221 protein-coding genes, 1 tRNA gene and 2 pseudogenes are annotated in these 212,267 nt (G+C 73.5%); 100 read left to right on the top strand and 124 right to left on the bottom strand.

The window, feature by feature from the left end; genetic code table 11:
- Both NUM_RS16125 and NUM_RS16120 read right to left on the bottom strand, forming a co-directional pair.
- Positions 1–851: ribokinase (locus NUM_RS16125; RefSeq protein WP_207125651.1), on the bottom strand; the 851-nt coding region annotated here is incomplete at its 3' end.
- Entirely contained in the window at positions 848–1,924 is a 1,077-nt protein-coding gene (locus tag NUM_RS16120; RefSeq protein WP_207125650.1) for a LacI family DNA-binding transcriptional regulator, read from the bottom strand. The genes NUM_RS16120 and NUM_RS16125, both read right to left, overlap by 4 nt.
- Positions 1,925–2,201: 277 nt before the next feature.
- Here NUM_RS16120 and NUM_RS16115 point away from each other — a divergent pair, with 277 nt between their 5' ends.
- Positions 2,202–3,833, top strand: a complete 1,632-nt coding sequence (locus NUM_RS16115) for a hypothetical protein (RefSeq protein WP_207125649.1) — start codon at positions 2,202–2,204, stop codon at positions 3,831–3,833.
- 58 nt (positions 3,834–3,891) lie between these two features.
- On the opposite strand, the gene NUM_RS16110 is transcribed toward NUM_RS16115, so the two are convergent.
- A complete protein-coding gene (locus NUM_RS16110) occupies positions 3,892–4,479 on the bottom strand; it encodes a nitroreductase family protein (RefSeq protein WP_207125648.1) in 588 nt (195 codons plus the stop codon).
- 406 nt (positions 4,480–4,885) lie between these two features.
- Between NUM_RS16110 and NUM_RS16105 the strand changes: the two genes are divergently transcribed.
- Positions 4,886–5,470, top strand: coding sequence for a TetR/AcrR family transcriptional regulator (locus NUM_RS16105; protein WP_207125684.1), 585 nt, complete (start codon positions 4,886–4,888; stop codon positions 5,468–5,470).
- Between the two features lie 293 nt (positions 5,471–5,763).
- Positions 5,764–6,927 carry an MGDG synthase family glycosyltransferase gene (locus NUM_RS16100; protein WP_207125647.1) on the top strand — a complete coding sequence of 388 codons (1,164 nt, stop codon included), beginning with the start codon at positions 5,764–5,766 and terminating at the stop codon, positions 6,925–6,927.
- A gap of 309 nt (positions 6,928–7,236) precedes the next feature.
- Here NUM_RS16100 and NUM_RS16095 read toward each other — a convergent pair whose 3' ends face one another.
- Positions 7,237–7,728, bottom strand: a complete 492-nt coding sequence (locus NUM_RS16095; protein WP_207125646.1) for a DUF3592 domain-containing protein — start codon at positions 7,726–7,728, stop codon at positions 7,237–7,239.
- A 51-nt stretch (positions 7,729–7,779) separates the two neighbouring features.
- Between NUM_RS16095 and NUM_RS16090 the strand changes: the two genes are divergently transcribed.
- Genes NUM_RS16090 through NUM_RS16080 form a run of 3 tightly spaced genes read left to right on the top strand, consistent with a single transcriptional unit; the run spans position 7,780 to position 10,511 of the window.
- Entirely contained in the window at positions 7,780–8,385 is a 606-nt protein-coding gene (locus tag NUM_RS16090) for a DUF2231 domain-containing protein (protein WP_207125645.1), read from the top strand.
- A gap of 9 nt (positions 8,386–8,394) precedes the next feature.
- Positions 8,395–9,072, top strand: coding sequence for a response regulator transcription factor (locus NUM_RS16085; protein WP_207125644.1), 678 nt, complete (start codon positions 8,395–8,397; stop codon positions 9,070–9,072).
- The gene (locus tag NUM_RS16080; RefSeq protein ID WP_207125643.1) at positions 9,069–10,511 is read left to right on the top strand and encodes a HAMP domain-containing sensor histidine kinase; all 1,443 of its coding nucleotides are present in this window, start codon (positions 9,069–9,071) and stop codon (positions 10,509–10,511) included. The genes NUM_RS16085 and NUM_RS16080 overlap by 4 nt, the downstream gene beginning before the upstream one ends.
- Positions 10,512–10,558: 47 nt before the next feature.
- Here NUM_RS16080 and NUM_RS16075 read toward each other — a convergent pair whose 3' ends face one another.
- A complete protein-coding gene (locus NUM_RS16075) occupies positions 10,559–11,005 on the bottom strand; it encodes a GNAT family N-acetyltransferase (protein ID WP_225918613.1) in 447 nt (148 codons plus the stop codon).
- Positions 11,006–11,250: 245 nt separating this feature from the next.
- Entirely contained in the window at positions 11,251–11,496 is a 246-nt protein-coding gene (locus NUM_RS16070) for a hypothetical protein (protein ID WP_207125641.1), read from the bottom strand.
- A 217-nt stretch (positions 11,497–11,713) separates the two neighbouring features.
- Here NUM_RS16070 and NUM_RS16065 point away from each other — a divergent pair, with 217 nt between their 5' ends.
- Entirely contained in the window at positions 11,714–12,586 is an 873-nt protein-coding gene (locus NUM_RS16065; RefSeq protein WP_207125640.1) for a BlaI/MecI/CopY family transcriptional regulator, read from the top strand.
- A 35-nt stretch (positions 12,587–12,621) separates the two neighbouring features.
- Here NUM_RS16065 and NUM_RS16060 read toward each other — a convergent pair whose 3' ends face one another.
- Positions 12,622–12,825 carry a hypothetical protein gene (locus NUM_RS16060; protein ID WP_207125639.1) on the bottom strand — a complete coding sequence of 68 codons (204 nt, stop codon included), beginning with the start codon at positions 12,823–12,825 and terminating at the stop codon, positions 12,622–12,624.
- Positions 12,826–12,999: 174 nt separating this feature from the next.
- On the opposite strand from NUM_RS16060, the gene NUM_RS16055 reads away from it, so the two are divergent.
- The 6 genes from NUM_RS16055 to NUM_RS16030 all read left to right on the top strand — a co-directional run bounded on the left by NUM_RS16055 (position 13,000) and on the right by NUM_RS16030 (position 16,639).
- Positions 13,000–13,251: a hypothetical protein gene (locus NUM_RS16055; RefSeq protein ID WP_207125638.1), complete on the top strand. Its 252-nt coding sequence runs from the start codon at positions 13,000–13,002 to the stop codon at positions 13,249–13,251.
- A gap of 93 nt (positions 13,252–13,344) precedes the next feature.
- The gene (locus tag NUM_RS16050) at positions 13,345–13,680 is read left to right on the top strand and encodes a hypothetical protein (RefSeq protein ID WP_207125637.1); all 336 of its coding nucleotides are present in this window, start codon (positions 13,345–13,347) and stop codon (positions 13,678–13,680) included.
- The gene (locus NUM_RS16045) at positions 13,677–14,570 is read left to right on the top strand and encodes an FAD:protein FMN transferase (protein ID WP_207125636.1); all 894 of its coding nucleotides are present in this window, start codon (positions 13,677–13,679) and stop codon (positions 14,568–14,570) included. The genes NUM_RS16050 and NUM_RS16045 overlap by 4 nt, the downstream gene beginning before the upstream one ends.
- Positions 14,567–15,100 (top strand): ferric reductase-like transmembrane domain-containing protein, encoded by a 534-nt coding sequence (locus NUM_RS16040; RefSeq protein WP_207125635.1) that lies wholly within the window; start codon positions 14,567–14,569, stop codon positions 15,098–15,100. The genes NUM_RS16045 and NUM_RS16040 overlap by 4 nt, the downstream gene beginning before the upstream one ends.
- A 19-nt stretch (positions 15,101–15,119) precedes the next feature.
- On the top strand, positions 15,120–16,379 hold the full coding sequence (locus tag NUM_RS16035; RefSeq protein ID WP_207125634.1) for an NADH-ubiquinone oxidoreductase-F iron-sulfur binding region domain-containing protein: 1,260 nt from the start codon (positions 15,120–15,122) through the stop codon (positions 16,377–16,379).
- Positions 16,370–16,639, top strand: a complete 270-nt coding sequence (locus NUM_RS16030; RefSeq protein WP_207125633.1) for a ferredoxin — start codon at positions 16,370–16,372, stop codon at positions 16,637–16,639. The genes NUM_RS16035 and NUM_RS16030 overlap by 10 nt, the downstream gene beginning before the upstream one ends.
- Positions 16,640–16,755: 116 nt before the next feature.
- On the opposite strand, the gene NUM_RS16025 is transcribed toward NUM_RS16030, so the two are convergent.
- Positions 16,756–17,121 (bottom strand): ArsR/SmtB family transcription factor, encoded by a 366-nt coding sequence (locus tag NUM_RS16025; RefSeq protein WP_207125632.1) that lies wholly within the window; start codon positions 17,119–17,121, stop codon positions 16,756–16,758.
- Between the two features lie 240 nt (positions 17,122–17,361).
- Between NUM_RS16025 and arsM the strand changes: the two genes are divergently transcribed.
- Positions 17,362–18,189 (top strand): arsenite methyltransferase, encoded by an 828-nt coding sequence (gene arsM / locus NUM_RS16020; RefSeq protein ID WP_207125631.1) that lies wholly within the window; start codon positions 17,362–17,364, stop codon positions 18,187–18,189.
- Between the two features lie 48 nt (positions 18,190–18,237).
- Here arsM and NUM_RS16015 read toward each other — a convergent pair whose 3' ends face one another.
- From NUM_RS16015 to sigK (NUM_RS15985), 7 genes are all read right to left on the bottom strand, one after another.
- The gene (locus NUM_RS16015; protein WP_207125630.1) at positions 18,238–18,699 is read right to left on the bottom strand and encodes a hypothetical protein; all 462 of its coding nucleotides are present in this window, start codon (positions 18,697–18,699) and stop codon (positions 18,238–18,240) included.
- A 130-nt stretch (positions 18,700–18,829) separates the two neighbouring features.
- Positions 18,830–19,588 (bottom strand): anti-sigma factor, encoded by a 759-nt coding sequence (locus NUM_RS16010; RefSeq protein ID WP_207125629.1) that lies wholly within the window; start codon positions 19,586–19,588, stop codon positions 18,830–18,832.
- Positions 19,585–20,178: an ECF RNA polymerase sigma factor SigK gene (gene sigK / locus NUM_RS16005; protein ID WP_308440575.1), complete on the bottom strand. Its 594-nt coding sequence runs from the start codon at positions 20,176–20,178 to the stop codon at positions 19,585–19,587. The genes NUM_RS16010 and sigK (NUM_RS16005) overlap by 4 nt, the downstream gene beginning before the upstream one ends.
- A 47-nt stretch (positions 20,179–20,225) precedes the next feature.
- Entirely contained in the window at positions 20,226–20,945 is a 720-nt protein-coding gene (locus NUM_RS16000; RefSeq protein ID WP_207125628.1) for a class F sortase, read from the bottom strand.
- Positions 20,945–21,703, bottom strand: a complete 759-nt coding sequence (locus NUM_RS15995) for a hypothetical protein (protein ID WP_207125627.1) — start codon at positions 21,701–21,703, stop codon at positions 20,945–20,947. Before NUM_RS15995 ends, NUM_RS16000 begins: the two co-directional genes overlap by 1 nt.
- Positions 21,704–22,272: 569 nt before the next feature.
- Positions 22,273–23,034 (bottom strand): anti-sigma factor, encoded by a 762-nt coding sequence (locus NUM_RS15990; protein ID WP_207125626.1) that lies wholly within the window; start codon positions 23,032–23,034, stop codon positions 22,273–22,275.
- Positions 23,031–23,633 carry an ECF RNA polymerase sigma factor SigK gene (sigK, locus tag NUM_RS15985; protein WP_370467001.1) on the bottom strand — a complete coding sequence of 201 codons (603 nt, stop codon included), beginning with the start codon at positions 23,631–23,633 and terminating at the stop codon, positions 23,031–23,033. The genes NUM_RS15990 and sigK (NUM_RS15985) overlap by 4 nt, the downstream gene beginning before the upstream one ends.
- A gap of 227 nt (positions 23,634–23,860) precedes the next feature.
- Between sigK (NUM_RS15985) and NUM_RS15980 the strand changes: the two genes are divergently transcribed.
- Together NUM_RS15980 and NUM_RS15975 are read left to right on the top strand one after the other, a co-directional pair.
- Positions 23,861–24,505 (top strand): fasciclin domain-containing protein, encoded by a 645-nt coding sequence (locus NUM_RS15980; RefSeq protein WP_207125625.1) that lies wholly within the window; start codon positions 23,861–23,863, stop codon positions 24,503–24,505.
- A 75-nt stretch (positions 24,506–24,580) separates the two neighbouring features.
- Positions 24,581–26,173, top strand: a complete 1,593-nt coding sequence (locus NUM_RS15975; RefSeq protein WP_207125624.1) for a molybdopterin-dependent oxidoreductase — start codon at positions 24,581–24,583, stop codon at positions 26,171–26,173.
- Between the two features lie 25 nt (positions 26,174–26,198).
- Here NUM_RS15975 and NUM_RS15970 read toward each other — a convergent pair whose 3' ends face one another.
- From NUM_RS15970 to NUM_RS15960, 3 genes are all read right to left on the bottom strand, one after another.
- On the bottom strand, positions 26,199–26,771 hold the full coding sequence (locus NUM_RS15970; RefSeq protein ID WP_207125623.1) for a GNAT family N-acetyltransferase: 573 nt from the start codon (positions 26,769–26,771) through the stop codon (positions 26,199–26,201).
- A 40-nt stretch (positions 26,772–26,811) separates the two neighbouring features.
- The gene (locus NUM_RS15965) at positions 26,812–27,567 is read right to left on the bottom strand and encodes a DinB family protein (RefSeq protein ID WP_207125622.1); all 756 of its coding nucleotides are present in this window, start codon (positions 27,565–27,567) and stop codon (positions 26,812–26,814) included.
- A 123-nt stretch (positions 27,568–27,690) separates the two neighbouring features.
- On the bottom strand, positions 27,691–28,374 hold the full coding sequence (locus tag NUM_RS15960; RefSeq protein WP_225918612.1) for a TetR family transcriptional regulator: 684 nt from the start codon (positions 28,372–28,374) through the stop codon (positions 27,691–27,693).
- Between the two features lie 69 nt (positions 28,375–28,443).
- Here NUM_RS15960 and NUM_RS15955 point away from each other — a divergent pair, with 69 nt between their 5' ends.
- The 3 genes from NUM_RS15955 (at position 28,444) to NUM_RS15945 (ending at position 31,313) form a co-directional block, all read left to right on the top strand.
- The gene (locus tag NUM_RS15955; RefSeq protein ID WP_207125620.1) at positions 28,444–29,127 is read left to right on the top strand and encodes an antibiotic biosynthesis monooxygenase; all 684 of its coding nucleotides are present in this window, start codon (positions 28,444–28,446) and stop codon (positions 29,125–29,127) included.
- 83 nt (positions 29,128–29,210) lie between these two features.
- A complete protein-coding gene (locus NUM_RS15950; protein ID WP_207125619.1) occupies positions 29,211–29,852 on the top strand; it encodes a class I SAM-dependent methyltransferase in 642 nt (213 codons plus the stop codon).
- Positions 29,853–29,996: 144 nt separating this feature from the next.
- Positions 29,997–31,313: a Kelch repeat-containing protein gene (locus tag NUM_RS15945; protein WP_207125618.1), complete on the top strand. Its 1,317-nt coding sequence runs from the start codon at positions 29,997–29,999 to the stop codon at positions 31,311–31,313.
- 110 nt (positions 31,314–31,423) lie between these two features.
- On the opposite strand, the gene NUM_RS15940 is transcribed toward NUM_RS15945, so the two are convergent.
- On the bottom strand, positions 31,424–32,353 hold the full coding sequence (locus tag NUM_RS15940; protein WP_225918611.1) for a GlxA family transcriptional regulator: 930 nt from the start codon (positions 32,351–32,353) through the stop codon (positions 31,424–31,426).
- A 70-nt stretch (positions 32,354–32,423) separates the two neighbouring features.
- On the opposite strand from NUM_RS15940, the gene NUM_RS15935 reads away from it, so the two are divergent.
- Complete coding sequence (locus tag NUM_RS15935) at positions 32,424–32,807, top strand: cupin domain-containing protein (protein WP_207125617.1); 384 nt, start codon at positions 32,424–32,426, stop codon at positions 32,805–32,807.
- Positions 32,808–32,849: 42 nt separating this feature from the next.
- Here the strand turns inward: NUM_RS15935 and NUM_RS15930 are convergent, their stop codons facing one another.
- Complete coding sequence (locus tag NUM_RS15930) at positions 32,850–34,067, bottom strand: GNAT family N-acetyltransferase (protein ID WP_207125616.1); 1,218 nt, start codon at positions 34,065–34,067, stop codon at positions 32,850–32,852.
- A gap of 100 nt (positions 34,068–34,167) precedes the next feature.
- Here NUM_RS15930 and NUM_RS15925 point away from each other — a divergent pair, with 100 nt between their 5' ends.
- The 4 genes from NUM_RS15925 (at position 34,168) to NUM_RS15910 (ending at position 40,043) form a co-directional block, all read left to right on the top strand.
- On the top strand, positions 34,168–36,924 hold the full coding sequence (locus tag NUM_RS15925) for an ATP-binding protein (RefSeq protein ID WP_207125615.1): 2,757 nt from the start codon (positions 34,168–34,170) through the stop codon (positions 36,922–36,924).
- A 239-nt stretch (positions 36,925–37,163) separates the two neighbouring features.
- Positions 37,164–38,189: a substrate-binding domain-containing protein gene (locus NUM_RS15920; RefSeq protein ID WP_207125614.1), complete on the top strand. Its 1,026-nt coding sequence runs from the start codon at positions 37,164–37,166 to the stop codon at positions 38,187–38,189.
- A 61-nt stretch (positions 38,190–38,250) separates the two neighbouring features.
- Complete coding sequence (locus NUM_RS15915) at positions 38,251–39,267, top strand: ABC transporter permease (RefSeq protein WP_207125613.1); 1,017 nt, start codon at positions 38,251–38,253, stop codon at positions 39,265–39,267.
- A gap of 23 nt (positions 39,268–39,290) precedes the next feature.
- Positions 39,291–40,043, top strand: a complete 753-nt coding sequence (locus NUM_RS15910; RefSeq protein ID WP_225918610.1) for an ATP-binding cassette domain-containing protein — start codon at positions 39,291–39,293, stop codon at positions 40,041–40,043.
- 65 nt (positions 40,044–40,108) lie between these two features.
- On the opposite strand, the gene NUM_RS15905 is transcribed toward NUM_RS15910, so the two are convergent.
- Positions 40,109–40,876 carry an IclR family transcriptional regulator gene (locus tag NUM_RS15905; RefSeq protein ID WP_225918609.1) on the bottom strand — a complete coding sequence of 256 codons (768 nt, stop codon included), beginning with the start codon at positions 40,874–40,876 and terminating at the stop codon, positions 40,109–40,111.
- A gap of 219 nt (positions 40,877–41,095) precedes the next feature.
- On the opposite strand from NUM_RS15905, the gene NUM_RS15900 reads away from it, so the two are divergent.
- The 3 genes from NUM_RS15900 to NUM_RS15890 all read left to right on the top strand — a co-directional run bounded on the left by NUM_RS15900 (position 41,096) and on the right by NUM_RS15890 (position 44,370).
- On the top strand, positions 41,096–42,031 hold the full coding sequence (locus tag NUM_RS15900; RefSeq protein ID WP_207125611.1) for a U32 family peptidase: 936 nt from the start codon (positions 41,096–41,098) through the stop codon (positions 42,029–42,031).
- Positions 42,032–43,180: a mandelate racemase/muconate lactonizing enzyme family protein gene (locus NUM_RS15895; RefSeq protein ID WP_207125610.1), complete on the top strand. Its 1,149-nt coding sequence runs from the start codon at positions 42,032–42,034 to the stop codon at positions 43,178–43,180. It begins immediately after the preceding gene.
- A gap of 182 nt (positions 43,181–43,362) precedes the next feature.
- Entirely contained in the window at positions 43,363–44,370 is a 1,008-nt protein-coding gene (locus NUM_RS15890) for a zinc-dependent alcohol dehydrogenase (protein WP_207125609.1), read from the top strand.
- A gap of 144 nt (positions 44,371–44,514) precedes the next feature.
- Here NUM_RS15890 and NUM_RS15885 read toward each other — a convergent pair whose 3' ends face one another.
- The 3 genes from NUM_RS15885 to NUM_RS15875 all read right to left on the bottom strand — a co-directional run bounded on the left by NUM_RS15885 (position 44,515) and on the right by NUM_RS15875 (position 47,186).
- The gene (locus NUM_RS15885; RefSeq protein WP_207125608.1) at positions 44,515–45,639 is read right to left on the bottom strand and encodes a hypothetical protein; all 1,125 of its coding nucleotides are present in this window, start codon (positions 45,637–45,639) and stop codon (positions 44,515–44,517) included.
- Between the two features lie 195 nt (positions 45,640–45,834).
- Positions 45,835–46,668 (bottom strand): glycoside hydrolase family protein, encoded by an 834-nt coding sequence (locus NUM_RS15880; RefSeq protein WP_207125607.1) that lies wholly within the window; start codon positions 46,666–46,668, stop codon positions 45,835–45,837.
- A 101-nt stretch (positions 46,669–46,769) separates the two neighbouring features.
- A complete protein-coding gene (locus NUM_RS15875; protein ID WP_207125606.1) occupies positions 46,770–47,186 on the bottom strand; it encodes an HIT family protein in 417 nt (138 codons plus the stop codon).
- Between the two features lie 207 nt (positions 47,187–47,393).
- Here NUM_RS15875 and NUM_RS15870 point away from each other — a divergent pair, with 207 nt between their 5' ends.
- A complete protein-coding gene (locus NUM_RS15870; protein ID WP_207125605.1) occupies positions 47,394–48,371 on the top strand; it encodes a YihY/virulence factor BrkB family protein in 978 nt (325 codons plus the stop codon).
- 111 nt (positions 48,372–48,482) lie between these two features.
- Here the strand turns inward: NUM_RS15870 and sigJ are convergent, their stop codons facing one another.
- The gene (gene sigJ, locus NUM_RS15865; RefSeq protein ID WP_225918608.1) at positions 48,483–49,385 is read right to left on the bottom strand and encodes an RNA polymerase sigma factor SigJ; all 903 of its coding nucleotides are present in this window, start codon (positions 49,383–49,385) and stop codon (positions 48,483–48,485) included.
- 161 nt (positions 49,386–49,546) lie between these two features.
- Here sigJ and NUM_RS15860 point away from each other — a divergent pair, with 161 nt between their 5' ends.
- A complete protein-coding gene (locus NUM_RS15860; protein ID WP_207125604.1) occupies positions 49,547–50,176 on the top strand; it encodes an LUD domain-containing protein in 630 nt (209 codons plus the stop codon).
- A gap of 21 nt (positions 50,177–50,197) precedes the next feature.
- Here the strand turns inward: NUM_RS15860 and NUM_RS15855 are convergent, their stop codons facing one another.
- A complete protein-coding gene (locus tag NUM_RS15855) occupies positions 50,198–50,581 on the bottom strand; it encodes a VOC family protein (protein WP_225918607.1) in 384 nt (127 codons plus the stop codon).
- A gap of 33 nt (positions 50,582–50,614) precedes the next feature.
- Positions 50,615–50,788: a hypothetical protein gene (locus NUM_RS15850; protein ID WP_207125603.1), complete on the bottom strand. Its 174-nt coding sequence runs from the start codon at positions 50,786–50,788 to the stop codon at positions 50,615–50,617.
- A gap of 138 nt (positions 50,789–50,926) precedes the next feature.
- Here NUM_RS15850 and NUM_RS15845 point away from each other — a divergent pair, with 138 nt between their 5' ends.
- Together NUM_RS15845 and NUM_RS15840 are read left to right on the top strand one after the other, a co-directional pair.
- A complete protein-coding gene (locus NUM_RS15845) occupies positions 50,927–51,466 on the top strand; it encodes a 2'-5' RNA ligase family protein (RefSeq protein WP_207125602.1) in 540 nt (179 codons plus the stop codon).
- Between the two features lie 30 nt (positions 51,467–51,496).
- Positions 51,497–52,150, top strand: a complete 654-nt coding sequence (locus NUM_RS15840; protein WP_263975128.1) for a response regulator — start codon at positions 51,497–51,499, stop codon at positions 52,148–52,150.
- Positions 52,151–52,365: 215 nt separating this feature from the next.
- Here the strand turns inward: NUM_RS15840 and NUM_RS37215 are convergent, their stop codons facing one another.
- The 3 genes from NUM_RS37215 to NUM_RS15825 all read right to left on the bottom strand — a co-directional run bounded on the left by NUM_RS37215 (position 52,366) and on the right by NUM_RS15825 (position 55,998).
- Entirely contained in the window at positions 52,366–54,357 is a 1,992-nt protein-coding gene (locus NUM_RS37215; protein ID WP_225918617.1) for a sensor histidine kinase, read from the bottom strand.
- 90 nt (positions 54,358–54,447) lie between these two features.
- The gene (locus NUM_RS15830) at positions 54,448–55,242 is read right to left on the bottom strand and encodes a S1 family peptidase (RefSeq protein WP_207125601.1); all 795 of its coding nucleotides are present in this window, start codon (positions 55,240–55,242) and stop codon (positions 54,448–54,450) included.
- A 135-nt stretch (positions 55,243–55,377) separates the two neighbouring features.
- Complete coding sequence (locus NUM_RS15825; protein WP_207125600.1) at positions 55,378–55,998, bottom strand: TMEM175 family protein; 621 nt, start codon at positions 55,996–55,998, stop codon at positions 55,378–55,380.
- 16 nt (positions 55,999–56,014) lie between these two features.
- On the opposite strand from NUM_RS15825, the gene NUM_RS15820 reads away from it, so the two are divergent.
- On the top strand, positions 56,015–56,350 hold the full coding sequence (locus NUM_RS15820) for a hypothetical protein (RefSeq protein WP_207125599.1): 336 nt from the start codon (positions 56,015–56,017) through the stop codon (positions 56,348–56,350).
- Between the two features lie 27 nt (positions 56,351–56,377).
- Here NUM_RS15820 and NUM_RS15815 read toward each other — a convergent pair whose 3' ends face one another.
- Positions 56,378–56,845, bottom strand: coding sequence for a MarR family winged helix-turn-helix transcriptional regulator (locus tag NUM_RS15815; protein WP_207125598.1), 468 nt, complete (start codon positions 56,843–56,845; stop codon positions 56,378–56,380).
- 79 nt (positions 56,846–56,924) lie between these two features.
- Between NUM_RS15815 and NUM_RS15810 the strand changes: the two genes are divergently transcribed.
- From NUM_RS15810 to NUM_RS15800, 3 genes are read left to right on the top strand one after another with little or no spacing between them, the layout of a single operon-like run.
- Entirely contained in the window at positions 56,925–58,313 is a 1,389-nt protein-coding gene (locus NUM_RS15810) for an MFS transporter (RefSeq protein ID WP_207125597.1), read from the top strand.
- Entirely contained in the window at positions 58,310–58,786 is a 477-nt protein-coding gene (locus NUM_RS15805; RefSeq protein WP_207125596.1) for an SAM-dependent methyltransferase, read from the top strand. Before NUM_RS15810 ends, NUM_RS15805 begins: the two co-directional genes overlap by 4 nt.
- Positions 58,787–58,832: 46 nt before the next feature.
- On the top strand, positions 58,833–59,489 hold the full coding sequence (locus NUM_RS15800) for a class I SAM-dependent DNA methyltransferase (protein ID WP_370466999.1): 657 nt from the start codon (positions 58,833–58,835) through the stop codon (positions 59,487–59,489).
- 39 nt (positions 59,490–59,528) lie between these two features.
- Here the strand turns inward: NUM_RS15800 and NUM_RS15795 are convergent, their stop codons facing one another.
- Positions 59,529–60,317 (bottom strand): alpha/beta fold hydrolase, encoded by a 789-nt coding sequence (locus NUM_RS15795; protein WP_207125595.1) that lies wholly within the window; start codon positions 60,315–60,317, stop codon positions 59,529–59,531.
- 121 nt (positions 60,318–60,438) lie between these two features.
- On the opposite strand from NUM_RS15795, the gene NUM_RS15790 reads away from it, so the two are divergent.
- Complete coding sequence (locus NUM_RS15790) at positions 60,439–61,635, top strand: PucR family transcriptional regulator (protein ID WP_207125594.1); 1,197 nt, start codon at positions 60,439–60,441, stop codon at positions 61,633–61,635.
- A gap of 114 nt (positions 61,636–61,749) precedes the next feature.
- Here the strand turns inward: NUM_RS15790 and NUM_RS15785 are convergent, their stop codons facing one another.
- On the bottom strand, positions 61,750–62,334 hold the full coding sequence (locus NUM_RS15785) for a helix-turn-helix transcriptional regulator (protein ID WP_225918606.1): 585 nt from the start codon (positions 62,332–62,334) through the stop codon (positions 61,750–61,752).
- Between the two features lie 339 nt (positions 62,335–62,673).
- Positions 62,674–64,059 carry a multicopper oxidase domain-containing protein gene (locus NUM_RS15780; protein WP_207125593.1) on the bottom strand — a complete coding sequence of 462 codons (1,386 nt, stop codon included), beginning with the start codon at positions 64,057–64,059 and terminating at the stop codon, positions 62,674–62,676.
- A 152-nt stretch (positions 64,060–64,211) separates the two neighbouring features.
- Here NUM_RS15780 and NUM_RS15775 point away from each other — a divergent pair, with 152 nt between their 5' ends.
- Entirely contained in the window at positions 64,212–64,703 is a 492-nt protein-coding gene (locus tag NUM_RS15775) for a DUF2249 domain-containing protein (protein WP_207125592.1), read from the top strand.
- 77 nt (positions 64,704–64,780) lie between these two features.
- Here NUM_RS15775 and NUM_RS15770 read toward each other — a convergent pair whose 3' ends face one another.
- Positions 64,781–65,080 (bottom strand): DUF2249 domain-containing protein, encoded by a 300-nt coding sequence (locus NUM_RS15770; protein ID WP_207125591.1) that lies wholly within the window; start codon positions 65,078–65,080, stop codon positions 64,781–64,783.
- 213 nt (positions 65,081–65,293) lie between these two features.
- Here NUM_RS15770 and NUM_RS15765 point away from each other — a divergent pair, with 213 nt between their 5' ends.
- The 4 genes from NUM_RS15765 to NUM_RS15750 all read left to right on the top strand — a co-directional run bounded on the left by NUM_RS15765 (position 65,294) and on the right by NUM_RS15750 (position 68,066).
- Positions 65,294–65,443, top strand: a complete 150-nt coding sequence (locus NUM_RS15765; protein WP_225918616.1) for a DUF6104 family protein — start codon at positions 65,294–65,296, stop codon at positions 65,441–65,443.
- A gap of 41 nt (positions 65,444–65,484) precedes the next feature.
- Positions 65,485–66,210 carry a helix-turn-helix transcriptional regulator gene (locus tag NUM_RS15760; protein WP_207125590.1) on the top strand — a complete coding sequence of 242 codons (726 nt, stop codon included), beginning with the start codon at positions 65,485–65,487 and terminating at the stop codon, positions 66,208–66,210.
- A 291-nt stretch (positions 66,211–66,501) separates the two neighbouring features.
- Positions 66,502–66,912, top strand: a complete 411-nt coding sequence (locus tag NUM_RS15755) for a metal-sulfur cluster assembly factor (RefSeq protein WP_225918605.1) — start codon at positions 66,502–66,504, stop codon at positions 66,910–66,912.
- Positions 66,912–68,066 (top strand): hypothetical protein, encoded by a 1,155-nt coding sequence (locus NUM_RS15750; protein ID WP_207125589.1) that lies wholly within the window; start codon positions 66,912–66,914, stop codon positions 68,064–68,066. Before NUM_RS15755 ends, NUM_RS15750 begins: the two co-directional genes overlap by 1 nt.
- Before the next feature lie 37 nt (positions 68,067–68,103).
- On the opposite strand, the gene NUM_RS15745 is transcribed toward NUM_RS15750, so the two are convergent.
- From NUM_RS15745 to NUM_RS15720, 6 genes are all read right to left on the bottom strand, one after another.
- Entirely contained in the window at positions 68,104–68,895 is a 792-nt protein-coding gene (locus NUM_RS15745; protein ID WP_207125588.1) for an SMP-30/gluconolactonase/LRE family protein, read from the bottom strand.
- A gap of 6 nt (positions 68,896–68,901) precedes the next feature.
- Positions 68,902–72,213 carry a discoidin domain-containing protein gene (locus NUM_RS15740; protein ID WP_207125587.1) on the bottom strand — a complete coding sequence of 1,104 codons (3,312 nt, stop codon included), beginning with the start codon at positions 72,211–72,213 and terminating at the stop codon, positions 68,902–68,904.
- A gap of 22 nt (positions 72,214–72,235) precedes the next feature.
- Positions 72,236–73,420 (bottom strand): mandelate racemase/muconate lactonizing enzyme family protein, encoded by a 1,185-nt coding sequence (locus NUM_RS15735; protein ID WP_207125586.1) that lies wholly within the window; start codon positions 73,418–73,420, stop codon positions 72,236–72,238.
- A 10-nt stretch (positions 73,421–73,430) separates the two neighbouring features.
- A complete protein-coding gene (locus NUM_RS15730; RefSeq protein ID WP_207125585.1) occupies positions 73,431–74,381 on the bottom strand; it encodes a glycoside hydrolase family 88 protein in 951 nt (316 codons plus the stop codon).
- Positions 74,378–75,199: an IclR family transcriptional regulator gene (locus NUM_RS15725; protein ID WP_207125584.1), complete on the bottom strand. Its 822-nt coding sequence runs from the start codon at positions 75,197–75,199 to the stop codon at positions 74,378–74,380. Before NUM_RS15725 ends, NUM_RS15730 begins: the two co-directional genes overlap by 4 nt.
- A 108-nt stretch (positions 75,200–75,307) precedes the next feature.
- Positions 75,308–76,165 carry an NAD(P)H-binding protein gene (locus NUM_RS15720; RefSeq protein WP_207125583.1) on the bottom strand — a complete coding sequence of 286 codons (858 nt, stop codon included), beginning with the start codon at positions 76,163–76,165 and terminating at the stop codon, positions 75,308–75,310.
- A gap of 86 nt (positions 76,166–76,251) precedes the next feature.
- Here NUM_RS15720 and NUM_RS15715 point away from each other — a divergent pair, with 86 nt between their 5' ends.
- Positions 76,252–76,980 (top strand): TetR/AcrR family transcriptional regulator, encoded by a 729-nt coding sequence (locus NUM_RS15715; protein ID WP_207125582.1) that lies wholly within the window; start codon positions 76,252–76,254, stop codon positions 76,978–76,980.
- Between the two features lie 180 nt (positions 76,981–77,160).
- Here the strand turns inward: NUM_RS15715 and NUM_RS15710 are convergent, their stop codons facing one another.
- On the bottom strand, positions 77,161–77,964 hold the full coding sequence (locus tag NUM_RS15710) for an alpha/beta fold hydrolase (protein ID WP_207125581.1): 804 nt from the start codon (positions 77,962–77,964) through the stop codon (positions 77,161–77,163).
- Positions 77,965–78,016: 52 nt separating this feature from the next.
- On the bottom strand, positions 78,017–78,256 hold the full coding sequence (locus tag NUM_RS15705; protein ID WP_207125580.1) for a hypothetical protein: 240 nt from the start codon (positions 78,254–78,256) through the stop codon (positions 78,017–78,019).
- A gap of 145 nt (positions 78,257–78,401) precedes the next feature.
- Here NUM_RS15705 and NUM_RS15700 point away from each other — a divergent pair, with 145 nt between their 5' ends.
- Positions 78,402–79,796: a hypothetical protein gene (locus tag NUM_RS15700; RefSeq protein WP_207125579.1), complete on the top strand. Its 1,395-nt coding sequence runs from the start codon at positions 78,402–78,404 to the stop codon at positions 79,794–79,796.
- 15 nt (positions 79,797–79,811) lie between these two features.
- Here NUM_RS15700 and ligD read toward each other — a convergent pair whose 3' ends face one another.
- The 3 genes from ligD to NUM_RS15685 all read right to left on the bottom strand — a co-directional run bounded on the left by ligD (position 79,812) and on the right by NUM_RS15685 (position 82,050).
- The gene (gene ligD, locus NUM_RS15695; RefSeq protein ID WP_225918604.1) at positions 79,812–80,807 is read right to left on the bottom strand and encodes a non-homologous end-joining DNA ligase; all 996 of its coding nucleotides are present in this window, start codon (positions 80,805–80,807) and stop codon (positions 79,812–79,814) included.
- An 85-nt stretch (positions 80,808–80,892) separates the two neighbouring features.
- Positions 80,893–81,210 (bottom strand): DUF3040 domain-containing protein, encoded by a 318-nt coding sequence (locus NUM_RS15690; protein WP_225918615.1) that lies wholly within the window; start codon positions 81,208–81,210, stop codon positions 80,893–80,895.
- 225 nt (positions 81,211–81,435) lie between these two features.
- Entirely contained in the window at positions 81,436–82,050 is a 615-nt protein-coding gene (locus NUM_RS15685; RefSeq protein ID WP_207125577.1) for a TetR/AcrR family transcriptional regulator, read from the bottom strand.
- Between the two features lie 129 nt (positions 82,051–82,179).
- Here NUM_RS15685 and NUM_RS15680 point away from each other — a divergent pair, with 129 nt between their 5' ends.
- A complete protein-coding gene (locus NUM_RS15680; RefSeq protein ID WP_207125576.1) occupies positions 82,180–83,082 on the top strand; it encodes an NADP-dependent oxidoreductase in 903 nt (300 codons plus the stop codon).
- A 48-nt stretch (positions 83,083–83,130) separates the two neighbouring features.
- Here NUM_RS15680 and NUM_RS15675 read toward each other — a convergent pair whose 3' ends face one another.
- Positions 83,131–84,045, bottom strand: a complete 915-nt coding sequence (locus tag NUM_RS15675; protein ID WP_207125575.1) for a ribonuclease Z — start codon at positions 84,043–84,045, stop codon at positions 83,131–83,133.
- Positions 84,046–84,101: 56 nt separating this feature from the next.
- Between NUM_RS15675 and NUM_RS15670 the strand changes: the two genes are divergently transcribed.
- Positions 84,102–84,485: a VOC family protein gene (locus NUM_RS15670; protein WP_207125574.1), complete on the top strand. Its 384-nt coding sequence runs from the start codon at positions 84,102–84,104 to the stop codon at positions 84,483–84,485.
- A 34-nt stretch (positions 84,486–84,519) separates the two neighbouring features.
- Here NUM_RS15670 and NUM_RS15665 read toward each other — a convergent pair whose 3' ends face one another.
- The 13 genes and pseudogenes from NUM_RS15665 to selD all read right to left on the bottom strand — a co-directional run bounded on the left by NUM_RS15665 (position 84,520) and on the right by selD (position 96,990).
- Positions 84,520–86,598: a xanthine dehydrogenase family protein molybdopterin-binding subunit gene (locus NUM_RS15665; RefSeq protein WP_207125573.1), complete on the bottom strand. Its 2,079-nt coding sequence runs from the start codon at positions 86,596–86,598 to the stop codon at positions 84,520–84,522.
- Positions 86,595–87,584, bottom strand: a complete 990-nt coding sequence (locus NUM_RS15660; RefSeq protein WP_207125572.1) for an FAD binding domain-containing protein — start codon at positions 87,582–87,584, stop codon at positions 86,595–86,597. Before NUM_RS15660 ends, NUM_RS15665 begins: the two co-directional genes overlap by 4 nt.
- A gap of 61 nt (positions 87,585–87,645) precedes the next feature.
- Positions 87,646–88,170: a (2Fe-2S)-binding protein gene (locus NUM_RS15655; RefSeq protein ID WP_225918603.1), complete on the bottom strand. Its 525-nt coding sequence runs from the start codon at positions 88,168–88,170 to the stop codon at positions 87,646–87,648.
- A 41-nt stretch (positions 88,171–88,211) separates the two neighbouring features.
- A complete protein-coding gene (locus tag NUM_RS15650) occupies positions 88,212–88,940 on the bottom strand; it encodes a GAF and ANTAR domain-containing protein (protein WP_207125571.1) in 729 nt (242 codons plus the stop codon).
- Between the two features lie 211 nt (positions 88,941–89,151).
- Entirely contained in the window at positions 89,152–89,634 is a 483-nt protein-coding gene (locus NUM_RS15645; RefSeq protein WP_207125570.1) for an STAS domain-containing protein, read from the bottom strand.
- A gap of 215 nt (positions 89,635–89,849) precedes the next feature.
- The gene (locus tag NUM_RS15640) at positions 89,850–90,176 is read right to left on the bottom strand and encodes a DUF1048 domain-containing protein (RefSeq protein WP_207125569.1); all 327 of its coding nucleotides are present in this window, start codon (positions 90,174–90,176) and stop codon (positions 89,850–89,852) included.
- Between the two features lies 1 nt (position 90,177).
- Positions 90,178–90,534, bottom strand: coding sequence for a DUF1048 domain-containing protein (locus NUM_RS15635; RefSeq protein ID WP_207125568.1), 357 nt, complete (start codon positions 90,532–90,534; stop codon positions 90,178–90,180).
- A gap of 290 nt (positions 90,535–90,824) precedes the next feature.
- Positions 90,825–90,983 (bottom strand): annotated as a pseudogene (locus tag NUM_RS37210) (ABC transporter ATP-binding protein); the annotation flags it as partial.
- Positions 90,984–90,985: 2 nt separating this feature from the next.
- Positions 90,986–91,315 (bottom strand): PadR family transcriptional regulator, encoded by a 330-nt coding sequence (locus NUM_RS15625; protein WP_308440574.1) that lies wholly within the window; start codon positions 91,313–91,315, stop codon positions 90,986–90,988.
- Positions 91,316–91,555: 240 nt separating this feature from the next.
- Positions 91,556–92,179 (bottom strand): GAF and ANTAR domain-containing protein, encoded by a 624-nt coding sequence (locus tag NUM_RS15620; protein WP_207125566.1) that lies wholly within the window; start codon positions 92,177–92,179, stop codon positions 91,556–91,558.
- 227 nt (positions 92,180–92,406) lie between these two features.
- Positions 92,407–94,461, bottom strand: a complete 2,055-nt coding sequence (gene selB / locus NUM_RS37205) for a selenocysteine-specific translation elongation factor (protein ID WP_225918602.1) — start codon at positions 94,459–94,461, stop codon at positions 92,407–92,409.
- Entirely contained in the window at positions 94,452–95,801 is a 1,350-nt protein-coding gene (gene selA, locus NUM_RS15605) for an L-seryl-tRNA(Sec) selenium transferase (protein WP_207125667.1), read from the bottom strand. Before selA ends, selB begins: the two co-directional genes overlap by 10 nt.
- A gap of 184 nt (positions 95,802–95,985) precedes the next feature.
- On the bottom strand, positions 95,986–96,990 hold the full coding sequence (gene selD, locus NUM_RS15600) for a selenide, water dikinase SelD (protein ID WP_207125565.1): 1,005 nt from the start codon (positions 96,988–96,990) through the stop codon (positions 95,986–95,988).
- A 104-nt stretch (positions 96,991–97,094) separates the two neighbouring features.
- On the opposite strand from selD, the gene NUM_RS15595 reads away from it, so the two are divergent.
- Positions 97,095–97,188 (top strand) — tRNA-Sec (locus NUM_RS15595).
- 64 nt (positions 97,189–97,252) lie between these two features.
- Here the strand turns inward: NUM_RS15595 and NUM_RS15590 are convergent.
- The 14 genes from NUM_RS15590 to NUM_RS15525 form a co-directional block, all read right to left on the bottom strand.
- Entirely contained in the window at positions 97,253–98,311 is a 1,059-nt protein-coding gene (locus NUM_RS15590; RefSeq protein WP_207125564.1) for an SRPBCC family protein, read from the bottom strand.
- 42 nt (positions 98,312–98,353) lie between these two features.
- Entirely contained in the window at positions 98,354–99,298 is a 945-nt protein-coding gene (locus tag NUM_RS15585; protein ID WP_207125563.1) for a hypothetical protein, read from the bottom strand.
- Positions 99,295–99,549 (bottom strand): gas vesicle protein GvpG, encoded by a 255-nt coding sequence (locus NUM_RS15580; protein WP_207125562.1) that lies wholly within the window; start codon positions 99,547–99,549, stop codon positions 99,295–99,297. Before NUM_RS15580 ends, NUM_RS15585 begins: the two co-directional genes overlap by 4 nt.
- The gene (locus tag NUM_RS15575; protein WP_207125561.1) at positions 99,549–100,370 is read right to left on the bottom strand and encodes a GvpL/GvpF family gas vesicle protein; all 822 of its coding nucleotides are present in this window, start codon (positions 100,368–100,370) and stop codon (positions 99,549–99,551) included. The genes NUM_RS15580 and NUM_RS15575 overlap by 1 nt, the downstream gene beginning before the upstream one ends.
- Before the next feature lie 61 nt (positions 100,371–100,431).
- The gene (locus NUM_RS15570) at positions 100,432–100,872 is read right to left on the bottom strand and encodes a gas vesicle structural protein GvpA (protein ID WP_207125560.1); all 441 of its coding nucleotides are present in this window, start codon (positions 100,870–100,872) and stop codon (positions 100,432–100,434) included.
- Positions 100,873–100,921: 49 nt separating this feature from the next.
- Positions 100,922–101,581 (bottom strand): gas vesicle protein GvpJ, encoded by a 660-nt coding sequence (gene gvpJ / locus NUM_RS15565; RefSeq protein ID WP_207125559.1) that lies wholly within the window; start codon positions 101,579–101,581, stop codon positions 100,922–100,924.
- Entirely contained in the window at positions 101,574–102,581 is a 1,008-nt protein-coding gene (locus tag NUM_RS15560) for a GvpL/GvpF family gas vesicle protein (RefSeq protein ID WP_207125558.1), read from the bottom strand. The genes gvpJ and NUM_RS15560 overlap by 8 nt, the downstream gene beginning before the upstream one ends.
- A complete protein-coding gene (locus NUM_RS15555) occupies positions 102,578–102,925 on the bottom strand; it encodes a gas vesicle protein (RefSeq protein WP_225918601.1) in 348 nt (115 codons plus the stop codon). The genes NUM_RS15560 and NUM_RS15555 overlap by 4 nt, the downstream gene beginning before the upstream one ends.
- A complete protein-coding gene (locus NUM_RS15550) occupies positions 102,922–103,233 on the bottom strand; it encodes a gas vesicle protein GvpO (protein WP_207125557.1) in 312 nt (103 codons plus the stop codon). Before NUM_RS15550 ends, NUM_RS15555 begins: the two co-directional genes overlap by 4 nt.
- 130 nt (positions 103,234–103,363) lie before the next feature.
- On the bottom strand, positions 103,364–104,836 hold the full coding sequence (locus NUM_RS15545; protein WP_207125556.1) for an aminotransferase class I/II-fold pyridoxal phosphate-dependent enzyme: 1,473 nt from the start codon (positions 104,834–104,836) through the stop codon (positions 103,364–103,366).
- Positions 104,837–104,879: 43 nt separating this feature from the next.
- Complete coding sequence (locus tag NUM_RS15540; protein WP_207125555.1) at positions 104,880–105,101, bottom strand: hypothetical protein; 222 nt, start codon at positions 105,099–105,101, stop codon at positions 104,880–104,882.
- 439 nt (positions 105,102–105,540) lie between these two features.
- Positions 105,541–105,960 (bottom strand): DUF6098 family protein, encoded by a 420-nt coding sequence (locus NUM_RS15535; protein ID WP_207125554.1) that lies wholly within the window; start codon positions 105,958–105,960, stop codon positions 105,541–105,543.
- A 328-nt stretch (positions 105,961–106,288) separates the two neighbouring features.
- Positions 106,289–107,122 (bottom strand): SigB/SigF/SigG family RNA polymerase sigma factor, encoded by an 834-nt coding sequence (locus NUM_RS15530; protein ID WP_207125553.1) that lies wholly within the window; start codon positions 107,120–107,122, stop codon positions 106,289–106,291.
- 226 nt (positions 107,123–107,348) lie between these two features.
- Positions 107,349–108,074, bottom strand: a complete 726-nt coding sequence (locus NUM_RS15525) for a GPR1/FUN34/YaaH family transporter (RefSeq protein WP_207125552.1) — start codon at positions 108,072–108,074, stop codon at positions 107,349–107,351.
- A gap of 421 nt (positions 108,075–108,495) precedes the next feature.
- On the opposite strand from NUM_RS15525, the gene NUM_RS15520 reads away from it, so the two are divergent.
- Positions 108,496–108,732, top strand: coding sequence for a hypothetical protein (locus NUM_RS15520; RefSeq protein WP_207125551.1), 237 nt, complete (start codon positions 108,496–108,498; stop codon positions 108,730–108,732).
- Between the two features lie 528 nt (positions 108,733–109,260).
- Here NUM_RS15520 and NUM_RS15515 read toward each other — a convergent pair.
- Complete coding sequence (locus tag NUM_RS15515; protein WP_207125550.1) at positions 109,261–110,103, bottom strand: Rieske (2Fe-2S) protein; 843 nt, start codon at positions 110,101–110,103, stop codon at positions 109,261–109,263.
- Positions 110,104–110,496: 393 nt separating this feature from the next.
- Here NUM_RS15515 and NUM_RS15510 point away from each other — a divergent pair, with 393 nt between their 5' ends.
- From NUM_RS15510 to NUM_RS15500, 3 genes are read left to right on the top strand one after another with little or no spacing between them, the layout of a single operon-like run.
- Complete coding sequence (locus NUM_RS15510; RefSeq protein ID WP_207125549.1) at positions 110,497–111,564, top strand: carboxylate-amine ligase; 1,068 nt, start codon at positions 110,497–110,499, stop codon at positions 111,562–111,564.
- A 41-nt stretch (positions 111,565–111,605) separates the two neighbouring features.
- A complete protein-coding gene (locus NUM_RS15505; protein WP_207125548.1) occupies positions 111,606–112,244 on the top strand; it encodes a HemK2/MTQ2 family protein methyltransferase in 639 nt (212 codons plus the stop codon).
- Positions 112,231–112,491, top strand: coding sequence for a CDGSH iron-sulfur domain-containing protein (locus NUM_RS15500; protein WP_207125547.1), 261 nt, complete (start codon positions 112,231–112,233; stop codon positions 112,489–112,491). The genes NUM_RS15505 and NUM_RS15500 overlap by 14 nt, the downstream gene beginning before the upstream one ends.
- On the opposite strand, the gene NUM_RS15495 is transcribed toward NUM_RS15500, so the two are convergent.
- The gene (locus NUM_RS15495) at positions 112,431–113,474 is read right to left on the bottom strand and encodes an iron-containing redox enzyme family protein (RefSeq protein ID WP_225918600.1); all 1,044 of its coding nucleotides are present in this window, start codon (positions 113,472–113,474) and stop codon (positions 112,431–112,433) included. The genes NUM_RS15500 and NUM_RS15495 overlap by 61 nt on opposite strands.
- Positions 113,475–113,636: 162 nt before the next feature.
- Here NUM_RS15495 and NUM_RS15490 point away from each other — a divergent pair, with 162 nt between their 5' ends.
- On the top strand, positions 113,637–114,626 hold the full coding sequence (locus NUM_RS15490; protein ID WP_207125546.1) for a TIGR03557 family F420-dependent LLM class oxidoreductase: 990 nt from the start codon (positions 113,637–113,639) through the stop codon (positions 114,624–114,626).
- 189 nt (positions 114,627–114,815) lie between these two features.
- Here NUM_RS15490 and NUM_RS15485 read toward each other — a convergent pair whose 3' ends face one another.
- Positions 114,816–115,298, bottom strand: a complete 483-nt coding sequence (locus NUM_RS15485; protein ID WP_207125545.1) for a hypothetical protein — start codon at positions 115,296–115,298, stop codon at positions 114,816–114,818.
- Between the two features lie 212 nt (positions 115,299–115,510).
- Here NUM_RS15485 and NUM_RS15480 point away from each other — a divergent pair, with 212 nt between their 5' ends.
- Positions 115,511–115,996 carry a hypothetical protein gene (locus NUM_RS15480; RefSeq protein ID WP_207125544.1) on the top strand — a complete coding sequence of 162 codons (486 nt, stop codon included), beginning with the start codon at positions 115,511–115,513 and terminating at the stop codon, positions 115,994–115,996.
- A 4-nt stretch (positions 115,997–116,000) separates the two neighbouring features.
- Here the strand turns inward: NUM_RS15480 and NUM_RS15475 are convergent, their stop codons facing one another.
- Positions 116,001–117,776 (bottom strand): glycoside hydrolase family 15 protein, encoded by a 1,776-nt coding sequence (locus NUM_RS15475; RefSeq protein ID WP_207125543.1) that lies wholly within the window; start codon positions 117,774–117,776, stop codon positions 116,001–116,003.
- Positions 117,777–117,905: 129 nt separating this feature from the next.
- Here NUM_RS15475 and NUM_RS15470 point away from each other — a divergent pair, with 129 nt between their 5' ends.
- Positions 117,906–118,184 (top strand): DUF3040 domain-containing protein, encoded by a 279-nt coding sequence (locus NUM_RS15470; protein ID WP_225918598.1) that lies wholly within the window; start codon positions 117,906–117,908, stop codon positions 118,182–118,184.
- 259 nt (positions 118,185–118,443) lie between these two features.
- On the opposite strand, the gene NUM_RS15465 is transcribed toward NUM_RS15470, so the two are convergent.
- The gene (locus NUM_RS15465; RefSeq protein WP_207125541.1) at positions 118,444–120,606 is read right to left on the bottom strand and encodes a catalase; all 2,163 of its coding nucleotides are present in this window, start codon (positions 120,604–120,606) and stop codon (positions 118,444–118,446) included.
- A gap of 136 nt (positions 120,607–120,742) precedes the next feature.
- Positions 120,743–120,928 carry a hypothetical protein gene (locus tag NUM_RS15460; protein WP_207125540.1) on the bottom strand — a complete coding sequence of 62 codons (186 nt, stop codon included), beginning with the start codon at positions 120,926–120,928 and terminating at the stop codon, positions 120,743–120,745.
- A 135-nt stretch (positions 120,929–121,063) separates the two neighbouring features.
- On the opposite strand from NUM_RS15460, the gene NUM_RS15455 reads away from it, so the two are divergent.
- Together NUM_RS15455 and NUM_RS15450 are read left to right on the top strand one after the other, a co-directional pair.
- Positions 121,064–121,468 carry a DUF2795 domain-containing protein gene (locus NUM_RS15455; protein WP_207125539.1) on the top strand — a complete coding sequence of 135 codons (405 nt, stop codon included), beginning with the start codon at positions 121,064–121,066 and terminating at the stop codon, positions 121,466–121,468.
- Positions 121,469–121,530: 62 nt separating this feature from the next.
- On the top strand, positions 121,531–121,974 hold the full coding sequence (locus NUM_RS15450) for a hypothetical protein (protein WP_207125538.1): 444 nt from the start codon (positions 121,531–121,533) through the stop codon (positions 121,972–121,974).
- Positions 121,975–122,155: 181 nt separating this feature from the next.
- Here NUM_RS15450 and NUM_RS15445 read toward each other — a convergent pair whose 3' ends face one another.
- The 3 genes from NUM_RS15445 to NUM_RS15435 all read right to left on the bottom strand — a co-directional run bounded on the left by NUM_RS15445 (position 122,156) and on the right by NUM_RS15435 (position 124,847).
- Positions 122,156–122,554, bottom strand: coding sequence for a phage holin family protein (locus tag NUM_RS15445; protein WP_207125537.1), 399 nt, complete (start codon positions 122,552–122,554; stop codon positions 122,156–122,158).
- Positions 122,551–124,335: an aa3-type cytochrome oxidase subunit I gene (gene ctaD, locus NUM_RS15440; RefSeq protein ID WP_207125664.1), complete on the bottom strand. Its 1,785-nt coding sequence runs from the start codon at positions 124,333–124,335 to the stop codon at positions 122,551–122,553. The genes NUM_RS15445 and ctaD (NUM_RS15440) overlap by 4 nt, the downstream gene beginning before the upstream one ends.
- An 80-nt stretch (positions 124,336–124,415) precedes the next feature.
- Complete coding sequence (locus NUM_RS15435; protein WP_207125536.1) at positions 124,416–124,847, bottom strand: cytochrome c oxidase subunit 4; 432 nt, start codon at positions 124,845–124,847, stop codon at positions 124,416–124,418.
- Positions 124,848–124,995: 148 nt separating this feature from the next.
- Between NUM_RS15435 and qcrB the strand changes: the two genes are divergently transcribed.
- Together qcrB and NUM_RS15425 are read left to right on the top strand one after the other, a co-directional pair.
- Entirely contained in the window at positions 124,996–126,600 is a 1,605-nt protein-coding gene (gene qcrB / locus NUM_RS15430; RefSeq protein ID WP_207125535.1) for a cytochrome bc1 complex cytochrome b subunit, read from the top strand.
- A 95-nt stretch (positions 126,601–126,695) separates the two neighbouring features.
- Positions 126,696–127,322, top strand: coding sequence for a hypothetical protein (locus tag NUM_RS15425; protein WP_207125534.1), 627 nt, complete (start codon positions 126,696–126,698; stop codon positions 127,320–127,322).
- 12 nt (positions 127,323–127,334) lie between these two features.
- On the opposite strand, the gene NUM_RS15420 is transcribed toward NUM_RS15425, so the two are convergent.
- Positions 127,335–128,687, bottom strand: a complete 1,353-nt coding sequence (locus tag NUM_RS15420) for an MFS transporter (RefSeq protein WP_207125533.1) — start codon at positions 128,685–128,687, stop codon at positions 127,335–127,337.
- Between the two features lie 188 nt (positions 128,688–128,875).
- Here NUM_RS15420 and NUM_RS15415 point away from each other — a divergent pair, with 188 nt between their 5' ends.
- Together NUM_RS15415 and NUM_RS15410 are read left to right on the top strand one after the other, a co-directional pair.
- On the top strand, positions 128,876–129,829 hold the full coding sequence (locus tag NUM_RS15415) for an inorganic phosphate transporter (RefSeq protein ID WP_207125532.1): 954 nt from the start codon (positions 128,876–128,878) through the stop codon (positions 129,827–129,829).
- Positions 129,826–130,488: a DUF47 domain-containing protein gene (locus NUM_RS15410; protein ID WP_207125531.1), complete on the top strand. Its 663-nt coding sequence runs from the start codon at positions 129,826–129,828 to the stop codon at positions 130,486–130,488. Before NUM_RS15415 ends, NUM_RS15410 begins: the two co-directional genes overlap by 4 nt.
- Positions 130,489–130,537: 49 nt before the next feature.
- On the opposite strand, the gene NUM_RS15405 is transcribed toward NUM_RS15410, so the two are convergent.
- Together NUM_RS15405 and NUM_RS15400 are read right to left on the bottom strand one after the other, a co-directional pair.
- Positions 130,538–131,119, bottom strand: a complete 582-nt coding sequence (locus NUM_RS15405; RefSeq protein WP_207125530.1) for a dihydrofolate reductase family protein — start codon at positions 131,117–131,119, stop codon at positions 130,538–130,540.
- 65 nt (positions 131,120–131,184) lie between these two features.
- Positions 131,185–132,024, bottom strand: a complete 840-nt coding sequence (locus NUM_RS15400) for an AraC family transcriptional regulator (RefSeq protein WP_225918597.1) — start codon at positions 132,022–132,024, stop codon at positions 131,185–131,187.
- Between the two features lie 237 nt (positions 132,025–132,261).
- Between NUM_RS15400 and NUM_RS15395 the strand changes: the two genes are divergently transcribed.
- Positions 132,262–132,648: a YciI family protein gene (locus NUM_RS15395; RefSeq protein WP_207125529.1), complete on the top strand. Its 387-nt coding sequence runs from the start codon at positions 132,262–132,264 to the stop codon at positions 132,646–132,648.
- A gap of 124 nt (positions 132,649–132,772) precedes the next feature.
- Positions 132,773–133,402 (top strand): TetR/AcrR family transcriptional regulator, encoded by a 630-nt coding sequence (locus NUM_RS15390; protein WP_225918596.1) that lies wholly within the window; start codon positions 132,773–132,775, stop codon positions 133,400–133,402.
- Between the two features lie 16 nt (positions 133,403–133,418).
- Here the strand turns inward: NUM_RS15390 and NUM_RS15385 are convergent, their stop codons facing one another.
- Entirely contained in the window at positions 133,419–134,057 is a 639-nt protein-coding gene (locus tag NUM_RS15385) for a sigma-70 family RNA polymerase sigma factor (protein ID WP_207125528.1), read from the bottom strand.
- 231 nt (positions 134,058–134,288) lie between these two features.
- A complete protein-coding gene (locus NUM_RS15380; protein WP_207125527.1) occupies positions 134,289–134,567 on the bottom strand; it encodes a hypothetical protein in 279 nt (92 codons plus the stop codon).
- Positions 134,568–134,901: 334 nt separating this feature from the next.
- Here NUM_RS15380 and NUM_RS15375 point away from each other — a divergent pair, with 334 nt between their 5' ends.
- The 6 genes from NUM_RS15375 to NUM_RS15350 all read left to right on the top strand — a co-directional run bounded on the left by NUM_RS15375 (position 134,902) and on the right by NUM_RS15350 (position 139,833).
- Positions 134,902–135,675 carry an SDR family NAD(P)-dependent oxidoreductase gene (locus NUM_RS15375; protein WP_207125526.1) on the top strand — a complete coding sequence of 258 codons (774 nt, stop codon included), beginning with the start codon at positions 134,902–134,904 and terminating at the stop codon, positions 135,673–135,675.
- A 147-nt stretch (positions 135,676–135,822) separates the two neighbouring features.
- Positions 135,823–136,275: a DUF5709 domain-containing protein gene (locus tag NUM_RS15370; protein ID WP_207125525.1), complete on the top strand. Its 453-nt coding sequence runs from the start codon at positions 135,823–135,825 to the stop codon at positions 136,273–136,275.
- A gap of 38 nt (positions 136,276–136,313) precedes the next feature.
- On the top strand, positions 136,314–136,766 hold the full coding sequence (gene msrB, locus NUM_RS15365; protein WP_207125524.1) for a peptide-methionine (R)-S-oxide reductase MsrB: 453 nt from the start codon (positions 136,314–136,316) through the stop codon (positions 136,764–136,766).
- Position 136,767: 1 nt separating this feature from the next.
- Positions 136,768–137,295 carry a peptide-methionine (S)-S-oxide reductase MsrA gene (msrA, locus tag NUM_RS15360; RefSeq protein ID WP_207125523.1) on the top strand — a complete coding sequence of 176 codons (528 nt, stop codon included), beginning with the start codon at positions 136,768–136,770 and terminating at the stop codon, positions 137,293–137,295.
- 136 nt (positions 137,296–137,431) lie between these two features.
- Entirely contained in the window at positions 137,432–139,120 is a 1,689-nt protein-coding gene (ctaD, locus tag NUM_RS15355) for an aa3-type cytochrome oxidase subunit I (RefSeq protein WP_207125661.1), read from the top strand.
- A gap of 113 nt (positions 139,121–139,233) precedes the next feature.
- The gene (locus NUM_RS15350) at positions 139,234–139,833 is read left to right on the top strand and encodes a sulfite oxidase-like oxidoreductase (protein ID WP_207125522.1); all 600 of its coding nucleotides are present in this window, start codon (positions 139,234–139,236) and stop codon (positions 139,831–139,833) included.
- A gap of 39 nt (positions 139,834–139,872) precedes the next feature.
- Here NUM_RS15350 and NUM_RS15345 read toward each other — a convergent pair whose 3' ends face one another.
- Positions 139,873–140,343 (bottom strand): molybdenum cofactor biosysynthesis protein, encoded by a 471-nt coding sequence (locus NUM_RS15345; RefSeq protein ID WP_207125521.1) that lies wholly within the window; start codon positions 140,341–140,343, stop codon positions 139,873–139,875.
- A gap of 161 nt (positions 140,344–140,504) precedes the next feature.
- Here NUM_RS15345 and NUM_RS15340 point away from each other — a divergent pair, with 161 nt between their 5' ends.
- The 6 genes from NUM_RS15340 (at position 140,505) to NUM_RS15315 (ending at position 144,164) form a co-directional block, all read left to right on the top strand.
- Positions 140,505–141,422 (top strand): NADP-dependent oxidoreductase, encoded by a 918-nt coding sequence (locus NUM_RS15340; protein ID WP_207125520.1) that lies wholly within the window; start codon positions 140,505–140,507, stop codon positions 141,420–141,422.
- Positions 141,423–141,544: 122 nt separating this feature from the next.
- Positions 141,545–141,874, top strand: a complete 330-nt coding sequence (locus tag NUM_RS15335; RefSeq protein ID WP_225918595.1) for a hypothetical protein — start codon at positions 141,545–141,547, stop codon at positions 141,872–141,874.
- A 56-nt stretch (positions 141,875–141,930) separates the two neighbouring features.
- Positions 141,931–142,587, top strand: a complete 657-nt coding sequence (locus NUM_RS15330) for a Dps family protein (RefSeq protein ID WP_207125519.1) — start codon at positions 141,931–141,933, stop codon at positions 142,585–142,587.
- Complete coding sequence (locus NUM_RS15325) at positions 142,584–142,949, top strand: GNAT family N-acetyltransferase (protein ID WP_207125518.1); 366 nt, start codon at positions 142,584–142,586, stop codon at positions 142,947–142,949. The genes NUM_RS15330 and NUM_RS15325 overlap by 4 nt, the downstream gene beginning before the upstream one ends.
- 142 nt (positions 142,950–143,091) lie before the next feature.
- Complete coding sequence (locus NUM_RS15320; protein WP_207125517.1) at positions 143,092–143,547, top strand: hypothetical protein; 456 nt, start codon at positions 143,092–143,094, stop codon at positions 143,545–143,547.
- Positions 143,548–143,972: 425 nt separating this feature from the next.
- A complete protein-coding gene (locus NUM_RS15315; protein WP_207125516.1) occupies positions 143,973–144,164 on the top strand; it encodes a hypothetical protein in 192 nt (63 codons plus the stop codon).
- A 108-nt stretch (positions 144,165–144,272) separates the two neighbouring features.
- Here the strand turns inward: NUM_RS15315 and NUM_RS15310 are convergent, their stop codons facing one another.
- A complete protein-coding gene (locus NUM_RS15310; RefSeq protein WP_207125515.1) occupies positions 144,273–144,497 on the bottom strand; it encodes a ChaB family protein in 225 nt (74 codons plus the stop codon).
- Positions 144,498–144,714: 217 nt separating this feature from the next.
- Here NUM_RS15310 and NUM_RS15305 point away from each other — a divergent pair, with 217 nt between their 5' ends.
- Positions 144,715–144,954, top strand: a complete 240-nt coding sequence (locus NUM_RS15305) for a hypothetical protein (RefSeq protein WP_207125514.1) — start codon at positions 144,715–144,717, stop codon at positions 144,952–144,954.
- A 159-nt stretch (positions 144,955–145,113) separates the two neighbouring features.
- On the opposite strand, the gene NUM_RS15300 is transcribed toward NUM_RS15305, so the two are convergent.
- The 5 genes from NUM_RS15300 to NUM_RS15280 all read right to left on the bottom strand — a co-directional run bounded on the left by NUM_RS15300 (position 145,114) and on the right by NUM_RS15280 (position 150,420).
- Complete coding sequence (locus tag NUM_RS15300; protein ID WP_207125513.1) at positions 145,114–146,598, bottom strand: MFS transporter; 1,485 nt, start codon at positions 146,596–146,598, stop codon at positions 145,114–145,116.
- A 51-nt stretch (positions 146,599–146,649) separates the two neighbouring features.
- Positions 146,650–147,504 (bottom strand): SDR family oxidoreductase, encoded by an 855-nt coding sequence (locus tag NUM_RS15295; RefSeq protein WP_207125512.1) that lies wholly within the window; start codon positions 147,502–147,504, stop codon positions 146,650–146,652.
- Positions 147,505–147,558: 54 nt separating this feature from the next.
- The gene (locus NUM_RS15290) at positions 147,559–147,753 is read right to left on the bottom strand and encodes a hypothetical protein (RefSeq protein WP_207125511.1); all 195 of its coding nucleotides are present in this window, start codon (positions 147,751–147,753) and stop codon (positions 147,559–147,561) included.
- A gap of 64 nt (positions 147,754–147,817) precedes the next feature.
- Entirely contained in the window at positions 147,818–149,242 is a 1,425-nt protein-coding gene (locus NUM_RS15285) for an MFS transporter (RefSeq protein WP_207125510.1), read from the bottom strand.
- A complete protein-coding gene (locus NUM_RS15280) occupies positions 149,239–150,420 on the bottom strand; it encodes a zinc-dependent alcohol dehydrogenase (RefSeq protein WP_207125509.1) in 1,182 nt (393 codons plus the stop codon). The genes NUM_RS15285 and NUM_RS15280 overlap by 4 nt, the downstream gene beginning before the upstream one ends.
- A 450-nt stretch (positions 150,421–150,870) precedes the next feature.
- Between NUM_RS15280 and NUM_RS15275 the strand changes: the two genes are divergently transcribed.
- Both NUM_RS15275 and NUM_RS15270 read left to right on the top strand, forming a co-directional pair.
- Entirely contained in the window at positions 150,871–151,209 is a 339-nt protein-coding gene (locus NUM_RS15275; RefSeq protein ID WP_207125508.1) for a hypothetical protein, read from the top strand.
- A 28-nt stretch (positions 151,210–151,237) separates the two neighbouring features.
- Complete coding sequence (locus NUM_RS15270; protein ID WP_207125507.1) at positions 151,238–151,759, top strand: DUF1360 domain-containing protein; 522 nt, start codon at positions 151,238–151,240, stop codon at positions 151,757–151,759.
- Positions 151,760–151,817: 58 nt separating this feature from the next.
- On the opposite strand, the gene NUM_RS15265 is transcribed toward NUM_RS15270, so the two are convergent.
- On the bottom strand, positions 151,818–152,234 hold the full coding sequence (locus NUM_RS15265; protein WP_207125506.1) for a CBS domain-containing protein: 417 nt from the start codon (positions 152,232–152,234) through the stop codon (positions 151,818–151,820).
- A 247-nt stretch (positions 152,235–152,481) separates the two neighbouring features.
- Between NUM_RS15265 and NUM_RS15260 the strand changes: the two genes are divergently transcribed.
- The 3 genes from NUM_RS15260 (at position 152,482) to NUM_RS15250 (ending at position 158,176) form a co-directional block, all read left to right on the top strand.
- Complete coding sequence (locus tag NUM_RS15260; protein ID WP_207125505.1) at positions 152,482–153,495, top strand: SDR family oxidoreductase; 1,014 nt, start codon at positions 152,482–152,484, stop codon at positions 153,493–153,495.
- A 59-nt stretch (positions 153,496–153,554) separates the two neighbouring features.
- Complete coding sequence (locus NUM_RS15255) at positions 153,555–156,665, top strand: FAD-binding and (Fe-S)-binding domain-containing protein (RefSeq protein WP_207125504.1); 3,111 nt, start codon at positions 153,555–153,557, stop codon at positions 156,663–156,665.
- Positions 156,666–156,979: 314 nt separating this feature from the next.
- The gene (locus NUM_RS15250) at positions 156,980–158,176 is read left to right on the top strand and encodes a S53 family peptidase (protein WP_207125503.1); all 1,197 of its coding nucleotides are present in this window, start codon (positions 156,980–156,982) and stop codon (positions 158,174–158,176) included.
- A gap of 58 nt (positions 158,177–158,234) precedes the next feature.
- Here NUM_RS15250 and NUM_RS15245 read toward each other — a convergent pair whose 3' ends face one another.
- Positions 158,235–159,305: an enolase C-terminal domain-like protein gene (locus NUM_RS15245; protein WP_225918594.1), complete on the bottom strand. Its 1,071-nt coding sequence runs from the start codon at positions 159,303–159,305 to the stop codon at positions 158,235–158,237.
- 26 nt (positions 159,306–159,331) lie between these two features.
- Positions 159,332–161,137 (bottom strand): thiamine pyrophosphate-requiring protein, encoded by a 1,806-nt coding sequence (locus NUM_RS15240; RefSeq protein WP_207125501.1) that lies wholly within the window; start codon positions 161,135–161,137, stop codon positions 159,332–159,334.
- 200 nt (positions 161,138–161,337) lie between these two features.
- Here NUM_RS15240 and NUM_RS15235 point away from each other — a divergent pair, with 200 nt between their 5' ends.
- The 4 genes from NUM_RS15235 (at position 161,338) to nrfD (ending at position 167,264) form a co-directional block, all read left to right on the top strand.
- Positions 161,338–161,910, top strand: a complete 573-nt coding sequence (locus NUM_RS15235) for a type 1 glutamine amidotransferase domain-containing protein (RefSeq protein WP_207125500.1) — start codon at positions 161,338–161,340, stop codon at positions 161,908–161,910.
- 116 nt (positions 161,911–162,026) lie between these two features.
- Positions 162,027–165,269, top strand: coding sequence for a formate dehydrogenase (gene fdh / locus NUM_RS15230; RefSeq protein WP_207125499.1), 3,243 nt, complete (start codon positions 162,027–162,029; stop codon positions 165,267–165,269).
- A gap of 124 nt (positions 165,270–165,393) precedes the next feature.
- Entirely contained in the window at positions 165,394–166,293 is a 900-nt protein-coding gene (locus NUM_RS15225; protein WP_308440576.1) for a 4Fe-4S dicluster domain-containing protein, read from the top strand.
- On the top strand, positions 166,290–167,264 hold the full coding sequence (nrfD, locus tag NUM_RS15220; RefSeq protein WP_225918592.1) for an NrfD/PsrC family molybdoenzyme membrane anchor subunit: 975 nt from the start codon (positions 166,290–166,292) through the stop codon (positions 167,262–167,264). Before NUM_RS15225 ends, nrfD begins: the two co-directional genes overlap by 4 nt.
- A gap of 58 nt (positions 167,265–167,322) precedes the next feature.
- On the opposite strand, the gene NUM_RS15215 is transcribed toward nrfD, so the two are convergent.
- Entirely contained in the window at positions 167,323–170,628 is a 3,306-nt protein-coding gene (locus tag NUM_RS15215) for a BTAD domain-containing putative transcriptional regulator (protein ID WP_207125497.1), read from the bottom strand.
- 111 nt (positions 170,629–170,739) lie between these two features.
- Between NUM_RS15215 and NUM_RS15210 the strand changes: the two genes are divergently transcribed.
- The 5 genes from NUM_RS15210 (at position 170,740) to NUM_RS15190 (ending at position 174,727) form a co-directional block, all read left to right on the top strand.
- A complete protein-coding gene (locus NUM_RS15210; RefSeq protein ID WP_207125496.1) occupies positions 170,740–171,381 on the top strand; it encodes a hemerythrin domain-containing protein in 642 nt (213 codons plus the stop codon).
- Positions 171,382–171,419: 38 nt separating this feature from the next.
- The gene (locus tag NUM_RS15205; protein WP_207125495.1) at positions 171,420–171,845 is read left to right on the top strand and encodes a DUF4267 domain-containing protein; all 426 of its coding nucleotides are present in this window, start codon (positions 171,420–171,422) and stop codon (positions 171,843–171,845) included.
- A gap of 33 nt (positions 171,846–171,878) precedes the next feature.
- Complete coding sequence (locus NUM_RS15200; RefSeq protein WP_207125494.1) at positions 171,879–172,385, top strand: cupin domain-containing protein; 507 nt, start codon at positions 171,879–171,881, stop codon at positions 172,383–172,385.
- A gap of 52 nt (positions 172,386–172,437) precedes the next feature.
- On the top strand, positions 172,438–172,905 hold the full coding sequence (locus NUM_RS15195) for a DUF2871 domain-containing protein (RefSeq protein ID WP_207125493.1): 468 nt from the start codon (positions 172,438–172,440) through the stop codon (positions 172,903–172,905).
- Positions 172,906–172,999: 94 nt separating this feature from the next.
- A complete protein-coding gene (locus tag NUM_RS15190; RefSeq protein WP_225918591.1) occupies positions 173,000–174,727 on the top strand; it encodes a DEAD/DEAH box helicase in 1,728 nt (575 codons plus the stop codon).
- Positions 174,728–174,784: 57 nt separating this feature from the next.
- Here NUM_RS15190 and NUM_RS15185 read toward each other — a convergent pair whose 3' ends face one another.
- On the bottom strand, positions 174,785–175,396 hold the full coding sequence (locus NUM_RS15185; RefSeq protein WP_225918590.1) for a TetR/AcrR family transcriptional regulator: 612 nt from the start codon (positions 175,394–175,396) through the stop codon (positions 174,785–174,787).
- Positions 175,397–175,541: 145 nt separating this feature from the next.
- Between NUM_RS15185 and NUM_RS15180 the strand changes: the two genes are divergently transcribed.
- The gene (locus NUM_RS15180) at positions 175,542–176,396 is read left to right on the top strand and encodes an NAD(P)H-binding protein (protein ID WP_207125492.1); all 855 of its coding nucleotides are present in this window, start codon (positions 175,542–175,544) and stop codon (positions 176,394–176,396) included.
- Positions 176,397–176,430: 34 nt separating this feature from the next.
- Here NUM_RS15180 and NUM_RS15175 read toward each other — a convergent pair whose 3' ends face one another.
- Complete coding sequence (locus tag NUM_RS15175; protein ID WP_225918589.1) at positions 176,431–177,402, bottom strand: NADP-dependent oxidoreductase; 972 nt, start codon at positions 177,400–177,402, stop codon at positions 176,431–176,433.
- 58 nt (positions 177,403–177,460) lie between these two features.
- On the opposite strand from NUM_RS15175, the gene NUM_RS15170 reads away from it, so the two are divergent.
- Positions 177,461–178,084 carry a TetR/AcrR family transcriptional regulator gene (locus NUM_RS15170; protein ID WP_225918588.1) on the top strand — a complete coding sequence of 208 codons (624 nt, stop codon included), beginning with the start codon at positions 177,461–177,463 and terminating at the stop codon, positions 178,082–178,084.
- Positions 178,085–178,129: 45 nt separating this feature from the next.
- Here NUM_RS15170 and NUM_RS15165 read toward each other — a convergent pair whose 3' ends face one another.
- From NUM_RS15165 to NUM_RS15130, 8 genes are all read right to left on the bottom strand, one after another.
- Entirely contained in the window at positions 178,130–178,462 is a 333-nt protein-coding gene (locus tag NUM_RS15165; RefSeq protein WP_207125490.1) for a hypothetical protein, read from the bottom strand.
- A gap of 416 nt (positions 178,463–178,878) precedes the next feature.
- Positions 178,879–180,675, bottom strand: a complete 1,797-nt coding sequence (locus NUM_RS15160; RefSeq protein ID WP_225918587.1) for a complex I subunit 5 family protein — start codon at positions 180,673–180,675, stop codon at positions 178,879–178,881.
- A 1-nt stretch (position 180,676) separates the two neighbouring features.
- Entirely contained in the window at positions 180,677–181,024 is a 348-nt protein-coding gene (locus NUM_RS15155; RefSeq protein WP_207125489.1) for a sodium:proton antiporter, read from the bottom strand.
- Positions 181,024–181,764 carry an MnhB domain-containing protein gene (locus NUM_RS15150; protein ID WP_207125488.1) on the bottom strand — a complete coding sequence of 247 codons (741 nt, stop codon included), beginning with the start codon at positions 181,762–181,764 and terminating at the stop codon, positions 181,024–181,026. Before NUM_RS15150 ends, NUM_RS15155 begins: the two co-directional genes overlap by 1 nt.
- Positions 181,765–181,795: 31 nt before the next feature.
- Positions 181,796–182,038 (bottom strand): Na(+)/H(+) antiporter subunit B, encoded by a 243-nt coding sequence (locus NUM_RS15145; protein ID WP_207125487.1) that lies wholly within the window; start codon positions 182,036–182,038, stop codon positions 181,796–181,798.
- Positions 182,035–182,334 carry a monovalent cation/H(+) antiporter subunit G gene (locus NUM_RS15140; RefSeq protein ID WP_207125486.1) on the bottom strand — a complete coding sequence of 100 codons (300 nt, stop codon included), beginning with the start codon at positions 182,332–182,334 and terminating at the stop codon, positions 182,035–182,037. The genes NUM_RS15145 and NUM_RS15140 overlap by 4 nt, the downstream gene beginning before the upstream one ends.
- Positions 182,331–182,588 (bottom strand): monovalent cation/H+ antiporter complex subunit F, encoded by a 258-nt coding sequence (locus tag NUM_RS15135; RefSeq protein WP_207125485.1) that lies wholly within the window; start codon positions 182,586–182,588, stop codon positions 182,331–182,333. Before NUM_RS15135 ends, NUM_RS15140 begins: the two co-directional genes overlap by 4 nt.
- A complete protein-coding gene (locus NUM_RS15130) occupies positions 182,585–183,046 on the bottom strand; it encodes a hypothetical protein (RefSeq protein ID WP_207125484.1) in 462 nt (153 codons plus the stop codon). The genes NUM_RS15135 and NUM_RS15130 overlap by 4 nt, the downstream gene beginning before the upstream one ends.
- 229 nt (positions 183,047–183,275) lie before the next feature.
- Between NUM_RS15130 and NUM_RS15125 the strand changes: the two genes are divergently transcribed.
- Positions 183,276–183,587: a DUF6458 family protein gene (locus NUM_RS15125; protein ID WP_207125483.1), complete on the top strand. Its 312-nt coding sequence runs from the start codon at positions 183,276–183,278 to the stop codon at positions 183,585–183,587.
- A gap of 523 nt (positions 183,588–184,110) precedes the next feature.
- Here the strand turns inward: NUM_RS15125 and NUM_RS15120 are convergent.
- Genes NUM_RS15120 through NUM_RS15110 form a run of 3 tightly spaced genes read right to left on the bottom strand, consistent with a single transcriptional unit; the run spans position 184,111 to position 186,503 of the window.
- On the bottom strand, positions 184,111–184,842 hold the full coding sequence (locus tag NUM_RS15120) for a cation diffusion facilitator family transporter (protein ID WP_207125654.1): 732 nt from the start codon (positions 184,840–184,842) through the stop codon (positions 184,111–184,113).
- Positions 184,842–185,171, bottom strand: a complete 330-nt coding sequence (locus NUM_RS15115; protein ID WP_207125482.1) for an ArsR/SmtB family transcription factor — start codon at positions 185,169–185,171, stop codon at positions 184,842–184,844. The genes NUM_RS15120 and NUM_RS15115 overlap by 1 nt, the downstream gene beginning before the upstream one ends.
- Positions 185,172–185,213: 42 nt before the next feature.
- Positions 185,214–186,503 carry an MFS transporter gene (locus NUM_RS15110; protein ID WP_207125481.1) on the bottom strand — a complete coding sequence of 430 codons (1,290 nt, stop codon included), beginning with the start codon at positions 186,501–186,503 and terminating at the stop codon, positions 185,214–185,216.
- 465 nt (positions 186,504–186,968) lie between these two features.
- On the opposite strand from NUM_RS15110, the gene NUM_RS15105 reads away from it, so the two are divergent.
- Positions 186,969–190,106: an AfsR/SARP family transcriptional regulator gene (locus NUM_RS15105; RefSeq protein ID WP_207125480.1), complete on the top strand. Its 3,138-nt coding sequence runs from the start codon at positions 186,969–186,971 to the stop codon at positions 190,104–190,106.
- 231 nt (positions 190,107–190,337) lie between these two features.
- The gene (locus tag NUM_RS15100; RefSeq protein WP_207125479.1) at positions 190,338–191,477 is read left to right on the top strand and encodes a cytochrome P450; all 1,140 of its coding nucleotides are present in this window, start codon (positions 190,338–190,340) and stop codon (positions 191,475–191,477) included.
- 83 nt (positions 191,478–191,560) lie between these two features.
- Here NUM_RS15100 and NUM_RS15095 read toward each other — a convergent pair whose 3' ends face one another.
- Positions 191,561–191,761, bottom strand: coding sequence for a hypothetical protein (locus NUM_RS15095; protein WP_207125478.1), 201 nt, complete (start codon positions 191,759–191,761; stop codon positions 191,561–191,563).
- 161 nt (positions 191,762–191,922) lie between these two features.
- On the opposite strand from NUM_RS15095, the gene NUM_RS15090 reads away from it, so the two are divergent.
- Complete coding sequence (locus NUM_RS15090; RefSeq protein ID WP_207125477.1) at positions 191,923–192,072, top strand: hypothetical protein; 150 nt, start codon at positions 191,923–191,925, stop codon at positions 192,070–192,072.
- Positions 192,072–192,446 (top strand): VOC family protein, encoded by a 375-nt coding sequence (locus tag NUM_RS15085; RefSeq protein ID WP_207125476.1) that lies wholly within the window; start codon positions 192,072–192,074, stop codon positions 192,444–192,446. The genes NUM_RS15090 and NUM_RS15085 overlap by 1 nt, the downstream gene beginning before the upstream one ends.
- A 105-nt stretch (positions 192,447–192,551) precedes the next feature.
- Here NUM_RS15085 and NUM_RS15080 read toward each other — a convergent pair whose 3' ends face one another.
- From NUM_RS15080 to NUM_RS37190, 4 genes are all read right to left on the bottom strand, one after another.
- Positions 192,552–193,157 (bottom strand): GNAT family protein, encoded by a 606-nt coding sequence (locus NUM_RS15080; protein ID WP_207125475.1) that lies wholly within the window; start codon positions 193,155–193,157, stop codon positions 192,552–192,554.
- 126 nt (positions 193,158–193,283) lie between these two features.
- Positions 193,284–193,874: a transcriptional regulator gene (locus NUM_RS15075; protein ID WP_207125474.1), complete on the bottom strand. Its 591-nt coding sequence runs from the start codon at positions 193,872–193,874 to the stop codon at positions 193,284–193,286.
- Complete coding sequence (locus NUM_RS15070; protein WP_207125473.1) at positions 193,871–194,998, bottom strand: PEP/pyruvate-binding domain-containing protein; 1,128 nt, start codon at positions 194,996–194,998, stop codon at positions 193,871–193,873. The genes NUM_RS15075 and NUM_RS15070 overlap by 4 nt, the downstream gene beginning before the upstream one ends.
- Entirely contained in the window at positions 194,982–196,172 is a 1,191-nt protein-coding gene (locus NUM_RS37190; RefSeq protein WP_225918586.1) for a TetR/AcrR family transcriptional regulator, read from the bottom strand. Before NUM_RS37190 ends, NUM_RS15070 begins: the two co-directional genes overlap by 17 nt.
- Before the next feature lie 119 nt (positions 196,173–196,291).
- Between NUM_RS37190 and NUM_RS15060 the strand changes: the two genes are divergently transcribed.
- The 4 genes from NUM_RS15060 (at position 196,292) to NUM_RS15045 (ending at position 202,170) form a co-directional block, all read left to right on the top strand.
- Positions 196,292–197,512, top strand: a complete 1,221-nt coding sequence (locus NUM_RS15060) for a hypothetical protein (RefSeq protein ID WP_207125472.1) — start codon at positions 196,292–196,294, stop codon at positions 197,510–197,512.
- A gap of 213 nt (positions 197,513–197,725) precedes the next feature.
- On the top strand, positions 197,726–198,553 hold the full coding sequence (locus tag NUM_RS15055) for an SCO6745 family protein (RefSeq protein ID WP_207125471.1): 828 nt from the start codon (positions 197,726–197,728) through the stop codon (positions 198,551–198,553).
- Positions 198,554–198,770: 217 nt separating this feature from the next.
- Entirely contained in the window at positions 198,771–200,753 is a 1,983-nt protein-coding gene (locus tag NUM_RS15050; RefSeq protein ID WP_207125470.1) for an elongation factor G, read from the top strand.
- A gap of 94 nt (positions 200,754–200,847) precedes the next feature.
- Entirely contained in the window at positions 200,848–202,170 is a 1,323-nt protein-coding gene (locus NUM_RS15045; protein WP_207125469.1) for a hypothetical protein, read from the top strand.
- Between the two features lie 34 nt (positions 202,171–202,204).
- On the opposite strand, the gene NUM_RS15040 is transcribed toward NUM_RS15045, so the two are convergent.
- The 4 genes from NUM_RS15040 to NUM_RS15025 form a co-directional block, all read right to left on the bottom strand.
- Positions 202,205–202,966 (bottom strand): SDR family oxidoreductase, encoded by a 762-nt coding sequence (locus tag NUM_RS15040; RefSeq protein WP_225918585.1) that lies wholly within the window; start codon positions 202,964–202,966, stop codon positions 202,205–202,207.
- 121 nt (positions 202,967–203,087) lie between these two features.
- Positions 203,088–203,846 carry a DUF899 domain-containing protein gene (locus NUM_RS15035; protein ID WP_207125468.1) on the bottom strand — a complete coding sequence of 253 codons (759 nt, stop codon included), beginning with the start codon at positions 203,844–203,846 and terminating at the stop codon, positions 203,088–203,090.
- Positions 203,843–204,880, bottom strand: a complete 1,038-nt coding sequence (locus NUM_RS15030; protein ID WP_207125467.1) for an RNA polymerase subunit sigma-70 — start codon at positions 204,878–204,880, stop codon at positions 203,843–203,845. Before NUM_RS15030 ends, NUM_RS15035 begins: the two co-directional genes overlap by 4 nt.
- Before the next feature lie 117 nt (positions 204,881–204,997).
- On the bottom strand, positions 204,998–206,146 hold the full coding sequence (locus tag NUM_RS15025) for an acyl-CoA dehydrogenase family protein (RefSeq protein WP_308440572.1): 1,149 nt from the start codon (positions 206,144–206,146) through the stop codon (positions 204,998–205,000).
- Between the two features lie 87 nt (positions 206,147–206,233).
- Here NUM_RS15025 and NUM_RS15020 point away from each other — a divergent pair, with 87 nt between their 5' ends.
- Positions 206,234–206,857 carry a TetR/AcrR family transcriptional regulator gene (locus NUM_RS15020; RefSeq protein WP_207125466.1) on the top strand — a complete coding sequence of 208 codons (624 nt, stop codon included), beginning with the start codon at positions 206,234–206,236 and terminating at the stop codon, positions 206,855–206,857.
- Positions 206,858–206,891: 34 nt separating this feature from the next.
- On the opposite strand, the gene NUM_RS15015 is transcribed toward NUM_RS15020, so the two are convergent.
- From NUM_RS15015 to NUM_RS15005, 3 genes and pseudogenes are all read right to left on the bottom strand, one after another.
- Positions 206,892–207,170, bottom strand: coding sequence for a YbaB/EbfC family nucleoid-associated protein (locus tag NUM_RS15015; protein ID WP_207125465.1), 279 nt, complete (start codon positions 207,168–207,170; stop codon positions 206,892–206,894).
- A gap of 65 nt (positions 207,171–207,235) precedes the next feature.
- Positions 207,236–210,550 carry a right-handed parallel beta-helix repeat-containing protein gene (locus NUM_RS15010; RefSeq protein WP_207125464.1) on the bottom strand — a complete coding sequence of 1,105 codons (3,315 nt, stop codon included), beginning with the start codon at positions 210,548–210,550 and terminating at the stop codon, positions 207,236–207,238.
- Between the two features lie 131 nt (positions 210,551–210,681).
- Positions 210,682–212,267: pseudogene (locus tag NUM_RS15005) on the bottom strand (hypothetical protein); the annotation flags it as partial.

The following is a 212,267-nucleotide window of genomic DNA, read 5'->3' as shown; positions in this document are numbered from 1 at the left end:
CCCGCGGCGCAGCCGGCCCGTACCGCCCGCGGCAGGCTCCGACCGTCGGCCAGTGCCGCGGCGAGGACGCCGCAGAACGCGTCGCCGGCCCCGGTCGTGTCGAGTACCGCGGCCGGCAGCGCCGGCTGGTGCCAGGAGTCGTCGCCGGTGCAGGCGACCGCGCCGTCGCCGCCCAGCGTGATCACCACCGCGGCCGGCCCCTGCTCGCGCAGCGCGGCGGCGACCTTCAGCCAGCCGGCCGGCTGCTGCGGCGCGTGGGTACCGGCCACCGCGGTGGCCTCGGTCTCGTTGACCACCAGCACATCCACGTGGGCCAGCAGCGTGGCCAGGTCGCTGCCGCCCGGCTGCGGCGGTGGGGCCGCGTTGAGCACCACCCGGGCACCGGTGGCGCGCGCCGCGGTGGCCGCCGCGGCGGCGGTCGCCAGCGGTACCTCCAGCTGCAGCAGCACCACGTCGTCCGGGTCGAGCCGGGACCCCAGGTCGGCGATCGCCTCCGCGGTCAGCGCGGAGTTCGCGCCGGGCGCGACGACGATGGTGTTCTCCGCGTCGGCGGCGACCGTGACCAGCGCCAGCCCGGTCGGCGCCGTACCGTCCTCGATCAGCCGGTCGAGCCCGACGCCCTGCTCGGTCAGCGCGGTGCGCAGCAGCCGGCCGAACGAGTCGGCGCCGACCGCCGCGTACAGCTCGGTGGCGATCCCCCACCGGCTCGCCGCGACCGCCTGGTTGGCGCCCTTGCCGCCGGGCAGCAGCGCGGTGTCGGTGGCCAGCAACGTCTGCCCGGGCGCCGGCAGGGCAGCCACCTGCGTGGTGACGTCCACGTTCGCGCTGCCGACCACGACGACCCGGCTCATGCCGGTACCCCCGCGTCGTCGCCGGGCGTCGGCGCGTCGCCGTCCACATCGGACTCGTCACCGACGATCGGGTCGGGGCAGCCGCAGGACCCGCGGGCCACCAGGTCGACCGGCAGCACCGAGCTCGCGGTGTCCGCGCCGGGATCGTCCAGGCGGTCCAGCAACCGGCGCACCGCGGTCTGGCCCAGCTCCTCGAACGGCTGCGCCATCGTGGTCAGCGCCGGTGAGGTGTACGCGGCGGCGGCGATCCCGTCGAACGAGGCGACCGCCACGTCGTCCGGGCAGCGGATGCCGAGGTCCTGCATCGCCCGCAGCACACCGATGGCCTGCTGGTCGCTGGCCACGAACACCGCATCGAACCGGCCGTCGGCGAGCATCTCCCGGGCGGCGCGGTACCCGGCCCGGCGGCCGAACGAACCGTGCCACACCGACATCTCGCTGGGGCGTACCCCGGCCTCGGCCAGCGCGTCGCGCCAGCCGGTGACCCGGGCGTTGGCCGGTACCACGTCCTCCGGGCCGGCGATGCAGCCGATCCGGCGCCGGCCGTGCGCGAGCAGGTGTTCGGTGGCGGCCCGGGCGCCGCCGCGGTGGTCGGCCATCACGGCCGCGGCGTACCGCCCCGGGGTCTGCCGGTCGAGCGTCACCCAGGCCACGCCGGACTGCTGCAGCTCGGGCAGGCAACTGGTCGGCCCGTGCGCGGGCACCAGGAACAGGCCGTCGACGCGGCGGGCGAGGAAGGTCCGCACGTACGCGGTCTGCCGGGCGTCGTCCTCGGCCGCGTTGCCGATCAGCAGCGTGTAGTCCTCGGCGAACGCCGCCTCCTCGATGGCCCGCGCCAGCTGGGCGAAGAACGGGTTCGAGGTGTCCGGTACCAGCAGCCCGAAGGTCATGGTGCGGTTGGTGCGCAGCGACCGGGCGATGCCGTTGGGCCGGTAGCCGAGCTGTTCGATCGCGGCGAGCACCCGCGCCCTGGTCTCCGGCGCGACACCACGCGGTCCTCCGTTGAGCACGTAACTCACGACCGCGGGCGAGGTACCCGCGAGCTTCGCGACATCCGACCGGCGTACGGCCACCGAACCTCCCAGCAACGCGTGTTGCTACAGCAGTTGCCGAAGATGGTGTGACGTGGCGGTTAACAGAAGCAACACGTGTTGATTCGTCGTGGCCGAATCGTGACCTCCGCACGCCTGCCGCCGGTTCCGCGTCGTCGGCGGGACGCGGACCGCGCCCCCGACGCCCGCGCAGCGGGGCCGGTTCCGGACCCGGTCGCGACCGCTTGCGCAACCTCGTCAACCGTTGGATACTCCGCGCACCGTCGCCGAGCAACACGAGTTGATGGGGGCTCCTCTGGTGAGCACGCGCAGACAGTTCATCCGTGCCGGCGGTGGGTTGGTGGCGGGGATCGCCATGGCGGGGCCAGCCGGACCTGCCTTCGCCCGGGAGGCCGGGCCGGGTACCGCCACCCGCTGGCAGTCCGCGCTGCTCCGGGTCGCCGGTGGCGACCGGCTGGTGTACCGGCGCGACGCGGAGGGGAACCGCCTCCCGGACTTCGGTCACGCCGGTTACCGCAACGGAGCGCCGATCCCCGCGGTACCGGTCGTCGCGCGGACCGGCCCGGTGCCGGGAGACAACACCGCGCACCTGCAGGCGGCGCTGGACGCGGTGGGCAGGCTGCCGAGGCGCGCCGACGGGTTCCGCGGCGCCCTGCTGCTCGCTCCGGGCGAGTACCCGGTGGCCGGAACGGTGTTCCTCGACCGCGACGGGGTGGTGCTCCGCGGGTCCGGATCGGGGCCGGATCCCGGGCACGACACCGTTGTCCTCGGTACCGGCGACACGCTGCTTGGACCGCCCGTGTTCATCGTCGGCGGCGCGTCGACCTGGGGCCCCGGCGAGACGCTGTGGGCCGGCGCGGTCCCCGGCAGCCGCACGTCGATCACCAGCGAACTCGTCGCCGTCGGGGAACGGTCCTTCACCGTCGCCGACCCGACGGCGCTGCGCGTGGGAGACAACGTCATCGTGACCCATCCGTGTACCGCCGAGTGGCTCGCCGCCGTCGACGGCGGCGGTACGCACGGCGGACCGGACTGGCGGGTCGGCGAGGACCCGATCCTCTACAACCGTTACGTGGTGGGGATCAGGGGCAACCGGGTCACGATCGACGCACCGCTGTTCAACGACCTGCGGCGGGAACTGTCGCCGAGCTACCTCTACCGCTGGGACCGCGCCGGGCTGGTCGACAACGTCGGCGTGGAGCACCTGAACATCGACATCCAGTACACCGGGCCCACCGACGAGGACCAGGCGAACGCCGGCGCGGGCATCGCCCTTTCACTCGTCGAGGACGCGTGGGTACGCGACTGCACGACCAGTCACTTCTGGTTCTCCGGCGTGCGGACCACGGAGACCACCCGCGCCACCATCGAGGACTGCCGGGCGCTCGACCCGGTCGCGAGCATCGCCGGCTCCCGCCGCTACAACTTCGCCGCCGGGCCCTACTCCCAGCAGATCCTGTTCACCGGCTGCCACGCGACCAACGGGCGGCACAACTTCGTCGCCTTCGGGAAGTCCAAGACCTCCGGCATCGTCTTCCACCGCAACCTCGGCGAGGGCAGCTACACCGGCTGCGAGGGGCACGCCGGCTGGAGCCAGGGGCTGCTGTTCGACAACCACCGGGAGCTCGCACCGAACCTCTCCGCGGTGGAGCACGAGTACCGGCTGTTGCTGGGCTGTCGTGGCAACTACGGCGGCAACCAGGGCTGGGGTGCCGTCAACTCGGTGGCCTGGCGATCGACGGTGCAGGCGCCGGGCAGCCTCGTCGTACAGAAACCCCCCACCGCGCAGAACTACGCCATCGGCTGCGCCACGGACGTCTCCGGGAACGGCCCGTTCGCCGAACCCGCCGGGTACATCGAGGGCACCAACCGGGCCGGCCTGCTGCCGGAGTCGCTGTACGAGGCGCAACGGCAGGCCCGGCGCGCCTGAGCCGGGCGGGGTACCGGACCCGCGGGGGTGCCCCGGCCGGCTCGGCTCGACCGGCTCATCACGCCACCGAGGTCGGTACCGCGACGGCGGCCGGCGTCGTGGGCCAGCACAGGTCCTCGATCGACCGGCGCTCCCGGCTGGAGGTGACGGTGCCGTACGCGGGGGCGTCGTCGTCGGCCCGCCCGATCGCCGTCATCGACGTCGCCTCCCAATGCGCGGGAACGGCGAACTCGGCCTCGACCGCGGCCCGGTCGAACGCGCGGAACTGGTGCGCCTGCAGTCCGAGCGCGACGGCCTGCACGGTCATGTGCGCGACGGCCTGGCCCAGGTCGTAGTGCGCGAACTCGGAGTACTCGAAGTCGGTGTCCGCGACGAACCGCTGGGCCAGGTTGACCACCAGCAGCCCGGCCTCCGGCGCCCACGCCGACGAGCTCCGGGCGAGGTACGGCAGCAGCCGGCGGTGGGCGTCGTCCCCGCGGCGGGCGACGAGGAACGCCCACGGTTGCGAGTTGCCGGCCGACGGCGCCCGCCGCGCGGCCTCCAGCAGTACCCGAAGGTCACCGTCGGTGACGTCGTGGTCGAGGCGGAACCGCATCGGGCTGTGCCGCTCGGCGAGCAGGCGGTGGAGTACCGGATCGGGCTGCATGGCGGTGCCAACCCGCGCCGACCGGCCGGCATTCCCGGCGCCCGGGCCGCCGCCCGGGGCGGTCGTCGGCCGAACACGGACCGTACGGGTCAGCCGATCGTGTGGACTTCGATCACACTCGCGCCCCCGGGTTGGCCACTGTCCCCGGTCGGCAGGTAGGTTTCTGCTCAGCGCGGCGGTCATCCGCTGGGGGGCGTAGGACAGCCGCGCAGTGGGGGGAGTCGTCGAGCGGTATCGGGGGGTTCTGCTCGACCCGAGACTTCCACGGGCCCCGCCGGTCACCGGCGGGGCCTCTTCACGTTCCGACACGATCCGTGACCGCGGTTGCCGCTGCTAAGCTAACCGGATCAACGTTCCTGATAACCGGGTGGGGGCGTTGCTCCGGATCGGCACCGAGGAGGCGGCCGTGCCCGCAGCGGGCGACACCGGCAGGACCCGCGGCCGGCGGGCCGACGCGGTCCGCAACCAGCAGGCGCTGCTCGCCGCCGCCGCCGAGGTGTTCGTCGAGGCCGGCGTCGACGCGCCGATCCGGCAGATCGCCGCCCGGGCCGGTGTCGGGCTGGGCACCATCTACCGGCACTTCCCCACCCGCGCCGACCTGGTCGTCGCCGTGTTCCGGCACCAGGTCGAGGAGTGCGCCGAGGCCGGGCCGCGGCTGCTGGCCGCCGCCGACTCCCCGTTCGCCGCGCTGCGCGCGTGGCTCGACGGGTTCGTCGACTTCCTCGTCACCAAGCACGGCCTGGCCACCACGATGCAGCCGGACAGCAGCGGGTTCGCCGCCCTGCACGGGTACTTCGTCGACCGGCTGGTGCCGGTCTGCCGGCAGCTGCTCGACGCCTGCGCCGCGGCCGGCGAGATCGACACCGACCTCGCGCCGTACGAGCTGCTGCGCGGCATCGGCAACCTGTGCATCGGCGCCGACGACCGGTACCAGCCGCGCCGCCTGATCGACCTGCTGCTGCGCGGCCTGCGCACCCCACCCCCGGCCTGACCGGACGACCGCGTCGCCTCGCCCGGCGCTCCGGCCGCTGTCACCGCGGAGCCGGCATCGGGAGGCGATCGCCCGGCACGACCCTCGACGGCGCGGCGGGCGGGATGGCGCAGTTGTGCGGTAGCCGGCATGTCGCGGTCACGTGTTCGTCACCCGCACGTCGGGCACGGTCGGATGTACTGGGCAGCGTCCTGCCCACCGGCGTCGCCGGCGCGGGCAACGGCGACCGCGGTGCCGGGCCGGCGGCCCCACCCGGACGGCGGCCACCACGGCCGGGAAGAGGGCACGCCCCGATGAGCCACATCGCGATCGTCTCGGCGAGCGTCGGTGCCGGGCACGACGGCGCCGCGGCCGAGCTGGGCCGCCGGCTGACCGCGGCCGGCTACCGGGTCGACACGCACGACCTGGTCGAGCTGCTGCCACGCCCGTTCGGGGCGCTGCTGTCGCACGGGTACCAGCGGCAGGTGCAGAGCGCGCCGTGGCTGTGGCACGCCACCGCGTCCACGTTCGACCGCGCCCTGCCGGCCGCGGCCGCCGCCCGGGCCACCCGTACCGGGGACCGCCGGATCCTCGCCGCCGTGCGCCCGGACACCGTGGCGGTGATCTCCACGTACCCGCTGGCCAGCCAGGCGTTGGGACGGCTGCGCCGGTCGGGGCAGCTCGCCGTGCCGGTGATCACCTACCTGACCGACCCGTACGTGCACCGCACCTGGATCGCCGACGGCGTCGATGCGACCCTCGCGGTACACGCCGCCACCGCGGCTCAGGCGCGCCGGCTCGGCGCCCGCACCGTACGGCTGGTGGCGCCGGCGGTGGCGCCCGGTTTCCGGCCGGCCGCCGGGACCGACGAGGTCCGTACCGCCCGGCGCAGGTTCCGGCTGCCGCCGACCGGCCCGCTGGCGCTGATCGTCGCCGGCTCGCTCGGCCTCGGCCGGCCCGAACGCACCGCGACCGACGTGCTGGCCACCGGCCTGGCCACCCCCGTCGTGGCCTGCGGCCGGTACCGCACGCTGCACCAGCGGCTGACCGCCGTCCCCGGCCCGGTACCGCTGGGCTGGACCGACGAGATGCCCACCCTGATGCGCGCGGTGGACGTGGTCATCCACAACGCGGGCGGGCTGACCAGCCTGGAGGCGCTCGCCACCGGCCTCCCGACGATCACCTACCGGCCGCTGGCCGGCCACGGCCGCGCCAACGCCGCCACCCTCGAACGCGCCGGGATCATCCCCTGGGTACGCGACGTCGAGCAGTTGGACGGCGCGCTGCGGGCCGCGCTGGGCCGGCCGGACCGCCGGCACGACACCCGGTCCGCGCCCGACCCCGCCGCCACCATCGTCGGCCTGCTCGACCGGCGACCGGTCACCCGGGTGCACGTACCGGACCGGCAGCGGTGGCTCCGGCCGCGCGGCACCGGCGGGCTGTCGGCGCGCCGGCCACCGACCCGCAGCCACCAGTGACCGACCGGCCCGGGCGACGAGGCCCCCGCCGGCGCACCGATTCCGAGCCGTCTCCAAGGAGCCATGATGGCGATCGTCTGCGGCACGTGCCAGCACCCGGAACCCGACCACTTCGACGGCGTGTGCTGGCACAACTCGCCCGAGGACCGGTGCTGCGAGGTGCCGGACCTCCGGTCACCGCAGTGCCTGTGCGAGGAACACCGACCGCACCCGAGGCCGCCGGCGGATCCGACGCCGGTACGGGAGCGGGCGGTGTGCGGCACGCTGCGGCCGGCTGGCCGGCGACCGCTGCCCCGGACGCTCGCCCGGTCAGGAGTCGCGGCCGGCGCGCCGGCGGGTCAGCACCCGGGACACCACGGTCACCGCCAGCACCACCAGCACCCCGCCACCGATCGCGAGGTCGCGGTACGCCTCGGCCAGTGAGTCGCGGTGGCCGGCGAGCCGGACCACCGTCGGGTCAGCGGCCAGGTACTGCACCGCGACCCGCTGCCCGTCCCGGTACTCGTCCTGCACGCGGATGCCGACCGTGGTCTCCACCCGGGAGCCGGCGGCGGTGCGGAACGCGACCCGGATCTGGTCCTGCTCGCTGCTGCCGGCGCGCAGGTGCGCCTGGGTGACCACCGCGGTGGCCCGGGCCGGGTGGCCGTCGTCGAGCTGGTGACGCTCCTGGATGCGCTGCGCGCCCGCGCCCGCCATGCCGACCCCGAAGAGCAGCACGAGCAGCCCGAACACCGCGCCCAGGACGGTGCACACCGCCCGCTTGGCGCGCGACGCTCGCGCGGGTTCGCGCAGCCCGGCCATGGCTCCGCAGGGTAACAAGCGGGGGCGAACCGGGCGTCTCATCGTGTTCTCATGATGGCCGGCGAGGATGCCCGGGCCAGCTGCCGCGAGTCGGAGGGAGACGTCGTGTTCGGGGAGATCGCCGGATTGCCGGCCCACGTGCTGCTCATCCACGTGGTCGTGGTGCTGGTGCCGCTGGCGGCACTGGCCGCGGTGCTGTGTGCGGTGTGGCCGGCGCTGCGGAGGCGGATCGGGGTGCTGCTGCCGATCCTGGCGCTGGTCGCGCTGGTGGCGGTACCGCTGACCACCCAGGCCGGCGAGTGGCTGGAGCGCCGGGTGACGCCGACCACCGCGCTGCGGGCGCACACCCGGCTCGGCGACGGCCTGCTCCCCTGGGTCGGCGGGCTGTTCCTGGTGTGCGCGGCGATCTGGCTGGTGCACCGGATCCCCACCTCCCCGCTCGCCGACCGCAGCACGAGCACCGACGGCAGCACGAGCACCAGTGGTACGAGCACCGGTGGTGGCACGCTGCTGCGGGTCGTGCTGATCGTGCTCACCGTCGTGCTGGCCGCGGGCAGCGTGACGCAGACCTACCGGATCGGCGATTCCGGGGCGCGCGCGGCGTGGCAGGGTCGGTTCGCGCAGCAGGCGGCGCCGCACCGGCACGGCGACGACTAGGCTTTCGGCGTGGTCATCGGGGTGGCCGACGACGAGCCGGCGGTCCGCGACGCGCTGGTCCGGGCGCTGCGCTTCGAGGGGTACGCGGTGGCCACCGCCGCCGACGGTGCCGCGGCGCTGCGGCTGTTCGCCGGCCACGACGTCGAGCTGCTCGTGCTCGACGTGCGGATGCCCGGCATGGACGGCCTCGACGCCTGCCGGGCGCTGCGCGCCGCGGGCAACCCGGTGCCGGTGCTGATGCTGACCGCCGCCGACGCGGTGCGCGACCGGGTGGCCGGGCTCGACGCGGGCGCCGACGACTACCTGGCGAAGCCGTTCGCGCTGCCCGAACTGCTGGCCCGGATCCGGGCGCTGCTGCGCCGCGCCACGCCCGCCACGCCGGAAGTGCTCGGCTACGGCGACCTGCGGCTGGACACCGGTACCCGGGAGGTGCGGCGCGGCGCCCGGCTCGTCCGGCTGACCCGCACCGAGTTCACCATCCTGGAGATGTTCCTGCGCCATCCGCGCCAGGTGCTGTACCGCTCGACGGTGGTGCAGGCGATCTGGGGTGGTGACGTGTCGCCGACCTCCAACAGCCTCGACGTGTACGTCGGGTACCTGCGGCGCAAGCTGGAGGCCGGCGGCGAGCCACGGCTGCTGCACACCGCGCGCGGGATCGGTTACGTGCTGCGGGAAACGCCGCTGTGAACCGCCCCGGGGCCGCCCGCCGGCCGGGGGTACGGCGGGGCGCGGCGCGGCGGTGGCGCGGCCTGACGTTGCGGGCCCGGCTGACCTCGATCGCGGCGGCGGCGGTCGCGGTGGCGGTGGTGGGTGTGTCGGTGGTGGCGTTCGTCGCGGTCGGCCACCAGGTACGGGCCTCGGTGGACCAGACGCTGCGCCGGGACGCCGAGACCGTGGCCGCGGCCCCGGGCGAGTGGGCCCACCGCGGCGTGCTGGACGGCGACGACGACGGGCGCGGCGACCCCGATCACGACCACGACCTCAGCCCGCGGGTACAGGTGCTGGACGGCGCCGGGCGGCCCGTCCGCGCGACCGGGCTGCCGGTGACCGGTCGGGCCCGCCGGATCGCCACCGGGCACGGGCGGGAGGCGTTCGAGCAGGTGCCGGTGCACGGCGCGGACTACCGGATGCTGACCCGGCGGGCGGCCGGTGGCGGTGCCGTGCAGGTCGCGGTGTCGCTGCACGGCGCGCGGGAGACGATGACCGGAGTCGGCCTGGCGATCCTGGTCGTCGGGGCGATCGGGGTGGCCGCCGCGGCGGCGCTCGGTGCGCTGGTCGCCCGCGCGGGACTGCGGCCAGTCGACCGGCTCACCGCGGCCGTCGAGCACGTCACCGCGACCGCCGACCTCGACACCAGCGTCGACGCCGGTCTCGACGCGTCCGGCCGCGACGAGGTCGGCCGCCTGGCCGCCGCGTTCAACACCATGCTGGCGGCGCTGCGCTCGTCCCGGGCGGCGCAGCGGCTGCTGGTCGAGGACGCCGGGCACGAGCTGCGTACCCCGCTGACCAGCCTGCGCACCAACATCCAGCTGCTGATCCGGGCCGACCGGCAACGCGACCGGCAGCTGTCCGACGCCGACCGCGGCCGGCTGCTCGCCGACCTGGACGCGCAGACCACCGAGCTGACCCGGCTGGTCGGCGAGCTGGTCAACCTGGCCCGCGACGACCACGGCGCGGAGCTGGTCGAGCCGGTCGACCTGGCCGAGCTGGTGGACCTCGCGGTGCAGCGGCTGCCGGCCGGGACGCCGGTCGACGCCGACTACCAGCACCTGTCGGTACCGGGCCGGGCCACGTCGCTGACCCGGATGGTGGCGAACCTGCTCGACAACGCCGTCAAGTGGAGCCCGCCGGGCGCGCCCGTCACGGTACGGCTGCGGGCCGCGACCGGTGCCGACGGCGCGCCGGGCGCCGAGCTGTCGGTCGCCGACCGGGGGCCGGGCGTGGCCGAGGCGGACCTCCCGCACATCTTCGAACGGTTCCACCGGGCGCCCACCGCCCGCTCGGTGCCCGGCTCCGGGCTCGGCCTGGCGATCGTCGCGCAGGCGGTCGCGCTGCACGCCGGTAACGTCCGGGTCGAGCCGGTGCACCCTACCGGCGCCCGCTTCGTCGTCTGGCTCCCGTCCTGACGGTGCCGACGCCGTGGGCCGCCGGGGTGAGGCGGCGCGCGGCCGGGTCAGGTCAGGCGGAGGTCGATCCAGGGCGCGGTGTCGCCCTCCCGCAGCAGGTACCGGTCGGTCTCGACGAAGCCGTGCCGCTCGGCGAACCGCAACCCGTCCGGGTTCGACGCGAGTACCACGGTCTCGATCGTCTGGGCGCCCAGCTCGCGGGCCTGGGCCAGGGCCCGCTCGTACAGCCGGGTGCCGAGGCCGCGGCGACGGAACTCCGGCAGTACCCGGGCGATGACGGTGGCGGTGGCGCCGTTGTCGGCGGTCGGCGGCCGCACCGTGGTGCAGCCGACGAGCGTCTCGCCGAGGTACGCGACCTCCATCCGGTTGCGGCCGACACGGTCCCGGACGTCGTCGAGCGAGAGCGGATCGCCGGGAATGATCAGGTTGTGCACGAAGCGCCAGTTCCGGATCGTGGCGTCGTCGCCCACGGCAAGGCTGCGAAGGTCGGTCACCCGACCAGCAAACACGACGAGCGCGGTGGGCCCCGCCCCGGGACCACGGTCGGGGTTCGGCGCGGCGGGCCGGGCCCCGGGGCCGGTCGGGGGTTCGGCGCGCCCGGCCCGGACCCCGAGCGAGGTGCGGCGGGCCCCGGGCCGTCGCACGGGCCTGGCGGGTCGGCGACGGCCCGGACCGCCCGCGCGGGGTGCCGGACACGACGTGGCCGGCGCCCGCTCCGCGCCCGCCTCGCCGGTCGGCGTCAGATGCGCTTGGACAGCTTGAGGCTGAGCCACTTCCCGATGTACGCGCCGGCGCCGGCGAGCACCGCGCAGGCCGCCGGCCAGGACGACGTGGAGACGTCGTCGAGGACGAGGGCGAACACGGCGAAGGCGATGATCCAGCCGATGGCGGCACCGAGCAGGGCGCTCAGCATCGCCCCGGCGAGCGCGTTGCGGTAGTTCTTCTCCGTCGGTGTGTCGACGTGCGGCGCAGAGTTCGTCGTCATGGCTCTCTCTATCCGGTCAACGCTCTCTCTATCCGGTCAACGGGGTCCACGAGGTACCGGCCGGCCGTCGTACCGGGCCGTCCGGTTGCGGCGTGAACCGCACGAGCTGGGTCTCTGCAAGAATCCAAACGCGCGCCGCTCGGGGCAAGAATGTCCCGATCCACGACGAGAATGTGGCATCCGGACCGGCGGCCGCTGCGGTGCGGTGGAGGAGCGGGTGACGGCGCGCGAGATCAGGTACCGGATGACCCGGGCCGAGTTCGACGTGGTGAGCGTGTTCGGCAGCCTGCTGGCGACCGAGGTGCCGGGGCCGGTGTTCGTCGCGGTGCTGGCCCACCGCGGCTACTCGGCGAGCAGCGTCCGCAACCAGTTGCGCCGGATGGTCGAACGTGGCGTACTCGTCTCGCGGCGATGCGGGCGGCACGCCAACTACCGGCGGGCCGTGCAGATCAACCACCAGTACGAGCGGCTGTCCGGCAGCCTGGCGCTGCCCGTCTACACCGGGAGTTTCCCGGCGCTGATCGTCACGATCCCGGAGTCGGACCGGTCCCATCGCGACCGCGTCGTCTACCTCGCCCGCCTCTGCGGTTACCGGCAGGTGCGGGCCGGCGTGCTCATCGCGCTCGACCTCCCGGCCGCGGACCGGCTGCGGGCCGCGCTCACCGAGGCGCGCGTCGACCACGACGGCGTCGACGCCTGCACCCTGGTACCGGAGTCGCGGGAGCAGGCGCGGGCCTGGGTACGCAGGGCGTTCGATCCGGCCGCGGCGGGTGCCGCCGTGGACGCGCTGGCCGCCCGGGTCGCGGCGATGGTGGCGGACCCGGACCTGGACCAGGCCCGGTACTTCGACGTGTTCCATGCCCTGTCCGCCGAGACGAGCCGGACCCGGCCGCTGCCGCGCTCGCTGGCGCCCGGCTACGACGCCGACACCCGGCTCGCCGCGCTGGCCAACCGGGTGGTGGGCGTGTGGCTGGAACGCTTCGCCTCGGCGATGTTCGACGAGGTGGCCGGGTTGCCCGAGGCGGCCTCGATCGAGTGGGACCTGGCCCGCTGGAGCGCGACCGGGACGGCTCCGCCCGACTTCCGGTGAGCCGCGAGCGCCCGCCGTCCATCCACAGTGGACGATCAGGGGCGGTCGTCGACCAGCAGGTGCAGCGGTACCAGGGTGGCCAGCTCGGCGAAGTCGTCGATCTCGGCGACCAGCCGACCATGGTGCTTGATCTGGTAGAACCCGCTGTCCGCCGGGCCGCCGCGCAGCCAGCCGGGCAACGCGCGCACGCTCCAGGAGCCGTCGACGCTGCGCCACGCGCCGGTGGTGGTGGATGCCATGGCAGCGACGCTACGAAAGCCGGGCCGCCGGCAACATCGACTTTGGTCCCCATTTCATCGCTCAGAGGAGTGAATCCGCGACACTGGGAGACTGGATCGCGGCCGGCGGTGCGCCGGCTTACGGTGCCGTGCAGGGCGGTCGCGGACGTAACCGGTGGACACGATCTGACCGGCGTGACCACCTCGCGGCTGCTGCTGGAACTGCGGGACGGGGACATCGACGCGGTCACCGAGGCGTGCCAGGACGCCGAGATCCAGCGGCTCGACCTCGGCCTCGGTCGTCGATCGTGCGCCCGTGTCGGGGCCGGCCGTGGCGCCACCGGGTGCTCGGCGGGGTCCGGACAGGGCGATGGTGGTCTCATCGTTGCTTCATGTGCGGGTGCCACGGTGGGCCTGGGCGGGGACACGGCGGCCTGGACCGGGTGAACCGGGCGGGTTTTCAGGTAGCTCCCAGGTGGGCGACAGGTCGCTCTGGGTACCTCGGCCGACTCTTGCGGTAACGCGAGCGGAGGGGGCGCCATGGACACCGATCCGAACGCACGACTGCGGCGCGGACGCCGCCGGCTGCGGCGGGTGACCGGAGGTGTCGCCGTCGGCGCCGCGGCGGCGGCGACCGCGTTCGCCGGGGTGTTCGCCGCGGCGGCCGGGCACACGGCGACGAACCCGTCGGACACCACCCGATCCACCCATGACAGCCCGCACCGCGGCACCGGCGACACCGGTACCGGCAACGACTCGGACGGGCACCCTGACGGGTCCCGGCTGACGCCGACGCAGCCGCCGACGTCCTCGCCCGGCGGCTCGTCGGGCGGATCGTCGGGCGGGTCGTCGGATGCGCGGTCGGGTGCGTCGTGACGTCGCCGTCGGTCCGCTTCCCCCGGTGGGGCGGCACCGTGGTGGTCGCCACCGTGGACGAGGCCGCCCTGCCGGCGGCGGTACGGGTCACCCGCAGCGTGCTGTCCACGGTCGACCGGGCGGCCAGCCGGTTCCGGGACGACTCGGAGGTACGCCGGGTCGAGGCGGCCGGCGACTGGCGACCGGTCGGTGCGGTACTGGCCGAGCTGGTCACCGCGGCGCTGCGGGTGGCGGCCGCGACCGACGGGCTGGTCGATCCGACCGTGTCGGTGGCAGACCTCGGGTACGACCGGGACATCGCCGCGTTGCCACCGGAGGTGCCGACCCGGCCGGTACGGCCGGCGCCGGGCTGGACCCGGATCGGCTGGCGACCGGCGGAACGGTTGCTGCGCCTGCCGTCCGGTGTCCGCCTCGATCTCGGCGCGACGGCGAAGGCGGTGGCCGCCGACTGGGCGGCACAGCGTGCCCATCGGCGTACCGGCGCGGGCACGCTGGTGGCGGTCGGCGGTGACGTGTCGGTCGCCGGCGGCGGGCCGGTCGGCGGCTGGCGCGTCGAGGTCGGCGACGACCACGAGCGGCCGGCCGCCGGCGATCCGGTGGTGGCGATCACCGGCGGCGGCCTCGCCACCTCCGGTGTCACCCGGCGGCGCTGGCGGCGGGACGGGGTCACGGTGCACCACATCGTCGACCCGCGTACCGGCCGGTGCGCGGACGGCGGCTGGCGCACCGTCACCGTCGCCGCGGCCAGCTGCCTGGACGCCAACGCGGCCAGTACCGCCGCGATCGTCCGCGGCGCCGACGCCGCCGGTTGGCTTGCCGCGCAACGGTTGCCCGCCCGGCTGGTCGACCTCGGCGGCCGGGTCACCACGGTCGCCGGGTGGCCGGCATGACCGCGCTCTGGTACGCCACCCGCGGCACCGGCGTGGTCGCGCTGCTGCTGTTGACCGGGACCGTACTGCTGGGCCTGCTCGGGCCGCTGCGGACCGCGTCGCCGCGGTGGCCACGGTTCGTGGTCGGCGGGTTGCACCGCAACCTGTCGCTGCTCGCGGTCGCCTTCGTCGGGGCGCACGTGGCGACCAGCGTGCTCGACACGTACGCCGGGATCGGTTGGTGGGACGCGATCGTGCCGTTCGGCTCGGTGTACCGGCCGTTCTGGCTCGGGCTCGGCGCGGTGGCGTTCGACCTGCTGCTGGCGGTGATCGTGACCAGCCTGCTGCGCGGGCGGATCCGGTACCGGTGGTGGCGCGCGGTGCACTGGCTCTCGTACGCCTGCTGGCCGCTCGCGATCGTGCACGCCTGGGGCACCGGTACCGACGCCGGCGGCGGCTGGGTGCTCGCGTCGACGCTCGGCTGCCTCGCCGCGGTGGCCGCGCTCGCGGTGACCCGCGCCGTGGTCGCACCGAAACGGCGACTGCCATGACCGGCGGCAGGAGGCCACGATGACCCGGACCGGGCCGATCGCCGACCCGGCGCGACTGCTCCCGGCGGGCGGTGCGCCGGCCGAGCTGGCCGCCCACCGGGCCCGGCACGGTGCGGTACCGCGGATCCGGGACGCGCGGGAGCTGGTGGCACTGGTGGAGGCGGCCGGGCTGCGCGGCCGCGGCGGGTCCGGCTTCCCGACGGCGCGCAAGCTCGCCGCCGTCGCGGCCGGCGGGCGCCGACCGATCGTGGTGGTCAACGCCTGCGAGTCCGAACCGGCCAGCCGCAAGGACGCGGTGTTGTTGCGGCACGCGCCCCACCTGGTACTCGACGGCGCGCTCGTCGCCGCCCGCGCCCTGCGCGCCCGGACCGTCGTGATCTGCCTGCACCGCGGTGATCCCGTGGCGGCGCACCTGAACGCGGCACTGTCGCAGCGGCGCGGCGACGGCGTCGACTGGCAGCTGGCCGAGGTGCCCCGACGGTACGTGGCGAGCGAGGCGTCGGCGCTGGCCCGGTTCCTGACCGACGGCGAGGCGCGCCCGACCGCACGACCGCCGCGGCCCGAACAGCGTGGCGTGCGCGGCCGGCCGACGCTGATCGACAACGCGGAGACGCTGGCGCAGCTGGCACTCGCGGTCCGGTACGGGCCGGAGTGGTACCGCTCGGTCGGCACCCGCACCGATCCCGGCACCGCACTGGTCACCGTCAGCGGCTGCGTGGCCCGACCCGGGGTGTACGAGATCGAGCTCGGTGCACCGCTCGCCACCGCGATCGGCGCCGCCGGCGGCCCGACGGTACCGGTCGGCGCCACCCTGGTCGGCGGCTACGGCGGCACCTGGGTACGCGATCCGGGGCTGCCACTGAGCCACGACCCGGCCGGGCGGGAGGGCAGCACGATCGGCGCCGGGGCCCTGATCGCCGTGCCCGCCACGGCATGTGGCCTCGTCGAGACCGCCCGGGTACTGGTCTTCCTCGCCGCCGAGTCGGCCGGCCAGTGCGGGCCGTGCACGTTCGGACTGCCGGCGATCGCCGACGACGTGGCGCGGCTCGCGGCCGGCCGGGCCGACGACGCCCTCGCGGGCCGGCTGACCCGCCGGCTCGGCCAGGTCACCGGCCGCGGCGCCTGCGCCCACCCGACCGGCGCGGTACGGCTCGCGCGCTCGATGCTGCGGGTGTTCGCCGACGACGTTCGCGCGCACCACCGCGGGCACCCCTGCCCACCGCAGCCGCCGGTACTCCCGATCCCGGCGCCGACGATGCTGGAGCGGGCATGGCGCTGAACGACCGCGTTCCGCCGAACCCCGCACGGCCGGACCGCCCGCGGAAGGCCCGCGTACCCACCGGCCCCGCGCTGCGGGTGGACCCGATCGGCTGCCAGGCGCACGGGCTGTGCGCCGAGTTGCTGCCCGGCCACGTGACGCTGGACGAGTGGGGCTATCCGATCCTGCCGACCGGCCCGGTACCGCCGGAGCTGCTGGCCGCCGCCCGCGCCGCGGTCCGCGCGTGCCCCACCCTCGCCCTCCGCATCGCCAGCGAGTAGCCGAACGCCGGATCACCGCAACGAACTCGGCCCCGCTACGGCCGACGAAACGGCGCGCCCGATGAGCACGGCCGCGCGCGATGGGCACCGCCGCAGCGCGCCTACCGCAGCAGCGGTCAGACGCTCGCCGCGGCCGGGGCCGACAGCAGGTCGGCCAGGCGGGCGAGCATCGCCGGGACGATCCAGTAGTAGACCCAGGTGCCGCGGCGTTCGCAGTCGATCAGGCCGGCCTGGCGCAACACCTTCAGGTGGTGCGAGATCGTCGGGCCGCTCACCTCGAACCGCGGCGTCAACTCGCACACGCAGACCTCGCCGCCGGCGTGCGAGGCGATCAGCGAGAGCAACTGCAGCCGGATCGGGTCGCCGAGCGCCTTGAACCCCGCGGCGGCGGCCGCGTCACTGGCCGGGATCGACTCCTGGGCGAGCGGCGGGCAGCAACCGGAGTCCTCGGTACCGGCCGGGACCGGGAGCTGTTTCGACATGCTTCTATCTTGACGGATGACGAATCAGGGTGCAAGCTCTGCTTAGACGTTCATCAATCCAGGGAGGGTCGTCATGATCCGTCTCCGCCGTCGCCGCCATGCTCCGCTCCGCGTCGACGAGGCCTGCGGCTGCGCCTGCGACAGCACCTGCCAGGCACACACCCGGCTCGACCGCGCCCACACCCACGCCGTCTCGGTCCTCGGCGGACCCCGCTGACCCGCGCCACGAAGGGATCCACCATGACCCAGGACCAGAGCACCGGAAACGCGCTGCGCGACGAGGTACGGGCCCGTTACGCCGAGGCCGCCCGCCGGATCACGGCGGCGGCACCGGCCGCGGGCCGTTGCGGACCGGCCGACAACGCGACCGTACTGGCCACCATCGACGCCAACGCCGACTGTTGTGGCGGCGGCTCGTGCGGTACCGGCGAGGCCGACCCGTTCGGCGCCGGCCGGTACGACCAGGCCGACCGGGACCAGCTGCCCGCCGACGCGGTGACCGCCTCGCTGGGCTGCGGCAACCCGCTCGCCGTCGCCGAGCTGGACGCGGGCGAGACGGTACTCGACCTCGGCTCCGGCGGTGGCATCGACGTGCTGCTGTCGGCGAAGCGGGTCGGCCCGACCGGCCGGGCGTACGGGCTGGACATGACCGACGACATGCTGGCGCTGGCGCGCAGCAACGCGGCCAGGGCCGGCGCCACGAACGTGGAGTTCCTCCAGGGCGAGATCGAGAACATCCCGCTGCCGGACGCGGCGGTGGACGTGATCATCTCCAACTGCGTGATCAACCTGTCCACCGACAAGCCGGCGGTGCTGGCCGAGGCGTTCCGGGTGCTGCGGCCCGGCGGCCGGATCGGCGTCTCCGACGTGGTCGCCGAGGACCGGCTCAGCCCGGCCGAACGCGCCGAACGAGGCCAGTGGGTCGGCTGCATCGCCGGCGCGCTGTCGGTCACCGAGTACCACGACGGCCTGGCCGCGGCGGGCTTCACCGACATCGAGATCACCCCGACCCAGCAGGCGGCCGACGGGATGCACGCCGCCATCGTCCGCGCCCGCAAACCGGCCTGAGCGGTCCTGCCGGGAGCTGGAGTCCGAGGACGGACGTTCGCGCGGTGCTCAGTCGGTCCGGCGGCGGGCCGCGCGGGTCGCCGCCGGTACCGACAGCAGCGCGGTGAGCAGCAGCAGCCCCTCGCCGGCCAGCGCGAGGATGCCGAGCGGATCGGCCCAGTGGCCGACGTCGTCCCGGATGGTCGGCAGCCCGACCGACCGGCTCAGCAGGTAGCCGGCGATCGCCAGCGCCGCGACGAGTCCGGCCGCGGCCCAGACCCGTGCGGTGTCGGCAGACAGCAGCAGCGCGGCGAGCACGATCCCCACGACGGACAGCAGCGCGAAGCCGACCCCGACCAGCGGCGCGGTCGCCAGGTGCTCCTCGAGTACCGGGACGTGCGCGACGGTCATCGCGGCGGCGCCCACCGCGGCGGGCAGCCGCCACCGGGAGCGCACGGGTACGCCGGCGAGCAGTCGGTCCGGCGCGGGACGCGGCCGCGGCGGCGCGGCCCGTTCGGTGGTGGAGTGCATCGCCGTCCTCCCAACGAAACGCGGTACGACAGGGGTTCGATCCGGCGCCCGGCAACGGATGGGTGCCCACCGCCGTACGGGTGACGAACGGGCGGGCCAGCGGCGTCGACGCCGCACCAACGAGACGCCGTCAGCGGCGCAGCGGTACCGTCGCCCACAGGTGGGTGGGCCGCGGCGAACCGCCGGCCGGTTCGGTGGAGAGGGCGAACGCGGCGGCGGATCGCACCCCGGTCAGCACCCGGCTGGCCCCTGCGGTACCGACCGGCAGCGCGCCGGCGTTGTGCGGGGTGCCGGCGACGACCAGCCACAGCTGGTAGGTGTGCCGGCCGGACAGCCGCGGCAGCCCGGAGAGGGTCACCACGCCCAGATCGCGCTGCCGGGACAGCACCAGCCGGCCGCGCGCGCCGCCGGGCAGCGTCGCCGGTACGACGGTGGCGTCGGGCGCGGACAGGACCGCGTCGATGCGCCGCTGCCGAGCCGCCGCGACCGCCGCCGTGTGCCTGGCCGCGTCGATCCGACGCTGCTGCACCACGGAGGTGACGACGACCGCGGCGACCACCAACACCACCGCGGCCGCCGCCGCGCCGACCCAGCGCCGCCACCGGTGTGTGCCGGGCCGCCGGTCGCGGAGCTGCGGCGGTTCCTGCCGGGTCCGGCGCGCCTCGGCCAGCACGGCGTCCCGCAACCTCGCGGGTGGATCGGCCGTGGTCGGGTCGGCCAGCCGGACCGCGGTGGCGCGCAGTTCGGCGACCTCCGCCGCACAGCTCGGGCAGTGCGCGAGATGCGCCGTGACCGCGGCCCGTTCGGCTTCGTCGAGCGCGTCCAGGACGTACGGGCCGATCAGGGTGTGCACCTGGTCGTCCGAGCCGGGAGGCCGGTGGTCGGTCATCGTCGGCTCACCTCCAGGCAGTCCCGCAGCCGGATCAGCGCGTCGCGCATCCGGCTCTTGACCGTCGGCAACGCGACGTCGAGCGTCTCGGCGACCTCACGGTAGGTGCGGCCACCGTAGTAGGCAAGCTCGATCGCCTGCCGCTGCAACGCGGTGAGGGTACGCAGGCACCGGCGCACCTGCTGGTACTCCAGTCGCGCGGTCACCGTGTCGACCACGTCGTCGACCGTGTCGCCGCCGGCCGCCGTACCGGCGCGGTGCTCGCGGTCGCGCCGGGCCTGGGCGCTGCGTACCCGGTCGACCGCCCGGCGGTGGGTGACGGTGAGGACGAAGACCAGCCCGGAGCCGTGCTCCGGCCGGTAGCGGGCCGCGGTGCGCCAGACCTCCAGCAGCACCTCCTGGCTGACCTCCTCGGCCTGGGCCGGATCGCGGACCAACCGCAGGCACAGCCCGTACACCCGGGCGGCGACCGCGTCGTACAGCTCGGTGAAGGCGCTCTCGTCGCCGCGGGCGGTGCGCACCAGCAGCGTGCCGATCCCGTCGCCCGGCCCCGGCGACCGGCCGGCCGGGCTGTCGCGCCTGTGTTCCACCGGACCTCCCCGCCGCGGCACCGCTCCTGGTACCGCACCAGGCGATGCTAGGGCCCATCGCCGCGCAACGAGGCGTACACCACGATGTTGTCGCGGTAGCTTCGGGCCTGCCGGTCGAAGGAGCCGCCGCAGGTGATCAGCCGCAGCTGGGCGGTACGGGTCGCGCCGTACACCGTCGCGGTCGGAAACCGGTCCTTCGGGTACTCGGCGACCCGGTCCACGCCGAACGTAACACGGCGGCCGTCGGCACGTCGTACCGAGATCGTGTCGCCGCGGCGCAGCGCACCGAGCCGGAAGAACACCGAGGGGCCGTCGGAGGCGGAGTCGATGTGGCCGACGATCACCGCCGGCCCGATCTGACCGGGGGTCGGCGAGTACCGGTACCAGGCGGGGTCGTCGTAGTGCGGGCCGGGTTGCGGCACGCCGATCGCGCCGTGCGCGTCCCGGCCGACCTGCCGCAGCGGCGCGTCCACGCCGATCTTCCGGATCCCCAGGTGGGTGGGTGTCGAGGCGGGATAGCTGACCGGTGTGGGCGCCACCGACGGCGACCGCGGTGCGGGACTGGTGGTGTCGGCCGCCGCCGGTGGGCCGGCGCCCGCCCGCGACCGCGCGACCGCGGGTGTGGTCCCCGCCGCGGGAGGTCGGGGCGGGCGGGACTGCTCGGTGGCGGCCAGGGCGATCGCCGAGCCGCCACCGAAGGCCAGCACGACGGCCGACGCCAGCGCCACCCGGCGCAGGCGTCGACCCGTCGAGGCGCGGAGGGCCATCAGTGCGTACTGGTCGCCAGCCGCCGCAGCACCAGCGCGGCGCCGGCCGCGGTCAGCGCGGCGCCACCGGCCACGAACATCCAGACGTCCTCGACGCCGGAGGTGGAGCCGCCGCCGGTCGCGGCGCCACCGGCCGGCATGCTGGTCAACGGACCGCACAGGGCCGGTGAGGTCGCCGCCAGCGGCAGCGACGGCACCAGGTTGCTCTTCTCCCCCTGCGCCTTCTTGCTCAGCGTGGTCGGGTCCAGCCCGTGCACCACGATCACCGCCGTCCCCGCCTGCACCGAGGACATCGTCTTGGCGTCCAGGGTGATGGTACGGCTGTAGTCGAAGCTGCCGCCGCCGGGCGCGATCTTGACGTCGGTACCGGCCTTGGGGCTGGTGTCGCCCTTGGTCGACAGCGTGGTGCCGATCGCGCCGTACGACGGCTGCCCCTCGGCGGTGTCCACGACGCCGTCACCGTTCTTGTCGGCCGCCGCCGTCGGGCACTTGCCCTGCGCGCCGATGTGGATGTGCTGCACGTGCGGGTACGGGCCGTTCATGAACGTGGCCGCCAGCCCCGACACGTGTTCGGTGACGGTGGCCTTGTTCCCGTTCATCGTCAGGCTCAACATGCCCGAACCGCTGGCATGGTTGAGCGGATTCAGCGTCGCCGAGTAGTTCGTCGCCGGTGCCGCCGAGGCCGCGGTCGACGCCACAAACGGCATCGAGAACGCCGCCACGGGCGCGAGCAGCAGACAAGCCTTGACCTTGCGCATGATGTTCCCTCCTCGAAAACCGGTCTCGTGTTCGGGGCCGGGCCGCGACGGCGGTCGCGTGGGCGACCTCGCTGCCGTACCCCAGGGGTTCGGTGCCGGCCGCGGTGCGGTTGGGCCGGATCCGCGGCGCATACCGCGATCCCCGTCGACAACGGGAGTCCGGCGTCGCCGGTACCGTCCGGTCCGACCGCCGACACGTACCGGCCGGCGGCACCGAACGGGTGGCGGCACGGCTCGGCGCCGCACCAGACGGTGCGGCGCCGATGCATCCGTGTCAGTCGATCCTGGTGCGGTGTTCACCACCAGCCGTGCCAGCCGTGGCACCAGCCGCCGATGATGATCACGATGGAGCCCCACATGGTCGCCTCCTGATCCGTTGCCCGGCCCCGTTGCCGGGCGACAGGGCCGACGCTAGGCAGCCGGCGGATGCCGCGCGCCGACATCGACCGGCGGCCATCCTTTCGGCTCGACATCCGGGCCGGGCACCCATCCGGCGTCTGCTTCGCTCCGAATACCTACGGGTCAGCGACGCAGCTCGCCGGACAGGAAGGTTTCCTCACCACACCGGTTCAGCCGGTGAGCGGGACGGACGCCCAGATGTTGGTCGGCCGGGTGGATCCGCCGGCGGGTTCGGTGGAGACGGCGAACGCCTCGGCAGCCGCGATCCCGGACACCACCCGGGTGGTCGACCGGGTGCCGACGTCGAGCACCCCGACCGAGGCCGGGTGCCCGGCACCGGACACCAGCCACAGCTGGTACGTGTGCCGGCCGGACAGTGCCGGCAGCCCGGTCAGCGTGACGACGGCGCGGTCGTCGGAGCGGGACACCACCAACCGACCGCGCGCACCGTCCGGCAGCGTCGTCGGTACCAGCTCGGCGTCGGGTGCGGCGAGCACCGCGGCGACGTCCTGCTGCCGGCTCTGCGCGACCGCGTTCTGCTGCCGCGCCCGGTCCACCCTGGTCTGCTGCACGCCGTAGGTCACCAGCACCGCGAACACCACCAGCAGCAGCACCGCGGCGACCGCATCCCAGCCGTGCCAGCCGATCCGGCGAACCGCGTCGGCGTGCGCGGACGGCGGGTCCTGCCTGGTCCGACGCGCCTCGGCGAGCACCCGCTGCCGCAACGCCTCCGGCGGGGTACGGATGGTCGAGTCGGCCAGCCGGGCGGCGGTGGCGGTCAGCTCGGCGATCTCGGCGTCGCAGCTCGGGCAGTGCACCCGGTGCCGCTCCACCGCGTGGCGTTCCGGCCCGGTGACCGCGTCCAGCACGTACGGGCCGATCAGGGTGTGCACGTCGGCGCTGTGCCGCCGGAACGGGTACCCGCGGTTCATCGGGCCACCGCCAGGCAGTCGCGGAGCCGGATCAGCGCATCGCGCATCCGGCTCTTGATGGTCGGCAGCGGCACGCCGAGCAACTCCGCCACCTCCCGGTAGGTACGGCCGTGGTAGTAGGCCAGCGTGACCGCCTGGCGCTGGAGTTCGGTCAGCGCGCGCAGACAGCGGCGAACCTGCTGGTGTTCCATCCGGATCGTCACCTGCTCCGCCACCTCGTCGCCGCCGCGCGGGGTGGCGGTCGCCGCAGCACGTTCCTCCCGGTCGGTACGGGCCTGCGCGCTGCGGACCCGGTCGACCGCGCGTCGATGCGCAACCGTCAGCACCCAGACCAGACCGGTGCCGCGATCCGGCTGGTACCGCGCGGCGCGGCGCCACAGCTCCAACAGGACCTCCTGACTGACCTCCTCGGCCTGGCCCGGATCGCGCAGCACCCGTACGCACAGCCCGTACACCCGAGGCGCGACGTGTTCGTACAGCTCGGCGAACGCCGGCTCGTCGCCGCGCGCGGTACGGACCAGCAGCGCGCCGACCGGATCGTCGTCCGCCGGTGGCCGCACCGGCTGCCCGTCACCGGGCCGAGTTCGTTGCCGTACCACCAGACCTCCCGCTCGTTGCCGACTGGAGTTCGGTCCCGCGGCGGGTTCGGATGGGTGCCGGTGGGCGTCGGGTACCGGCGCGGAGGCGATTCGCCGGCGTTGCGAAGGTGCGACCCATCCGGACGGTCCGGCGCCACGAACCCCGTCTGGTTCGGCCGACTGGTTCCCGGCAACACGGGACCACGGCACGGCTCACGGCAACGACACGACGGAGACGAGGTTCGATCATGGGTAGGAAGCACCTGGTGGCGGCGGTGGGTCTGGCGGCCGCGCTGACCGTGCCGCTGGCGGCCTGCGGGAGCAGCGGTTCGGGCGGCGACAGCGGCTCGTCCGGCACACCGTCGGCCGCGGCGACGAGCAAGGCGTCGGCCAAGCCGGCGGCGACACCGTTCGGTGCCGCATGCTCGAAGATCCCGACCGACCCGTCGAACCCGGGCAGCACCGCCGCGATGGCGAAGGTGCCGGTGGCGACCGCGGCGAGCGGCAACCCGCTGCTGTCCACACTGGTCTCGTTGGTGAAGAAGGAGAAACTGGTCGACACGCTCAACGGGGCGCCCAAGCTGACGGTGTTCGCGCCGGTGAACGACGCGTTCGCGAAGATCCCGAAGTCGACCATGAGCAAGCTGACCGACCAGCAGATCGTCTCGATCCTGAAGCTGCACGTGGTCGGTGAACGGCTCGGCCCGGGGCAGCTGGCCGGCAGCCACAAGACGCTCAACGGCGCGTCGGTGACGGTGTCCGGCAGCGGTGACTCGTTCACCGTCAAGGGCCCCGGCAACAAGACGCCGGCGAAGGTCGTGTGCGGCAACGTGCAGACCGCGAACGCCACCGTGTACCTGGTCGACACGGTGCTCATGCCGGCGATGTCCTGACCCCCAAAGGGGTCGTCGGGCGGGCGGCGGCTCGGCGCCTCCGCCCGTCTGTGCTTCACACGTACGGGAGGGTGCATGTCCGGCGGCAGCAGGGTGCGGGCGGCGTTGCGGCGGCTCGGTCTGGGTGCGGTACTGGGGCTGGTGAGTGCGGTGGCGGCGCTCGGCGTCGGCCGGTTGGTGGCCGCGTTCGTGCGACCCGAGTCGGCGCCGGTGATCGCGGTCGGCAACCGGTTCGTCCTGCTGACGCCGGAGTGGTTGAAGGACTTCGCGATCCGCACCTTCGGCCAGCAGGACAAGACCGCGCTGCTGGCCGGCATCTATCTGGTACTCGCCGGATACGCGGTCGCGGTGGGCGTGGTCGGGGTGCGTCGCCGGTGGCTGGGCGTCGCCGGTGTCGCCGTGTTCGGCGTCGTCGGCGCGCTCGCCGCGGTGACCGGGAACGCGGCGGGCCCGGCCGACGGGCTGCCGTCGCTGCTCGCCGCCCTCGCCGGCATCGCCGCCTTCCTGACCCTGCACCGCCTGCTGCGGAGCGGCTGGCCGCAGTACCGTCCGCGCCCGGCCGGTACCGTCGACGGTCCGGCGCGTGCCGACCGGCGATCGGTGTTGCGGGCGGCCGGTGGCGCGGCCGGGTTGGCCGTACTCGGCGGCGCCGCCGGCGCGGTCGGCACCACCGTGCAGGACCGCCGGTACTCCGCGGCGTCGTCCCGAGCGTCGCTCCGGATCCCCGCGCCGGCCGAGCGGGCGAAGCCGATCCCGGCGGGTACCGAGCTGTCGGTGCCCGGCATCAGCCCGTGGCGGACCAGCAACGCGGACTTCTACCGGGTCGACACGGCGCTGTCGCTGCCGCAGGTGCCGGCCGACAGCTGGCAGCTGCGGGTGCACGGCATGGTCGACCGCCCGCTGACCCTGTCGTACCGGGAGCTGCTGCGGCGGCCACTGGTCGAGCGCGACATCACGCTGTCGTGCGTGTCCAACGAGGTCGGCGGGCACCTCGCCGGCAACGCACGCTGGATCGGCGCCCGGCTGGCCGATCTGCTGCGCGAGGCGGGCGTCCGGCATGGCGCCGACCAGCTGGTGTCCCGCTCCGCCGACGGCATGACCATCGGCACCCCGGTCCACACCGTCATGGACGGCCGGGACGCGCTGCTCGCCGTGGCGATGAACGGCGAGCCGCTACCGATCAAGCACGGCTTCCCGGTGCGGATGTTGGTGCCCGGTCTCTACGGGTACGTGTCGGCGTGCAAGTGGCTGGTCGACCTGGAACTGACCACGTTCCGCGCCTACGACCCGTACTGGGTGCGGCGCAAGTGGTCCCGGCTCGGCCCGGTCCGGACGGCGTCCCGGATCGACACGCCGAAGCCGTTCGGGCAGGTCAAGCCGGGCACCGTGCCGGTGGCCGGGGTGGCCTGGGCGCAGCACCGGGGCATCGACAGGGTCGAGGTACGTGTCGACGACGGCCCCTGGCGGCCGGCACGGCTCGCCCGGACCGTGGACAGCGACGTGTGGCGGCAGTGGTCGTTCGACTGGCACGGCGCCACGGCCGGCGACCACCAGCTGACCGTCCGGGCCACCGACGGCACCGGCGTCACCCAGCCGCAGACCAGGCGCACGCCGTTTCCCCGCGGCGCCACCGGCTGGCACAGCATCGCCGTCACCGTCGCCGGGTGACGCCGATCCGGCTCGCCGGTACCGATCAGGCGGGATCGACGACGCGGCGCACGATCCAGGCGTGCTTGCCCACCTGCCGAAGCCGCGCGAACCCGAGCTGTTCGAGCAGCTCGACGGTGCTGCTGAACAGGAACCGGCCCGCTGTCCGGCGATCCGCGGTGGTCTCCGCGATCGCCTCGACCACGCCGCCGCCCGCGGCCGCGATCAGCTCCAGCGCACCGGTCACCGCCGCCCGCGCGATGCCCTGGCCGCGGTGCTTCTTGTCGACGAACACGCACGTGATGCGCCAGTCCGGCCGCGGCGGCGGGTCCTTCTCGTACGCCAGCCGGTTCTTGATCCTCGACAGTTCCTCGGGGCTGCCGAACTGGCACCAGCCCTGCGCGGCGCCGTCCGCGTCCAGCACGAGGGCGGCGTGCGCCCGGTCGGTGCGTACCCGTTCCTGTTTGGCGGTGCGGAAGTCCAGGTCGCGCTGGTTGCGTTCGGGGTGGAACCCCATGCACCAGCAGCCGCCGTAGACGCCGTTGTTGCGCTCGACCAGCTCGGCGAACCGGTCCCAGGTGTCGACGTCCAACGGACGAATCGTCAGTGTCACTGCCATCCCCGTCCTGTTCGGTCGGCTCCGGTGTCGCCCGGCGCGCTCATTCGGCCGGCGAGGAGATGATGTCCAGGTCCCGCACGGCGAAGCGCAGGTGCTCCCACTCCTCCTCGAAGATCACGTGCAGGCAGGACCGGACGGTCTCCGGGTACCGCGCGTTCCACGGGTTCGCCCGGGGCTCGTCCAGCAGCTCCGGGGTGAGCGCGGCGAGGTGGTCGCGCACCATCGCCACCCGGTCGGCCCGTACCGCCTGGACGTCGGCGTAGCTCGGGGTCCCGGTGACGAAGATCGACAGGTCCAGGCCGTCCTCCTCGGCGCCGGCGTTCGCCAGCCCGAGCGGGTGGTACGGCTGCTCGACCCGCAGTACCCCGCGGCGGAGCCAGGTGTCGGTGGCGGGCACCAGATGCCGCAGCGTCTGCGCGAACGACCACTCGCCGGCGACCGACACGTCGACCGCGTCCGGCGGCATCGCCGCCACCCGCGCCAGCACCTCGGCCCAGCTGCGTTCCAGCACCGCCCAGGCCGCCTGCAGCCCGGCCGGGTCCGCCGCCCGGCGCTGCGCGCGGCCCGGGAACCGGCGATCCAGCTCGGCCTCGACCAGCGGTACCACGTCGACGCCGTTGATCCGCAGGAAGCTGTCGCCCTCCGACAGCCACGGCGCGTCGATCTCGGCGTTCTGGATATCGACGCCGCGCAGGACCGCGCCGGAGAGGTTGGCGCCGACGAACCGGGCGCCACGCAGATCGGTCTCGACGAACCGCGCCCCGTGCAGATCGTCCGACTGCCCGAAGGTCGCCATCGCTGCTCCTTCTTCGGCGGCGGGCCGACGCCACCAGGCCCGCGGCACCGGCCGGAAGCAGCGATCGTACGGCATTCGCCCCGATCCGGCGGCCCGCCGCACCCCACCGGCGGGGTCGTGCGGTCAGCGGCGCCGCGACGCGGCACCGGCGCTGGCCGCCGCCGGGCCGGCCGCGTCCCGGGCGGGTGCGGTGAGGCCGAGAGCGGCGGGCAGTGCGTCGAACGCGTCGTCGAGGTGCCGGACCAGGCCGTCGACCTTGGCGCGGCCGGCGGGGCGCTTGTCGCCGCGCACCCATTCGCGGGCCGCGCAGCGCCAGGCGGCCAGCGTGAGCTCGGCGAGCAGCCGGACCCGCAGGTCGCGCTCCCCGCCGAGCGCGGTGTCCAGCACGTCGGCGATGCGGTCCTGGGTCCGGATGCCCGCCGCGTCGCTCGCGGCGCGCAGCGCCGGGGTGCGGGCGATCAGCCCCCTGGTGGCGAGGAACCGGCGCAGCCACTCGTCGCCCATCGCGCGGACGGTGTCGGTGAGGCTGTCACGCAGCGCGGCGAGCACGCTGCCGCGCCACTCGCGGTCGGCCAGACGGTGCAGGTAGGCGTCCCACAGCTCGGTCTCGGCGGCCAGCGCCACCGCGTCCTTGGCGGCGAAGTAGCGGAAGAAGGTGCGCCTGGACACCTCGGCCGCCTCGCCCAGCTCGTCGAGCGTGACGGCGTCGAAGCCGCGCTGCAGGAACAGCCGCAGCGCCGTCTCGTGCAGCAGCACGCGGGTGCGCTGTTTCTTGCGGTCGCGCAGGGAGGGCGCCGGGCCGGTCACGCAGTCGAGCCTATCAGGCGCGTTCGCTCCTCGTGGTAAAGTGCCATTGAGAGGCATTTTGGAGGGGTCATGTGGGCCGACGCGGATTCGGTGCCCGACCTGGCCCGCGCCGGCGTGGGCGTGGTCCTGATCGGCGAGTGGGGCGTGCGGCGCGGTGACCAACGGCGCGCCGCCGACGCCGTGCTGGCCGCCTGGCGCGAGTCATCGCCACCTCCCGGGCTGCTCGCCTACCACTGCCTGCTCGGCGAGGACGCCGCCACGGTCCTGCACTACCAGCAGTGGACCGATCCGGACGCACCCCGCCGGTTCGTCGGCGGCGAGCGGCAGCGCTGGCTGCGCGCGGTCCGGGCGCGGCTGACCGGCATCGAGCATCGGCGGGTCACCGCCTACCGCCGGTACCGCAGCACCGGTCGGGCACCGGCCGCACCGCCGACCGGTTGCCTGGTCACGGTCACCGTCGAGTTCGACGGCACCGACCCGCAGCGGCCACGGACGTGGGTCGACGGCGTGTTCGCGGCCGCCGGTACCGAGGCGGCAGCGCCCGCCGCCGGGCTGACCGCGGCGCACTTCCACCTCGGCCTCAACGGCACCCGGGCGGTCAACCTGGCCGAGTGGACCACCGCCGCCGCGCACCGCGCGGCCACCCGCACCCCGGCGCCGCGGCTGCGCGCAGCCGCCGGCGGCTCCCCCGGCGTCGCCGGCATCGCCGTCACGCGTTTCGCCCCGTACCGGGGGATCGCCGTGGCGTCCTGACGGGTTCCGCGGCGTGTACCGGACGGCTCGCCGGCTGGCGTAGCGTCGATCTTTCCGCAGCCGAGGAGGGGCAGGCTCTGTTGATGAGCGATACCGACGGCGACGACCCCACCGCGCGGCAGCGGCGGGTGTGGGACTCCGGCGCCGCGCACTACGACCGGCAGATGGCGTTCTACGAACGGATCTGGTTCGGCGGCGACCGGCAGTGGCTGGGCGAACGGGTCCGCGGCCGGGTGCTGGAGATCGCCCCCGGCACCGGCCGCAACCTGCCGTACTACCCCGCCGGCGTGACGCTGACCGGGGTGGAGCTGAGCCCGGCCATGCTCGCCATCGCCCGCCGCCGCGCCGCCGACCTCGGCCTCGACGCCGACCTGCGGGAGGGCGACGCCGAACACCTGCCACTGCCGGACGCGTCGTTCGACACGGTGGCGTGCGCGCTGGCGCTGTGCTCGATCCCCGACCCGGCCGCGGCGATCCGCGAGATGCGCCGGGTGCTGGTACCGGGCGGGCGGCTGCTGCTGGTCGACCACGTCGCCAGCACCTGGCCGCCGATCCACGCCGCCCAGTGGCTGCTGGAGCGCTGGACGATCCGCAGTGCCGGCGAGTACTTCACCCGCCGGCAACTGCCGCTGGTCGAGGCGGCCGGGTTCGAGATCGTGGCGGTCGAGCGCATCAAGGCGGGCAGCATCGAACGCGTCCACGCCCGCAGACCCGCGGACGGTTGAGAGGCGGGCGGGCGCCGCTCCCTCGGCTCGCGGACGAAACGCCGGATATCACCGGTTCGTGCGAGTCGGGCTTCGATGGCACAACAGAGAGCAACATCGGCCTTACGCTGGGCCCGCTTCGGTGGTCTGCCGGAAGAGGTCAGCATGCCCGGTACGAACAGCGCGCTGCGCGGTCGGTTGCTCGGTGCCCTGCTGTGGCTGTGTGTCACGGCCTGCGCCGCCGCCCTGACGACCCCGGCGCGGGCGGCGCCCGACGGCGCGCGGCGGCCGGCCGCCGGCGGCGGCGTGGTGTCCGACGATCCGGCGAGCTGGACGCCCGACGTGCTCGACGGGTCGGTGTACCAGGTGGTCCAGGTCGGCGAGTTGATGTACGCCGCCGGATCGTTCGGCTCCGAACGAGACGCCGGTTCCAACCAGGTGCGGCGGATCAGGTCACTGTTCGCGTTCGACGCCCGTACCGGGGCGATCGACACCCGGTTCCGGCCGGTACTGGACGGGCCGGTCACCGCGCTCGCCGCCGCGCCGGACGGCAGGTCGCTGTACGTGGCGGGCTCGTTCCGCTCCGGCGGGTCGGCCCGGGCGCCGTACCTCGCCCGGGTGGATGCCGGTACCGGCGCCGCCTGGCCCGGGTTCCGGCCTTCGACGCTCGACGGGCCGGTCGCCCGGCTCGTGCTGGCCGGTGACCGGTTGATCGCGGGCGGCTCGTTCCAGACCGTCGACCGGAGGTCGCGGCCGGCGCTGGCCTCGTTCGACCCGGCCACCGGCCGCGCCACCGGCGACGTGAACCTGCGGCTGGCCGTACCGCGGCACACCACCAGCGGCGCCCGCTCGCCGATCAAGGTCACCGCCCTGGCCGTGACCCCCGACCACCGCACGCTGATCTTCGGCGGCAACTTCGACCAGGTCGCCGGCCGGGCCCGCGCCCAGCTCGCCGTCGCCGACCTCGGCGCCGGAAACGTCCGGCTCGACCCGTGGTCCACCACCCGGTACCAGCCACAGTGCTCCGACCACTTCCCCACCTACGTCCGGGGCATCGCGGTGGCGCCGGGCGGCGGCTGGTTCGTGGTGGCGGCGACCGGCGGCGGCCGGGCCGGCAAGCTGTGCGACGCGGTCGCCCGGTTCGACCTCGCCGGCGACGGGAGCCCGGCCTGGGTCAACTGGACCGGTGGCGACACGTTGCTGTCGGCGGCGATCACCGACGCCGCGGTGTACGTCGGCGGGCACCAGCGGTGGCTGGACAACCCGAAGGGCAACAACAGCGCCGGCCCCGGTGCGGTGTCCCGGCCCGGTATCGCCGCGGTGTCCACCTCGAACGGGCGGGCGCTGGCCTGGAACCCGCGCAAGGACCGCGGGGTCGGCGTGTTCTGCATCCTCGCCACCGACGCCGGGTTGTGGATCACCAGCGACACCACGCACGTGCACGGCGAGTACCACGCCCGGATCGCGTTCTTCCCGGCCTGAACCGGCCGGCGGTCGCGCAACCGGCTCGACGAGCGTTGCCCGGCCGGTGCGCGTGGTGCAGCCGAGCGTGGCTCGGCCGGCGGTGGTGCAACCGGAACGAGCGGCGCGGGTCAGCCGCGCGCCGCCTGCCGGTAGGCGCCCGGGGTGGTGCCGACGTGGGCGTGGAACCGCCGGCGCAGGTTGACCGCCGAGCGCAGGCCGACCCGGGCCGCGACGGCCTCGACCGGCAGATCCGTACCGGCCAGCAGGTCGCGGGCCCGCGCCAGCCGCCGGGCCAGCAGCCAGGCGCCCGGGCTGGTACCGAGCTCGTCGGCGAACCGGCGCGCCAGCGTACGGGTCGAGACGTGCAGCCGGGCGGCCAGGTCGGCCACCGACAGATCCGCGTCCAGCCGCGCCTCGGCCCAGTCCAGTACCCCGTCGAGGGCCGGGCCCCGCTCCGGCGGCGCGGCGGTGACGGGCGGCTCGGGCTGCCCCGGCGGCAGCACCATGTGCCGGGCGAGCGCGGCGGCGTACCCGGCGCCGTGGTCGCGGCCGACGAGATGCAGGAACAGGTCCAGGCCGGCGCCCGCGCCCGCGCTGGTGGCCACGTCGCCGTGGTCGACGAAGCGGCGCCGCGACTCGACCCGGATGCGCGGGTACCGGCGCTGCAGCTGCTCGGCCCGGTCGGGATGGCTGGTGGCCGACCGGCCGTCCAGCAGGCCGGTGGCGGCCAGCGCGAAGACCCCCGAGCACATCGTCACCAACCGGGCGCCGCGGGCGTGCGCCTGCCGCAGCGCGTCCAGTACCGCCGGCGACGGCACCGCGGTCACCGGCAGCCAGCCCGGGATGATCACCGTGTCGGCGGTCGCCAGCGCCGGCAGGCCGTGCGGCACCGACATCGTGTACCCGGCCGAGGTCGGCACCGGCCCGGGCCGCGGCGTGCACACGGCGAACTCGTAGTGCGCCGGCACGCCCGGGCGTCGCGTGCCGAACACCTCGACCGCGCAGCCCAGTTCGAACGTCGACTGCACCGGACGCACCAGCGCGACCACACGATGCATGGCAGAAAAGTACCCCAGGCTGGCGGGCCGGGCGCTGTCGTGAACCGGGTGCCGGCGGCACGGTGAGGCCATGCCATCGAAACCGACACCCGCGGGCACCCAGCCGTCGCCAGGGGCATCGCATCCCGAGATCCTGGCCCAGCCGGGCTACACCGCCGCGCACGTCGACGAGGCCGAGGGCCGCGAGCTGTTCCCCGGCATCCGGCTGCGCACCCTGTGGACCGGGCGGACCGGCGCGCACGCGCACGTGCTGGAGATGGCGCCCGGTACCTCGTGGCCGCACCGCGACGTGCACCAACCCGGCCCGGAGGAGGTGTACGTGGTCGCCGGCACCTTCCACGACGGCGCAACCGACCACCCCGCCGGTACGTTCCTGCACGCGCCGGCGGGAAGCTGGCACGTGCCCGGCACGACCACCGGGTGCACCCTGTTCCTGTTCTATCCGGAGGGCTGACGCGGGCGGGCGGGGTCGGTTGCCGGCCCGCCCGCATCCGGCTCAGAACGCCGGGAACGCGCCGCCGGAGGGGTGGAACGGGTCCCGGTCGGCCCGGAAGGCCCGCGACGCGGTGGCCACCGCGCCGGGCCGCAGCTCCTCGACCAGGCCGGCGGCGGCCAGTTCCGTCAGGGTCGTGCCGCCGAGGTACGCGGCGCCCAGCTCGGTCGCCGACAGCCGCAGCTCGGCGCGGTCCCGCGTGGGTTCCCAGTCGACCCGGTCGCCGTCGGCGCGCAGCCGGTAGCGGCCCGCGTTCCAGCCACAGAACTCGTCCTCGACCTGGAACACCACGTCGACCGGGCTCGCATAGCGGCGCGCGGTCAGCGCCCGGCCGACGTCGACCAGCCGTACCCACAGGTTGTCGACCACGGTCCGGTGCACCGCCCGCGGGTCGCGCAGCAGGTGGGGCAGCACCTCGTCGGTGGCCCCCTGGTAGCTGACGTGGTCGTGCCCGTCGAGGTCGATCAGGTACCGCCACAGCGCCGCGTACGAGCCGCGGGTGGTCGCGGCGAGCTCGACCACCCGCACGGTGCCGCCGGCGGAGCGGTAGAACACGTAGCCGCCCACCGTGCCCGCCGCGTCGGTGTGCACGGCGAAGCGCAGCGCGGTACCGCCGTCGCGCACGTGCTCGGCGTCGTAGAGCCGGGCGGTCCAGTACCGGTCGGTGCGGTCGACCCAGCCGGCGGTGTCCCGGCACGCCGTGTCGTAGATCTTCTCCAGCAGCGGCCGGGCCGCCTCGGCGTCGAGCAGCCGGATGCTGCCGCCGGTCTCGACGTCCGGCCGCATCGTCAGGAACCGGGTGTCGCCCTCGAGGAGCGCCAGGTGGCTCGCGATCCCGTACCCGAACCGGCCGTAGATGGTGGCCTCGGCCGCGTTGAGCGCGGCGACCGGCTCGCCCCCGGACTCGTGCAGCTGGGTGAACTGGCGGCGCATCATCGCGGTGAGCAGCCCGCGCCGGCGGTGCGTGGGCAGCACCGCGACCAGCGTCACGCCGGCGACCGGCACGTACCCACCGGGAACCGTGAGGGAGCGCCCGTAGATGGACATTCCGCCGACCAGTTGCTCGCCGTCGAACGCGGCGGTGGTGCGTTCCGGCTCGATCGAGGTCTGCGCGCTGCGCAGCGCGCCGTCGCGCCAGTCCTGCCCGTAGGTGGTGGTGATCATGCGGGCCCAGGTCTCGAACTCGTGGGCGGCAATACTGCGCAAGGGGTAGCTCGTCATGGGTCGAGGCTCGCCGCCTAAACACCCGCCGCACATCCGGCGATCTCGGTATTTACCCGCACACCGCCGGCCGGCGACCGCCTCCTCCTATGCTGGCGCGGTGGTGGCGCGGCAGGTGGTCAGTCCGGTACTCGTCGGTCGGGACGAGGCGCTGGCGACGTTGCTCGCGACCCTGGAGACGGCGGTCGGGCACGGGCCGGCGGTGGCGCTGCTCGCCGGTGAGGCGGGCATCGGCAAGTCCCGGCTGCTGGCCGAGTTCACCGCCTCGGTGCCCGCCCGGGTACGGGTGGTGACCGGCGCCTGCGCGGAGCTGGGCGGCGACGGCCTCGCGTACGCGCCGTTCGTGGCGGTGGTGCGGCGGCTGATCAGCGACGGACCGGGCGGGCGGGCGCACGAGCTCGCCGAGTGGTTCCCCCAGTTGGGAGCCGAGCAGCCGGGTTCCGGCGGCAAGCACCGGCTGCACGAGGCGGTGCTGGCGCTGTTCGAGACCGTCGCCGCGGACCGGCCGTTGCTGGTGGCGATCGAGGACCTGCACTGGGCCGACGCCGCCAGCCGCGAGCTGTTCGGTTTCCTGGCCCGCAACCTGGTCCAGCCGGGCGTGCTGCTCGCGGCGACCTACCGCCCGGCGGACGCCGGCACGGCACGGCTGCGCCCGCTGCTGTCCGAGCTGGCCCGCGGCCCGCGGACCACGACGCTGCGGCTGGGTCCGCTGTCCGAGGCCCAGGTCGGCGACCAGCTCGCCGCCATCCTCGGCGCCACCCCGGATCCGGTCGCGGTGCGCCGGATCCGGGAACGCAGCGACGGCAACCCGCTGTTCGTCGAGGCGCTCGCCCGGGCCGGCGACCGTACCCCGGACAGCCTGCGCGAGCTGCTGCTGGACGGTCCGCGCTCGCTGCCCGCGCCCGCCCGGCGGCTGCTGGGTACCGCGTCGGCGGCCGGCGGCCGGCTCGACCACCGGCTGCTGGCCGAGGTCGCCGAGCCGGGCCCGGACGACGACCTCGACGGGCTGCTGCGCGAGCTGGTCGACCGCAGCCTACTGGTGGTCGACGGCGACGGGTACGACTTCCGGCACGCGCTGATCCGCCAGGCGGTGTACGAGGACCTGCTGCCCGGCGAGCGCGCCCGGGTGCACGCCCGGTACGCGGAAGCCCTGCGGGACAGCGCATCGCTGGCCGAACTGGCCGCGCACGCGGACGCCGCCGGCGATGCCGGGACGACGCTGACCGCCGCCCACCGCGGCGCGGTCCGCGCGTACCGCTCCTACGCGTACGCCGAGCAGCAGCACCTGCTCGACCGGGTCCTGCAGGTGTGGGACCGGGTGGACGATCCGGCCGGCCGGCTCGGCGTGGACCGGGTGGACGTGCTGACCGCGGCGGCCGAGGCGGCCATGCTCACCGGCGACTACCCGCACGGCATCGAGCTGGCCAGCGCGGGCCTCGCCGCCGTGGACGAGCGGGCCGAGCCCGACCGGGCCGCGCTGCTGCTGGAACACCGCGGGCGGCTGTCGATCCGGCTCGACGGCACCGGGATCGAGGATCTGGAACGCGCGCTGTCGCTGCTGCCGGACGATCCGGACAGCGTGCAGCGTGGCCGGATCCTCGGGATGACGGCGATGGGCCGGCCGTTGCGTACCGAGGCCTCCCGCGCCGAGTTCACCGCCGCGCTGCGGGCCGGGCGCCGCACCGGCGACCCGACCGTGACGGTACGCGGGCTGCTCGGGGTCGGCGCGATGACCGGCGAGCTGGCCCTGCTGGCCGAGGCGGCGACGCTCGCCGAACGGCTGGACAGCCCGGACCTGGCCCTGACCGTACCGATGTACCAGGCGGCGCTGCACACCCGGCTCGGCGATCAGCAGCGGGCTGTCGCGGTGGCCCGGGACGGCATCCGCCGGGCCCGCCGGCTCGGCCTGGCCCGCAGCCGCGGCGCCGAGCTCGCCCGGTACGCGGCGCGCGGGCTGATGCTGGCCGGGCGGTGGGACGAGGCGGACACGGTACTGGCCGAGGCGCTGCGGGAGGACCCGCCCCGGGCGACCCGGCTCGCGCTGCGCATCCTGGCCGGCCGGCTGGCGCTGCTGCGCGGCGAGCTCGGCGCGGCCGAGGAGGCGGCCGGGCTGGTCGCCGATGTCGACGGGCACGACCTGCTCGGCCTGCTGGCCCGCCATCAGCTGCTGTGCGGGGTCGCGGTGGCGCGCGGCGAGCTGGACGTCGCCGACCGGTACCTCGACCGGGCGCTCGCCGATCCGGCGCTGGTCGTCAACTACGGCAACGACTCCCGGCCGGTGCTGCTCGCCGGTGCGCTGGTGCTGCGGGCCCGGCTGGAGCGCGGCGGCCGCGCGGCGGCCGGCGTACCGGCACGGCGGGAGCGGATCGCCGCGCTCGACGCGGCGATCGAGGTGGACGGGCCGTTCGACGAGGCGCACCGAACCATGCTGCGGGCGCTGCTGGACGGCCGCGGTTTCGGCCCGGCGGTGGCCGCCTGGCGCGCCCTGGACCAACCGTACGAGCTGGCCGAGGCGCTGTACCAGCACGCCCGCGCCGACCGCCCGGCGGATGCCGCCGCGCACCTTCGGGAGGCGGCGGGGCTGGCCGAGCGGCTCGGCGCGGCGCCGCTCGCGCAGCGGATCGCGCGGCTGGCCGGTGCGACGCCGGCCCGGCACGGCCTGACCGACCGGGAGCGCGACGTGCTGGAACTGCTCGCCGCGGGGCACAGCAACCGGCAGATCGCGCAGCGGCTGCACATCTCGCCGAGCACCGCGGGCGTGCACGTCTCGCACATCCTGGCCAAGCTGGGCGCCACCAGCCGGACCGAGGCGGCGGCCATCGCCCACCGCGAATCCCTCGTCGACCACCAGGCCTGACGCACCGCGTACCCGGGACGGGCCGGACGGGTGTGCCGTCGTCCCGGCCGATTCGGCGTGTTTCCGCCTCGCCGGGAAGGGTTGACAACATTCGTGATACCGAACATAGTTCGGTATCACGTACATCGTCGAGAGCCGGTGTGAGGCCGAAAGTGACTGACGAGCGCGCCGCCACGGATCGTTCGCGGCGAGACATCCTCAAGTGGTTCGGCGCCGGCGGCGGTGCAGTGGCAGCAACGATGGCCCTGTCCGCCTGCAAGGGCGCCCACAGCGACGACTCCGGTGGCACCGGCGCCACCGGCAACTTCCCCGAACCGGGGAGCAAGTGGAAGTTCGTGTTCATCAACCACGTCACCACCAACTCCTTCTTCGCACCGACCCAGAACGGCATCAAGGACGCCGCCGCGCTGCTGGGTCTGGACTACCAGTGGACCGGCGCCGAGGACGGCAACGTGTCCACCATGGCCACCGCGCTGGAGACGGCGATCTCCGGTGGCGCGGACGGCATCGCCGTCGCGCTGACCGACGACAGCGCGTTCAAGAACGGCTGCAAGAAGGCGTTCGACCAGGGCATCCCGGTGGTCGCCTACAACGCGACGGCCGCCGGCAACTACGCCCTGGCGTACATCGGGCAGGACCTGTTCCTCTCCGGGTACAAGATGGGGCAGCGGATCCTGTCGCAGGTGCACTCCGGCGAGATCATCGTCGGGATCTCGCAGCCCGGCGGCAACAACGTGCAGCCCCGGCTGGACGGCATCAAGAAGGCCATCGCCGACGCCGGCGCGAGCGTCACCGTGCACACCGTCAACACCGGCGCCGAGCAGGCGGCCGAACTGTCCGCGATGGAGGCGGCGTACGCGGGGCGCAAGTCGGCCAAGGGCGTCTACGCGGTCGACGCCGGCAGCACCGCGGGCATCGCGCAGATGGTCAAGAAGCAGGGGCTGAAGGGCAGGTTCCACGCCGGCGGGTACGACACCCTGGACGACACGATCGAGGGCGTGCAGTCCGGTGCGCTGGACTTCACCATCGACCAGTCCGCCTACCTGCAGGGCTTCCTGCCGATGCTCAGCCTCTACCTGTACCGGTTGTCCGGCACGCTGGTGCACCCGCCGGAGATGGACACCGGTCTGACGTTCGTCACCGCCGAGAACGTCGCGCCCTACACCAAGGCGGCCTCGGTGTACGAGGGCTCGAAGGGCAAGCGGTTGCTGGCCATGCCGAAGAGCCTGCCGTTGCCGGCGCCGCTGACCGTCACCCAGTCGTGACCTGAGTCGCCTGCCGGTGCCGCACCGGCAGGCGACGCACTCCCGTCCCGGAGACCGCCAGATGACAGAGACTCCCACGAGGTCCACTGTGGACTCCCCCGGCCGCGCGGGCCGCGGCAGCGCCGGACGGCTGGTCGTCGACGGCCTGCTGCGCCGGCGGGAACTGAGCATCGCGCTCGTCACGATCGTGCTCGCGCTCTACTTCGCCCTGACCACCAACGGTTTCGCGGACAGCTCGAACTACCACATCATCGCGCAGTACTTCGCACCGTGGGCGATCATCGCGGCCGGCGAGGTGATGCTGCTGATCTGCGGCGAGATCGACCTGTCCGCCGGCTACATGTTCACCCTCTCCCCCTTCGTGCTGGCGGTGTTCGTCAACAACGGCGCACCGTTGATCGTGGCGCTGCTCGGCGCGCTGGTCGTCTGCGCCTGCGTCGGGATCGCCAACGGGCTGATCGTGACCGTGTTGAAGATGCCGTCGTTCATCACCACGCTGGGGATGTTCTTCCTGCTGTGGGGTGTGGCGCTGCTGCTGTCCGGCGGCTCGCCGGTGCACGCGCCCGAGGGCGGCGCGCTGGTGGCGGTCATCGGCGGCTGGCAGTGGTCGGAACTGTGCTGGGCGATCGGCATCGTGATCGTCATGCAGATCGTGCTGTCCGGCACCCGCTTCGGGGTGTACACGTTCGCGGTCGGCGGCAACCCGACCGCGGCGTCCGAGGCCGGCATCCGTACCCGCCGGATCAAGACCGCGTGCTTCGCGCTGACCAGCCTGCTGGCCGGCTTCGCCGGCATCCTCGACGGGGTCCGGGTCGGCTCGTTCGACCCGACCAACGGCGGCGCCAACTACATGTTCCTCGCGGTCGCCTCGGCGGTGATCGGCGGTACCGCACTGCTGGGCGGATCGGGCACCGTGGTCGGCGCGCTGATCGGCGCGATCGCGCTGGGCATCGTGCACGAGGGGTTCACCCTGGCCGGCATCAACGCCAACGCGTTCAACGCGGTACTGGGGATCGCGGTGCTGGCCGCGATGATGCTCAACATCTACCTCGGCCGGTTCAGCCGAGCCGGCACCTGAGAGGGCGGGCAACGGTGGACGACGTGAACGACTCCCCCGCGGCGATCCGGGCCGACCATGTCGGCAAGCGGTTCGGTCCGGTCACCGCACTGCGCGACATCAACCTGTCGGTACGCCCCGGCGAGATCCTCGGCCTGATCGGCGACAACGGCGCCGGCAAGTCGACGCTGATCAAGATCCTCACCGGCTACCACAAGCCGGACAGCGGCCAGCTGCACGTGCACGGCGAACCGGTGAGCCTGCGGTCGGTCTCGCACGCCCGCTCGCTCGGCATCGAGACGGTGTTCCAGGATCTCGCGATGATCAACGGCCTGCCGGTCTACCTCAACCTGCACCTCAACACCGAGCGGGTCTACCGGCCGATCCCGTTCCTGCGCCGCAAGGAGATGAAGCGCCGGGCCCGGGAGTGCCTGGACTCGATCGGCATCGACATCCCGTCGGTGACCACCGAGGTCGGCCGGCTGTCCGGCGGCCAGCGGCAGGCGATCGCGGTGGCCCGCTCGGTCTACTCCAACGCGCGGATCCTGCTGCTGGACGAGCCGCTGGCGGCCATGGGCGCCCGGGAGGGCGGGCTGATCCTGCGGCTGCTGCGCACCCTGAAGGAGCGCGGCGACCTCGCGATCGTGCTGATCGCGCACAACTACACGCAGGTCGTCGACATCTGCGACCGGGTGAACCTGTTGCAGCACGGGCAGATCACCCTCGACAAGCCGACCGCCGAGACCTCGGTGACCGAGCTGCTCGACCTGGTCGCCGCCGAGTACCGGGTGCAGTAGGCCGGGCCCGTCGGTGCTGCTCGTGCCGGCGCGGCGCGGCCGCCGGCCGGCGCGGGCGGTGCCGGTCAGGAAAGGGGGCGGCCCGGGCGGTGGCCGAGGCGGGCGGACAGGGCGTCGGCGCCGTCGCGGACCACGGCGGTCAGCTTCGCGGCGCTCTCGTCGGTCCAGCGCAGCACCGGCACCGAGACGCTCATCGCCGCCACGACCTCACCCTCGTGATCGCGCACCGGCGCGGCCACGCAGGCCACAGCGTCGTTGGACTCGCACCGCTCGTACGCGATGCCGGCGGTGCGGACGGTGGCCAGGTGCCGGCCGAGCGCGGTGACCGAGGTGATGCTGTGGGGCGTCATCGCGGTCAGCGCCGCCCGGCCGGGGTAGCGGGCGGCGAACGCGTCGGCCGGCAGCATGGCGAGCAGCAGCTTGCCCACCGCCGTACAGTGCGCGGGCAGCCGGCGGCCGACCGCGGAGACCATCCGGACCGGTTGGGTGCTGTCGACCTTGGCCACGTAAACGACCTCGGTGCCCTCCAGCACCGCGACGTGCACCGTCTCGTCGCAGCGGGCGGCGACCTCGCTGGCCACCGCCTGCCCCTCCCGGGCCAGGTCGAGCTGGCCGGCGAACACCCCGCCAAGCTGGAAGACCCGCATGCCCAGCCGGAAGTGACCGGGCCGGTCGGGCACCGTGGACAGGTAATGCCGGTCAGTGAGCGTGTGCACCAGTTCGTGCACGGTGGTACGGGGCAGCCCGAGGCGCGCGGTGATCTCCGGTGCGGTGAGCGTCTCACCGTCCAGGAACAGTTCGAGGATGTCCAAGGCCCGGACCACTGCGGGCACCGATCGCCCCATGCTTCACCTGCGTTTTCTCTCGGTCGGTCGGTTCACGATAGCCAAGCGGCGCCCGTGGCCGGCCGCCGCGTCGGCTGCTTGACGGGATGACCGATCAGCCATTAGCGTCCGATATATCGACTGTCATTCGTGTTATCGAACACGGTAGCGCGTCTGTCCGCCACCGCCGCGCGCCTGCTGGCACCGAGGCACCCCAGGGATGTGACCGTGGAACGTACCCGAGCCTTCCTGCGCTCGATCGACCTGCCGGACCGCGATCCGGGCACGCCACCGGCCAGCCGGAAGCGGTTCCCGGACGGCGCCCAGTACCGGGTGGAGATCCCCAGCGTCGAGGGCCCCGAGGTACTGGCGGCCGTGCTCGCCGAGGCCGACCGGCGCGGCGTGCCGGTGCACCGCGTCTCGCAGGGCAGCGGCACCATGCTGCTCACCGACGCGGAGGTCGCGGCGATGGCCTCGACCGCGGCGGCGCGCTCGATCGAGGTCAGCCTGTTCACCCGGCCGCTGGCCGGCTGGGACACCGGCGCCGCCGCCAGCGCCAGCGGCGCCACCGCCCTCGCCACCCAGGCGCGCGGCACCGAGCAGCTGGTGTACTGCCTGGAGGATCTGCGCCGGGCCGCCGAACTGGGCATCCGCAGCGTGCTGGTCACCGACCTCGGGGTGCTGCGGGTGGCGGCCCGGATGCGCGCCGCGGGCGAACTGCCGGCCGGTTTCGGGTTCAAGGTCAGCGTCCAGATGGGACTGTCCAACCCGCCGGCGATCCAGCTCGCCGAGCAGCTCGGCGCGACCACCTACAACGTGCCGACCGACCTGTCGCTGCCCCAGCTCGCCGCCATCCGGGCCGCCGTCGACATCCCGCTGGACATCTACGTCGAATCGCCGGACGACCAGGGCGGTTTCGTCCGGCACTTCGAGATCGCCGAGATCGTCCGGGTCGCGGCGCCGGTCTATCTCAAGTTCGGGCTGCGCAACGCGCCCAACATCTATCCCAGCGGCAGCCACCTGGCCACGCTGGCGACCGCGCTCGGCATCGAGCGGGTACGGCGGGCCGAGATCGGCCTGGGCCTGCTCGGCCGGTACGCGCCGGACGCGGTGGGTTCCACGCTGCCGGCGGCCGACCTGGCGGTACCCGAGGTGGAGGTGTAGATGAAGATCAGCGCGATCGACACGTACGTGCTCGGCACCCCGTGGCGCAACCTGACGTACGTGCAGGTCAGTACCGACGAGGGGCTGACCGGCGTTGGCGAGACCCGGATGCTCGGGCACACCCGGGCGCTGCTGGGCTACCTGGCCGAGGCGGGGCCGAAACACGTCCTCGGGCACGACCCGTTCGACCTCGAGGCGCTGGTCCAGCGGATGAAGTACCGCGACTTCGGCCGGGCCGGCGAGATCGTCATGTCCGGCATCGCGTGCATCGAGATGGCCTGCTGGGACATCGTCGGCAAGGCGCTCGGCCAACCGGTCTGGCGGCTGCTCGGCGGCAAGGTCAACGACCGCATCAAGGCGTACGCCAACGGGTGGTACACGGTGGAACGCGACCCGGCCGAGTTCCACGCCGCGGCCCGCCGGGTCGTCGAGCGCGGCTACCGGGCCCTCAAGGTCGACCCGTTCGGCCCGGGCAAGTGGGAGCTGACGCCGGCCGAACGGCGCCGCTCGATCGAACTGGTCGAGGCGGTCCGGGACGCCGTCGGACCCGACGTCGAGCTGCTGGTGGAGATGCACGGCCGGTTCACCGCCGCCGAGGCGGTCCGGATCGCCACCGCCCTGGCCCCGTTCGACCCGGCCTGGGTGGAGGAGCCGGTACCGCCGGAGAACCTCGCCGCGCTGGCCACCGTGCACGACAAGCTGACGATCCCGGTCGCCACCGGCGAACGCATCCACGACCGGATCGAGTTCCGCGAGCTGTTCGAGCGCCGCGCCGCCGACGTCATCCAGCCCGACATCGGACACACCGGCGGCATCGGCGAGGTACGCAAGCTCGCCGCCACCGCCGAGACCCACTTCCTCCAGATCGCGCCGCACAACGTCGGTGGGCCGGTGCTCACCGCCGCCAACCTGCAGCTGGCCACCTGCACCCCCAACTTCAAGATCCAGGAGCACTTCAACGACTTCGCCGACGAGTTCGTCAAGGCCGCGGCGCCCGGCGTCCCGGAGGTCGTCGACGGGTACTTCGCGGCGCCCACCGCACCCGGCCTCGGGGTGACGCTGAACCCGGAGTTCATCGCCGAGCATCCGCCCACCGAAGCCCACTTCGACCTGTACAACGACGGCTGGCAGTACCGGGGCACCCGATGAGCCCGGGTTCGCGCCACGCCGGGCGGGTGCCGGTCCGCGCTCCCGCGCCCGGCACCCCGGTCACCGGCTCGCGACTCGCCGCCACGGTGGCCGGTGCGGCGGCCGACCGCGTGGCGGTGGCGCCGTGAGTACGGTCCGGGCGGCGGTGGCGCCGTGAGCACGGTCTGGGCGGCGGTGGCGGCGTGAGCACGGTCTGGCTGGACGCACCGGGCGCGCTGCGGGTCGTGCCGAGCGAGCGCCCGGAGCCCGGAGCCGGGGAGGCGGTGGTGCGGGTCGGCTACGCCGGGATCTGCGGCTCGGACCGCGAGCTGTTCGCCGGCACCCGACCCGCGCCGTACGCGCGCTACCCCGTGGTGCCCGGGCACGAGTGGTCCGGCACGGTCGCCGCGGTGGGCCCGGGCGCCGATCCGGGCCTGGTCGGCCGCACGGTGGTCGGCGAGGGCTTTCGCAACTGCCAGGTGTGTGCCGCGTGCCGGCGCGGCGACGCCAACCTGTGCTCCGCCCCGTACGCCGAGACCGGGTTCACCGAGCCGGGCGCCTGGTCGGACTGGCTGCGGTTGCCGGCCCGGCTGCTGCACACCCTGCCGGCCGGCGCCGACCTGCGCGCCGCTGCGGGCCTGGAACCCGCCGCCTGCGTCGCCGCGGCCTGCCTGACCGCGGCGGTGGTACCCGGCGAGCGCGTCGCCGTGGTCGGCGGCGGCATGCTGGGGCTGCTCGCCGTCCAGCTGCTGCGCGCCGCCGGCCCGGCCGAACTGGTGGTCGTGCACCCGACCGCGCGGCGAGCCGCGCTGGCGGCCCGGTGCGGCGCGGACGACCTGGTCACCGTCGAGGCCGCGAACCGGCTCGCCGGCCGGTTCGACGCGGTACTGGAGACCGCCGGCGCCGCCGGCGCCGCGCACCAGGCCGTCACGCTGACCCGGCGCGGTGGCCGTACCGTGCTCGCCGGGTTGCCGGGCGGCGCCGACACCCCGCTGGTACCGGCGGAACTGGTCACCGCGAAGGCGACGATCCACACCGTGTTCGGGGCCCCGCCGCGGGCCTGGACGCACGCGGTCGACGCGTTCGCCGCCGGCATCCTCGACCCCGGCCGGCTGGTCACCCACGAACTCGCGCTGGACGACGCGGCCGATGCGCTCGCGCTGCTGTCCGACCACCGCGACGAGGTGCTGAAGGTACTGCTGCGCCCCTGATCCGCCGACTCCGTCCGGGCTGCCCGGGTCCCGGGCCGGGCCGGGCCTGGCCTGGCCCGGCCGATGGCAGGCTTGCCGGCGACACCAGCCGCCGGCGGCGCGATGCTCGTCGTCCACTGTGGACGGCGAGCATCGCGGCGGAGTTCAGCTGAGCACGCGCGGGCCGACCTTGAAGATGCCCAGCATGTCGTTGATCGCCGGGCCGGTCGACTGGTTCGCCTTGGTCGTCATGAACGACGTCTCGGCGCCGACCCAGCCGCGGAACCGCCCGCTGTCGTCGATGACCTGCAGCGACGGCTTGACGTGCGAGTTCTTCTGGTAGCAGCTCTGGGTGTGCGTCTTGCCGTCCCAGGCCAGGCAGCGGAACCAGTGCTCGGTCGCGTCCCGCCGGTCGCCGCCGAAGTGCGCCAGGTAGTAGTTGACGGTGGCGCTCTGCGCCGTGTCCCCCGGCGGGAACGCCTTGCAGCCGTTGCCCGGATTCGACTTGCTGGCCGAGCCCAGGCAACGGCCGTCCGCGCACTGCCGGAACGTGCGCAGGTCGTACGCGCTCGGGCCGCCGGTGAGCTTGCCGGCGACGATGCCGTTGAACCGGTACGCGTACTTGATCCGGTTGGCCGGCTGCATCAGCGTGGCCGCGCTGGCGTTGGTGTTGAGGCTCGCGTTGGACCCGAACGCGTAGCCGGAGGTCGCGGTGTAGCCGCGGCCCACGCCGTTCCAGACCAGCTGCACCAGGCTGCCGTCGGTCGACCCGTTCGACTTCTGGATCCGGCCGACCGTCCACTTCTCCTGCACGTACCCGCTGCCGCTGGGCCAGGCCACCGTCAGCGCCGAGCCGTTCAGCGCGTACTTGCCGTAGACCGTCTCGGTCGCGCCGGTCAGGAACCGCTTCATCGTCTGCGCGTAGCACTTCGTCGCGCCGCAGCCGGACGCCAGTACCGGGGTGTCCACCCGGACGTCGCGCTTGTTGGTCTGGTTCCAGCGCCACCACTTGCCGGTCACGGTGCCGTTCGACGGGTGGAAGACGTAGTAGCCCAGGCGCATCCAGTTGGTCGTCGTGTTGGCCTTGAACGACCCGACACTGACCACGAAGTTGGCCTTGCCGCCGGGCAACGCCTGCGCGGCCGCGCTGGTGCGCTGCGTACCGCTGTCCAGCGGGGCCCGCTGCGCGCCGGCGCTGGTCGGCAGCAGCCCGACCCCGACAAGCACCGCGGCTGCCCCGGCGATGACCCCGGAGACCACCCTGGTCCGCCGGCTGATCGCTGTCCTCATCTGCCCAACCCCTCCCAGCGCGGACATTCCGCGCGCCCATCTGCCGCACAGGATCGCACACCGATGCACGCGACACCGCGGGCGCACGGTGTCGCGAACCCGGGTACTGCGGCGTCCGGCAGGCTCCGCGCGGGCTCCGGATGGGCTCGGGCCGGGCTCTGAGCGCACTCGGGGCGGGCTCCGGGTGGGCCGGGGTTACTGGCCGGAGCGCATGTGCTCGATCAGGCGGGTGGCGCGGTCGCCGACCTGGGTGGCCCAGCGCGAGTCCTGCATCGCGTTCGCGGCGGCGTTCCAGTCACCGTTCGTCAGCGCCGTGTGCAGCTGGTGGAACTGGCCGAGCGTGGCCGGGCCCATGTTGAACGCCATGTTGGTGAGCACCCGCTGGCGGGCCGGGTCGAGCTGGTCGAAGCCGGCGTAGTAGTCGCGGGCCGTCGTCACCGCGGTACCGACGTCGTGACTGAACAGCTGGTTGACCTGAGCCGGCGTCAGATCCTGGGTACCGGCGCGCACCGCGTCGTAGTTCGCCCCGACCGAGGCCAGCTGGCTGCGCGCGTCGTTGCGGTCCAGGTTGAACCCGATCCCGACGGTCGGATGCCGCTCGCTGTCGAGGTACACGTGGGTGCGGTTGTCCTCGTCGGCCGTGAGCTGGTCGCGCAGCTGCTGGTCGGTCGTCATGTCGACGGCCTGCGCCGCGGTACCGGACTGTCCGGCCGGGTCGGTCGCGGCACCGTCGCCGTAGCCGGCGGCGACCGACCGGTCGGCCTGCTGGTACGCCTGGTTGCTCGCGTCGACCGCCTGGTTGACCTGCTGCAACCCCTGGTGCAGTTGCTGCAGCGAGTCGACCTGGCTGCTCTGCAGGCTCGCGTTCGCCGCGGCCACGTCGCTGCCGATGCCGGCGAACGAGGCGCCGTCGAGCACCGTGGACGCCAGTTCGCCGATCACCTCGCCGGCCCTGGCCAGCAGCGAGCCGACGGTACCGACGTTCTCGGACACCGCCTGCGGTTGGATCTGGAACGAGTCGGTGGACATGCGTGCGCTCCTCGGACGAGTTCGGCCCACCCATCGTGGCCGCCCCGCCTCCCCGCCGTCCACGACACAATTACCCAATCTGTGCACGGCGCGCCGCGGCGTCAGCGCGGTTCGACACCGAGCAGCCGCCGCAGCGCGGTGGCATCGGCCCGCCACTGCCGTTCGGGCAGCGGAAGGTTGGGGCCGTCGGGAAGTGGCGCCCCCGGGGCGGGATCGTCCCGGTACCGCGGGGTGACGTGCGTGTGCAGGTGCGGCACCCGGTTGCCCAGGGTCTGCCAGTTCATCTTCATCGGCCGGAAGTGGGCGGCCATCGCCCGCGCGACCCGGTGAACGTCCGCCTGGTAGCGTGCAGCCTCGTCGTCGCTCAGCTGGTACGGCTCGACCACGTGCCGGCCACGCCAGATCACCACCACGTAGCCACGCACCAACGCCCGGCGCATCAGGTACGCGTCGGTGCGTTCGGTGGCGAGGACCCGCAGGCCCGCCTCCGACTCGTCGGTCCGGCTCTGCGTGCACATGGCACACGCCGTACCGGCAACGCGCTGTTCCCAGTCCGACGGCCATCCCACGGCGCGAGCGTAGTGCCTGCCCGGGCGGACGGCCGGAACGCCACGGAATGGCACCCACGCGGCACCCGATCCAGGCGGCGCCGACCGCGTCCGGGATCCTGCTCCACGACGTTCGATCCCCCAGCGCGGGTGCGCTGACGGCAGTGAAGGGGCACCGTGAGCGACGAACCCGCGGCTGTGGACGACGACGAGGAAACGGCGGTGGCCGTGCCGTCCCGGGTAGGGACAGCGCTGCGCACGATCGGGACGGTCGGCGCCCGTACGGTGCTCGCCGCGTGGCGGCAGGATCCGTTCACGAAGGCCGCTGCCGGCGCGTTCTGGCTGACCCTGTCGCTGCCGCCGCTGCTGTTGGGGCTGCTCGGCTGCGTGGGCTACCTCGGCGACGTGCTCGGCAGCCCGCTGGTGGAGCAGCTGCGTACCCGGTTGCTGGCCCTGTCCGACACCGTGTTCACCCACCAGGTGCAGGCCGACCTGATCGCGCCGACGATCACCGACACGCTGACCCACGGGCGCGGCGAGGTCGCCTCGGTCGGGTTCGTCCTGTCGCTGTGGGCCGGCTCGTCGGGCATCTCGTCGCTGGTCGACGCGATCACCGCGGCGCACCACCAGCAGGCGATCCGCAACGTGGTGTGGCAGCGGGTGTTCGCGCTGCTGCTGTACCTGGGCGGGCTGGTCGTCGCGGTCGTCGCGCTGCCGGTGCTGGCGCTCGGACCCGATCTGGTCGGCGACCTGATCCCGCAGCAGTGGCAGCACGAGACGGCCCGGCTGATCTCCTGGTTCTGGTACGTGGTCGCCGCGCTGGTACTGGTCGCCGCGCTGACCACGCTGTACACGCTGGCGCCGCCGCACAAGCTGCCGTGGCGGCGCGGGTTGCCGGGTGCGGTGGCGGGGGTGCTGCTGTTCGTCGGTGCGGTCGTCGGCATCCGCATCTACCTGGGCTGGATCTCCTCGACCGGGTACACCTACGGCGCGCTCGCCGCCCCGATCGGCTTCCTGCTCGTCGCCTTCGTCGTCGGCCTGGCAGTGGTACTCGGCGCCCACCTCAACGTGGTGGTCCAGCAGCTGTGGCCGGCCCGCCCGGCCCGCTGGTGGCGCCGGCTGCGGCTGTTGCCCCGCCGCATCCGCTCGCGCTGACCCGGGGCCCACCACTCAGGCCTCCGCCGCCGAGACACCAGCGCCAGGCCCCGGCCGCCACGGCACGGCCTCCGCCGAGGGCCCGGCCGCCGGGGAGCGGCCTCGCCCGGGTCAGGTCGTCCAGTGGCGGAGCTTGTCGGGGTTGCGGACGACCCAGATGTGCCGGATCCGGTCGTCGACGACCTCGAACGCGAACACCGTGACGGTGACGCCGTCCTTCTCGACGACCAGGCCGGGTGCCCCGTTGACGGTACGTTCGTGCAGCGTGGTGCGGTGGTCCTTGCGGCGGGCGAGCTCGACCCAGGCGCGGGCGATCCGGTCGCCGCCCTCGATCGGCTGCCGGAACGTGACCGCGTTGCCGCCGCTGTCCGCGGTCGCCACCGCGTCCGGGTCGAGCAGGCCGACCAGCGCATCGATGTCCTGCGCCTCCCACGCCTGCCGGAAGCTGCGGACCACCTCGGCGTGCCGGGCGGTCGGCACCGGTGTGGCCCGCGCGGTCAGCAGCCGGTGCCGGGCGGAGGACGCCAGCTTGCGGCAGGCGGCCGGGCTGCGGCCGACGATGTCGGCCACCTCGCCGAACGGGTAGCGGAACACGTCGTGCAGGATGAACGCGACCCGCTCCGCCGGCGTCATCGCCTCCAGGACCACCAGGAACGCCATGTTCACCGATTCGTCCAGGCTCACCCGGTCGGCCGGGTCGACGGCGCCCTCCGGCCGGCCGAGCGCGGCGTCGGGCAGCGGCTCGGGGATCCAGTCGCCGACGTAGCGTTCCCGCCGCATCCGTGCCGAGCCGAGCAGGTTCAGGCAGATCCGGCTGGCCACGGTGGTCAGCCAGGCACCGGGTGACTCGATCGCGGCCCGCTCCGGCGCGCCCAGCGCGTACCAGCGGGCGTAGGTCTCCTGCACCACGTCCTCGGCCTCGGCCAGCGACCCGAGCAGCCGGTATGCCACGTTGATCAGCTGGCGCCGCTCGGCCATCACCGCGTCCAGGCTCGGATCGCCTCCGCCGCTCACCCCGTCACTCTCCCCCGCCGCGCGTCGCCCCTCACCCGGTACGACCGGACAGCCGGCCGAAGTGTGAGGTGGCGCGGCGGCCTCACATCCGGCGGGCCTGTCTTGTCGGACCGGTGGCGGCGAACCTACCGCCCACGATCGACCAGCAACCCGGAGAAGACATGACGATTCCGACATCGACCACCTCGTTCGCCGAGCCGGCCACGGCGCAGCGGCTGGAGCGGACGGCCGCGGCGCTGCGCGGGCACGGCTTCACGGTGGAGATCCTCGACACCCTGGCCGCGGCGCGTACCAGGGTCCGGGACCTCATCCCGGCCGACGCCAGCGTGTTCACCGGAGCCAGCGAGACGCTGCGGCTGTCCGGGATCGAGGCGGACATCAACACCAGCGGCCGCTACGACGCGCTCAAGCCGCGCGGGCTGGCGATGGACCGCGCCACCCAGGGCGACGAGCTCCGGCGGATGTTCGCCTCCCCCGACGTCGAGATCGGCAGCGTCGCGGCGGTCACCGAGACCGGATCGGTGGTGATCGCGTCCGGCAGCGGTTCGCAGCTGCCCGGCTACGCCGGCGGCGCGGCCCGGGCGATCTGGATCGTCGGCGCGCAGAAGGTGGTACCGGATCTGCCGTCGGCGCTGCGCCGGGTCGAGGAGCACTGCCTGCCGCTGGAGAACGAGCGCGCGCTGCGGGTCTACGGCTCGCCGAGCGCGATCACCCGGCTGCTGGTGCTCAACGCCGAGTACCAGCCGGACCGCGGCACCGTGCTGCTGCTGCGCGAGGCAGTCGGGTTCTGAACCGCGCCGGGCCGGCGCCGGTCAGCGCGCGTCCTGCGGGTACCAGCGCAGTTCGATCGTGTTGTCGTCCGGGTCGCGGACGTAGATCGACTGCGCGTCCCCGCGCGCGCCGTAGCGCCCGACCGGGCCTTCCAGCACGGTGAGCGTGCCGGCGTCGATGACCTCCTGCCAGTCCAGCGGATCCACCACCAGGCAGAAGTGGTCCACATTGGACTCGGCCCGGGGCCGGTGCAGCAGGTCGATGATCGTGCTCTCGTTGACCCGCACGGACGGGAACGGCACCTCGCCGCGCCGCCACTCCTCGACCCGCACCGGCGCCAGCCCGAGCGGCCCGCAGTAGAACGCCAGCGACCGCTCGACGTCGCCGACGTTGAGAACCAGATGGTCGAACGCCTTCACCCGCACCGGTGCCCCCTTCGTCCAACGGATCCACGGATCCTAGGCCACGGGTACGACGATGTCGCCCGAACCGGAAACCGCGCCGGCGATCAGCCGCCGACGCGGCTGATCAGCCTGGTCAGCGCGCCGGAGGCTGGCGTCCCAGTCCGGGTAGGTCAGGTGGTGGTCGTCCGCCAGCTCGTCGTAGCAGCGCGCCACCGAGGTCTCCGCCATCGCAGGCAGGCTACGGCGCGCCGGCACGCGTCCCGCACCGCCCGGCTGGCGGGTCGGCCGCGGGCGACGGCAGGCCGGAGCTACGGTCCGCGGCCAGCCGGCCGATCGACCGACCGTTGCCGCATCTACCCTGGCGCCGTGGATACAGCGCTGGTACGCCGGAGTGCGGTGGTCGTGCTGGTCCCGACGGCGGACCCGGTCGTCGGACGCTGGCGGGAGCGGCACGACCCGCATGCCGCCGCCGGGGTGCCGGCGCACGTCACGGTGCTCTACCCGTGGATCCCGGCCGGGCAGCTGACCGACGACGACGAGCGGGCGCTCGGCACGATCGCCGCCGGCCACGACCGGTTCACCCTCGACTTCACCGGCTTCGGCGAGTTCGACCGGACGCTCTGGCTCGCGCCGACCCCGGCCGATCCCGTACTCGCGCTGACCCGCTCGGTGGTCGCGCGGTGGCCGCGGTATCCGCCGTACGGCGGGCGCTACGACGGCGACCATCCGCACCTGACGATCGCCGACGGTGCCGACCCAGCCCTGTTCCCGCGCATCACCGCCGACCTCGGCCCGCACCTGCCGCTGCGGGCCGAGGTCACGGCGCTGACGCTGGTCGAGCAGCGCACCGACGGCCGCTGGCGGGCCCGCCGCACGTTCCCGCTGCGGGGTACCGAGGCGGGCTGAGTCCGGGTGGCCGGCCGCTATCGTGGCGGCGTGGCGCAGACGATCCGGGTACTGGTGGTCGACGACCACCCGATGTGGCGCGAGGCGGTGGCCCGGGACCTGCGCGCCGCCGGGTACGACGTGGTCGCCGACGTCGGCGAGGGCAGCCGGGCGGTACGGATCGCGCCGGCGGTGCGGCCCGACGTGGTGGTGCTCGACCTGCAGCTGCCGGACCTGCCCGGCGTCGAGGTGATCCGCGGCCTGCTCGCGGTCCGGGCGCAGGCCCGGATCCTGGTGCTGTCGGCCAGCGGCGAGCGGCAGGACGTGCTCGACGCGGTGAAGGCGGGTGCGGTCGGCTACCTGGTCAAGTCCGCGGGCCGGGACGAGTTCCTGGCCGCGGTGGCGAGCACCGCGCAGGGCGATCCGGTGTTCACGCCGGGGCTGGCGGGGCTGGTGCTGGGCGAGTTCCGGCGACTGGCCCGCGCCGACGAGCCCGGCGACGAGGACGCGCCCCGGCTCACCGACCGGGAGACGGAGGTGCTGCGGCTGGTGGCCACCGGCCTGTCGTACCGGCAGATCGCCGAGCGGCTCACCCTGTCGCACCGCACCGTGCAGAACCACGTCCAGAACATCCTGGGCAAGCTGCAGATGCACAACCGGGTCGAGCTCGTCCGGTACGCGATCGAGCACGGCCTCGGCGACTGATCCCGCGACGGGCGTCCGCGACGACCGCAGTCACCCCGACGGTGACCAGTGATGGCGCGGCCGCGGACCACGGCGGCGGACCACGGTGACCAGGAGCGACGCCGCGGACCGCGATGACCAGGAGCGACGCGGCCGCGGAGCGCGATGACCAGGGGCGACGCGGCCGCGGAGCGCGGTGACCAGCGGCACGGGGTGCGATCACGGCGTGGCCGGGCTCAGCGGCGGGGCACGCGCAGCTCGACCTCGGTACCCGCACCGGCGTCGCTGCCGATCTCGGCGCTGCCGCCCAGGTTGCGGACCCGACCGACGATCGACTGCGCGACGCCGAGCCGGCCCTGCGCCGCCGCCTCGGGCAGCCGGCCGGCCGCGATGCCCACGCCGTCGTCCCGGATGCTCACGCGCACCTCGCGCGGCTCGTCGTCGACCAGTACCCAGGCCCGCGCGGTCTCGCCGGCGTGCCGGCGCACGTTGTCGAGGGCGGCGATGACCGCCGCGGCCAGCTCCCGGGCCCGGCGCGCCGGCAGCAGCACCGGTTCGGCCGGCAGCGCGAGCTGCACCCGCGCCGACTCGTACGGGGCGAGCAGCACCCGCAGGTCGATCTCGCCAGTCTCCGCGGCCGCGGCGTCGGCACCGGCGATCAGCCGGCGCAGTGCGTCGCCGTGCACCTTGGCCAGCTCGGCCAGCCGGGCGCCGTCCGGGCCGAGCTCCGGCCCGTGCCGGGCGACCAGCGCGAGTACCTGCAGCGCACCGTCGTGGATGGGGCGGGCGAGCCGTTCGCGTTCGGCGACGGCGGCCTGCCGGCGGATCTCCTCGGCGGCCCGCCGCTCGGCCCGCCTGGTCACCAGCACGTCCGCGCCGTACAGCGCACCCACCGCGGCGGCCGCGACCAGCAGCCCGGTGGCCGCCGTCGCCAGGTGGTGCACCGGATTGAGGTAGCTGGACTCGGGCAGCCCGTCCGCGCCCAGATAGGTCGCCTGCAGGATCTGCTGCCCCGCGTAGACGAAGACGGCCACGAGCGGCCCCAGCGCCATCGGCAGCTCGGTACGCTGCGCGACCGTCGCCGCCGTGCTGCCCGCCAGGGCGGTCGCGGTGGCGCACAGCCCGACCAGCAACAGCGTCCCCGGGCCCGACTCGTGCTGGTAGCTCAGCTTCTCCGGCGCACCGCCCGTCGCGGCGACCGCGATGAACAGCGCGACCGCGCAGAACACCGCGGCGCCGGCGGCCAGCGGCACCCGCCGCCGGCTCGCCGCGCCGGCCGCGCCCAGCGCCACCCCGAACAGCGCGGCGCCCCAGCGCAGCGGGGTCTCCAGCGCCAGCGCCCAGACCGCGAGCAGCATCGGCGCGGCGACGGCGAGCTGGACCACCGCGACGGTCAGCCCCGCCGCCGCGCCCCACCGTCCCGCCAGCCCGGCCGCGGCGAGCCCGGCCAGCAGGACCAGGGCGCCGGTGACCCCCGCGACCGCGGACGGGTGCCGCAACAGCGCACTCAGGGTCACCCCCAGGATCCGGGACATCCGCGCCTCGGTCGAAAGGTTCGGCACCACCAGGGCGGCCGCGGCGACCCCGGCGGCCAGGACCGGTCGGACCCGGCGCCGGGGCACCGGCGGCTCGGCGGGCGCCGGTACCAGCGCCGAACCAGCGAGCACGGCCGGGACGGTGCCGGCGAGCGCGGCGACGCTGAGCCCGACGTGCCAGGCGCCCAGCGCCGGTACCCGCAGCAACCAGCCGGCGCCGACCATCGCCGCGCCGGCCAGCAGCGCGCCGGTGCCGGTGCCCGCGACCACGGCACCCCAACCGGGGTGCCCGGACCGGAACAGCCAGCCCGCCGCGCCGAGCACGCCGATGAGCGCCACCGGGGCCGCCGCGCCGGAGGCGCAGCTGGCCAGGAACCAGGCGGTGGCGGGCAGCTCCGGATGCCCGGGCAGCTCGGTGACGACCATCGGCAGGCTCAGGGCAACGCCGGCAAGGACCAGCCGCGGCCAGTGCCGGGACCAGATCACCGCGAGCACGGTGGCCACCAGCAGCGTGCCGCGCAGACCGACCCACTGCCACCACAGCTGCGCCGACACGGCCGGTGGAGCGCTCAGCACCGTCGACACCGGCGTCGTCGAGGAGGCGCCGACCGCCAGCAAGAGGCAGCCGCCGGCGCAGGCAGCCAATGCGCGGGCCAGTCGCTGCACGGGCAGGCGGGGCACCGCGATGGGCATCGTCACGCGCAGATCCTCCTCCACGGCCGTCCGAGCGGGGAGCCCGATCCGGGGGCCGGCCGGCGACGGCCGACCCCCGGGCGGTACGGATCAGCCGAGGTGGCCGGTGATCCAGATCAGGTTGGTGTCGACGCGCGAGGTGGTCTCGTCGCCGGTGTGCGGGCAGTCCGGCCCGGTGCTCTCCACCCCGACCAGCACGTCACCGGCGTCGGTCTCGGCGAAGTACGGCGCACCCGAGTCGTACGGGCAGGCGCTGGTATCGGCGGACGGCTGGTAGCCGGCGACGTACACGTCCTGGCTGTCCAGCCCGGTCACGGTGAACCGGCCGGTCTGCAGGTGGTCGACCGGCGCACCGTCCGCGCTGGTCGCACCCCAGCCGGTGAGCCGCAGTACCTCACCGGTGTGCGGGGCGCCCTGGGCGAGCGCGATCGGCTGTACGTCGGTGACCGGCGTGGCGAGCTTGGCCAGCGCGATGTCGGTCGACGGGTCCTGCCGCACGTCCACCACGTCGACCACGTGGCCGGTCGTCTCCGACAGATCGGTGCGCCCCACCGTGGCGGTGGTGCTCCCGTACTGCGGTGGGCCGCTCACCGGGTTGCGGTTCACGTCGTGGAAGCAGTGCCCGGCGGTGACCACCCACTGCGGCGCGACCAGCGCTCCGGAGCAGGCGCTGTCGTACGTCGAGCCGTCCGGGCGCGGGATGTCGGTCATGGTGAACTTCACCGAGAATCCGTACGCCCCCTCCGGTGCCGGATCGCCGTGCGCGACGTGCGGCACGACCTTCGCCTGCGCCGGCAGCGAACCCAACCCGGCGGCCAGCAGTGCCGCCGCACCGGCCACGGCGAGGATCCGCCGCGGCCAACCGTGTCCTCGTCTGCTCTGCACTCTCGGTCCTCCTCGTCGGTGATGTCCTGCGAGGAAGATCCTCCCGGCGCCGAGCGCCGCGCAGCAGAGTGCGCGCACTCAGATCCGGCTGGGTACCCCTGCCGCCCGGGTCTGAGTACGTCGATGCCCGAGCGGCTAGTGCTCCACGTTCGGCCAGCGGCGGCGGATCAGGGTGGTCGCCTGCCCGCCCAGGACGAGCAGCAGCAGCGGGAAGTAGCTCAGCGCCGGGACGAGCACCGACAGCAGCAACGCGACCCCGTCCACCACGGCGTCGACCGCCGCGGGGAGCACGCTCGGCCGGTGCGGCGCGCCGGGCGGCCGCTGCCGCCGGACCGCGGCCGCGAGCAGCGCCAGCAGGACGGAGCTGACCAGCAGCGACCCGATGTAGAAGATCTTCGTCGCGACCTGGTCGCCGGTAGCCGACAGCAACGCGGTCGGGAACGGCAGGAACACGATGGTCAGCGTCCACGCGATGAGGAACCAGAACAGGTCGACCCGGTCCTCGACCGCGCCGCGCACGATCCGGTGCTGGGCCCGCCACAGCCGGGCGATGACGACGAAGCTCAGCGCGAAGGCGCCGAACCGGCCGGCGTGGTCCCGGACCACCTGCCAGACCGAGTCGCCGGAGTCGATCTCGCCGGCCAGGTCGACCAGCGGCAGGACGAGCAGGGTGAGCGCGATGGCCACGGCCGCGTCGACGAAGGTCAGCAGCCGATCGAGGTCGCGACTGCGTTCGGTCGAGTCCGGCGACAGCACGCCGGAACCCTACCGTATGCGGCTGCGCCGGACCCGGGCCGGCACCGGTGGCGACGACGCCGCGCCGGGCGCGCGTCGCGGCTGCCGCCGGCACGGTCGGCCACGCCGGTGCGCGCGACCCGGTCGCCGTGCGCGCGACCCGTTCGCCGAGCCGGCGAGCCGGGAGGCGAGCCGGGAGGCGAGCCGGGTTCGCCGGCGACGCCGGCGGGACATCGCGGCGCTGCTCGCCGGCTGGACCGAGGACGATCTGGCCATCCTCGGCGCGATGTTCACCCGGTACAACCGAGCTGTGGCCGCCCGCTACCTCGACGCCGACGCCCCGCTCCCGGACCGCGCCGAGCCGCGCCGCTGACCGACCACGGGGGTGTCGGCCCCGGGCTCAGCCGCGTAGCCGGCGGGTCTGGTCGTCGAGGATGGCGTTGGCCTTCTCGGTGAAGTCGAGCAGCACGGCCAGCTGCCGGTCCGAGTACGACTCGATCAGCTCGCGGTACGCGTCGCCGAGCGCGGCGAACGTCGCCGTCAGCCGTTGGTACGAACCGTCCGGGCGCAGCTCGACGAGCACCTGCCGGCGGTCGTCGTCGGCACGCCGGCGACGGACGAACCCGGCCCGTTCCAGCCGGTCGATCGCCGCGGTGATCGCGCCCCCGCGGGAGAGCCCGACGGCTTCGGCCAGCCGCCCGGCACTCATCGGGCCGTTCTTGTCCAGCAGGCCCAGGCAGGTCACGTCGGTGACGTTGATACCGACGGCCGAGGCGACCGCGGCGTGGAACAGCACCCCTCGGCTCGCCGCGACCCGCGCCTGTTCGGACAGCGCCGCGACCTGGGCGGCGCGCGCAGCACCTGACACAGGTGAATTCCTCTCTATAATAGAGAGAATCTAACTCAGAGATTCTCGCACCTGACCGGAACAGGATAGGAGAACGATCGTGGCCGTCGCGCTCCCCACGCCCACCCCGACCCGGCACCGCTGGCCGGTGCTGGCACTGCTGCTCACCGCGGTGTTCCTGGACCTGCTGGACGGCACGATCGTCGGCGTCGCGCTGCCGCGCATCCGCGCCGACCTGGCCGCCGGGCCCGCCACCACGCAGTGGATCCTCGCCGGGTACGCCCTCGCGTTCGCACTGGTGTTGATCCCCGGCGGCCGGCTCGGCGATCTCGTCGGCCGCAAGCGGGTCTTCCTGGTCGGCATGATCGGGTTCGGCGCCGCCTCGGTCGCGGCCGGCGCCGCGACCGGCCCCGCGACGCTGATCGCCGCCCGGTTGGCGCAGGGCGCCTGCGCCGGGCTGATGGTCCCGCCGGTACTGGCGATGATCACGGTGCTGTTCGCCGGGGCCGCCCGGGCGACCGCGCTGACCTGCTACGGCATCGCGTTGAGCCTGGCCAATGTGAGCGGCCCGCTGCTGGGCGGCGTGCTCACCGAGTACGGGCCGTTCGGGCTCGGCTGGCGCAGCATCTTCCTCGTCAACGTACCGGTGGTCGTCGCTACCGCGGCCGGCTGCCTGCGGTACCTGCCCGAGTCCCGGTCGACACTGCCGCTGCGGCCCGATCCGGCCGGCACGGTCCTGCTCGGGCTGGCCTCGGTGCTGGTCCTCGTCCCGCTCGTCGGTAAGCGGATCGGCTGGCGGCTGGCCCTGGCCGCACCGGTACTCGTGGCGTTCGTGGCGGTGCAGCGGCGGCGCGGCGGGCACGCGCTCGTCCCGCCGGTGCTGTTCCGGCACCGGTCGTTCGCCGTCGGGCTGGCCGTACTCGCGATGCTGTTCGCGGGAGTCGGGTCGGTGCTGCTGGTGCTCAGCTACGGGTTGCAGGACGGCTGGCACTGGTCCCCGCTGCGCACCGCGGCGATCGCGCTGGCCTGGCCGGTCGGCATCGTCGCGACCTCCGGCATCGCCCGGCGCGCCGCCGCCCGGCACGGCCGTACCAGCATCGCCGCCGGGCTGGCGCTGCTCGCGGCGAGCACGGCCGGGCTCGCGGCCGGACTCGACCGGTACGGCGCGGGATGGGTCACCGTCGGCCTGCCGCTGCTGAGCATGGGGCTGGGCATGGGCTTGTGCGTGGCCATCCTGACCGGTGTCGTCCTCACCGGCGTACCCGACGAGCATGCCGGCAGCGCCTCCGGCGTGCTCAACACGGTGATCCAACTCGGCACCGCGCTGGGCATCGCGGTCATCGGCGGCCGGTACTTCGCTGGTACCGATCCCGCCACGGCCATGCCGCCGGCGCTGGCCGGTACCGCCGGGGTGGTCGCCGGCGCCGCCGCGCTGGCGCTGCTGCTGCCGCGGCGGCGCGCGCCCGGGACGGATAGGCTCGGCCGATGAGCGAGCCGAACGAGATCGTGCTGCGCCCGGTGGCCCGCGTCGTCGGGGGCCGGCCGGAGATGTACGAGGACCACTGGTACGACGTGCGGGCGGTCATCCGCCTGGCCGAGCGGTTCGAGCCGTCGGCACTGCAGGGGCTGGCCGACTTCTCCCACCTGGAGGTCGTCTTCCAGTTCGACCGGCTCGACGAGGCGGACGCGCAGCGCGAGCCGCGGCCGCCGCGCAAGAGCCCGGACGGGCCGCTGCTGGGGGTCTTCGCGCACCGCGGGCCGTTCCGGCCCAACCGCCTCGGTGTCTCGGTGTGCCGGCTGCTCGCCGTCGACGGCCGCGACCTGCACGTGGCCGGCCTCGACGCGCTGGACGGCACCCCGGTGCTGGACATCAAGCCCTACCACGTCGAGTTCGGGCCGACCGATCCGGTGCGCCAGCCGGCCTGGGCAACCACGCTGATGGCCGAGTACTACCAGCCCTGACCGCACCGCGCGGCACGGCGGCGCCGGCGGGCGGGACAATGGCGCGGTGCCGAATCTCGACTCCGGTGCCGCGACCTGGCTGACCGACGTACGCACCTCGTACGACACGGTCGCGGGGAGCTACGCCGAGCTGATGCGCGACTCGCTCGACGCCGATCCGTACATCCGGATGGTGCTCGCGTCGTTCGCGGAGCTGGTGCGCGCCGCGGGTGGCGGCCCGGTGGCCGACGTGGGTTGCGGGCCCGGCCACGTGACGCGCCAGCTGGGCGGGCTGGGTCTCGACGCGTTCGGCGTCGACCTCTCCCCCGGCATGATCGAGGTGGCCCGGCGGGCGCATCCGCACCTGCGGTTCGAGGTGGGTTCGATGACCGACCTGGTGCTTCGCGACGGCTCGGTGACCGGGCTGATCGCCTGGTGGTCGCTGATCCATGTGCCGGACGACGAGGTTCCCGCCGTCTTCCAACAGTTCCGGCGGGTGTTGCGGCCCGGCGGGCCGCTGCTGCTCGGCTTCCACGTCGGCGACGGGTTCCGGCTCAAGACCCAGGGGTACGGCGGGCATCCGATGCGGGTGCGGGTGCACCGCCGGCGGCCCGGCCGGGTCGCGGAGTGGCTGCGGGAGGCCGGTTTCACCGTTCGGGCCGAGATGGTGCTCGCGCCCGAGGAGACCGTGCCCGGCGCGGTGCTGTTCGCCAGCCGCCGGTGAGCCGGGCAATCGTGCCGCTGCTGTGACCGGGCAGCGGATTCACTCGTCGCCGAGGTTCAGCAGCGCGCCGAGCAGCAGCTCGGGCGTCTCCAGCTGGGGCAGGTGCCCGGTGCTCGGCAGCAGGGTGAACGTCGCGGCCGGGATCGCCGCGGCGAGCGCCTTCCCGTACTCCGGGTCGACGATGCGGTCGCTCGCGCCCCACAGCACGTGCGCCGGTACGTCGATGCCGGCGAGCCGGCCGGCCAGGGTGGGGTCGGCCATGGCCGGCCCGGTGTAGCCGATCAGGGCGCGCACGTCCGGGCTGGGCCCGGCGGTACCGGCGGGCGGCGTCGGCGCGCGCCGCGGGTCGTGGAACGAGTACGTCCGGATCTCGGCCGTGGACATCCCGCTGACGTCGGTCATCGGGTGGCCGGGCACGTCGATCCCGATGCCGTCGACGAGGATCACCCGGCCGACCCGGGGGCTTGCCTGCAGGGCGATCTCGGCGGCGAGCCAGCCGCCGAACGAGTTGCCGAGCACGGTCACGTCGGCGAGGTCGAGCCGCTCCAGCAGCGCCAGGTACGCGCGGGCCAGCGCGGCGACGCCGGTCAGTGCCGGTGCCTTCGGGGTACCGGCGAAACCGGGGTGGGTGGGCAGCAGGACGCGGGTGCGGGTGCGCTCGGCGAGCAGGTCGGCGAAGCCGGCCATGGTGGCCACCCCGCCGCCGCCGTGCAGCAGCAGGAACGGCCGGCTGCGGTCCCGGTCCTGGAGGGTGATCTCGACGCCGTCGTCGAGCGGGACAGCGTGCCGGGTGGGCCGCGCGCTGCCGGTCGTGATCGAGCTGCTCATGGTGCCTTCTCTCGCCGCGGGCTTGTATCAGCAACCTTATATAAGGTTGCTGATACAAGCAACTCGCCGGCCCCGGCGATCACGCACGGTGCGGGGTCGACACGCCCCGTACCCTGTGCGGGTGTCCAGTACCGTCCCCACGACCACCAGGACGGCCGAGCGGGTCATCGAGCGCATGACCCCGGGCCTGCACGCGATGCTCGATCGAATGACCGACCGCCGGATCGCCGAGCTGCCGATGTACGCGTCGGCCGCGAGCGGCAGCCGCGACGTGGTGTGGAAGCTCGTCGCCGCGAACGTGCACGAGGTCTTCGACCGCCTCACCGGGCGCCGCGACGACCTGAGCGCCGCGGAACGCAGCGGCCGGCTCCGCGCCCAGCAGGGCCTCGCGCTGGCCGACCTGCTCACCTCGTTCCGGATGGGCTACGACGAGGTGTGGGAGGCGATGATCGCTGCCGCGCGCACCCCGCCGGCGATCCCCGCCGACGACATGGTCGACCTGTCGCACCTGATGTTCCGCCTGCACAACCAGGTCGGCGACGCGCTCATCCACGCCTACCGGGAAGAGGCCCAGCACATCCTGCTCAGCCGGGAACGCGAGCGCGCCGCGCTGGTCAACGTGTTGCTGTCCGAGACGACGAGCGTGGGCACCGTCATCGAGATCGCCGGGATGCTGCGGCTGCCGATGGACGGCACGTTCGTCGTGGTCGCCGCGGCGACCACGCTCGGCCAGGACCCGTTGCCCCGGGTCGACTCGTACCTGTCCGCGGTGGACGTGCCGTCGGTGTGGCACCTGCGGCAGGACGCGCTGGTCGGCCTGCTGTCCCTGGGCACCGCGGCGCGCAACGCCGTCGCGCTCGACGTGCTCGCCCGGCACGCCACCGGCCCGGTCGGCGTCAGCCCGGTGTTCGAGCTGCTGCGCCGCGCCCCGTGGGCGCTCGGGCTGGCCGAGCTCGTGCTGCAGCGGCACGGCGGCGTCGATCCGGTCGAGCAGTTCCAGGACACCCCGATGAACGTCCTGGTCGCCTCCGCCCCGTCCGCCGCGCAGGACGCGGCCCGGACCGTACTCGGTGGCCTGCTCGACCTGCCGGCGGAGCGCCGCGACATGCTGCTGCAGACGCTGACCGCCTGGGTCGAGGCGGGCGGGTCCGCGCCGGCCGCCGGCAAGCTGCTGCGCTGTCACCAGAACACGGTGCGGCACCGGCTGCACCGGATCGAGCTGATCACCGGTCGCAGCCTGACGCACCCGGGCGAGTGCGCCGAGATCGTGGCCGCCTGCCACGCCTGGACCCAGCTCCCGCACCCGCCCCAGCCCTGACCCGCTGCCGGGCCGAGCGACCACGGCGACGGCATGGCCCGAGCTGTGCCGGCCCGCCCCCCGATCGGGCCGGCACAGCTCGGGCGGGCCCCGGTCCGGCCGGGGCGTCGCCGGTCAGGAAACCAGACCGGCCCGGAACGCCCGCGCCACCGCGTGCGCGCGGTCGCTGACACCGAGCTTGCGGTACAGCCGGCGGGCGTGCGTCTTGACGGTGTCCTCGGCGATGTAGAGGTCGCGGCCGATCTCGGCGTTGGTCAGGCCGTCGGCCATCCGGCGCAGCACCTCCAGCTCCCGATCGGTCAGCGCGCAGCCCGGCCCGGCCGGCGCCGGCGTACCGTCCGGGCGCAGTGCACGCAGTCCGCGCGCCAGCGCGACCGCCAGTTCCACCCCATGCCGGCCGCCGCCGACCACACCGCACGCTCCTGCCGTCAGCACCCCGGCAACCAGCTGGGGGCTGTCCGCGCCGACCACCACCACCGCGGTGCGCGGACTGCGTTCCCGGACCTGCCGGACGAACGGGACGCAACCGGGCAGCACGCTGGCGCAGTCGACCAGTACCGCATCGGCCGGGTGCCGTGCCAGCCGGCCCAGCACGTCGTCGCCGGACGTCGCCGCGTACACGGTGCCGGGCCAGCGCGCGCGGGCCAGCATCCCCTGTACCGCCGGGACGTCGCGGGCGCAGACGACCACCGAGCGCACGGCCCGGTGGGTACCGCCGCGCGCGGCCGGGCGGGCCCCGTCGCCGGGTGGAGCCGGTGCCGGCACCGCGCTCGGTCGCCGGCGCGGCAGATCCGGCCCCGGCCGGCCAGCCAACGGCGACCCGGTCGGGCCACGGCCGGGCGATCGGCGACCGTCCCCGCCGGCACCGCCGGTCAGCGCCCTGGCCCCGACCTCGCCGCCCCAGACAGCCGTCACGGTGACCTCCGGCCTCGACTCGCGTGACACGTCGTACAGACTGACGACCGAGCGCGGCCGGAGTCGTTGGTCGCGGGGACACCGTTTGCGCCGCCTCGTTGTGCCCGGCGACACCGGACTGCACTACCGGGTGACGATCAGCGTGCCGGTGGCGCCCCGGTCGGCGTCGATCATCAGGTGGCTGAGGAACGGATAGTGGCCGGGCCCGGCCGGGGTGAACTCCACGAAACCGCCCTGGCCGGGTTGCAGCGCCAGCACCTGCGCCGCGCCCCGGGACCGATCGCCCGGGCGCACCAGGTAGCCGCCGTCGGAGAAGACGGTGTCGAACGGGGCGCCGACCACGTGGAAGTCGATGGGCCGGGTCAGCCCGGCGTCCACCACCCAGATGCGCACCCGGCCCTGACGCTTCACGGTGAGCGGCGCGTGCCGGTACTGGTCGTAGTAGCCGTTGAAGACCACGGCGTCCGGCGTGCCGCGGCGCATCTTGGTCGCATCCCCGGTACCACCCTCCGGCCCGAGGTAGAGCTCGGAACCGACGAGCACGTACTCGGCCGCCACCGGGCGCAGGTCGGGCGCGTCGATCACGACCGCCCCGTACATGCCGTTGCCGAGGTGCTCGATCATCGGCGCGGTGGCGCAGTGGTACAGGAAGGCGCTGGCGTGTCGGGCGGTGAAGCGGTAGACCAGCCGCTGGCCCGGACCGATCGTGCGCATCACCCGGTCGGGCGCGACCGAACTCGCGTGGAAGTCGATCGAGTGGCCCATGCCCGCATCGTTGACCAGGGTGACGACGAAGGTGTCGCCGACCCTGCCGTGCAGGGTGGGTCCGGGGACGGTTCCGCCGAAGGTCCACATGCGTTGGGTCACGCCCGGGGCCACGGTCAGCGTGCGGTCCCGGACGTGCAGCGTGACCCGGTGCACCCGGGGCCCGGCCGGCGGCAGCGTCGCCGGGCGGGCCCGGAATCCGCGTGCCGGTACCGCATCGGGGTCGATGGTGGCGTCGTGAGCGGCGGTCGCCGGCTGACCCGACACCTGGATCGTCAGGGTCATGCCGGCCTGCTTGTGGCCGGGCACGGTGCACCAGCCGGTCTCGCCGGCTGTGACGGTGCCCAGGTCGAGAAGCTGGCTACTGCCCGGGTTCAGCATCCGGGTGGCCGGTCCGTGCGGGAAGGCCAGGTCGTGCCGCACCGCACCGGTGTTGGTCACCTGCAGGGTCAGCCGGGTACCGCGCGGCACGCCGATGGTGGCCGGAACGATGTCCATGTCGACGAGGTGCACCGCCACCGTGCGCCGCGGCCCCGCCCGGTCCGCGCCGCGGTCGCCGGAGTGCCGGCCGACGACGGCGATCAGCACCACGGCGAGGACCAGTACGCCGACGATGGACAGGCTCACCAGCAACGGCCCGCGACCCCGGTCGACCGTACGGGCGCCGGCCGGTGCGGCTCCCCGCGGCGCGGCGTCGGCGGACTCCGCGGGAGCGGCCCGGTCTGGCGAGGTCCCGGAGGTCATTGCGCAGCGCCCCTCTCGTCGGTCGGCGGCGGTCACCGAGCCCTGGGGCGTGGGCTCGGTGACCCGTACCGTGCCGGTGCCGTGGCCGGCACCGTGGAGTAGTTTTCACTATGCAACTCGTAAAAACAAGTTCGCGAGTCGAGGAGCCTCCGATGCCCAGCGATCCGACCACGTCGGCACTGACCCACGTGCTGACCCGCGCACTGCGCGGCCTCGGCGAGGCCGGGTACCCCGACGACGCCAGCCGACTGGCGGCCACGGGCTGGGCGGCGCTGCGCCGGACCCATCCGACCGAGGCGAGACAACTCAACGGACTGCTGCACTACCTGGCCAGGTTGCCCGAGCGGACCGAGCCGGCAACCGACGAACCGAAGGAGTCGACGGTGACCACCGAGGACAAGCAGTTGGACGTGCGCGCCGAGATACCCGCCCGGCGGCACGAGCTGATCTTCGCCACCTACGCGGGGCTCGCGCCCGGCGAGGCGTTCGTCCTGATCAACGACCACGACCCGAAGCCGCTGTACTACCAGTTCTCGGCCGAGCACGCCGACGCGTTCAGCTGGGAGTACCTGGAGCAGGGGCCGGAGGCCTGGCGGGTACGCATCGGCCGGACCGGCGGGGAGCCGCAGACCGCCCAGGCGTGATCATCGCGGTACCGACCGTCCGCGTACGAGAGGGCGCGGACGGTCGCTGCACCTCGACACTCGACATTCGGCGCGGATCAGGACCGGTGCCGCCGGGTCACCTGCATCGCCCAGCGATCGGGCCCCTCCGACAGGTAGCGGCAACCGAACCGGCCCGGGTCGAGCCGATCGAGGCGGCGCCAGATCCAGCCGAGGTCGTACCGGGACCGCAACTCGATCCGGTCACCGGCGCGCAACCGCAGCAGCCGCTCGAAGAGCACCCCGATCGCATGGTCGGCCGGGAGCGCGTCGACGTCCACGATCGGCCCGCCGGCGGTTGCTCCCGGGTCCGGTGGCGGCGCCACCTGTCGGTCCTGGTGGGCTAGCACGAACCTCACCTCCCGCACGGTTGTCACCCGGCGCTTCGTGGCAGCCCGGCGATGGCGGCGTTCCTGGCAGGTGCACCCGGTCGGTCGGGCGAGTGCGCCGGAGCGTACCAAGTAAGTACGATGTCGATTGTATCTATGATCGGAGGGGAGGTGCCGACGGTGGGCTGGTCGGAATCTCACAGCCGCACCGGGCTCGACGCCGGCGCGGCCGAGTTCGACGAGCTGGTCCGGCGCCGCGGTGCGCAGCAGGTCGAACTGGCCGAGCTGGCCGAGCTGTTGCGCGACTTCGTGGATGCGCACCCGGAGTTCGAGGTGCCGATCGATCGGCTCGCCACCTGGCTGGCCCGGCTCGACGACGAGGACGACTGCTGACGCCGGTTGTTTCACCCATGCGTTCGTGTAAACATGGACGCATGGGGGCACGAGAGTCGTGGCGAGATGCCGACGCACCGACCGCGCTGGGGGGCAGTCGCGCCCGCGTGCTCGCCCTGCTGCAGGAGTCCGACCGGCCGCTGAGCGTGAGCGAGCTGGCCGAGCAGGTCACGCTGCACCCCAACACCGTCCGGTTCCATCTCGACGGCCTGGTCGAGGCCGGCACCGTCGAGCGCACCGTGGAGGACCGCGACCAGCCGGGACGACCCCGCACGCTCTACTCGGCGCGTCCCGACTCGGCCCGTGCCGGCCAGCGCAGCTACCGGCTGCTCGCCGAGATCCTGGCGAGCTTCGTGGCGGCCGAGACACCGCAACCCGCGCAGGCGGCGACCCGCGCCGGCCGGGCGTGGGGGCGCTACCTCGCCGAGCGGCCGGCGCCGTTCCAGCGGGTCGACGCCGACTCGGCATCCGCGCAGCTGGTCGCCACGCTGGACGACATCGGGTTCGCTCCCGAGTCGGTCACGGCCGGCCGGCGGCGGCGGATCCTGCTGCACCACTGCCCGTTCCGCGAGGCGGCCGAGCAGCACCGCGACGTGGTGTGCGCCATCCATCTCGGGCTGATGCAGGGCGTGCTCAGCGAGATCGACGCTCCGCTGACCGCCGATCGGCTCGACCCGTTCGTCGAGCCGTCCCTGTGCGTGGCCCACCTGGCCGCGGGAGGGGCCCGGCCGGCCGGTGGCCGGAAGCGTCGCGGCACCAGCCGCTGAGCCGTCCGTCCCGGCCACCGCACACCGGCCTCTCTCTCCCACCGGCTCGCCGCGGGCGCACCGCGTCCGCGCCGTGGCGTTGCGGCACCCTGCCGTTTCCTGCTAGCGCGCTACCGCACAGGGGCGATTCGACCGTGGCTCGGACGTCGGTGGCGGCCCCGAGCCGAAGGTCGGTGGCGAGGGCGGGCCGAGCCCGGCGCGGGGTTAGTTTATACTAGCGGCACTAGTAAAAACTAGCGGGACGACGAGTCCGCGGCGCGCCGGGTCATCGCCCCAGGAGGGTGTCGACCAGTGACCGCTCAACCGAAAGCCGAGCCCGACCCGCGTACACCGACCGCCGGCTACCGCACCGACGACCCGTTGTCGGTCACGGCGTGGCTGGCCGCCGACCAGCACGCCGCACCCGACCGCTGCCTGTACCGGGCACTGTTGCGCGAGGTCATCGACCCCGAGCTCGGCGTCAACATCGTCGACCTCGGCCTGGTCTACGACATCCGGGTCGCCGACGACGTGGCGCACATCCGGATGACCCTGACCACGCCCGGCTGCCCGCTCGGCGCGTACCTCGACGACGAGGTGCGCAGGTGTCTGTGGGGCGCACCCGGCGTGGCCGACGTCGACGTGCAGGTCGTGTGGGATCCGCCCTGGCGGCCGGAGATGATGAGCGACCGGGCCAGGGCGCAGCTGGGCTGGAAGCCCTGATGCCGCGGACGGTCACGCCGGCCGCGCCCACCCGGCGCCGGCCCCGCTGGGTACCGCCGCTGATGGCGGCCGCGGTGGTGTGCCTGCTGGTCGGGTTGTGGGCCGGCCTGCTGCACCTCGGCCTGGCCCTGCCCCCCGGCCGCGGCGGCATCGCCGCGACGCACGGCCCGCTGATGGTACTGGGATTCCTGGGCACCTTCATCGCGCTGGAGCGCGCCGTCGCCCTCGGCACCACCTGGGCGTACCTCGCCCCCGCGGCCACCGCCGCCGGCGGCATCGCGGTCGCGCTCGGCGCACCGGGCGGGCTGGGGCCGGTGCTGCTGACCGCCGGCGGGCTGGGGCTGGTCGCCGTGTTCGTGGTCATCCACCGGATCCAGCCCGCGCTGCACAACACGGTGCTGGCCGCCGGCGCCGCCTGCTGGCCGATCGCCGGCGCGCTGTGGCTGGGCGGCTGGGACGTGCCCCGGTTCGTACCGTGGCTGGTGGGGTTCCTGGTGTTGACCATCGCCGGCGAGCGGCTGGAGCTGTCCCGGCTGGTGGGTGCCACCGGTACGGCCCGCCGGTTGTTCGCCGGTGCCGCGGGCGTGTTCGCGCTCGGGCTGCTGGTCTCGCTGCCGGCCGCACCGGCCGGGGTCCGCATCGCCGGCGTCGGGCTGGTCGCCGTCGCCGGCTGGCTCGGCTACCACGACATCGCCCGTCGCACCGTGCGGATCGCGGGCCTGCCCCGCTACATCGCCGTCGCGCTGCTCACCGGGTACGGCTGGCTTGCCGTCGCCGGTGTGCTGTGGATCGTGATCGGCCGGATGGCCGGCGGGGCCGGCTACGACGCGATGCTGCACGCGATCTTCCTCGGCTTCGTGCTCTCCATGATCTTCGCGCACGCGCCGGTCATCGTCCCGGCAGTGCTCGGCCGCTCGCTGCCCTACCGTCCGGCGCTGTACGTCCCGCTGGTGCTGCTGCACGCCACGCTGCTGCTGCGCATCGTCGGCGGCGACCTGGCCGGCAGTCGCACCGCCTGGCAGTGGGGTGGTTCGCTCAACGAGGTGGCCCTGTTGCTGTTCCTCGCCCTCGCCGCCAGCCTGGTGGTGCAGGGCCGGCACGACCGCACCGCGCCACCCCGGTCGAGCCGCGCCGGCACCGTCCGGTCCGGCTGACCGATCCGGCGACCCCGCGGCCACCTGACCCGATCGGCTACGCCACCGGGATCCGGTACAGGTGGCCGCCGGTGCCGTCGTCCGCGCGGGCGGTGGTGACGTACAGGTGTGGTCCGAGCTGGAGCGGGCAGGTGGGGCGGGCGACCGGGGCGGGCAGCACGTCGGTGACCTTGCCGGCGGCGTCGAGGCGGGCGACGACACCGCCGTCCCACATCGCCACCCACACGCCGCCGGCGGCCGCCGCACCGATCCCGTCGGGCCGGCCGGGCAGGTCGCCGACGGTGGCGACCACCCGGGCGTCGAAGTCGTCGCCGCGCACCGCGAAGCGGGTCAGGGTGCGCGCGTACGTGTCGACCTGCCAGCCGCCGAGGCCGGTGTCGTCCAGGCACAGGCCGTTCGCGGCCCGTACCGCCGGGAGCACGACGCGGGTCGCGGCGCCGTCGACGAGCACCAGCGTGCCGACCTCGCTGCGGTCCCGGGACAGCAGCCCGGCCAGCACCCGGCCGTCGTGCAGCACCACCAGACCGTTGACCTGCCAGCGAACCGGGTCGTACGGCAGCCGGGCGAGCGTGGTCTCGCGGCCGTCGCGCAGCCGGACCAGCCGGGTACCGGTGGCCACCACCAGGCCACCGGTACCGTCCGGGCGGGCGGCGGAGATCGGCGCCTCGAGCCGGTACGACAGGACCGGCCGCGCGGTGGCGGCGAGCGCGCGGCGCCAGATCTCGCCGCGCGGCACGTCGACGTACAGCAGGCCGTCGTCGAGCCGGGTCGGCTCCTCGGCCAGCTCGTGCCGCGGTCCGGGCAGCGCCCGCCAGGTCGGTACCGGCATCGCGGCCTACCCGTGCAGCGACAGCGTCGCCGGGTCGGTGGAGACGCCGCCGGCCTCCACCCGGTAGCGGAACTCGGTGGTCAGGTCGCGCACCGGGATCGTCCACTCGTTCGGGTAGACCTCGTCGGGCAGCGACGTCCAGCTGGCACCGCCGTCCAGCGAGTAGTGCAGCGTGGCCGGCGACTCGGTGGCCGCCTGCACGTAGGCGTCGTAGCGGGACCGGTCCGGCTTGACCAGCAGCATCCCGCGCACGATCCCGATCGGGCTGTCGTCGTCGAGGTGGAAGCTGGCGTCACCGCTGGTCGGCTGGGCCGGGCGGTGCAGTGCCACGTCGAGCCGCACGCCGTCGACCACCACCGCGGTGATGCCCTTGCCGGAGACGCTGACCCGCAGCCTGCCGTCGCGCACCGTGGCCCGCTCGCGCCGGCCGTTGTCGCGGATCACCGTGGCGCGGTAGGTGCCGTGCGGGCTGATCCCGGACTGCGTCGCGCCGAAGGTCACGGTCGCGGTCTGGGCGCGGGCCGAGGCGTTGGTCAGGCTCAGGTACAGCTTGCCGTTGCCCTCCGCGGTGACCCAGTTGAGCTGCGGGTTGTCCAGCCGCACGATGCCGCGCGGCAGCCACAGCCACACGTTGCGGTCGCCGTAGAAGCGGCCCGGCCGGTGCCCGAACGTGTGGTACTTGAACCAGACGTAGTCGGCCTCGAACTCGCCCGGGAAGTCGATCGCGCCGCGGGAGCGGACGATCTGCTCGGTGACCAGCCAGTCGATCGTCATGCCCAGCTGCACCGGGATGTGCGTGTAGTAGATCGAGGCGATGCCGTACGGCCCCTGCACCGGGTAGTCGGGCTGCAGCTGCTGCGGCATGAACTGCCGGTTGTAGTAGCCCGGATAGTTCGTGTAGCGGCCCACGATCGAGTTCGCCGCGACCGTGGCGAGCAGTTCGTCGCCGGTGTGCCGGGCCAGCCGCAGCAGGAACGGCGCCCACGCCGGGTTCAGGGTGAAGCCGCCGCCCTTGTTGTCGTAGGTGCCGAGCGCCTCGAACGTGCCGCCGTTGGTCGACACCACCCAGTCCGGCACCGGTTCCGGCTCGACCGAGGTACGCGGGTAGTCGAACGCCGACGGCGGCTTCCACCTGTCCGCCTCGTGGTAGTACACCGGCGGGATCGGCGCGTCGATCGACCCGTCCGGTACCGGCCGGACGAACACCTGGGTGACGTAGCGGCGCGCCTCGGCGTGCGCCGCGTCGAGGTAGCGGCGAGCGCCGGACGCCTCGTACAGCTCCAGCAGTTCGGTCCAGGCCTTGGCGTAGAAGTACTGGAAGTCCGCCGGCCGCAGGTTCTCCGTGTACGGCTGCGCCAGTTCCTGCGCGAGGTAGTCGTCGGCGGCCCGCTCCGCGTCGCGCAGGTGGCTGCGGTCGCCGGTCAGCCGGTACAGCGCGAGCGGCGTGCTCCACGGGGTGCGCTTGAGCCAGTAGTCGTCCGCCGTGCCGGACTTGGCCAGCGCCAGCGCCCTGATCGCCGGGTTCCACCCGCCGGTCATCCGGTACAGCGGTACCAGGGTGGAGGCGTCGAACGGCACCGAACCCAGCTTGTACAGCGTCGTGTCGCCGTAGACCGGGAACCCCTTCTTCGGGGTCCAGCCGTAGCCGTTGCGGGACACGTGGAACTCGATGGTCGGCAGCGCCCGCTTGTCGTAGACCGCGTCGTCGCCGGTGAGCAGGTACGCCTCCAGCAGCACGCCGGCCGAGGTGGTACGCACGCTCTGGTCGTTCTCGATGTCGGCGAAGCCCTTGGCCCGGTTCCACCAGCCGCTGGGCGACGGGACGAAGTCGACCGAGTCGTCCTGCCCGCTGTCGTGCATCACCAGGTCGACCAGGTTGTACATGGTGTCGGTCAGCGACGTGTCGTAGATGTTCTGCCGGTAGTCGCGGTAGCCGTACTCGTCGCGCAGCAGCGCCTCGTAGGCCGCGGTCAGCGTGGCCGGTGCGGCGAGCAGCCCGACGGTGAAGCTGCGGGTCTGCCCGGCGGCGAGCGGCGCGCGCTGCCCGGCGTGCGGCTCGAACAACACCGGCCGTACCAGCTCGTCGTCGTCGCCCAGCGCGAGGCCGTACCGCTGGTTGTCCGGGCCGTCCTGGTGCTCGTTCTCGAACGGGATGTGGTCGGCGGGGACGTACATGCCGACGGTCATCGGCCGGCCGGCCGCGGCCACCTCGGTCAGCGCCAGCGGCGCGGGCAGCTCCCAGGTGGCGGTGGGTTCGCGGCCGAGCACCACCTTCGCGTGCTGCAGCGCGCCGCACAGCACCTCGTGCACGTCGTCCAGGCTTCGACCGCTGAACGACTGGTAGCCGACGATGTGGTCGGTGCTGGCCGCCGCGGTCAGCCGGTAGGTCAGCCGGGGGTCGTCGCCGGACAGGTCCCAGGTCACCCGGAAGTCGCCGACCCCGTCCGCGGTCCGGCCCAACTGCACCGAATGCGGCCCGGTACGGTCGATCCGGTCGAACGACACCCAGGTCAGGTCGGTGGTGTTGTAGTAGTCGCCGGGCGCCGCCCGGTCGCCGCGGCAGATCAGCCACTGCTCGTCGAACCGTTGCTCCGCACCGGTCACCGGCCGCCAGCCACCGGGCACCCGGACCGCGAGGTCGTGCACGTACGTGCGGCCGCCGTCCCAGCTGGCCTCGAGGAACGTGACCCGGTACCGGTCGTTGGCCAGCTGGCCCGCGGGCCGGAAGGTGAGGTTCGGTTTCGGCTGGTGCCGCAGCGGAACCGGCTGGTCGCTGTCGAACAGGTACACCTCGAAGACCCGGGCGATGCCGTCGCCCTGCGAGTTCGCCTCGGTGATCACCAACCGGACCCGCTGCGTGGTGGTCGGCGTCAGCGGTACGTGCGCGACCAGCTGGTCGTTGTCCGTCACCTCGCCGATCGTCGTCCAGGTGCCGGCCACGTCGGCCTCGACGGTGAACGCGCGTACGGCCGACTTCGCCTGGTAGCCGCCGGAGGAGTAGCCGCTGAACACGACCAGCCGGCGCACCTCGGTCGCCGCTTCCAGGTCGAGGGTGAGGGTGGGTTGCGGATCGGTGGCGAGCGACAGCCAGCGGCTGGCGTTGCCCATCGCGTCACCGTCGAGCACCTTGCTGGCGGGGTACGTGCTGTTCGCCGAGCTCGCGGTGGCCTTGACGATCGTGACCATGGCGCTGCCGCCGGTCTCGGCCGGTGCGGCGCTGGCGGGGGTGCTGGTGAGGGCGCCGGCCGCGGGTACCGCGAGGGCGGCGGCGCCGGTGGTCTTCAGGAACGTGCGGCGGGACGGCGACGAGGGGGACATTGGCGGTCTCCTTCTGCGGGGGTCAACGTCTGCTGCGCATGGTGCGAACCGTCGCCTCGTCGACGGTGACGCCGAGACCCGGTGTGCCGGGCACGCGCCGTACGCCGGCGCTCGGTGTGTCCAGGTCGGGGGCCACCGTGGCGAGCGGGTTGGTGCCGATCCAGTGCTCCATGATCGAGATGTTGGGCAGCGCGGCCGCGCACTGCAGGCTCGCGGCGAAGTGCACCGCGGAGCCGATGCTGACGTGCGGGGTGGCCTGGGCGCCGAACGCGTCGGCCAGTGCGGCGATCCGCATCGCCTCGGTGATGCCGCCGGCCCGGCACACGTCCGGCTGCAGGATGTGCAGGGCGTCCGCGCGCAGGAACTCCAACGCCTGGGCGCGGCCGGTCAGCGAGTCCAGCGCCAGCGGGATGTCCAGCCGGGCGGCGAGTTCCCGGTAGCCGTGCACGTTCTCGGGCGGGATCGGCATCTCGAAGAATCCGACGCCGAGCTCCGCCAGGCCGCGACCGACGGCGAGCGCCTGGCGCACGTCGTACGCGCCGGCGGCGTCGGCGAACACCTGCCCGGCCGGGCCGAACGCGTCGCGCACGATGCGCACCGACTCCAGGTCCGAGCGCGGGTCGACGCCGATCGCCACCTTCACCGCCGGCCACCCGGCGTCCCGCAGCCCTTCGGCCTCGGCGCGCAGCTCGTCCGCGGCGGCCCCGACGATCGGCCGGGCCGGGATGCCGGAGGCGTACACCGGGACCGCGCGGCGGAACGCGCCACCCAGCAGCGCGTGCAGCGGCTGGCCCAGGGTGCGGGCCCAGGCGTCCCACAGCGCGATGTCCACGCCGGCCAGCGCCTCCAGCCAGAACCCGGACGCGTGCCCGCGCACCCGCATCCCGGCGTACATCCGCTCCCAGGTCACCGTCACGTCGGACAGCTCGGTACCCAGCGCGATCGGCGCCAGCAGCTGCTCGACCAGCTCGGCGGCCACCTCCGGCGCGACCGGAGCCTTGCACTCGCCCCAGCCGACCACGCCGTCGTCGGACTCGACCCGTACCAGGCAGGTGTCGATCGTGGCGGAGTAGACGTAGCGACGGCGCGCCGGCGTCGGGTACCCGCCGATGTCGGCGCCGCTGTCGGCGCTCCAGGTGCGGGCACCCCAGTACGTCTCGGCGGGTCGGGCCCGCAGCGGGATCGCTTCGACGGCGGTGACCTTCATCCGGTGCCCCTCATGTGGTTGCCTCCCAGGCGATGTGCAGTGCGTCCAGCAGCGGGCCCTGGCCCCACGGGTACACGCCGGTGGCGGGCCGCGCGTAGCTCGGTGCGTCGCCGACCGGGGTGGCGGCGCTGACCGGCAGCGTGCCGTCGGCCCGGACGTCGGCCAGGGTGGCGGCCAGCGCCCGGTCGGCCAGCGCGCGCCAGGCCGGACCGAGCCGGCCGGCCGTCGCGGCGACCATCGGTGACAGGCTCGCCTCGGCCGGGCTGGCCGGATCGTCCACCACGGTGTGCCAGCGGCCGTCGGATTCGTTCCGGGCCAACGCATCCAGCAGCCGAGCCACCCGATCGGCGTGCTCTCGCAGGCCGACCAGCCCGTACAGCGCCCAGCCCTGGCCGCGCGCCCAGTGCACGCCGTTGGCCGTACCGGTGTCGACCCGGTAACCGTGGCTGAACAGCCCGGTGTCGTCCTGCAACACCCGCGCCGCCTCGGTGGTGACCCGGACCGCGTCGGCGTGCCGTCCGGCCGCGACCAGCCCGGGGCCGTCGGTGTGCAGGCAGTCCACCCAGATCAGCCGGCCGAGGGTGCGATGGTGCGGCCGGTGCACCTGCGGCCGGCCGGGCACCGGCCGGTCGGCGTCGGCGACCGCCCGGACGAACCGGCGCACCGGGCCGGTCACGTCGATCGCCGGCCGCAGTCGGTGCAGCTCCAGCAGTACCTCGACCGGCACGAGATGGTCGATCTCCTCGTCGGCGGGCGCGGCGAGCGTCGGCGTGACGAGGTCGGCCACCGCGTCGACCAGGTCCGGGCGGTGCAGCGTGCCGGCGGCGCGCAGCACGGCGCGCAGTGCCGGCCCCTCCCCGTACCCCCAGAGCTTGTACGGGTGGGTGAGGGCGCGGTCGGCGGCCAGGCCGATGAGCTCGCGCAGCTCGGCCCGGTCCACCAACCGCCCTGTCCTGGTCATCCGGCGGACTCCGGCGGTGCGGCCAGCGCCTGCGGGGGCAGCGCGACGGCGCGGTAGCCCAGCGCGGTACTGACGGTGTCGGCCAGCTCCAGCGCCGCCTGCCCCAGCTCGTCGCGCCGGTGCGACAGGTCGAGGGCGGACAGCGGCCCGGAGATCGAGACCGCGGCGACCACCTCGTTGCCGCGGTCCCGGATCGGCGCCGCCACGCAGGCCCGGCCGAGCGCGAGCTCCTCGATCTCGGTGGCGTACCCGCGGGTGAGCACCAGGTCGACCTCGGCGTCCAGCGCGTCGTGGTCGGTCACGGTGCGCGCGGTGAACGCGGTCAGCCGGTCGGCCGGCAGCAGCGCCCGGCGCCCGGCCGCGTCCAGCCCGGCCAGCAGGCTCTTGCCCAGCCCGGTGGCGTGCAACGGATTGCGCTGCCCGGTGAGGGTGAACGCCTTCGGCGCCGCCGGCCCTTCGGTGTTGAACAGGTAGAGCAGGTGGTCGCCGTCGCGGGTGGCGAGGTTGACGCCGAGGCCGAGCCGGCCGGCCAGGTTCTGCATGTGCTGGCGTGCCTCGCGGTACACCCGGGACTGGTTGGCCGCCGCGCCGCCGAGGGTCAACGCCAGCGGGCCCAGCCGGTACGCACCGGCACCGCCGTCGCGCACGACCAGATCGAGCGACTCCATCGTGGCCAGCAGCCGCGAGGTGGTGGACAGGCCGAGCCCGGCGGCGGCCGCCAAGTCGGAGGCGCGGATGTCGCCGTGCCCCTCGGCGAGCGCCCGCAGCAGCGCGGCGGCCCGTTCGACGCTCTGGTTCGGTGCCGGCTCGGCGGCCATGCATCACCTCGTGCGGTCATGGTGTCAACACCCACGGACCTTAGGCACCATGCTGCAAGCCGTCAACCGTTCTTCAGGATTACAGGCCCTGATTCTGCAAGTTGGCTTTCACTGACTGACCAGCTGTGCGATCACCTCCCGGGCCGTCCGCGGCTCGCGGCCGAGGACCGTGGCGAGCAGCGGGTCGGTGCCGGCGAAGAAGCCTCGTCGAGCCGCCTGGTACATCCCGAGCGAGAACCGCACCATCGGCTCCGGCTGCCCCGCGGCGACCTGGCCGGCGACCCAGTCGTCCTCGTCGAGCACCTCGAACCCGATCGGCCGGCCGGTGAGCTCCGCGGCCGTCGCGGCGAGCTGCTCGAAGGTCGGCGCGGCGGCGGCGGTGAGGGTGGTCGGCCCGTCGTACCCGCCGCCGGCGGCGAGGATGGCCGCGGCGGCGTCGGCGAGATCCTCGCGCGCGGTCCAGGACACCGGGCCGTCGCCGGGCACCGTGACCACGCCGGTCTCGCGCCACGGCCCGAGCAGCCAGGCCAGGCTGTGCGCGTAGAAGCCGTTGCGCAGCGAGGTCCAGGCGAGGCCGGACTCGGCGAGCAGCAGCTCGGTCGCGGCGTGGTCGTGGCCGGGGCCGAACGGGCTGTCCAGCGCGGCACCCTGGTGGCTGGTGTACACGATGCGACCGACGGCGGCCTTGACCGCGGCGTCGATCGCGTCCCGGTGCAGGCCGACCGCGTCGGCCGCCGGGTCGTTGGAGGAGACCAGCAGGAGCTGGTCGGCGCCCTCGAACGCGGCCGGGAGCGACCCCGGCTCGCGGTAGTCGCCGTGGCGCACCTGGACCCCGCGCGCGGCGAACCGTCGTGCCGCGGCCGGGTCGCGCGCCACGACGGCGAGCTCGCCGGCGGGCAGCGTCTCCAGCAGCCGGTCGGCCGCGGCACCGCCCAGCGCGCCGGTCGCTCCGGTGATGACGATCATGGACCTGACCTCCTGTTATCGATGGAACCACAATCACCGTAGCACCGGAAACAGTGCGATAGCAAAAGCCCGTTATCGTTGGTTACATGAGCGAGGTGACCGACAGCCGCAGCCAGATGCGGTCCAGGATCGTGGCGGTCGCGGCGCGGCTGCTCCAGCAGGAGGGGCCCACGGCGGTCACCACCCGCGGTGTCGCCGAAGCCGCCGGCATCCAGGCGCCCACCATCTACCGGCTGTTCGGCGACAAGGACGGGCTGCTCGACGCGGTCGCCGAACACGTGATGGCCGAGTACGTGTCGGCCAAGGCCGAGACCGTCCGGGCCGCGTCGGCCGCCGATCTCGACCCGGTCGACGACCTGCGCGCCGGGTGGCAGCGGCAGATCGCCTTCGGCGTCGCCAATCCCGCCCTGTTCCGGCTGCTCAGCGATCCCGACCGGGTGCTGCTCTCCCCCGCCGCGCAGTCCGGCAAGCAGGTCCTGGAGACCCGGGTACACCGGATCGCGGTGGCCGGGCGGCTACGGGTCGGTGAGCGGCACGCGGTCGACCTGATCCAGGCCGCCGGCATCGGCGTGATCCAGACGCTGCTGGGCACCCCGGCCGACGCCCGCGACCCCCGGCTCGCCGACAGCATGTTCGACGCGGTGCTGGGCCGGATCCTGACCGACGTACCGGTCCGCGCCGACGGCGCGACGATGGCGGCCGCGGTCGCCTTCCGCGCCGTGGCACCCGACCTCGACGCCCTCAGCGCCGCCGAACGCGACCTGCTCACCGAGTGGCTCGACCGCGCGATCGCCACCCCACCCACGCCCCGCTGAGGCCGACCACCGATCCGTACCAGAACGCCGTACCGGGCCGCCGGCGTACCGGGCCGCCGGCGTACCGGGCCGCCGGGCTACTGGGCTCTGGATCCTGGACCGGGCTGCCGGACCGGGCTGCCGCGTAAGCGTGCCGCGCTGCCGCGCCACGTCGTCCCCACGGTGCCGCGCCGGGTCCGGCTAGGGTTCGACGGCGGGGTGCGGTGCCGCGGCGGCGCGCAGGCAGCGCGCGGCGAAGGCACGCAGCGGCTCGCTCCAGGCCTCGGGGTCGGACCACACGAACGTGTGCGCGCCCGGCATGAGCGCGAGCTCCCCGTCGTACGCCTCGTCCGCGAGGTTGCTGACCCAGCCGGGGTCACTGATCCGGTCGTCCGCCCCGTAAAGGACGAGCACCGGTACCCGCAGCCGGCGTACCGGTTGCCCGATGTCGTCGGCCAGGCAGAGCCGGGTCAGCCGCAGCAGCCGGCGCGGGCCCGCGCGACGCCACTCGCCCAGGTGCGAGGCGGTGAGCCCACCCGGTTCGCGGGCGCCGTCCCGGCGCCACCGCCAGGCCAACTGCAGCAGCCCGCGTACGGCCGGATCGACGGTCGGCGCGGCCAGCGCGACACCGATCACCCGGGACGACCCGACGGCCGCGTGCGCGGCGGTCTGGGTACCGGCGGAGTGGCCGCCCAGCACGAACCCGGCGTCGCCGGGCTGGGCGTCCACCCAGGCCCGAACCGACTCGGCGTAGTCCGCCAGCTCCAGCGGGTACGGCGGTTCACCGCTGCCGGCCAGCCCGGGCAGCTCCACCAGATGCGCCCGGGTCCAGGTGGCGAGCGTCGCCACCGCCGGCAGCAGGTACTCCGAGACGCCGAGGCCCTGCACGATCGCCACCTCCGGCACGCCGGGGCGCGCACGACCGACCGCCCGGCTGCGCATCCTGCCGAACGGTCCGTGGAACTGGCTGGTGACTCCCGTGATCGGCGCCGCAGGTCGACCCATCCGACCCGGTTACCCGGCCGGCGGCCCGCTACACCTCGCCTCGCGCGGAGGCTCAGGCCGGCGGGTACGGTGCCTGCCGCAGCAGGCGCGCCAGGTGGGCACCGTGCCGGGCCACCGTCGCGGTCGTCCTGGCCACCTGGTCGGGTACCTCGGGAAGGTCCTTGAAGTCGGTACCGTGCATGGCTTCGCCGTTCCAGTAGGTCACCGCCTGCGCCGGAATGGTGCAGCCGACGTCGTCGAGGCACTGGAAAAGGTCGGCGGAGATCTTGTGCGCGCCGTCCTCGTTGCCCACGACGGCGGCGACCGCGACCTTGCCGAAGGTCGTGGGCCGTCCCTGGTCGCCGGGGTCCGCACGACCGTTTCGCCGATGCCACGACGGGTAGACCCCCACGTGTGGAATCGGCGGATCGATGCCACGCTACGAAGGGAGCGACGCAGTGCGATCACGCGAGGCGACCGACGTCGAACCAGAACGTGCGGTGGCGGCCTTCGACTCGGCCTCGGCGTTCCTGCGGGCCACCGCCCGCGCCCTGCGCGGAGAGGACTTCGCGCGGCTGGGCCAGGGGCTCGTGGCGGGGACCGGTGCCCGGCTGACCGCGCTGCTGCCGGAGCGGCTGAGCAGCCGCGTGTACACCGCGGCCGGCGCCAGGGAGGGCGTCCCGGCCGATCGCCTCGGCGGCGTCGACACCGAGGCGATCGCGGAGTGGGCGGTGCGGCACTACACCGGCAACGATTATCCGGCCGCGTTCGTCGGCTCCTCCAACGGTGCTCTCACCCACCTGTGCGCCGCGCTCGGCGCGCCGTGGCTGCCACAGACCACGCTGGTACCGGTGCGCTGGCCGGACAACGATCCGGACCGCCCCGACCTGGCGCGGGAGTTCGGGGCGCGGGTGGCCCCGCCGTTGCTGGAACGCAACCCGGACGTGGCGCTGCACCACATGCACGACGCCAACCAGGACCGGTTGATGATCGCCAAGATGGCGTACTTCCGGCTCAAGTGGCTGCGGCTGCCCGAGGCCTACCGGCGGTTCCTGACCGAGCGGCTCGCGCCGGGCGCGCCGATCGTACTCGTCGAGGACGGGTCGTCCTGGCCGGTGAGCCGGGTCGCCGAGCGGCACGTGTTCCAGACCGGCGCGCGCGGTGGCCTGCAACCCGAGGAGTACGTGCACGGATCGCCGGAGCTGAGCCGTTTCCAGCGCGCGCAGGGCTCGCCGCGGTCGGCTCCGGTGGCGCCGCCGGTCGACGAGTGGGCCGCCGAGGCCGAGTGGGGGTTCGCCCCGGAGCTGCGTACCGACGTCGCGTCGTTCGCCGCCCGTCATACCCGCCCGCTGTACCGGCTGCGGCTGGACGAACCGGAGGCGCTCAGCCCGGTGGTCGCCGAGCTGGAACGGCGCCGCCGGAACACCGATCGGCTGCTGGTCGAGTCGTTCATCATGCTGGATCCGGTGCAGGCGGGCCGCACCGGCGCCGCCCCGTTCTGGACGGTGTTCGCCGTCGAGCACTCGGCCGCCGCGCTGGCCCGCTACCTGGACGCGGCCGAGCCGTACCAGGACATCGACGTGCTGCTGTTCAACCACGGGGTGCGCTCGGCCGGCATGGCCGACACCGACCGCTGGTCGACCCTGGCCCGCCGGGCCGGACGCCGGGGTCGGTTGCTCGCCATCGACCGGGACCGCTTCCCGGCCGACTTCGCGAGCCTCGCCCGGTTCGTTCCGGTACTGCGGCGCGAACCGGCCGGGCGCCAACCGGTCACCGACCTGACCCTGACCGACGTCGCCGACGAGGCCACCCGCTGGCCCGGCGTCCGGCTGACCGCCGACGACGAGCCGTGAGCTCGCCCGATCTGTCTACTGTGGACGTTCTCGGATCACCTGGTCCGGGCTCTTGTCCCGGCGCAGGCCGAGGAACCGCGGATGGCGGAGCATGCCGCCGTCGGTCCACTCGCTGAATCCGACCTCTGCCACCAGCTCCGGCCGCACCCAGTGGATGCCGCGACCCCGCGGCGGCGCGACGAACGGTGCGGCGCCGGTTTCCCGCCGGTCCAGCCGCTCCCGCAGCCGGCGCAGGGTGTCGCGGTCGTAGCCGGTACCGACCTTGCCCGCGTACCGCAGCCGGCCGCGCTCGTGGTAGCCGATCAGCAGGGCGCCGAACCCGATACGCGAGCCGGCCGGGTCGGTGAATCCGCCGATCACGAACTCCTGCTCGTGGCCGCACTTGAACTTCAGCCAGTCGCGGCTGCGACCGGGGTGGTAGGGCGCGTCGGCACGCTTGGCGATCAGCCCCTCCCAGCCGGCCCGGCACGCCTGCCGCAGGTACCGCTCGCCCTGCTCGTTGCGGTGTGCGGTGTAGCGCAACGGATCGGTGAACCGCAGCGCCCTGCGCAGCACCGCCTTGCGCTGCCGCAGCGGTAGCCGGGTCAGGTCGTACCCGTCCGCGTACAGCACGTCGAACAGGTAGTAGTGCACGGCGACGCCGGTCCGGCGGGCACGGTCCGGATCGGCGATCTGCATGCGGCGCTGGAGTCGGGCGAAGCTGGTCTGGTTGCCGTCGAAGGCGACGACCTCGCCGTCGACGAGCAGGTCCGGCGAGCCGTCCGACAGCGCCTCGACGATCTCCGGATAGCCGGTGACCGGGTTGCCGTTGCGGGACAGCAGGCGCACTCGACCGTGCTCGCGCACCGCCAGCACCCGTTCGCCGTCCAGCTTGCGCTCGAACAGCCAGCCGGGGTCGGAGAAGTACCGGTCCGTCAGCGTGGCCAGCATCGCCTGCGCCGCGGGAGGCCGGGCGGCCGGCCGCAGCCGGCCACGCGACGACTCGGGCACGAGGTCGACCGGTCCCGTCATCGTCCAACCCACCTCCGCGCGTGCTGCCGTCAGGTCCGTGCGCAACACCCCGCCGTCAGCTCCGGCCGGGCGCGGCGGCGGTGGGTCACGTTGGTCGGGCCCAGGGCCGGTCCGGCCGGCGACGGCCGTCGTGCCGGCGACCGCGGATCAGGTACCGGTAGGCCAGCGCCGCGAGCAGGACCGTCAGGGCGCCCGCCCCGTACGTCCAGGGCCGGGCGCGGACCGCACCGATCACGTCCACCAGTACGGCCACCGCGACCAGCAGCAGCCCGAGCACCCACCGTGGCGAACGGCGGCGGGGTCGTGGCGAGGCCGGGCCGAACCGGCTCACCCAGGCCGGATCGTCGGCATACAGGCGGGCTGCGATGGCCTCCCACTGCTGTTTCTCGTGCCAGGTCAGCATCACCGCCGGCCCTCCCGTCCCAAGCCGCTGCCGGCACCGGACGGGCGGGGGCCGGCAGCCTGCCCCGGCCGTCCGGATCGGGCCGGGATCAGCGCGGTCCAGGCGGGCCCGGCCCGTCACGGTGTCGAGTACGGATGCCCCCAGGCTGCCCCGCCCGCCCGGGCGCAAACGTGGCAACGCCCGGCTGGCGCCGAGCCGTGGTACCACCACCGGCGACAGCGGCCGTCACGAGCCGGCGGCGACCCCGTCACGCAGCGCGGTGAAGAGCCGTTCGAGCCCTTCGCCGTGGCTCGCCTGCACGGTGCCCGCCGGCTCGCCGGCGAGGAGGCGGCGCGCGGTCTCCACCAGTACCACGGTGTAGCCGGCGACGAAGAACGCCGCAAGCAGTGCCGGCTCGCCGGCGAAGTCCGGGTCGTGCTCGAGTTCCCCGGCCAGTGTGGCCTGCAGCTCGGAGCCGATCCCTCGGGCCCGGGCGATCAGCGCCGGTGACCCCGCGACGGTCCGGAGGAAGGGGACGGACCGCTCCGCCAGCCCGGAGAGCGGGTGCCGGGTGTCGAGCAGCCGGAAGCTCGTCTCCCGGAGGGAGGCCAGCGCATCGACGCCCGGCCGCCGGTCGCGGACCGCCGAGCGCAGCAGGTCGGCGGCGTCGGCCGCGCGGTCCATGAACAGGTCCTCCTTGCGCGGAAAGTGGTGGAAGACCGTCACGCTGGAGACTTCGGCCGCCCGCGCGATCTCGGCGACCGTGACCGCTTCGTACCCGCGTTCGAGGAACAACCGGTTCGCGACCGCGAGGATGCGCGCCCGCGTCCGCGGACCTCCCCGCGCGCCGGTTCTGGGCATCCGGCTCACCTCCTTGTGTGACTAAATTTAGTCGGTTAACCTAGTGCAGGGCCGCCGTCGAGGCAACGACCGTGATCGCCGAGCGGCGCCAGCGCGTTCCGGGGCAAACCGTTGCAGGAAGAAGGGCTCATGAAGGCGGTCGAGTTCCGCCGGTTCGGCGGGCCGGAGGTCCTGGAGATCGCGGAGGTCCCCGATCCGCACCCGGCGCCGGGGGAGGTCCGCATCGTCGTGCGCGCCGCCGGGGTCAACGCGAGCGACTGGCGCAACCGGCAGGGCCTGATGGACCAGGAGCTTCCCCAGTTCCTGGGGCACGAAGCGGCGGGCATCGTCGACGAGCTCGGTGACGGGGTCGCCGACGTCGCCCTCGGCGACCGGGTGTTCGGGTTCTCCGCCACGACCGGCGCCCAGGCGGAGCTGGCGGTGCTGTCCCACTACGCGCCCGTACCGCCGTCGCTCGGCTTCGCCGAGGCCGCCGCGCTGCCGGCCGCGACCGAGACGGCGACCCGTGCCCTCGACCAGCTCGGCGTCGAGAGCGGCGACACGGTGGTCGTCAACGGCGCCTCCGGCACCGTCGGCAGCGCGGCCGTCCAGCTCGCCGTCGCGCGGGGCGCGCGGGTGATCGGTACCGGCAGCCCGGCCACGCACGACCTCCTCCGCTCGCTCGGCGCGGAACCCGTTGCGTACGGCACCGGGATGGCGGCACGGGTCCGCGCGCTCGCTCCCGACGGTGTCGACCGGGCCCTGGATGTCGCCGGCAGCGGTGTGCTGCCCGAGCTGGTCGCGCTCGCCCGCGGGGCCGGCCACGTGGTCACCGTCGCCGACTTCGCCGGTGCGCAGCGGTACGGGGTGCGGTTCAGCCGAGGTGACGACGGCCGCGCGCTGCACGTGATCAGCCAGATCGGCGAGCTGATCGAGGCCGGCCGGTTCACCGTGCTCGTCGGGCGGACGTTCCCGCTGGCCGAGGTGGCGCAGGCGCACCGCGTCGGTGAGGCCGGCGGGGTGCGCGGCAAGCTCGTCCTGCTGATCGACTGACGCCACCAGGCGTCGTTCCGGGGGACCAGCAGGCCGCGGCACGGCGGGTCAGCGGCGGCGCGGTACCGGGACGCGGTCCAGATCGGCGGCTACCACGACGGTACCGTCGAAGTGCCGGGCGGCCTCGGCCCGGAAGACCGCCGGATCGGCGTAGCGCTGGGAGAAGTGGCTGAGCACCAGCGTCCGGACGCCGCACTCGGCCGCGGCGCGGGCCGCCTGGCCGGCGGTCAGGTGACCGTACGCGGCGGCGAGGTCGGCGTCGGCATCCAGGAACGTCGACTCGACCACCGCCAGGTCCGCGCCGTCGAGCAGGGCGGGAACCCCGGCACACAGTCGGGTGTCCATCACGAACGCGAAGCGTTGGCCCGCTCGGCGTTCGCTCACCTCGTCGAGGGTGACGGTGCGGCCGTCGACCTCGATGCCGCCGTCGGCCTGCAGCCGGCCGACCTGCGGGCCGTGCACGCCGGCGGCGGCCAGCCGGTCGGGCAGCATCCGGCGCCCGTCCGGTTCCTCGATCCGGTACCCGAACGACTCGACCGGGTGGTCCAGCCGCCGCGCCGACAGGGTGCCGAACGCGCCGGTGGCGATCACGCCGTCGGCCTCGACCGGTACCTCGCGCAGGTCGGCCGTCTCGTGGTACACGGAGGCGTACCGCAGCCGGGCGAAGAAGTCCCGGCCGCTGGCCGGGTAGTGCGCGTACACCGGATGCCGGACCCGGTCCAGCGACAGCCGCTGCACCACGCCCGGTACGCCGAGGCAGTGGTCGCCGTGGAAGTGGGTCAGGCACAGGCGGGTGAGGTCGGACGCGGCGAGCCCGGCGTGTGCCAGCTGCCGCTGGGTGCCGTCGCCCGGGTCGAACAGGAACCCCTCGCCGTCCCACCGCAGCAGGTAGCCGTTGTGGTTGCGGGCCCGGGTGGGAACCTGGCTCGCGGTGCCCAGGACGACCAGCTCACGCGTCGACATGGCGCGAGCCTACGGCTCCGGCTGCGGACCGCGGGATCGGTGGTTAGGTTGGAACGATGCTTCGACTCGGATTCCCCGTCGTCGGCGTGCGTGACCTCGACCGTGCCGTCGCCTTCTGGTGCGCGGCGCTGGATCTGGCCCCGGCCGGTGAATGGCACAGCGACTCCTGGCGCACGCTGCACTTCGCGGACGGCTCGGGCCGCGCGCTCGGCCTGCAACGCAGCGAGTCTCCCGCCGAGCCGCGGCCCCGCCTGCACCTCGACCTGTTCGTGGACAGCGCCGCCGAGCAGACGACGGAGGTGGACCGGCTCGTCGGGCTCGGTGCGCAGCGGGTCGACTGGGACCTGTACCCGCCGGATCCCGACTTCGTCGTGCTCGCCGATCCGGACGACAACCTCTTCTGCGTGGTCGATTTGAGCCACGCGCCGTCCGGCCAGTGAGCCGGCTCGGCGCCGGGTCCGGCCGCGGGCACCGTCAGCCGAGGAGCTTGTCGCAGGTGATCGGCAGCTCGCGCACCCGCACCCCGGTGGCGTGCCAGGCCGCGTTGGCCACCGCGGCCGCGGTACCGACGATGCCGATCTCGCCGATCCCCTTGCTGCCCATCGGGTTCACGTACGGGTCGTGCTCGTCCAGCCAGTACGCCTGCACCGACGGCGCGTCGGCGCAGCTGGCGATGTGGTACTGGGCGAGGTCGTGGTTGACCACCCGGCCGGAGCGGGGATCCAGCACGCTGTCCTCGTGCAGCGCCATCGACAGCCCCATCGTCATCCCACCGACGAACTGCGACCGGGCGGTGCGCGGGTTGACGATGCGGCCGCAGGCGAACACGCCGAGCAGCCGGGCGACGCGGATCTCGCCGCTGTCCGGCCGGACGCGTACCTCGGCGAACTGGGCGCCGAAGGCGTGCATGGCCCAGTGCTTGCGCTCCGGGTTGTCCGGCAGCGTCCCCTCCGCCTCGGCACCGTCGCCGGGCCGGTCCCCGTACCGGCTGCGGAAGGCCCGCGCGGCGGCCACGATCGCGCCGCCCCAGCAGGTCGTGCCGGACGATCCGCCGGCCACGCTGGCGTACGGGAACGCGGTGTCGCCGATGCGCATCCGCACCTGCTCGACCGGTACCTGCAGCGCGTCGGCGGCGATCTGGCCGAGGATGGTCCAGGCGCCGGTACCGAGGTCGGCCGCGCCGATCGACACCGTGTAGTGCTCGTCGGCGTACCGGATCGTGGCGGTGGCGCCGGGCATCTGGTTGACCGGGTAGGTCGAGGCGGCCACCCCGGAGCCGACCAGCCAGCCGTCCACCATCCTCCGTGGCCGCGGATCCCGGTCGTGCCAGCCGAACCGGTCGGCGCCCTCGCGCAGGCAGCCGACCAGGTTGCGGCTGGAGAACGGCAGCCCGCTGTCGGGGTCCCGGTCGGGTTCGTTGCGGATCCGCAGCTCGATCGGGTCGAGGTCGCAGGCGACGGCCAACTCGTCCATCGCCACCTCGGGCCCGAACATGCCGGGGCACTCCCCCGGCGCGCGCATCCACGACGGTACCGGCACGTCGAGTGCGGCGAGCCGGTGCGTGGTGCGCCGGGTGCCGGCCGCGTACATGGTGCGGGCCGGCATGCCGGACTGTTCGGCGAACTCCTTGATCCGGGAGGTCTGCTCGACCACGTCCATGGTCAGCGCGGTGAGCCGGCCGGACCGGTCCGCGCCGAGCCCGACCCGCTGGATCGTCGGGGTGCGGTACCCGGCGAGGCAGAACATCTGCTGCCGGGTCAGCACCACCCGCACCCAGCGGCCGGGCAGCGCCCGCGCGGCCAGCGCGGCGAGCACGGCGTGCGCGTGCACGGTCCCCTTCGAGCCGAAGCCGCCCCCGACGTACGGGCAGATCACCCGCACCCGTTCGGCGTCGATGCCGAACGTGCGGGCCAGCACCGACCGCACCACGTGCACGCCCTGGGTCGAGTCGTAGACGGTCAACCCGTCGGAGTCCCAGTGCGCGTAGCTGGCGTGCGGCTCCATCGGATTGTTGTGGTACATCGCGGTGCGGTAGGTCTGGCGCACCTGGACCGCCGCGGCGGCGAGCGCCGCGTCCGGGTCGCCGTCGAGGGTGTCGGTCGGGTAGCTCGGATTGACCGAATCCGGCGCGTACAGCTCGCTGCTGTCCGGATCGAGTTGCGCGTCGTGCGCCATCCGGTCGTACTCGACCCGGACCAGCCCGGCCGCCTGCCGGGCGATCTCGGGATGTTCGGCCACGACGGCCGCGACGAACTGCCCGGCGAACCCGACCGCCGGCGACTGCAGTACGGCCAGCTCCGCGTCGCTGGTGTCGGCCAGCCGTGGCGCGTTGCGGTGGGTCAGGACCGCGAGCACACCGTCGACCGCCTCGGCCGCCGCGGTGTCCATGGCGGTGACCGTGCCCCGCGGTACCGTCGCCTGCACCGGATACAGGTACGCGCGTGGCCGCACCGGGTGCTCCACCGCGTACGGCGCGGTGCCGGTCACCTTCGCCCAGGCGTCCCGGCGTACCAGGTCGGTGCCGATGCTGCGCACCGTGACCGGCTCGGTCATCGCGCCTCCTCCGCGAGCTGGGTGAGCACCGAGGTGAGCACCGAACGCGCCAGCGGCACCTTGAAGGCGTTGCCGGGCAGCGGATCGGCCGCGCTCAGTTCCCGGGCCGCCGCGGCGGCATATCCTTCCACAGTGGACGGAGCGCCGTGCAGCGCCTGCTCGGCGGTGTGCGCGCGCCACGGTCGGTGCGCCACCCCGCCCAGCGCGATCCGCACGTCGGCGACCGTACCGTCCTCGATCCGGATCGCCGCGGCCACCGACACCAGCGCGAACGCGTAGGAGGCGCGGTCGCGTACCTTGCGGTAGCCGGAGTTGCGGGCGACCGGCAGCGGCGGCAGGTCGACCGCGGTGATCAGGTCGCCGTGTTCGAGCACGGTGTCTCGCTGCGGCTCGTCACCGGGCAGCCGGTAGAAGTCGTCGATCGGGATGGCCCGCTCGCCGTCGACGCCGAGCACCCGGACTCTCGCGTCCAGTGCGGTGAGCGCCACCGCCAGGTCCGACGGGTGCACCGCGATGCAGTGCGACGAGGCGCCGAGGATCGCGTGGTAGCGGTTCCAGCCGCCGAGCGCGGCGCAACCGCTGCCGGGTGCACGCTTGTTGCACGGCTCGGTCACGTCCTGGAAGTAGCCACAACGGGTGCGCTGCAACAGGTTCCCGCCGGTGGTGGCGAGGTTGCGCAGCTGCCCGGAGGCGCCGGACAGCAGCGCGACCGACAGCACCGGGTAGCGTTCCCGGACCCGCCGGTCGGCGGCGAGGTCGCTGTTCGCCACCCCGGCACCGATCCGCAGCCCGCCGTCGGGCAGCTCCTCGATCTCGTGCAGTGGCAGGCCGCCGACGTCGACGAGCAGGCCCGGTTCGGTGAGCCCGAGGCGCAGGTGGTCGACCAGGTTCGTGCCACCGGCGAGGTAGCTCGCCTGCGGGTCGGCGGCGACCGCGGCCACCGCCGCTGCGGGGCTCGTCGCCCGGTCGTAGCGGAACGGCTTCACGGCACCGGCTCCTTCCTCGCCCGGTTGCGCGACACCCTCGCCCGGCTGCGCGACGCGCCGTTCACGGGGTGTCCGGGGCGTCGGCGTCCACTGCCGCCTGCCTGATGGCCGCGACGATGTTCACGTAGGCACCGCACCGGCACAGGTTGCCGCTCATCCGTTCGGCGATCTCCGCATCGCTCAGCCGGACCAGCTCGCCCGGCTCGGTGCACGCGCTGGGCCAACCCCGGCTTGCCTCGTCGAGCATGCCGACCGCGGAACAGACCTGCCCCGGAGTGCAGTACCCGCACTGGAAGGCGTCGTGCGTGACGAACGCCTGCTGGACCGGGTGCAGCTGCGCACCGCTCGCCAGGCCTGCGGCGGTGGTCAGCTCGGCGCCGTCGTGACTGACGGCCAGCGCGAGACAGGTGGTGACCCGACGGCCGTCCAGCAGCACCGTGCAGGCACCGCACTGCCCGTGGTCGCAGCCCTTCTTCGGGCTGGTGTTGCCGAGCCGCTCGCGCAGCACGTCCAGCAGCGTCTCCCGGGTGTCGATCCGTACGGTATGGCGCGTTCCGTCCACCCGCAGGCCGATCTGCGTCTCCACCCGGATGAGCTACCCACTGCGGGGCGGCTCAACCGGAGCGATCACCCTCGGCGTCGCCCGTCGGGTGGCGACTCGCGGCGCTGCCGGGCGGCGTTCTCGGTCTGGACCAGCCGCATCGCCAGCTCCCGGACCTTGATGTTGTGCCGCTGCGAGGTCTGGGCCAGCATGGCGAACGCGGCGGTGGTGGTCAGCCCGTGCCGTTCGGCGAGGATGCCGGTGGCTTCCCCGATTCGTTGCCGGCTGCTGATCGCTTCGGTCAGGTGCGCCCGGGACTGCGCTCCGGACAGGGCGACGGCCGCGTGCGAGGCGAAGATCAGCCCGGTCTCGCACGCCTCCTCACCGAAGCCGTGCGGCTCGCGGGAGAACATGTCCAGCGCGCCGAGGCTGCCGCGATCGGTGAACAGTTGGAAGCACAACATGCTGCGCACGCCGCGATCGACCGCCTGGGCGCTGAACCGGGGCCACCGGGTCTCCTCGGCGAGGTCCTCGCTCGACACGGTGTGCTGGGTCCACATCGCCTGCAGGCACGGGCCTTCCCGCAGGTCGTACTGCAGGTTGTGCAGGTCGTAGGACAGCTGGTCGGAGGCGGCAGGGGTCTCCAGCCGCCCGTCCCGGTGCACCAGGCACACCCCGACCGACTGGCACCCGGGGATCGTCTCGACCGCCAGCCGGCAGATCTCCTCGACGGTGGCGTCGACACCGTCGCGTCGGCTCAGCGCCCGTGCCATGTCCGCGAAGATCTGCATCAGGCCCGGTTCCGCGGAGCTCATGGCCACTCCCCTCGACTGCCACCCGCCGGCCGCCGTCGACCCGGTACCGGTGCCGCACGGTACGGTCCGCGCACCGCGCGGCGAGTCCCGGCGGCCTGCCACCGCTCGACGTCGGGCGGTCAGGTGAGGATTATCCAACGCCGGGCACGGCACCGGGCACGGTTCCGGCACTCGGACCCGCGGCCCGGCCCGAGTGGCAGCTCGACGCCGGTCACGCCACCGTGGCCACCGGAGTCGCCGGGCCCGACGGAGCCGCAGGGGCCGCCGGAGCCACCGGGGCCACCGGAGTTGCCGGGCCCGCCGGAGCCGCCGGAGCCGCCGGAGCCACCGGGGCCGCCGGAGCCGCCGCGGTCAGCGGCGCGGCAACCGCCTCGTCGGGGCACGGGTAGCAGCGCAACCGCCGGATCATTCCGGCCGCGCGAGCCTGCTGCAGCGCGGGACCGGCGACGACCCGTAGCTGGCCACCGAGTTGCTCGACGAGCAGCGCCGCCCGGGCCAGGTAACGCAGCCCGTCCGCGTCGACCCGCGACACCTCGGACGCGTCGACCACCACCAGCAACGCCAGCCCGGCCGCCTCGACCACGGCCGCGCACAGCCCGTTGCCGCCACCGTGATCGATGGTCCCGGAGATCTCGATCACCGGGCAGCCTCGCAGCACGCGCTGCCGGATGAAGAAAGACGACGACTCGGTCATTGCACCCCCACGGCACATCAACGCCAGGGGCGGGCACACTGCCTGACCACGCCACCACACACGGCGCCCACCGCGCTGCGATCCGCGACGGGTACCGGGTGGAACAGTACCCGTCGGCGGGCTCGGTCACACCCCCTTGCCGGCACCGATCCACGGGGCGTGGTGCTTTTGCCGCGGAGCCGTACCGAGGCCTGAGCAGCGCGCCCGGCCCCGGCTCACTCCGCCGGCGGAGCGCTCCTGGTGCCGAGCGACTGCTGGTAGACCTCGGCGTAGGTACGGGTGTCCTTGATCAGGTCGTCGCAGAAGGCGGCGACGTCGGTACCGACGAGTTCCAGCACGCCCTTGCCGGCCGCGGCGCCCTGCTCGAAGAACTCGACGAGGCCGGGCAGCAGCGGGCCGTCGGCCAGATCGACCGGCCCGATCTTGAAGAAGTACTTCTGGATCTCCCGGTACACGATCTGGTAGTCGCGGGGCAGCGCCTTGACCCGCGCCTGGTGCGCGCGCCACTGCTTCTTGCCCTCGATGATCTCGTGGATGCCCATGTCAGCCTCCCAGCTGTGCCAGCTTGCGGGCGACGGTGCGGTTGAGCTGGTCGCGCCACTTGTCGCGGTAGTCGCGGGCGCCGGCGCCGCCGGCCAGCGCCGCGCAGAACCCCGGTACGTCGGCACCGAGCACCTCGTGGATGCTCAGCCCCTCGGCCGCGGACTCCTCGAGCAGGCCCAGCGCGCCGTCGAGGATCGGCGTCAGGTTGCGGCCGGTGAAGTCCGAGTACGGCAGCAGGTTGGCGCGCACCTGCTGCCACGCCTGCTCGTACTCGGCGGGCAACGCCGCGGCGCGGGCGTCGAACGCCTTCCAGTCCCTGGTGAGGTCGCTTCCCGTGATGGTTTCCCAGAAGTTCACTGCTCGCCTCCGTGTGGTGGTCGCCGGCGTCAGGAGATCTTGCGGCGGTAGCCGCCGGTCGCGCCGGTGACGGCGACGACGAGGATGCCGGCCACCGCGAACCACGCGCCGACCCCCGCGCCGGTACGGAAGCCCATCGCGAACGCGACGCCGAACACCACCGCGACCGAGACGACGTCGGCCACGATCGAGGTCGGTACGTGCGACCGGAGCACGCCGGAGCGGGCGATCGGCATCGACCGGAACCGGCCGAAGATCCCGGTGGTCGTGTCGGTGAAGATCCGGAACGCGGTCTTGCCGGCGCCGTCGGAACCGAGCAGCGCGACGCTGCCGCCGCGCGCCACGTCGAGGTCCGCACCGCGCAGCACCGCCGGTTTCCCGTACGGCTTGGTCAGGTTCCGCGCCCGGATCGCCGGCGGTGCGCTGCCGCCGGCTGCTGTTTCGGACATGGTCAGTCGTCTCCCTGGCGGAGTCGTTCGAGTCGTGTGGACAGGAAGCCCCACGTCTTCCAGAACTCGTCGAGGTGGTCGCGGCCGCGCCCGTTGAGCGAGTAGACCTTGCGTGGCGGGCCCTTCTCCGACGCGACCTTCCGCACGTCGACCAGCCCGTGCCGCTCGAGGCGGACCAGCAGGGCGTAGACGGTGCCCTCGGCGATGTCGGTGAAGCCCTGGTCGCGCAGCCACGCGGTGATCTCGTAGCCGTGGGCCGGGCGCCCGGACAGGATCGCCAGCACGATGCCCTCCAGCGTGCCCTTGAGCATCTCCGTCCCCAGCTTGCCCACCGGCGCACCTCCTACTCAGTGTCGTTGACTACCGGTAGATAGTATTGCCAAGTACCGATAGGTAGCAACACCGAATAGCGAGCTGCCACGAACGACCGAGCCGTGCCCGAAGGGTCCGGGCACGGCTCGGTGGCGGTACGGGCGCAACGGCGCAGCGACGGCCGGCGGCACGCCGTGGCGAGGTGGTACCTGGATCGGTAGGCCGGTCGCCCGGCGGTTCGGCCGGTCGGGTCGCGTCGCCTAGTGCGGCGGGTCGACCAGGCCGGTGGTGGTGATCTCGGCGGCCAGGTCGCGCAGCTTGACGTTGCGTTCCTGGGAGATGCGGCTCAGCAGCGCGAACGCGGCGTCGGAGCTGATCTTGTACCGCTCCATCGCGATGCCCTTGGCCTGGCCGATCAGGTCCCGCGACTGCAATGCCATGGTCAGGTTGGCGATCCGGCGCGCGCTGCCCAGGGTGACGGTCAGCTCGGCGGCGACCGCGATGGCGGCGCTGCGGGTCCCGGCGCCGAACTCCCCCGGCTCGGAGCAGTAGATGTTGAGCACGCCCGCGCCCTGCTCGGTCGGCAACGGGACCGACAGGATCGAGCGCACCCCGTTCAGCACGGCGCGCGGCGCGAACTCCGGCCAGCCTGCCGAGGCATCGAGGTCCGGGCAGGTCACCGGCTCGTCGACGGACATCGCGTCGAAGATCGGCCCCTCGTTCAGCAGGTACTGGAGCCCGTCGACGCGGCGGGCCATCGGGTGCGAGACCGCCACCGTCCACGGTCCCACGTCGTCGACGACGGTGAGACTGACGGATTCGGCGGTGGGAATGCCGGCAGCCGCTGCGGCCATCGCGGCAGGCAGGATCGTGTGGTCAGGCACGGTGCGAAGGATGTCGACGGAACGGGCGGGCTCGGTCGACGACGATGTTCTGATATCGGCCACGAAATCCCCCCGGACATGACTCGGTGTTCGGCAGGTGTCGAGCCCACCGTGATCACGCCGGCTGGCGGCGCGAAGCTCGGCGGCGGTGTCTCGGCTGCGGCCATCGTAGATCGGTTCCGATCCATCCGCAGGCGATGGACCGCTCCGGCCACCCGGTCCGGCCATCACGATGTGAAGCCCTCAGCCGGGCAGTGCCGGCGGGAGTCGGCGAGCCGACGGGTACGGCCCTGCCGGTCGAGCAGTTCCAGCAGCGGTACCGCGACCCGCCGGGTGGTGCCGAGCGCCTGCCTGGCCGTACTGAGCGTGAACGGTTGCGGCAGCTCGGCCAGCACCGCGACCGCGGCGTCCAGCGCGCCCGGGGCGACGACGACCCCGGCGGCCAGCTCGACCAGGCGGCCGGTTCGTACCGCGGCAGCGAGCTCGCGCGGGCCGAGCCGCAGCCCGGCCAGCTCGTCCGCGGTCGGTGCCGCCCACGGCTGCGGCATCCGCGCGAGCAGCGTGCGCACCGCCTGCTCGACCGGCCGGGGCAGGTCGGCGTCCCGCCGCGGCGGGGTGAGCCGGCCGGCGGTGACCGGTAGCCGCCCCTCCGCCAGCGCGAGGACCAGCGCCGGGGTGGGCAGCCGCAAGGTACGGCAGGCGGCGCTGACCGGCAGACCGGCCGACAGCGGGTCGTCCCGGGCATACCGGTCCACCTCCGCCGCCAGCGCGTCGCGCAGCCGCCGCCAGAGTTCGGGGTCGACGAGCCAACCGTCGACGACGCCACCGGCAGGACCGGCCAGCGAGCCCACGACGCCACCGGCAGGACCGGCCAACGAGCCCACGACGTCACCGGCAGGACCGGCCAAGGAGCCCACCACGCCGCCAGGCGGGGAATCGGCCGCCGCGCCCCGCGGAGGTTCCGCCGACGTGCCCTCGGCCGTGCCACCGCGCTCGAAGCCGGCCGGCGAACCCTCGACCGCGGCGCCGCGTGCGGGGTCGGCGGGCGGGTTGTCGGCGGGGCCGCCCTGCCCGGTGCCGGGCGGCTCGACCGGTACGCCGATGGCGGTCAGGTCGGCGACCCGGGCGAGACCGCGGCGGCGCAGTTCACCGGACAGGTCGGGCCGGCCGGTCAGGTCGGCCAGCTCGGCGGCCCGGTCGTTCGGGCGGCGCGGCCGGTCCACGACGGTGGCGTCGCTCGGGCGCGGCCGGCCCAGCGGCGGCGGCATCGGGTCGAGGACCGTCGCCCCGGCCACGATCCGGTGCCGGCCCGGCTCGCGCAGGATCAGCCGATCGCCGATACGCAGCGGCAGCGGAGTCGGAAGCCGGAGCCGGGCGGCACCAGCGCCGAGCCGGCGCACCAGTACCGGCAGCGCGGTCGCGCCGACGTGCAGGTGCAGCTGCCGGGGCGGCGGCTCGTCGGACCGGTCCAGCCGTACGTCGAGGGTGCGGGTGGGTCGCCACCGGCCGGGGGTGAGCAGCACGGCGCCGCGCGGTACGTCGGCGGCGTCGACGCCGCGCAGGTTGAGCGCCACCCGGGCCACCCCGCTGGCGGACCGGACCGGCTCGTCCAGGCACTGCAGCCCGCGTACCGTCACCGGCCGGTCGTGCGGCGACAGCAGCAGCGTGTCCCCGACCCGGACGGTACCGGCGGGCAGCGTCCCGGTGACCACGGTGCCGGCGCCGCGGATGGTGAACGACCGGTCGATCCACAGCCGTACGTCGGCCTCCGGTGCCGGTGCCGGCAGGTGACGCAGCAACGCCTCCAGCGCGGCCCGCAGCTCGTCGAGCCCGGCCCCGGTGGTGCCGGACACGGCGACCGCGGGCAGCCCGGCCAGCGGGGTGTCGGCCAGCCGTTCCCGGGCGGCGGCGGTCGCCGCGGCCGGATCGGCCCGGTCGCACCGGGTGATCGCGAGCACGCCGTGCCGGACACCGAGCGCGGCCAGCGCGGCCAGGTGCTCCTCGGACTGCGGCATCCAGCCCTCGTCGGCCGCGACGACGAACAGCACGGCCGGCACCGGCCCGACACCGGCGAGCATGTTGGTCACGAAGCGGGCATGCCCGGGTACGTCGACGAACGCCACGGTGGCGCCGGAGGCCAGCGTGGTCCACACGTACCCGAGGTCGATGGTCAACCCGCGGCGGTGCTCCTCGGCCCAGCGGTCCGGTTCCCGGCCGGTCAGCGCCCGCAGCAGCGTGGACTTGCCGTGATCGACGTGGCCGGCGGTGGCGATCACCTGCACCGTGCCACCGCCAGTACCGCGTCGGCGAGGAGCCGGTCGTCGGCCGGGTCGACGGCGAGCACGTCCAGCAGGCAGCCGTCGTCGGCGAGGCGGCCCAGCACGGCGGGATCGCGGGCACGTAACGGTTCCCCGTACCGGGTGGGCAGCCGGACGGCGGCGCTCGGCAGCCGCACGCCGGGCGCGCTGCCACCGCCGACGACACCCTCGCTGGGTTCGGCGACGGCGTCGATGCCGTTGCCGCGCAACAGTTCGGCGATCGCGGTGGCCCGGCGCAGCCGGTCGGCCGGGGTGGCGGCGAGCGCGGCGGTGACCGGCGGTGCGGGGCCACGCAGGGTCGCCTCCAGCGCCGCCAGGGTCAGCTTGTCGGGCCGCAGCGCCCGGTAGAGCGGGTGCCGGCGCAGCCGTTCCAGCGTCGCGGCACGGCCCAGCAACACCCCGGCCTGCGGACCGCCGAGCAGCTTGTCCGCCGAGAAGCAGACGAGGTCCGCGCCGTCGCGCAGCGCGGTCGCCGCGTCCGGCTCGTCCGGCAGCAGCGGCAGCGGCGCGAGCAACCCGGACCCGAGGTCGGCGAGCACCGGTACGCCCAGCCCGGTCAGCTCGTCGATGCCGGCCTCGGCGGTGAAACCGGCGATGGTGAAGTTCGACCGGTGCAGCTTGACGATCAGCCCGGTGTCGGCGCCGACCGCGGCACGGTAGTCCGCGGCGGTCGTGCAGTTGGTGGTGCCGACCTCGCGCAGCCGGGCGCCGGTGCTCGCGATCAGGTCGGGCAGCCGGAAGCCGTCGCCGATCTGCACCAGTTCGCCGCGGCTGAGCACGATCTCGCGGCCCGCGGCGAGCGCGGTGGCGGCCAGCACGACCGCGGCCGCGTTGTTGTTGACCACCAGCGCCGCCTCGGCCGCCGGTACCGCGGCGCGCAGCGCGGCGAGCGCCCCGGCACCGCGAACCCCGCGGCGGCCGGTGTCCAGGTCGAGTTCGACGTCGCTGGTGCCGCAACTGGCGGCGACCGCGGCCCGGGCCGCGGGCGACAGGGGCGCCCGGCCCAGGTTGGTGTGCAACAGGACCCCGGTGGCGTTGACGACCGGTCGGCCGGTGGCGGCCCGCGGGGGCAGCGCGTCGAGCACCGCGGCCGGTACCGCCTCCGGTGCGATCGCGCCGTCCCGGCAGCGCTGCTGCACCCGGGTCACCGTGGCCTTCACCAGATCCCGCCCCAGTTCGGCGATCCGCGCCGCGATGGCCGGGTCGGCGAGCAGCGCATCGGTTCGCGGCACCCGCCGCCGCGTGTCGGCCACCGTCGCGTCGCGCTGGCGCGACGCCACCCGCTCCGGGGACGTGGCCGACATCGTCGGCTCCGCGGACGTGGCCGACGTCGTCGACTCCGGGAGCGTGGCCGACGTCGTCGACTCCGGGAGCGTGCGGGCCGGCGTCGTCGGCTCCGGGGACGTGGCCGGCGTCGTCGACTCCGGGGACGTGCGGGCCGGCGTCGTCGGCCGGGTGACCGTCTCGTCGTGGTGGGGCGTCATCGGTTCAGCGCACCCGGATCACGGCGCCGGCGGGCGGGACGAGTTCGCCGATCACCGGCAGGCCGGGAAGCTCGCCGGCCAGCAGCAGTCCGCCGGAGGTCTGCGCGTCGGCGAGTAGCAGCGCCTCGTCGGCGGTCACCGCGGACAGGTCGCAGTGCGGTGTCACCCAGTCGAGATTGCGTCGGGTACCGCCCGGCACGTACCCGGCCGCGACCGCCTCCCGCGCGCCCGCGAGGTACGGCACCGCACGGTGATCGAGCACCGCGGACACCCCGGCCGCGCGGCACAGCTTGTACAGGTGGCCGAGCAGGCCGAAGCCGGTCACGTCGGTACCGCAGTCGATCCCGGCGTCGACCGCCCGCTGCGCCACGTCCCGGTTGAGTGCGGTCATGGTGGCCACCGCGTCCGGGAACACCTCGCCGGTCGCCTTGTGCCGGTTGTTGAGCACGCCGAGCCCGAGCGGTTTGCTCAGCACCAGCGGCAGGCCCGGCCGGCCGGCGTCATTGCGGATCATCCGGGCCGGGTCGACCAGCCCGGTCACGGCCATCCCGTACTTGGGCTCCGGATCGTCGATGCTGTGCCCGCCGGCGAGGTGGCAGCCCGCCTCGGCGGCCACGTCCGCGCCGCCACGCAGCACGTCGGCGGCGAGGTCCCAGCTCAGCACGTCGCGGGGCCAGCACAGCAGGTTGAGCGCCACCAGCGGCCGGCCACCCATCGCGTACACGTCGGACAGCGCGTTGGCCGCCGCGATCCGGCCCCAGTCGTACGCGTCGTCGACGACCGGGCCGAAGAAGTCGGTGGTGGCGACCAGCCCGGTCGAGGCGTCGAGCCGTACCACCGCGGCGTCGTCGCCGTTGTCCAACCCGACCAGCAGTTCACCGACCGTCGGCGCCACCGGTGCAGCGAGGGGCAACCCGGCCACGAGTCGTTCCAGCTCACCGGGCGACACCTTGCAGGCGCAGCCGCCGCCCCGCGCGTACTGCGTCATCCGCGTACCGGTCACGGTCATGCCATCGACCCTGTCACGTCCCGCACCGGCGTGTCCGCTTTTCGGGCCGAATCGTCCGGGTGCACGATGGGTGTGGCGGCCCGGCGTACCGGCGGCGGGGCCGTGGAGGCGTATCCGGCCTGGTGACCGGCGCGGTCCTCAACACCGTCGAGGCCGAGCAACTCGACCTGGCGGGTTCGATTCCCGTCCGCCTCCGCACCGCGCCCGCCCGGTCGCCCTCTCGGCGGCCGGGCGGGCGCCCGCGACTCCCCCGACTCGCCGATCACCTGTCCTCGTCCTCGTCCTCGTCCTCGTCGTACTCGTCCTCTTCCTCGTCGTCCTCGTCCTCCTCGTCGCGAGGGTGGCGGCGCCGCGGCCGCTCCTCTTCCTCCTCGTCCTCGTCCCGCTCGTCGTCGGCCTCGTCCTCGTCCTCGTTCTCAAGGTCCTCGTCGTCGCGGTCCTCGTCGTCGCGGCCCTCGTCGTCGCGGTCCTCGTCGTCGCGTTCGTCGCCCTCGCCGTCGTCGACGACCTCGCCGTCCCGGATCTCGCCCCGCCAGCCCTCCTGGCCGGCGTCCGGGTCGGTCATCAGGAAGTGCCGGAACAGCTTGAGGTCGAGCCGGGCCCGGCGCCCCTGCGAGCGCCACAGGTTCCCGGTCTTCTCGAAGAACCCGCCCGGGATGTACTCCAGTACGACCAGGATCCGGGTCAGCCGCTCGTCCAGCTCGTGGAACGTGACGACGCCGTTGACCACGCCCTTCGGGCCTTCCGAGGTCCACGCGATGCGTTCGTCCGGGATCTGCTCGCTGATCTTCGCGGTCCAGTTGCGGGTCGACCAGAACACCTTCGCCTTCCAGGTACTGGTGACCTCGTCTTCCTGGTTGACCGCCTGCGCGCCCTTGGACCACTTCGGCACGTCCTGCAGCTGGGTCCACTGGTTGTACGCGGTCTCCAGCGGGACGCCGACGTCGAGGTCCTCGATGATCTTCATCGACTTCTTCCCGCCGCCACCGCCCTTGCCGCCGCCCCCGCCGAGGGCGTCCTTGACCTTGCTGCCGACGCCCTTGACGCCGGCCTTCAGTGCACCGGTGACCGGGTTCGAGCCGCCGGCGATCTCCTTGATCGTGCCGCCGAGCAGCCCGCCCGGCGCACCCTTGCCGTCGGCCACGTCGGTCAGCTTGCGGGTCGACTCACCGACCTTCTCCGCCACCTTGCCCAGCGCGTGTTTTCCTTGCGCGGAAAGGTAGTCCTCCAACTCGCCGAGCAGTCGTTCGGCGGCCGGGTTGCGCGCCGCGACGTCCCGGACCCGCTCGATCATGTCCTGCAGACCGGTCGATTCGCTCACGATGCTCTCTCCTCCTCGATGCCGACACCTGGAGCCGCGGCGTCAGTCGTCCGCGGATCCACGGCCGGACCGCGACCGCCCGGTACGGGTCGAGCTGCGGCTGCTGCTCGATCGGGTGCCACCGGACGAGCGCTTGGCCTTGGTACCGGATGTCGACGAACCACCCGACTTGGTGCGCGACGACGTGGCGCCCGACTTGGTGCGCGACGACGTGGCGCCCGACTTGGTGCCGCGGGACGACGAGCTGCGCGACGACGTGCCGCGCGTCGATGTGCTGCGCGACGATGTGCTGCTCCGACGCCGTGCCCGCTGCGGCTTCTCCTCCTCGTCGGCGCCGTCCCGATCGTCCGGGCCCGGCTCCTCGTTCGGCTCGGTGTCCTCGTCGACGGGCTCGTCCTTCCTGCTCGCGCGGCGGCGGGTCCCGCCCGACGAGCCGGCTCGCTTGCTGCCGGCGCGGGTGCCCCGACGGCCCCGGTCCTCGTCGCCCTCGTCGGCCTCGTCGCTCTCGTCGGCCTCGTCGCTCTCGTCGGCCTCGTCTGCGCCCTCGTCGGCCTCGTCGGCCTCGTCGGCGCGGGAACGGCCGCGGCGGCCCCGAGGCTCGTCGTCCGGCTCGTCCTGCTCGGCGGCACCGGACGGCTCGCCTTCCTCGTCCTCCGGTTCCGGTTCCTCCTCCTCGTCGCCGCCGGACAGGATCTGGGTACGGTCGTGCAGCCGGTCGGCGAGCTGGTTCATCCGGTTCTCCGCCATCGACAGCGCGGCGCCCTTGCCGGCGCTGACCAGCTTCTCCCGGACGTCGCCGGTCAACTGCTCCACACCGGGGCTCGCCGAGAGCATCGACAGCGCCTCGCGGGCGAGCCGCTTCGGGTCGAAGTCGAACTTGCGACCCAGCAGCCACGCACCGAGCATGATGGCGAGCTTCGTCTTCTTCCGTCGCCCCAACAGGTATCCGCCAGCGACCGCGACGGCCACCTTGGTCGAGTTGTTCATCGGCTCCTCCTTACGGAGTCATCTGTGCCGCCGGCCTCCAGCCGGTCGAGAAGCTCGTCCTCGGCGGCGTCGAACTCGGCCTCGCTGATCTCACCGCGATCCACCGCGTCGGCCAGCCGCGCCAGCTCGGCGCGGATCGCGGCCGGGTCGTAGTACTCGCGCCGGGCCGCCTGGTCGATCTGGTCGGCGACCCACGCGACACCGCGTACCGGCGCCAGCGGCAGCGTGAGCAGCCCGGTCAGCAGACCCATCACCGGTCACCGCCGTCGTCGCCGGGCACGAAGCTGTACGGCGGCAGCGGCCCGGTGCAGCGCACCTCGCCGTCGCCGCGCAGGGCACGGGCGAGTTCGTCGACCGCGCCGCGGAACCGTTCGGACTGCTCGTCCGCCACCAGGAAGCTCGTGTTGATCGCGGTGTCGGCGGTCGCCGGGGCCGGCGCGGTCCGCCGGGCGAGCGGCGCCAGGGTCGCCACGATGCGTTCCGCGTCGGCGCTCAACGCCTCCTCGACCGCGGACGCGACCGCCTGGCCGAGCCGGATCCGTCCCTCGTACCCGGCGTCGGCCGCCTCGCGTTCGCGCAGCACGGCCGGGTCCGTCTCGGCCGCCCGCCGCACCACCGCGTCCTCGTCGGCCAGCAGCTTCACGTTGTACTCCGCGGTACCCGCCACCTCGTGCAGCGCGGCCAGGTAGCGGTCCGCGTCCCGGCGCAGCTGGCGGCGGAGCGCCTCGTCGTCGGGCGCCACCACGCCGAAGCGCATCGGCAGTACGGTGCCCTGTTCGGCCAGCGCGGTCAGCAGTCGGTGGTGCGCCGCCAGGTCACGGCGCTTGGCGCGCAGCTTCGCCGGCGCCACACCGACCACGGCGGCGATCTGCTCGACCGCCACCCGGCGTACCGGCCCCGGTTCCGCCCCGACCCCGACCATCTCGTCCAGTCGGCACGGGTGGTCGGCGGCGACGATGCCGTACACGTACGTTCCGTCGGGCTCGTCCGCCTCCGGCTGCGCCCCGTTCGGCGGTGCCGCCGGCTCGCCGGTCGGCGGCACGTCGCCCACCGCCTCCCCCGGCTCCCTCATGAGCGTTCCTCCTCCGTGGTCGGCACGGCGCGACACCGCTGAAGCACCGGTTCACGCGGGCTCATGACTCGTCCTCGTCCTTGCTGCGGCTGCGGCTGCGGCTGCGGGTGGTGCGGGACCGGCGGGACGACGAGTCGTCGTCGTCCTCACCCCGACCGCGCTTGAACGCATCCGACACGGTCTCCGCCGCGCCGCTCAACGCGCCCTTGGTCTTGCCGTGCGCGCCGCTCTCGGTCATGTCGTCGACCAGCTCGGGCAGGGTCGAGCTGTCCTTGTTCTGGGTCAGATCCAGCCGGTTGACCCGCTCGGCGAACCGCAGGTACGTGTCGACGCTGGCGATCACGATGCGGGCGTCGATGGTCAGCAGTTCGATCCCGACCAGCGACACGCGCACGTACACGTCGATCACCAGTCCCTTGTCGAGGATCAGTTCGAGCACGTCGTACAGCCCGGACGGATGCGGTGCCCGATCGATGCTCTGGGTCTGCGAACTGACGGTCATCTGGTGCTCCTCTCCTTGCGCTGGTACGGCGATCCGTGCGGCGGATGCCTCAGCGACGGTCGTCACCGGCATGCGGGTGCAGGTCCAGCGCCTCGACCAGATCGGCGACCTGCTGCTGCAGTGACATCAGGGCGCGGCCCAACCGTTCGACCTCGTCGTCGGTGAGGCTGCCCGCGTCCATTCGGCGCAACGCCTGGCGTTGCAACAGTTGGCGGACGAGGTCGACGACCACGACCACCAGTCCGGCCAGGCCGCTCTGGTTCTGTGCCTGCCCGAGTTGGCGGCCGAGCCGACCGACGACGTCGGCGGGGTCGCTGCCGGCCCGGCCGCCGGCGGTACGCGCGCCCAACGCCGGTGTGGCCGGCCGTGTCGCGACGCCGTCCGGCCGGTGGTTCGGCACGTCGGGTTCCCGGTGACTTCGGTCCCGGAAACGGTGGGTGGCCGCGGATTCCGCCCCGTCGTGCGACGTGGCGTCGCGCTGCGCCTGGCGCCCCGGGGTGGCGGTACGGGGGGCGCCGGCCGCAGTCGGCACCGGTTCGTCGGTGAGGGTGGCGAGCGCGGCGACCAGCGCGCGCAGATCGAGCCGGATCAGGTCGACGCCGGACAGCGAGATGATCACGTTGCCGTCGACCACCACGCCGGTGTCGACCAGCCGGTCGAGCAGATCGACCAGCGAGCCGTCGTCGAGCATCAGCCGCTGTTCAGCCATCGTCGACACCCAGCCGGACGAAGTGGTACGCGGGGTTCGGGCCGCTGACGGTCAGCCGCAGCTCCCGCCGCCGCAGTTGTTCCAGTTCGCCCAGGAAGTCCACCCGGGCGTCGTCGTCGACCAGGTACACGGTGTCGAGCACCGGCCGGGTCGGATCGTTGTCCGCGGCCCGCCGCTGCCAGGTCTCGCGGGCGTACCCGGCGAGCCGGTCGCCGATCGCCGCGGCGGCCGCGGTCCGCTGGCGCTGCCGGTGTTCCCGGGCGGTCGCGGTGCGCAGCTGGTGCGTCATCCAGCCGGTGCCGTCGGACGGCCCGGGGTCGGGCGGCAGCTGGTCGGCCGGCTCGGCCGGCGTCTCGCTGAACGCCTTGACCGACCATTCGGCGCTGCCGGCCAGCCGGTCCAGTTCCGCGCGCAGCTCGTCGGCACCGGTCCGCAGCATCGACACGACCGCGTCCCGGTCCGGATAGAGCGTGCCGAACCGCAGCGGCAGCAGCGGTACCGCCGCGAACGCCTCGGCCACGACGCGGTCGTGGGCCCGCAGCGCGTGCGCGAGCCAGCCGTCCTCGGCCAGGTCCGGTTCCCGTTCCGCGGCCCGAAACGGCGCGATCGGCAGTACCGCGGACATCGCGGCGACGCCGGGGCCCTCGACCACCGTCGTGTCGACACCGTCGATACCGCGTCGGCCGGTCAACCCGTCGATCGCGTCCGCGCGGGCCAGCGCGTAGACGTACCACCCGTCGCCGGCCTCCGGCGGTTCGCTCGGCCGTACGGCCTTCGACTCGTCCCCGGTCGTGCCGGCCGACGCGGTCGACCGCGGCGGAGCCGGGCGCGCCGGGTCCGCCTCCGCCGGCGGGGCGCCGTGCGGCTCGGCCGCGTCGCGCAGCGCCGCGCGGTAGCTCGACGCGAACTGCTCGACGAGTTCGGCGTGCACGAGCGCGCGGGCCTCGGCGCGGGCGGACCGCACCAGTTCCGCGACGTCGTCGCTGTCGACCTGTCTCATCGGTCCCCGTCCGGGTCCTGCACCGAGTCGGCCGTGCGGCCGGTGGCGCGTTCCAGCCGCTCCAGCCGGTCGGCGAGTTCCTGGTTCTCGCGCTGCAGCGCGGTTTCCCCGGTCAGGAACGGGTCCCGGCTCCACCAGTCGATGCCCATGTCGCGGGCGGTGTCGACGGAGGCGACGAGCAGCCGCAGCTTCAACGTCAACAGCTCGATGTCCAGAACGTTCACCTGGATGTCGCCGGCGATCACGATGCCCTTGTCCAGCACCCGTTCCAGGATGTCGGCGAGGGTGTCTCCGCTGCGGGACGACGGGGACAGCGTGGTCCCGCGCGGTTGCTGCACGGTCACTGGCGCGATCCTTCCGTTCCGTTGCGGGTGTAGCGGTGCAGGCGGCGGTACGACAGGACGTTGCCGTCGGGATCGGCGTCGACCTGGTAGCTGGCGAGCACGCTCGTGGTCTGCGGGATGCGTTCCAGCTCGACGATCTCCACCTGGAAGCTCCAGCCGTCGTCGGTCGGTTCCAGTGCGGACACCGAGTCCGGCGTGCGGCCGGTCAACTCGGCCAGTTGCGCCATGGCCTCGCGTGACGCGGCCAGCGCCGGACCACGCCTCTCGGACGATCGCGTCGTCTCGCGCTTCGCCGTTTTCTCGGTCATGCCAGACCACCCCCGGGCGGCGGATCGATCGAGTGCCGTCGATGTGCAGAAGTTGGCCGGATACCCGGCAGGGCAGGTCTCAAACCAGCAGCCGCGGCCAGATCCGCTCGCGATCGGGGAAACGACGCGGTCAGGCCTCCTCGTCGGTGGCGACGACGCGGACGCTCTCGACCGTCGAGTCGACCGCGTCCGGGCACACCATGCCGGCGTCGACTCCGGTACGCAGATAGCGCACGACCGGCTCGGTGATGCGTTCCCCGGGCAGGATCGCCGGAATGCCGGGTGGGTAGGGCGTGATCATTTCTGCCGACACCCGCCCGACCGCCTGCTTCGCCGAGATCTGCTCGGTACGGGCGAAGAACGCATCGCGCGGCAGCATCGCCTGGGCCAACCGCAGCCCGCCCGGATCCGGTACCTCGACCCGTTGCCCGCCGCGCAGCTGGTCGGCGTGCTCGACGACGTCGCGTACCGCGGTCAGCAGCCGCTCGGCGGTCGACTCGTCGTCGGCGAACGTCAGCTGTGCACTGATCCGCCGGTGATCGGCGAGATGCATGGAGACGCGGTGGTTGGCGTAGATCCAGTCGGCCGCGCGGTAGCCGAGCACGCCCAGCGTGCTGATGTCCAGCACGATCTGCAGCGGGTCGAGATCGGCGGCTCGGCCCGGCCCGACGAACTCCGCACCGGCAAGGTGCACACCGTCCAGGTCGGACAGCCGGGCCCGCACGTCGCGGGCAAGATCGAGCGCGTCGCCCAGCAGGCGGGTACCGTCCTGCACCATCTGGCGGCGCCACCCGTCCAGGCCGGCGTAGATCAGCACCGACGGGCTGGTCGTACCGAGCAGGTCGGCCCGGCTGGACAGCACCGCCGGATCGATCAGGTCGCCGCGCAGATGAAACACCGAACCCTGTTCGAGCCCGGCACCCATCTTGTGCACGCTGGTGACGCAGACGTCGGCGCCGGCATCCATCGCCCAGGTCGGCAGCCGATCGTGGAACGGCAGGTGCGCGCCCCACGCCTCGTCGACGATCAGCGGACGTCCGTACCGGTGGCAGGCGTCGGCGTGCGCGGCGAGATCGGCGCAGGTCCCGTACGGCGTGGGTGAGGTGATCAGCGCGCCACGGACGTCGGGATGCTCCGCGAAGGCGGCCGCAACGGACTCGGGCGCGGGCGGGTGCGCAAGGTGGCGCTGCGCGTCCCACTGCGGTTCCACCCAGATCGGCCGGATGCCGGACAGGATGAGCCCGGAAACCACCGACTTGTGCGCGTCGCGCCCGACGATGAGCTCCTCGTGCGGTCCGGCCACCGACAACATCGCGCTCTTGACCGACAGCGAACTCCCGCAGGTGCTGAAGAACGCGTGCTCGGCATCGACCGCCTCGGCCATCAGCTGCTGCGCCCGGGCCAGTACCTCGTGCGAGGAGGTGCGGTCGTCCAGCCCGGAGATCGCGAGGATGTCGGAGCCGAACACGTCGGCCCCCAACGCGTCCACGGTGCTCCGGGCGGCGCCGCGGCCCTGCTTGTGGCCGGGCGGGGTGAACGGGGTGAACCGCTGCCGCCGGAAGTCGCGCAGCGCCTCCAGCACCGGCGCCTCGGACTGGTCCATGTCGCCGCCCTTCCCCTCGCCCCGCCACCCAAACCTTCGCCGGTCAGTACTGCTCGGTCGTCTCGGCATGCTCCTCGGCACCGGGCAGCTGGTACTCCACGTCCTCGACCGGCATCGGGAGCGGCTGGTCGCCGAACGGTGACGACGGTCCCGCGCGGTTGGACAGCACCTCCCGGGACAGCCGCTCGACCTCCTCGTCGGAGCGGTCCAGCAGGGTGTCGGTGCCCTTCTGGTACCTGGACTTGTGGCGGGACACGATGATCACTTCCGATCTCGTCCGAGGGCTCGGTGTACGAGCGTGTTCCCGGGCGCTACCCAGCCCGCGGCCGGGCAACCACGGCCGGCGCGGATTCGCTTCGATCGGGCTACACCTGCTGGTTGGCCCGGTCCGGATCGTCGGGGGCCGAGACAGCGCCACCCCCGCGAGCACGATGAACCGGGCGCCCCCCAGTGCCAGGACCAGCCAGGCGTGCCGCCGGCCGCCCGGCGGCGCTGGACGCGATGGTCGCCTCACGGCGCCAGACCGACCGGGCCCGGTCGTTCTCTCGGGCCGGCTGCGTCGACCGGATCCTGGTGCACGCCAGGGGATCCGTGGCCGCCGACGCCGGCCCCGCATCCGGCTCCCGCTGTGCCGGCCCCGCGTCTCCCGACGCCGATCAGGCCGCGTCCGTGCACTTCGATGCGCGGTCCTGACCCGGCCGAGCTCACCGTCGTCGCAGCGGGCCCCAGCGACCCTGTTGCCGGTCGATCTCGGCGCCGGCCTGCCGGACCACGGCACGATCCACCCAGGCAAGGGCTTCGCGGCAGCGCACCAGCGGCTCGTTGTCCGGGCCGCGGCCGAGCAGCTCGCCCACCAGCAGCCAAGGCCGGCTGCCCTTCTCGTGCGCCAGGTGGCTGTAGTCGTGCAGCCGGCGGGCCGCCCACAGCCGGACCGTGCCGTCCCACCACGAGGGGACATCGAGCGAGTTCGCCGACAGGCCAGGCAGATCGGCGCCGGTCAGGTCGTCGGTACTGCGGCCGTCGAACCGGTCCCGGTCGGGCCCACCGGACCAACGCACGTACACGTCGCGGCGGCCACGCAGTACCCCGACGACGTCGTCCAGGCTGGTGAGAGTCGGCACCATGAGCGATCGGTTCCCTGCCCGAGGGGCCGCAAACGCTCAGCCGACCCGCGCCGGCGCGGGCACCGCCACGTCCGCCTCGGCGGCGGTTCACGCACGAGGCCTCGAGCAGTCGGGCGGACCTCGAACGGAGGCTGCCGGCGGTGAGCATGCACCGCCGGCAGCCTCCGTTCGTGCGCGCCCGCCGGCCGGCCAGCGGCGCGCCGTGCCGGCCATCGCAACGGTGCCGTTCCCGCCGCAACCCCCCGGCCGACAGTGAACCGCTTTCCCCGGCACAGGCACCGCAAACATCGCGGCCCGAGATATTTTCCCGCGAGGTCGCGTGGCCCGGTCAGGCGGCAGATCGCAGCGCCACGGCGCCGGTGCGCCGACGCGGGTGGCTGACCACGATCTGGTCGGTGTCGCCCTCCAACCAGGCGCGGATCGCGGCGAGCGTGGACGACAGGAGCCGGGAGACGTGCATCTGCGAGACGCCGAGCCGGTCGGCGATCTGCTGCTGGGTCAGTTCGTCGAAGAACCGCCAGCGGATCAGCTGCCGTTCCCGCACCGGCAGGCGCTCCAGCGCCGGGCGCAAGGAGACCCGTTCCGGTACCTGCTCGACCTTCCCGTCCGGAGCGCCCACCAGGTCGCCGACCTCGCAACCGTCGTGATCCCAGCCGGCCGGTGCGTTCAGCGACGCGACGCTGTACGCCACGTCCGCCTTCAACCCGTCGTTGACCTCGTCGGCGCCGATCTGGAGCTCGTCGGCGATCTCGGCCACCTGCGGGGTGTGTCCCAGCCGCTGCTCGGCCCGCTCGGTACCGGCGCGTACCTCGCTGCGCAGTTCCTGCAGCCGGCGCGGCACCCGTACCTCCCAGCACTGATCGCGGAAGTAGCGCTTCAGCTCGCCCCGGATCGTCGGTACCGCGTAGCCGGCCAGGCCGCCGAGCTTCGGGTCGAAACCGGCCACCGCCTTGACCAAGCCGAGCCTGGCCACCTGGACGAGATCGTCCACGCTCTGCCGGCCGTGCGGGAAGGCGCGCGCGATGGCGTCCGCCATCGGAAGGAGGGTCTCGACCACCGCGTCACGCAGCTGGTTCCGGTCCGGATCGCCGTCCGGCAGGTTTCCCACCCGCAGCAGCAGTTCCTCGCAGTGGTCCAGTTGTTCGTCGCTGACACGTCCCACGATGCTTGGCACCCCCCGGCGCTGTGACACCGGTCGAAACTCGGTGTCGTCCTGGTTCCATGCCCGTGGTTGGACAATCTCAGCTGTACCCCCGAGCGACCGCCGCTGAAACCAGTCCGGCGAAAGAGCCATCCATCGGGCTCCGCTGGGCTAGGGTCGCCGCGGGCAGCGTTCCGGGCGGTTTCCACGGCCAGACCGGGCGTCGAGTGCCGTCCGTCGGCATCGCTCAGAGCTGGCGGCGCACGCCTGCCTCCTGGGTGATCTGGTCGACCTGCTCGGACAGATCGCCCTCCAGGGCGGTACGGGCGTCCCGGCGCCGGGCCAACGGCAGCACGCTGCGCCGCCGGGTGTCCTCGAGCAGGAAGGCGATCGCGCCGTAGAGCGCGACCAGCACCAGCGGGACGCCGATCCAGCCGGAGGCGTACTGCACGGCGGTGGCCCCGGTGAGCTCGTAGCAGCCCGTCAGTGCGTACCGGGTCGACGCCAACAGGGCGAGTCCGCTCAGCAGCGGCCTGACCGGCACCGACACGAGACCCATCCCCAGCAGCATCGTCGCCGCGGTCAGCAGGAAGACGCCGAGCAACGGGGACCGGCTGCCCGGTGGCGCGGAGCGCATCGCGAGCGCCATGGAGATCCACACCGCGCCGAGGGTGAGCATCATCGTGGCCAGGCCGCCGTCCCTGGCGGCGTAGGCGAACAGGCCGGCGACCGCCTGCAACGGCCCGACGAACGCGAGCAGCAGCACCGACAGCACGGTGGTCTGATCCGACGGCACCCACTGCAGTTGCAGTGCTGTCAACAGAACGGTGCCGACACCGAACGCCACGAAGCCCAGCGGCGCCGAACTCGCCATTGGGCGCAACACGATGCGGACCCGGTCCAGCTGCCCGTTCGGGCCCGAGGCGTCGCGGTGGCCAGCGGCACCACGGCGTTGCGAGGTCACGGCGTTCATCGGCGATCACCCCGATCGATGCTCGGTGTCGGTACGCGCCCGGTGTCATCGGCCGCGACCACGGTCGGCTACCCGCCGGCTGCCGGCCCACACCCGACCCGCGGCAACCGGTCGTCCCGGCGTGTCGGGTTGCGCACGCTCGAACGATCGGCTATCAACGCACTACCCGTGCAACCAGTCGCGGCCGCTCATCGCGGACACCTGACCACCACAGCCCCCGCGCCCAGGCAGCGGCACGCACGGTGTCGAGCGTTCTGCTCGTCCCGACGCGTCGCGGGGCGCTGGCGGTTCCCGCAGCCGGTTTCGACGACCGGCTGGCGCTGCGGTGCCCGCGGACGGCGACGAGAACCCCGTGCAGGAGCGAGTCATGGGTCCTCCCCGGCTTCGTGCCGCACGAGCGTCCCGACGAGGAGGGACGCGGATGAGCGAGGAAGCCACCCGGGTGTGCGGGCGCTGCAACCGGCCGCTGGTGGCCAGGGACCGGAGCGAGTACACCGATCGACGCGCCGTACTGGTCGGCGAACGCGGGCTGTGCACCTGCCCCCGCGCCGGTACGGCATCGGCCACGACCGGACGTCCGCCGGTGCAGGCGGTCATCGGTCCCGCCGCGGCCCGGCCGCCCGGCGGGTCCACTGCCGGTACATCCCGCACCGACTAACGGATCCCGACCGATCGAGCGGTCGATCCCGCCAGCAGTCGAGGGTGGGTGTGCACGACCCCGGCGGCCGTGACCGGGCCAGACGGCGTCGCCCGGAACGGTCCACGGGGCACGTACGACCGAAACCTGGCCGGTCGTACGCCACGGGGTTGCCGGCGGCCGGCCGCCGGCAACCCCGTGGGCGGCAGCGCACCGTCACGGACGCCGGGACATTACGCCCTCGGCCTGCGAACGGCCCCCGAACGGTGCACCATGGGCCTGTGCGGGCGTCGCGTACGCGTCCCCCCACGCCGCGCGGCGTCCGCCTCGACGGACCACGCATCGCCGCGGGCCGCGCGCGTCGGGACCGCGCATCGTTGGAGCCGCGCGTCGTTGGAGCCGCGCGCTTTGGAGCCGCGCGTCGTTCGAGCCGCGCGTCGTTCGAGTCGCGCACCGTTGGAGCCGCGCATCGTTGGAGCCACGTTGCGAGACCATCGGACCGGATCCGTAGCAGGCGAATCCCGGTGCAGATCGGCGCCGCGGACCCGCTCAGCCCAGCCGGACCTCGACCCGGCCGTCGCGTACCCGGGTGTCCAGTGCCGGCTGCGCCGTGGTCGCCGGGCCGCTCTCCAGTGCCCCGGTGGCGAGGTCGAACCGGCTGCCGTGCCAGGGGCAGGTGACCGCGCCGTCGGACACCGTGCCCTCGTGCAGCGGACCGGCGAGATGCGCGCACCGGTCGGCGAGCGCGTGCACCTGCGCACCGTCGCGGTAGAGCACGACGGCGAGTTGCCCGGCCTGCGCGGCGACGGGCGTTGCCTCGGGCAGGTCGGCCAGCAGCGCAACCGGGGTCCAGTCGGACGGCGCCAGGTACGGCACCGCGGCGGCATGGTTGACCCCCGCCGCCTGCCGGTACGCCAGGTGGCCGCCGATGAACGCCGCGGTACCGGCCACGCCGTACGCCACGACGCCGAGCAGCCGGCCTCGCCGCCGGTCCCCACGCAGCCGCGCGACCAGCGAGGCGACGTACAGGGCGACGGCGGTGACGTTGCCCGTCGCGTGGATCAGGCCGACGCGCTGCTGTTCGGGGCGCTGGGCGGCCCAGTCGGCCCAGCCGGTCACCGCCGCCGGCAGCGCGCCGGCGCACCCGACCGCGATCAACAGGTCGGCGGCGCGGCGTTGCCCGGGGACGAAGTCGAGCACCGCGGCGCTGGTCCACGCACCCACCGGCAGCTCGATCAGGGCGGGGTGCAGCGCATGGCCCAGCGGGCGCCCGTGCAGCACGTCGGCGAGCCCGGACGGGAGTACGGACTGGATGGCCTTCCGCATCGGCCGGGCGACCGCGTCCAGCGCCGACCAACCGGCGATCCGGTCGAGTGGTGTCGACAGGTTCATCCCGCCCGCGTTTCCCCGTCGCGGCGCCCCAAACGGCCGCGGCGAAGTTCCCGCTGACCGGGTGAACGAACTGCGTATCTTCCGGCGGGAGGGCATCGTGCGGGTATGGACGAGCCGAAGTCGGGCAGGGCCGAGGCGGGCAGAGCCGAGACGCGCGGAACCGAGCCGAGCCGGTCCGAACCGGGCCGCGCCGAACCGGGCCGCGCCGAACCGGGCCGCGCCGAACCGGGCCGCGCCGAACCGGGCCGCGCCGAACCAGGCCGCGCCGAACCAGGCCGCGCCGAACCAGGCCGCGCCGAACCAGGCCGCGCCGAACCAGGCCGCGCCGAACCAGGCCGCGCCGAACCGGGATGGGGGCAATCAGGCCGGGCCGGGCCGGGCGGGGTCGAATCGGTGGGGGTCGAGGAGGAGTTCCTGCTGGTCGACGCGCGGACCCGGCGGACGGTCCCGGACGCCGCGGCCGTCCTGGCCGACTGCCCACCGGTACGGGCCGAGCTCAAACCCGAGCTGCTGACCAGCCAGGTGGAGCTCGCCAGCGGCGTGTGCACCGACCTCGACGAGCTGCGCGACCAGCTGGTCGAGGGGCGGCGGGCGCTGGCGGAGGCGGCGGAACGGCACGGCGACCGGCTCGTCTCGGTGGGGGTGCCGCCGCTCGGCGGCGGGACGGCCGCGGTGACGGGCGGCGACCGGTACGCCCGGATCCGGCGACGCTACGCCGCCGTGGTCACCGACTACCAGGCCTGCGGTTGCCACGTGCATGTCGGGGTCGGCGACGACGAGGCCGTGCCGGTACTCGGCCGGGTACGCGCGGCGTTGCCGACGCTGGTCGCGGCGCTGGTCAACTCGCCCTGCCGGGACGGGGCCGATTCCGGGTACGCGAGCTGGCGGGTGGTGTTGCAGTCCCGCTTCCCCGGCTTCGGCCTGCCACCGGACTGTGCCACCCGGGCCGAGTACGACCGGGCGCTGCAGCGGTTGGTCGACACCGGCGCGGTGGTGGACCGGCACATGTCGTTCTGGCTGGCCCGACGGTCGGAGCACCTGCCGACGGTGGAGTTCCGGGTCGCGGACGCGGCCGGCTCGGTCGACGAGGCGGTGCTGCTGGCCGGCCTGGTCCGGGCCCTGGTGCGTACCGCCCGGCAGGAGGCGCGGGCCGGCCGCCCGGTGCCGGTGGTCGCGCCCGAGGTCGCGGCGGCGGCGGTGTGGTCGGCCGCCCGGTACGGCCTGGACGGCCCCGGTGTCGACCCGGCCAGCGGTCGCCAGATCCCGGCGGCGCGGCAACTGCGGGAGCTGCTTCACCGGGTCCGGCCGGCGCTGGCCGAGCTGGGCGACGAGCGGCGGATCTGCGCCGGTGTCGAGGCGCTGCTGACCGGCGGCACCGGTGCGGCGCGGCAGCGGCGGTTCGGGCTGGCGGATCCGGCCGCGCTGGTGGACTGGCTCGCGGCGCGAACCCGCGACACCTGATCGGGCGGTTTAGCCGCCGGCAATCGCGGTAGCACCAGGCGATGTGGCTGCTGACCCTGCCCGGCGTGTACCGACCGTGGCACGACACCTGGCTGCTCGCGCGGGCGCTGGCCGCCGAGCGGAGCCTGCCGGGCGCGCGGGTGTTGGATCTGTGCACCGGTACCGGAGCGCTCGCCGTGGTGGCGGCCCGGCACGGTGCCGCGGATGTGACCGCGGTGGACATCCGACCCAACGCGGTCTGGAACGTGCGGTTGAACGCGCTGCTGCGCCGGGTCTCGGTGCAGGCCCGGCGCGGGGACGTGGACAGCACCGACGGCAGCCGGTTCGACGTGATCGTGGCCAACCCGCCGTACGTGCCGGCCGAGCTGATCCCGCGCGGCGCGCAGCGACACTGGGCCGGCGGTCCGGACGGTCGCTCGGTGCTGGACCGGCTGTGCGCGAGGACCGGGAGAATGCTCGCCCCGGGCGGCGTGCTGCTGCTCGTCCAGTCGAGCCTGTCGGACGAGGTGCGCACGCTCGATCGGTTGCGCGCCACCGGTCTCACCGCCGAGGTGGTCGACCGGCGTTGGCTGCCGTTCGGTCCGGTCCTGCAGCAGCAGCGCGACTGGCTGCTGGCCGGGCACCGGATCGCGGCGGACCAGTACGAGGAGGAGCTGGTGGTGATCCGTGCCCGCCGTTGAGCCGCAGCACGGCGCCGGGCCGGCGGTACGGGTCCGGGTGACGCCGGACGGTCCGGTGCTCGTCGACGGGCCGGTCGAGGTGACCCTGCCCGACGGCAGCCGGCACCGCAGCGACCGGTTCGTGGTGGCGGTGTGCCTGTGCCGGCGCAGCCGCCGCTACCCGTGGTGCGACACCAGCCACCGGCGTCACTCGCGCGGGCCGTTGGGCGCGTCCGGCAGCGGCAGCAGCAGCGACGACGAGTCGTGATCCCAGGCGTGCAGCAGGTGCGCGGCGAGCCGGTCCTCGACCAGCACGGTGGCCTCGATGCCGAGTACCACGTCGGGTACCAGCTCGGGTTCCGCCCGGCACAGAGCCGCGAGCACGTCGTGCCGCATCACCTGCTCGTGCACCGCGTCCGCCTCGATGTGCTCGGTGTAGTACTCGATGCACTGCGCCGGCGCGTCCATCCGGCGCAGCGCCTCGACCATCCGTTTCGCGCTCGGCGGAGTACTGATCTCCGCGGCGGCGAAGTGGCCGACCAGCCCGCCGCGCAGGGCCCGGTGCAGGCCCAGCAGCGACATCAGGTTGACCACGGCCAGCATCGGGGCGGGTACCGCGTCCAGGTAGTGCAGGTAGCGGGGGTCGAGGTCGAGGCCGGCCATCAGGTCGGCGAACAGCTGCTGGTGCACCCGCTCGCCACGGCCGCCGCCGAACTCGTCGTACTCGACGGCCACCAGCGCCGCCTTGATCGAACCCGTCAGCCGCGGAATGACCCAGGCGTGCGGGTCGGCCTCCTTGAGGTGGTAGAGCGAGCGGTGCACCAGGTACTCGCGCATCTGCCAGCGCAGCCCGGTCTCCTGCAACCGGCCCGCCACGCCGCCGCCGTCGACCGGGTCGACCAGCAGCTGCGCCAGCGCCTCCTGCGGGTCGGCGACACCCGGCACCGCGTCACGCAGCGCGGCCAGGAAGGTGCGCTCCAGCGCCGCCCGGAAGGCCAGCACCCCCAGATCCCACTCCCGCTCGGCCGGCACCCCGGCGAACGACCGGTAGTGCAGCTCGTAGCAGGTGTACAGGGCGAGCTGGAGATCGGCGCCGAACGGTTCCGGGGCGCGCAGCGCCGCGTCCGGCGGCCCGGCGGTGGTCCGCTCGGCGAGCACGTCCACCAGCCAGTCGGACAGCGGGCCGCGCGGCGCGGGGAGCCTCGCCCCGCGTGTCGCCCAGGCACCGCTGCCCTCGCGGGTCCGCATCATCTCGTCGCACTACCCCGGGCACGGCCCCCCAAACCGAACGAACAGCGGCTCACCCGCAACGTCACAGCGCTCCCGCTTCGTTCCCCGGGCACGTTTTCCGGCCGCCGAGGCGGGTAGCCGGTTCACCTGACCGGCGGCCCACCGAGAGCAGCGGAGGAGACCATGGTCGGCATCGGCTACACACTGCTGTGCGAGCAGTCCGGTCCGCGCGAGCTGGTGCGCTACGCCCAGCTCGCCGAGCAGGCCGGTTTCGACTTCGCCGTCATCAGCGACCACAGCTTCCCGTGGCTCGACTCGCAGGGCCACGCGTCGTACGCCTGGTCGGTGCTCGGCGCGGTCGCGCAGGCCACCGAGCGCATCGGGCTGATGACCTACGTGACCTGCCCGACGATGCGCTACCACCCCGCCATCGTGGCGCAGAAGGCGGCGACCGTGCAGCTGCTGTCCGAGGGCCGGTTCACCCTGGGTCTCGGCGCCGGGGAGAACCTCAACGAGCACGTGGTCGGCCGTGCCTGGCCGCCGGTCAACGTCCGGCACGACATGCTGGCGGAGGCCATCGACATCATCGGCGCGCTGTTCGACGGCGGCTACGTGAACCACGTGGGGCGGCACTACCAGATCGACTCGGCCCGGCTGTGGGACCTGCCGGAGACCCGGGTACCGATCGCGACGGCGGTGTCGGGCGCTCGCTCGGTGTCGCGGTTCGCGCCGGTGTCCGACGCGATGATCGCCGTCGAACCCGTCGGCGAGCTGTGCCGGGGCTGGGAGGCGAACGGCGGCGCGGGCGACCGGAAGATCGGCCAGCAGCCGGTGTCCTGGGACACCGACGAGGCTGCGGCCAAGAAGCGGGCGCACGACCAGTTCCGCTGGTTCGCCGGCGGCTGGAAGGTCAACGCGGAACTGCCGGGAACGGCGGCGTTCGCGGCGGCCACGCAGTTCGTGACGCCCGACGACGTGGCCGGCAACATCCCGTGCGGCCCGGACGAACAACGCATCGTCGACGCGGTCACCGGCTATGTCGACGCCGGCTTCACCGACGTGGCGCTGTGCCAGGTCGGTGACGAGAACCAGGAACGGTTCCTGTCCATGGCCGGCGCCACCCTGCTGCCGGCGCTGCGGGCGGCGGTACCCGGCGACGGTCCGTCGACCTGAGTCCCGGTCCGGTCCGAGTTCGGTTCGGCCCGGGTTCCCGGCCGAACCCGGGCCGAACCCGGTTCCTAGCCGAACCCGGTTCCTAGCCGAGCCCGAGTTCCTGGTCGAGCCCGAGTTCCTGGCCGAGCCCGGGTTCCCGGCCGAACCCGAGTTGCCGGCCGAGTTCCCGGCTGAGCCCGGGTTCCCGGTTCAGCCGGAGCGGAACGCGACGAGCACGGCCTCGTCGTCGCTGAGGATCACCTTCATGATGCCCTTCGCGTTGGCACGAAAGGTGATCGAGGCAGGCTTGCCCGGCTGCACCGTCCGCACCTCGCTCGGGTAGTACGTGACGGTGAGCTTCTGCTGCTTGTCCGAGGCCACGACGACCCTGATCCGGGTGCCGAGCGCGACGTCGACCAGCCCCGCGGGCGGAACCACCCGCTCCCGCCGGTAGGCGACCCGGACGAGCACGTCCACGTGCGGGTCCCCGGTGCCAGAACCGGTGTGCAGCCCCAGTCCGGTCGGGCTAGTCGCCCGCGGCTCGGCCGCGGTGGGCGTCGCGGCGGGGGTCGCGCCGGTGAAACCGGGCGTCGGGCTGGTGGTGGCCGGTGCGGTGACCCCGTGCCGGCCACAGGCGACCGCGGTCGCGAGCACGACGACCAGCCCGCTCGACAGCAGCAACCGTCGCAGCATCCGGACCCCTTCCTGGGCACGACGGCCCGGCTCGGGCCCGGCCGCCGCGACCCCGGCCGACGGGTGGGCCGGGCGGAACAGCGGCCGGACGCACCGGCGCTACCCACGTTCGGCCGTTTCATGCACGCGGCGGCAGGCATGGTGCGGTCCCGCCTGGGTAGGCGGTCAGGGTCGGTGCGAGCCAGGGGTCGGTGCGAGTCAGGGGGCCTGCCATGATCGGTGGCTACATCGGTGTCGGGATCCTCGCCGTCCTGGGCGGTGTGCTTCTCCGGTCGCGGCTGCCCCGGGCGACCCCGATGGCGTGCGCGATCACCGCCGTCTGCGGCCTGGTCGGCGGCGAGCTCGGAGCCTGGCTGGGGCCCACCGACGAGTACACGAACTGGCTGTTCGGCCTGATGTTCGCCGGTGCGTTCATCGCCGGTGCCTGCTTCCTGGCCGCCTGGCGGCACGGCGCGCTGCCCCGCCGCCCGCACACCGTGTACCTCGAGCGGCAGTCCCGGCGCACGCTGCTGGACACGAGCACCGCGGCCCAACCGGACGTCCCGGCCCGGATCGGCCGCCCGGGGCCGATCTCGGTCAGCGAGCTGCTGGCCACCGGTGCCGGCGCCGACACGCCGTACGGTGATCTGCCGTTCCCGATCCCGGCCGAGCGGGTCAGGCCGTCGCAGCCGGAGTCGCCGCCCGCCGACGCCGGTTGACCGGTCAGCTGGCGGTAGCGATGCCCACCGGGTCCGGCCGCAGCGGGTCCGCGGCGACGGGTCGGCTCAGTACCGCGGCCGCCTCCATCAGGGCACCGTGCACGAACGCCTGCGGCAGGTTGCCGCGCAGCTGCCGCTGCGTCACGTCGTACTCCTCGCTGAACAGGCCGGCCGGCCCGCACGCCGTACGGTTGCGCTCGAACCAGCGCACCGCCGCCTGCGCGTCGCCGTGCCGGTGCACCGCGATGGCCACCATGAAGCCGCACAACAGGAACGCGCCCTCCGCCTCACCCAGCGCGCGGCCCTCGTGTTCGAACCGGAAGGCGAAACCGTCGGAGGTGAGCCGGTGCACGTACTCCCGCAGCGTGGCCAGGTTGCGCGGGTCGCTGACCGGCGTGGCATCCCGGATGCCGGCGATCACCAACGCCGCATCCAGGGTCGGATCGTCCGCCGCCCGCTGCCACCGGCCGGAGGGGTGGGTGCCCCACCGCCCGGCGTCGGCGACCAGGGCACCGGCGAGTCCCTCCCACCGATCGCCCAGTCCGCGTACCGCGCGCAGTCCGGCGGCGCAGATCAGCCGGCTGTGCGTCCACCGGCGCGGATCCAGCTCCCAGATGCCCGCATCCGGTTGCTGCCAGCGCTTCTCGATCGCGGCGGCGGCGACGTCGATCGCCTGCCGCCCGGCCGCGTCCAGCCGCCCGGCCCGCTCGGCGGCGCCCAGGGCGAGCAGCGCCTCGCCGAAGACGTCCAGCTGGAACTGGTCCCGTACCTGGTTGCCGACCACGTCCGAGCCGCCCGGGTAGCCGGGCAGGCCGAGGTGCCGTTCCTTCGGCACCGGCCCACCGTCCACCGTGTACGCGGGGCTGAGCCGGTCACCGTGCTCCAGCAGCCGCGCGGTCAGGAACCGAACGGAACCGTCCAGCACCGAGTGCGCCCCGGTTGCCGCGGCGGCCTGCGCCGCCATCGACTGGTCCCTGATCCACACGTACCGGTAGTCGTAGTTGCGGCCGGCCTCGGCGCGTTCCGGCAGGCTCGCGGTCGCGGCCGCGACCATCCCGCCGTCGGCCGTGCTCATCCCCCGCAGGACGGCGTGGGCGTGCCGGACGTCGCGCTCGGCGATCGTGTTCGGGGTCAGCCGGTCGGACCGCCACGCCTCCTCGGTCCGGCGCCAGCAGTCCGCCGCCCGCGGTGCGGCGGTCACGTCCGCGCCGACCGCCAGCACCAGGTCGTGCCGCCCGCCGGCGGGTACCGTCAGGTCGGTGACGAGCCGACCGTCGCTGTCCGGCCGGGCGTCCGGCGCACCGGTCCAGTGCCAGCGCAGCGGGCCGGAAGTGCCGCGCCAGCCGTCCGCGGCACGGTGCAGGTCGGTGGACGGGTGCCGGCCGAAGCCGGCACGCAGATCCAGCATCACCCGCACCCGGGCGGGGCCGTCGACGGCGATCAGCTGGCGCAGCAGGACGACCTCGTTCCGGTCGCCCGGGAACGCCAGCACCTCCCGGCACTCCACGATCCCGGTACCGGTGATCCAGCGGCTGCGCCAGATCAGCGTGCCGTCCTCGTAGTACCCGCCCCACACGTACCGGTCGGCCGGGGTGACCAGGTAGCAGCCCTCCCCGCCCAGCAGGGTGCTGAACACGGCCTCGCCGTGCCAGCGCGGCACGCACAGCCAGCTGATGTCGCCCCGCGGCCCCACGACCGCCGCCCGCTCGCCGTCGGCGAGTACCGCGTACTCCCGCAGGACGTGCGGTGCCACCTCCGAGACTTCCCGCTTCCCCGGCATGCCCGGCGGGTACCCACCGGCGGCGCCGGTAACCCTCGGCGCCGGGCCGATCCGGGCGATCGGGTCGTTTGGCCGGGTGGCCGCTGGGTAGCTCGACTGCGCAGCGCACGGAGGCGAGGGGCACGAACGATGCTCAGTTCCGAGGAACGCCGGCGCCTGGCGGACATGGCAGCCGAGATCGCGCGCGCCGACCGACGGTTCGCCGACGGCCTCCGGGACGGCAGGCCGTGCGCGCCCCGGGAGCTTCGCTGGGGTGCCGGCCGGATCACCGTCTTCCTGCTCACGATCGCGGTACTGACCGTCAGCATCGTGCTGGCCGCGACCGGCGTGACGATCCTCGGGATGTGCTCGCTGCCGGCGGTCGGCATCGCCCTCGGCTGGGTGGTCCGCGGCTGGTACCGCTGCTGAGCCCCGCTCGCCGGTCGGGCCGCGGGGCGACGGGTACGGATCCGCGGCACGGGAGAGGTTTGACGGCGGCGATTCCGGGCAGGACGGCCGGGTTGGCGCATCCGTCAGGTGGTGTTGGGGGGTGCCACCGATCGCCGGATGACGCCGGCGGATCGATGCCCTGTCCGACCCGACGCGCAGGGCATCGATTCCTGCCAGGCGAAGGCGCGTCGCGGGGTACCGTCGCGACGCGCCCGCTCGGATCGAGACGCCGCCTCGCTCAGGCGGAGACGGCGTCGACGTCGCGGGTGAAGATCCGGTGCTTGGCCAGCGCCGCCACGAAGTCGTCGACGAAGCGGCTCCGGGCGTCGGAGTCGGCCGAATCGGCGATCAGCACGACACCCTGTTCGGCACCGTCGGCCCCGGCATCGTCCGGCAGCGCGGCATCCAGCAGCCTGGCCACCAGGTCGGCGCCGGCGCCGATGCCGGCGACCGGCTTGCCGTGCTTGTACGCCTCCAGCACGTAGTGCCTCGCCTCGCCGTCGGCCTCGATCGCGGCCACGGCGTCGGTACCGTCCGGTACCAGCACCGCGTCGTACAGCACCGAGGACACGGTGGTGTGCGCGCGATCCGCCGACACCGTGCCACCCTCGGCGGTGGACAGCTGACCGTCGTGCAGGCCGAGCAGTTCCGGCTGGGCGCCGCGGTCGGTGAGCGTGTCGAGCAGCGGGCGCAGCGTGCCGTCGGCCAGGCCGTCGGCGGCCAGCACCGCGACCGTGCGGGTACGCACGCTGTCGCCGGCCAGGTTCGCCATGCTCAACGCGGGCGAGCTGCGGCCGTGGTTGGTGGTCGCCGCGGTCGGTTCGTCGACGCCGATCCCCCGCGCCACCGCCACCGCGAGGTCGTGGTCGATCTCGTTGATCCGGTCGACGGCCCGTTCCCGCACGTGCCGGTGTTCGCACTTGCCGAGCTCGAACCGGAACGCGGCGACGATGTGTTCGCGTTCCCAGTCGGCCATCGAGTTCCAGAACAGCGTCGCCTGGCTGTAGAAGTCCTGGAAGCTGGGGCTGCGCTCGCGGATGGTCCGGCCGCTGACCGTCTCGGTGTAGTGCACGAACGCGCCGGCGTCGGGCGAGGCGGTCACCGGGCAGCCGCCCGGGTTCAGCGAGTTCGGCGTGTAGTTCGCCTGCCCGACGTGGATGTCCTGCTGGCCGTACCCGTCGCGCTGGTTGTTGGTGACCCGGGCGACCGGCCGGTTCACCGGCAGCTGGGCGAAATTGGGCCCGCCGAGCCGGATCAGCTGGGTGTCCAGGTAGGAGAAGTTGCGCGCCTGCAGCAGCGGGTCGTTGGTGAAGTCGATGCCCGGCACCACGTTGGCGGTGTGGAAGGCGATCTGCTCGGTCTCGGCGAAGAAGTTGTCCGGGTTGCGGTCCAGCACCATCCGACCGATCGGCCGGACCGGCACCTGCTCTTCCGGGATGATCTTCGTCGCGTCGAGCAGGTCGAAGTCGAACGCGTGCTCGTCGTCCTCGCTGACCAGCTGCACGCCCAGCTCCCACTCCGGGTACTGGCCGTTCTCGATCGCCGTCCACAGGTCGCGGCGGTTGAAGTCCGGGTCCTTGCCGGCGCACTTCTGCGCCTCGTCCCAGACCAGCGAGTGCACGCCGAGCAGCGGCCGCCAGTGGAACTTGACGAACGTGCCCTGCCCGGCGGCGTTGACGAACCGGAAGGTGTGCACGCCGAAGCCCTGCATCATCCGGTAGCTGCGCGGGATCGCCCGGTCCGACATCAGCCACATCACCGTGTGCATCGCCTCCGGCTGCAGCGACACGAAGTCCCAGAACGTGTCGTGCGCCGACGCCGCCTGCGGCATCTCGTTGTTCGGCTCCGGCTTGACCGAGTGCACGAAGTCCGGGAACTTGATGCCGTCCTGGATGAAGAAGACCGGAAAGTTGTTGCCGACGAGGTCGTAGTTTCCTTGTCGGGTATAGAACTTGGTCGCGAAGCCACGCACGTCGCGTACGGTGTCGGCCGAGCCGCGCGAGCCGGCCACCGTAGAGAACCGGACGAACACCGGCGTCTCGAGCTCCGGGTCCTGCAGGAAGTCGGCGCGGGTCACGTCCGCCATCGACTCGTAGACCCGGAAGCGGCCGTACGCGCCGGCGCCGCGGGCGTGCACGACCCGTTCCGGGATCCGCTCGTGGTCGAAGCGGGTGATCTTCTCCCGCGCGTGGAAGTCCTCCAGCAGCGTGGGACCGCGGTCCCCGGCGCGCAGCGAGTCGTCCGTCTGCGCGACCCGTACGCCCTGGTCGGTGGTGAGGTGGTGGCCGGCCGGGTCGTTGCGGGCGGCGTCCAGGTTCTGTTGCTTGTCGAGCCCGCGCTCGGTCGACTGCGGTCCGGTGCCCGCGGGACGCTCGTCCGGGGACTGCTGCTGGTCGGCCATCACCGTCTCCTCACCGTCAGCCAGGTGTACGCCACCAGCCGGCGGCCGCCCCCGACCGTCCGGACCCACCACGATGACGCGTTGCTGCCGCAGCCCCGCTACCCGGCCCGTCCACCGGCAAACCCTCCGGCCGGGTTCAGGTGTGGCTGCGGCCCCGCGCCACCGCCTCGGACTGCTGCGGATCGGCTCCGCGGCGCCGCTCGGCGATCGCCTTCTCCAGCTCCTCCACCGACATCGCGGCGGCGGCCCGGATGCCGAGATCGGCTGCCTCCTGACGAAGCCGGGCATCCTTGCTCGGCTGTTCACCCTTCCCCTCAGACATCCGATCCGCCTCCCACGTCTTCTTCCTGCCCCGTTTCCCCGGGCCGGGCCGGGTAAACGTGCCCCGGTGGTGTTTGGCCGGCAGGCTGCCGGGTAGCCGGTCGGCCGATCGTGATCGGCCCGCGAAGGAGGCGCCATGCCCACCGAACCGCAGCCGGGGAGCAGCACCAACAGCCCGCGCCGGGACGACGAACTCGCGGCGGAGACCTCCGGGTACACCCAGGGTGGCGGCAGCGCGCCCCGGGTCGGCGAGGACCAGCCCGCGGCGAGCGAACTCGACGAGTCGGCCGGGGTCGGCGGCAGCCCACCCGGCATGGACGCCGAGGACGTGGCCGGCCGGAGCGAACTCGCCCGGTACGTGTCGCCGTCGGCGTTCCCGGGTGACCGGGCGGCGCTGGTGGCGTCGGCACGCGACAACAACGCGCCGGACCACGTCGTCGGCCAGCTCGACGAGCTGCCCGACGGGCGCCGGTACGTCAACGTCAGCGCGGTGTGGGAGGCGCTCGGCCACGGCATCGAAGCCGACGACGAGCGCTTCTGACCCGCTCTCGGCCGCCGGGCCCGCTCCGGCGGCCGTTCCACCGGCCACGACGGATGGTGATCATGGATCTGGCGAGCAGCATCGGAATCGGGCTGATCGGCATCGTGCTCGGGGTGGCGGGCCGCATGCTCGGGCCACGAGCGACCGCACCGGAGGTGTTCGGCTGCGCGGTCGCCGGCGTGGTCGGGGGCGAGCTCGGCGTGCTGCTGGGCTCCCGCAGCTCGCGCGGCGAGTTCCAGTGGATCGTCGGCATCGTCCTGGCGGCGGTGTTCGTCGCCGCCGCGGTGGCCTTTTTCGTCCTGCGCCGCGGGCCCTACCCGCCGCACGACAACACGCCCCGCCGCCTCGATCCGGCCGACGTCGAGGCGCAGCGGGCCGACCGGAGCCGCAGCGGCACCCGGGACCGCAACGACGTGGCCGGCGGCGACGCCACCAACGACGAAGTCCGCCGGCAGCCCGGGGCGCGCCGCGCCGACGACGTCGGCCGCCGGCAACGGGGCCGCTAGCCCACCGTTGGCCGCGGCAACGGGGCCGCTGGCACCGCCGCTACCCAGCAGCGACCGCTCGTCCCGCGGGTCGAGCGGTCGCTGCCGGTACCCGGTCTGCGGTTCAGCCGTCCCGCTCGTCGGTACCCACCGCCGCCTCGTTCCGCGGGGCGAGCGTCGCTGCCGGCACCAGGCCGGCGGTTCAGCCGTCCCGCTCGTCGGTGCCCACGGCCGCCTCCGCATCGGTACGCAGGTCGCTCGCCGCTCGGCCGGCGACGGCCGCGGCCGCCCGCAGCCGCTGCGTGGCGAGCACCGCGGCCCCGGCGCTGCCGGCCAGGTAGACACCGGTGAGCGTCAGCGCCGCGGCGCGTGGGGGCAGGAGCCGGTCGGCACCCCGCAGTACCGCCGAGGCGAAGGCGTGCAGGGCGAGCGCCGCGCCCGCGCCGGCGATCGCGGCGAGGGCCAGGCCGCCGGCCGATCGGCGGGCCAGTTCGAGCGCGTCGGTACGGATGTGTTGCAGTTCGGCGTGCACCAGCTCGGCGCTGTCCGCCGCGAGGCGCTGCGCGGCCTGTTCGGGTCCGCGCGGTTGCTGCTCGGTCACCGTCGTTCTCCCTTCCGGGTGCGGGCCGGCGACTGCCGGTCCCGGGCCGCGGACGCCGAGCGGGGCCCGCTGCCCCGGCCCGGTTCGACACCGGCCCGGATGCGATCGTTCAGCTGCTCGTCGGCCCGGCCCGCGGTTCGGTCGACCAGCTCGGCGTAGCGCAGATCGAAGGCGGGACGTTCGCTGCGGATCCGCGGCAGCCGGGCGAAGTTGTGCCGGGGCGGCGGGCAGCTCGTGGCCCACTCCAGGCCGTTGCCGTAGCCCCACGGGTCGTCGATCTCGACCAGCGTGCCGGCCTTGTAGGACGAGTAGACGTTCCAGACGAACGGCAACATGGACAGGCCGAGGATGAACGCGCCGATGGTGGAGATGGTGTTGAGCAGCGTGAAGCCGTCGGTCGACAGGTAGTCGGCGTAGCGCCGGGGCATGCCCTCGTTGCCGAGCCAGTGCTGTACCAGGAAGGTGGTGTTGAAGCCGACGAGGGTCAACCAGAAGTGCAGCTTGCCGAGCTTCTCGTTCATCATCCGGCCGGTCATCTTCGGGAACCAGAAGTAGATGCCGGAGAAGGCGGCGAACACGATCGTGCCGAACAGCACGTAGTGCAGGTGCGCGACGACGAAGTACGTGTCGGTGACGTGGAAGTCGATCGGCGGTGAGGCGAGCAGCACCCCGGACAGCCCACCGAGCAGGAAGGTGACCAGGAAGCCGATCGCGAACAGCATCGAGCTGGTGAACACGAGCTGGCCGCGCCACATGGTGCCGATCCAGTTGAAGAACTTCACCCCGGTGGGCACCGCGATCAGGAAGCTCAGCAGCGAGAAGAACGGCAGCAACACCTGTCCGGTGGCGAACATGTGGTGCGCCCAGACGGTCATCGACAGCACCGCGATCAGGCACGTCGCGAAGATCATCTCCTTGTAGCCGAACAGCGGTTTCCGGCTGAACACCGGGATGGTCTCGGTGACGATGCCGAAGAACGGCAACGCCACGATGTAGACCTCGGGGTGGCCGAAGAACCAGAACAGGTGCTGCCACAGGATCGCGCCGCCCGCCCCGCTGTACACGTGCGCGCCGAGCTGCCGGTCGGCCTCCAGCGCGAACAGCGCCGCGGTCAGCACCGGGAACGCCATGATCGCCATCAGCGCGGTGATCAGGATGTTCCAGGTGAAGATCGGCATCCGGAACATCGTCATGCCCGGCGCGCGCAGCGTGAGGATCGTGGTGATGATGTTGACCGAGCCGAGCACCGTGCTGAAGCCGGCCACGATCAGGCCCATCGTCCACACGTCGCCGCCGGCGCCCGGCGAGTTGGCGATCTCGGTCAGCGGCGCGTACGCGAACCAGCCGAAGTCCGCCGCCCCGCCCGGCATCAGGAAGCCGCTGAGCACCAGCAGCCCGCCGAACAGGTACAGCCAGTAGGACAGCGCGTTGAGCCGCGGGAAGCTCACGTCGGGCGCCCCGATCTGCAGCGGCACCACGTAGTTGGCGAACCCGAACACCAGCGGCGTGGCGAACAGCAGCAGCATGATCGTGCCGTGCATGGTGAACAGCTGGTTGTACTGCTCGGGCGACAGGAACTGCAGTCCCGGCCGGGCGAGTTCGGCGCGCATCAGCAGCGCGAGGATCCCGCCCACCGAGAAGAACGAGAACGACGTGATGAGGTAGAGCAGGCCGACCTGCTTGGCGTCGGTCGTGGACAGGATCCGCCCCAGCGCGGAACCCGGCGGTTCGGCCCGGGTGGGGCCGCGGCGGCCGTTGATTCCCCGCGGTACCACGATCAGCCGTTCGTCGCCGGACACCACCAGACGAGGGGTGCGGGCGCCCGACGGTGCCGCGGTGGCGGGATGCTCCGACGACCTGGTCACTGCTGTCTCCCGTCCTCCGACGGCGGATCGGTGCGGTGGTAGAACTCGAACGCCAGCCCGCCGGCGGTGGCGATCGCGAGCAGCAGGCCCACGGCCAGCAGCCAGGCCTGGCGTAGCGCGATGCCGGTGGCCGCGATCGCTGTACCCAGGCCGATGGCGAACGGCCAGTAGCTGCGCGGGGCGAAGAACCCGAGCCGACCGGCACGCTCGGCGACGTCGCCGTCCCGGTCCTCCGGCCGCGGCCGGATCCGCCGCGACACCATGCCGAAGTAGGTGCCGCAGATCAGGCTCAGCGTCCCGGCCAGCGCCAGCGTGACCGTCCCGGACCACTCCACGTGCGTGGACGCCCAGGTGCTGTAGGCGTAGATCGCCGCCACCAGGTACATGAACACGGCGATCAGCATGAACAGCCACTTCTCCACCCGCATGCCTGGGCCCCGCCTCCCGCTGTCCGACGCCACCCGCACCCAGCACGGCTCCGCCGCCGGCTACCCACCTTCCGCGGCGTCATGCGCGACGCTTCGGAGGTTTCGAGGCCGCCGGTCTGGTTAACCGGATTCGCGACAGGAGGCGAGCATGCGAGTACCCGATCCGCGTCCCTCGGCGGTGGCGCGCCGGCTCAGCCGGTGGGGCGACGACCGGCTGGGTGCTGCCGGGCTGGCGCGCAGCGTGTTCAACAAGGTCTTCCCGGACCACTGGTCGTTCCTGCTGGGCGAGATCGCGCTCTACTCGTTCGTGGTGCTGATCCTGACCGGCACGTTCCTGGCGATGTTCTTCACGCCGTCGTCGCACGAGATCGTCTACCACGGCAGCTACGTGCCGCTGCGCGGCATCACCGTGTCCGAGGCGTACCGGTCGACCCTGGACCTGTCCTTCGACGTACGCGGTGGGCTGCTGGTGCGCCAGCTGCACCACTGGGCGGCCAACCTGTTCGTCGCCGCGATCGTCGTGCACATGCTGCGGATCTTCTTCACCGGCGCCTACCGTCGGCCCCGGGAGATGAACTGGTTCATCGGCCTGCTGCTGTTCTGGCTGGCCTTCGTCGAGGGCTTCGCCGGCTACTCGCTGCCCGACGACGGGCTGTCCGGTACCGGCCTGCGCATCGCGGACTCGATCGTCCTGTCCATCCCGCTGATCGGCACCTGGGCGTCGTTCGCCCTGTTCGGCGGGGAGTTCCCGGGCACCCTGATCATCGAGCGCCTCTACATCGCGCACGTGTTCCTGATACCGGGGATCATCGCGGCGCTGATCGCGCTGCACCTGGTGCTCGTCGTGGTGCTGAAACACACCCAGTGGCCGGGACCCGGGCGCACCGAGCACAACGTGGTCGGCCACCGCATGATCCCCGGCTTCGCCGGGCGCTCCACCGGGCTGTTCCTGTGCGTGTTCGCGGTGCTGTCGTTGATGGCGGGGCTGGTCCAGATCAACCCGGTCTGGTTGTGGGGGCCGTACCAGGCGTCCGCGGTCTCCTCGGCGAGCCAGCCCGACTGGTACGTGATGTTCCTGGAAGGCTCGATGCGGGCGATGCCGGCGTGGGAGATCCGGGTGCACGTCGCCGGGCACGGTTACACGGTCCCGCCGGTGTTCTGGGCCGCGGTGGTACTGCCGGGAGTGCTCACGGTGCTCGCCATGGCCTGGCCGCTGGTGGAGAACCGGATGCACCGCGATCAGCAGCTGCACAACCTGTTGCAGCGGCCGCGGGACAACCCGCAGCGCACCGCGCTGGGCGTGATGGCGGTGGCGTTCTTCGTCGTCCTGACCCTCAACGGCGTGAACGACGTGATCGCCGACAAGTTCGACATCAGCCTCAACGCCATGGTGTGGGCCGGCCGGATCGGCCTGCTGGTGATCCCGCCGGCGGCCTGGTTCCTCGCGTACCGGCTGTGCCTGTCGGCCCAGCAGCACGACCGGCAGACCCTGTTCGAGGGGGTCGAGACCGGCCTGGTCGTGCAGTCGCCGTCCGGTGAGATGAGCGAGGTGCACCAGCCGGTCGTGGCCGGCGAGGCCGACGAGGACACCTACCGGGGCGGCCGGGTGCCGGTCACCCCGGGCGATCTGGGCATCGTCGAAGCCGCGCCGAAGGGGTTCTTCGTCAGCGTCGAGCCGGCGCCACGCACGAAGCAGCTCGAACGTGACGCGCAGGGCGCGCCCGCCGACGCCGAGCAGGAGGCATCTCGGTGACCGGCACGGGACATGCTCGGCCGACGCCGGGGTAGTGCGGTCGAGGAGGCCGGGCGCGGGCCCGGCACCGCGAGCCGAGGCGAGGTGGAGGGCCCATGACCGGCCAGGAGCGGAATCCGGCGACCCAGCAGCAGGCCGCCGGCAACGACATCGAGCGCGACGACCCGGGCGCGGATCCGGAACGCGAGGGCATCCCGGAACACGCCGACGACGACACGCCGGCGAACCGGCAGGTGCCGGAGCCGCGGCGGCTGCCGGTGCCCGGAGACGGGCCGATCGCGTCCGACGACTACGGCACCACCGCCACCGAGACCAGGCGCGGTGAGCCGCTGTCCGGCCGGCTCGCCCGGGAACGCCCGGACGTGGGCGAGGACACGGTGCCGGACGAACGGGCGTACGACCGGACGATGCGCGCCGAGCCGACCGGTACCGACGAGGTCGCGGAGGCGTCGGTGGACGCCGACGTACTCGGCGGCGGCACGGCGGAGGACCCCGCCCTGGACGCGACCATGGAGGGCGACGACCCGCGGACCGAGTCGCCGGTGTCGGTCTACGACCGGATGGACCGCGCCGCCGCCACCGGCGAGCCGGTCGGCGAGCTGGTGGCTCCGGACGAGGGCGCCCATCCGGACCGGGAACGCGACGAGATCGCCCGGCAGAGCGACCGAACCGACCCGGCACCGGAGTCCGACGCGGTCCGGGACGAGGGCCCCGGCCGGTGATCGCGGCGCGGATCACCGGGCCGCGGTTCCGGGTGAGGTCGCCCGGACCGAGGCGAGGGCGGTGGCCACGTCGCGCAGGTAGGTGCGCAGGCCGAGCAGGGCGATGAGCCCGGCGACCGGCAGCGGCGCCATGAACAGCAGCACCGCGTACGTCCAGCCCTGCGGCACGGTGTGCAGCGCGTCGGCGACCAGCCCCAGCCCGACCGGCCCGCTGGTCTCGGCGATCGAGCGCAGCGCGGTCCGCACCGCCTCCGCCCTCCCCCACAGCCGCGGATGCATGATGTCCAGCCGGGCCGCGTCGAACGGCGGGTTCGCGGCGGCGAGGACGGCGGTACCGATCGCGAGCAGCGGCACCGCAAGCAGCGCGTCGGTCGACGCGACGGCCGCGGCCAGCACCGGGGCGAGGATCAGCAGGCACACGGCCGGCACGGCGACCCGGACCCGCGGGTGGCCACGCCGCAGCAGCCGGTCGGTCAGCCGGCCGCCGGCGAGCACCCCGACCACCGCACCGGCGCCGATCACCACGACCAGCAGGCTCGCCACCGACTTGGGGAGCGAGTACTGGCGCATCGCGTAGACGATCGCGAAGGACCGGATCGCGGCGAAGAAGAAGTACCCCAGCGCGGACGCGACGATGATCACCACGTTGGTCCGCACCCGGAGCACGTAACCGATCGCCCACCACAGCGAGCGTTTGGCGGGATCGTCGTGCAGCACCATCCGCTCGACCGGCCGGATGCCGCGCTCGGCCAGCATCCCCGGCATCGGGTCACGATCGGCGCGGTCGGCGGTACGGGTGGGGCCGCCGCGGGCCGGTTCCGGCAGCCGGTGGATCAGCCACGCGAGCAGCGCCCCCACCGGTACCAGCCAGAGCATCGCGAGGCGCCAGGAGACCAGCCCGGCGATCTCGCCGGACACCACGAACCCGCAGCCGGTGCCGATCAGCTCGCCGCCGAGGATCACCCCGTAGACCCGGCCCCGGCGGTACCCGGGGACGTAGTCACCGACCAGCGAGGCGATCAACGGGCCGGCCGCGGCGGTCACCACGCCCAGCAGCGACCGGGCGGCCAGCATCCACCAGTACGACTGGGCGGTGCCGGACAGCACCAGGGCCACCGCCCAGCAGGCGACGCTGGCCGCGAGCAGCCGGGTACGGCGGAACCGGTCGGCGACCACCCCGACCGGGATGGCGAACAGCGCACCCAGCAGGGTCACGACCGACACCAGCAGGCCGACCTCGGCGTTGCCGACACCGAACGCGTGTTCGATGTCGTCGGTGGTCGCCGAGATCGTCGCGGTGGCGGCACCGCTGAGCCCCAGCGTCGCGCCGAACAGCACGGCGATGCGTGCCGTACCGGCCGTCATCGGCCCACCGACCGCGAGGCCGACGACCGACGTGGTGCCGGGGCCGCGGCGAACCCGATCCCTGCTGACACGCAGGGCGTCTACCCGGCCAGACCGGTCTGATGCCAGACCCGGCCGGGCCGAATACCGGCCCGCCCGCGGGGTAGTCGCCCAGCGGGTACGTCCCGTCCGATCCGGAAAGGGGTGTCGTGCCGGTCGTACTGCTGGCGCTGGCCGCCCTGTTCGCCGTCGTGGCCGGGGCGAACGACGGCAGTGCCATCGTCGCGGCCGGGCTGCGGGTACCGGGACTGCGGCCGATCACCCAGATCGGACTGCTGCTCGCGGCGCTGGTGCTCGGCCCCACCGTCCTGTTCGGTACCAGGGTGGCCAGCACGCTCGCCGAGCGGCTGGTGCCGTTCGGCGGCCAGCAGCAGGGCGTGGTCCTGGTCGCCATCGTGGTGTCGGTCGGGGTCGTCTTCACGCTGGCGCGGGCCGGCCTGCCGACCAGCCTGACGCTGGCGCTGATGGGCGCGATCACCGGAGCCGGCCTGGGCGCCGGGCTCCCGGTGCAGCTTCCGGTACTGGGCGAGGTCGCGCTCGCGGGCATCCTGGCGCCGGTGCTCGCCGGCGCCCTCGGCTTCGCGCTGACCCGTGGCGGCCTGCGGGTGGTGGGCGGCTGGCGGGCGACCCGGCGCGCGCGGCGGCTGCACCTCGGCGCGTACTGCCTGCAGTGCCTGGCCTACTCCGCCAACGGCGGGCAGAAGATGCTGGCGGTCTTCGCGATCGCGACGGCCGGTACGGTCGGCTCGGCCGACTGGGCGTTCGCCCTGGCCGCGACCGGCCTGTTCGGGCTGGGGCTGGTCGGGGGCGTGCGGCGCGCCGCGGCCAACCTGAGCCGGGGTGTCCTGGCGGTGCACCTGCGGCACGCGTTGGTGGCCGAGGTCTGCTCGTCGGTGGTGGTCGCGGGCGGCGGCCTGGCCGGGATCCCGCTGACCATGAGCCAGGCGGTCAGCGGCGGTCTGATCGGCGCCGGCGCCAGCGAATCGCCGGCCCGGGTCCGCTGGGCGACGGCACTCCGGCTCGCCGGCGCCTGGCTGGTCACGTTGCCGGCGAGCATCGCGGCGGCCGCGCTGGGCGGCGTACTGGTGCGGTGGGCGGGATGAGCGCCCGGCGTGGTCGGGTGGCCCGGCGGGCGCACCGGCTGATCGAGGACCTGACCGGGCGGTCCGGACGCCGGCTGCTGCGGCTGCTCGACGGCCAGCTCACCCACACCGCGGACGGCGCCGAGCTGGTCGAAAGGCTCGCGCTGGGCCGGGTCACGCCCGCCGCCGCGTACGAGGAGATCCGGGACATCGAGCACCGCGGCGACGACGCCCGCGCGACGCTGATCGAGGAACTCGGTCAGGTGCTCGCGACGCCGGTGGATCCCGAGGACCTGTTCCGCGTCTCCCGCTGCATCGACGACGTGCTGGACAACCTGCGCGACTTCGTCCGCGAGGCCGACCTGTACCGGCCGGACGAGCTGTCGTTCGCGGTGGAACCGATCCGTACCCTGCGCGAGGGGCTGACCGGCTTCTCGGCCGGCCTGGACAGCCTGGACGGGGCGCGGCGCGGCAGCGCCGAGGCGACCCTGCCGGCCCGGCACGCGGCGAACACCCTGCGCCGGCAGTACCAGGAGGGGTTGGCCGAGCTGTTCCGCCGCCCGGTCGACCGGGAGTCGCTGAAACGACGGGAGTTGCTGCGCCGGCTCGACGTCATCGGGCTGCGGCTGGGCGAGGCCGCCGCCGCCTTCGCCGACGCCCTGCTCAAACGCAACCGCTGACCCACCGGCCCCCCGGCGGCATGCGGCTCCCGAGGTACCTGCCGAACGGTCAGCGGCGCACCCGGTAGCACAGGTGCAGCACCCGGTTGCCGGACACCACCACGTCGGGATCCGCCAGCAGGTGCTGCACGTCGACCGACCCGAAGTAGCGCTTGCCCGACCCGAACACCACCGGCACGACGTCCATGCGCACCTCGTCGACCAGCCCCGCGGCCAGCACCTGCCCGCCGACGTCGCCGGCGGCGACCTCGACCACGCGGTCACCCGCGAGCTCCTGCGCCGTGGCCACAGCCGCCTCGACCCCGTCGACGAAGTGGAACGGCGCCGCAGGATCCCAGCCCTCGGGCGGGGGCCGGTGCGTCACGACGACCACGTGGTCGATCCCGCTCGGCGGCGTCCCGTCCCACCCGTCGGTCAGGTCGAAGACGTGGCGGCCGGCGACCGTCACCCCGATCCGGTCCCAGTACGCCCGGGTGTGGTCGTAGGAGGCCTGCGACACCCGCAGCGCGCCGCTCTCGTCCAGCGGGACGTCGCCCCCGGTCAACCAGTCGAACAGCGGACCGGGCTGGTCGTTGTCGTCGGCGATGAAGCCGTCCACCGACACCGAGCCGTACAGCACCACCTTGCCCACGGGGCTCTCCTCTGCCTGGGATGCCCCCAAGTTAGCGGGCCGTGTGCCGTCGCTCTTGTACGAAATCAATCGGCCGGCAGCGGCCAGCTGTCCAGCACGTGGCCGGGATGTTCGCGCAGGAACCGCCGCCGTACCTCGACGTACCGGGTCGGGGTGAGCCCGGTGAACGCCCGGAACTCGTGGCCGAAGTGGGCCTGGTCGAAGTAGCCCGCGTCGGCGGCGAGCTCACCCCAGTCGACCGGTGCGGTCGGGTCGATGGCGAACACGGTGGCGGCGAAGCGGTAGGTGCGGGCCAACCGCTTCGGCGTGACACCGACCAGCCCCTTGAACCGCTGTGCCAGGTGGGTGCTGCTGACACCGGCCGCCGCGCTCAGCTCGCCGATCGGCACCGCTCCGCTGCGCGCCGCGATGACGCTGCTGGTACGGCCGACCAGCCGCAGGCCGTCGGTCTCGCCCAGCCGGCGCAGCAGCTCCCGTTCGAGCAGCGTCAGCATCTCCTGCGGCCCGTCCGCCGCGGCGAGCCGGTCGCGCAGTTCGGTGACGGCGGCCCGGCCCCACACCTGCTCGACCGCCACCGGCCGGTCGCACAGCTCGGCCGCGGGCATCGGCAGGAACGGCGCCAGCCCCCACGGCTTGAAGTGCACGCCCACCGACCGGGTCCGGGGCGGGTAGCCGAACTCGAACGCGCGGGTGGGCACGCTGACCACGCAGCCGTCGGCGTACTCCGCCGCCTCGATGTCGGTACCGCCGCGGATGCGAAACGGTGCCCCGAGGTTGACGATCAGCAACGCCGCGGGCATCGGCGGCAGCATCAGCCGGGCGTACGGTGACGCACCCGCCAGGTGGTACAGGTCGTCGATCAGCCCGTCCAGCGGCGGCCGCGGCACTCTGGACACGTACTCCACGCCCGCAGTATCACCGACGCCGCGCCGCGACCACTTCCTGCACGGTGGGATCAGCCGGTCACCTGGCCGGGGTTTCCCGGTCAAATCGGGCACACCCGGGGTGTCGCGGCCGGGTTTCGCGCGGGCGGGTGTCGTATCGGACGGTTGCCGTTCGTGGAGTAGCCGGGTGGCGCCCGTCCCGGCAGCCACCATCGGAGCTGCGGAGACGACGGACGTCGTGACCAAGAGGAGAGGGCCATGCCGGAATACCTGATCATGTTCAACGACGACTGGGTGCCCGAGCAGACGCCGGACGATCTGCGTACCAAGAGCGCGGCCTCGCACGCCCTGGTCGACGAGATGAAGGCGGCCGGCGTCTTCGTGTACGCCGAGGGCGGCATCGACGCGTCGACCGCGCTGTTCAGCGTCGAGACCAGGGACGGGCAGCCGGTCTTCACCGACGGGCCCTTCGTCGAGACCAAGGAGCACCTGGGCGGGTTCACCGTCATCGACGTGCCCGACGACGAGACGGCCCGCGAGTGGGCGGGTCGGATGGCCCAGAGCCTCGACTGGCCGCAGGAGGTGCACCGGTTCGGCGCCGGGGTCGAGGAGATCATCGACCGGCAGCGGCAGGACCGCGGCTGACATCGGTCGGCGCCCCGACCGCGCGAGTACGAGGTCGGGGCCCGGCCGGTCACCTGCCCGGAGATGCGGAAGAACTGCTACATAATGGACAGGCGCCGCGGAGCGCGGTCAGTAGCATGGAGCCGTGAGCACGACCACCGACCCGCACGACGGCCGGCGCCTGACCGCGCGTGGCGCGAAGACGCGGGCGCGGATCGTGACGGCGGCGGCCGACCTGATGTTCGTCCAGGGCGCCGGTGGGACCACCCTCGACGACGTCATCGCCGCGAGCGGCGTGAGCAAGTCCCAGCTGTACCACCACTTCGAGGGTAAGGACGCGCTGGTGCGGGCGGTCGTCGACCTCGTCGGGGAACGCATCCTCGAACGCGAGCGCGCCTCGCTCGGCCACGTCTCCACGATGCGTGGCCTGCGGCGCTGGCGCGACGCGCTGGTGCAGAACAACGCGCTGCGGCACGGGGCGTACGGATGCGCGCTGGGTTCGTTGGCCGCCGCGATCTCCGATCACGACGATCTCGCCCGCAAGGCGCTGGCCGCCCTGTTCATCGAGTGGCAGGCACTGCTGACGACGGTGTTGCGCCGGCTTCGAGACAGCGGCGAGCTTCGGGCGGACGCGCCGGTCGACCGGCTCGCGATCGGGCTGATGGGCGCCCTCCAGGGCGGCTACCTGCTGGCTCAGACCGCGGGCGACGTCACGCCGATGGCGACGTCGCTGGACATGGCGCTCGCTCACGTCGAGAGCCTGGCCGCCGGTTGAACGGCGGCCGGGCCGGTCAGGCGGAGCGGCTTCCGGTCTCGCCGGGCAGGTGGCCGCTTGCCACGAGCGCGGTCCGCAGCTTCTTCCGCGCATCGAAGAGCACCTTGTACAGCGCGTTCTGGTTCGAGCCCAGCTGCTCGGCGAGGACGTTCATCGGCATCCCGTCGAGGACCGTGGCGACGAACACCAGGCGCTGACGCTCGGAGAGGTTCTCCTCGACGGCCGACGAGACCACGGCAGCGAACTCCTTCGCCTGGACCTCGTCCGCGGGCCCTGCCTCGAACCTGGCGGCGAGCCTGGACCAGTCCTCCATCTCGTAGGAAACCTCATGGCGCCGCCAGAAATGCCGGTTCATCTTGGTGGCGACGTTGAAGATCACGAACTTGCCCGCCCAGGTGGTGAATCTCGCCTCGCCGCGGTACCTGTCGAGGCGTTCGCTCACCGCCATCAGCGCGTCGGCGGCGGCCTGGTGGGCGATGTCCTCCAGTTCCGGGCCGTTCAACGCCAGCAGCGGGGCGCGCCGGCGGACCTCGAACTTCGCGATGCGCAGCAACAGCGGGTAAAGCTCCCGGCATGCCGCTTCCCGGGCGGGCCCTCGCGGGGCAAGATCACGTAGCCACCGGCGACTCTCTTGATCGATCTCTGGGTAGTCCACTGCCGCCTCTTTCGCCGGTGCGTCACGTGCCGTGAACGCGCTGGCCGGTCGCTCCAGGCACCTCGCACGCCCACCGTAGGCTGGACTATATAGTCCATGCAAGCGCGCGTGAGCCGAAGCTCAGATCTGCAAACTGGACTCCATAGACCATCCAAGAGTCGAGGTGCGGTAGGTACCAGCCCGACCGCCGGCCGTGCTCAGGCGAAGTCCCGGGCAGCAGCAGCGGTCGTACTACGAGGGCCCCGGCGCGGCCGGCCCATCGGTGATGGCGTGGAGCAGCCCCGCCAGGTCACCGGCACAGGAACCGCATGCCAGGAAGTGGGGGCGCAGCTCGGGAAATCGCGTACCCGCATCGGCGCCGGCGGCGAGCAACTCCGCATACACGTCGAGCATCTCCCGGGCCCGGTCACAGCCGGCGTCACGGGCATCGGTCGCCAGGAACGCGTCGAGCCGAGACCAATGATCACCCGGTCGATCACCGTCCGTCCCGTTCTGCGCATCCTTGTCCACGCCTGCTCCCTGCTCGATGTCCGTTCCTGCGTCCTCGGAGGTGAAGCATGCCGCAGTCGTCGTCGGGCGACCGGCGCGGATCGTCGACCCGGTCGAGCACCCGGCCGACGGCGGGGGGCCTGCACCCTGCCGCCTGAGGATTGGTGTCAGGTTCGTCGGGGTTCTTACCCGTGCCGGTTGCGGCGAGCGAGGCGGAGCGCCGGTCATCCGGTCCGTAAGACCGGGCGCGCTCGGTGCCACTAGACGGGTGGACGGGATGGACACGGCAACCAGCGGCACCGCCCGGTACCCGTCACCGATCGCGGTGCCGCCGATCAACCGAGGAGCAGCAGCGATGGCAGGCCGTTTCGAAGGACGCAAGTTGGTCGCCGTGGGCGGCAGCAGCGGAATGGGCAGGCAGACGGCGATCGACGTGGTCGCCGGCGGCGGCAGCGTCGTGATCATCGGGCGCGATCCCGCCCGCGTCGACGAGACCGTCACCGAACTGAGCAAGGACGGTGCCGCGTACGGCATCGTGGCCGATCTCGCCGACCGTACCCAGGTCACCGACGTACGGGCGCAACTCGCCGCCGAGCACGCCGACGCGACGCTCCTGCTCAATGCGGCCGGGTTCTTCGTACCCAAGCCGTTTCTCGACTACGACGGCGACTTCTACGACTCCTACCTCGAACTGAGCCGGGCGATCTTCTTCCTCACCCAGACCGTCGTGCGGGGCATGATCGACCACTCCGCCGGCGGATCCATCGTCAACATCGGCAGCATGTGGGCCCATCAGGCGATCGGTGCCACCCCGTCGTCGGGGTACTCGATGGCCAAGGCCGGGCTGCACGCGCTCACCAAGAACCTCGCGATCGAGCTGGCAGCACACCACATCCGGGTCAACGCGGTGGCGCCGGCGGTGGTCAAGACCCCGCTGTACGAGGGTTTCATCCCCAAGGACCAGATCGATCAGACGCTGGCCGGGTTCGACGACTTCCACCCTGCCGGCCGGGTGGGCACGGCCCGCGACATCGCCTCGACCGCAAGTTTCCTGCTGTCCGGCGAGGCGGACTGGGTCACCGGCGCCATCTGGGACGTCGACGGCGGTGTGATGGCCGGCCGCAACTGAGCCTCGTCGCTGCCGTACGAGTGGGTGCCGCCGAGCAGGCGGGCGCGCTGTGCGTCGCCACCCTCGACATCGACGAGAACGCACCGACGAGAACCGGGAAACCGCCGCCCACGACGCGGGCGTGCGCATGCCGTAGGAGGAGTTCCGATGACATCGGCGACCGAGCCAGACGCCGAACCCGACGGTGACGTGAGCCTGCTGCGCCCGCAGGAGAGTCTCGACGACGAGGAGACCGAGTACGACCCGGACACCGGCTACTCGCCCAACGAGCGGCCGTGGGAGATCGACCGGTGGGGGCTGACGGCGGCCGAGGCGGCGCGCGGGGAGGACCTTGCCCACCGGCTCGCCCGGGAACTGCCGGACCGGGTGGACGAGGTCGACGGTGACGGCATCGGGGACAGCACCGACACCGACGGCGAGCCGCTCGACGACCAGGTCGGCGGGGCACGCTCCGGCCGCCTGATCGCCGCCGACCTGGATCCGGCCGATGCCGGTTCCGACCAGTGGGCCCTGGACGTGGGAGTCGACGGCGGTGCCGCCTCCGCCGAGGAGGCGGCCATCCACGTGGTATCCGAACGCGAGCAGGACGACGACTTCTGAGCCCGCGGCCCTACCCACGCACGCAGAGGAGACTCACGATGGTGACCTATCACAAGGACCCGGAGGCGGTTGCCCGACTGACCAGCCAGCAGCGGCGGGTCACCCAGGACGCCGGGACCGAACCGGCCTTCCAGAACGAGTACTGGGACAACAAGGAGCCGGGGATCTACGTCGACGTGGTGTCCGGTGAGCCGTTGTTCGCCTCGACCGACAAGTACGACAGCCACACGGGCTGGCCGAGCTTCACCCGGCCGCTCGAGGCCGACAACGTCGTGACGAAGCCGGACGTCGGCCTCGGCATGGTCCGTACCGAGGTGCGGTCGGCGCACGGCGACAGCCATCTCGGGCACCTGTTCGACGACGGGCCGGTCGCCGACGGCGGGCTGCGGTACTGCATGAACTCCGCGGCTCTGCGGTTCGTCCCCGCGGCCGAGCTGGAGGCCCAGGGATACGGCGCCTACCGGCACCTGTTCGAGAAGGAGGATGCGTAGCATGCACGGCCCGCACAAGGCGATCCTGGCCGGCGGCTGTTTCTGGGGGATGCAGGATCTGATCCGCAGGCAGCCCGGCGTCGTGTCGACCCGAGTCGGCTACACCGGCGGCGACGTCCCGCACGCGACGTACCGCCACCACGGCACCCATGCAGAGGCCATCGAGATCCTGTTCGACCCGTCGGTCACCAGCTATCGGCGAATTCTGGAGTTCTTCTTCCAGATCCACGATCCGACCACCAGGAACCGGCAGGGCAACGACGTCGGCACGTCGTACCGGTCGGCGATCTTCTACCTCGACGACGAGCAGAAGAACGTCGCCGAGCAGACCATCGCCGACGTCGACGCGTCGGGGTTGTGGCCGGGCAAGGTCGTCACCGAGGTGACCGCGGCCGGCCCGTTCTGGGAAGCCGAGCCGGAGCACCAGGACTATCTGGAGACCTTCCCGTCCGGGTACACCTGCCACTTCATCCGGCCCGAGTGGCGGCTGCCGTCGCGGTCCCCGCAGGCGCCGGCGGACTCCGCGTAGCCGCCTTCGCCCCGGGTCCGCAAGGGACACGGCGTGGGCGGGAGGCAGCGGATGCCACTGCCTCCCGCCCCACGCCGTGAAGCTCCACGCCACGAACGTCAAGGAGCGCCGTGTGAGCACCGTTTCGAACAAACCCGTGCCGGTCCCCCGGCCGATCGTCGCGCGTCCGTGGCCGCTGCGCACCGCGCCGCGCGGCTCCTGGCTGGCCCGCACGATCCGGACCACCGACGCGAAGCAGATCGGGATCATGTACATGGTCACCGCGTTCGGCTTCTTCATCGTCGGTGGCTTCCTGGCGCTGCTGATGCGCGCCGAGCTGGCCCGGCCGGGCATGCAGTTCCTGTCGCCCGAGCAGTACAACCAGCTGTTCACCATGCACGGCACGATCATGCTGCTGCTGTTCGCCACACCGATCCTGTTCGCCTTCGCCAACTACATCGTGCCGCTGCAGATCGGCGCACCGGACGTCGCGTTCCCGCGGCTGAACGCGTTCGCGTACTGGCTGTACCTGTTCGGCGGGAGCATCGTGGTCGCCGGGCTGGCCACGCCCGGCGGGAGCGCGGCGTTCGGCTGGACCGCCTACCAGCCGCTCGCCGGTGTCGCGAACTCTCCCGGGCCCGGAGTGGACCTGTGGTTCGCGGGGCTGATCCTGTCCGGGCTGGGCACGATCCTCGGTTCGGTCAACCTGGTCACCACGGTGCTGACGTTGCGCGCGCCGGGCATGACGATGTTCCGGCTGCCGCTGTTCACCTGGTCGATCCTGGTGACCGCACTGCTCGCGTTGCTCGTCTTCCCGCTCCTGGCGGCCGGTTACGCGGCCGTACTGGCGGACCGGGAGCTGGGCGCGCACGTGTTCGACTCCGACACCGGCGGCCCGATCCTCTGGCAGCACCTGTTCTGGTTCTTCGGCCACCCCGAGGTGTACATCGTCGCGTTGCCGTTCTTCGGGATCATCTCCGAGGTGATCCCGGTGTTCAGCCGCAAGCCGCTGTTCGGCTACAAAGGGATGGTCGGCGCCATCATCGGGATCGCCGCGCTGTCGATGACGGTGTGGGCACACCACATGTTCGCCACCGGGCAGGTGCTGCTGCCGTTCTTCTCGCTGCTGAGTTTCCTGATCGCGGTGCCGACCGGACTGAAGTTCTTCAACTGGATCGGCACCATGTGGCGCGGCCAGCTCACCTTCCAGTCACCGATGATGTTCTCCCTCGGGTTCCTGATCACCTTCCTGCTGGGTGGGTTGACCGGGGTGCTGCTCGCCTCCCCCGCGATCGACTTCCACGTCTCGGACACCTACTTCGTCGTCGCGCACTTCCACTACGTGCTGTTCGGCACCATCGTGTTCGCCGTCTACGCCGGCGTGTACTTCTGGTTTCCCAAGATGACCGGCCGGATGATGGACGACCGACTCGGCAAACTGCACTTCTGGCTGACGTTCATCGGCTTCCACGCCACCTTCCTGGTCCAGTTCTGGCTGGGTGCGAAGGGCATGCCCCGCCGGTACGCCGACTACCAGGCCGGCGACGGCTTCACCACGCTGAACATGGTCTCGACCATCGGCGCGTTCATCCTCGGACTGTCGCTGCTGCCGTTCCTGTGGAACGTCTACAAGTCGTACAAGAGCGGACCGGTCGTCGAGGTCGACGACCCGTGGGGCTACGGCGCCTCACTCGAGTGGGCCACCAGCTGCCCGCCGCCGCTGCGCAACTTCGACCGGATGGTGCGCATCCGCAGCGAGCGCCCCGCCTTCGACCTCAAGTACCCGGAACTCGTCGGGGACCTCGCACCGCTGCCCACGCGCGAGGAGGGACGCGACGATGCCTGACCGCGCGGCGGCATCCGGGCCCGGAACGGCAGGGCCCCGAGCGCACCGGCCGACCGGTGAGGTCGCCCGGTGCGAACGCATCATCGTCCGTTCGACGCTGAAAGGAGCATCAGGTGCCCATCCTCAACCGCGGGTTCCGGTCGCGCCGCCAGCCGGGTGACGACAGGCTGCCGCCCGGACAGCACCTGGCCGACGGCTTCCCCGTCCTGACGGCGGGGCCGACGCCGCGGGTACCCACCGACACGTGGCGGTTCGTGATCACCGACGCCGCCCGCCGCCGGCACACCTGGTCGTGGGACGAGCTGATGCGCCTGCCGCGCGAGCAGATCACCGCCGACATCCACTGCGTCACGAAGTGGTCGAAGCTCGGAACCCGGTGGGAAGGCGTGTCGCTGGACACGCTGTTCGAGTCGGTACCGGCGGTCGCCGACCACGCGTTGGTGCACACCTACGACGCCTACACGACCAACGTTCCGCTCGGCGACCTGCTCGGCGCGAAGGCGTGGCTCGCGTACCGCTACGAGGGCGCGGAACTCGACCCCCGGCACGGCGGGCCCGCCCGGCTGCTCGTGCCGCACCTGTACCTGTGGAAGTCGGCGAAGTGGGTCCGAGGCATGCACCTGCTCGACCACGACGAGCCGGGATTCTGGGAGATGCGGGGCTACCACAACTACGGCGACCCGTGGCGGGAGCAGCGGTACGCCGGCGACTGACCCGGGCCTGCCTGGCTGCGGCGTTCCCGGCGACGGCGGTCAGTCCACCGTGAACGTGACCGGGCCGACCCGCAGCCGCCCGTCGGTCAGTGGGCGGGTCCGGACCCCGCCGTGCCCCCGCAGGTTCTTGCGGGCACCCGGCCCGATCGTGACGTCCATCCAGGCACACGGGCGGGCGGGCCGGTGCACCGCGAACACCACCGGGCCGAGCCCGGAGTCGAGGGTCAGCGTGCGCCCGACCATGTCGTCCACCGGGATCTCCCGCACCAGGATGTTGCGCCGCGTCCGGGTCAGATCCACGTCGTCGGGCAGGAACTCCGCGGCCATGATGGTGACGGCCGCGTCCCGGTGTGCGGGCCGGGCGAAGTAGCGGTCGCCGACGATGCCGAGCCCGCCGCGAATCTCGATCTCGTCGACGATCTCGGGCCCGGGTGCCGGCGCCGGGCCGTCGCCCGGGCGCCCCTCGAAGCGGTGCACGGGCGAGGCGAGCAACTGAACGATGGCGGGCACGGCCCCAGTCTGGCAGACGAACGGCGCTCGTCGTTCCGGTCCGGCACGACGAGCGAGCCGGCTGGCACCGGGAGGCAGGGTAAGACACCGCGCTGCGCGGTCACTAGACAGAGACGACCCGACGTCGTCGAGTACGCGGGGTGGCAGGCAGAGGGGGCCGGATGAAGGCGATCGTGGCGACCGACGAGGCGGCGGGAACCGCCGGGATGAGGCTGGTGGAACGCCCCGAGCCCGCGGCGGCGATCAACGACGTCGTCGTTCGCGTGCACGCGGCGGGATACGTACCGGACGAGCTGGACTGGCCCTCCACCTGGGTCGATCGCGCCGGCCGGGACCGGACCCCGTCGGTACTCGGGCACGAGCTGGCCGGGGTGGTCGCCTCCCTCGGCTACGGTACGACGGGGCTGTCGGTCGGGCAGCGGGTGTGCGGCATCGCGGACTGGCATCGCGACGGCACGCTGGCGCAGTACGTGGCGGTCGAGGCGCGCAACCTCGCCGCCCTGCCCGGTGACCTCGACTTCACGATCGGCGCGAGCCTCCCGATCTCCGGCCTGACCGCATGGCAGGGCCTGTTCGACCACGGACACCTGCGGGCCGGGCAGCGGATCCTGGTGCACGGCGCGGTCGGCGCGGTCGGGACGATGGCGACGCAGCTGGCACGGGAGTTCGGCGGCCACGTCGTCGGCACCGGGCGCGCCGCCGATCGCTCGAAGGCCCTCGAGTACGGCGCGCAGGAGTTCGTCGATCTCGACAGCGACGCGTTGGAGGACGTCGGTGCCGTCGATCTGGTCCTCGACGGCATCGGCGGCGAGGTGCAGAAGCGCTCCGCACCACTGGTGCGGCCCGGCGGACGGTTGGTGTCCATCGTCGGCCCGGTCGAGGCGCGGCCGCCCGAGGGCGTGGCGATCGACTTCGTGGTCGAGTCCGACCGCGCCCAGCTGGACGAGATCGTGCGGCGAGTACGAGACGGCCGGCTGCGCACCAACATCGGCACCGTCGGCGACCTCGACGACGCGGTCGCCGTGCTCAACCCGACCGAGCGTCGCAAGGGAAAGACGATCATCCGCGTACGGCCGTGAGCCGGCGCCACGAACCGGCCCGGCCGCTGTGCCTGGCCGCTGTGCCCGCCGCTGTGCCCGGCCGACGGATCCCCCGACCGACCCGATGGGGCGCGGACGAGCCCCGATGTGAGGAGACCTCGATGGACCGCCTTCCTTCCGGCAGCGACGTCGTCGACGGCCAACCGGTCGCCGCGGTGGACATGGTCGCGGCGCTGACCGCCGCGCAGTTCGTGTTCGAGGACGGCGCGACCCAGTCCTTCACGGCGGCGGGCCGAACGACCTACGTCGAGAACGGAGTGCCCTCCGACGGCGAGTGGTCGGTGGCCGGCGACGGATCCTTCGCCTCGTTCTGGCCGCCGGCGTACCGGGCGACGTACGCGGTGCGCTGGATCGTGGCGGACGGAGCGCGGGTCGGGGTCGGCTTCACGGACACCCGCAGCGGCGCCCACTACGCCGGCCGGTACCGCTGATCGTCGGTCGGCCGCCGTTGCGGCTTCGCCAGAACACCGCCAGGGAAAGGAAATCCATGAGTTCGGTGACCAACCACACCACCGGGTCCAGCCAGCCGTGGCTGCACGAGCACGGCGACGAGATCCAGCGGTTCGGCAGCGTGCGGCTGCTCCCGCTGGGGCTGTCGCGCGATGCGCGGATGTACTCCTGCCAGCGGCTGAACCGGGTGCTCGCCGACGCCCAGATCCTGCATTCGTTGTACAAGAAGCACCACTGGCTGATGCGGGGTCCGACGTTCTACCAGCTGCATCTGTTGCTGGACAAGCACGCGGCTGAGCAGTTGGCGCTGATCGACACGGTCGCCGAGCGGGTCCAGACCCTCGGTGGCGTGGCGGTCGGGGATCCGCGGCACGTCGCCGAGATCACCCGGGTGCCGCGGCCGCCGGACGGCGTCGAGAAGGTACCCGCGATGCTGTCCCGGCTGCTCGAAGCGCACGAGATCATCCTGGCCGACGCGCACGACGCCGCGAAGCGTACCGCCGAACTCGGCGACGACGGCACCAACGACGTGCTCGTCTCGGACGTGATCCGTACCGGTGAGCTGCAGGCGTGGTTTCTCGCCGAGCATCTCGTGGACACCCCGCTCGAGCACACCGGAACCGCGCCCGTGTCCGATGCCGGGCCGGGCCCGGGAGGATCCCGCCACGACGGAACACCGAGGGAAGCGACGTGAACGTACAGAAGAACGACGACCGAGGATCCTACGACGCGGTGGTCGACGGGCAGGTCGTCGGCATGATCGTCTACCATCGCCCGCGCGGCGACCACCGGATCACGCTGACACACACCATCGTGGATCCCGCCTACCGCGGCCGGGGCATCGCCGCCCGGCTCGTCCGCCACGCCCTCGACGACATCCGGGAGCAGCACCTCACGGTCACCAACTACTGCACCTTCGTCGCCGACTACATCGCCGACCATCCCGAGTACCGGCAGCTCATCGACCACCGGTTCCCGGGACACGCGACCGTGCCCGACCGCCCACCACGCGAGCACCCGGACGACGATGCCCGGGCCGTCCCGGACCGCGGCTGAACGGCGGGGTGGGCCCGGCCCCACCCCGCCGTTCCGGCACGCGGACGTTTGGGTCGGCGCCGGCGGGAGATACCAGGGGGACGGGAGCCGGCCAGCGCCGTCGCGGGGCGGGGCGGAGCGGTCCGGGAGCGGAGAAGAAGCGGTGTTGTGTACCGATCTGCGGCTCCAACTGTCGGTGTGGGAGGACGACTCCCGCGGCGATCACGCCGTGGTGGTGCTGGAGGACTCGCGGCACCTCACCCTCGGTACCGACGCCGGCGAGGACGTCAGCTCGTTCGTCGCCGACCTGCTGGGCGAGGGGATGTCGTTGGTCGCCGACGTGTTGAACCCTTCGCTGCCGGAGCTGTCCGGGTGGTTCGTGCGCGGCAACGGTGCCCAGCTGACCATCTGCCCGCCGGAACCACCGTCGCTCGCGGTGCGGGCCACGGCCGTTCCGGAGCGGTGGCGTGCGATCGCCGATCGCAGCAGCCAGGTACTGCTGTTCGCCGGCGTGGAGCTGGGCCTGTCCCGCGAGTCCGCCGAGTTCGATCAGCTCACCCGCGCCGCCCGGAGCGGCTGCCTGGTGGGTGGCGTGGTCGCCTTCGCCCGGCGGGACTGACGGCCCGAGCCGCGACACCGTTCAGTCGGCGGCATCGGGCCGGGACAGCGCGTCCATCGCCCGCCGCAGTTCCAGCAGCATCGCACCCGCGCGAGCGCGCGCCGTCCCGGGTCCGCGAGGCCTCGCCCGATCCGCCGCAGCAGAGCGGCCATGTCAGCTCGTCACCGCGCCCTCGCGTTCCGGCCGCCGGTGGCAGGCGGTGCCGAGGAAGGCGGGGACGAGCACGTCGGCGCCGGGAAACCGCATGCCATCGCGCTACCCGGTCGCAGGGCAGCCACACGTCGGGGCGAGGCGAAGCAGGTGCCCGGGGTTTACCGTCGGTCGCGGCGGGCAGCCGAAGGCGACGGACGGGGTCACGGCACCGGACCTCGCCCAGTCGTGCCGCGCGCCGACCGGCCGCGGCGCCGCAACGCGGGGAGGCCGAGATGTCCGAGCACCACACGGATCGCGAGCGCAAGGTGGAAGACACGGTCGTGCCCGACTTCAACTATGCGGAGGAGATCCCCGCCGGGGTCGGGCGGGCCGGCGCGGACGCCCTGCCGGACGGCGACGAGGACGCGGACGAGCAGCAGCCGCGCGGTTCGCGCGATGCGGCCGAGGACGACGACGGTCGCTGACCGGAGCGCTCGGGTTCGGCCCGCGGTGACGGCGGCCCGCGCCAGCTCGACGGGCCGCGCACCGCGGTGGATCAGCACCCTCGCCGGGCGGGGGGTGACTCGTGCGACTCACGGCCCGGGCGCCGCCGCGTCCGGGCCGCCGCCGTGCGGCCGCTCCTCCCAGTGGTCGCCGACGCGGTCGAAGCCGCGTTGCAGAACCGCGCGGGCGTACTCGTAGGCCCGCCTCCCGTCGCCGAAGCGCCGGATGGCTGCCTCGTGCGCCAACAGCCAGGTCTCGCGGGCGGCCCGCGACGACTGCTGGAGCGCCAGGGGCAGCTCCTGCATGGCTGGCATGTCATCCTCCGAACTCGTAGCCACGGGTGGTGTCTCCACCGTCCGGTCGGCTAAACCGCGCCGGCCCCGAACGACCCGTTCGACGACGGATCGACTGTGCGGCAGGGATTCCGCGATTCGTCCGGTGCGCCGCGGTTTCGGCCGGTGGCCGGTGGGTAGTCGGCAGCCGACCATCCGGCCGGGAACGTGGTGCCCGGCCGGATCGGAGGTGATCCGGATGAGCCGCAACGACGAGGTGCGGGTTGCCGTCGGCGCCATGACCGCCGCGGCCGACGCCGAGCCGACCCTGCTGATCAGCTACCTCGCCGGCCAGCTGCGCGACGGGCCGGACGAGGCGGCAGACCTGCTCCTCGGCATGATCCAGCTCTGTCGGCTGCTGCTGCGCCAACGGGAACGCGAGCTGGGGGTACCCGAGAGCGAGACGCTCCGCGAGATCGCCAGCCTCAGCATGCGGTGAGTTCCCACGGCGCCCCGGGTGGTCGAACTCGCAGCCGCCCGAGCGACCGCCCGGCGCACCAGCCGCCGCCGGTACGCGCGGTGCTCCGGCGATCCGGTCGTGGGCTGACCGCGACCAGTACCGGGCGGATGTCGTCCTGCACGGCTGTCACCTCCCCGGTCAGCCGGTGGCCGGTTCGACGCCCGGGCCGCCGGATGTCGAGTCCGGGTCCTCGGCGGTCAACGGTTTCGCGATGTTCTCCAGCCCTTGCCGTTCGGCGTCGACGCCGAGGAACGCCTCGACCACCCCACCGACGATCATCATGGCGGCACCGACGACGAACGCGATGGCGGTGTCGGCCACGTGGCCGGTGGCGACCAACCGCGCGAACAGCAGCGGGCCGGTGATGCCGCCGACCGCGGTACCCACCGCGTAGAACAGGGCGATCGCGAGCGCCCGCGTCTCCATCGGGAACACCTCGCTGACCGTCAGGTAGGCCGAGCTCGCGCCGGCGGAGGCGACGAACAGCACCACGCACCAGCAGGCGGTCATCGTGGTCGCCGAGAGCATCCCGCGGTCGAACAGCAGCGCGGTGCCGAGCAGCAGCACGCCGGAGCCGATGTACGTTCCGGAGATCATGATCTTGCGGCCGACGGTGTCGAACAGTGGGCCGAGGAACAGCGGCCCGAGGAAGTTGCCGGCCGCGATCACCGCGTAGTAGTAGCCGGTGCTGCCCTTGGGCACGGTGAAGAACGTGGTCAGGATCGTCGCGAAGCCGAACGTGATCGCGTTGTACAGGAAGGCCTGCCCGACGAACAGGGCCACGCCCAGGACCGATCGGCGCGGGTAGAGCCGCAACATCGTGCGGGCGATGGTGACGAACCCGATCGTCCGACGCTGCCGGATGGTGATCTCCTGCTCCGGTTGCGGCAGGTCGAGGTGCTGCTCCTGCTCGATGCGCTGCTCCACCCCGTCCACGAGCCGCTCCGCCTGCCGGTCGCGGCCGTGGATGAACAGCCATCTCGGGCTCTCCGGTACGTTGCGGCGCACCAGCAGGATCAGCACGCCGAGCACCGCGCCGATACCGAAGCACACCCGCCACCCCACCCCGGCTGGCAGATCCCCCAGCAGCGGCACCGTGGCCAGCGCGCCGAACGCGGCGCCCAGCCAGTACGTGCCGTTGATGACGATGTCGACGCGACCGCGGTGCCGGCTCGGGATCAGCTCGTCGATCGCGGAGTTGATCGCCGCGTACTCGCCGCCGATGCCCAGCCCGGTCAGGAAGCGGAACAGGAAGAACCACCAGGCGCTGAACGAGATCGCGGTCAGCGCGGTGGCAGCCAGGTAGAGCCCGAGCGTGACCATGAACAGCTTCTTGCGGCCGAACCGGTCGGTGAGCCAGCCGAAGAACAGCGCACCGGCACAGGCCCCGGCCACGTACATCGCCGCGCCGAGGCCGGAGACCTGCGCGGCGGTGATGTGTACGCCGCTGCCCGGTGCGGAGATCGCGCCGGCGATGTTGCCGACGATCGTGACCTCCAGGCCGTCGAGGATCCAGACGGTGCCCAGGCCGATCACGATCATCCAGTGCCACCGCGACCACGGCAGCCGGTCCACCCGCGCCGGGACCCGGGTGCGTACCGTGCCGGTCTCGACCGTGCTCATCCCCGCCTCCCCTTCCCTGCCGGATCGCCGTACCAGCAACGGTCCGCGGGGTCAGCCGGGCAGCGTCTCGCCGCCGATGGGCGCGAGCACCTCGCCGGTGTAGTACGAGGAGAGCCGGTCACTGGCGAAGAACACGTAGGACGGCGCGATCTCGTCGGGATGCGCGGCCCGCTCCATCGGTACGTTCTCGCCGAACTTCTCCACGTGGTCGGCCGACAGCGTGGCCGGGATCAGCGGTGTCCACACCGGACCGGGCGCGACGCAGTTGACCCGGATCCGCCGCTCGGTCAGCGACTGCGCCATCGAGTAGGTGAAGGCGAGAATGGCGCCCTTGGTCGCGGAGTAGTCGATCAGCGTCTTGTTGCCCCGCAGGCCGTTGATCGACGAGGTGTTGATGATCGCCCCGCCGTCCGGCAGGTGCCGCAGCGCCGCCTTCGTGGTGTGGAAGAACGACCCGAGGTTGACCGCGACGGTGCGGTCCCACTGCTCGGTGTCGATGTCGGTGAGCGAGTCGGCCGGCGACTGGTACGCGACGTTGTTGACGAGGATCTCCAGCCCGCCCAACGCCGACACCGTGCCGTCGACCACGTCCACGCAGTGCGCCGGATCGGCCATGTCGCCGGGCAGCAGCACGCACCGGCGACCCTCCTGCTCGACCAGCGCCCTGGTCTGCTCGGCGTCGCGGTGCTCCGACAGGTACGAGACGGCGACGTCGGCGCCCTCCTTGGCGAAGGCCACCGCGACCGCGCGACCGATACCCGAGTCTCCCCCGGTGATCAGCGCCCGCCGCCCGGACAGCAGGTCACGCCCCTGGTAGTCGCGCATCTGGTCGTCCGGCGGCGGCTGCATCTCGCCGGTCGTTCCCGGATAGTCCTGTTGCTGTGCTGGCGTCTGCTGCGTGCTCATGCCGGCGGCCTACCCATGATCGGTCCGCACAAACTGCCGGCCGCCGGCGGCCGGTCACACCACCGGATGACGCGGACCCTCCGACGACGGTCGGTGCTTCGCCGACCGCGGGCGCGGCTCCGGGCCGCCCTCGTCCTCGGGTTCCACGTCGGTGTCCGAGTGCTCTTCGGCGAAGTCGTCCGAGGCTTCCCGCCGGTACTCGGCGGGCGGCTCGGCGTCGCCGAGCTCGGCGTCGTTCTCCCGTGCCATGTCCCTCTCCTCGTCAGCCGCGTTCTGATTTGAGCCGTCTGGCGGCTACCCGGCGCCGCGGCGTTCATTCCCGCCGGCCGCCGGCCGGGCGCACGACGAACGCCGCGCCGACCAGGCACAGCACCACCTCGACCAGGAACACCACCCGGTAGCCGCGGAACGGTGGGGTGGCCGCCGCGGAGCCGGCGAAGGTGGCCAGGATGATCGTGCCGACCTGCCCGCCGGTGCCGCCGGCCAGCCGACGTACCGTACTGTTCAGCGCGGTCGAGGCGGCCGCGACGTCGGCGGACACGCCCGCGGTCGCCACCGCGCTGCTGGCCTGCAGCCCGGCACCCGCGCCGAGCCCCAGCACCAGGCTGGCCACCAGCGTCAGCGGCACCGAGCTGCGGTCGACGGCCAGCAGCACCGCGCTGATCGCCACCAGCAGCAACCCGGCGGCGAACACCAGGCGGGGCCGGGCCCGTCGCTCCAGCACGCCGGCGATCGGCGCGGCGAACGTCTGCCCCACCGCGAGCGGCAGCATCAGCAGGCCGATGGCTGCGCTGTCCACGCCCAGCCCGTATCCTGCGGCGCTCGGGTCGGCCCGGGCCAGCTGCGGGATCACCAGGTAACTGCCGAACAGGGCCCAGCCGAGCGCGATCGTGCCGAGGTTCGCGACCGCGACCGGCCGGTGCCGCAGGATGTGCAGATCCACCAGCGGGTCGTCGGCCGAGCGCTCGCGCCACACCCAACCGGCCGCGGCCAGTACGGCGAGTGCGAACAGGCCGAGCGTGGCGGGCGCCGCGGCGCCGAGCGAGACCACCAGCGTCAGCGCGCCGAGCAGGGCGATCGCGGCGAGCCCGAGCAGCACCGTGCCGATCAGGTCGTACCGGCCGGCGGCACGTTCCCGGGTCTCCGGCAGCAGCGGCAGCGCGAGGGCCCAACCGGCCGCGACCAGGATCGCACCGCCGGCGAACACCGCCCGCCAGGACACGTACTGCGCAAGCACGCCGCCACCGACGAAACCGACGGCGGTACCGATCCCGAACGCGGCGCTGAGCGCCGAGACCGCGCGGGTGGTACGGCCGGGGGCTGCGGCGCGGGCCAGCGCGAGCGCGAGCGGGTAGACCGCGCCGCCGATCCCCTGCACCGCCCGGCACGCCAGCAGCACCGGCAGGTTCGGCGCCACCGCCGCACCGGCCGAGGCGACGGCGAACACGGCGAGGCCGACCAGCAGCATCCGGCGCCGCCCGTACAGGTCGCCGAGCCGGCCGAACGCCGGTGTCGCCGCCGTTGCGACCATCAGGTACACGGTGACCAACCAGGACGCCCACTCGGTCGACGCGTGCAGGTCGAGCTGCACGTCGTGGATCGCCGGCACCACCGCGGTCTGTTGCACCGCGAAGCCGATCACCGCGACGATCAGCGTGGCCACCACCCGGCGCGTTCGCGCCGGATCGGCGGCGCCGGCCCCGGTGTCGGCGACGCACTGCCCGCGCTCGGCGGTCACGGGGTGAGCAGCACCTTGATGGCGCCGTCACGCTTGTGCTGGAACATGTCGTAGGCCTCGGGTGCCTCGGCGAGCGGCAGCCGGTGGGTGGCGAGATCCAACACCCCCAACGGATCCGCCTCGTCGGTGACCAGCGGCAGCAGCGTGTCGGTCCACTGCCGTACGTGCGCCTGCCCCATCGCGAGCCGGACCCCCTTGTCGAACAGGGTCAGCATCGGCAGCGGGTCGGCCGCACCGCCGTACACGCCGGACAGCGAGATGGTGCCGCCGCGGCGCACCGCGTCGATCGCGAGGTAGAGCGCGGCGAGCCGGTCCACCCCGGCGGTCCTCATCAGCGTGCGGCCGGCCACGTCCGGCAACACCGCCGCGACCCGCTGGGCGAGACGCCCGGCCGGCGAGCCGTGCGCCTCCATGCCGACGGCGTCGATCACCGAGTCGGTGCCCCGCCCGTCGGTACGGTCCCGGATCGCGTCGGCCACCCCGGACCCGTCGCCCAGGTCGAGGACCTCCGCGCCGTAGCGCTGTGCCATCGCCCGCCGTTCCGGTACCGGGTCCACCCCGATCACCGAGGCACCGTGGTACCGGGCGATCCGGACGCACAGCTGCCCGATCGGGCCCAGCCCCAGCACCGTGACGCTGCCGCCGTCCGGGATCGCCGCGTACTGCACCGCCTGCCACGCCGTGGGCAGCACGTCGGACAGGAACACGTACCGCTCGTCCGGGCCCTCGGCGGGCAGCTTGATCGGCCCGAACTGCGCCTGCGGGACTCGCACCAGTTCGGCCTGCCCGCCCGGTACCTGCCCGTACAGCTTCGTGTAGCCGAACAGTGCGGCACCGGACCCTTCCGAACGGACCTGGGTCGTCTCGCACTGCGCGTACAGCCCACGCTGGCACATCCAGCAGTGCCCGCACGAGATGTTGAACGGGATGACGACCCGGTCACCGGGCGCGATGTGGTGCACCGCGCTACCGACCTGGTCCACGATGCCCATGGCCTCGTGGCCGAGGATGTCGCCCTCCGTCAGGAACGCGCCGAGCACCTCGTACAGGTGCAGGTCGGAGCCGCAGATCGCGGTCGTGGTGACCCGTACGACCGCATCGGTGGGTTCCTGGATGGTGGGCTCGAGCACCTCGTCGATCCGTACGTCCCTGGTGCCGTGCCAGGCCAGCGCCTTCACCGCACACCTCCTCGCCGTCGGGTTCGGCCAACCCGGTTCGGCTACCCACGGCGCGGCCGACCACGCACCGGATCTGAACACCGCCGCCCCGGACGGCGAACCCGGCGGCGCCGCACCGACCGCGCGCCGGCGTACGAGCGCCGGATCGGACGCGACGGGCGGGTGTGCCGGTGAGCGCCGCGCCGCGACGCCACGCTACGCCGGGGCGAGGCGACCCACCGGCGCCCGCCCGGTTACCCCGGCCGGGTGCCGGTACACGTTCGGTTTTCCGGTGCGCCGGCAACGTGTGGGCGGGACGGACCAGGGTAGGGCGAGATCATGAGCCCGGATCCGGTACCGCATCCCGCCCGGCGCGTGTTCGCGCCGGCCACCCGGCACACGCCGCCACGCCAGGCCGGGCAGCGCCACCGGTGACGGTACCGCCGGGACAGTCCACGATGGACGGTTGTGATGGAACTCAGCAGCAGCATCGGGGTCGCCGTCATCGGCATCGTGCTCGGCCTCGCCGGGCGGCTGATCGGCCCGCGCCCGACCGTACGGCAGGCGATCTGTTGCGCCGTCGCCGGTCTGGTCGGTGGCGAGCTCGGTGTCCTGCTCGGCGCCCAGTCGTCGCACGGGACGTTCCAGTGGGTGATCGGCATCGTCCTGGCGGCGCTGTTCGTCGGGGTGAGTGTCGGCTGGTTCGTCTGGCGGGGCGGTCCGTACCCGCCGCACAGCGCCGTGATGCCGGATCGGCGCGCCACCGGCGAGCGGTCCGAGGGTGGCGACGACCGGCGCTCCGACCGGTGAACCTCCGCTCTCGACGAAGGGAACGACCATGACCAACCCGGCACGCCGTGCGATCGACCGGCTCGCGGAACGGTACGGGCAGGGCTCGTCCCGGCCGCTGTACGGCTATCTCACCGTCCTGGCGATCTATTCCGGTACGGCCGCCGCCGCCACCGCGCTCGCGCGCCTCACCGGCCGGCAGGCGCCCCGGCTGGCGATGTCGGACGTGTTCCTGCTGACCACCGCCACCCACAAGCTCAGCCGGCTGCTCGCCAAGGACGCCGTGACCAGCCCACTGCGGGCGCCGTTCACGCAGTACCAGGAGCCGGCGGGCGAGGGCGAGCTGAACGAGGAGGTCCGGGCGTCGGGCACCGGGCACGCGGTCGGCGAGCTGCTGGTGTGCCCGTTCTGCGCGGCGGTCTGGGTGGCCACCGGGTTGACGGCGGGGATGGTCTTCGCGCCCCGGCTGACCCGGCTGGTGGCCACCACCTTCACCGCCGTGGCCGGGTCGGACTTCCTGCACCTCGGCTACGACGCCGCCAAGCAACGACTCGACCAGCTCGGCTCGTAGCGCCCGTTGCCGCCGTCGGATGCGGACCCGACCTCGTGCGTGCCGGGTCCGATGCCGGTCACTGGTTCGGCGTGGCGGCGCTGATGTCGGCCAGCGCGGACCGCTCGTCTCGTTCGATCGCGAGGTCCCCCAGCGACAACACGCCAACCACGGCACCGTCGGCCACCACCGGCAGCCGTCGCACCGAGTGTTCGCGCATCAGCTCCACGGCGCGCTGGACCGACTCCTGCGGCCGGATCGTGCACACCTCGCTGCTGCACAGCGAACTGGCCCTGGTCCGGGACAGGTCGCCGCCGCCGGCCACCGCGCGCACGACGATGTCCCGGTCGGTCAGGATGCCGTCGATGCGCTGCCCGTCGGTCACCACCACGTTGCCGATGTCCGCGTCGCGCATCCGCTGCGCGGCGGTGACGACCGACTCGTCGGGGCCGACCGTCACCGGTCGCGCCGCCATCAGTTCCGCTACGGTCTGCATGACGTCCCTCCAGTCCTCGGGTGCAATCGGTTCGGATACCCGACGTGGCGTCGAACTAACGCGCCAGGGCGTCGGCCACCGTGCGCAACGGTCGAAGACCGGCTCCGGCGATCGGCGACGAACGCCAGCGGGCGCCGCGAACCGGCGGACACCGGACGGCGCGGGCTGGACCGGCAGGCTGTTCACTGGCATATCTCGCCGCTGGCTGGGTAGGTCCCTCCACAGCCGAGCGAGCGGGAGGGGACGGATGCCGCAGGTCGTCGTGGTCACCGGTGCCAGCGGAGGGGTCGGCCGGGCGGTGGTGCGGGAGTTCGCGCGCCGGCAGGACCGGATCGCGCTGCTCGCCCGCGGGGAGAAGGGGCTCGCCTCCGCCGCGGACGAGGTGCGCCAGGCCGGCGGTACCCCGCTGGTACTGCCGACCGACGTGTCTGACGCCGAGCAGGTGGCGGCCGCCGCCGACCGGGTCGAGCGCGAGCTGGGACCGATCGACGTCTGGATCAACGTGGCCATGACGACGGTGTTCGCGCCGTTCGACCGGATCGAGCCGGCGGAGTACCGGCGCGTCACCGAGGTCGACTACCTCGGCTTCGTGTACGGCACGATGGCCGCGCTGCGGCACATGAAGCCACGCGACCGCGGCACGATCGTGCATGTCGGGTCCGCACTGGCCTACCGCGGGATCCCGCTGCAGTCCGCGTACTGCGGGGCCAAGCACGCGGTGCAGGGGTTCCACGAGTCGCTGCGCTGCGAACTGCTGCACGAGGGCAGCAACGTACGGGTGACGATGGTGCAGCTGCCCGGACTCAACACCCCGCAGTTCAGCTGGGTGCGATCCCGGCTGCCGCACCGGGCCCAGCCGGTCCCCCCGATCTACCAGCCGGAGGTCGCGGCCCACGCGGTCGTGCACGCCGCCGACCACCCGCACCGACGGGAGTACTGGGTGGGCACCAGCACCGCGGTCACGTTGCTGCTCAACGCGGTCGTGCCCGGGCTGCTGGACCGCTACCTGGCCCGCAGCGCGTTCTCCGGGCAGCAGACCGAGCAGCGCCAACCCGCCGACGCACCGGAGAACCTATGGCAACCGGCGGACAGCCGGTCCGGGCACGACTTCGGCGCACACGGCCGGTTCGACGAGGAGGCGAAGAGCCGCGACCCGCAACCGTGGCTGTCGCGCCACCACGGGGTACTGGCCACGACCGCGGCCACCGCCGTCGCCCTGGGCGGCGCGGTCGCGGCCCGACAGCTACGCCGAGGCCGGTAACCCGGTTGGCCATAGGCCAGCGGGAAAGCCACGACCGACCGGGCGACCAGCGAAGGGTGATGAGCGACGTGACAGGTCCGGTACGCGAACTGACACCGGCCGATCTGGCCGACCTCGACGTGAGAGGTCTCGCGACAGCGCTGCGTGACCGGGTCGACGGCGAGGTCCGGTTCGACGCCGGCACCCGCGGCACGTACGCCACCGACGGCTCGAACTACCGCCAGGTGCCCATCGGGGTGGTACTGCCGCGCTCGGTCGACGACGGTGTCGAGACGATGCGGGTGTGCGCGGAGTTCGGCGCGCCGGTGCTGTCCCGCGGCGGCGGTACCAGCCTGGGCGGCCAGTGCACCAACGTCGCGGTGATCATCGACTGGACCAAGTACTGTCACCGGCTGGTGTCGGTGGACCCGAAGCAGCGCACCTGCGTGGTGGAGCCGGGCATCGTGCTGGACGAGCTGAACCGGCAGCTGTCCGAGCACGGCCTGAAGTTCGGGCCGAAGCCGTCCACGCACAGCCACTGCGCGCTGGGCGGGATGATCGGCAACAACTCGTGCGGCGCCTCGGCCCAGGCGTACGGCAAGACGGTGGACAGCGTGCGCCGGCTGGAGATCTGCACCCCGGACGGCGCCCGGTTCTGGATCGGCCCCACCACCGACGAGGAGTACGAGCAGATCCTCGCCGCGGGCGACCGGCGCGCCGAGATCCACCGCGGCCTGCGCGAGATCGCGGAACGCTACGCGGAGGACATCCGGTCCGGCTACCCGGACATCCCGCGCCGGGTGTCCGGCTACAACCTCGACTCGCTGCTGCCCGAGTTCGGGCCGAACCCGGCGCGGGCGCTGGTGGGCAGCGAGGGCACGCTGTGCGCGGTGCTGCGCGCCGAGATCGAGCTGGTGCCGGTGGAGGCCGCGGACGCGATCCTGGTGCTGGGCTACGACGACATCTGCGCCGCGGCCGACGACGTACCGGCGATTCTCGCGCACAGCGAACCCTCGCAGCTGGAGGCGATCGACGACCGGATGGCGCAGCTGATGCGCGAGGAGCACGCCTACCTGGACTCGCTGGACCAGTTGCCTGCCGGCAACAGCTGGCTGCTGATCCAGTTCTTCGGCGACGACAAGGACGACGCCGACCGCAAGGCGGACGAGCTGCTGTCCGCGCTCGGCCGCTCCCCCGACGACGAACGGGTGGCGCTGTCCGACGACACGGTCCGCGAGCAGGAGATGCTGAAGGCGCGCGAGGCCGGTCTCGGCGTCACCGCCCGGCCGCCGGACGACCGCGAGACCTGGGAGGGCTGGGAGGACTCCGCGGTGCCGCCGGACAAGCTCGGCGACTACCTGCGCGACCTGAAGGCGCTGTTCGACGAGTTCGGCTACGACCATCCCGCGCTGTACGGGCACTTCGGGCAGGGCTGCGTGCACACCCGGATCCCGTTCGGGCTCAAGACCGCCGACGGGGTCGCCGCGTTCCGCGAGTTCGTGCACCGCGCGGCGCGGCTGGTCGTCTCGTACGGCGGGTCGCTGTCCGGTGAGCACGGCGACGGGCAGGCCCGCGGCGAGCTGCTGACCATCATGTTCGGTCCGCGGCTGGTCGAGGCGTTCGGCGAACTGAAGCGGCTGTTCGACCCGGACAACCGGATGAACCCCGGCAAGGTGGTGAGTCCGAACCCGGTGGACGGTCAGTTGCGGCTGGGCGCCGACTGGCATCCGGGCACGTTCGACACCGAGTTCGGCTACCCGCACGACGACCACAGCTTCACCAGCGCGGTGATGCGCTGCGTCGGTATCGGCAACTGCCGCTCGCACACCGGCGACGTGATGTGCCCCTCGTACCGGGCGACCGGCGAGGAGGAGCACTCCACCCGCGGCCGGGCCCGGTTGCTGTTCGAGATGATGAACGGGCACGACGACTCGGCCGTCAAGGACGGCTGGCGCTCCACCGAGGTACGCGACGCGCTGGATCTGTGCCTGGCCTGCAAGGGCTGCAAGAGCGACTGCCCGGTCGGGGTGGACATGGCCACCTACAAGGCGGAGTTCCTGTCGCACCACTACGCGCACCGGCTGCGGCCCACCGCGCACTACGCGCTCGGCTGGCTGCCGCTGTGGGCGCAGCTGGTACGGCCGGCGCCGCGGCTGGCGAACGCCGCGCTGCGGGCGCCGGTGGTGTCGGCGCTCGGCAAGCGGATCGCCGGTGTCGCCGCCGAACGCGACGCGCCGCCGTTCGCGGCGCGGCCGTTCGTCGACTGGTGGCGGGCCCAGCGGCGGCCGGAGCCGGACCCGCACGATCCGCGCACCGTCGTGCTGTGGCCGGACACGTTCAGCAACCACTTCCACCCGCACGTGGCGCGGGCCGCCGTGCAGGTGCTGGAGGCGGCCGGACTGCACGTCGCGGTACCGCAGCAGCCGGTGTGCTGCGGGCTGACCTGGATCTCCACCGGGCAGCTCAAGACGGCGAAGAAGGTCCTGCGACGCACCGTCGCGGCGCTGCGGCCGTGGCTGTCGGCCGGCACCCCGATCATCGGGCTGGAGCCCTCCTGTACGGCGGTGTTCCGCTCCGATGCGCCGGAGCTGCTGGACGGTGACGAGGACATCGAACGGCTGTCCGGCCAGGTGTCCACGTTCTCCGAGGCGCTGCTGCGGTACGCGCCGGACGACTGGCGGCCGCCGCAGCTGGCCCGGCGGGCGCTGGTGCAGACGCACTGCCACCAGCACGCGGTACTCGGCAGCGACCCGGACGGTGAGCTGCTGCGCCGCGCCGACGTCGACGCCGACTTCCTCGACTCCGGCTGCTGCGGGCTGGCCGGCAACTTCGGCTTCGAACGCGGCCACCACGACGTGTCGATGGCCTGCGCGGAACGGGTACTGCTACCCGCGGTGCGCGATGCGGCGCCGGACGCGCTGATCCTCGCGGACGGGTTCAGCTGCCGCACCCAGATCGAGGAGGCGGGTACCGGCCGCCGGGCCATGCACCTGGCCGAGGCGCTGGCGATGGGGCTGTCCGGGCACGCCCCGGTCAACCGTCCGGAACAGGCCGCGGCACCCCGACCGGCACCGTCCACACGGGACGGTCGGGCGGCCACGGCGGTCGCAGCCGGCCTGCTCACCGGTGCGGCACTCACCGCCGTACCGCTGATCCGCGGCAGCATCCGCACCCTGCGCCACCGTCGCTGAGCGAACCCGGCGCCACCACCGCTGAGCGAACCCTGCGCCACCGCCGCTGAGCGAACCCTGCGCCGCCGTCGCTGAGCGAACCCGGCGCCGGCGCCCGGCGGCGCCGGCCGCCATGGCAAGGCCTGGCGCGGCACGAAACGACCCCATGAGTTCGCTTGCGCGGTCATGGTCGTTACATCCGGAATTGAGGCTTCCGCCCGGCCTGTCTGATCGCTACGCTCCGCCTTGTCCGACGAGGTCCCGGCGAGAGGGCAACCGCCCTCCCCGCCGGGGCCTCCGACCGGGACCCCTCTCACCCCTCAAGGAGGTTCCCCATGGGTTCACGCCTGCGTACCGCGGGAGTTGCGGTCATCGCAGCGGCGGGGCTGGTGACCATGTCCGGCGCCGCGATGGCCGCACCGGCACAGGCCGGCACGAGCGCGCGCACGATGCACTCCTGCGCCACCGCCACCGCCGGCCACGCGCACTGTCTGGCCGAGATGCGTACCGACGTGCACCGCAGCAACGCCGCCGTGCGCAAGGCCGCGGCGACGCCGTCCGGGTACGGCCCGGCGGATCTGCAGTCGGCCTACAAGCTGCCGTCCGGCAGCGCCGGCAGCGGGCAGACCGTGGCGATCGTCGACGCGTACGACGCGCCGACCGCCGAGCAGGACCTGTCCGTCTACCGCAGCCAGTACGGCCTGCCGGCGTGCACGACCGCCAACGGCTGCTTCCGCAAGGTCGACCAGAACGGCGGCACCAACTACCCGCGCAAGGACGGCGGCTGGGCGCAGGAGATCTCGCTGGACCTCGACATGGTCTCGGCGGTCTGCCCGAACTGCCACATCCTGCTGGTGGAGGCGAAGAGCAGCTCGTTCGCGAACCTCGGTGCGGCGGTCAACCGCGCCGCCACGATGGGCGCGGACGTGATCAGCAACAGCTACGGCGGCTCGGACGCCTCCGACGCCAACTACGGCCAGTATTACAACCACCCGGGCGTCGCGATCACCGTCAGCTCGGGCGACGCCGGCTACGGCGTGGAGTACCCGGCCTCCTCGCACTACGTCACCGCGGTCGGCGGTACCTCGCTGCGCGCCGACTCGAGCTCGCGGGGCTGGTCGGAGTCCGCGTGGAGCGGCGCGGGTTCCGGCTGCTCGGCGTACAACACGGCGCTGTCCGGCCAGTCCGGCGTCGGTACCGGTTGCGCCAAGCGGGCGGTCGCGGACGTGTCCGCGGTGGCCGACCCCAACACCGGTGTCGCCGTCTACGACAGCACCGCCTACCAGGGCTACTCGGGCTGGATGGTGTTCGGCGGCACCAGCGTCGCGGCTCCGGTCATCGGCGCCGTGTACGGCCTGGCCGGTAACGCCGGCAGCATCGACAACAACTACCCGTACGCGCACGCCTCGTCGCTGTTCGACGTGACGAGCGGTTCGAACGGGTCGTGCGGCACCAGCCAGTGGTGCACCGCGCGGGGCGGCTGGGACGGCCCGACCGGCCTCGGCACCCCCAACGGCGTCGGAGCCTTCTGACCGACGCGGGCCCGCCCGCATCGACCGGATGCGGGCGGGCCCACCACGTCAGCGCGGCTCAGGCGACCCGGTAGGGTTCGGCGTCCGCCTCGCGCAGGCGCAGGCCGTGACCCGGGCTGGAGAGGTCCGGGTGGGCGGCCCCGCCGGACGGATCGGGTACGCCGTCGAACAGCATCCGCTCGATCCGGTCGTGGTCGGCGAACCATTCCAGGTGCCGGAAGTTCGGGGTGGCGGCGGCGACCGGCACGGTCAGGCTCGGTGCGCAGTGCCCGGACAGCTGCCGGTTGTGCGCGGCGGCGACCGCCGCGATCCGCAGCCATTCGGTGTAGCCGCCGCAACGGGTGGCGTCGGCCTGCAGGCAGTCGACCACATCCACCATCCGGGCGAAGTACACCAGGTCGTAGCCGTACTCCCCGGCCGCGACGTCCGGCTCGACCAGATCGCTGATCCGGCGCAGGCCAGCCAGATCGTCGGACGACACCGGCTCCTCGAACCACCGTACGTCCCATTCGGACAGTCGCCGCCCGACCCGGATCGCCTGTCCGACAGCGTAGCCGCCGTTCGCGTCGACGTAGAGCTCGACGTCGGGGCCGACCGTCTCGCGGGTCAGGGCGACCCGAGCGAGATCCCGCTCGACCCGGCTGCCCCAGGACTCGCCGATCTTGATCTTCACCCGCCGCATTCCCCGGGACAGCCAGCCGGTGAGCTGATCGGTGAGCTGCCGGTCGTCGTAGCTGGTGAACCCGCCCGAGCCGTACACCGGCACCTCGGTGCGGGCCAGGCCGAGCAGCCGGGTCAGCGGCAGGTCGGCGAGCTGCGCCGCGGCGTCCCACCACGCGGTGTCCACAGCGGACAGTGCGCAGGACGCGAGCCCGGGCCGGCCCAGGTTGCGGATCGCCCGCTGCATCCTCCCCCACCCGTACGGCACGTCCCGCGCGTCCACGCCGACCGCCGCGTCGGCGAGCTTGCCGCGGATCAGCGGGACGCAGGCGGCGTCGGCGTAGGTGTAGCCGAACCCGGTGACCGGCCCGGCCCGTACCGTCACGGTCACCAGGGTGGTCGAGTCCCAGGACAGGGTGCCGTCGGCCTCGGGTGTCCCGGTCGGCACCGTGAAGGCGGCCGCATCCACGGCGTCGACCGTGACGTCCGGCCGGGTCACTGGTGTTTCCGGCCCTGCGAGTCGCCCGGCAGCATCTCCTGCATCTTCGACTTGACGCCCTCCTTGAGCACGCTCCAGCGTTCCGGGTCGCCCTTGACGATCGCCTCGGCGGCCTTCTCCATCTGGTCCCAGCTCGCGTGCGGCGGGATCGGCGGTACGGAGGGGTCGGTGACGAACTCGATCAGGCACGGCCGGTCGGCGGCGAGCGCCTGCTCCCACGCGCCGGTGACCTGATCGGGCTTGGTGACCTCGATGCCGGTCAGCCCGATCAGGCTGGCGTACGCCGCGTACGGGAACTGCGGTAGCTTCTGCGACGGCTCGAACTGGGGCGAGCCGGCCATCGCCCGCATCTCCCAGGTGACCTGGTTGAGGTCGCCGTTGTTGAGCACGCCGACGATCAGCCGCGGATCATCCCACTCCTGGTAGTACATCGCGGCGGTGAGCAGTTCGTTGATCCCGTTCATCTGCATGGCGCCGTCGCCGACCAGCGCGAACGCCGGCCGGTCGGGGTGCGCGAACTTGGCGCCGACCGCGTACGGCATGCCCGGGCACATGGTGGCGAGGTTGCCGGACAGCGAGCCGCGCATCCGGCCGCGGATCTTCAGGTGCCTCGCGTACCAGTTGGCCGCCGAGCCGGAGTCGGAGGTGATCATCGCGTCCTCCGGCAGCAACGGCGACAGCGCGTGGAACACGTACTCCGGGTTGATCGGGTCGGCGTCGACCGCGGCGCGGCGGTCCATCACCTCCCACCACCGGGTCACGTTCGACTCGATCTCCTCGCGCCAGTCGCGCTTCTGCTTGCGCTGCAGCAACGGGATCAGCGCCCGCAGCGTGGCCGCCGCGTCCCCGACCAGGTTGACCTCGTACGGGTAGCGCATGCCGATCATGGTCGGGTCGATCTCGATCTGCACCCCGCGCGCCTGATCGAGTTCCGGCATGAACTGGGTGTACGGGAAGCTGGAGCCGACGGTGAGCAGCGTGTCGCAGCCCATCATCATCTCGTAGCTGGGCCGGGTGCCGAGCAACCCGATCGCGCCCGTCACGTACGGCAGGTCGTCGGGCAGCACGTCCTTGCCGATCAACGCCTTCGCCACGCCGGCGCCGAGCACGTCGGCGGCCTGCTCGACCTCGGCCACGGCGCCGGCCGCGCCCTGACCGACCAGGATCGCCACCTTCTCCCCGGCGTTGAGCACGTCCGCCGCGCGACGGATGTCGTCCTCGGCGGGCATCGGGGTTCCGGCGGCCATTCCGATGCTGGACGGCACCATCTTGAAGGCGTGCGTCGGCGGCGAGTAGTCGAGTTCCTGCACGTCGCCCGGGATGATCAGCGCCGTGACCGTGCGCCGCGACATCGCCACCCGCATCGCCCGGTCCAGCACGTTGGGCAGCTGCTCGGGCACCGTGACCATCTGGACGTAGTCGGACGCCACGTCCTTGAACAGCGCCATCAGGTCGACTTCCTGCTGGTACGAGCCGCCCATGGCGCTGCGGTTGGTCTGCCCCACGATCGCCACCACCGGGGCGTGGTCCAGCTTCGCGTCGTACAGCCCGTTCAACAGGTGGATCGCACCGGGCCCGGACGTCGCCGCGCACACGCCCACCTTGCCGGAGAACTTGGCGTACCCGCAGGCCTCGAACGCGGCCAGTTCCTCGTGCCGGGCCTGGATGAACTTCGGATCGTCGTCGGCCCGCGCCCACGCCGCGAGCAACCCGTTGATGCCGTCACCGGCATAGCTGAAGACCCGCTCCACACCCCAGTCGCGGAGTCGTTCCAACAGGTAATCAGCGACCTTCTGCGCCATGACGCCCCCAACCGCACGGTTATCCGTCCTCCACCGGCGTACCCCGTCGGGCGCCGGGTACACGTCCGGGCATCCGCGGCGGCGCCCGCGACCCGGTACCCGTCCGGGTGTCGCGGTTCCTCGCCCCGGCATCCGGGTGGTTAGGCCGCGCTGGATGGGTACGCGGCCGGTGAGGACCGAGACGAAGAGGGGTGGCGACGATGAGTGGGGAGTTGTCCGGCCGAACGGTGGCGTTCCTGATCGCGCCGGAAGGCACCGAGCAGGTCGAGCTCACCGAGCCGTGGCAGGCGGTGACCGACGCCGGCGGTACGCCCCGGCTGGTGTCCACCGCGGACGGCAAGGCGCAGCTGTTCGAGCACCTGGACCGGGGCGAGACCCGGGACGTCGACGTGACGGTGGCGCAGACCTCGGCGGACGAGTACAACGCGCTGGTCCTGCCGGGTGGGGTGGCGAACCCGGACTTCCTGCGCACGGATCCGGGTGCGGTGGCGTTCGTGGACGCGTTCTTCGCCGCCGGCAAGCCGGTCGCGGTGATCTGCCACGGCCCGTGGACGATCGTCGAGGCCGACCGGGTCCGCGGCCGCACCCTGACCTCGTGGCCGAGCGTACGAACCGACATCGTCAACGCGGGCGGGCACTGGGTCGACGAGCCGGTGGTGGTGTGCGAGGACGGACCGAACCTGCTGATCAGCAGCCGCAAACCGGACGACCTGACGCCCTTCTGCCAGACGCTGGTGCAGCGCTTCGCCACGCTCACCGCCGGCAACACGTGAGCACCGCGGGCGAAAGCGGCACCGGGAAAGGTTTGCCGCCGCCGGCACCGGGTACCGGGACCCGGGGCCGACCGCGCCGGCGCGGTCGGCGAACGGCTGCGGGTGGAGGTGACGGCGTGGGGGTCCGGACCTGGATCGAGGGCTGGCCGGTGTACCGGCAGGCGCTAGGCGCCGATCGCACCGGCCGCGGCGCCGCGGCGAAGAGCCGCACCAGCGAGACGTTGACCCCGCGCACCGAGACCGCCGACGAGGTCGTCAAGTCGATCTGCCCGTACTGCGCGGTCGGCTGCGGCCAGGACGTCTACGTGCGCAACGGGGCGGTCACCCAGATCGAGGGCGATCCGGACTCCCCGGTCAGCCGGGGACGCCTGTGCCCCAAGGGTTCCGCGTCGCTGCAGCTGACCACCGGGTCGAGTCGGGTGCAGCAGGTGCTCTACCGCCGGCCGCACTCCGACCACTGGGAGCACCTCGATCTCGACACCGCGATGGACATGATCGCCGACCGGGTGATCGCGGCCCGGCGCGACCACTGGCAGGACGAGCAGGGCGGCGCGCGCACCCGGCGCACCATGGGCTTCGCCAGCCTCGGCGGCGCGACCCTGGACAACGAGGAGAACTACCTGATCAAGAAGCTGTTCACCGCACTCGGTGCGGTGCAGATCGAGAACCAGGCGCGCGTTTGACACTCCTCCACCGTTCCCAGTCTGGGAACCTCGTTCGGTCGCGGCGGCGCGACGACCTTCCAGCAGGACCTGCAGAACTCCGACTGCATCCTGATCCAGGGCTCCAACATGGCCGAGTGCCATCCGGTCGGGTTCCAGTGGGTGATGGAGGCGAAGGCGCGCGGCGCGACGATCATCCACGTCGACCCGCGGTTCACCCGCACCAGCGCGATGGCCGACCTGCACGTGCCGCTGCGCGCCGGCAGTGACATCGTGTTTCTCGGCGCGATCGTCAACCACGTGCTGTCGCAGGACAAGTACTTCCGCGACTACGTGGTGGCCTACACCAACGCGGCGTCGATCGTGTCCGACGACTACCGCGACCCCGAGGATCTGGACGGCCTGTTCTCCGGCTTCGATGCGGAGAACCGCCAGTACGACTTCCACACCTGGCAGTACGAGGGCCGGGAGGTGCAGGCCGCCGCGGCGCAGCGCGACATGGAGTACGAGGACCGCGCGGTGCGCACCGCCGGGCGCGGTGAGGCACACGGCTCCGGTGGCGCCCGGTCGGGCACCGCCCGTACCGACCCGACGCTGCAGCACCCGCGCTGCGTCTTCCAGATCCTCAAACGCCACTTCCAGCGGTACACCCCGGAGATGGTCGAGCAGTCCTGCGGAGTGCCACCGGAGCTGTTCGCGCGGGTGTGCGACGAGCTGACCCGCAACTCCGGCCGCGACCGCACCAGCGCGTTCTGCTACGCGGTCGGCTGGACCCAGCACACCGTGGGCGTGCAGTACATCCGGACCGCGGCGATCCTGCAGGCGTTGCTGGGCAACATCGGCCGGCCCGGCGGCGGCATCCTGGCGCTGCGCGGGCATGCCTCGATCCAGGGCTCGACGGACATTCCGACCCTGTTCAACCTGCTGCCCGGCTACATACCCATGCCGTACGCGCATCCCGACCAGGATCTCGCCGCGTTCCTCGCCGCGGAGGGCACCGAGAAGGGCTACTGGGCCAACATCGGCGCCTACACCACGAGCCTGCTCAGGTCGTGGTGGGGAGACGCCGCGACCGCCGACAACGACTACTGCTTCGACTACCTGCCCCGGCTGACCGGCAGTCACAGCACCTACGACACCGTGCAGCGGCAGCTCGCCGGCGAGTGCGTCGGGTACTTCCTGCTTGGGGAGAACCCCGCGGTCGGCTCCGGCAACGCGAAGATGCAGCGGCTGGGCATGGCGAACCTCGACTGGCTGGTGGTCCGCGACCTGACCATGATCGAGAGCGCCACCTGGTGGCAGAACGGCCCGGAGATCGAGACTGGCGAGATGACCACGGCGGACCTCAAGACCGAGGTGTTCTTCCTGCCGGCCGCCGCGCACACGGAGAAGAACGGCAGCTTCACCAACACCCAGCGGATGCTCCAGTGGCACCACGAGGCGGTGAAACCGCCCGGCGAGGCGCGCAGCGACCTGTGGTTCATGTACCACCTGGGGCGGCGGATCCGAGCCAAGCTGGCCGGCTCGACCGACGACCGGGACCGGCCGATCCTCGACCTCACCTGGAGCTACCCCACCGAGGGCGCGATCGAGGAGCCGTCCGCCGAGGCGGTACTGGCCGAGATCAACGGCAGCGACGCCGACGGCAACCCGCTGAGCAGCTACGAGCAGCTGAAGGACGACGGCTCGACCCGGTGCGGCTGCTGGATCTACTGCGGGGTGCGCGCCGACGGCGTCAACCAGGCCGCTCGCCGCAAGCCGGGCCGGGAGCAGAGCTGGGTGGCGCCAGAGTGGGGCTGGGCCTGGCCGGCCAACCGGCGCATCCTGTACAACCGGGCCGCCGCCGATCCGGACGGCCGGCCGTGGAGCGAGCGCAAGGCGCTGGTCTGGTGGGACGCCGACGAGCAGAAGTGGACCGGGCACGACGTGCCCGACTTCCCGCCGACCAAGGCGCCCGACTACCGGCCGGACGACGACGCCCGGGGCCCGCAGGCGCTGTCCGGCACCGACCCGTTCATCATGCAGGACGACGGGAAGGCGTGGCTGTTCGTCCCGGCCGGGCTGACCGACGGGCCGCTGCCGACCCACTACGAACCGCAGGACTCCCCGTTCGACAACCCGCTCTACGGCCAGCAACGCAACCCGGCCCGGGAGGTCCTGCCGCTACGGCACCCGGCGAACCGGATGCAGCCCAGCGGCAGCGAACCCGGCGCCGGCGTCTTCCCGTACGTGGCGACCACGTACCGGCTGACCGAGCACCACACCGCCGGCGGGATGAGCCGTTCGCTGCCGTACCTGGCGGAACTGCAACCGGAGTTCTTCTGCGAGGTGTCCCCCGAACTCGCCGCCGAACGCGGTCTGGAACAGCTCGGCTGGGCCACCATCGTCAGCGCCCGCGGCGTGATCGAGGCGCGGGTACTGGTCACCGACCGGCTCACGCCGCTGACGGTCGCCGGCCGCACGATGCACCAGATCGGCCTGCCGTACCACTGGGGGCCGACCGGCTACAGCACGGGCGACGCGGCGAACGAGCTCACCTCGATGTCGTTGGATCCCAACACGCACATCCAGGAGAGCAAGGCGCTCGCCTGCGACATCCGGGCCGGCCGGCGGCCGCGCGGTCCGGCGCGCCTGGCCCTGCTGCACGAGTACCAGCGGCGGGCCGGCATCACGGCAGAGACCGGGACGGAGATCTGACATGACTCTCTTCTCCCACCACCCCAACGATCCGGCCGGCTCCGCCGACCCGGCCGGCTCTGTCGGCTCTGTCGGCTCCGCCGACCCTGCCGGCGCCGTCGGGTACGGCGAGCATCCGCCGCGGATGGGGTTCTTCACCGACACCAGCGTCTGCATCGGCTGCAAGGCCTGCGAGGTGGCCTGCAAGGAGTGGAACGCGGTGCCGGCGGACGCGCTGGACCTGACCGGCATGTCGTACGACAACACCGGCGGGCTGGGCGCCGACAACTGGCGGCACGTCGCGTTCATCGAGCAGCGCCGGCCCCTCGGCAGCGCGCGCACCGGGGTCAGCCACGACGACGTCGACGTACTGGCCCTCGCCGAGCAGGGTTCCGGCACTCCGCCGGAACAGGCGCCCATGACCCCGACCTCACCACCCACCGACCGGCCGCCGCAGCCGGACGGGCGGACCGAGCTGCGCTGGCTGATGGCCTCCGACGTGTGCAAGCACTGCACCGAGGCGGCCTGCCTGGACGTGTGCCCGACCGGGTCGCTGTTCCGGACCGAGTTCGGCACCGTGGTGGTGCAGGAGGACATCTGCAACGGGTGCGGCTACTGCATCCCGGCCTGCCCGTACGGGGTGATCGACCAGCGCAAGGACGACGGCCGCGCCTGGAAGTGCACGATGTGCTACGACCGGCTCGGCGCCGGGATGGAGCCCGCCTGCGCCAAGGCCTGCCCCACCGACTCCATCCAGTACGGTCCGCTGGACGAGCTGCGCGAGCGCGCCGACGCGCGGCTGGCCACGCTGCACGACGCCGGCGTCGACGACGCACGCCTGTACGGCCGGGATCCGACCGACGGGGTCGGCGGCGACGGGGCGTTCTTCCTGCTGCTGGACGAGCCGGAAACCTACGGACTGCCGCCCGATCCGATCGTCACCACCCGGGACCTGCCGTCCATGTGGCGCCGGGTCGGACTCGCCGCCGGTGCGCTGGCCGCCGCCGCGGTCGCCGCCTTCGTCACCACCCGGAGGAGCCGATGAACCATCGCAGTCCCGACGCGCCGTCCGACCGGGCGCCCCGCCGCCGGCGGCGCGGCGGCGAGCAACCGATGGTGCCGCGCGCCGAGTTCGGTTCGTACTACGGCAAACCGATCCTGAACCCGCCGGTCTGGGCGGCCGCCGACGTCGGCGGCTACCTGTTCTTCGGCGGCCTCGCCGGCGCCAGCGCGGTCATCGCGGCCGGTGCCCGACTCACCGGCCGGCCGCGGCTGGCCCGGATCAGCGCGACCGGTGCGGCCGGCGCCGGGCTGGTGTCGTTCGCCGCGCTCATCCACGACCTGGGCCGACCGGACCGGTTCCTCAACATGCTGCGGGTGCTCAAACCCACCTCACCGATGAGCGTGGGTACCTGGGTGCTCGGCCCGTTCGTTCCGCTTGCGGGGGTGGCCGCGGCGTCGGCGCTGACCGGGCGGTTCCGCTGGCTGGGTAGCCTCGCCGGCACCGGCGCCGCGGTCCTCGGCCCGGCGGTGTCCGCCTACACCGGCGCGCTGATCGCCAACACCGCCGTACCGGCCTGGCACGACGCGCATCGCGAGCTGCCGTTCGTGTTCACCGCGTCCAGCGCCGCCGCGGCCGGCGGGCTCGGCCTGTTCGCCCCCACCGCCGAGTCGGCACCGGCGCGGGTGCTGGCCGTCGCGGGTGCCGGCGGCGAGCTGCTCGCGTTCGAGCGGATGCGACACCGGATGGGCCTGACCGCCGAGCCGTACGGCAGCGGCCGGGCCGGCCGGCTGATCAAGGCCGGTACCGCCCTGTCGGTCGCCGGTGCGCTCGGTGCCGTGCTGGGCCGGCGCAGCCGGCTGGCCAGCGCCGCCTCCGGTGCCGCGCTGCTCGCCGCGTCGCTGTGTACCCGCCTCGGCATCTTCCACGGCGGCGTCGCCTCGGCGGAGGACCCGAAGTACACCGTGGTACCGCAGCGGGAACGGCTGCGCGCCGCCGCCGACGACGACTCGTAGCCGCCGACCGGCGGTTGCGGCGAGTGCCGCACGCTTAGCTTCGGCAACGGCCGGAGGGTCAGCCGGTGGGCAGCGCGGCTGCCCAGTGCGGCGCGTGCCACCGGGTGACGGTCGCCGACGCCTCGGCGAAGTGGATCGCCGCCGCCTCGTCGTCGCCGAGGAACCGGGCCAGCTCGCCCAGTGTCTGGTTGACCGGGCGGGTCGCCAGCGAGAGGCTGGACACGCCGCCCAGCGGAGTGGCGCGGTAGGCGAGCAACGTCGGGTAGATCGCCGAAGCGCTCTCCCGGTCGCCCAGGGCGATGGCCGCCAGCGCCCGGAACGTCGCGAACAGCGTGAAGAAGCAGTCCCGCCGGATCGGTTCGCCCCACCCCCACACCTGCCGGGCCTGCTCGATGCGGCCGGTCCTGGCCAGCGCGACGGCGTGCAGGTCCCCGAGCAGGCCGGAGTCCGCGTGCAGCCGCTCGACCGCCGCGGCGAACTCGTCGATCCGTCCCTCGTCGAGTCGCATCAACGCCTCGGCCACGTGCTGGTAGGCCGCGCCGTGCGGCGAGCCCTGCCGGACCATCCGCTGGCCGACGTCGGCGTAGCGCCGCCTGGCGTCGTCGAAGTCACCGCGGACGTAGGCGAACATGGCCAGGGCGATCTCGCCGACGTCGATCAGTTCGGGCAGCCGGTACATCCGGGCAAGGTCGAGGTTCTCGCGCACCAGCCGAAGCGCGGTGTCCGGGTCGTCGGCAGCGGCGGCCGCCCGTGCCTGCACGATGCGGCCGAAGCACTGGTAGCTGGGCAGTTCCCGGGTCTCGCCCAACCGGACGAGCTCGACGCCCAGTGCCGCCTTCTGCGGCCACTCCAGGTCGGCGTCCAGCTCGCGGGAGAGGGTGGCCAGGGTCTGCGCGCGGAGCCCGTCGTCGCCGCACTCCTCGGCCAGCGCCACGGCATGTTCGGCGGCCGCCCGGGCGTCGGGATTGCCGTTGTCGGCCCGTTCCACGGCGTAGGCGTCGAGCAGCCGGCCGCGTACCGCCGGGGCCAGGTCGGGGCCGGGGTGGTGCAGCAGCCGGGTGAGCAGCGCGATCGTCGGCTCGTCCGAGGTCGCGTACGGCCGGGTCTGCCACGGGGTCGGCTCGGTCCACGCGGTGAAGGCGGCGACGACGAGGTCCTCGCGCCCGGCCGCCTCGGCGTCCTCGATCGCGCGCTGCCGCGTCGCCCGCGCCGCGCCGACCGCGCCGGCCCGGATCTGCGCCCGCAGCAACCGGCCGTACACGGCCGCCCGCTCGTCGGACCGCCGGTCGCTGTCGGGCAGCCGCTCGATGTTCGCCAGCGCGCTGTCCAGCAGGGCGCAGGCGGTGTCGTACGCGTAGCCTCGCTCGGACCGCTCCGCCGCCCGGACGCAGTACTCGACGGCCTTGGCCGCGGTGGCGCTGGCGGCGGCACCGGCGTAGTGGTGGGCGAGCGCCGGCACGTCACCGGGGGTGACCCGCTCGATCGCCGCCGCGATCCTGGCGTGCATCCGGCGCGCCCGCAACCCGCTGAGGTCGGCGAGCATGGTCTCGCGAACCAGGGAGTGCACGAACCGCACCCGGCCGGCCGCCGGTTCGTCGAGCATCCCCGCGATCAGACCCGCCTCCAGGGCGTCGAGCACCCCCGCCTCGTCGGTGTCCGCCGCCTCGACGAGCACCTCGACCTCGGACTCCCGACCGGCGACCGCGGCCAGCCGCAGTACCGCCACGACCGCCTCGGGCAGCCGGGCCAGCCGGCGCCGCAGCACGTCGCGCACGCCTTCCGGCACCTCCGACACCGCCACCAGCGCACCCTCGCTGTTGAGCAGCCGGACGCTTTCCTTGACGTAGAAGGGATTTCCGCCGGTACGTTCGGTCAGGGCCGCCACGGTCGCCGGGGCCACCGGGAAGCGGCTTCCCGCCTCGACGATCGTCGCCACCGCGGCCTCGGGCAGACCGGCCAGCGCCACCCGCAGCGGCGAGCGCCGGGCGAGATCGGCGAGCGCCTCGGCCAGCCGGCCACCGCCGTCGTGCGGCCGCAACGCCCCGACCACCAGGACCCGCGACTCCGCGAGCCCGGCAACCGCCACCCTCAGCAGTCCGAGCGTCTCGTCGTCGGCCCAGTGCAGATCGTCGAGCAGCAGCGCGACCGGCCTGCGTCGTGCCGCCGCGGCGAGCCAGTCGACCACCGCGCGGTGCAGCCGGAACCGGCCCGCGGTACTGCCCACGGGAAGCGCATCGGCGTCCGGGGTCAACACCGGTGCCAGCGCGGTGGCCGCGGCTGCCGGTACCGGCTCGGTCCTCGCCACCTGGGTCAACGCCTCGCCCCACGGCCATGCCGGCGGGGCCTCGTCGGCCACGCACCGTCCCGACGCCACCAGCCAGCCCGCGGCGGTCAGTGCCGGTGCCAGCCGGGCGAGCAGCTCCGACTTGCCGACCCCGGCCTCCCCGGTCACCAGCGCCACCCGGCCGTTGCCGCTGGCGGCGGTCTCGGCGGCCCGGGTGAGCTCCGCCAGTTCGGCGTCGCGTCCCACGAACACCGCCGGGTCGGCCGGCGCGGCCCCGCCAGGCGGCGCGGACACCGGCTCCGGGGACGTCGTGGCCGGCAACAGCTCGACCCGCTGCGCGAGGATCGCCGACTCCACCTCGGCCAGCGCGGGCCCCGGATCGAGCCCGAGTTCCTCGGCGAGCATCGCCCGGGCCCGGCGGACCGTGTGCAGCGCGTCGGCCTGACGCCCGCCGCCCCACAGTGCCAGGACGAGCAGCCGCCAGCCCTCCTCCCGCAGCGGCGCCTCGGTGGTGAGCAGTTCGGCCTCGGCGATCGCGCTGGCCGCGTCGCCGGCCCGCAGCGCGCAGTTCACCCGCAGCTCGCGGGCGGTGTGCCGCAACTCGGTCAGCTCCCGTACCGGCGTGCGGGCCCACGACTCGTCGACGAACTCGGCGAAGGCCGGGCCGCGCCACAGGGCGACCGCCTCGTCCACCAGCATCCGCGCCGCGCTCGGCCGGTCGGCTGCGCGGTCCCGCGCGTCGCGGACCAGCCGCTCGAACCGCCAGGCGTCCACCGCCTCGACGGGTAACCGCAGCGCGTACCCGGGAGGCGCGCTGACCAGCAGCCGGGCCGGGGTGCGCGGCGCCCGCCCCGGTTCGAGCAGCTTCCGCAGGTTCGACACGTAGCTCTGCAGCGAGGCGACCGCCTTCGCCGGCGGCTCCCCGGACCACAGATCCTCGATCATCCGGTCGACCGGCAGGACCTCGCCGCGCGCCGCCACCAGCAGAGCGAGCACCGCACGCTGCCGTTGGCCGCCCAGCGGAACCGACAGGCCGTTCACCTCGGCCGTGCACGGCCCGAGCACCCCAAGCGAGATCATCTCGCCGGTCAGCGTAGCCGCAGGCTGCAGCAACAGCGCAGGTCACGGGCGTGGCTCGGGTCACGGTGCGCTCCAAGTCGCCTCCAAGTGGGCCCCGGCACGCTGCCTGCCATGACCACCGCACTCCGGGCGAGCCGGCACGAGACGGTACTGGCCCACCGGGCCTTCCGCCGCGCATCCGCACTGCTGGCCACCCGGATCGCGGCGGTACGGCCCGGCCAGCCGCGCCGCGCCACGATGCTCGCCCGCCACCTCCGCAGCTACCAGCGCGCCCTGCGCGGTCACCAGAGCTGCCAGGACCGGCTGCTGTGGCCGGCGCTGCTGGCCCGCTGCGACCTGGGCGCCGACCTGGTACTGCGGATGCAGGCACAGCACGAGCGGCTGGCCGACACGCTGGCCGCGATCGACGCGGCCCTGCCCGGCTGGGTGGCGACGACCGCCGAGGACGACCGCGACCGCCTCGTCGCCGCGATCGTCGAGCACCACGCGCTGCTGGCCGAGCACGTCGACGAGGAGGACCGGGACCTGCTGCCGCTCGCCGCCGAACACCTGGCGGCGCACGAATGGCAGCAGCTGCGTGCCCTGCAGATCGCCGGTCTCCCCCGGCCCCGAACGCTCACCTACCTGGGCATCGTGCTGGCTCATGCCGATCGCGCCGAACGCCGGTCGGTCCTCGCCGCGCTGCCCCGCCGAGATCGGCTCAGCTGGTACCTCCTCGGCGGGGCCCGGCACCCCCGGTGGATCCGACCCTGACCCCTGATCCGTTCCCGCACCGTAGACCGGAGATCACCATGTCCGTCACCCCACGCCTGACCCGGAGCACGATCGGCACTGCGCTGGCCGTCGTCGGGAGCCTGTTCATCATCTACGTCGGCGTGAGCTACCTGCTGGCTCCGCAGACCAACGCCGCACAGTTCGGCCTGCCGAGCTGGCCGCACGGCTCGGATGCGGCGTTCCTGTCCGTCAAGGGACTGCGCGACCTGGTGTCCGGCCTGGTCATCCTCGTCGTGCTGATCACCGCCAGCCGGCGGGCCCTGGGCTGGGTGCTGCTGGCCGCCGCGGTCACCCCGATCGGCGACATGATCATCGTGCTGGGCCACGGCGGATCGGCGTCCACCGCCATCGGCGTGCACGGCAGCACCGCCGTAGCGGTACTGCTCGGCGCGGTGCTGCTGCTGACCGCCCCCGGCCGGGCCGGCCGGCCACCCACCGCCTGACCACCCCATCCCCGTCACCGAAGGAGCACCACCATGTCTCTGCTGGTACCGGACTTCGACGAGTCCGTGATCGTCCGTTCCGCCACGGCCGAGGTGATCGGTCACGCGCCGAGCACCGTACGGCTGCTCGCCGACAGCAGTTGCACCGGCGGCGCGCTGTCGGCCCAACGGGTCACGCTCACCGACGGCGCCAACGGCGCCACCCCGCACCGGCACACCCGGTCGGCCGAGCTGTTCTACGTCCTCGACGGCGCCGCCCAGCTGCTGTCCGGCGACGAGATCCTCACCGCCGAGCAGGGCGACCTCGTGGTGGTACCGCCGCACGCAACCCACGCGTTCGCCGCGGCGCCGGGCCGCAGCGCCGACCTGCTGATCGTCGTCACACCGGGCATCGAGCGGTTCGAGTACTTCCGGCACCTGGCACGGGTGGCGCGCGGCGAACTGCCCCCGGAGAGCCTGCTGGAGGTCCAGGAACGCTACGACAACCACTTCCTCCGCCACGCCGGCTGGGACCAGGCGCGGCACCGGCACCAGGCGTGATGACCACCACGACGCCGAGCGGCCCACGCCGCCGACGACAAGGAGAGCCCAGATGAGTGCCAGCCGAGTTTCGCTGCGGGCGTCGTACTACGCAGCACACACGTACATGATCGTGGGGGTGGTCTCCGGTCTGTTCTACCGGGAGTTCACCAAGGCACACGACTTCACCGGGGACACCCAGCTCGCCGTGACGCACACCCACCTGCTGACGCTGGGGATGCTGGGGTTCCTGATCGTGCTGGGCCTGGACCGGCTGTTCCAGCTGTCGGGGACGAAGCTCTACACCGCCTTCTTCTGGATCTACAACGCCGGCATCGCGGTGAGTGTCGGCATGATGGGCGTACACGGCTGCCTGACCGTGCTGGGCGATCCGGTTCCGGAGGCCGTACCCCTCGTCGCCGGGCTCGGTCACATTCTGCTCACCGTGGGGCTCGTTCTGCTGTTCGTGCGCCTCGGCAGGCGCCTGAAGGCTCCGACACCCGAGCGGCCGGCGGCCGAACGGTCGACCGCCGGGACGTGATCACGAGCACGTACGGCGATCGCGGTTCCCGGCCGGCCGCGGTGCAGCCGGGAACCGCGGGGAGGCCGCCGAGGCTTTCCACTACGATCTGTTGGTGCCCGATACTGAAACGACGCCGACTTTCGATGACCTTGACCTCGACGGAAGGATCATCAAGGCACTTCGGGACGTCGGCTACGAGACCCCCTCGAACATCCAGGCAGAGACGATCCCGCTGCTGCTCGCCGGCAAGCACGTCGTCGGCCTGGCCCAGACGGGCACTGGGAAGACCGCGGCGTTCGCGCTGCCGATCCTGTCCCGGATCGACCTGACCCAGAAGGCGCCCCAGGTGCTGGTCCTGGCGCCGACCCGGGAGCTCGCGCTGCAGGTGTCGGAGGCGTTCGAGCGCTACGCCGCGCACATCAAGGGGCTGCACGTGCTGCCCGTCTACGGCGGCCAGGGGTACGGGGTCCAGCTGTCGGCGCTGCGTCGCGGGGTCCATGTGATCGTCGGCACTCCCGGGCGGGTGATGGACCACCTGGAGAAGGGCACCCTGGACCTCAGCGAGCTGCGCTTCGTGGTGCTCGACGAGGCCGACGAGATGCTCAACATGGGCTTCGCCGAGGACGTCGAGCAGATCCTCGCCGACACCCCCGAGGACAAGCAGCTCGCGCTCTTCTCGGCGACCATGCCGACCCAGATCCGCCGGATGGTCACCAAGCACGCCCCGGACGCGGTCGAGGTCACGGTCAAGGGCAAGACCACGACGGCGGCCAACGTCCGGCAGCGGTACCTGAAGGTCGCGCACGCGCAGAAGCTGGAGGCGCTGACCCGCATCCTCGAGGTGGAGAACTTCGACGGTCTGATCCTGTTCGCCCGGACCAAGCAGGCCACCGAGGAGCTGGCCGAACGGTTGCGGGCCCGGGGCTTCTCCGCCGCGGCCATCAACGGCGACATCGCCCAGGCGCAGCGCGAGCGCACCATCAACCAGCTGCGCTCCGGCAAGCTGGACATCCTGGTGGCCACCGACGTCGCCGCGCGCGGCCTGGACGTCGAGCGGATCAGCCACGTCATCAACTACGACCTGCCGACCGACTCCGAGCCGTACGTGCACCGCATCGGCCGCACCGGCCGGGCCGGCCGCAGCGGCGACGCGATCTCGTTCGTCACCCCGCGGGAGAGCCACCTGCGGCGGGCGATCGAACGCTCCGTCGGGGTCAAGCTCGACGAGATGCGGCTGCCCACCGTCGAGGACGTCAACGCGCAGCGGATCGAGAAGTTCACCGCGGCCATCTCCAACGCGATCCAGGACGCGCAGTTCGCCAACTTCCGCGACCTGGTGCAGGACTACGAGCAGAGCCACGACGTCCCCGCGCTGGACATCGCCGCCGCGCTGGCCGTACTGGCACAGGACGGCAAGCCGCTGCTGCTGGAGGAGATGCCCGAGCCGCCGCAGCCCGAGCGGCACCGGCCCCGCGAGCACCAGCGGATGGCCACCTACCGCATCGCGGTGGGCAAGCGGCACCACGTCGAGCCGCGGATGATCGTCGGCGCGCTGGCGAACGAGGGCGGGCTGGCCCGCTCGGACTTCGGCCGCATCGACATCCGGCCCACCCACAGCCTGGTGGAGCTGCCGGCCGACCTGCCCGCGGCGACCTTCGAGCGGCTGGCCGACACCAGGATCTCCGGCATGCTGATCGACCTGCGCCCGGACCGCGGCGCCGGCCCTGGCGTGGGCAACCGGCGCGGCCGGCCCACCGGGCCCCGGCCCGACGGTCCCCGGGCGCCGCGCCCGGCCGACAGCCGGCCCCGCAAACCCCGGCACAAGAAGGGCGAGCACTGACCGCCTGACCCTCCGCGGCGGTGGTCCGGCCACGGCCGCGTCAGGGCCGGGGCGCGGTCATCGGTTGCCGGCGGGGGGCCGGTGCCCGCGGATGCCGTCCAGCAGGTAGCCGGTGCGGCGGTCGTAGTCGTCCCGGGCCGGCCGGGTGCCGTGTTTGAGGGCGAGGGCGTTCTCGACGACGAGTGCGTGCAGGTCGCCCGCCGTGAACTCGGGCCGCAGCACACCGGACTCCCGCGCCGCGGCGACGAGTTCGTCGTTGGCCTCGCTGCCGACCCGGCAGATCTCCATCAGCTGCCGCGAGTGCGGGTACACCTGCAACAGGACGTCGTTGACGGCCGGCTGACGGTACTGGAGATCGCGGATCGCGGTGAGGTAGTACGTGATCCGCTCGCCGACGTCCTCGATCGTCCGGGTGTGGTCGATGACCGCGAACAGCTCGGACGCGACGACCTCTTCGATGACGGCCTCGATGAGGCCGACCCGGCCGCCGAACCGGTTGAAGATCGTGGCCTTGCTGACCCCGGCGGCCTCGGCGACCTCCTCCAGCGGCACCGTCAGGCCTCGTCCCTGGAACGCGCCGATCGCGGCGGACCGGATCTGTTCGGAGTTGCGCCGGGCGTCGGCGCGCAGCCGCGGTCTCGACGGCACCGCACCGGACACGGTCCTCACCGACCCTCACTGCCACTCGGCATCGAAAGTTGACTCTACGAGTCAGCTTACCTACAGTCGAGGTCGGGACATAAGTTGACCAGCTTGGTCAGGTTATCTCGCCGCCCTCCGCCAGGGCGGACGCCGACCGGGAGAGACCACCAGCATGATCGTCGTCACCGGCGCCACCGGCGGGCTGGGCAGCGCCGTCGTCGAGAACCTGCTCGATCGGGTACCGGCCGACCAGATCGGCGTCAGCGTCCGCGACGTCACCAGGGCGCGCCGCTTCGCCGACCGCGGCGTCCGCGTGCGCCAGGGCTCGTACGAGGATCCGGCCGCGCTGCGCCGCTCGTTCGCCGGGGCCGAGCAGGTGCTCCTGGTGTCGGGCAACGACCCGGCGGCAGACCTGGTCCGGCTGCATCGCGACGCCGTCGGGGCCGCCGTCGAGGCCGGCGCCGACCGGATCCTCTACACCAGCCAGCAGGCCGCCGTGCCCGGCAACCCGTACCCGCCCTCGGAGTTGCACCTGGCCACCGAGCAAGCCCTGGCCAGGTCCGGGGTCGCCTGGACCGCGCTGCGCAACGGCGCCTACGGCCCGCTGGACCAGGTGCTCGGCCCGTGGCGGCAGACCGGGGTGATCGCGCAGCCGGAGGACGGCCCCGTCCCGTACACCGACCGCGCGGACGTCGCCGAGGCCGCCGCGGTCCTGCTGGCCGGCGACCGGTCTCTCGACGGACCGATCACCCTCACCGCGCCGACCGCCGTCACCTTCGCCGAGGTCGCCACGATCGCGTCCGCGCTGACCGGCCGCACCATCGAACGCACCGTCCCCAGCGACGACCAGTGGGTCGCCGACCAGCTCGCGACCGGTGTCCCCGAGCCGGTGGCCCGGTTCATGCTCACCTGGTACCAGGCCAGCCGGGCCGGCTACTTCGCGGCAGCCGATCCCCTGCTGGCCGAACTGCTCGGCCGGGAGCCCCGCAGCGTCGCCGACCGGCTCACAGCCCAGCTCCGCGGCTGACTCGCCGAGCCCGATCGAGCTTCCGTACGGCTGGCTACGACGACGCCATCCGGAGGTCGATGACGACCTTGCCCCGCACGTGCCGGCCGGCCTGCAACTCCGCCGCGCGGCGGATCTGCTCGATCGGGAAGCTCGCCGCAACAGGTACCCGCAGGCGCCCCGCCGCGACCAGTCCGGCGATCTCCGCCAGAGCGCCGGCTGGGGCGTTCGCGCCGTTGGCCGCCGGTACGCCGTCGACCTGCGCGGCGATGGTGCAGCTGCGACCGACGGGGATGCCGAGCTCCCGGGCGACGTGCACCGTCTCCACCCCATGCAGGTCGATGGCCGCCGTGACACCGGCGGGGGCGAGGGCCCGGACCCGGTCAGCCAGGCCGTCGCCGTAGGCGACCGGCTCGGCCCCGAGGTCGCGCAGATGATCGGCCGTCGCGGCCGACCCGGTCCCGATCACGCGCGCCCCGCGGACCCGCGCGAGCTGGACGGCGAACACCCCGACCCCACCCCCGGCGCCGCCGATCAGCACCGTGTCGTCCGGGCCGGGATCGACCGCGGCGAGCGCGGCGGAGGCCGTACGGCCGGCGATCGTGAGGGTGGCGGCGGTGCGGTCGTCGACGCCGTCGGGCGTGTGGTGAGCCTCGTTCGCCGCGGTCTGCCCGGCCGCGTCGACCACCACGAAGTCGGCGACCGCGCGGGACAGGGCAGCGCCGAAGACCCGGTCGCCGGGCGCGAACCCGGTCACCCCGGTACCGACCTGGTCGACCACTCCCGCGTAGTCGGTGCCGAACCCGGCCGGCAGGGTCAGGCCGAACCGGGCGGCGGTGGCCCCGTCGGCGGTCATGATCCAGTCCATCGGGTTCAGGCCGGCCGCCGTCACCCGCACCCGCAGCTGTCCCGGCCCGGCCTGCGGCGCCGGCACGTCGCGCACGTCCAGGACCTCGGGGCCGCCGAAGGAATCGAGCCGAACCACCCTGCTGCGACTGCCGGCCGGTCGCCTGCTCTGCACCTGCATACCCGCCTGCCTCCTGCGAGCCGAGGGAGCACATCGAAACGGACTATGCTCCGCTTCCATGCGCGACCCTAACACAAACGGAGCGCGATCCGTTTCCGCTCGGGCGGCGGCCCGCGCGCCCCGGGCGGACGCGGTACGCAACCGCGACCAGTTGCTCGCGGTGGCCGCCCGGGTGTTCATGTCGGCCGACGCCGAGCCGTCGATGCGCGCGATCGCCCGCGCCGCCGGCGTCGGCATCGCCACGCTCTACCGGCACTTCCCGACCCGCGAGTCGCTGGTCGATTCCGTCTACCAGGACCAGGTCGGACGGCTGACGACCGGCGCCCGCGAACTGCTGGCCCAGCTGCCTCCGGCCGCGGCGCTGCGGCGCTGGATGGACCTGTTCGGCGACTGGATCGCCGCCAAGAACGGCATGCTCGACACGCTGCTCGCCATGATCGAATCGGGCGAGATCACCCATGCGCGGACCCGGACCGAGCTCCTGGCGGCCATCGGTACGATCCTCGACGCCGGCCGCGCGGCGGGCGATCTTCGCTCCGACGTCACCGCCGAGGACATCGCCGCCGCGCTGATCGGCACCTTCACCGTGGCCCCGCGACCCGCTCGCGCGGACACCGCCGCCCGGCTGCTGGACCTGCTGCTGGACGGGCTCCGGCCGAGTCGCGCCGATCCGGCGCCGTGAACCGGCCGCAGGCAGCGTGACCTCTCACCCCGGCAGGCCGCGCACTCAGTAGTAGATGCTGCTGATGCCGGGCGGGGCGGTGGTGACGTCGACGGCGTTCGCGCGTACCCGCAGGGTGCACAGCAGCACCGGTTGGTCCGCGTCGTTCAGCTGCCAGCCGGTCAGCAGCCACCAGCGCCGACCCTCGACGGGTACCCCGGTCGAACGGTCGTCGTCGGCGGGCTCCACCGGCCGGCTCAGCTGCAGCCGTACGGTTCGGGCAAGCTGGCCGGGGCACACCTGCGGTTCGACCGTGACGATGTCCCCGGGCTGCGGGAACCGCCGCCCGGACGCTGGATCGTCCGGACGGCCGGCACGGCGTCGCGGGTTCGGCCTCACTCGACTGCAGTACCCGTATCCGCGCAGGTCATGCCCATGATGCGGCGCCGACCGGACGACGGGCTCGGTGCGGCTGGGCCACGACGGCCGATTCTGTCGGCTCTTGCCACTTTCGGGCGACCAAGTGACCCGGTTTCGTGCGATAGGAACGGCACCGGTTGGGTATCAGACGCCCAGCCGCGGAGTCGAAACCACCGTGCTTCGCGGTGAGTCGGGACGGCGCCGCACGGCCGGCGGGCCGCCCCGACGTCGTTGAACCGCGCACCGACACCGCTGTGCGCGTAGGTCGAGCCGCGCGATCGGCGCCGATCGCTGGGGGCTGCTGCGGGCCGGCCAGCCGGCACTTCGACCGCACGTTGCGCCGTGTGGCCCGCGCCGGCGATGGCACCGGCGAGCTGCCCGCGCAGGGCCGATCCTCACCACGCCACCAGCGCGGCGAGCGCCGCGGTGCCGAGAAACAGCCAGGCGACGTAGTCGCCGACATGACCGGAATGCAGCCGGTGCAGGCCGACCAGTACCGGCTCGAGCGGGCGCAGCGGCCGGCGCAGCCGTTCCGGCAGCCGCGCCAGCGCGAGCAGCGCCACACCGACCGCCAGCGCCGCCGAGAGCAGCCCCAGCAGCACGCCGGAGGCCGACCAGTACGAGTCGGGTACCTCGGCGAGCGGCCGCAGCGTGCCGTGCAGCACCTCGTCGCGGTAGCCGAGCGTGTCGATCGCGGCGGCCGCCGCGCGACCGCAGGCGCGGGCCAGCCCGGGCAGCGCGCCCACGAGCAGCCCGCCACCCAGCAGCAGGCAGGTGGCGACCAGCATGGTGACCGGGGTGCCGCGCACCGGGCCGGTGGTCTCGGACTCCTCGCTGCGCCCGGTGGTCTCCTCGTCGCCACCGCCGGGCGGCTCGCCGAGGCCGGCGAAGATGCGCAGCCCGGTGCGCAGCACCGCACCACCGGTCAACGCCGACACCGCGACGAACAGCCAGACCAGCCACGGGTGCCCGGCACCGGCGGCCTCCTCGGTCAGCGCCTTGCCCAACCCCGGCCCGAACGGCGGCACCCCGGCCAGCGCGAGCCCGGCCAGCAGGTACAGCCAGCCGACCGGGCTGCGCAGCCCGGCCCGACCGTGCAGGTACGCCTCGTCGACGCTGCGGTACCGGTTGAGCAGGATGCCGGCGAGCAGGAACAGCGCCGCCTTCACGCCCGAGTGGCCGAGCACGTAGACGGCGGTACCGGCGAGGCCGTCGGCGTTCAGCGTGGACACGCCGACCAGGAACAGCCCCAGGTGCGCCACCGTGGAGTAGGCGAGCAGCCGTTTGAGGTGGCGTTGGCTGACGCACATCACCGCGCCGAGCAGCGCGGTCAGCACGCCGAAGACCAGCAGCGTGCGGCCGATCGTGGCGACCGGCAGCGCGGTCGCGAACACCACCCAGTAGATGCGGGTCACCGCGTACAGGCCGAGTTCGACCATGACGCCGGAGAACAGCACGCACACCGGGGTCGGTGCCACCGCGTGCGCGTCGGCCAGCCAGAAGTGCATCGGTACCACGGCCGCCTTGACCAGGAAGCCGCAGCACACCAGGCAGAACGCGGCGACCAGCGCCGGGTCCGGCTTCGCCGCGCCGATCGCCGCGCCGAGCTGGGCCAACCCGAGCTGCCCGTACCGGGCGTACAGCACCCCGATGCCCATCAGCGTCAGGTAGGCGCCCAGCGAGTTGACCACCCCGAAGGTCAACCCGCCCTGTACCGACTCCGGTTCCTCGATGCGCATCCCGGTCAGCGCGTAGGCGACCGCGCCCATCAGTTCGAAGAACACGAACAGGGTGAACAGGTCGCCGGCGCTGGCGAACGCGACCATCGCGGCCAGGAACAGCAGCATCAGCACGTGGTAGTGCTCGCCCGCGTCCGACAGGTAGCGCCAGCCGTACAGCAGGGCGCAGCCGGTGAGAACCGCGGCCAGGCACGCGGCGCCGGCGCCGAGCGGGTCGACGACCAGCACGATGCCCACGCTGTACCCGCGATGCGGGGTGAAGCCGCCCATCCACTCCACGATCCGGCCGCCGCCGGCGGCGTGCGCCAGCAGTCCGGTGCACCCGGCGACGGTCGCCGCCGTCGCCACGCAGAGCAGGTCGGTGACCATCCGGGGCAGCCAGCGCCGGAACGCGAGCACCACGCAGCCGACCAGTACCGGCAGCACGAACGACAGCGGCACCAGCGCGCGCATCTCAGCCCTTCAACGCGCGAAGCTCGTCGGGATCGACCGTGCCGTGCCGCTTCTGGATCTGTACCGCGAGCGCCAGCAGCAGCGCCGTCACCGTCGCCGACACCACGATGTCGGTCAGCGTCAGCGCCTGCACCACCGGGTCGACCACGGCGCGGTGGGTGTCGGCGCTGGTGCTGAACACCGGCGCGACCGCGTTCCACTGGAAACCCACCGCGAGCAGGAACACGTACGTGCCGGCCTGCGCCACCGACAGCGACACGACCGTGTGCACCAGATGGTGGCTGCGCACGATGCCGGCCGCACCGACCAGCACCAGCCAGCCGCCCACCGCGTACGCGAAGACCTGCATCACCGCTCCCCCGAGTACCGCAGCGCCTGCTCCAGGAACTGCGCCAGCAGCACGACGACGCCACCGCCGACCGCGACGCCGACGGCCAGGCTCAACACCGGTACCGTGCCGGCGGAGGCGAGCGACGCGAACTGCCCGTACGGCAGGACGTTGGCCAGGAACGCGCCACCGGCGGCGAGCCCGGCGAGGCCGGGCGTGGCGAACGTCGCGACCCCGATCGACTCGGCGAACTGGTAGCCGGCCAGCGGCCGGATCCGCTGCAGCGCCGGGTACCGGCCGCCGAGGAACAGCAGGTGCAGCCCGGTGGCGAGGACCACCCCGCCCTGGAACCCGCCGCCCGGCGTCAGGTGCCCGTGCGCGATCACGTCCAGCCCGACCAGTACCGTCACCGGCAGCATCACCGTGCACAGCAGGACCACCGAGTCGGGCACCGCCCGCGCCTCCGGATCGGGCGCCGGCCGTTCGCTCTCCCGCCGGGACGGGCGCAGCAGCGCCGCCGCACCCACCACCGAGCCGAGCAGGATCAGCTCCTCGCCGAACGTGTCGAGCGCGCGCTGGTCGAAGTTGATCGAGGAGACCACGTTCGCGGTCCGGTGCGCCAGCGCGGCGTGCACCGCCCGGTCCCGGTACGGGTGCGAGTCGCCGCCGAAGCCGGGCAGCCCGGCGAGCGCCAGCGCGAACAGCACCGCGAGCCCGGCGGCGCCGAGCCCGAACACCAGGTACCGCAGCCGCCGGTTCATCCGCGCCGCCGGTCCGTGCCGATGCGGCCGCTCACCGGCGGTCCCGGCGGATCGTGCGAACCGCCAGCAGCACCATCAGCGGCACGACCGCCGCACCGACGGCGACCTGGGACAGCGCCACGTCCGGCGCCTGCAGTACCAGGAACAGCACCGCGAGCAGCACCCCGAACACCGACAGGGTCACCGCCTGCCGGATCGGGTCGTGCGTGACCACCACCGCCAGGCCACCGATCGCGACCAGCGCCAGCGCGACGACCACCACCGCGGTACTCATCGGGACCGGTCCGCGAGCAGTTGGTCACGGCGCAGCCGGGAACGGGCGATCGCGGTGGTCAGCGCCGGCCCGGTGACCGCCTGCACCGCCACCGTCAGCAGGATCATCGCGCTGGACAGGTGGGTACCGGTCGCCACCACCAGCCCGATGCCGACCAGCGGGACGCCGATCACGGCGGCGGGCGAGAGCAGGTGCAACCGGTCCAGCGTGTCGCGAAACAGCAGCGCCGCCCACCCGGCGCCGACGACGAACACCACGCCGATGCCGACCAGTACACCGCCGATCCAGCCGGTCATCGGTCGCTCCGGCCCAGCAGCCGGGTGAACACCAGCGTCCCGGCCAGCGACAGCAACGCGAGCACCAGCGGCAGGATCAGATAGCTGGACCGGTCGTACGCGTAGGCGAAGACCATCATGAAGCCCACCGCCGTGGCGCTGGTCAGTTGCAGCCCCACCAGCCGGTCGACGCCGTCGCCGCGCGAGCCGAGGTACAGCGCCGGCGGCAGCCCGCCGGCCAGCAGCACCAGCGCGGCGAGCAGCCAGCCGTTCACGACAGGACCTCCTCGTCCAGCCGTGGCCACCCGCTCACCACGGTGTGCAGCAGCACCGGACGCTGCGCGTCGCCGGGCCAGTCCACCAGGTACGAGCCCGGGGCAGCCGACAGCACGGCCCCGCCCAGCGCGCGATGCCCGTCGGCGCGGGCCCCGCCGCCGATCTCGGGCCGCGCCAGCCGGCGAAGACCCGGGCTGCGCTTCCGGCTCTCCCGCCGTACCAGCGTCAACAGCAGGGCGCTCTCGGTCAACGCCGTCAGCGGCACCAGTGCCAACCAGCGCAGCCACCGCGGGTCGAACGACCATCGCCGGCGCAGCGCCCGCTGCGCGGCGACCGCGGTACCGGCCGCGATCAGGGCGCCGGCCGCACCCACCGCCAACTCCACCGGGGCCAGGGTGGCGAGCGTGGCGACCCAGCACGCCATCAGAACGACCCACCACACCGCCACCCGCATCACCTCTCGGACGCTAGGCCAATCCGTACCGCCCCGGACCGGAACGCCGATTCCCGGGCGACCTGGCCGGGCACGCCTCCATCCCGTCGTGCCGTGCGCCGCGGGGCGACATGCACCGGCGCAGGTCCTCCGAGTGCTACCCGCCTCGCGGGGACCTATTCCTCCGCGATCGTGGTCACGGCGTGCATACCTCGCACGCGCATCGGGTATCCCGTTGTCGAGGAGGTGCCTGATGAGTGTCGGTGTTGGCATCCTGCTACTGGTGATCGGTGCGATCTTCGCCTTCGCGATCGACGTCGATCTGCACTGGCTCAACGTCACCGCGATCGGCGCGATCCTGATGCTGGCCGGCGTGGTCGAACTGGTGATCACCCTGCTGGTGTGGAATCGGCGACGCCACCAGACCGCGATCACCCAGCGCGAGGTGCACCGCGGTGGCGAGCCCACCGTCGTCACCGAGCGGCGCTCGGTCAACGACGCGGACCCGGGTGAGCGCGGCCCCGGCGGCAGCGTCCGCGCCCCCGGCCCGGAACACCGCACCTGACCTCGGTCAGCGCCGGACGACGGCCGGCCGTGATCCACGCCCGCCGACCGTGCCGCTCGCCCGCGGCGGTGCCCTTCCCACGAGGGGCGCGGGGTACGGCCGCACGCCGTACCCGGTGTCCCGCAACGTCAGTCGGCGCGGCGCGCGGCGGGTCGCCAGGGCTCGTGGGCGAGCCACACCAGCTCGGGTCGAGTGCACGCACTCGTCGCTGGCCTTCGGTGTGCGGGTCGGCCAGCTCGGAAGACGACACCGCGACGTCGCCGACGACCACGACCGGACGTGCGCCGGTCTCGACCACGACCAGCTGCGATCCGCTCGGGTGGCCCGGGCCGGGGACGAGCCGGAGGCCGGTCACCGTCCACGGGTACGTAGCGCACGCCGGGTGCCTCGACCCATTCCCGAATGGTGTAGTCGTGCTGGCGTGGTGCGTCGTCGAGTTCCCGCCGCTGCACGTGGATCGGCCTGCCAGCGACGAGGTGGTTGCTGCGGCACGTGCTCGGGTGGTGCCGACCTCGCGGCGGGGTCAGTGGCAGCAGTCGTCGGCGGCGGTACAGCCGGTGTCGTTCGGCGCGATCGACTCACCGGCCGGGGCGCAGCATCCCTTGCCGCGCCAGGCGTCGACACCTTCCCTGACGGCCAGGCCCGCGATCACCAGTGCCGCGACCGGGTCCGCCCACCACCAGCCGAACATGCTGTTGACGGCGAGCCCGATCAGCAGGACGGCGGACAGGTAGGTGCACAGCAGCGTCTGTTTGGAGTCGGCGACCGCGCTCGCCGAACCGAGTTGGCGGCCGGCGCGACGCTGCGCGTAGGACAGACCAGGCATGATCGCCAAGCTCAGCGCGGCGAGTGCCAGGCCGACGGACGAGGGCCGTGCCTCGGCTGCCCCGAGCAGGCTCCGGGTCGACTGCACGAGCACGTAGGCGGCCAGCGCGAAGAACGACACCGCGATGGCCCGCAGCGCCACCGCCTCACGCCGCGCCCGGGTGTCGGGGTGGCGGGCGGAGAACTGCCAGGCCACCGCCGCGGCGGAGGACACCTCGAGCACCGAGTCCAGACCGAAGGAGACCAGCGCGGTGGAGGAGGCGACGGTGCCCGCGGCGATGGCCGTGACGGCTTCGATCACGTTGTAGGAGATCGTGGCAGCGACCAGCCATCGCACCCGTCGAGCCAGCGCCGCCCGTCGGGCCGGCGAGTCGGTCACCGACAGCCGGCGGGTCGACAGGCGTTCGGCCAGGCTGGCCCGGGCGACCATCAGCAGCACCCGGCCGCGTCGGACTCGGCGCACGCGGTCGGATCGACGGCCAGCACCAGCCCGAGCAGGTCGCGCAGCGCGTGCGCCAACTTGGCGTCAGCCAGTTCGTAGCGGCTGCGTCGACCCTCCGGCACCGCCACCACCAGGCCACAGCCGCGCAGGCACGCCAGATGGTTGGACAGGTTCTGCCGGCTGGTCCCGAGCAGCTCCGCCAACCGAGCCGGGTAGCCCGGTGCGTCGCACAGGGCCAGTAGCAGCCGCGCCCGGGTCGGGTCGGACAGGGCGTGACCGAACCGGGCCAGGACCTGGCCGTGCGTCGCCGTTTGCATGGCGACACAGTACACTGAACTCTGAATTCAGCAAGCCATGAACTAGCACGGCTCTCCTCCAGGATCCTTGTCAGCGGTACCGGTTCGCAGCGGCGGTGCGGTGGTCTGGTCCGGTGCCGCGCTGTCCTGGCGGCCACGCCGTTCACGCGCCGCCGCGGCCAGGAGCACGGCAAGAAGGACGCCGACGGCGGCGCAGACGCCGATGGCGGTGGACGGGGCCATCAGCTCCGCCAGCGCCCCGGCGACCAGTACGCCGACGCACTGCGCCGTCTGCAGGCCGGCGGACGCGACACCGGCGGCCCGGCCGCGGCGCTCGTCTGGCACCCGCCGCACGTAGGTGACCTGCGCGATGGTGATGTAGCAGGTCAGCACGCCGGTGAGCGACCACAGCACCAGCGCGACCGGCAGCGCCGGCGCCAGCGCGCTGACGATCAGCGGCACCCCGGCGGCCACCGCCAAGGGCGTCAACAGCGCCGGCCACCACCGCTGGGGTACCACCCGGGTCAGCAGCAGCGTGCCGATCAGCGCGCCGACCGGGTCCGCGGCCATCAGCCATCCGGTGGCCCCGGTACCGGCGCCGATCTGGTGGGTGAACGGCACGGCGAGTGCTTCCGGGGCGAGGAGCAGTCCGTACAGCCACACCAGGGCCGCGGGCACCGCCAACCGCCGATCGGTCAGCACCATCCGTAGTGCCGCCCCGTGCCCGCCGCGTCGCGCGCCGGGCGACCGCGATGGTCCTGGGCGCAGTGGTGGCAGCCCGGACCGCAGCAACAGGGCCGACAGCGCGAAGGTGGCGGCGTCCACCGCCAGGCACCCGCGCGGACCCCCGAGCCACCCGAGCGCCACACCGCCCAGCCCGAAGCCGGCGATCTGGGTGACCATGTCGGTCATGGCGAGGACGCCGGCGCCGACCGGGTAGCGGTCGCCGGGCAGCAACGTCGGCAGCGCGGCGCCGCTCGCCGCGGAGTAGAGCGGGTGCACGCACGCGTTGAGCGTGACCAGCACCCCGACCGCGACCAGTGGCAGCCCGGGCAGTGCGGTGAGGCCGATCAGCACCGCCCGGATCAGGTCGGCGGACATCAGCACGGTACGCCGGGGAAAACGGTCGGCCAGGCCGGTCAGCAGCGGCGCGGCGACCATCGGCGGCAGGAACGTCAGCGCGTACGTCAAAGCGGTCAGTACCGGCGAGGAGGTCCGGTCGAACACGAGCACCGCGAGTGCCAGTCGGGCCAGCTGATTGCCCAGCTGGGACTGCACCGTGGCGGTCCACAGCGCACGAAACCCCGGTACCTCGAAGGCGCGGCCGAAACCGGCCCGGGCCACCGCCGCCATGCACCCTCCCCTGGTGTGCGTGGGTGCCGGCCGACGAGCGCGGAACCACTCGCATCCCGCCGGCCGGCACCGGTCACCAATCCCGGTTGAACGCCATCGCGAGTCTCCTTCCACCTGCGCGGCGAGCCGTCCTGTCTCAGTTGTCGCGGTTGTCCATGGCGCACTCCCCTCGTCGGTGCCGTTGGTGTTCCGGAGCCTAGGAGCGCGCCGAACAGGCAACCAACGGCCGCAACGGATCCGTGAACAGCCTGTCGAGCAGCATCCGCGCTGACAGCCTGCGCGGGGCGGACCAGGTGCCGCTGAAGTCACGCGGTGCGGTGCAGCCGGTGCTGCTCCTGCACCTGGTCGGGCCCGAGCTATCGGTACCGGTGCGTCGGGTGGGCGCCCGCGCCGGCCCCGCGTGACTGTCGCCGCAGGGCCTGAGCTGCCCGAACGCCTGGCACCGGCCGATTACAGTGCACTGTCATGGAGGCCGAACCCGGGGCGGAGCTGCGCGTCGGCCTGCTGGGACCGCTGGTGGTCCGGGTCGCCGGCAGGTCGGTCGATCTGCCGGCGGGAAGGGTCCGGACGCTCTTCGCCGCGCTGGCGGTGGCCGACGGCGAGGTGGTGGCGATCGCCGACCTGGCCGCACGGCTGTGGGCCGGCGGTCCGGCCCCCGAACGGCCTCGCGCGGCGCTGCACAGCCTGGTGCGGCGGCTGCGCCGGGCACTCGGCGACGCGCTGGTGCAGACCGTCAACGACGGGTACCGGCTGGTGGTGTCGCCCGGCCAGGTCGACGCGCACCGGTTCCACGCGCTGGTCGCTGCCGCCGCCACAGCCCGGCTGCGCGCCGAGGACGACCAGGAACGGCTGCTGCTGCGCGAGGCGCTGGCGTTGTGGCGGGGGCCGGCGCTGGCCGACGTGGCCGGGCCGACCGAGCCCGCCGCGGAACTGGCCGCGAAGCGCCGGGCCGCCCTGGGCCGGCTGCTGGAGCTGGAACGCCACACCGGCCGGCTGGGCGAGGTCGTCGCCGAACTGCGCGAGCTGGTCGCCGCGTACCCGGTGCACGAACCGTTCCGGCATCAGCTGGTGCTGGCACTCGCCCGGCTGGGGCACACCGACGAGGCGATCGCGGAGTACGACGCGGGGCTGGTCGCGCTGGGCGGCTCGGACACCGGGCCGGGCGCCGACTACCTCGCCCTGCGCACCGCGATCGGGTCCCCGCCGCGGCCCGAGCCGGCGGTGGCCGGTGGCGCGCCGGCACTGGTCCCGCGGCAGCTTCCGCCGCAACTGGCGGACTTCGTCGGGCGGGACGGCCCGCTGCGGTCGCTGCTGGACTGGCTGCGCGGCTCGGCCGGTTCGACCGGGGTACCGGTTGCGGTGGTCTCCGGCGCACCCGGTGCCGGGAAGACGACGCTCGCGGTGCATGCCGCCCACCGGCTGGCGGCCGAGTTCGGCGACGGGCAGCTCTACGCCAACCTGCACGGTTACTCGGCGGCGGCGCCGGTCGGCACCGCGCAGGTGCTCGGCCGGTTCCTGCGCGCGGTCGGCGTGCCGGAGGCGGGGCTGCCCACCGACGTGGACGAGCTCGCCGCCCTGTACCGGACCGTACTGGCCGACCGGCGGGTGCTGGTCCTGCTGGACAACGCGGCGGGCGCCGACCAGGTGCTGCCGCTGCTGCCGGCCGGGCCGGGCTGCGCGGTACTGGTCACCAGCCGGTCGCGGCTGAACGGCCTCACCGTCGCGGCGGCCGCGCGGCCCGTGACGCTCGGCCCGATGCGCCGGGAGGAGTCGGTGCGGCTGCTGGCCGGCGCCGGGGTCACCGGACCGGCGTCCACAGTGGACGAACTGGCCGCGCTGTGCGCGGACACGCCGCTCGCGCTGCGGCTGGCCGCCGCCCAGCTGGCCGGCGGCACGCCCGGTGGGCTCGCCGGGTACGTGGCGGCGTTGCGGGCCGACCGGCTCGGCGCGCTGGACGCCGGGGACAGCGACGAGCACGGTGTCGCCGCCGCGGTCGGCCTGTCGTACCGGGCGTTGCCGGAGCCGGCTCGGCGGCTGTTCCGACTGCTGGGCCTGGTGCCGGCGCGGACCTGGGAGCTGCACGCGGTCGCCGCGCTGCTCGGCGCGGACCCGCCGGTCGCCCGCCGGCTGCTGCACCAGCTCGCCGCGGTCAGCCTGCTCGCGCCGGAGCCCACCGGCGACCGGTTCCGGCTGCACGACCTGCTGCGCTGGTACGCGGCGGAACGGGCCGCGCCCGAGGAGCCGGCGAACGAGCGGACCGCCGCGCAGGAGCGCCTGCTGGCGTGGGCGACCGGAGTCACCGGGGCCGCGATCCACCTGGTGCACCCGGACCTGGAACTGGAGCCGCTGCCGGAAGTGGGCCACGGCCCGTTCGACGGCGCGCAGGCGGCTGCCCGTTGGCTGGACGCCGAGCGCGACAACCTGCTGGTACTGCTGGAACACGCGGCCACCACCACGCCGGCGCGGGTGTGGCCACTGCCCGCGTTGCTGCACCCGCACCTGGCCCACGGCAACCGGCGGCAGGACGGTGGCCGGGTCGTCGCGGCCACGCTGCGCGCCGCGGCGGCGATCGACGACCCGCTGATGCGCTGTGCCGGCCTGACCTGGCGGGGTGGCGACGCGCTGCAGGCCGGTGACCTCGGCACCGCCCGTGACAGCCTGACGGAGGCCGGTCGGATCGCCGGCAGACTGGGCGACCTGAGGCGCGAGGCTTCGGTGGTCAACCACCTCGCCATCGTCGACACTCTCAGCGCCCGCACGACGGAGGCCGAGCTGGGTTTCCGGCACGCACTCGACCTGCACCGCCGCACGGGGTCCCGGCTGGGCCAGGCCACCGCGCTGCTCAACATCGGTGTCTCGCTGTGGTGCCGGGCGCGCTTCGCCGAGGCGGAACGACTTGCCGAACAGTCGCTGGAGTTGCTGCGCCGCCTGGGTTCGCGCCGCGGGCAGGCGGTCGTGCTGACCAACCTGGCCGGCGACGCGCTCGCGGTCGGCCGGCCCGACGAGGCGTTGCGCCGACTGCACGCCGCCGAAGCGCTGACGCTGGCCGCCAGCGGCGAGCGACCCGAGACCGACCTGCTGGTCACGTTCGCCGCCGCGCAGCTCGCCACCGAGGACCTCGACGGGGCACTGGCGCACGCCCAGGCCGCCCTGGCCCAGGCGGAGGCCGGCCGGTCCCAGCTCGAACGGGCCCAGGCACTCGTCGTTCTCAGCCGCGTGTATCTGGCCCGCGGTGACGCCGGCCGGGCACTGGAGCTGGGCCGCGCCGCGGTCGCCACCAGCCGGGCCAGCGACCTGCCCCTCGAGCAGATCACCGGCTGGCTGGCGGTCTGCCACGCGGCGGTGCAACACCAGGCGCCGGCCGAGGCGCTGGACGCCGCGCGTCGCGCCATGGCCCGCCTCCGCGGCTGCGACCTGCGGGTACGCCGGGCCGAAGTGCTGCTGGCGCTGGCCACCGCCCGCCGCGCGACCGGCGATCCCGCGCTCGCCGGCCGGTACGCGCGGGCTGCCGCCGCCGAGGCCGCCGACACCGGCCAGCACCCGCTGTACGACCGGGCCCGTAGCCTGCTGGACAGCCTCGCTGTCACCGACCTGCCGGCGTGACAGCCGGCTCACGGATCGGTCGCGAGCCTCACCGGGACGCCCGGACGGCCCCTACCGTCGGCGCCGGAAGGAGGTGATGACCATGCGCACCCTGCGTTTCTTCCTGCGCCGCCGTCCCAGGACCGTCGGGACGGACTCGACGTGGCAGATCTACTACGTCGTCTACTGACCACCGGCCCGGCCGGGCCCGCCCTCGGGCAGGGCCCGGTCGCCACCCCTGGAGCGCTCGCGATGCCCGTACCGCGCACCGACCCGGGATTCGCCCGCGACCCGTTGCCGGCCATGCTGTCCTGGGCCACCGACCCGGCCGATCCGCCGGTACGCCGGCTGGCCGCCGACCGCTACCTGGTGACCGATTCGTCGCTGGGCCGCCGCATCCTGGCCAGCACGCAGGAACCGTTCGAGGCCACCTCGGCGCCGTTCGGTGCCGTTCCCGGCTGGATACCGGGGCATCCGGACACCCGCCCGGTGCTCACCGCGCTCGGCAGCGCCCTCGACACGGCGTTGACCGGCCCCCGGACGGTGGCCACGCCTGCCCTCTCCTGCTGGCCCGACGACGCGTCCCTGCGGTACCTGCACCGGTTCGGCAGCGCCCTGCTGCCGGCGGCGTCTCCGGCCGTGTTCCGCGCGGTCGCCGCGGCGCTGACCCGGTCGTACGCGCTGGACCGGCGGCCGGGGCGGGCTGCGGCGCTGCGCCGACGGTTCGCGGTGAGCCGGGCCAACGCGGCGCTGCAGGGCTACCTGTTGCGGCACCGCGCGACGCCGGGGAATCCCTTCCTGGCGGCGCTTCTGGACCGCTTCGGCGACCCGCAGACCGCCGCGCTGGCGCTGCACGGTGCGCTCGGCGCCGTGTGCCGGGCGGCCGCGACGGCGCTGTCCTGGACGGTGCTGCTCGACCACGGGTGGCGACCGGGACTCGCCGCCGGCACCGTACTGCCGGCGGCGACACCCACCGCGCCGGCCGGCGACCGGGTACGGGAGGCGTTGCGGCTGTGGCCGGTGGCCTGGATGCTGCACCGCAGGGCGCGCACCACCACCGAGCTGGGCGGCCTGCCGGTACGGCCCGGCGACCACCTGCTGGTGTGCACGTTCGCGATGCACCGCTCCCGCCGCGTCTGGTCCGACGCCGACGACTACCGGCCGGAGCGTTGGGCCGATCCACCCGCCGGCTACCGCGACGGCTACCTCCCGTACGGCACCGGCCCGGGTGCGTGCGTCGGTGCGCGCTTCGTCAACGCGGCTGCCGCCCAGCTGCTGGATTCGCTGCCCGGGCTGGCGGCGCCGATCCGCCTGCTCGACGAGCGCCCCGTCCTGGGCGCGATCGCCACACCACCCCGCTTCCAGCTCACCACCGCCAGCTGCGACACCTGACCCGGACCGGTCCGCGGCGGGCCGAGCCGACCGGCGGCAGTCACCGCCACGCCCCCCGTGGCGGAGGTGGCCGCGCGGCATCGCTACACCGGGCAGCCGGACAGCAGCGTCGAGGCGTACCAGAATCCCAGGCACATCAGGCCGATCCCGACCAGGATCACCGGGAGCACATCCCGGCCGGCCGGATCGCGGGCGGGTCCCCCGGTCCAGCCGAGACGTCGACGACGGGACCGGATGACGACATGCTCGGGCCTCCTCGCCGCGGCCGGCGCCCGGCGCGCCATGGGTCGCTCACCCTAGCGGATGCGCTCGGGTGCGGGCGGCCGGCAAGGTGCGCCACCGGCCGAGCCGGTTCCGCTCAGCCGAGCACCTCGACGCCGACCAACAGGGCGACGATGTGTATGTACCCTTGCAGTTACGTAACCGGCCGGGTACATTCGGGCCGATGGGCATCGTGTTGCAGGCGCCGGCAGACAGCGAACGGCGGGCCGTGTTCGAGATCCGGCGGGATCATGACGCCACGGCCGCGCATCTCCCCCGGCGGACCCGACGGGTCGGGCCGACGGCAGCCCCCGAAGCCATGGCGGTGCGGTGATGTCCGACGTGATCCGCTTCAGCGGCGTCACCGTGAACGCCCCGGACGCGATCGAACTCGCTCGGTTCTATGCCGAGATCACCGGCGGCGTGGCGAGGGGCGGCCCCGGCTGGGCCACGGTCACCGGGCCGAACGGCGACCTCGGCTTCCAGCAGGTCGACGACTTCCGGCCACCGGTGTGGCCCGGCGACACCGTGCCCATGCAGATGCACCTCGACTTCTACGTCGACGACCTCGCCGCCACCGGGGCACGTGTGCTCGCGGCGGGCGCCACCCGCTTCGACGTCCAGCCGAACGCCGACCACTGCATCGTGTACGCCGACCCGGCCGGGCACCCGTTCTGCCTCTCGACGTGGGACGAGCCGCAGCTGTGAGGGTCCCGCGAGACGGCCACCAGCATCCACCGCCACACCGGTAGGCCCGGTCGCCGGGTGCATCGAGCGCCGGTCGCCGGGTGCATCGAGCGCCTGGCGGCCGGGTCACGGTCGCGCCGGTACCTCGATCGACATCACGCAGTTCTTCAACCCCTTGGGCCGGACGTAGCTGAAGCCGAGTCGTTCGTAGAGCCGGCGGGTGCCGTTGTAGAGGAACGACGACGACATCTTCTTCGTCTGGTGCGTCAGGTCGTGCGGGTACGCCTCGACCACGCCGCCGCCCTCCCGCGCGATCAGGTCGAGGGCGCCCCGGATCGCGATCTCGGTGATGCCCCGCCGCCGGTACCGCCGGTCGACGAAGACACAGGTGATCCGGTAGTCGGGGTCACGGTCCTTCTCGGCGTCGTACTGCTTGCGGTGGTGAATGGTGGGCAGTTCGGTCGGCGTGCCGTACTCCGCCCACGCGACGGCCAGCTCGCCGTCCAGCACCAGCGCCGCGTGCGCCGCGCCGGCCTCGACGTACCCCTTCTTCAGCTCCCGGTTGGCCTCGGCGCCCTGCCCGCGTTCGGGGCCGTCGGGATGGAACCAGATGCACCAGCAGCCGCCGAAGATCCCGCCGTGTCGCTGCACGAGGGCGTCGAACGCCGGCCAGGTCTCGGCGGTCAGCGGCCTGACCTCCAGTGCCGCGTCGGTGTCCGTCTCGGTACTCATGAACTCACCGTAGAGCGGTAACCGGACGGTTCGCTGCCGGATCACCGCTTCGGGTACTGCCCACGCGCCGGACCGCCCGGACCCGGACCTGGATCGCGGCTCCGGCGAACTGGCGCCGGATGGCTGTCAGCGGGTGCGGCCCAGGGTGGCGAGCAGGTCCTCGTGCAGCTCGAACCAGACCAGGTGACACGAGTCCCGGTCGATGCCGGTGATCCAGGCGGGTGCGGACCCAGCCCGGTCCAGCGCGGTGACGAAACGCCGGTGGTACCCGGCGAATCGCGGCAGGTGCTCGGTCAGCCGGCACTCGATGCCGGCCAGCCTCCGGGCGGGCTCCCGCAGGGTGGCGATCGTGTCGGCGAGGGTCACCGGCGCCTCGCCGATGCCCATCTCGGCGAGTTGCCAGGCGGTGCAGGCGGCGCCGACGGTCTCGTTGACCGCGAGGAACTCGTCGTACCCGGCCGTCACCTGGCGGCGGGCGCCGGCCGTGTCGAGCTCGGCGGCCAGCAGCCGCTCACCGGCTTCCTTGCCGGCGTCGCTGAGTGACCAGTCGTCCGGCGGAGTCAGTACCGTCCAGCCGCGCGCCTGGGCATCCCGGAGGTGCTCCTCGACCTCGGCGTGCGGCAGGCCGACGCGCCGGGCGATGCGGGCGGTGTCCCCGTACCCCAGGGTCCGTACCGCGTGCAGCACCCGCAGGTGGTTCGGCGTGGCGGTGGTCATCGGGTGGGCTCCTCCTCGATCGCGGTCACCGTGCCGCACGTGCCGTCGACGAGCACCTGTCGGCCCTCGGTGAGCCGGGCCAGCGCGCCGGATGCGGCGGTCACCGCCGGGATCGCGAACTCGCGCGCCACGATCGCGGCGTGCGCGAGCATTCCGCCGGTCTCGGTGACCACCGCCGCGGCGCGGGCCAGCAACGGTGTCCAGGCCGGCGAGGTCGCGCGACACACCAGTACCTCGCCGTCGAGGAAGCGGGCGAACTCGTCCAACCCGCCGATCACCCGCACTGCTCCGGTCGCGGTACCCGGGCTGGCCGGCGCCCCGGTCAGCAGCGGCCGCCCGGCGGCGGTACCGGTCGGTTCGGGCGGCGGCGCGGTCGTGATCGGCCGGGCCTGCAGGACCCACACCCGCCCGGCCGCGATCGCCCACTCGACGTCCTGCGGGCAGCCGAACAGTGCCTCGATCCGGCGAGCGGTGTCGGCCACCGCGTCGGCCTGCCGGGACGTCAGCACCGCGGTACCGGCGGAGGCGACGGCGCCACCCGCGCCGGCCCGCCGCGGCGTCGCGGTGCCGGCCCACCGTTGCTGAGCGCTCCACCGTTCCGGCGTCGCCGCACCGGACACCAGCCGCTCGCCCAGCCCGTGCACTGCCTCGATCACCAGTTCGTCGGCGCCGGTGACCGGATGCCGGGTGAACGCGACGCCGGCCGCCCGAGCGTCGACCATGATCTGAACCAGCACCGGGACCGGACCGCCGATCCGCCGGCCGGTGCGCGCCTGGTACGCGGCCAGCCCGTCGCCGCGGCCGGACCGGGCCGTGCGGCGCACCGCCTCGGCCACCCGGCTGGCCGGCACGTTCAGCGTGGTGTGCAGCTGGCCGGCGAAGGATGCCCGGGCGCCGTCCTCGGCCCCGGCCGAGGAGCGGACCGCGAACCGCTCGGCGCCCAGTGCCCGCAGCGCCGGCGCCAACGCCTCCGGCCAGCCCGCGGCTGCGGGATCGGCGAGCACGATCCCGTCCGGTACCGGGAAGCCGGCTCGAACGAGGCGGGCCAGCGCGGCGGCCTTGGCGCCGTGTCGCGGGTCGGCTGCGGCCAGCGGCTCCCACACCGCCTCAGCCCTGCCCGACATCGGCGGAGGCGACCGCGTGGCAGGCACCGCGGCCCTCGGCGCGGGCGGCGATCCGGCCGCCGCGGATGCGTACCGCCGCTTCGGTCCTGTCACCGGCGGCGGGGATCCCTGCCGCGGTGGCGATCGCGCCCGAGCCGTCGTACCCGACCCGCAGCCGGGGCCAGGCCCCGTCGGGGAGCGCCTGCCGCAGACCGTCACGCAGCTCCGCGAGAACCAGCCGGACCAGCGGCCCCAGCTCCCGGTCGGCGGCCGTGGTCAGCACCACCGTCACCGCCGCGCCGGCCGGCGCGGCACGAACCGCCTCCTCGATCGCGGCCAGCCGGTGCAGCCCCAGCACCGCGACGACCCCGTCCTCGGCGAGCCGCACCGCGGTGCCGCGCAGCGCGTCGCTCGCCGTACCGGCCGGCCAGCGCTCGTCGACCAGCCGTGCCCCGGGTACGTGTGGCAGGTGCGGTGGCCGCCACCGCGGGTCGAGCCCGAGGTCGGCCAACTGCTCGCAGACCTGGACGACCTGGAACGGCTCCACGAAGCCCGGCGCGGTGCCGGCGAGCTGGCTCGCGCCGGACAGTACCGTCAGCGCCATCTCCGCCAGCGGCACCAACCGGACCGGCCCGCCCGCCTGTACCGGCCCGCCGGGCCCGGCCCGTTCCTCCGGTTCGGTCCTGCCCGGCCGGTGCGGCTTCCCGGCGAGGCGCCGGGTGGGGCCGGGTGCGTGCGGCTGGCCCGGCCCCGGCAACTGCTCCAGGCCCAGGCCGAGCAGGATCGCCGACAGCGCCATCAGCTGCGCGAACGCACGCCGTACCTGCTCGTCGCCGGTGATCTCGGCGTGCAGGTCCCGACCGAGCCAGGCGGGTTCGCCGGGGTCGGTGGCCAGCGGCAGCCGCCCCAGCCAGGCACGCGCGAACGCCCCGAGCGCGGCCCGTACGTCGGTCGCCGGGTGCGGTGGCGCGGGCGGCGCCGCGGCGCGCTCGGCGTGCTCGGCCAGGACGGCGAAGTACAGCGAGCGCTTGCCGGGGAAGTTGGAGTAGATGGCGCCGCGAGTGAGCTCGGCGCGCTCGGCGATGCGGTCGATCTTGGCGTCGCGGAACCCGCGCTCGACGAACTCGGCCCGTGCGGCGGTCAGCACCGCGACGCGGGTGCGTTCCTGCGTCTGGGCTCTGGTGAGCCGGCCCATCGCGCTCCTCCGGCAGTTCCGCTCCGACCTGGTCAAGATACTCTCACCATCCGGATGGTTTCAACATCTGGGTTGCACGGTACTACTGGGGTGACCGTCGCACTCCGGGAAGAAGGACCATGGGTCGAGACCTCGGTACGTCACGCCGTCGACTGCTGGCGCTGGCTCCGGCCGCGGTGGCCGCCTCGGTCGGGGCGGCCGGCTGTGACGCCGGCACCGGCACCTCGGGTGGCAGCACCACCCCGAGCCCGTCGACCCGGGTGAGCCCCGCGCCCGCGACCGGCGTACTGGCGGCCAACGTGAACCAGAACCTCGACCACATCGACGTCGACCAGCTCACCGCCGCCGCGGCCAGCTGGGTACGCGGCTTCCTGACGGTCACCGCGGGTGCGCCGTCCCAGCTCGCGTCCGATCCGGGGCTGGCGAAGCTGCTGAGCGCCGCGAAGCGCGGCTACGGCACGGTGCTGAACCTGAAGTTCCAGTACCGGCACGCGCCGTTGCCGGCGCCGGGCACCCCGGCCATGCGCGACGTGCTGGCGCGGCTGGACTCGGTGCTCACCGCGACCATGGGCACCGTCGACGCGCTGGTCGTCGGCAACGAACCGTTCTTCGAGACCCGGCCGGCAGACCGCGCCTCGCCACGCATCAACCGGTTCTACGAAGCGCTCGCCGGACACGTCGTCGGGTACCGCCGGCGGCATGGCGCCACCCGGACGAAGATCTACCTCGGGGCGTTGACCTCGCTGGACGATCCGGCCGGCCGCACGCCGCGGGCCCGGCGGTTCGTGACCTTCGCACACCGGACCGAGGGCATCGCCGGCATCGACATCCACCCGCACGTCGCCGCGGCCGACGACGTGGCGCGCTACCTCGACTACGTGGTCCCGGCGCTGCGCGCCGACCAGCGCTTCCTCGTCACCGAGTTCTCCCTGGTACTGCTGTGGAAGCAGCACCTGCGCGACCCGGTCGACGCCGGCTGGGCGAGGCGGCACAAAGTGGCCGCGGGCACCCCGGTGTGGCGGGCGATCGCCGACACGATCCGGCACCCGGTCGACGAGACGACCTGGACCGACCTGCTGCGCTCCAGCCCGTGGTTCGCCGACAACCGGACCTTCCTGGGCGACCAGCTGAGCCGGTTCCGCCGCACCGGCAAGCTGGCCGTGGCGGCGTACGGGATCAGCCAGGACCTCCCGATGACCCGACACTTCGGACCGGACAGCCATCCCTGGCTGCTCAACACCGTGTTCTGCCCGGAGACCTGCACGCCCCAGCGCGACGGCCTGCCCGGCCGCAACCTCACCTGGTACGAGCAGTTCCGCGCCGCGCAGCACGGCGGCTGAACCGCCTCCGGCCGGCGGGGTCCGGCCCGGCCGAGCACCGCCGGCCGACGACGGACCGGCACCAGCTCCGATCGCGACCGCCGACCGCGGCACCAGCTCCGATCGCGACCGGTACCGCCGACCGCGGTGCCAGCTCCGATCGCGACCGGCACGCCCCACAACGATCCCGTCGCGAGGCGCCGGCTCGTGCGCAACCGCGGGCATCATGACGCCATGACCCACATCGCCCGCCGCATGTTCGAGCTTCTGGAACCGATCTGCCTGGTCACCTTCTTCGCCGACGAGTGCAACGAGGAACTGGCGGCACTCGGCCACCGCACCTACTGGGACGGCTACTTCGCCAGCCGCGCCGCACCGTTGGGGCGGGTACCGGCGCAGGTCGTGCACGCGGCCTTCTACAACTTCGCCGAGGGTGAGGCCGCACGGCACATCCCCAGCGCATGGGAGAAGATCGCGCCCGAGGCGTCCGTCGCGGCGCGGCAACGAGGCAGCGCGGCCTCCCTGCGACGCATCCTCGGCGCGGAGGTGGCCGGCTCCCCCGGCCTGGTACGCGTCGCCGACCTGACCACGAAGGCCGCCACCAGCGCCCCCACCGAGGGCCGGATGATGTACGCCGGGATGCGCACCCTGCCGATACCCGGCGATCCGGTCGAGCGGTTGTGGCACGCCGCCACGATGCTGCGCGAGCACCGCGGTGACGGGCACATCGCCGCCCTGCTCGGCGAGCGCATCGGGGGTACCGAGGCGCACGTGCTGTCCGCGCTGGACCTGGGCATCCACCCGCCGGAGTCGTTCGGCCGGATCCATCACCTGCCGGAGCCGCGGCTCGCCGCGGTCATGGCCGGACTGCGCGAGCGCGGCCTGGTCGACGCCGACGGCCGGTTCACCGACGCCGGCCGCGACACCAAGCGGCGCATCGAGGCCCGCACCGACGAGCTCGCCGAGGCGCCGTACGAGGCGCTCTCGGCCGGCGAGCTCGACGAGCTGGTCGCTGGCCTCGAGCCGATCACCGCCATCCTCGTGGCCGCCGGATCGCGCTGACGCCAGCGCCTTTCCGGCGAGCGGCACGGTCGGCTGCCGCACCCGATCGCGCCGGGAAGCGGGCCGGCCGGTAAACCGGTGGTACCGGTCCCGGGCCGGCCCTACGCTGGCGGCGACCGCGCGAACCGGCGTACCGACAGAGGAGTCACCCCGATGCGAGCAGCGCACGCGAACCTTCGCCTCACTCATCGGACTTCTCTCCTCCTGAGGACCTCGCGTGCCGTCAGCATCCACCCGCTTTCTCAATCTGGGCATTCTGGCCCACGTCGACGCCGGTAAGACCACCCTCACCGAGCGGCTCCTGCACCTGGCCGGGGCCATCGACGAACCAGGCTCGGTCGACTCGGGTACCACGCACACCGACGACCTCGCGCTGGAGCGCCAGCGCGGCATCACGATCAGATCCGCGGTGGTGTCGTTCGACTGGGACGGCCGGCGCGTCAACGTCGTCGACACCCCCGGCCACCCGGACTTCATCGCCGAGGTCGAGCGGGTGCTCGGCATCCTCGACGGCGCGGTCCTGGTGCTGTCCGCGGTCGAGGGCGTGCAGCCACAGACCCGGATCCTGATGCGCGCCCTGCAGCGGCTGCACGTGCCGACTCTGCTGTTCGTCAACAAGATCGACCGGGTCGGTGCCGACCTCGACCGGGTGGTCGCCGCCATCCGCTCCCGGCTGACCCCCGACGTCCTCGTGATGGGCGGGGTGCGGCGCACGGGATCGCGCGCCGCCGGCTTCCGCCCGTACCACGGGGAGGATCCGGCGTTCGCCGAGCGTGCGACGACGACGCTGGCCGAGCACGACGACGGCGTGCTCGGGGCGTACCTGGACGGCACCGCCGTCCCCGCCGGCGACCTGCGTGCCGACATCGCCGCGCAGACCCGCGCCGGGTTGCTGCACCCGGTCTTCGCCGGATCGGCCGCCACCGGCGCCGGCGTCGGCGAGCTCCTGTCGTCGCTGGCGACGCTGCTGCCCGTGGCGTCCGGCCCGGCCGACGGCGCCGTCTCGGCCCGGGTGTTCAAGGTGGAGCGTGGCCCGGGCGGCGACAAGATCGCCTACCTGCGGGTGTCGAGCGGCACGGTACGGCCCCGGCAACGGCTGGAGCTTCCCGGTGGTCGCAGCGGCAAGGCGTCCTCGCTGCAGACCTACGGCGACGGCGGCTGGGCCCCCGTCGACTCCCTCGGCCCGGGTGCGATCGGCCGCGCGCGCGGCCTGTCGGCGGTACGGGTCGGGGACGCCGTCGGCGAGTCGCAGGATCCGGCCGAGCCGCACTTCCCGCCGCCGACGCTGGAGGCCGCGGTCGACACCGTACGGCCCGAGGACGGTCCGGCGCTGCGCACCGCACTGACCCAGCTCGCCGACCAGGATCCGCTGATCAACGTCCACCTCGACGCGGCCGGCCAGCCCACCGTCTCGCTGTACGGGCGCGTCCAGCAGGAGGTGCTCGAGGCGACGCTCGCCGACGAGTACGGTGTCGAGGCGCGCTTCGCGGACGCGGCGGTGCTGCACATCGAGCGCCCGCGCCGGGCCGGCGCCGCGGTCGAGCGGCTCAACACGCCGGGCAACCCGTACCAGGCGACCGTCGGGCTGCGGATCGAGCCGGCCGCGCCCGGCAGCGGGGTCCGGTTCGTCGTCGCCGCGGCCGCCCGCGACATGCCGCTGTACCTCTACGGCAACGTCACCCGGTTCGCCGCGACGATCGAGCAGCACGTCCGGGATGCCCTCGCGTACGGGCTGGACGGTTGGCCGGTCACCGACTGCGTGGTCACCCTCGTCGAGGCGGGCTACAGCGTGGCCGACGGCCCGCCGTCGAAGCGCGGCCCCACCAGTACCGCCCGGGACTACCGCAAGGTCGCGCCGGTGGTGTGCCGCCAGGCGCTGCGCCGCGCCGGCACGCAGGTCTGCGAGCCGGTGCTGCGGGTCTCGCTGGAGGTACCCGACTCCGACGTCGCCGCCGTGCAGACGGTGCTGGGCCGGATGGGTGCCGGGCTGACCGGCCAGTGGCCGGCCGGCCCGATGGCGCGCATCGACGCCCGGTTGGTGGCGGCGCGGCTGCACGCCCTGCAGCACCAGCTGCCGGACCTCACCGGCGGCGAGGGGCTGTTGGAGTACCGGTTCGACGGCTACCAGCCGGTGCACGGCCGCCCGCCCCGGCGGGCGCACCCCGGCGGCGACGCCCACACCGCGGAGTCCCTCACCTGACCCCCGACCACAGGTGGGAGAGCCCGCGGACAGGATCGAGTTTCTGTCGGTGGCCCGTGCCATCATCACCACCATGGCCGAACCAGAGGTGTCGATGGCCGCGGCGGTCCGGGCGCTGCAACAGGCCGGTTTCACCGCGGAACTGCACGGCGTGCCGGATCGTCCGGCCGGGCCGCCCGCGGCCGGTGCGTGGGTCGCCCTGCCAGGCGACGAAGCCTACGCTGTCGTGACCGTCCTGCCGGTGGTGCCCGCCGAACAACGAGGGTGGCGATGCGCCTACCCCGACGAGCATGCAGTGCGCGGATACCGCATCACGTTCCACGAGCGGCCGTTTCGCACCCGCGGCCACGGTTACCAGGACGCCGCGGACGAGCGGTGCAGCGTGTTCACCGACGAGGTGGTCGCCACCGTGCGTGAGTGGAGCAGCTGGGAGGCAACCTGGTCGGTCACCCCGACCGGCCAGCCCGCCTCCCGACGAACCGCGTATCACCGGCGGCTCGCCGCGGCCAAACTGGCCAGTGCCGAGATCCCGGTCGACGTCGAGCTCGATCCGCTGTTCCTGCTGCTGCTGGACGCCGAGCAGGTCACGGCGCTGCACGCAACGGTCGACGACCTGTTTCTGCCAGGCATTCGGTGGCGCTTTCCGCGCAACCGCATCGGGTCGAAACTCGCCACACGGACCCAGGTACTGCTGCGCGAGTGCGTGCCACCGGCACATCCTGCCGGCAAGGGCATCTGGCTGGTCGTCGACGGTCCCGCGCCCCGCGCCGAGCAGCGGTTGACTGTCCGGCTGGCCCGGGTGGCGGGGAGGTCCGCCCAGCACCGTTGGGATCGCCAGCCCGAATACTGGCGCGGCGGCCCCCGGGCCCTCGATCAGTTGTGGGGTACCGACGACACCGGCCTGGCCGAGGAGATCACCGACCTGCTCACCGCCGGTGAAACCCGGGAAGCGCTGCACCGTTGCGGTGTGCGCGTCGATCGTGGCACCACCAGGCTGCTCTCCGGATTGCCCGACTGTTACGAGCTGCGTGCCTGGACCGACAGCTGGGTCACCAACGCCGTGGCCTCCCTCGCCGATGCCGCACCCTGGCACTGGCGGGCCGCGGCTGCCGGCCAACGCCGACCCCGGCGGCTGGTCTCACTGGGTGGCTTCAACCCGAGCCGGCGGCCCGGCCTGTTCCTCAGCCAGCAGAGAGGCCAACCGGTCCTGAGCTTCGACCAGAGCGCAAGCCCGCTGGTGGTCCCGCGCACCGACTGGCAACGCGACCTCGACCTCGATCTGGTTCGAGCCGGTCTCCTCGCCCGCCACCAGATCCCGATCCGCGCCGACCCGGCCGATCAGGCTCGATGTGATCGGGTCGACGTCGGTGGGCAGGTGCCCAGCGAATCGTTCCGACAGCAGATCGCCCTGTTGTGAACGACTCGCGCGCACGGCACCATCGCCGGGGCCGTCAGCGGGGGGTGGGGGTGGCCAGGGCGGCGAGTTGTCGCTCCGTGGCCTTCGGCGAGGAGTGGAACTGCGCGCCGAGCGAGACGGCGAACGGGTCGGGGAAGATGTCCTCGTCGCCGGCCTCGATGCCGTCGAGGACCCTGGTCGCGACGGCACCGGCCGGGGCCTTCTCGAACTCGGGCGGCAGGTCCCTGGTCATCTCGGTGTCGACGGGGCCCGGGTAGACGCCGTGCACGGCCACTCCCCGCGCTGTCCACAGCGCGCGGAGAGCCTGGGTCAGGGAGTGCTGCGCCGCCTTCGAGGCGCTGTAGGTGGGTTGGCTCGGTACGTTGCTGAGCCCGGCCGCCGAGCCGATGTTGACGACCACCCCGCCACGACGTTCGAGCGTCTGCGCGAACGCCCGTACCATGCGCAGCGCACCGAAGTAGTTGACCTCCATCTCCCGCCGGGCCACGTCGACGATCGTCTCGGCGGTCAGGTCCGTCGGTTCGTACGCGCCGGCGTTGTTGACCAGCAGGTCGACGTCGGTCGCGGTCGCGGCGGCGGCCGCGACCTGGTCGGCGTCGGTGACGTCGAGCCGCAACGGCACCAGCCGGTGCCCGTAGCGGCGCGCCAGGTCCTCGAGCGTCCTCGGGTCGCGTGCCGCGGCGTAGATCTTCGCCGCGCCGCGTTCGCACAGCGCCCCGGTGATGGCGCGCCCGATGCCGCGGTTGGCCCCGGACACCAGCGCCACCGATCCTTCGATTCGCGTACCAGTGTGCACGTGTGACTCCTCTGCTTGTGGTGCGGTGCAACGAGATCGGCCGGCCCGGGGCAGCCCGGACCGGGCCGTCCCGGGAGGCGGGGCGGCGGTCTGCTGCGAAGCCGTCGACGGGCGCGGTCGGTCAGGTGGTGGGGGCGGGTGCTGTCCGGGTACGGGGCGGCCGCGGATCGTCGGGGTCGGCCGGGTCGGGGTCGCCGAACCACCGCGACGGTGCGTTCGCGCCGTAGGTGTCGTGCCACTCCCACCATTCGTACGGCGCGGTCTGCGGGTACCCGTCGGGCGAGTCCTCCCAGGTCTCCTGCCGACCCAGCGCGGTCAGGTCGAGAAAGCTCCAGGTAGTCCCGAGTGCCTCGTCGCCGCGCTGGTGGACGAAGTAGGTCCGGAACACGTCGTCGCCGCGCCGGACGAACGCGTTGGTGCCGTGCCACTGGTCCACGCCGAAGTCGACGTCGAAGTCGCCGGCGATGGTGTACCAGGGCATCGTCCAGCCCATCCGGGACTTCACCCGCTCGATAGCGGACTGCGATCCGCGGGAGGCGAACACCAGCGTGGTATCGCGGGCGTTGAGGTGGGCGAGGTGCGGGAGGTGGTCGGCGATCAGCGAGCAGCCGCGGCAGGCGTGGTCCGGCCAGCCGTCCACCCCCGGTTCGAAGAAGGCGCGGTAGGCGATCAGCTGGCGGCGACCCTGGAACAGCTCGAGCAGGCTCGCGGTGCCGTCCGGGCCCTCGAACAGGTACGGCTTGTCGACGGCCTGCCACGGCATCCGGCGGCGCGCGGCGGCCAGTTCGTCGCGATCGCGGGTCAGCTTCTTCTCCCGTACCAGCAGTTCCTGCCAGGCGGAGTGCCACTCGTCCGGCGAGACGATCGGTGGGGTGTTCATCGCGAACCTCCTTCTGGGTCAACGGTTCGGGGCGGGAGCGAGCGGGGCAGGCCGAACGACGGGAGTACGCCGGTGTCGAAGCGGGTGATGGCCGCGATGCGGTCACCGGCGAGGGTCAGCACGACGACGCCGATCGAGTGCCGGACACCGTTCGGGGCGCGCACGTAGGCGCCGAGCGCCGGCTGGCCGTTCGCACGGGTCGGTACGAAGTCGTAGCTGCGGCCCGGCCGCAACAGAGCGGTGTAGAAGCGAGCGACGTCGCCACGGCCGTGGTACTCGAAGGGGATCGGCGGCATCGTGAGCTGGATGTCGTCGGTCAGCAGCGCGACCAGGCCCTCGACGTCGCTGGCCGCGTAGGCGCGGACGAACTTCCGCACCAGCCGCTGCTCGGCGGGCGAGCCGGCCGCGGGGGCCGGCGCACGATCCGCGGCCGGCCCGAGGCTGCGCGCCAGCCCGGCCCGGGCCCGTTTGAGCGCGCTGGTCACCGACTCCAGGGTGGTGTCCAGCAGCGCGGCGACCTCCCTGGCGTGGTAGCCCAGCACGTCACGCAGGATCAGTACGGCCACCTGCCGGGCGGGCAGCACCTGCAGCGCGGTGACGAACGCCAACGAGATCGCCTCGGTCTGCTCGTACCGGGCGGCCGGGCCCGGCGGTGCCGCGGCCGCGCCGGCGAGCGAGTCGTCCGGGAACGGTTCCAGCCAGGCGACCTCGCCGAGCCGGCTCGGGGCGGGCGGCTCGATCTCGGTGACGTCCCACGGCTCCGCCGGGCGGCGGCTCGCCGCGCGCAGTGCGTCGAGGCAGCGGTTGGTGGCGATGCGGTACAGCCAGGTCCGCACCGACGCGCGCCCCTCGAACGCGCCGATGCCCCGCCAGGCGGACAGCAGCGTGTCCTGCAGGGTGTCCTCCGCGTCCTGAAACGACCCCAGCATCCGGTAGCAGTGCACCAGCAGTTCCCGCCGGTGCGGTTCGGTCAGCGCACGAAACGCCTCCCCGTCGCCTGCCTGCGCCCTGCTGACCAGATCAGCCGTCGCCATCCCCACCACGGCAGCACCGCCTCCTCACGTGTCCGGCGTTCGTAGGTGTGGACGCCGGACACGGCGGGAACTGGGCGGTCTCCGAAGCTTGGCTTCGCCACCGCGGTACGGCGGTGGTCACAGGCTGCGGGAGATCAGTTCCTTCATGATCTCGGTGGTACCGGCATAGATCTGCTGGACGCGCATGTCCGCCCAGGCCCGCGCGATCGGGTACTCGGCGATGTAGCCGTAGCCCCCGTGCAGTTGCACGCACCGGTCGAGCACGTGCATCGCCTGCTCGCTCGCCCAGTACTTGGCCATCGCGGCGGTGGCGATGTCCAGCTCGCCGGCCAGGTGCCGGTGCAGGCAGTCGTCGACGAAGCAGCGCGCCACCCTGGTCTGGGTGGCGACCTCGGCCAGCGTGAACTTGGTGTTCTGGAAACCGAACAGCGGCCGGCCGAACGCCTCCCTGCTGCGGGTGTACTCGATCGTGCTCGCCAGCGCGGTCTCCATGGCCGCCACGCAACCCAGCGCCACGATCAGCCGTTCCTGCGGCAGTTGCTGCATCAGCTGGGCGAATCCCTGCCCCTCCGTGCCACCGAGCAGGTTGCCGGCCGGTACCCGGACGTCGTCGAAGAACAGTTCACAGGTGTCCTGGCCCTTCATCCCGATCTTGTCCAGCGCCGGTCCGCGCCGGAACCCCGGCCGGTCGGTCTCCACCAGCAGCAGCGAGATCCCCGACGCCGCCTCCTGCGGGCGGGTCTTGACCACCAGGACGACCAGATCGCACAGCACCCCGTTGGTGATGAAGGTCTTCGCGCCGTTCACGACGTAGTCGTCGCCGTCGCGGATCGCGCTGGTCCGCACCGCCTGCAGGTCCGAGCCGGCACCCGGTTCGGTCATCGCGATGGCGCCGATCGTCTCGCCGGATGCCATCCGGGGCAGCCAGCGCGTCTTCTGCTCCTCGGTGCCGTAGCTGAGCAGGTAGTGCGCGACGATCCCGCTGTGCAGCGGCGCACCCCAGCTCGTGTCGCCGACCCGGGACTGCTCCTCGATCAGCACCGCCTCGTGCGCGAACGTGCCGCCGCCCCCGCCGTACGCCTCGGGGATCGACATGCACAGCAGTCCCACCTTGCCGGCCAGCCGCCACAGGTCGCGGTCGACCTGCTTGTTCGCCACGTACCGGTCGATGTTCGGCTTGATCTCGCGGACGCAGAAATCGCGGGCCAGCTCGCGCAGCGCGGCCAGTTCCGGATCCATCCAGCGCGGTACCTCGGTCGCCACCACGACACCCCTCCACGGCTCGGTCTTCTGGGTACACGGTGTACCAGGAAATGCGACTGGGTACAAGGTGTACCACGGTAGGCTCGCGGCATGGCAGAGGTGGGACGCTCGGACACGGTCGCGGCCCGCCGTGCCAGCCGGGCCGCACAGGAGCAGCACGACTCCCGCCGGCAGGCCATCGTCGAGGCCGCCGCGGCGGCCATCGAGCAGCACGGCAACGACGCCGCCCTCGGCGTGATCGCCGAGCAGGCCGGCGTGCCCCGGCCGCACGTCTACCGGTACTTCGAGAGCAAGGACGAGCTCGACCTCGAGGTCGCCCGGCATGCCACCCGCCGGCTGCGCGCCACGATCCGCCCGGCGCTGTACGCCCGGGGCGCGCCCCGCGGCATCATCCGCGGGATCATCACCGTCGTGCTGGACTGGGCGGCACGGCACCCGAACCTGTACCGGTTCCGGGTGCGGCTCGGACCGTCCGCCGCGATCCCGGAGTTCCTCGACGCGGTCGGCGCCTTCCTGCGCGACAACGGGAGGTCCGGCACCCTGCCCGCGCAGGCGGTCGCCGCCATCATCGGCCTGATCGACGCCAGCGTGCTCTGGTGGCTGGACCATCCCCGCGAGCTGACCGCCGCCGACCTCACCGACCGGCTGGGCGCACAGGTCTGGCTGGTGTTCTCGGCCGCGATGCGCGAGGCCGACATCTCGCTGGAATCCTGAGCGCCCCGAGCAACGCGGCCCGGTCCAGGGCCGGTCAGTACAGGTTGATCTCGACCGGGCCCATCCGCTGCCGGGCGAGGGCGGTAGCGTTCGCCGCCGCGGACCGGATCGCCTGCGCGATGGCCGCCGCGAGCGCCTCGGCGTCGGCGGTGGCGAAGACGGCCGGATCGACCTGGACCGACCGCAGCGTGCCGAGCCCGTTGGCGGTCACCGAGACCGTGCCGTCGTCGGACCTGCCCCGGACCTCGGTCGTGATCAGGTACGCCTCGGCCGAGCGCATCCGCTGCTCCAACGCGCGGCCGGCCGCGGCCATCTCGTCCCTCGTCGGGCGCCCGTCTCGCGCACCGGTCCGCCCCGTCGCTGGCTCGTCCATCGCGGTCAGCCCACCGTGGCGAAGCCACCGGACGCGGCCGACGCGGCGCCGTTCGACGCGCCGGCGAGGCCGTGGACGTCGGCCAGCGCCAAGGTACGCGACCGGGCGGCCCGGCTCAGTCGCCAGGACAGCTGGTGCGCGGAGCGGGCGGTCCGGGCCGGCAGCTGCGCGGCGAGCCCGGCCAGCGCCGACCGTACGTCGTCGGGTACCTCGTGGCCGCGCCGGACCAGGTGCCGCACCGTCAGCTCGACCAGCTCGTCGAGGTCGTACTCGGGCAGGGTCCAGGTCTGGCCGAAGACCTCGCCCAGCGCCGGTACCGCGGCGTGCAGCCGCTCGGCCACCCCCGGCTCGGTGCACAGCAGCACCACGGGATCGCCGAGGCCGCCGCGCAACTCGCGGACCAACGACTCGACGACCTCGACCCCGGGCGCCTCCCCGTCCTCGGTGTAGTCGACCACGAGCACGCCGCCCCGGGCGTCGAGTACCGCGTCGGCGACCAGGCTGTGTTCCTGGCCGGGCCAGTCCGCGGCCAGCCGCTGCCGGGTCGAGGCGACCACCAGCTGCCCGACCGGGACCACGTCGAGCTCGGACAGCCCCGCCGCGTAGAGCCGGGCCAGCTCGCCGCGGCCGCTGCCCCGGGCCCCGACGAGTACCGCGTTGCCGTGCCGGCCGATCCCCCGGGACCGGTTGCGCAGCTCGCGCAGCCGCACCAGGGTGGCGCCGATCGCCTCCCGCGCCTCGACCGCACCCACCAGCGCGCCGATGCGCTGCCAGCTCTGCGAGGCGGTGACCGCTCCGTTCGGGTCGGCGGTGGCGTCGACGCGGCTCTGCTCGGCCGGCAGCTCCTCCAGCTGCGCCAGATCGGCGGCGAGGTCGGCGGCGGTCAACCGGCTCAGCTCGGTGTTCTTGGTCGGCGGTTCGGTGGCGAGCCGGGAGGCCTGGTTGTTGATCATTGACTCGAACAGCTTGCGGGCGACCCGTCCGTTGCCGAACGTCGAGGTGCGCGGCACCCGCTCGAAGTAGCTGCGCAGCGCGTCGACGCCGTCGTCGGTCAGCTCGTAGTAGTGCGCCCGGCACAGGTTGGAGGTGATGGTGACGAGCTCGTCGACCGAGTAGTTCGGGAACTCGATCGTCCGGGTGAACCGCGAGGCGAGTCCCGGGTTGGAGGCGAGGAAGCCCTGCATCAGTTCGGAGTAGCCGGCGACGATCACCACGAGCTCGTCCCGGTGGTCCTCCATGATCTTCATCAGCGCGTCGATGGCCTCCTGACCGAAGTCCGGGCCCGAGCCGCCGGTGTCCGCCGACAGCGTGTACGCCTCGTCGATGAACAGCACCCCGCCGATCGCCTTGCTGACCAGCTCGGTGGTCTTGATCGCGGTCGACCCGATGTACTGCCCGACCAAATCGGCGCGCGCCGCCTCGACCATGTGCCCCTGGGGCAGCACTCCCAGCTCGGCCAGGATCGATCCGTACAGCCGGGCGACGGTGGTCTTGCCGGTACCGGGCGGGCCGGCGAAGACCAGGTGGCGGCTGATCGGCGGCATCGGCAGTCCCATCCGCTGCCGGGTCTGCGCCATCTTGATCAGGTTGATCAGCGCGTTGACCTCCTGCTTGACCCCCTGCAGGCCGATCAGGTCGTCGAGCTCGCGCAGCGGTCCCGCCAGCTCGACCGCGTCCGCGCGCTCGCCACCCTGCCCCGGGTCCGGCGACAGCACCCGGTCGTGCGCCGGTGCCGGCTCCGCCGGCGGCGGAGCGGCCGGGGCACCGTTGGTGGTGAGCGACTCGACCCGCAGCGCGGCGTCCGGGCACTGCCGGACGTCCTGCTCGCCGTTGCCGGACACCACGCACCGCGCGAGGGACACCGATTCGCTGGTGTCGACGTCGAAGCCGTACGTGCGGCTCTGCAGGATCTCGCACTCCACGAAGCTGCCGCCGGCGCCGGGCTCCAGGCGCACGCCGGCCCGGCCCGCCCGGCGTACCCGCACCTGGTGGGCGGTCACCGTGCTGCCGGCGCCGATGCGCAGGCCGTCGCCGGGCGCCTCGACCACCTCGGTGTCGCGCAGCCGCAGCTCCGCCCGGTCACCCACCTGCAGCCCGGTGCCGTGCAGGCCGGCCGACTCCAGCAGCAGCGACGACCCGGCACCGACCGTGACGCAGCTGTCGGCGGTACCGGTGAACCGGGCGCCGCGCACCGTGGCCCGGGCCGCGTCCTGCAACTGCACCGCGACCCCGGTACCGGACTCGACAGTGAGGTCGGCGCCGGTCAGGGTGGAGCCGTCCCTGGCCAGTACGCCGCCGCCGGCGCCGATGGTCGCCCGCAGCCGGCGCAGCTCGATCGACGAGCCCTCGGCGACCAGCGCCACCTGCTCGGTGGTACCGGACACCGTCATGCCGTCGAAGGTCGGCGCGCTGTGGCCGTCCACCGTCACCGCGAACCGGGAGTTGGTGAAGGTGCAGTCGACGAAGCCCGGCCGGCCGCCGTCGGCGACGTGCACCGCGCTGTAGCCGGCCGAGTCGAAGGTGCACCGGCGAAACTGCGGCCGGGCGCCGTCCATCACGTACACCGCCTGCTGGCCGGCGCCGGACAGGTCCGCCCCGGACACCGTCAGGTCCACCTCGCCGCGGCAGAACACGTCGGCCAGGGCGCTGTTTCGTACCGTCAGCCCGTCGACCCGGGCGCGGCCGCGGTCGTCGACGACGAAGGCGGGCTTGCCCGAGCCGTCGATCCGGCACTGTTCGGCCACCAGGTTGGCGTCGCCGTTGACGCAGATGCCGTTGGCGACGGGGTCGACCACCCGGCAGCGCCGCAGGGTCAGCGCGGCCTGCTCACCGACCACGATGCCGGTGGTACCGACGTCGTGCACGGTGGTGTCCTCGACCGTGCTCATCGCGGCCGACGTCAGGACGATCCCCACCCCGGCCGGGGCCGCGAGGTCGCAGTTGCGCAGCGCGATCGAGCCCTGCAGCCGGCTGAGCAGCGCGGTCCAGGCGGCACCCCGGACCCGGCAGTCGTCCAGCGCGGCCTCCCCCGAGTACACGTCGACCGCGGCGAGCTTCGGATCGTCGCTGGACAGCGAGATCCCGCGCAGCTGGGCGCCCTCCCCGCCGACGGTCAGCACGCTGCCCTCGGCCACGTGCACGTGCACCGTGCCGGGCTCGGCGGCACCGATGGTGACCCGGGTGGCGAGCACCAGCTTCTCCGCGTACCGGCCGGGGTGCACGGTGATCGTGGCGCCCGGCTCGGCCCGGGCCAGCGCGGCGCCGATGGTCGGCAGCGCTCCCGGCATGCCGCCGCCCACCGTCAGAAGTTGCCCGCTCATCGGCGTTCCCCCTCCGTCGGTACACCGACGAGGCACCCCGGGACACGACTCACTCGCTCACCCGGCGTCATCGGCGTTCCCTCCTCCGGCGGCACCTCGACGAAGCACCACGCACGATGCCCATGACTCGCTCATGGCTGGGCCACCTCCCTCTCCCGCACCGGCCCGGCCAGGCCGGGCAGCGCGCCGAACCGGGCCACCGCCGCGGCACCGGTGCGCTGCGGATGCTCGGCGTCGGCCCACCGTTCGAGGCTCCGCCGCATCGACTTGACCGCGAGCTCGTCGAGCGAGACCCGGTTGCGGTCCACGTTTCCGTCGTCGTCGATCTCGTTGCCGCCGATCTCGCGCAGCAGCACCGCACCGCGCCGTTCGGCCGTACCCTCCTCCACGCCGAGCACCTTGAAGTTGGTCCCGGGCAGGAACACGACCCGGTCGTCGACGTGCTCGTCGCCGTCGGGTTCCAGCAGCGCCGTGCGGCGGGCCGTCATCGACCAGACCAGGACGTCGGTGTCGCCGCGCTGGGCCGAACACGGCCCCGACAGCATGTTGACGAAGCTCCAGTCGGTGACCAGCCGCCGGTCGCGGTAGAACGCCCACTCGCTGTCGGTCAGGCTCGCCCGCACCACCGCGGTGCCGCGGAACGAGGGCAGCCGGTTCAGCCCCGCCGCGGTGCAGCGGGCGAACGGCACGTGCGGGCCGCCGCGGCCGGACCGCAGGCCGGCGTCGATGCCGAGGCCCCGGCCGCTGAGATAGAGCCGGACGGCGACCGAGTCGGCCAGTACGTCGTCCGGGTTGGCGTCCGAGCCGCCCTTCATGCCGGGATGCTCGGACATGATCCGGGCCACCGAGCTGGCCAGCGTGTCGAAGTCGCGGCTCAGCGAACGGCGCAGCCAGGCCCGCTCGGTGTCCAGGCCGCGGCGCGGGATCAGTGCCGACGCCTTGGCCACGGGTACCGGTTGTGGCCGCGCCACCGCCTCGCCCGGTTCGGCGCCCGACGCCTCGGGGTCGGGCCGCGCCGCCTGCCGGTCCGTGCTCGTACTTCCGGTCCCGGCGCGGGTCGGATCCTGGCCCGCGCCCGGCGCCCCGGTGCCGGCGGATTCCTCGCTCTCGCCCCACGCCCCGGTGCCGACCGGCTCCGGGTTCGCTCCGCGCGTGGTTTCCCGGTCTGCCCCTCGCATCCCGGTGCCGACGGCCTCCGGGTTCGCTCGCGTACCGGTGCCGTCGACCGGTTCCGGGTCCGTGCCGGTCGGTGCGGCGCCGAGTTCCGGAACGACGACGAGGTCGCCGACCGGCAACTGCGGCCCGAGGTTCGGGCTCGGCAGCCGGCCCAGGCTGGGCACGAGGTCCGGGTCCGACGGCGGAGCCATCGACTCCTGCGGACGGCCGAGCTCCGGGCGCGATCCGCGGTCGCTTCCGGCCGGCCCGGTCCCGTCCGGCGCACCGGCGCTCGGTCCGACGGCTTCGGCGGCTTCGGCGGCAGGTCCACCGGCCGGCTCGAGAACGCCGGACGCCGGGTCGGTGTGATCGAGCGCCGCGCCCTCGATCGGGCCAGGGGGCCACCACTCCGGCGGCGCCCAGCCCAGCTCGCCGGCGCTCGGCCGCGGCTGTTCGGGCACGGCGCCCGGCTCGACGGGCGGCGGTGCCGACGGCGCGCCCGGATCGACGGGCGGCGGTGCCAACGGCGCGCCCGGCGCGACCGGCGGCGGTACCGGCGGTG

This window comes from Actinocatenispora comari (assembly GCF_017312725.1).
Taxonomy (GTDB): Bacteria; Actinomycetota; Actinomycetes; order Mycobacteriales; family Micromonosporaceae; genus Actinocatenispora; species Actinocatenispora comari.
The sequence above is the reverse complement of the archived record's forward strand: the minus strand, read 5'-3'. Positions and strand labels throughout refer to the sequence as shown.

Excerpts from the sequence above, each read along its gene's own strand:
- NUM_RS15205 (WP_207125495.1), top strand. The coding sequence starts at position 171,420 with ATGTCCGTCACCCCACGCCTGACCCGGAGCACGATCGGCACTGCGCTG.
- NUM_RS16015 (WP_207125630.1), bottom strand. The coding sequence starts at position 18,699 with ATGCACTCCACCACCGAACGGGCCGCGCCGCCGCGGCCGCGTCCCGCG.
- NUM_RS15775 (WP_207125592.1), top strand. The coding sequence starts at position 64,212 with ATGCCCAGCGATCCGACCACGTCGGCACTGACCCACGTGCTGACCCGC.
- NUM_RS37190 (WP_225918586.1), bottom strand. The coding sequence starts at position 196,172 with ATGGGCCGGCTCACCAGAGCCCAGACGCAGGAACGCACCCGCGTCGCG.
- NUM_RS15060 (WP_207125472.1), top strand. The coding sequence starts at position 196,292 with ATGGGTCGAGACCTCGGTACGTCACGCCGTCGACTGCTGGCGCTGGCT.
- NUM_RS15420 (WP_207125533.1), bottom strand. The coding sequence starts at position 128,687 with ATGACGGCCGGTACGGCACGCATCGCCGTGCTGTTCGGCGCGACGCTG.
- NUM_RS16050 (WP_207125637.1), top strand. The coding sequence starts at position 13,345 with ATGGACACCGATCCGAACGCACGACTGCGGCGCGGACGCCGCCGGCTG.
- NUM_RS15575 (WP_207125561.1), bottom strand. The coding sequence starts at position 100,370 with ATGAGGGAGCCGGGGGAGGCGGTGGGCGACGTGCCGCCGACCGGCGAG.
- ligD (WP_225918604.1), bottom strand. The coding sequence starts at position 80,807 with ATGACGGGACCGGTCGACCTCGTGCCCGAGTCGTCGCGTGGCCGGCTG.
- NUM_RS15550 (WP_207125557.1), bottom strand. The coding sequence starts at position 103,233 with ATGACCGAGAAAACGGCGAAGCGCGAGACGACGCGATCGTCCGAGAGG.
- NUM_RS15805 (WP_207125596.1), top strand. The coding sequence starts at position 58,310 with ATGAGCGAGCCGAACGAGATCGTGCTGCGCCCGGTGGCCCGCGTCGTC.
- selA (WP_207125667.1), bottom strand. The coding sequence starts at position 95,801 with ATGTCGGCCACGTCCCCGGAGCGGGTGGCGTCGCGCCAGCGCGACGCG.
- NUM_RS15170 (WP_225918588.1), top strand. The coding sequence starts at position 177,461 with ATGCGCGACCCTAACACAAACGGAGCGCGATCCGTTTCCGCTCGGGCG.
- NUM_RS15045 (WP_207125469.1), top strand. The coding sequence starts at position 200,848 with ATGGCCGCGGCGGTCCGGGCGCTGCAACAGGCCGGTTTCACCGCGGAA.
- NUM_RS15215 (WP_207125497.1), bottom strand. The coding sequence starts at position 170,628 with ATGATCTCGCTTGGGGTGCTCGGGCCGTGCACGGCCGAGGTGAACGGC.
- NUM_RS15750 (WP_207125589.1), top strand. The coding sequence starts at position 66,912 with ATGCCGCGGACGGTCACGCCGGCCGCGCCCACCCGGCGCCGGCCCCGC.
- NUM_RS15100 (WP_207125479.1), top strand. The coding sequence starts at position 190,338 with ATGCCCGTACCGCGCACCGACCCGGGATTCGCCCGCGACCCGTTGCCG.
- NUM_RS15525 (WP_207125552.1), bottom strand. The coding sequence starts at position 108,074 with ATGAACGCCGTGACCTCGCAACGCCGTGGTGCCGCTGGCCACCGCGAC.
- NUM_RS15020 (WP_207125466.1), top strand. The coding sequence starts at position 206,234 with ATGGCAGAGGTGGGACGCTCGGACACGGTCGCGGCCCGCCGTGCCAGC.
- NUM_RS15685 (WP_207125577.1), bottom strand. The coding sequence starts at position 82,050 with ATGCCCAGAACCGGCGCGCGGGGAGGTCCGCGGACGCGGGCGCGCATC.
- NUM_RS15920 (WP_207125614.1), top strand. The coding sequence starts at position 37,164 with ATGGCCCTGTCCGCCTGCAAGGGCGCCCACAGCGACGACTCCGGTGGC.
- NUM_RS15250 (WP_207125503.1), top strand. The coding sequence starts at position 156,980 with ATGGGTTCACGCCTGCGTACCGCGGGAGTTGCGGTCATCGCAGCGGCG.
- NUM_RS16030 (WP_207125633.1), top strand. The coding sequence starts at position 16,370 with ATGGCGCTGAACGACCGCGTTCCGCCGAACCCCGCACGGCCGGACCGC.
- NUM_RS15150 (WP_207125488.1), bottom strand. The coding sequence starts at position 181,764 with ATGAACCGGCGGCTGCGGTACCTGGTGTTCGGGCTCGGCGCCGCCGGG.
- NUM_RS15180 (WP_207125492.1), top strand. The coding sequence starts at position 175,542 with ATGATCGTCGTCACCGGCGCCACCGGCGGGCTGGGCAGCGCCGTCGTC.
- NUM_RS15745 (WP_207125588.1), bottom strand. The coding sequence starts at position 68,895 with ATGCCGGTACCGACCTGGCGGGCGCTGCCCGGACCGCGGCACGAGCTG.
- NUM_RS15070 (WP_207125473.1), bottom strand. The coding sequence starts at position 194,998 with ATGTCGGGCAGGGCTGAGGCGGTGTGGGAGCCGCTGGCCGCAGCCGAC.
- NUM_RS15850 (WP_207125603.1), bottom strand. The coding sequence starts at position 50,788 with ATGGCGGAGACCTCGGTGGCGCGCTGCTACGACGAGCTGGCGGACGAC.
- NUM_RS15310 (WP_207125515.1), bottom strand. The coding sequence starts at position 144,497 with ATGCCAGCCATGCAGGAGCTGCCCCTGGCGCTCCAGCAGTCGTCGCGG.
- NUM_RS15295 (WP_207125512.1), bottom strand. The coding sequence starts at position 147,504 with ATGAGCACGCAGCAGACGCCAGCACAGCAACAGGACTATCCGGGAACG.
- NUM_RS15195 (WP_207125493.1), top strand. The coding sequence starts at position 172,438 with ATGAGTGCCAGCCGAGTTTCGCTGCGGGCGTCGTACTACGCAGCACAC.
- arsM (WP_207125631.1), top strand. The coding sequence starts at position 17,362 with ATGACCCAGGACCAGAGCACCGGAAACGCGCTGCGCGACGAGGTACGG.
- NUM_RS15080 (WP_207125475.1), bottom strand. The coding sequence starts at position 193,157 with ATGAGTACCGAGACGGACACCGACGCGGCACTGGAGGTCAGGCCGCTG.
- NUM_RS15115 (WP_207125482.1), bottom strand. The coding sequence starts at position 185,171 with ATGCAAACGGCGACGCACGGCCAGGTCCTGGCCCGGTTCGGTCACGCC.
- NUM_RS15465 (WP_207125541.1), bottom strand. The coding sequence starts at position 120,606 with ATGGCCGACCAGCAGCAGTCCCCGGACGAGCGTCCCGCGGGCACCGGA.
- NUM_RS15335 (WP_225918595.1), top strand. The coding sequence starts at position 141,545 with ATGGACCGCCTTCCTTCCGGCAGCGACGTCGTCGACGGCCAACCGGTC.
- NUM_RS15980 (WP_207125625.1), top strand. The coding sequence starts at position 23,861 with ATGGGTAGGAAGCACCTGGTGGCGGCGGTGGGTCTGGCGGCCGCGCTG.
- NUM_RS15370 (WP_207125525.1), top strand. The coding sequence starts at position 135,823 with ATGACATCGGCGACCGAGCCAGACGCCGAACCCGACGGTGACGTGAGC.
- NUM_RS15885 (WP_207125608.1), bottom strand. The coding sequence starts at position 45,639 with ATGAGGACAGCGATCAGCCGGCGGACCAGGGTGGTCTCCGGGGTCATC.
- selD (WP_207125565.1), bottom strand. The coding sequence starts at position 96,990 with ATGACCGTGACCGGTACGCGGATGACGCAGTACGCGCGGGGCGGCGGC.
- NUM_RS15795 (WP_207125595.1), bottom strand. The coding sequence starts at position 60,317 with ATGAGCAGCTCGATCACGACCGGCAGCGCGCGGCCCACCCGGCACGCT.
- NUM_RS16000 (WP_207125628.1), bottom strand. The coding sequence starts at position 20,945 with ATGGCCCTCCGCGCCTCGACGGGTCGACGCCTGCGCCGGGTGGCGCTG.
- NUM_RS15520 (WP_207125551.1), top strand. The coding sequence starts at position 108,496 with ATGAGCGAGGAAGCCACCCGGGTGTGCGGGCGCTGCAACCGGCCGCTG.
- NUM_RS16070 (WP_207125641.1), bottom strand. The coding sequence starts at position 11,496 with ATGACGACGAACTCTGCGCCGCACGTCGACACACCGACGGAGAAGAAC.
- NUM_RS15690 (WP_225918615.1), bottom strand. The coding sequence starts at position 81,210 with ATGCTGACCTGGCACGAGAAACAGCAGTGGGAGGCCATCGCAGCCCGC.
- qcrB (WP_207125535.1), top strand. The coding sequence starts at position 124,996 with ATGCGAGTACCCGATCCGCGTCCCTCGGCGGTGGCGCGCCGGCTCAGC.
- NUM_RS15895 (WP_207125610.1), top strand. The coding sequence starts at position 42,032 with ATGAAGATCAGCGCGATCGACACGTACGTGCTCGGCACCCCGTGGCGC.
- NUM_RS16095 (WP_207125646.1), bottom strand. The coding sequence starts at position 7,728 with ATGGCCGGGCTGCGCGAACCCGCGCGAGCGTCGCGCGCCAAGCGGGCG.
- NUM_RS15160 (WP_225918587.1), bottom strand. The coding sequence starts at position 180,675 with ATGCGCGCGCTGGTGCCGCTGTCGTTCGTGCTGCCGGTACTGGTCGGC.
- NUM_RS15435 (WP_207125536.1), bottom strand. The coding sequence starts at position 124,847 with ATGCGGGTGGAGAAGTGGCTGTTCATGCTGATCGCCGTGTTCATGTAC.
- NUM_RS15270 (WP_207125507.1), top strand. The coding sequence starts at position 151,238 with ATGACCAACCCGGCACGCCGTGCGATCGACCGGCTCGCGGAACGGTAC.
- NUM_RS15490 (WP_207125546.1), top strand. The coding sequence starts at position 113,637 with ATGGTCGGCATCGGCTACACACTGCTGTGCGAGCAGTCCGGTCCGCGC.
- NUM_RS15450 (WP_207125538.1), top strand. The coding sequence starts at position 121,531 with ATGGATCTGGCGAGCAGCATCGGAATCGGGCTGATCGGCATCGTGCTC.
- NUM_RS15875 (WP_207125606.1), bottom strand. The coding sequence starts at position 47,186 with ATGTGCACGCAGAGCCGGACCGACGAGTCGGAGGCGGGCCTGCGGGTC.
- msrB (WP_207125524.1), top strand. The coding sequence starts at position 136,314 with ATGGTGACCTATCACAAGGACCCGGAGGCGGTTGCCCGACTGACCAGC.
- NUM_RS15720 (WP_207125583.1), bottom strand. The coding sequence starts at position 76,165 with ATGATCGTCATCACCGGAGCGACCGGCGCGCTGGGCGGTGCCGCGGCC.
- NUM_RS15425 (WP_207125534.1), top strand. The coding sequence starts at position 126,696 with ATGACCGGCCAGGAGCGGAATCCGGCGACCCAGCAGCAGGCCGCCGGC.
- NUM_RS15475 (WP_207125543.1), bottom strand. The coding sequence starts at position 117,776 with ATGCCGGGGAAGCGGGAAGTCTCGGAGGTGGCACCGCACGTCCTGCGG.
- msrA (WP_207125523.1), top strand. The coding sequence starts at position 136,768 with ATGCACGGCCCGCACAAGGCGATCCTGGCCGGCGGCTGTTTCTGGGGG.
- NUM_RS15990 (WP_207125626.1), bottom strand. The coding sequence starts at position 23,034 with ATGAACCGCGGGTACCCGTTCCGGCGGCACAGCGCCGACGTGCACACC.
- NUM_RS15715 (WP_207125582.1), top strand. The coding sequence starts at position 76,252 with ATGAGCGAGGTGACCGACAGCCGCAGCCAGATGCGGTCCAGGATCGTG.
- NUM_RS15455 (WP_207125539.1), top strand. The coding sequence starts at position 121,064 with ATGCCCACCGAACCGCAGCCGGGGAGCAGCACCAACAGCCCGCGCCGG.
- NUM_RS15275 (WP_207125508.1), top strand. The coding sequence starts at position 150,871 with ATGGAACTCAGCAGCAGCATCGGGGTCGCCGTCATCGGCATCGTGCTC.
- NUM_RS15535 (WP_207125554.1), bottom strand. The coding sequence starts at position 105,960 with ATGGTGCCGACTCTCACCAGCCTGGACGACGTCGTCGGGGTACTGCGT.
- NUM_RS15710 (WP_207125581.1), bottom strand. The coding sequence starts at position 77,964 with ATGGGTCGACCTGCGGCGCCGATCACGGGAGTCACCAGCCAGTTCCAC.
- NUM_RS15010 (WP_207125464.1), bottom strand. The coding sequence starts at position 210,550 with ATGAGCGGGCAACTTCTGACGGTGGGCGGCGGCATGCCGGGAGCGCTG.
- NUM_RS15145 (WP_207125487.1), bottom strand. The coding sequence starts at position 182,038 with ATGAGTACCGCGGTGGTGGTCGTCGCGCTGGCGCTGGTCGCGATCGGT.
- NUM_RS15970 (WP_207125623.1), bottom strand. The coding sequence starts at position 26,771 with ATGGCAGTGACACTGACGATTCGTCCGTTGGACGTCGACACCTGGGAC.
- NUM_RS15570 (WP_207125560.1), bottom strand. The coding sequence starts at position 100,872 with ATGACCGTCAGTTCGCAGACCCAGAGCATCGATCGGGCACCGCATCCG.
- NUM_RS15255 (WP_207125504.1), top strand. The coding sequence starts at position 153,555 with ATGAGCGACGTGACAGGTCCGGTACGCGAACTGACACCGGCCGATCTG.
- NUM_RS15650 (WP_207125571.1), bottom strand. The coding sequence starts at position 88,940 with ATGAGCTCCGCGGAACCGGGCCTGATGCAGATCTTCGCGGACATGGCA.
- NUM_RS15495 (WP_225918600.1), bottom strand. The coding sequence starts at position 113,474 with ATGATGCGGACCCGCGAGGGCAGCGGTGCCTGGGCGACACGCGGGGCG.
- NUM_RS15210 (WP_207125496.1), top strand. The coding sequence starts at position 170,740 with ATGACCACCGCACTCCGGGCGAGCCGGCACGAGACGGTACTGGCCCAC.
- gvpJ (WP_207125559.1), bottom strand. The coding sequence starts at position 101,581 with ATGGCTGAACAGCGGCTGATGCTCGACGACGGCTCGCTGGTCGATCTG.
- NUM_RS15200 (WP_207125494.1), top strand. The coding sequence starts at position 171,879 with ATGTCTCTGCTGGTACCGGACTTCGACGAGTCCGTGATCGTCCGTTCC.
- NUM_RS15975 (WP_207125624.1), top strand. The coding sequence starts at position 24,581 with ATGTCCGGCGGCAGCAGGGTGCGGGCGGCGTTGCGGCGGCTCGGTCTG.
- NUM_RS15820 (WP_207125599.1), top strand. The coding sequence starts at position 56,015 with ATGCGGCTGCGCCGGACCCGGGCCGGCACCGGTGGCGACGACGCCGCG.
- NUM_RS15075 (WP_207125474.1), bottom strand. The coding sequence starts at position 193,874 with ATGACCACCGCCACGCCGAACCACCTGCGGGTGCTGCACGCGGTACGG.
- NUM_RS15340 (WP_207125520.1), top strand. The coding sequence starts at position 140,505 with ATGAAGGCGATCGTGGCGACCGACGAGGCGGCGGGAACCGCCGGGATG.
- NUM_RS37215 (WP_225918617.1), bottom strand. The coding sequence starts at position 54,357 with ATGCCCATCGCGGTGCCCCGCCTGCCCGTGCAGCGACTGGCCCGCGCA.
- NUM_RS15035 (WP_207125468.1), bottom strand. The coding sequence starts at position 203,846 with ATGAACACCCCACCGATCGTCTCGCCGGACGAGTGGCACTCCGCCTGG.
- NUM_RS15545 (WP_207125556.1), bottom strand. The coding sequence starts at position 104,836 with ATGGACCAGTCCGAGGCGCCGGTGCTGGAGGCGCTGCGCGACTTCCGG.
- NUM_RS16060 (WP_207125639.1), bottom strand. The coding sequence starts at position 12,825 with ATGGCATCCACCACCACCGGCGCGTGGCGCAGCGTCGACGGCTCCTGG.
- NUM_RS15155 (WP_207125489.1), bottom strand. The coding sequence starts at position 181,024 with ATGCAGGTCTTCGCGTACGCGGTGGGCGGCTGGCTGGTGCTGGTCGGT.
- NUM_RS15585 (WP_207125563.1), bottom strand. The coding sequence starts at position 99,298 with ATGAACAACTCGACCAAGGTGGCCGTCGCGGTCGCTGGCGGATACCTG.
- NUM_RS15175 (WP_225918589.1), bottom strand. The coding sequence starts at position 177,402 with ATGCAGGTGCAGAGCAGGCGACCGGCCGGCAGTCGCAGCAGGGTGGTT.
- NUM_RS15645 (WP_207125570.1), bottom strand. The coding sequence starts at position 89,634 with ATGACCGAGTCGTCGTCTTTCTTCATCCGGCAGCGCGTGCTGCGAGGC.
- NUM_RS15240 (WP_207125501.1), bottom strand. The coding sequence starts at position 161,137 with ATGGCGCAGAAGGTCGCTGATTACCTGTTGGAACGACTCCGCGACTGG.
- NUM_RS16040 (WP_207125635.1), top strand. The coding sequence starts at position 14,567 with ATGACCGCGCTCTGGTACGCCACCCGCGGCACCGGCGTGGTCGCGCTG.
- NUM_RS15235 (WP_207125500.1), top strand. The coding sequence starts at position 161,338 with ATGAGTGGGGAGTTGTCCGGCCGAACGGTGGCGTTCCTGATCGCGCCG.
- NUM_RS15095 (WP_207125478.1), bottom strand. The coding sequence starts at position 191,761 with ATGGCGCGCCGGGCGCCGGCCGCGGCGAGGAGGCCCGAGCATGTCGTC.
- NUM_RS15460 (WP_207125540.1), bottom strand. The coding sequence starts at position 120,928 with ATGTCTGAGGGGAAGGGTGAACAGCCGAGCAAGGATGCCCGGCTTCGT.
- NUM_RS15725 (WP_207125584.1), bottom strand. The coding sequence starts at position 75,199 with ATGGCCGCCGAGCCGGCACCGAACCAGAGCGTCGAACGGGCCGCCGCG.
- NUM_RS15955 (WP_207125620.1), top strand. The coding sequence starts at position 28,444 with ATGTGGGCCGACGCGGATTCGGTGCCCGACCTGGCCCGCGCCGGCGTG.
- NUM_RS15105 (WP_207125480.1), top strand. The coding sequence starts at position 186,969 with ATGGAGGCCGAACCCGGGGCGGAGCTGCGCGTCGGCCTGCTGGGACCG.
- NUM_RS15015 (WP_207125465.1), bottom strand. The coding sequence starts at position 207,170 with ATGGCCGCGGCCGGCCGCGCGTTGGAGCAGCGGATGCGCTCGGCCGAG.
- NUM_RS15290 (WP_207125511.1), bottom strand. The coding sequence starts at position 147,753 with ATGGCACGGGAGAACGACGCCGAGCTCGGCGACGCCGAGCCGCCCGCC.
- NUM_RS15665 (WP_207125573.1), bottom strand. The coding sequence starts at position 86,598 with ATGACCGAGCCGGTCACGGTGCGCAGCATCGGCACCGACCTGGTACGC.
- NUM_RS16090 (WP_207125645.1), top strand. The coding sequence starts at position 7,780 with ATGATGGCCGGCGAGGATGCCCGGGCCAGCTGCCGCGAGTCGGAGGGA.
- NUM_RS15965 (WP_207125622.1), bottom strand. The coding sequence starts at position 27,567 with ATGGCGACCTTCGGGCAGTCGGACGATCTGCACGGGGCGCGGTTCGTC.
- NUM_RS15300 (WP_207125513.1), bottom strand. The coding sequence starts at position 146,598 with ATGAGCACGGTCGAGACCGGCACGGTACGCACCCGGGTCCCGGCGCGG.
- NUM_RS16010 (WP_207125629.1), bottom strand. The coding sequence starts at position 19,588 with ATGACCGACCACCGGCCTCCCGGCTCGGACGACCAGGTGCACACCCTG.
- NUM_RS15225 (WP_308440576.1), top strand. The coding sequence starts at position 165,394 with ATGGGGTTCTTCACCGACACCAGCGTCTGCATCGGCTGCAAGGCCTGC.
- NUM_RS15860 (WP_207125604.1), top strand. The coding sequence starts at position 49,547 with ATGACGATTCCGACATCGACCACCTCGTTCGCCGAGCCGGCCACGGCG.
- NUM_RS15730 (WP_207125585.1), bottom strand. The coding sequence starts at position 74,381 with ATGACCAGGACAGGGCGGTTGGTGGACCGGGCCGAGCTGCGCGAGCTC.
- NUM_RS15670 (WP_207125574.1), top strand. The coding sequence starts at position 84,102 with ATGCTTCGACTCGGATTCCCCGTCGTCGGCGTGCGTGACCTCGACCGT.
- NUM_RS15120 (WP_207125654.1), bottom strand. The coding sequence starts at position 184,842 with ATGGTCGCCCGGGCCAGCCTGGCCGAACGCCTGTCGACCCGCCGGCTG.
- NUM_RS15265 (WP_207125506.1), bottom strand. The coding sequence starts at position 152,234 with ATGCAGACCGTAGCGGAACTGATGGCGGCGCGACCGGTGACGGTCGGC.
- NUM_RS15030 (WP_207125467.1), bottom strand. The coding sequence starts at position 204,880 with ATGGCGACGGCTGATCTGGTCAGCAGGGCGCAGGCAGGCGACGGGGAG.
- NUM_RS15315 (WP_207125516.1), top strand. The coding sequence starts at position 143,973 with ATGTCCGAGCACCACACGGATCGCGAGCGCAAGGTGGAAGACACGGTC.
- NUM_RS15740 (WP_207125587.1), bottom strand. The coding sequence starts at position 72,213 with ATGTCCCCCTCGTCGCCGTCCCGCCGCACGTTCCTGAAGACCACCGGC.
- NUM_RS15995 (WP_207125627.1), bottom strand. The coding sequence starts at position 21,703 with ATGCGCAAGGTCAAGGCTTGTCTGCTGCTCGCGCCCGTGGCGGCGTTC.
- NUM_RS15935 (WP_207125617.1), top strand. The coding sequence starts at position 32,424 with ATGCCATCGAAACCGACACCCGCGGGCACCCAGCCGTCGCCAGGGGCA.
- NUM_RS15085 (WP_207125476.1), top strand. The coding sequence starts at position 192,072 with ATGTCCGACGTGATCCGCTTCAGCGGCGTCACCGTGAACGCCCCGGAC.
- NUM_RS15940 (WP_225918611.1), bottom strand. The coding sequence starts at position 32,353 with ATGCATCGTGTGGTCGCGCTGGTGCGTCCGGTGCAGTCGACGTTCGAA.
- NUM_RS15485 (WP_207125545.1), bottom strand. The coding sequence starts at position 115,298 with ATGCTGCGACGGTTGCTGCTGTCGAGCGGGCTGGTCGTCGTGCTCGCG.
- NUM_RS15735 (WP_207125586.1), bottom strand. The coding sequence starts at position 73,420 with ATGAAGGTCACCGCCGTCGAAGCGATCCCGCTGCGGGCCCGACCCGCC.
- NUM_RS16025 (WP_207125632.1), bottom strand. The coding sequence starts at position 17,121 with ATGTCGAAACAGCTCCCGGTCCCGGCCGGTACCGAGGACTCCGGTTGC.
- NUM_RS15470 (WP_225918598.1), top strand. The coding sequence starts at position 117,906 with ATGCTCAGTTCCGAGGAACGCCGGCGCCTGGCGGACATGGCAGCCGAG.
- NUM_RS15090 (WP_207125477.1), top strand. The coding sequence starts at position 191,923 with ATGGGCATCGTGTTGCAGGCGCCGGCAGACAGCGAACGGCGGGCCGTG.
- NUM_RS15640 (WP_207125569.1), bottom strand. The coding sequence starts at position 90,176 with ATGGGCATCCACGAGATCATCGAGGGCAAGAAGCAGTGGCGCGCGCAC.
- NUM_RS15505 (WP_207125548.1), top strand. The coding sequence starts at position 111,606 with ATGTGGCTGCTGACCCTGCCCGGCGTGTACCGACCGTGGCACGACACC.
- NUM_RS15140 (WP_207125486.1), bottom strand. The coding sequence starts at position 182,334 with ATGACCGGCTGGATCGGCGGTGTACTGGTCGGCATCGGCGTGGTGTTC.
- NUM_RS15480 (WP_207125544.1), top strand. The coding sequence starts at position 115,511 with ATGATCGGTGGCTACATCGGTGTCGGGATCCTCGCCGTCCTGGGCGGT.
- NUM_RS15305 (WP_207125514.1), top strand. The coding sequence starts at position 144,715 with ATGAGCCGCAACGACGAGGTGCGGGTTGCCGTCGGCGCCATGACCGCC.
- NUM_RS15580 (WP_207125562.1), bottom strand. The coding sequence starts at position 99,549 with ATGGGTCTGCTGACCGGGCTGCTCACGCTGCCGCTGGCGCCGGTACGC.
- NUM_RS15760 (WP_207125590.1), top strand. The coding sequence starts at position 65,485 with ATGGGGGCACGAGAGTCGTGGCGAGATGCCGACGCACCGACCGCGCTG.
- NUM_RS15330 (WP_207125519.1), top strand. The coding sequence starts at position 141,931 with ATGAGTTCGGTGACCAACCACACCACCGGGTCCAGCCAGCCGTGGCTG.
- NUM_RS15260 (WP_207125505.1), top strand. The coding sequence starts at position 152,482 with ATGCCGCAGGTCGTCGTGGTCACCGGTGCCAGCGGAGGGGTCGGCCGG.
- NUM_RS15915 (WP_207125613.1), top strand. The coding sequence starts at position 38,251 with ATGACAGAGACTCCCACGAGGTCCACTGTGGACTCCCCCGGCCGCGCG.
- NUM_RS15930 (WP_207125616.1), bottom strand. The coding sequence starts at position 34,067 with ATGACGAGCTACCCCTTGCGCAGTATTGCCGCCCACGAGTTCGAGACC.
- NUM_RS15515 (WP_207125550.1), bottom strand. The coding sequence starts at position 110,103 with ATGAACCTGTCGACACCACTCGACCGGATCGCCGGTTGGTCGGCGCTG.
- nrfD (WP_225918592.1), top strand. The coding sequence starts at position 166,290 with ATGAACCATCGCAGTCCCGACGCGCCGTCCGACCGGGCGCCCCGCCGC.
- NUM_RS15055 (WP_207125471.1), top strand. The coding sequence starts at position 197,726 with ATGACCCACATCGCCCGCCGCATGTTCGAGCTTCTGGAACCGATCTGC.
- NUM_RS15880 (WP_207125607.1), bottom strand. The coding sequence starts at position 46,668 with ATGTCCACCGACTCGTTCCAGATCCAACCGCAGGCGGTGTCCGAGAAC.
- NUM_RS15375 (WP_207125526.1), top strand. The coding sequence starts at position 134,902 with ATGGCAGGCCGTTTCGAAGGACGCAAGTTGGTCGCCGTGGGCGGCAGC.
- NUM_RS15110 (WP_207125481.1), bottom strand. The coding sequence starts at position 186,503 with ATGGCGGCGGTGGCCCGGGCCGGTTTCGGCCGCGCCTTCGAGGTACCG.
- NUM_RS15675 (WP_207125575.1), bottom strand. The coding sequence starts at position 84,045 with ATGTCGACGCGTGAGCTGGTCGTCCTGGGCACCGCGAGCCAGGTTCCC.
- NUM_RS15125 (WP_207125483.1), top strand. The coding sequence starts at position 183,276 with ATGAGTGTCGGTGTTGGCATCCTGCTACTGGTGATCGGTGCGATCTTC.
- NUM_RS16110 (WP_207125648.1), bottom strand. The coding sequence starts at position 4,479 with ATGCAGCCCGATCCGGTACTCCACCGCCTGCTCGCCGAGCGGCACAGC.
- NUM_RS15950 (WP_207125619.1), top strand. The coding sequence starts at position 29,211 with ATGAGCGATACCGACGGCGACGACCCCACCGCGCGGCAGCGGCGGGTG.
- NUM_RS15680 (WP_207125576.1), top strand. The coding sequence starts at position 82,180 with ATGAAGGCGGTCGAGTTCCGCCGGTTCGGCGGGCCGGAGGTCCTGGAG.
- NUM_RS15780 (WP_207125593.1), bottom strand. The coding sequence starts at position 64,059 with ATGACCTCCGGGACCTCGCCAGACCGGGCCGCTCCCGCGGAGTCCGCC.
- NUM_RS15560 (WP_207125558.1), bottom strand. The coding sequence starts at position 102,581 with ATGAGACAGGTCGACAGCGACGACGTCGCGGAACTGGTGCGGTCCGCC.
- NUM_RS15410 (WP_207125531.1), top strand. The coding sequence starts at position 129,826 with ATGAGCGCCCGGCGTGGTCGGGTGGCCCGGCGGGCGCACCGGCTGATC.
- NUM_RS16100 (WP_207125647.1), top strand. The coding sequence starts at position 5,764 with ATGAGCCACATCGCGATCGTCTCGGCGAGCGTCGGTGCCGGGCACGAC.
- NUM_RS15395 (WP_207125529.1), top strand. The coding sequence starts at position 132,262 with ATGCCGGAATACCTGATCATGTTCAACGACGACTGGGTGCCCGAGCAG.
- NUM_RS15945 (WP_207125618.1), top strand. The coding sequence starts at position 29,997 with ATGCCCGGTACGAACAGCGCGCTGCGCGGTCGGTTGCTCGGTGCCCTG.
- NUM_RS16035 (WP_207125634.1), top strand. The coding sequence starts at position 15,120 with ATGACCCGGACCGGGCCGATCGCCGACCCGGCGCGACTGCTCCCGGCG.